Origin of the sequence: Bradyrhizobium sp. Pha-3, assembly GCF_042258615.1 — a bacterium.
Taxonomy (GTDB): Bacteria; Pseudomonadota; Alphaproteobacteria; order Rhizobiales; family Xanthobacteraceae; genus Bradyrhizobium.
Map to the genome: position 1 here is coordinate 1,897,101 of NZ_CP170152.1, position 224,979 is coordinate 2,122,079.

Below are 224,979 nucleotides of genomic sequence, written 5' to 3' on the forward strand. Positions count from 1 at the left end.
TATCGAAGGCTGGCGAGCGTCTCGGCCTCAGTCAGCCGGCGATCAGTTCGCAGATCAAGCGACTACAGAGCCTCGTCGGCGGCGCGCTCTTCGTCAGAACGGCGAACGGCACCACGACGACGGAGCTTGGCAAGGTCGCCGTGCAGCAGGCAAGGCGAATCCTCGAAGCGAACGACCAACTGCTTCGGCTCGGCGGCAATCACGAAGGACCGCAGCCGTTGCGACTCGGAATGAGCACGATGCTCGCCGACGAATTCCTCAAGCTGCATCCGGCCGACGCACTCGCCGACGTGCTGGTTCACGCCGACATGTCGCCGATCGTCATCAGAGGATTGATCGACGGCTACATCGACATCGCATTCGTCTACAGCAACCCTTCGCTGGAGAACGAAGACGACGTGACGATCGCCGCCGAAGCCGACGAGCGCTCGGTCTGGGTACGATCACGCGATTTTGTTCTGAGGCCGGGCGCGCCGATCCCGATCCTGGCGTGGCCGGGTGACGACTGGATGATCCGGACGCTCACCAAGCACAGCATCTCATACAAGATCGTGTTCAGGAGCCCGAACCACCAGCTGCGACTGGAAGCCGCACGGGCCGGATACGGCCTGACGGCGTGCCCCGAGCGGATGATCCCGTCTTCGCTGATCTCGGCGAAGGACTATTATCTTCCGGAGCTTCCGCTGCAGAAGCGCCTGCTGTGCGTGCGCCCGGGCCTCGAGGGAAGCCGCGCGACGGCGATGGTGCAGCGGTTGTCCAGCCTGTTCTTCAGCGGCGCGAAGCCGATGCGTCAGGTGAGCAGCATGTAATCCGGTGCCGCCGGACACCGGCGGCGCCGATCAGTAGTGCGGTGGTCGCTCGTTGGCGGGGCCCGGCGCCTGGCGTTCGGCCTCCTGAAGACGGTCGCGCAGCTCGGCGAGCTGGCGCGTCAGCGCGTCGATCTGCTTCCATTGTGCCGTGATGGTCTGGTTCAGCGTCTCGATGGCTTCGTCCTGGTAGGTCAGGCGGACCTCCAGCGCATCGATCCGCTCGCTCAGCTTTGCCGCGTCATTCATGCACGGCATCCTCGTGCCCGCGCTCGCGCAGTCCGTGGCCGAGCGCGACCCGTTCGTCGAACACAAAGCAGTCGCCGCGCCAGCGGCTGTCCTGCCGCGGCGTTTCCTCGAGATATTTCAGGATCCCGCCCTTGAGGTGATAGACCTCGCTGAAGCCTTGCGCGAGCAGATAGGCGCTCGCCTTCTCGCAGCGGATGCCGCCGGTGCAGAACATTGCAATCCTGCGGTGCTTCGCGGGATCGAGCTGCCGTGCGGCAAATTCCTTGAACTGTCCGAAGCTCGCGATCTTGGGATCGACCGCGCCTTCGAAACTGCCCATCGCGACCTCGAACGCGTTGCGGGTGTCGAGCACCATGATGTCGGGCGAGGCGATGAGTTCGTTCCAGTCGCCGGCGTCGACATAGGTGCCGACCTGCCGCGTCGGATCGACGGTGGTGTCGCCGAGCGTCACGATCTCCTTCTTCAGCCGCACCTTGAGCCGCTGGAACGGCATGTTCGCGGCTTCGGAGAATTTCAGCTCGAGATTGTCGAGGCGGCCGCCGAACAGCGGCCCGTCCTTAAGCTCCGCGACGAAGCCATCGATGGCTTCGTCGCTGCCGGCGATGGTTCCGTTGATGCCCTCATGCGCGAGCAGCACGCTGCCCTTGAGATCAAGGTTGGTGCAGAGCGCGCGCAGCGGCTCGCGCAATGCGCGGAAGTCGGGCAGCGCGGCGAACTGGTAGAAGGCGGCGACCTTGAGCGGCATGGCCGGGGTTTATCAGGCCAGCCAGATCGGCGAAACCCCGCAAAGCCATGCATTATCGGGATAATTCCTCTGGCATACCATGCATTGCCCTGCCGGGGACGAATGTGCCATGTACGTCGTATCCCCTTGGCATCCACCCGCCGCAGCAGCATCAGACCATCACGATCAAGCGAGCTCTCCATTATGAGGAATTTCCACTTCGCCGGCCGTTCCACGGTCCACGCCCAGAACGCGATGGTCGCAACGTCGCATCCGGAGGCGGCACTGGTGGCCATCGAGGTGATGCGCGCGGGCGGCACGGCCGCCGACGCTGCGGTTGCGGCGTGCGCGCTGCTCGGCGTCATCGAGCCGCAATCGACCGGCATCGGAGGCGACTGCTTTGCGCTGATCCAGCCGAAGGGCGAGGGCAAGATCACGGCCTATAACGGCAGCGGCCGAGCGCCGATGGCCGCCACCGCCGACTGGTATCTCGAACGAAAGATCCATTCGGTGCCGCTGACCTCGGCGCATGCCGTCAGCATTCCCGGCGCGATCGACGCCTGGGACGCGATCCTCAGGGATCACGGCAAGTTCGGCTTCGATCGGCTGTTGCAACCCGCGATCAAGGCGGCCGAGGAGGGCTATGTCGTTGCTCCGCGCATCGCCTTCGACTGGAAGAACGGTTTTGAGAAGCTGAAGAACGGCACCAACACCGAGCGCTACCTGCTGCCGCACGGCAAGCCTGCGGTCGCCGGTGACGTGATCCGCCAGCCCGAGCTCGGCAAGACGCTGCGCGCCATCGCGCAAAAGGGCCGCGACGCCTTCTATGGCGGCGAGATCGCCGCCGACATGGTCGACACGCTGCGCGGCATCGGCGGCCTGCATACGCTGGAGGACTTTGCGGCGCATTCGACCGAGACGACCTCGCCGATCGGCACGATGTACAAGGGCTACGACGTCTGGCAGTGCCCGCCGAACGGTCCCGGCATCACCATGCTGGTCATGCTCAACATCCTGTCGCGCTTCGACCTGCCCCAGTTCAAGCCGCTCAGCATCGAGCGCTTCCACCTCGAGGCCGAGGCGGCGCGCATCGCCTACATGATGCGCGAGCAGCATATCGCCGATCCCCAGCACGTGCATGTCGACGTTGCCGGCATCCTCGCCCGCGAATTCGCCGACGAGCACATCAGGAATATCCGGATGGACCGGCTGCTCGAGCTGCCGAACGTGGCGCCGCCGATGAATCCCTCGACCGTCTACATCACGGTGGTCGACAAGGACCGCAACGTCTGCTCCTTCATCAACTCGATCGCGCATTCGTTCGGCTCGGCGATCGTCTCCAACAAGACCGGCGTCCTGCTGCAGAACCGCGCCGGCGGCTTCCGCATCCAGCCCGGGCATCCGAACTGCATCGCGCCCGGCAAGCGTCCGCTGCACACCATCATCCCGGCGCTGGCCACAAAAAACGGCCGCGCGGTGATGCCGTATGGCGTCATGGGCGGGCAGTATCAGCCGGTCGGCCAGACCCGCGTGCTGACCAACATGCTCGACTATGGCTGCGACATTCAGGAGGCGATCGACATGCCGCGCGGCCTGCATTACGAGGGCGTCTACCAGCTCGAGGACAGCGTGCCGGCGGAGATCGTCGAAGGCCTGAAGAAGATCGGCCACAAGACCACCAGCGTGGTCGCGCCGCTCGGCGGCGGCCAGGGCATCTGGATCGATTGGGAGAAGGGCACGCTGACCGGTGGCTCCGATCCGCGCAAGGACGGTTGCGCGCTCGGCTACTGATCGGATCACTATCAATCAAGGAAGGACGTCCCAGATGCAATCTTCACGACGCACGATCATCACGACTGCATTCGCCGGCCTTGCGGCGGCAGTCTCCACGTCCGTTGCCGGCAGGACGGCAATGGCTCAAACCGCAGGAAAGCCCATGACCACAGCTTCAGGCCTCCAGATCATCGACAGCAAGGTCGGCACCGGCGCCTCGCCGAAGACCGGCCAGACCTGCGTCATGCACTATACCGGCTGGCTCTACGAGAACGGCCAGAAGGGCAAGAAATTCGACTCCTCCGTCGACCGTAACGAGCCGTTCGAATTTCCGATCGGCCAGGGCCACGTGATCAAGGGGTGGGACGAAGGCGTCGCCACCATGAAGGTCGGCGGCAAGCGTACGCTGATCATCCCGCCGAACCTCGGCTACGGCGCGCGCGGCGCCGGCGGAGTGATCCCGCCGAATGCCACGCTGATGTTCGACGTTGAACTGCTGGGCGTAAAGTGACGTGATGGCCGTCAAGTAACCGGCCCGTAACAAGAGGGGCGCAGCGATGAAGATCTCGATCCTCGACGATTATTTCGACACGCTGCGCACCCTCGATTGTTTCCGCAAGCTCGACGGCCACGACGTCACGATCTGGAACGATCATGTCCAGGACGTCGATGCGCTCGCCGAACGGCTGCGCGACACCGATGCGCTGGTGCTGATCCGCGAACGCACCCAGATCCGCACCCCGTTGCTGGAGCGGCTGCCGAAGTTGAAGCTGATCAGCCAGCGCAGCGTCTATCCGCATATCGACATCGACACCTGCACGCGGCTCGGCATCATCGTGTCGTCGGGCCAGCATGCCGATACGCCGTCCTATGCCACTGCCGAGTTCACCTGGGGCTTGATCCTCGCCGCGATGCGGGCGATCCCGCAGCAGATGGCGGCGCTGAAAGCCGGCAAATGGCAGATCGGCGTCGGCCATACGTTGCGCGGCAAGACGCTCGGCATCTACGGCTATGGCCGTATCGGCGCCGTGGTCGCGGGATATGGCAGGGCGTTCGGCATGAACGTGCTGGTCTGGGCGCGCGAACCGGCGCTGGCGAAGGCGCGTGCCGACGGCTATGAGACCGCCGCCAGCAAGGCCGATTTCTTTGCCCGCTGCGACGTGCTGTCGCTGCACATGCGGCTGGTCGGCGCAACGCGCGGCATCGTCAAGGCGGAGGACCTCGCGCGCATGAAAGACACCGCGCTGATCGTCAACACCAGCCGCGCGCCGCTGATCGAGCCGGGCGCGCTGGTCAACGCGCTGCGCGCCGGCCGGCCCGGCATGGCCGCGGTCGACGTCTATGAGAAGGAGCCGCTGCGCGACACCGCCGACCCGCTGCTCAACATGGATAATGTGGTCTGCACGCCGCATCTCGGCTACGTCTCGCGCGACGAATACGAGATCCAGTTCACCGATATCTTCGATCAGATCGTGGCCTATGCCGCCGGTGCGCCGATCAATGTGGTCAATCCGGATGTGCTGGCACATCCGCGCCCGCGTGGCTGAAGCTCCGCAAGGCCAACGCGCGGCAGCGCCGGAACGTTCTGATTTTCTGCTCGCCTGCGCGCGTGCTTTTCGGTAGCGTTCCACGCACGAAACTTGACCAACGAAAGCAAGAACGATGAGCGGTTCCCACGATCACACCCATTCTCACGACCACGATCATCACCATCACGACGACGAGCGCTGGAAGCACGACGGCGTCCGGGTGATTCCGGGTAACCAGCTCGATCCGAATGTGCCCTCGACCGCCGGCATGGACCGCAAGGCTGCGATCAATTTCGCCCGGGTCGGCGCGCAGAAATTGTGGGCAGGCACCGTCAGCATCAAGCCGGACGCCAAGACCGGTGCGCATCATCACGGTCACCTCGAAAGCATCATCTACGTCGTGAAGGGCAAGGCGCGAATGCGCTGGGGCGAGAAGCTGCAGTTTACCGCGGAAGCCGGCCCCGGCGATTTCATCTTCGTGCCGCCCTACGTGCCGCACCAGGAGATCAACGCCAGTCCCGACGAGGTGCTGGAATGCGTGCTGGTGCGTTCCGACGGCGAGGCGGTCGCGATCAATCTCGACATCGAGCCGGTCGAGAAGCCGGAGAACGTGCTCTGGGTCGATCCGGTGCACCGGCATCCCGACGAGAAGAAATAAACGTCGCGGCGCAGCCGCGACGAAAGATAATAACAACAGGGAGGCCAGCATGACGCTCGTTCGCTACGAGAGCGCCGACCACGTCGCAACCATCACGATGGCACGGAGCGAGAAGCACAACGCGCTCAACAACGCGTTGTGTACCGAGCTGCGTGACGCCTGGCTGCGGTTTCGGGACAGCGACGATCGTGTCGCGGTGCTGGCTTCGTCGGAGGAAAAGTATTTCTCAGTCGGCGCCGATGTTGGTGATCTCCCCGCCAACATGTGGCACGCCGTGCCTGGCCTCGGCGTCGAGCTGGACAAGCCGGTGATTGCAGCGACATCCGGCTGGGTCGTGGGGGGCGCGTTCGTGCTGGTGCAGATGGCCGATCTGTGTGTGGCCTCGGAGACGACGCGCTTCATCTACCCCGAGGGAAAGATCGGCACCACCGCGGGCGGCGTCTCATCGGTGATGGCGCGGATGCCGCACAAGATCGCGATGGAGTTTCTGCTGGTCGGCGACGAGATGTCGGCGGAGCGCGCCTTCCAGATTGGTTTCGTCAACAAGGTCGCGCCGAAAGGTCAGCACCTCGCGCTGGCGCAGGAGATGGCTGCGAAGATCGCCGGCAATGCACCGCTGGTGGTCCGCGCGCTGAAGAAGCTGGCCCGCGAGGCGATGCCGAAGGGACCCCTTGAAACAGTCGCCGACGCGCGGCGGTTGCTCGATGAGGTCAGGGACAGCGACGATCTCAAGGAAGGCGTGAAGGCCTTCGCCGAGAAGCGCAAGCCGAGGTTCACGGGGAAGTAGCGCCGTCATTGCGAGGAGCCAACGGGTCGCGCGAACGCGCGCCCGATGACAGGCTCCGCGACGAAGCAATCCATCTCTCCGGTGCGCGGCGCGATGGATTGCTTCGCTTCGCTCGCAATGATGGCGTCTGAAGACTATACGAACACGCGGTGATCGATCACACCGTTCGGCACGACATAGCCGTAGCGCGTATTCGACGGCTCCGCGCCGGCCTTCTCATACTGCGCCTTCATCATCGCGAAACGGTCGCCCCTGATGTCCAGCATCGCGCGCTTCGGCTGGATGTTGTAGAGCCGGGCATTGTTGTCGCCGAAGATCGCCGTCTTCACCGGTCCGTCGGCAGGCCCAAGCGGCGCGTAGCCGAACTTCTTCTGCATCACTTCGGGGATTTCCAGCCGCCGCAGGCCCTCGATCTGCCATTGTGGCGCGCCGGTCCACAGCGCGTCGGTACCCCAGCAGACGTGGTCGACGCCGAGGCCCTTGATCAGGGTGCCCATCAGCGCGGCGCAGACGTTGGGCTCGGCGACCAGCGTGGTCGCGAACAATTGCCCGACATCGCCGTAGACATTGTTGACGCCGTATTGCGCCGGGATGTCGGCGAGGTCGGAGGTCCAGGCGATGCGGCCCGTGCGCTCGAATTCGGCCAGCGCGACCTTGGGATCGCCACCGACATGGCGATAGGCCGAGTGGTAGATGACGAAGTTGAGCTGTGGCCAGTCCCTGGCCGCCTGGCCGACATCGGCAACGTCGGCGAAGCCGCGCAAATTCGGATACTGCTTCTCGATCCCGGGTGGGAACAGCCCCTTGTGGACGCAGACATTCTTGATGCCCGCCTTCACCATCTTCTCATAGCCCTTGTAGGCGACCTTCTCGTCGTCCAGCCGCCACGGATAGCGGCTGATCTCCTTGTGGGTGTTGTCGCCGATCGTATAGCCCTTGCAGGATTCCGGCCTCAAGGCCAGCGCAGCATCGAGCTTGTCGAGCCAGCCGGGCTGGCCGGGCGTGAAGATCGCGTGACAGAACACGCGGCGCGAGCCGGCCTCGTCGTTCATCTTCTTGCGCGCATCGGCCATCTGCTCGTTGGTCAGGAACCAGTCCTGCTCGATGTCCGACGGCGCCGAGGAGATCAGCGCGATCTTGGTGTCGGAATCGAGAAACATCTCCTTCTTGTAGTTGTTGAACTTCAGATCCTCGATGGTCTGCTCGTGATCGTTGAGCTCCTTGTTCCAGCCGGCCTTGCCGACCGCCTTGCGCATCTCCACGAAGCCCATGATGCGAGTGTCGTCGCGCAGGAAATGCGTGTGCATGTCCATGATGAACTGGTCTTTCAGTCCGTTGGCGCGCTCTTGCGCCATCGCGGGCGTTGCGGCCTCGGCCGGCGTCACGTCGAACAGCTCCCCATAGACCTGGTTCATCGCGACAAAGGAAGCGGCCATGCCGGCCGCGGTCTGGAAGAATTTTCGGCGATCGAGACCCTGCTTGCCGCCGAGATCGTCGGCCATTGCCAGCAACCGTGCCTCGACCTCGCGCTGCCGTTCGTTCTGCGGGTCGGGATAGAACTCGTCGCTGGAGACGATCTGGGTCGGAATCGGCGTCTGGTACTGGCAAAGTTCGGAGGGCATCAAGGCGGCAAGTTCTTCGTCGGTGAGATTGCTGCTCATTCTTCGCTCCCGCATCTCGCCGGATTTTTCCGGTCGGACCGCGGCGGAGACTAGGACCAAGTCCGTCCGTCGTCCGCGCCGATTGCCGGAAACCGCGTTCACAAAATCGTGCATCGCAGCCGCGGCCGCGAGATGCCGGCTTCGTACAACCGGTCATGCGCGCTGCTATGCTTGATCGCACCGGATCGGACGAAGAAATCCGGAAGGGAGCGAACCATGATGCCAGCAGACCATTCGCGGCGCACCATCATCAAGGGCATCGGCGTGGCGACGACAGCCGGAGTGCTCGGCGCAACGCCGGTGCAGGCCGCGACCGCATTTCCTGCCGAAGGAGAAATATGGAGCAACGAATACTGGGCGAAGAAGGGTGACATCCCGCTGTGGATGTTCCGCAAGCGGATCGGCGCGCCGAAACCGGGCGAGCCGGCGCGGCCTGTGGTGTTCTTCGTCCACGGCTCGTCGGTGACATCGAGGGCGTTCGACCTCACGGTGCCCGGCAAGGGCGAGTATTCGCTGCTCAATGTCTTTGCGCGCTACGGCTTCGATTGCTGGACCATGGATCACGAGAACTACGGCAAGTCGGGCCGCACCTCAGGCAATGCGGATATCGCGAGCGGCGTCGAGGATCTGAAGGCGGCGGTCGAGGTGATCGCGCGCGAGACCGGCGAGCGGCGATATCACTTCATCGGCGAATCCTCCGGCGCGCTGCGGGCAGGTGCGTTCGCGATGGCCGCGCCCGAGCGCATCGATCGCCTGGTGTTCGCCGCCTTCACCTACAAGGGCGAGGGCTCGCCGACACTGGCGAAGCGCGCCGAGCAGCTTGCCTATTACCGCAGCCACAACATGCGCAAGCGCGACCGCGACATGATCCGATCGATAGCGACCCGCGACAAGCCGGGCACGTCGGACCCCGCCGTGGTGGAAGCGTTGGCCGATGTGGAGATGCAGTTCGGCGACCAGATCCCGACCGGCACCTATCTCGACATGACCGCCAATCTGCCGGTGGTACATCCGGAGAAGGTGCTGGCGCCGGTGCTGCTGGTCCGCGGCGAGTATGACGGGATCGCGACGGTCCCCGATCTCGAGGAGTTCTTCAACAAACTGCCGAATGGCGACCGGCAATTCATCATCCTGCCCGGCACCGCCCATTCTGTGGCGCTGGCCACCAATCGCGAGCTGTTCTGGCATGTGACGCGGGCATTTCTGACCATGCCGGCGCCGATCGTGACCTGACGCGGCCTGCGTCAGGACGCCGCAAGAAAAATCTGCGCGGCGATGTCGGGATCCGGCTATGCGGTTCGTCCTCGGGGCATAACCTGCAAAAAGGAGCGCCTTTCATGGCTAAGCCGACAATGATCTTCGTCAACCTGCCGGTCAGCAATCTCGCCCGTGCCACCGCCTTCTATGAGGCGATCGGCGCGACGAAAAATCCGCAATTCTCCGACGACACCGCCTCCGGCATGGTGATCTCCGAGACCATCCATGTCATGTTGCTGACGCACGACAAGTTTAGGCAGTTCACGCCGAAGGCAATCGCCGATGCCAGGACCACGAGCGAGATGCTGATCTGCCTCTCTGCCGAGAGCCGCGAGGCCGTCGACGGCTATGTGACCAGGGCGAAGGGTGCGGGCGGCACCGCCGATCCGTCGCCGCAGCAGGATTACGGCTTCATGTACGGCCGCAGCTTCGAGGATCCCGATGGTCACATCTGGGAAGTGATGTGGATGGACGTCGAGGCCGCGATGAAGGCGCAGTCTGCAGCCACCGCGTGAGCCGCCGCACAATGCAGGCGTTCGAAGCCGGCAATGAGCGACAGTTGGCAATCCGCTTGACGGATTGAGACAGCACTTCAGGCAGCGGAGATGCCGCCCGCCCGGGCTTCGGTCATGGCTTGGGCGGCTTTTCTCCCTGAAGGCAGGTCGGCTTGCCGGCAGCCGGGGACCGGAAAGTTCAGTTCGACCGTGGTGCCGCCGCCAGGCGTCTCGCAGAGGGCAACGGTGCCGCCGTGGGTGGTCATCACCTGGGAGACGATCGAAAGCCCCAACCCTGTTCCTTCCGTGCGGGTGCTTCCGCGCTTGAAGGGCTCAAGCAGCAGTTCGGGCTGACCGAGTTGGAGTCCCGATCCGTAGTCAATGACGCTCAACCGCGCTGGTGCTCCGACTTCGATGAGGACGGAGCCGCCTGCGCTGCCGTGCGTTACGGCGTTTCGGATCAGGTTCGAGAGCGCGACGGCGATCGCGGTTTCCGAGCCACGCACCCAGACCGGGTGACGGGGCTCGATGAATTCGACATCGCTTCCGTTCTTCAACGCCATCGGCACGTGTTCGGCCGCAACCCTGCGCGCAAGCGCCGCAAGATCCATTTCGATCAGTTCGGCAGGTTCTGCGGAGATACGCGCCAGCTGCAGCAGCATGGTGACGATCGACGACAGCTTCTGGTTCTCGGCTATCAGCCTGGCACGCAACGGAGCGTCCTCGACCTGCTCGAGTATGGTGCGCGCATTGGTCAGGGGCGTACGAAGTTCGTGTGCCGCATTCGACAGGAAATTTCGTTGCGCTTTCGAAGCGACGTCTATTCGCGATAGCGCGCGATTGAAAGCCGCGACCAGAGGCAAGAGCTCGGCCGGCGCATCCTGTTCCGGCAGTCGTCGGCCATCCGAAACCCCATCGATCATCTCGGCGGCCGCCGCCACGGCCCGGACGGGACGCGCGATCAGCGACGGCACGAAGACCATCGCGGTAAACGCCGTCGCCGCCAGGACAAGGATGATGGGGAGCGCAACGATCGTCGCATCGGTGAGCATTCCGGTCGTCAGTTGCGCGGCCGTATAGGCCACGCCACCGGTTTCAATCCACACCTCACCCACGGGCGTATTTCTGACGACCGCCATCTTCCTCAGATTGGTGGTTTCGCCGTCAAACGCGTAGGCGATGAAACTCGTCCCGTCACGCGATGTCTGGGTCTTTTGCGGACGCCACTTCGGGATTGGGCCGTAGGTGACCTCTCCACTCTTGTCGGACACGACATACCAGAATGTCGGGAAGCTGCGGGTGATCTCGTCCAGCCTCGATGTCCGTTTGAGCGCCAGTTGCCCGGCCGCGTTGCGGATGACGGCTTCCTTCAATGCATCGGCGACGTCGGCGGCGGCCCAGGTGCCGTCATCGTCGCCGCCAAATCGGATCAGCAGTGCTGCCGCGCAGAGCAGCATGATGGTCGTCACGGCGCCGATCAGCGTCGCGGACAGCACCGCGATCGAGCGATGGACGCGCTTGAGCCTTTGCCATTTCAAAATCATCATTCGCCACTCAGCAGATATCCGAGGCCACGGACCGGTTTGATGACGACCTTGCAGTTGGCCGCGCGAAGGCGCCGGCGCAGCCGCGAAACGTGAGCCTCGATCGCGTTTGATTGAATTTCGTCATCAAAGCTGTAAGCGGCAACTTCGAGAGTCTCGCGCAGGACAACGCGCCCAATGCGCCGAACCATCGCTTCCAGGATCGCCAGTTCACGCCGCGGGACAACAATTGGCGCATGGTCGACGCAGACCTCGCGATTGAGGACGTCGTAGCTCAGATTGCCGATGCGAACGATCGCCCCTCTATCCAGAAACAGACGTCGCAGCACGGCCTTGGCTCGCGCAATCAGCTCGATCGGTTCGAATGGCTTGGCCACGTAGTCGTCCGCCCCGTCGTCGAGGGCGCGCGCAATATCAAGGGGATCATCAAGTGCGGTCAGCACGATCGTCGCGGGGCTCGGCTTCTGCTGCTTAAGGTCGCGCAGCAAGGCCAGACCGTCGCCATCCGGCAATCCGCGGTCGATCACGACGAGTTCAAAGCTTCGCACGGCGACCGCAGCGCGGCCCTCCTCAAGCGTCGTGACCATGTCGGATGCGCCGAAGGCCGTAGCCAAAGTATCCCGCAGCCATGGCCCGAGCTGCGGGTCATCCTCCACGACCAGAACGCGCACCGCCTTCTCCCCAATGTAAACTAATGTTTCTACCATTACAGACGGATTACAATAAGATTACGGCCGGGAAGAAAACCGCGGTGTCCTCGCGAATATGTTGATGTAATTGGCCTTTTCCTGGAGGCTCGACCCGCCATCCGGAATGGCCGTGGCGATCGGATCGACCCCTGATGGGGCCCGTCCGAAAGACTCAATCAGGGGTGCCACACACATCGGCGCTCCGGAGCCGATCAGCGTCATGACAGCGAGCGGGCTTTCGCATGCGCATCCGCTCTCGGCGATTTCCCCGCCAGAGACGTCGATCAACATGACCGGCGAATGATGGCGCCTCGGCGCGCGCAAGACAGAGGCGTGAATGGAGTCGCGTCAGGCTATCGTAATGGTCGCTGTGAAAAAGCATGGCGGACAACGCGGCTCGCATCGCGCTTTCCGATCTCCGTCCCCAGGCTTCCGAACGATATGCCGGTCGATTTTGCGTTCTCAGCGATGGCCAAGCGGTCGGATCGCAGCCCGGCGCCTTGGCGCCGTCCGTTCAATCGATGGCTGGAGGGAGTAGAGGCGGGGTGGTCGGTGCCGCTGCTGCTCGCCTGCTTCGTCGGCATCTGGACGGTGTATCTGTCGGTGGCCTATCACGGCGCCGGCCTGCATCCGGACGTGCTGGAGACCTGGACGTATGGCAGGCATTTCGCGTGGGGTTATCCCAAGCATCCGCCGTTGATGGGGTGGACGACCGGTGCGTGGACCTTGGTGTTTCCGCTCACCGACTGGTCGCTGCAGTTGATGGCGATGACAAATGCAGCGTTGGCGTTGTGGTTCGTCGATCTCATCGCAAGAAGGTTTGTGACCGGCCACAAGCGCCTGATCGTGCTGCTCCTGCTGATGCTGACCCCGGCATACCAGTTTCACGCGCAGCGCTTCAACGCCAACGCCGTGTTGCTCGCGGTCTGGCCGCTTGCAACCTACTGCTTCCTGCGCGCCTTTGAAACGAGGGCGCCGCTCTGGGCGATTGCTGCGGGGGTCACGGCGTCGCTTGCAATGCTGGGCAAGTACTACTCCATCTTTCTGATCGCCAGCTTTGCGTTGTCGGCAATCATCCATCCCTTGCGACGAGCCTATTTCACGTCCAGTTCACCCTGGATCTCCACTGTTGTCGGGCTGATCGCGCTATCTCCGCATCTGCACTGGTTGGCCACGACGGGCGCGGAGCCTGTCCACTATGCCGCGACACATGTGGGGGCCGATTTCCCCCATTCACTGCGGGATGCCGTCAATTTCCTGTTGGGCCTTGCCGCTGCGACGAGCGTGTCCGCCGTGACGTGGGCGATGATCGCCGGGTATCGAATAAAGCGCCTTCCTCGGGATCTCGCGGCGGCAGATCCCAATCTGAAGCTGCTCGGCCACGTTGCGATCGGCACGATCGCTCTTCCTTTCATCACGTCCATATTGCTCGGCACCGACCTGCCGTCGCTATGGGCGCTTCAAGGATTGTTTCTGTTCGCCGTAGCCGTCGTGTGCAGTACGCGCTATCGGATCGAGCGGTTCTATACGGTGAATGCAGCGCTGCTGGTCGCCGGAATAGCGATCGTCGCCACCGTGATGGCAGCCCCTGCCCATGCGCTCTACCGCAACAGCTACGGTTATGAGGAAGGGCGAAACGTCTATCACCAGGCCGCCGACGAACTCACCCGGCTGTGGCACGAGCAGATGGGCACGCCGCTGTCGATCGTCGGCGGCAACGATAGCCTTGGGGTTGCGGTGGCCTTCTACAGCTCCGATCACCCGCATTACGGCGAGCCTTTCGCCTACCAATATTCATTGGCGTTGCCTCGCGAGGTGACACCGGAGCGCGGCTGGGCGGCGCTCTGTTTCGATGACCAGGACGATTGCCTTGAATGGACCGGGCGAATGGCGGCCCACGCCGGAAGCTATGTCAAACGCGAGTTTTCCGTTCAATCGAGCCTGTTCGGAATTCCAGGCATCAAGCGAAACCTCGTTGCGTTCCTGGTGGCGCCGCGTCGTGAGCCGGACGATGCACCGCCAAGCCTCGTCAACGATGCCGGTCAGGGTGGAGGACATGTCTCTCCGCAAACAGTGCCGCCGCTCCGCGCGGAGCCGGATGTCGCGCTGCCGGAAAATCAGCCGCCGGGAAATGCGCCGCAGACAAATGATCCAGGAGCCAACATGCTGGTGCATCATGGAGCAGCAAAGCTCTTCGTCTTGATGCGCTGATCACGCTCATCCCGGAATGCCGCCGTGACGATCGCGCGCGTAATCTTGCGGTAATCGGCCCCCGCTTTATCGGCGGCAGGGTCAAGGGCGTCATATCACGAAGGATAGCGGTCCATGCTTATCAGGTTGATTTGCATCAGCCTCGGCGTTTGCGCCATCATCGGCGCCACCGCGGTCGCACAGACATCTCCATCAACGACCGGTTCAACCCACCCGGTCCCCGCAACACGAGCGTCGATCGGTCACGCCGACAAGATCAACCTCAACACCGCCCCTGTCAGCGAGCTGGTGAAGCTTCCGCACCTCAGCGTGCGCGGCGTCACTGCGATCACGGAGGCGAGAGCAAAGTCAAAGTTCAAGGATTGGAATGATTTCGTGGCCCGACGGGTTGTGCCGCGATTCGTCAGGAACGAGCTCAAGGAGCTCGTCACGTTCTAGAGGGGCTCTGTCGATCGCTGCCAAGGGGCGGGCGCAGTTGTTGAACGCGACGCGTTTGCGGCCGGCGGCTTGTCGCCGCCGAACCGATTGACTACCGTCGATCGGCGGATATGCGCGGCGATTGCGTGGGGCAGGTGATGCGCGAGCGGACTGACGGTTCTTCTTTTGCATCGAGGGTAGACCTGGTGATCTGGCCGGCCGTCGTGGCCATCCTCGCGGCGGGCATCGGCTTCTCCTGGAATCCGACGCCGATGGCGCAGCTGCTTGCGGCGCTGTTCGTTGCGTGCGGAATCGTGCACGCCGTCGTCTCCTATGGATCGCGGGCCGCGCTTGTTTTCTTCGCGATGAGCGTCGCGGTTGGATTCGTCATGGAGAATATCGGTGTCGCCACCGGATTCCCGTTCGGCCGATATCATTTCGAGATCGGTGCTGGTCTTCCGAACGTCGGACGTATCCCGTTCGTCGTCGGCCCGATGTGGTTTGCTGCGGGCTATTTTTCCTGGGTCGTCGCCGCGACCCTGCTCGGCGGGGCCGACCGTCAACTGGATCGCCGGTTCAACCTGGTGGTCCTGCCTGTCGTCGCGGCGTTCGTCACCGCGCAGTGGGATCTGGTGGTCGACCCTCCCAGCTCGACGATCGCCAAAGCCTGGATCTGGCACGAGGGCGGAGCCGTGTTCGGCGTGCCGCCGTCGAATTTCTTCGGCTGGCTGTTGACCTCATGGCTGTTCTTCCAAGGATTTGCCTTGTACCTGCACCATCGCAGCGGTCCGCTCAGGCCCGATCAGGTCGCCGATCGCAAGCTGCGCCTGATCGGCATCCTGTTCTATGTCTGCGGCGGCATCACGCATGTCGTGCCATGGATGTTGGGACAGTCCGGAGACATCGTCGACCTCGCGGGCCAGTCCTGGCGCTTGCAGGATATCCGTGGCGCGACCGTCGTGATCATGGTGTTCACCATGTTCTTCACGTCGCTGTTGGCGCTGATCCGGTTGCTCGACGGTGCAGGTCCGGACCAGCGGCCCCGTTCTAATAACTGATCCGCAGCCCCACGCCGCCGTGAAGCGTGTTGCCGACCGGCTGTGGCCCGGCAGTGCCGTTGACGAAGAGGTCGGCGATCCAGCCCTTGGTGATGCGGAAGCCGACGCGGCCGCCATATTCGAACCAGCCCTGGTTGCCGATCGTCGGCACGATGGTGCCATCGCCGGTGACGGTGGCGACGATGCCGGAATGGCTGGCAAAGGATTGCACCCAGCCGCCATTAATGTTCGTTTCGATGTTCGATCCGAACAGATGCGTCCACTGGCCGCCGATCTTGACCAGGCTGGTGCGATCGGTGCCGTCGGCGATAGTGGCGTCGAATGGATTGAAGGCAACGGCAGGATCGCTGTAGCCCTTGACTCGCTGCCAGAGCTGCCAGACCTCGACCGAAGCCGCGACTTCGTCGCGCGCCGACAGCCGGCTGATCCAGCCCGCGCGTCCATACACGCCGTAGTTCTCGCTCGAAGTCTCGCCGGTGACCGACACCGGGCCGAGACTGGTCGCATAGCTGCGGGTGTAGCGCACCTTCTCCGACGGCGAGAGAATGGTGCCGACGTCGAAGAACGGCCGCGACGAACCCCAGTCGACGAAGTCGTAGCGCAGCGCGAAGGCGCCGATCGGCGCGCTGGTGACGTTGTAGCCGCCCTCGCCATATTGCGTGTAGGCGATGCCGACGAGCAGCGACAGATTCGGTGTAATGGTCTTGCGGCCATGGATGCCGGCCGAGAAGGACCCCGCGGAACCGAAGGCACTGATGCAGTCGTCGCAATTGATCTGTTCGTTGACGCCGAGCAGCACCGATCCGAGCACGCGGTTGGTGATCATCTGGTTGAAGCGCTGGTCGGCGAGGTTGTTGATCGAACTGCCGCTCGACGGCGCGCCGGTGATCGGTGTCGGCGACGGGCTGGGCGTTGGTGTCGGCGTGGGCGTAGGCGTGGGTGTTGGCGTTGGCGATGGTGTGGCAGTAGGAGTCGGCGTCGGCGTTGGGGTCGATGTACAGTTCGGCGACGCTGACAGCGTATCGGAATTCGTACAGTTCGGCGTCGGACTCTGCGCCTGAGCCGGCGCAGCCCACGCCTGCAGCATCGCGAGCGACAGCGCCATGGTCAGGACCGCCGACAGGACCAGGTGATGGATACGCCGTGCCATCGTCACCGTCCGCACAGCATGCCGGTGGGATCATCCTCGACCGGCGGCGTCACCGGTGACGCGTCCGCGAACTGGGTGACGGTGCAGAGGCCCGCGGCCTGGGTGCAGGTCGCGGCAAAGGTCCATGGCGGATTGTTGGTCTTCTGGATCGTGGTGCGGCCGCCGCTCGAGGTGATGATCGCGGTGTCGCCGGGCTGGGTCAGATCGATGCATTGCCGGTTCGACGTACACACCGTCGATGCGCCTTCCTGCAACACCACGGTGGTCCTGCCGCGCTGTGACAGGATGTCGAGTACCGTGCCGCGAACGCCGATGGTCGCAAGCGGCGTGGTGATCGTGTAGGCGGCCTTGTTGGAGTGGCCGGTGACGAACCGGAACGCTCCCGAGGTCAGGCGGATTGCGACATCGCGATAATGATGCTCGTCGTCGAACACGGTGCGATCGAGCTTGAGCGAGGCATTCGGTCCGAGCGACAGGTTGGTGCTGTCGGCCATTACCAGCCGCGCGGCGCTCTCGAGGCCGGTACGCACCGTCTCATCGCGCAGCAGCGCGTCGCCGACATTGATCGGCGTGGTCGCGGCCGCAACGCGGACGACCTCGTTCTTCACCATGGCCGCTTCGCCGACGCGCGTTTGCGCCTGAACGGGATGAGCCGTCAGTGCGACCGCAAGACCGAGTGCAAGTAAGGAGAAAAAGCTGTGGCGCGAATTCATTGCAATACCGATCGACCTAACCCTCTCATCGTACCGGATCGCGGACGCAGCTGATATTGTATAATTGTCACAAGCCGTGTTGAGTTACGCCGGATGGTGAGTGCCGATGGATTCGAGAATGCTCGCGGTTGCGGACATCAACGTGAGATTTGATCACACTCGTCACATACATCACACTCGCGGCCCTCGTAGCTCACACTTCGCTCACACTGGCTCCCCTCGCAGCGTGCTCGCCCTTTGATCATCGCATCCGAATCTCCTTCTGTTCTGCGGCGTCCGGTCGCACGCACGGCGATCGTCGCGACCATCATCTTCATCGTCGCCCATGTCGTGCTGCTGCTTGGGATCACCACACCGAACAAGCTCTATTTCGATGAGGTGCATTACGTGCCGGCGGCGCGCCAGATGCTGTTGCCGGTGGTCGAGGGTCCGATCCTCAACCCGATGCATCCGCCGCTCGCCAAGGAGATCATCGCGCTGTCGATCAAGGCGTTCGGTGACGTGCCGCTCGGATGGCGCTATCCCGCGGCGCTGTTCGGAGCGCTCGTGCTGGTCGCGGTCTATCTCGGCGCCCTCGCGCTGTTCGCCTCGCAGGAGCGTGCCATCGCGGCCGTGCTGCTCGCCTTCTTCAACCAGATGCTGTTCGTGCAGTCGCGGATTGCGATGCTGGATATTTTCGCGCTCGCCTTCTGTCTGTTCGCGATCGCGGCCTTTATCCACGGCTTCAGGCAGAAGCGGCCGCAGTCTGCCTTTGCGCTGGCGGGATTGGCCGCGGGCCTTGCGATCGGCTGCAAATGGAGCGGGCTGTTCGTGCTCGCGACGTGCATCGCGATCGTGGCAGTGATCCGCCTGATGCAGGGCTGGCGCACGCGCTTCGCCGACGCCAATGCGGAGGACTGGTACCGGCCGGACCTGTGGCCGGATTTCCGTCTTCTCCACTTCATCGTCTGTTTCGTGCTGATCCCGTCGGCCGTCTATCTCGCGAGCTTCGTACCGCTGTACGGCTTCTCGCTCACTGACCTTATCGAGGCACAGCGCCGCATCTTTGCCGACAACACCACGACCGCGATCGCGGGCCACACCTATATGAGTTCGTGGCCGTCCTGGCCGTTCCTGGTGCGTCCGGTCTGGTATCTGTTCGAGAAGGCCGGCGATGACAGCTTCGCCGCGATCGTGTTTCTCGGCAATCCGCTGATCCTGTGGCCCGCGTTGATCGCGCTGATCGTCGCGCTGCGCGACTGGATCGCGACCCGCAGTCGCGATGCGTTTCTCGTGCTGGCGTTCTATCTCGGCCCGTATCTCGCCTGGGCGCTGCTGCCGCGCACGCTCGGTTTCATCTATTACTATCTGCCGGCTGCGACCACCGCGAGCTTCGTGCTGGTCTACGCCTTGACGCGGAAGGGGGCGCCGCGCTGGCTGTTGTGGGCCTTCGTGGCGGTCGGATGCGCAGGCTTCATCGCGATGCTGCCGATCACGGTTGCCGCCATCGGGACGTCGATGGCGACCTTCAACCGGCTGATGCTGTTCCAGAGCTGGATTTGAATCTGTCTGAAACAAGCGATCTGCCTGCCAGGGCTGGCAGGCGGATCGGAAGTTGGGGAGATTACTGCGACGCCGTCTTGGTATCCATGTTGACGACCTGCACGCGACGGTTGGTCGGGTCCATCGGCGCGTTCGGATCCTTCGGCCGGGTCTTGCCGTAGCCGACGGTCACGAGATCGGAGCCGTTCAGGCCGTAATGCTCGACCAGATAGTTCTTGATGGTGTCGGCGCGGCGTTCCGAAAGATCCTGGTTATAGGCCTCGCTGCCGATCGCGTCGGTGTGGCCGGCGACGACGAAGGTCGAGCCCTTCATGCTGGCATCCGACAGCGCCTTGCCGAGCTCCTGCACCGCCTGGGTCGAGCCCTTGGCGATCTCCGCCGAGTTGTAGTCGAAGTGAATTTCCAGATCGATCTTCGGCTTGTTGGCGGCGATGTCGGCGATCTCCTGGCGTTCGCCCAGTGACAGCGAGCGGGTCTGTCGGTTGCGAACGGTGTTGAGGAAGCTCGCCTCCTTGGCCGAGGCGGCCGGGTCGACCTGCGTGCCGGCGGAGAGGCCGCGGGTGGCCGACTTCGGCTTCAGCGCATTGAGGATCTGGGCGGCCGGAACGGTGTCGCTGCCGGCCAGTGCGACGCCCGCCGTCATCGACAGCGCAGCGCCGATCGTCAAGAGAGACAGGGAAAGGGAGCGGGTCATGGTCTTCGTCCTTAAATGTCAGGCCAGCCAATCCGGCTGTTGTCGTTTTGATGCTGGGAATCTAGGACCGGTTCAAAAGCGCGAATGTGATCTAGATCACGGTTGAGTGTGCCGGGCCCGGTCTCGTGCCGAGGAAGGGCCGGCGACGGAGAGGAGAGCATCTTGGCCCACGTCAATCGCGTCCTCCGCTCGATCAACGACGAAGGCGCTTCGCGCTGCGTCGATATCTTCGTTCGCCCGGAAGGGACGATCGGCTTCGAGGAATATCGGCGGGACGTGGAGGATGGCCGCGGCTGGTTTCCGATTGGCGGTCATTCGTCCCGGGTCTTTCATGAGGAAGGCGCCGCGCTCGCGGCGGCGATGGCGGACGTTTCCTGGTTGCGCCGGGCCGTTGGATCGGACTAGCCGGTCCGAAGTGCCGGCCAACGTCCGGAGGGCGATGATCATGCAGGGCTGATTTCCCTCGCGCGGCTCTCCACAGCGTCGCGAATCTCACTACATTGCCTGGGCAATGCCCCGCGCCGCCGAACCCTTATCCCTGAACAATGCCGCCGCCCGCCATATCTGGTTGCGCGCGCAACGGCTCGATACAACGGCACCGTTTGGGGAGGGGGCATCAGCCGTGGCGGCGGCCGTCGACCATCTCGGCTATGTGCAGATCGACACCATCAACGTGATCGAGCGCTGCCATCACCACATCCTGTTCACCCGGATTCCGGACTATCGCCGCGCCGACCTCAAGCAGGCGCAGAGCCAGGACAAGAGCGTGTTCGAATACTGGACGCACGCGCTGTCCTACGTGCCGTCCAAGGACATCAACATCTTCCTGCCGGCGATGAAGGCACACAAGCGCGAAGGCCACAAATGGTTCTCGTCGGTGACGCCATCGGATACGCGCAAGGTGCTGCGACTGCTGCGTTCCGGTCCGCTGACCATCCGCGACATCGACGACGACGTGCTGACCGAGAAGGAGCATCTCTGGCAGAGCCGCAAACCCTCGAAGCGTGCGCTGCAACTCGCCTTCTATGGCGGCGTGGTCACGATCAGCGAGCGCGCAGGGATGCTGAAGACCTACGAGCTGATGACCAGGCATTTCGGCTGGGACAAGCCGCCGAAGCCCGCACCGGCCTCGGCGCGGATCGCCTATCTGCTCGACCGCGCGCTGCGCTCGCAGGGCATCGTCAGCCTGGACTCGATCTGCCACCTCGACGCGCCGAGCAAGAAGGCGGTGCGCAGCCTGATCGAGGCGCGGGTGCGCCGCAAGGAGCTGGTGCGGATCGCGCTCGATGGCGCCGGCAAGCAGGAGCATTGGGCGCGGCCCGAGGTGCTGGAGGAGACGGGCGAGGGTGATCCCGCCCTTGTTCACATCCTCTCGCCGTTCGATCCCTTGATCATCCAGCGCAAGCGCACCGAGCTGTTCTTCGGCTACGGCCACAGGTTCGAGGCCTATGTGCCGAAGGAGAAGCGCCTGTTCGGCTATTTCGCGCTGCCGGTGCTGGTCGGTGACGACATCGTTGCCGCGCTCGACCTGAAGACCGACCGGCAGAACAGGAAGCTCCTGATGCAGAAATGGAGCTGGGTCGGCAACGGCAAGAAGCAGGCGGCGCGCAAGGAGCTGAAGCGCCGCATCGAGGAGGAGCTCGACCGCTTCGAGCGTTTCCAGCTCGCGGAGTAGGGCTAGCTCTCCGTCATTGCGAGCGGAGCGAAGCAATCCATCGCGCCACAAAGCGGATAGATGGATTGCTTCGTCGCTATCGCTCCTCGCAACGACGCCGTGGAAAACGCCCGGGTTCCCATCTGGCCTGTGTGCTATCAGTTTTTGCCATTGCTCAATGCGGGGCCACCCAATAATCCTCAAGGCAAGCAATAGCTTTGGGGGGAACAGATGAGCCAGACCGCAACCGCTGCGCCTGATCGCGGCGCCCGCAGCGAGATCGAGACGTCGACGATCCGCGCGATCTCCTGGCGGCTGATCCCGTTCCTGATCCTGGCCTACTTCTTCTCCTACCTCGACCGCGTCAATCTCGGCTTCGCCGCGCTCACCATGAACTCGGAGCTGAAGTTCTCGCCGGTGGTGTTCTCGTTCGGCGCCGGCATCTTCTTCATCGGCTATTTCATCTTCGAGGTGCCGAGCAACCTGGCGCTGGAGCGGTTCGGCGCCAGCAAGTGGATCGCCCGCATCATGGTGAGCTGGGGCATCCTCTCGGCCTTGATGGCGGCGGTCTATGACGAGCACAGCTTCTATGCGCTGCGATTCTTCCTCGGTGTCGCCGAGGCCGGCTTCTTCCCCGGCATCATCCTCTATCTCACCTACTGGTACCCGGCCGAGTATCGCGCGCGCTTCCTCGCCGCTTTCGCGCTGGCGGTGCCGATTTCGACCGTGATCGGCGCTCCGATCTCCGGCCTGTTGCTCGGGCTGGACGGCGTGATGGGGCTGAAGGGCTGGCAGTGGCTGTTCGTCATCGAGGGCATCCCCTCGGTGCTGCTCGGCATCGTCACCTGGTTCTATCTCACCGACCGGCCGGAGAAGGCCGATTGGCTCTCGGCCGAGCAGAAGGCCTGGCTGAAGGCGAAGCTCGACGCCGAGGTCGCGGCCAAGCAGGCGGCGCAGCATTTCACGCTTGGGCAGGCGCTGTCCTCGCCGAAGGTGCTGGCGCTCAGCGCGATCTATTTCGGCTTCGTCGCCGCGCTCTATGGCATGCAGTTCTGGCTGCCGCAGATCGTCAAGGCGTTCGGTCTCACCAACGCGCAGACCGGCTTCGTCACCGCGATCCCCTATGCGTTCGGCACCGTCACGATGATCTTGTGGGCGCGCCGTTCCGACGCCACGCGGGAGCGCGTGTTTCATGTCGGCGCGCCGCTGTTGCTCACGGCGCTGGCGCTCGCCGTCTCCAGCTACATCACCGATCCGACCATGACCATGGTGGTGCTGACGGTCGCCGCGATCGGCGTGTTCTGCACCTTCGCGGTGTTCTGGACGCTGCCGACCGCCTGGCTGTCAGGCACCGCCGCCGCCGGCGCGATCGCGCTGATCAACTCGATCGGCAACCTTGCCGGTTTCGGCGGGCCCTATCTGATCGGCTGGGTGAAGGAGACGACCGGCAGCACGTCGACCGGCCTCCTGGTGCTGTCGCTGCTGCCGCTCGCGGCGGGCCTCCTGGTCTTCCTCGGCAGCCACGAAACCAAGACCGAGTTCGCGAGCGCGAAGTAGCGATGACGCGAGCGCCGTGACGGTTGCTACGACTTGGCCGTACCTAACGGGTTGCCGTAGCCCGGATGGAGCGAAGCGCAATCCGGGGTCGCCGTGTGCGGACCGTCCCCGGATTTCGCTGCGCTCCATCCCGGCTACGCAATTTCCAAAAATCCCCGCTTAACCCCGCGTTAATTACTGCCGTCCTCACGAATTGGTTATCACTGACGAATATTGACATTCATCAGTGATAAATCGATACTCTTCATCAGTCGTCAGCCCGATGGAGATTTCAGATGTTCGTTCGTTCCGTTTTGTCGAGCTATTACAGGCTCTTGACCGGAGCAACGCTGGCTTTCGCGGTGTTCGCGCTGACCGGCTGCAATGACAAGGCGGCCGAAACGGCCGATCCGGGACGCCCCGTTCTGGTGGCGACCGTCCATTACGAAGCCGAAACCCCTGAGCGCAGCTTTGTCGGCACCATCAAGCCCCGTATCGAGGCCGATATGGGCTTTCGGGTTACCGGCAAGGTGGCCAAGCGGCTGGTCGAGGTCGGACAGACAGTCGACGTCGACCAGCCCTTGGCCACCCTCGACGAGGTCGATTTGAAGCTGCAAGCCGAGCAGGCGGAGGCGGAATTCCGCGCCGCCACCGGCGTGCTGGCGCAGGCCGCGGCCGCCGAGCAGCGCGCCAAGGATCTGAAGGTCAAGGGCTGGACCACCGATGCGGCGCTCGATTCCGCCAAGGCGGCCGGCGACGAGGCGCGGGCGCGGCTGAACCGCGCCGAGCGCTCGGTCGAGCTGACCAGGAATTCCCTCTCTTATGCAACGCTGGTGGCCGACACGAGGGGTGTCGTCACAGCGACCATGATCGAGCCCGGCCAGGTGGTTGCCGCGGGCCAGGCCTCGATCCGTGTCGCCCGACTTGGCGAGAAGGAAGCTGTCGTCGCGATCCCCGAGACGCTTCTCGCTCGTGCCAGGTCGGGCGTTGCCACGGTGTCGCTGTGGTCGGATGCAAAGAAGACCTATGCGGCCAGGCTGCGCGAGGTTGCGCCGCAGGCCGATCCCGCCACCCGCACCTATCTCGCGAAGTTCTCGCTGCCCGACGTCGACGAGGCCGTCTCGCTCGGCATGACTGCAACGCTGACCCTGGCCGACAAGGCGACCGAGCGGGTGGCAAAACTGCCGCTGTCGGCGCTGTACAGCCAGGGCGGCGATCCCTCGCTCTACATCGTCGACGACAAGGGCGACATCACGCTGAAGCCGGTCAAGGTGAAGGCCTATGAGAGCAACAACGTCGTCATCTCCGGCGGCGTCGACGATGGCACCAAGGTGGTCGCCCTCGGCGTGCAGAAACTCGATCCGAGCCAGAAGGTCCGGGTCGTCTCGTCGCTGTCGTTCTGATCAATCGTCCGTCATTGCGAGCGAAGCGAAGCAATCCATCTCGCCGCAAAACAAGTGTGGATTGCTTCGTCGCTGACGCTCCTCGCAATGACGGGTGCAGCGAAATCGGTTCAGGGACCTGGTCTAGTACTTGGAGAGTTCGATGAAGCGCTTCAACCTTTCGGCCTGGGCGGTCAGCCATCCGACGCTGGTGCTGTTCCTGATGATCATCCTCGGCGCCGCCGGCTTCTTCTCCTATGAGAAGCTCGGCCGTGCCGAGGATCCGTTCTTCACCGTCAAGGTGGTGAACGTCTCGGTGATGTGGCCGGGCGCGACCTCGCAGGAAATGCAGATGCAGGTCGCCGATCCGATCGAGAAGAAGCTGCAGGAGCTGCCGTTCTTCGACAAGGTGCAGACCTATTCCAAGCCGGGCTTCACCGCGATGCAGGTCTCCTTCAAGGATTCGACCTCGCCGAAGGACGTGCCCTATCTCTTCTATCTCATCCGCAAGAAGCTGGTCGACGTGCAGGGCGAGCTGCCCTCCGGCATCCTCGGTCCCGTGGTCAACGACGAATTCTCCGACGTCGATTCGATCCTCTATATGATGACCGGCGACGGCGCCAACTATGCGCAGCTCAAGAAGGTCGCGGAAGGCTTCCGCCAGCGCCTGCTGAAGGTGCCTGGAGTCACCAAGATCGACCTCTACGGGATCCAGGACGAGCGCATCTTCGTCGAGTTCTCGCATGCCAAACTTGCGACGCTCGGCATCACGCCGCAGGCGCTGTTCGATTCGCTCGCCAAGCAGAACAACGTCACGCCGGCCGGCACGGTCGAGACGTCGTCGCAGCGCGTACCGCTGCGCGTCACCGGTGCGCTTGACGGCGTCAAGGCGGTTGCCGAAACGCCGGTCGAGAGCAACGGCCGCGTGTTCCGGCTCGGCGATATCGCAACCGTCTCTCACGGTTATGTCGACCCGCCGAGCTTCGTGGTGCGTCAGGAAGGCAAGCCGGCGCTCGGCATCGGCGTCGTCACCGCCAAGGGCGCCAACATCCTCGAGCTCGGCAAGGAGGTCCAGCAGGCGACCGCCGAGTTCATGAAAGCGGTCCCGCAGGGCGTCGATATCCAGCAGATCGCCGACCAGCCCAAGGTGGTCGAGCACGCCGTCGGCGAGTTCGTTCACTCCTTTGTCGAGGCGCTCGCGATCGTGCTGTTCGTCTCCTTTGTCGCGCTCGGCTGGCGCACCGGCATCGTGGTGGCACTCTCGGTGCCGCTGGTGCTCGGCATCGTCTTCATCGTGATGAACGCGATGTCGCTCGATCTGCACCGCATTACGCTCGGCGCGCTGATCATTGCGCTCGGCCTCCTGGTCGACGACGCCATCATCGCGGTCGAGATGATGGTGGTGAAGATGGAACAGGGCTGGGACCGCATGAAGGCGGCGTCCTTTGCCTGGGAATCCACCGCGTTTCCGATGCTCACGGGAACGCTGGTCACAGCCGCTGGCTTCCTCCCCATCGGCTTTGCCAATTCGGCGGTCGGCGAATATGCCGGCGGCATCTTCTGGATCGTGGCGATCGCGCTGGTCGCCTCCTGGTTCGTCGCGGTGATCTTCACGCCCTATATCGGCGTCAAGCTGCTGCCCAACATCAAGGTGCACCAGAACCACGATCCGCACGCGATCTACGAGACGCGGATGTACCGCGGCCTGCGCAGCGTGGTGCAGTGGTGCGTCAATCACCGCATCAAGGTGGTGGCGGCGACCGTCGGCGTCTTCGTCGCCGCGATCATAGGCTTCGGCCACGTCCAGCAGCAGTTCTTCCCGCTGTCGGAGCGGCCCGAACTGTTCCTGCAGCTCCGTCTGCCCGAGGGTACCGCCTTCAACGTCACCGAGAAGGCGGTGAAGCAAGCGGAAGGGCTCCTGAAGGACGACCAGGACATCCAGACCTACACCGCCTATGTCGGCCAGGGTTCGCCGCGCTTCTGGCTCGGCCTCAACCCGCAGCTGCCGAACGAGGCCTTTGCCGAGATCGTCATCCTCGCCAAGAACGTCGAGGCGCGCGAGCGCGTCAAGGCGAAGATCGAGCAGGCTGCCGCCGACGGCGCGCTGAACGAGGCGCGGGTCCGGGTCGACCGCTTCAACTTCGGTCCGCCGGTCGGTTTCCCGGTCCAGTTCCGCGTGATCGGGCCCGACGCCAACAAGGTGCGCGACATCGCCTACCAGGTGCGCGAGGTGATGCGCCAGAACAAGAACGTCAAGGACGTCCAGCTCGACTGGAACGAGCAGTCGCCCTACCTGAAGCTCGCTGTCGACCAGGATCGGGCGCGCGCGCTCGGCCTGACCCCGCAGGACGTCTCGCAGGCGCTCGCAATGCTGATCTCGGGCGCGCCGGTCACCACGATCCGCGACGGCATCGAGAAGGTCGGCGTGGTCGCCCGTGCGGTGCCGTCCGAGCGGCTCGATCTCGGCCGCGTCGGCGATCTCACCATCACCACGCGCAACGGCGTGGCGGTGCCGCTGCAGCAGATCGCCAAGATCGAGTATGCGCATGAGGAGCCGATCCTGTGGCGGCGCAACCGCGACATGGCGATCACCGTGCGCTCCGACGTCGTCGACGGCGTGCAGGCGCCCGACGTCACCAACCAGATCGCGCCGAAGCTGAAGGACATCCAGGCCCATCTCGAGCCGGCCTACCGGATCGAGCCGGGCGGGGCGTTCGAGGAATCCGCCAAGGGCAATGCGTCGATCTTCATCCTCTTCCCCGTGATGGTGATGGTGATGCTGACGCTCTTGATGATCCAGCTGCAGAGCTTCTCGCGCCTGTTCCTGGTTTTCCTGACCGCGCCGCTTGGCATCGTCGGCGCCTCGCTCGGGTTGAACGTCGCCAACCAGCCGTTCGGCTTCGTGGCGCTGCTTGGCCTGATCGCGCTCGCCGGCATGATCATGCGCAACGCGGTGATCCTGGTCGACCAGATCGAGAGCGACGTGTCCTCCGGCCTGACCCGGCGGGAGGCGATCGTCGAGGCCACCGTCCGGCGCGCCCGGCCGGTCGTGCTGACCGCGCTCGCGGCGATCCTCGCCATGATCCCGCTGTCGCGCTCGGCGTTCTGGGGTCCGATGGCGATCACCATCATGGGCGGTTTGTTTGTTGCGACTTTCCTGACCTTGCTGTATCTGCCGGGCCTTTATGCCCTCTGGTTCCGCAAGACTTTGGACGAAAGCGGCCCCGAGCAAACCGATACTGCGCCGCAGCATGCCGGCAATGCGCAACACGCATTTCCGCTTGCTGAAGCGGCTGAATAATTGAACATTGAGCAGGCCAACATGACGCTGATCCAGGAACATAGCGAAACCGACACCCGCGAGCGGATTCTCGTGGTGGCGGAGCGCTTGTTCCGGCAGATCGGCTACCAGAAGACCACGGTCGCCGACATCGCCAAAGAGCTGCGGATGAGCCCCGCCAACGTGTATCGCTTTTTCGATTCGAAGAAGTCGATCCACGAGGGCGTGGCGCGCGGCCTGATGGGCGAGGTCGAGATCGAGGCGCAGCGGATCGCCCGGTCGGAAGGGCCGGCCGCGGCGCGCTTGCGCCAGATGATGACGACCATCAATCGCATGAACACGGAACGCTATGTCGGCGATTCCAAGCTGCACGAGATGGTCGAGATCGCGATGCAGGAGGACTGGGAGGTCTGCACTGCCCATATGGAGCTGATCGGCCAGACGATCGGCGAGGTGATCGCGCAGGGCATGGCCACGGGTGAATTCGAGGTCAAGGACCTGGAGCTTGCCGCGCTGTGTGCCGGCACGGCGATGATGCGGTTTTTCCATCCGCAGATGATCGCCCAATGCGCCACCAAGCCGGGCCCGACCATCGACCAGATGATCGATTTCGTGATCGCCGGCCTGTCGCCGCGCACCCGCGCCAGTTGAGCGCTGGCACTGACGTTTTCGTCAGTTGACTCTTCCCGCATTGCAAGCGAAGCGAAATCGTAGCCCGGATGGAGCGCAGCGTAACCCGGGAATGCTTCCACCTGTGAGACGAGTCCCGGATTGCGCTGCGCTCCATCCGGGCTACCGTGAGAGGGGCCAGCCGTGACCGCAAAAGATCTGCACTTCTACGAGCCGAAGAACGGCCACGGCCTGAAGCACGACCCGTTCAACGCCATCGTGGCGCCGCGGCCGATCGGCTGGATCTCCTCGCGCGATGCGGGCGGCAACGTCAACCTCGCGCCCTACAGCTTCTTCAACGCCTTCTGCTACACCCCGCCGATCATTGGCTTCTCCTCCACCAACTGGAAGGACAGCGTCGCCAACATCCAGGACACCGGCGAGTTCGTCTGGAACCTGGCGACGATGGATCTCGCCAAGCACATGAACGCGACCGCGGCGCATGTCGCGCGCGATGTCGACGAGTTCAAGCTCGCAGGGCTGACGCCGGTCGCCGGCAAGCTCGTCAACGTGCCGCGCGTCGCCGAGAGCCCGGTGTCGTTCGAATGCAAGGTAAGCCAGGTCATCCAGCTCCAGGGCGCCGACGGCAAGAAGGCCGAGGCCTGGCTGACGCTCGGCGAGGTGGTTGCCGTCCATATCGACAAGGCCTTCATCAAGGACGGGGTCTATCAGACCGGTCTCGCCCACCCGATCGTCCGCGCCGGCCGCCGCGGCGACTACTTCGAAATCAAGCCGGAAAACATGTTCGAGATGATCCGGCCGGATTGATATTGTCCGTCTAGCCGTCATTGCGAGCGAAGCGAAGCAATCCATCTCTCCGCACAGGGATGGATGGATTGCTTCGTCGCTTCGCTCCTCGCAATGACGGGAGCGGGAACCACAACAATGTGAAATTTCGGAGTGCAGTGATGAAAAACCGTCACTCGCAACCTCCGAGCGAGCAGTCTAACCTCCCGCGCGCCAGGCCGGATCAACGGGCCGGCCGACAGAGTGGGAGGATGCGATGACACGCCAACCGCGGAGTAATCCAACAGAAGAGCGGCGCGATCCGAACGTTTCACGACGAACGCTTGTCCAGGGATTGGCGGTGGGGGCGGCCGCTGCCGCAGCCGGCGTCAGCAGCGCGCTGGCCCAGAACGCGCCCGCGCCGGTCGGACCGCCGACAACCGTCACCAGCCCGCCGCGCGATTTCAGTCCGCGCGGTGCGCCGACCACCTATTTCTGGGACCCCGACATCATCGCGGTCGATCCGTCCTTCAACGATCTTGCCCAGCCCAACACCTCGATCAAGCGCCTCTTCACGGGGGTGCTGTGGGCGGAAGGCCCGGCCTGGAGCTCGCAGGGCCGCTATCTCCTGTGGAGCGACATCCCGAACAACCGGCAGATGCGCTGGTCGGAGGATGACGGCCACGTCAGCGTGTTCCGCATGCCGTCGAACTACTCGAACGGCAATTCGTTCGACTTCCAGGGCCGCCAGCTGTCCTGCGAACATCTCACCCGCCGGGTGACGCGCTACGAGAATGACGGCACTGCGACCGTGCTCGCCGATAATTATCAGGGCAAGCGGCTGAACTCGCCGAACGACATCGTCGCGCATCCCGACGGCAGCTATTGGTTCACCGATCCGCCCTATGGCGGCCAGCTCTACGAGGGCGAGCCTGACGCGGCCGGTGGACCGGGCAATTCCGCCGGCAAGCTCAACCCGCGGATCGGCCAGCCGGCGGGTTTCGTGGCGGCCAAGCGCGAGCTGCCGACCAATTGCTATCGCATCGATCCCTCGGGACGGATCGATGTCGTGGTGACCGAGGACCAGGTGCCGGATCCGAACGGCATCTGCTTCTCGCCGGACTACAAGAAGCTCTACGTGGTCTCGACCGGCAAGGGACCGGGCGACACCGGCCCCGGCGGCAAGGGCGACGTCTTCGTGTTCGATGTCGGCGCCGACAACAAGCCCGTCAACGGCAAGCGGTTCAGCGACTTCACGATCGACGGCGTGAAGTGCGGGCCGGACGGCATCCGCTGCGACGTCAACGGCAATGTCTGGTGCTCGAGCAATGCCGGCCGCGCGGTCGGTTACAACGGCGTGACGGTGTGGTCGCCGGAAGGCAAGCTGCTCGGCCGCATCCGGCTGCCCGAGGTCTGCGGCAACATCACCTTCGGCGGTCCCAAGCGCAACCGCCTGTTCATGGCCGCGAGCCAGTCGCTCTATGCGGTCTACACCGCAACCCAGGGCGCCGGGCCGGCCTGAGCGCGATTACTTCACCTCTCCCCACCGGGGAGAGGTCGATTTGCGCAGCAAATCGGGTGAGGGGGCGCTGCTCTCACGAGGGACCGTCACCCCTCACCCGGCGCTGCGCGCCGACCTCTCCCAAGGGAGAGGTGGACTTCCGCCGCGGCATTCCGTTCGACCTTATTGACCATGGCGCACCGCGATCTAAGCGCCGGCGCCACCCTCGGCTACCTGATTGTCGCAGCTCAGCTTTCGGAACTGAACGCGTGGCCTGCCGTTAACAAACGGCGGCTCGGCCGCGTCAATTTCGCTTTATTTGCAGGGCGAAGTGTTCACCCGTGACCGGCACTTTCCGCTAGGATCATGCCACCGCTGCGCCGATCCATGAGGGCCCCACCATGAGCTTCCGCCGCGATTACCTGTCCAAGCCGATCTTCTCCTGGGCGCGTGGCGTGCTGCCGACCATGTCGGACACCGAGCGCGAGGCGCTGGAAGCCGGCGACGTCTGGTGGGACGCCGATCTCTTCACCGGCAATCCCGACTGGTCGAAATTGCTGGCATTTGCGCCGGCCAAACTGACCGACGAGGAGACCGCCTTCCTGCATGGTCCGGTCGACGAACTCTGCGCGATGCTCGACGAGTGGAAGATCAACTGGGAATGGCGCGACCTGCCGCCCGAGGTGTGGAGCTTCATCAAGGCCAAGAAATTCTTCGGCATGATCATCCCGAAAGAATTCGGCGGCCTCGGCTTCTCGCCCTATGCGCATTCCGAAGTGGTGCGCAAGATTTCCTCGCGCTCGCTGACCGCGGCCGTCACCGTGATGGTGCCGAACTCGCTCGGGCCGGGCGAACTCCTGATGCGCTTCGGCACCAAAGAGCAGCAGGACCGATGGCTGCCGCGCCTCGCCGCCGGCCAGGACATTCCCTGCTTCGGGCTGACCAGCCCGGAGGCCGGCTCGGACGCCGCCTCGATGATCGACAGCGGCATCATCTGCAAGGGCAATTTCGAGGGTCGCGAGGTGCTTGGGCTGAAGCTCAATTGGCACAAGCGCTACATCACGCTGGGGCCAGTGGCGACGCTGCTCGGCCTCGCCTTCAAGGCCTATGATCCCGATCACCTCGTCGGCAGCGAGCAGGAGCTCGGCATCACGGTTGCGCTGATCCCGACCCATCTGCCCGGCGTCTCGATCGGCCATCGCCATCTGCCGGCGATGCAGGTGTTCCAGAACGGCCCGAACTGGGGCAAGGACGTCTTCATCCCGCTCGACTACATCATCGGCGGCCAGGAGCGGTTGGGGCAAGGCTGGAAGATGCTGATGACGGCGCTCGCCGCCGGCCGCGGCATCTCGCTGCCGTCGCTGTCGGCCGCCGGCGCCGCCTATGCCGCGCGTACCACCGGCGCCTATGCCCGTATCCGCGAACAGTTCGGCATCTCGATCTCGAAATTCGAGGGCATCGAGGAGCCGCTCGCCCGCATCGCCGGCACCGCCTATCTGCTCGACGCCGCGCGGCGGCTGACCTGCGCCGCGCTGAACGAGGGGCATCATCCCGCCGTCATCTCCGGCATCATGAAGCTGCACGCCACCGAGCGGATGCGGATCGCGATCGACGACGCCATGGATATCCATGGCGGCAAGGCGGTGATCGACGGGCCGCAGAACTATCTCGGCGGGCTCTACCGTTCGGTGCCGGTCGGCATCACGGTCGAGGGCGCCAATATCCTGACCCGCAATCTGATCGTGTTCGGGCAGGGCGCGATCCGCGCGCATCCTTATCTATTGCAGGAAATGAACGCGCTCAGCGAGACCGATCGCGACAAGGGGCTCACCGCGTTCGACACCGCGTTCTGGAAGCATGTCGGCCACAGCTTCGCGACCATGTTCCGCGCCTGGGGCCGCAGCTGGACCTTTGGCCTGTTCGCACCGGCGCCGGATGCCGGCGATGCGACGGAGTTCTATCGCCAGCTCTCGCGCTATTCGTCGGCGTTCGCGCTGTGCGCCGACATGGCGCTGCTCACCCTCGGGGGCGCGCTGAAGCGCAAGGAAATGCTCTCCGCGCGCTTCGGCGATATCCTGTCCGAGCTTTACTTGCTGTCTGCTGCGTTGAAGCGCTGGCAGGATGAAGGCCGGCAGAAGGAGGATCTTCCCGCGCTCGAATGGTGCATGGCGTCCGGCTTCAAGACCATCGAGAACCGCTTTGCGGAAATCCTCGCCAATCTGCCGAACCGCCCGGTGGCATGGATGCTGAAATTCCTGATCCAGCCGTTCGGCGCGCGCGTCACGGGTCCGTCGGACCGCATCGTGCATCTCTGCGCACAACTCGTGCTGTCGCCGTCGGCGGCGCGCGACCGTCTGACGCCGGATCTCGCCTTTGTCGAGGATGACGGCGGCATCGCGCGGCTGGAAAAGGCCTTCCGCCTTGTCACAGAGTCCGAGGATGCCGCCAAGCAGCTGCGCGCGGCCCGGCTGCATGACTGGAAGGAGGCGGTCAAGAAAGGCGTCATCACTGAGGCCGACGGCGAGAAGCTCGCCGCCGCCCATGAGGCCGTCGCCAAGGTCATCGAGGTCGATGATTTTGCACCCGAGGCGCTGTCCCCGATTTACAAGAAAACCGCCGACGTGCATCAGTTCTTCCAGGAGCTTGGTGAGCAGAGGGCGGCGAGCTAATGGCGCGACCAGTCTTTATCGTCGACGGCAGCCGGACGCCGTTCCTGAAGGCGCGCTCCGGTCCCGGCCCGTTCACCCCGGTCGATCTCGCCGTGCAATGCGGCCGGCCATTGCTGGCGCGGCAGCCCTTTGCGCCCACCACCTTCGACCAGGTCATCCTCGGCTGCGTCAACGTGATCGCCGACGAGATGAACCCGGCGCGGGTCGCGGCGCTTCGGCTCGGCATGGGCGAGCAGATGGTCGCCTTCACGGTGCAGATCAATTGCGGCTCCGGCATGCAGTCGATCGATACCGGCTATCGTTACCTCCGCGAGGGCATCTCCGATTTGATCCTCGCCGGCGGCGCCGAGGCGTTGAGCCACGCGCCGCTGGTCTGGCCCAATTCCGGCGTGCGCTGGTTTGCCGGCTTTGCCGGCGCCAAGGGGTCGGGGGCCAAGATCGCCGCGGCGCTGAAGGTGAAGCCGAGCTACTTCAAGCCGATCATCGGCCTCGAGCGCGGGCTGACCGACCCGATCACCGAGCTCAACATGGGGCAGACCGCCGAGAAGGTCGGCCATCTCTTCGGCATCACCCGTGCGCAATCCGACGCTTACGCCGCCGAGAGCCACCAGCGGCTCGCCAACGCGCAGAAGCAGGGCTTCCTCAAGGGCGAGGTCGAGACCGCGTTTTCCCGCGACGGCAAGTTCTACGACCATGACGACGGCGTCCGCCCCGACTCGACAGCCGAGACCCTGGCGAAGCTGAAGCCGGTGTTCGAGCGCCCGTGGGGCCAGGTCACCGCCGGCAATTCCTCGCAGATCACCGACGGCGCCTCCTGGGTGATCCTGGCGTCCGAGACCGCTGTGGCAAAGCACGGGCTGACGCCGAAGGCCGTCATCCTCGACAGCCAGTGGTCGGCGCTCGATCCCTCGATCATGGGTCTTGGTCCGGTGCTGTCGGCGAGCGCACTGCTCAAGCGCAACGAAATGACATTGCAGGACGTCGAGACCTGGGAGCTGAACGAGGCCTTTGCGACCCAGGTGCTGGGTTGCCTTGCCGCGTGGAACGACGACAAATTCTGCCGCGAGGTTTTGGGACTTGATGGCGCAGCCGGCGAGATCGATCGCGCAAAACTCAACGTCGACGGCGGCGCGATCAGCCTCGGCCATCCGGTCGGCACCAGCGGCAACCGCATCGTGCTGCATCTGGTCAATGCAATGAAGCGGCTCGGCACAAGGCGCGGCGTCGCCACCGAATGCATTGGTGGCGGGCAGGGCGGCGCGATGTTGATAGAGACGGTGTGATCATGGATTCACGGATCATGGACCTTCTCGCTGACCGGGTGCTCGAGCTCGGGCCGAAGCCGGCCGCCGACAGCCCCTACAGGAATTTCAAGCTGACGCGTGATGAGGACGGCATTGCCTGGCTGCTGTTCGACCGCGCCGGCACCAGCGCCAACACGCTGTCCGCCGATCTGCTCGAAGAGCTCGATGCGATCGTGTCCGCGCTGGAGAACCAGCGGCCGGCCGGCCTCGTGGTGCGTTCGGCGAAAAAGAGCGGCTTCATCGCCGGCGCCGACGTCAATGAATTTCGCGGCGCCAGCGACCCGCGCGCGGTCGAGACCGAGATCGGCCGCGCACATGCGGCGATCGACCGGCTGGAGGCGTTGCGCGTGCCGTCGGTTGCCGTAATCCACGGTTTCTGCCTCGGCGGCGGCCTCGAGGTCGCGCTGGCCTGCCAGATGCGGATCGCGACCGACGATGCCAGGTTCGGCTTCCCCGAGGTGATGCTCGGCTTGCATCCCGGTCTCGGCGGCACGGTGCGCTTCACCGAGCTGGTCAACCCGATGCAGGCGATGACCTTGATGCTGACCGGCAAGACGATCGACGCGCGCCGCGCGAAGTCGCTCGGCTTGGTCGACGCCGTCACCCAGGAGCGCCATGTCCGCAACGCGGTAAAGGACGCGGTGTTCGGCCGGCTGAAACGCGCCAAGCCCGGCGTGCTCAACTCGATCCTCAATCTTGGTCCGGTCAGGGGCCTCCTTGCCTCGCGGATGCGCAGCGAGGCGGAGAAGGCCGCGCCGCACAAGCATTATCCGGCGCCCTATGCGCTGATCGAGCTCTGGGAGAAGCACGCCGGCAACCGCTCGGCGATGCTGAATGCCGAGAAGGCCTCGTTCGCCAATCTGATGGTGACGCCGACGGCGCAGAATCTGATCCGCGTGTTCTTCCTGCGCGAGCAGATGAAGAAGGCGGCAGGCCCCGGCAACAAGGTGCAGCACGTCCATGTCATCGGCGCCGGCGCGATGGGCGGCGACATCGCGGCCTGGTGCGCCAACCAGGACATGCGCGTCACGCTCGCCGACATGAAGGCCGAGCCGATCGCGGGCGCCATGAAGCGCGCCGCGGAGCTGTTCGGCAAGATCATGCGCAAGAAGATCGACCAGCGCGACGCGCTCGACCGGCTGATCCCCGACATGGACGGCGAAGGCGTCCGCAACGCCGATCTGATCATCGAGGCGGTCCCGGAAAAGCTCGAGCTCAAGCAGAAGGTCTATGCCGGCCTCGAGCCGAAGATGAAGCAGGGCGCGATCCTCGCCACAAATACGTCGAGCATCCCCTTGCAGGATCTGCGCACCACGCTGGCACGGCCGGAGCGGCTGCTCGGCCTGCATTTCTTCAACCCGGTGTCGCGGCTGCAGCTCGTCGAGGTCGTCAGCCATGACAGCACCGATGCTGCGATGCTCAAGGAGGCGCTCGCCTTCGTCGGCGCCATCGATCGTCTGCCGCTGCCGGTGAAGAGCTCGCCGGGCTTCCTCGTCAACCGCGCGCTGACGCCCTACATGCTGGAAGCGATGATGATGCTCGACGAGAAGACCGACCAGCGGCTGATCGACGCGGCCGCCGTCGAGTTCGGCATGCCGATGGGGCCGATCGAGCTCGCCGACCAGGTCGGCCTCGATATCTGCCTCGATGTCGGCGACATGCTGCGCTCGAAGTTCGGTGACAGCTTGCCGCCGACGCCGGCCTGGCTGCGCGAGAAAGTCGCCAAGGGCGAGCTCGGCCGTAAGACCGGCAAGGGCTTCTACATCTGGAAGGACGGCAAGGCGGAGAAGGCGCCGCTGCCGGAGACCGGTCCGAAAGTGAGCGACGAGATGATCGACCGCCTGGTGCTGCCGATCTCCAATGTCTGCATCGCCGCCTTGCGCGAAGGCATCGTCGACGATCCCGATATGGTCGACGGCGCGATGATCTTCGGCACCGGCTATGCCCCGTTCCGCGGCGGCCCGCTCAACTACGCGCGCAGCCGCGGCGTCGACAATGTGGTGTCGACCATGCAAACGCTGATGCGCAAGTTCGGCGGGCGATTTGCGCCGGATACCGGCTGGGAGGGCTTCAAGTGACCGACACCCAAACGCCCAATACTCACGTTCACGCGCCGCCGATCAGCGGCAACGAGCCGCAGGGCGATCTCTGCATCCGCACGCTGGCGATGCCGGCCGACACCAATGCCAATGGCGACATCTTCGGTGGCTGGCTGCTCAGCCAGATGGACGTCGGCGGCGGCGTGTTCGCCTCCAAGCTCGCGAAGTCCCGCACCGTGACGGTCGCGATCGAGGCGATGAACTTCCGCAAGGCGGTCTATGTCGGCGATCTCGTCTCGGTGCACGCCAACCTCGTGCGCGTCGGCCGCACCTCGATCACGGTGCATCTCGAAGCCTGGGTGCTGCGCCGCCGCGAGCAGCAGTCGATCCTCGTCACCGACGGCAATTTCACCTATGTCTCGATCGACGAGCAGGGCCATCCGCAACCGATCCAGCGCGATGGCGCGACGATTTCGACCTGACGCGTTTCGCGCGAAAAGCGCCGGTGATTCGGCGCAAGAGAAAACGCGTCGAAACTGAGACCGCAGCGCGGCTTGATCGCAAAAGCTGCGCTTCGCGGCGCAAATAAATCGAGGAACAAACGGGCAGTGACACCGTTGTCGGGCCGGAATCAAACCGAGGCCGACTATGTCTGACTGTTACGTCATCGAAGTGAGTTCACAGACCGCGGGTATCGTGGTGCGCGATAGCGGTGGTTACGCGTTTTTTGCCGCCTCGCACCGCTTCCATGCCCTCGAAGGCCAGGTTTTTCGCAATGCACGCGAGGCCGAGCGCGCGGCGCGACGGCTCGTTACTGGGCAAGATCTGCAGCTGGCCTCCTGATATGGAGCCAGGCGGCGCGTCATTTGCGCGCGCCGCGAGAGTCTGTATTGATGCATCCGAACTCACGGAAATGTTTTTCGGATGTCGCAGACACAAGGCAAAGCGCTGCTGTTCGATATCGACGGCACGCTTGCCGACACCGATCCGCTGCATCTGGCGGCGTTCAACCAGGTGCTCGGCCCCCATGGACACTCCTTCGATCACGCGCGCTTCGGCAAGGAGCTGCAAGGCTTCTCCAACGCGTCGATCGGCGAGCGTTTCCTCGCGCACGAGCCGGCTGACCAGCGCGCCGGCATCCTCGGCGAGAAGGAGCGGATCTTCCGCGAATTGGTCTCCGGCCAGATCGCGCCGGTGCCGGGATTGATGGCGCTGCTCGACCGGGCCGATCGCGCCCGCGTGCCGATGGTGGCGGTGACCAATGCGCCGCGCCCGAACGCCGAACTGCTGCTCTCGGGGATGGGTATCGCGCACCGTTTCAAGGCGCTCGTGATCGGCGATGAATTGGCGCACGGCAAGCCGCATCCATTGCCGTATCTCGAGGGGCTGCGCCTTGCAGGCGCGCAGGCTTCGGCTTCGCTCGCATTCGAGGATTCGCGCTCCGGCATTCAGTCCGCGACCGCGGCGGGCATCGCGACGATCGGGATGCGAACCGGGCTCGGTCACGCCGATCTGCTCGCGGCCGGCGCGGTCGCCAGCGCGCGGGCGTTTGACGATCCGGATTTGACCCGCCTGGTCGCGTCGGCGATGGGGTGGTGAGAAAGGTGCCGGAGCGTGCCGCCTCCGCAATGCTGCAGCGCGGTTCTTAACCCCGGCAATGCTTGCTCGTTGACCTCCATGCCGATCGGTCGCACCATAGGCGACTCGCCGTTTCAAGGGGGCCGCCGTGGCCGGACTCTCCCATCGCCAGACTGAAATCCTCAACATCGCACGCGCATTCGGCCGGGTCATGGTCGAGGACCTTGCCAAGCGATTCGAGGTGTCGGCGCAGACCATCCGCAAGGACCTCAACGATCTCTGCGACGAGCGGTCGCTGACCCGGATCCATGGCGGCGCGATCATCGCCTCGGGTGTCGAGAACCTCGCCTATGAAGCGCGCCGCTTCGTCGCCGCCGAGGAGAAGAAGGCGATCGGCGCCGCCGCGGCCGCGCGGATTCCGAACGGCTGCTCGCTGTTCATCAATATCGGCACCACCACGGAGGAGGTCGCGAGCGCGCTGACCTCGCATGAGGACCTCTTGGTCATCACCAACAACCTCAACGTCGCGATGCTGCTGTACCGCCATCCGCGCATCGAGGTGGTGGTCGCCGGCGGCACGGTGCGCCGCGCCGACGGTGCGGTGGTCGGCTCCACCGCGACGCAGCTGATCGGCCAGTTCAAGGTCGACTACGCGATCATCGGCGCGTCCGCGATCGACGAGGAGGGCGCGCTGCTCGACTTCGACTATCGCGAGGTGCAGGTCGCGCAGGCAATCATCGCCAACGCGCGCAACGTGATGCTGGTGTCGGATGCGACCAAGCTCCGCCGCAGCGCGCCGGTGCGCATTGCGCATATGAGCCAGATCCAGACCTTCGTCACCGATTCGCCCTTGCCCGCGGGTCTCGCCAACATCTGCCACAGCCGCGGCATCGAGGTGGTCGTCGCGATGGACAAGCCGGCAGTCGATATCGATGACAACGGCGCCGACGCCGCACCCGCGACGCTGCGCAGCGCGTAGTTCGCGTTCTCTCGCTGTCGACCGGGCGATCCAGTATTCCAGAGATGTTCGCGCTTGAGTCGCGACGCCGCGGCGTACTGGATGCCCCGCTTGAAGAGGGGCATGACAGCTGAACGCGACGAAGCCGCACGCACAGCTCTCTCCCCGTCACCCTGAGGTGCGAGCGGAGCGAGCCTCGAAGGGTCGACGGCCCCGCTGGTGGCCGTCGACCCTTCGAGACGCGCTACGCGCTCCTCAGGGTGACGGGTTCAGCAGGAGCGTTCGGCGTGATGGCGATAAATTCGCGAACCCGCTGCCCCCGCCACGATCAATCCGCCCAAAAAATCCCCAGCTAAAGTTCCCCATTTTCACTTTGCTTTCGTTTTCGGTTGTGATCTACTCCAATCCGAAAGTAAAACCGTCAAAGCGAAAACGGTTGCCGGGGGAAGCGTTCTTTGGACCGAATTTACGACCTCGCCATCATTGGAGGCGGCGTTAATGGCTGCGGCATCGCGCGCGATGCGGCGGGCCGGGGCAATTCTGTTTTCCTCTGTGAAATGAATGATTTGGCCAGTGGAACGTCGTCCTGGTCGACCAAGCTCGTGCATGGCGGTCTGCGCTATCTCGAGTATTACGAGTTTCGACTGGTGCGCGAGGCGCTGATCGAGCGCGAGATCCTTTGGCAGATCGCGCCGCATATCATTCGTCCGCTGCGTTTCGTTTTGCCGCACCATTCGGGCCTGCGCCCGGCCTGGCTGCTGCGGCTCGGCCTCTTCCTCTACGACCACATCGGCGGCCGGCACCTGCTGCCGGCGACGCGCTCGGTCGATCTGACACGCGACGTCGTCGGCAAGCCGCTGATCCCCGGGCGCTACACCAAGGGCTTTGAATATTCCGACTGCTTCGTCGACGACGCGCGGCTGGTTGCGCTGACTGCGCGCGATGCCGCCGATCGCGGCGCCGAGATACGCACCCGCACCCGCGCGGTCGAGATCAGGCAGATCGACGGCGTCTGGCACGTCACGGTCGAAGACGGCGCCACCGGCGCGCGCGACACCATCAAGGCGCGCGTGCTGGTCAACGCCGGCGGTCCCTGGGTCGAGCAGGTGCTGGCGACCGGCGTCGGCGTCAACGCGCGGGCCAAGGTGCGGCTGGTGCAGGGCTCGCATATCGTGGTGCCGAAACTCTACGACCACGACCGCGCCTACATCTTCCAGAATGCCGACGGCCGCATCATCTTCGTCATTCCCTACCAGAACGATTTCTCGCTGATCGGCACCACCGATCGCGACTATGACGGCGATCCGGCCAAGGTGAAGGCGACGCGAGAGGAGATCGAATATCTCTGCGCCTCCGCCAGCGAATACCTCGCCAAGCCGGTGAAGCCCGAGGACGTGGTCTGGAATTACTCCGGCGTGCGTCCGCTCTATGACGACGGTGCGAGCGAAGCCAAGGCCGCGACCCGCGACTACGTGTTCGAGCTCGATACGCCCGGCGGTGCGCCGCTACTGTCGATCTATGGCGGCAAGATCACCACCTATCGCCGCCTCTCCGAAGAGGCGCTGGAGCGGCTGTCGCCTTATCTTCGTGGCGCGAAGGCGCAGGAGGGCTGGACCGGCAAGGCGCCGCTGCCCGGCGGCGACATGGATGTCTCCGCGGTCGCGGCGCTGAGCGCCGAACTGGTTCGCAACCATCCGTTCCTCGCGCAGTCCCACGCCAACCGTCTCGCGCACGCCTATGGCACGCGCGCCAGCAAGGTCTTGGGCAATGCAGCAACGGCTGATGATCTCGGCCGCTCCTTCGGCGCCACCTTGACGGAGAGTGAAGTCCGGTACCTGATGGCAAACGAATGGGCGCGGACTGCGGAAGATGTCGTCTGGCGACGATCCAAGCTAGGCTTGCGGATGACGGCGGGTGAAATCGCCGCGCTCGACGAGTGGATGGCCGCCAACCGCGTGTCCGGTGAACGTCCCCTCCGCGAAGCGGGAGGACGGGCATGAGCGTTACACTGCAGAATGTCACGCGAACCGTGGATGGCATCCAGACCATCCGCGATGTTTCGCTGACATTGGAGCGTGGCACGCTCAGCGTGCTGCTCGGGCCGACGCTATCGGGCAAGACCTCGATCATGCGGCTGCTCGCCGGCCTCGACAAGCCGACCACCGGCCGCGTGCTGGTCGACGGCAAGGACGTCACTGGCGCCGACGTGCGGCAGCGCTCGGTGGCGATGGTCTATCAGCAGTTCATCAACTATCCCTCGCTGACGGTCTACGAGAACATCGCCTCGCCGCTGCGGGTGCAGGGCAAGCCGAAGGCCGAGATCGAGCAGCGGGTGGCCGAGGCGGCCAGCCTGTTGCGGCTCGAGCCCTACCTGAAGCGCACGCCGCTGCAGCTCTCCGGCGGCCAGCAGCAGCGCACCGCGATTGCGCGCGCGCTGGTCAAGGGCGCCGACCTCGTGCTGCTCGACGAGCCGCTCGCCAACCTCGATTACAAGCTGCGCGAGGAGCTGCGTGCCGAACTGCCGCGGATCTTCGAGGCCTCGGGCGCGATCTTCGTCTATGCCACCACCGAACCGTCGGAAGCGCTGCTGCTCGGCGGCGACACGGTGTGCATGTGGCAAGGCCAGGCGCTGCAGACCGGCGCGACGCCGAAGGTCTACCGCCATCCCGACACGCTGCGCGTCGCGCAGGTGTTCTCCGATCCGCCGCTCAACATCATCGGGATCGAGAAGAAGGGCGACCGGGTGATCTATGCCGGCGGCGAGCAGGCGCCCGCGGCTGGGCTGTATGCCAACCTGCCTGATGGCGCCTACCGGATCGGCTTCCGTGCGCACCAGCTCGAGGTCGGCAGCGTCGCGCCGGGCCGTCACAAATTCTCCGCCACCGTGACGGTGACCGAGATCACCGGTTCGGAGAGCTTCGTGCACGTTCATGTCCATGGTTCGAACTGGGTCGCAGTGCTGCACGGCGTGCACGGATATGAACCCGGGCAGGTGCTCGAAGCCGCGCTCGATCCCGACAACATCTTTGTGTTCGACGCCGCTGACCGCCTGGTCGCGTCGCCCGCGACCGCGTTTGCAAGCGAATTGTATGGCAGTTCGCTTGCGGGACGCGCGTCAGCCGGCAAGAGCAATTGAGGGAGATGCCCGATGGCTCGCATTGACCTCGTCGATCTCGCGCAATCCTACAGCGGCAACGACGCGCCGCTGGAATCCTTTGCGCTGAAGCCGGTGACCATGACCTGGCGGCAGGGCGGCGCCTATGCGCTGCTCGGACCCTCCGGCTGCGGCAAGACCACGCTGCTGAACCTGATTTCCGGGATCGTGACGCCGTCGCGCGGCAAGATCCTGTTCGACGGCCAGGACATCACGCCGCTGTCGACGCAGAAGCGCAACATCGCGCAGGTGTTCCAGTTTCCCGTGATCTACGACACCATGACGGTCGGCCAGAACCTGGCCTTCCCGCTGAAGAACCGCGGCGTCGTCAAGGCCGAGGTCGATGCACGGGTCAGGCAGATCGCCGATTTGCTCGACCTCACGCCGTACCTCAACCGCAAGGCGACGCGGCTCACCGCCGACGCCAAGCAGAAGATCTCGCTCGGCCGCGGCCTGGTGCGCTCCGACGTCGCCGCCGTGCTGTTCGACGAGCCGCTGACGGTGATCGATCCCGAGCTGAAATGGCAGCTGCGCTCCAAACTGAAGGCGCTGCATCGCGAGCTCGATCTCACGATGATCTACGTCACCCACGACCAGACCGAGGCGCTGACCTTTGCCGATACCGTCGTCGTCATGCATGACGGCCGCGTGGTGCAGAGCGGCACGCCGGCCGAATTGTTCGACAAGCCGGCGCACACCTTCGTCGGCTATTTCATCGGCTCGCCCGGCATGAACATCGTGCCCGCCGAAGTCTCAGGCCACGAGGCACGGATCGACGGCCATGTCATCGGCCTGCATCGAAACTATGGTGTGCTGCCGGCCGGCAAGAAAATCGAGATCGGCGTGCGGCCCGAATTCGTCGATGTCGCGGCACCGGCGTCCGGGCTGCTGTCGGCCACCATCGAGCGGATCGACGATCTTGGCCGCGTCCAGTTCGCCCGCGTCCGCGTCGGCAACACCAAGCTTGCGGCGCGCGTGCCGCCGGGCTTCTCGATCTCCGGCGATACCGCCGGCCTGATCTTCAATCCCGCCTATGTCCACGTCTATGCCGACAGCCATTTGGTCGAAGGGGTCGCCTGATGGACAAGACCATCAACCAAAAAGCCTGGTTCCTGGTGCTGCCGGTGTTCCTGGTGGTCGCGTTCTCGGCGGTGCTGCCGCTGATGACGGTGGTGAACTATTCGATGCAGGACACCTTCGGCAACAACCAGTTCTTCTGGAACGGCGTCGGCTGGTTCAAGGAGCTGCTCGATCCCTCGACCGATCTCGGCGGCCGTTTCCTGGCCTCGCTCGGCCGCAACCTGTTCTTCTCCGCCGTGATCCTTGCGATCGAGGTGCCGCTCGGCATCGTCGTCGCGCTGTCGATGCCGCGCGAGGGCTGGAGCGTCGCGGCCTGCCTCGTCATCCTCGCACTGCCGCTGCTGATTCCGTGGAACGTGGTCGGGACCATCTGGCAGATCTTCGGCCGGCCGGATATTGGCCTGCTCGGCTATGTGCTGAACCATCTCGGCTTCAACTACAACTACGTCTCCAATGAGGTCGATGCCTGGGTCACTGTCATCGTGATGGACGTCTGGCACTGGACCAGCCTCGTCGCGCTGCTCTGCTACGCCGGCCTGAAGTCGATCCCCGACGCCTATTACCAGGCGGCACAGATCGACGGCGCCTCGCGCTGGGCGGTGTTCAAGGCGATCCAGCTGCCGAAGATGAACCGCGTGCTGCTGATCGCGGTGCTGCTGCGCTTCATGGATAGCTTCATGATCTACACCGAGCCGTTCGTGGTCACCGGCGGCGGTCCCGGCAACTCGACGACCTTCGTCTCGATCGAGCTCGTCAAGATCGCGCTCGGCCAGTTCGACCTCGGCAAGGCCGCGGCGCTGTCGCTGGTCTACAATTTGATCATCCTGATCGTGTGCTGGGTGTTCTACACCGTGATGACCAATGCCGGCTCCGAGCGCCCGGTCAAGAAGGGAGCGGCGTGATGCATTCGATCCCCGGCCGCCGCCTGATCATGGCGCTGTTCCTGATCTTCCTGCTGTTGCCGATCTACTGGCTCGTCAACATGAGCTTCAAGACCAACGCCGAGATCGTCTCGACGATGACGCTGTGGCCGCATACGCCGACGCTGCAGCACTACCGGCGCATCTTCACCGACGAGAGCTGGTACTCGGGCTACATCAATTCGCTGGAATATGTCGTCATCAACACCGTGATCTCGATCGCGGTGGCGCTGCCGGCGGCCTATGCGTTCTCGCGCTACCGCTTCCTCGGCGACAAGCATTTGTTCTTCTGGCTGCTGTCGAACCGCATGGCGCCGGCGGCGGTCTACGCGCTGCCGTTCTTCAACCTGTACTCGGCGATCGGCCTGTTCGATACGCCGTGGGCGGTCGCGCTCGCGCACTGCATCTTCAACGTGCCGCTGGCGGTGTGGATCCTCGAAGGCTTCGTCTCCGGCGTGCCGCGCGAGATCGACGAGACCGCCTTCCTCGACGGCTATTCGTTCCCGCGCTTCTTCATCAAGATCCTGGTGCCGCTGATCGCGAGCGGCATCGGCGTCGCCGCATTCTTCTGCTTCATGTTCTCATGGGTCGAACTGCTGCTGGCGCGCACGTTGACCTCGGTGCAGGCCAAGCCGATCGCAGCGATCATGACGCGCACGGTGTCGGCTGCCGGCATGGACTGGGGCCTGCTTGCCGCGGCCGGCGTGCTCACCATCATCCCCGGAGCACTCGTGATCTGGTTCGTCCGTAATTACATCGCGCGCGGCTTCGCGCTCGGCCGGGTCTAGGAGGCGCTCATGGACAGCATCGCATGGATGGCATGGACCTTGCCCACCGCGGTCTTCTTCGTGCTGCTTGCCTCTACGCTCGGGATGATGACCTGGCTCGCGATCGCCTATCCCGAGGCGGAGCGGGTCGGCGTGCTGCGCATTCCGACCACGCGCGGCGACCGTCTGTTCGTCTCGCTGGTGCTGGCGGCGGTGATCCATTTGCTGTGGATCGGTCTCGTCGGCACCGATCCGATTTTCACCCTGCCGATCGGGGAGGGCGTCGAGATTTCGAGCCTGTGGCTCGGAACGGTAATTTCGCTTCTTTCAGCCGTGGTGATTTTTCGCACCGTCTGAAGAACGCGAAAAAGAGCAGATCCGGGGTCTACCCGGGCCTGATTTAGTCGCTGCAACCGGAGGAATCTAATGCGACATTTACGAATGACTAAAGATAAGCTTTTGACGATGACCAGCGCGGTCGCGCTCGTCGCAGCATCGGTCACTCTTGTCGCGCCGGCCCGCGCCGACGAGGCGGCCGCCAAGAAGTGGATCGACAGCGAATTCCAGCCGTCGACCCTCTCCAAGGACGACCAGATGAAGGAGATGCAGTGGTTCATCAAGGCCGCTGCCCCCTTCAAGGGCATGGAGATCAACGTCGTCTCCGAGACCCTGACGGTGCACGAATATGAATCCCGCACGCTCGCCAAGGCGTTCGAGGAGATCACCGGCATCAAGGTCAAGCACGACATCATCCAGGAAGGTGACGTCGTCGAGAAGATCCAGACCCAGATGCAGTCCGGCAAGAACGTCTACGACGGCTGGATCAACGACTCCGACTTCATCGGCACCCACTTCCGCTACGGCCAGGCCGTCGACCTGACGGAGTGGATGAAGGGCGAAGCCAAGGACGTCACCGATCCGATGCTCGACATCGACGACTTCATCGGCAAGTCGTTCACCACTGCACCGAACGGTCACCTCTATCAGCTGCCCGACCAGCAGTTCGCGAACCTCTACTGGTTCCGCTACGACTGGTTCACCAACCCGGAATACAAGGCCAAGTTCAAGGCCAAGTACGGCTACGATCTCGGCGTGCCGGTGAACTGGTCGGCCTATGAGGATATCGCCGAATTCTTCACCAACGACGTCAAGGAGATCAACGGCGTCAAGGTCTATGGCCATATGGACTATGGCAAGAAGGACCCCTCGCTCGGCTGGCGTTTCACCGACGCCTGGCTGTCGATGGCCGGCAACGGCGACAAGGGCCTCCCGAACGGCCTGCCGGTCGACGAATGGGGCATCCGTATGGAAGGCTGCCGTCCGGTCGGCTCGTCGGTCGAGCGTGGCGGCGACGTCAACGGCCCGGCATCGGTCTACTCGATCGTCAAGTATCTCGACTGGATGAAGAAGTATGCTCCGCCGCAAGCGCAGGGCATGACCTTCTCCGAGTCGGGCCCGGTGCCTTCGCAGGGCAACATCGCCCAGCAGATCTTCTGGTACACCGCCTTCACCGCCGACATGGTGAAGCCGGGGATTGCAGTGATGAACGCGGACGGTACGCCGAAGTGGCGTATGGCTCCGTCGCCGCACGGCTCGTACTGGAAGGACGGCATGAAGCTCGGCTACCAGGACGTGGGTTCGGCCACGCTGCTGAAGTCGACCCCGGTTGACCGCCGCAAGGCGGCCTGGCTCTATCTGCAGTTCATCGTCTCCAAGACGACGAGCCTGAAGAAGAGCCAGGTCGGTCTCACCTTCATCCGTGAATCCGACATCTGGGACAAGTCGTTCACCGAGCGTGCGCCGAAGCTCGGCGGCCTGATCGAGTTCTACCGCTCGCCCGCGCGCGTGCAGTGGACCCCGACCGGCAACAACGTGCCTGACTATCCGAAGCTCGCTCAGCTCTGGTGGCAGAACATCGGCGATGCGTCGTCCGGTGCGAAGACGCCGCAAGCTGCGATGGACGCGCTCGCCGCGGCCCAGGATTCGGTGATGGAGCGTCTTGAGAAGTCCGGTGTGCAGGGTGCCTGCGGACCGAAGCTGAACAAGAAGGAAACCGCCGAGTACTGGTACAAGAAGGCCGAGAAGGACGGCACCATCGCTCCGCAGCGCAAGCTCGCGAACGAGAAGCCGAAGGGCGAAACGATCGACTACGACACGCTGATCAAGTCGTGGCCGGCGAGCCCGCCCAAGCGCGCCGAAGCGAAGTAAGAAGGCGTACCAGCCCACGCCATCCGCAAACTGCAAAAGGCCGGGAGCAATCCCGGCCTTTTTTGCTGAGCGACGGCTGTGGAGACCGGTTCAGGATTGTGCTCAAATGCAATGATGAGGTCATCGTGCGTCTTCTTGCCATCGCATCATGATCGGGGAGTTTCGCCATGCGCATGACTTTTCGTTGCGATCCGCGGCTCGCCGATCATCTACCCCGGCCGGTCCCGGCCCGCAGCGCGTTGCCCGATTGGCTGCGCGCGATGCCGGCGAAGGCGCATTCCGACATCCACGACCGCGAGATCCGCACGGTTAAGCAATGCCCGCCCTTCGTCGATGCGATGGCCCATGGGGTCATGATCCCGCTGCCTTGCGATGTCAGGGTCGAGCGCGGCGCCTTCGCCTGGGACTGGGACATTCCGGAGCCGGCGACGCAGGGCCATCCGCGTGCGCCGCTCAGTTTCCATCCCGTCGCGCAATTCGCCGGCGCGCCGTTCGCGAACGGACAGGCTGTGCTGAAATTCAACGGCTTCTGGACCATCGAGCTCGAGCCGGGCTGGTCGCTGTTCGCGACGCATCCGGTCAATCGCGACGACCTGCCGTTCCGGCTGATCTCGGGGCTGGTCGACGCCGACCGGTTTCACGACGGCGGCATCAATTTCCCGGCGGTCTGGACCCAGCCGGATTTCGTCGGCGTGCTGCCGAAAGGGACCCCGGTCGTGCAATGTTTCGCGGTGCCGCGCGAGGCCCCCGAACTGGTGTTCGAAGCCTTCGACGATGCGCACCGCGCAGCCTATTCCAAGGTCGTCGGCGAGGTGTTGGCCGCGCCCAATGTCTATCGCAAGCATTTCCGCGCCAAGCGCGGCCGGCTAGTTACCTAAGGCTGCACGCAGCGCGCGCTCATCGAGCCACAGCCGGCCGTGCGGGGCCGAGGTCAGCGCCATCGCGATCGATCCGAACAGGTGCGGACGCAAGGCATAGGCGCGCGCGAAGGCCTGCATCGCGGCGTCGGGCGCGCCGCTCTCCTGCAGCGTGATCCCCAGATTGAGTGCCGCTTCGGCGTAATCCGGCTTGAGCTCGAGCGCCTTGCGATAGGCGCGTGTGGCGCCGTCGTGATCGCGCAAATCTTGCTTTGCGACGCCGAAATCGAACCACACCGAGGCCGGCGCCGTGCTCGCAACAGCGCGCTCGAGCAGGCTTACCGCACCTGTGAGGTCACCAGCCTCCCAGGCCAGCCGGCCAAGTCTTGCATTGGCTTCCTGATGCTCCGGGATGGCCTTGAGGATCGCCTCCCAGGCCTCGCGGGCCTGCGCCTTGCGGCCGGCCAGCTCAAGCGTACGTGCCTTCTCGACGAAGGCCTCGCGTTGCGGCTTGAGCGCTATGGCGCGGTCGAGATGCGTCAGTGCCGCATCGAATTCGCCGCCGGCGCGGGCGAGGCGGGCCGCGAGCAGCCGCGCCGCGGCATTGTCCGGGCGCCGCGCCAGGCTGGTCTCGACATGCCTGCGGGCCGGTGCGATCTCGCCTTTGGCGAACAGCACGGCGGCGAGCAGATGGCTCAGCATCGGCTCGCCGGGCTGGCGCGCAAGGCCGCGCCCGCAGAGCTCGATCGCCTCGCCATGCCGGCCGCTATTGAAGGCGACGGTGGCACGTCGAACGATATCCTCGGCGTTGTCCTTGTTCATTCCCGCATGCGATCGTGTTCAGGCTTGCTCGATGCGGTCCATGCTATGCGGCGCCGGCGATCATGACCAGCGCTTACCGCGCCGCGGAGTGGTCGGCCGCCGCGCGCATTTGCATGGGCATAGGAATCCGGAGCACGGGACGCAACGCATAAAGGCCGGGAGCGGTCCCGGCCTTTTCTGTTTTCTCCGTTGTCATCGCCCGGCTGAACATCAAGCCGGGCGATCCAGTACGCCGCGGCGTCTCGATCAATCGCTGGCGTCTCTGGAATACTGGATGCCCCGCCTTCGCGGGGCATGACCGGCTTTGGCGTACGTCACTCCGCCGCTTCGGTCGCCTTCAGCGTCGGATAATCGGTGTAGCCCTTGGCACCACCGCCGTAGAAGGTCGCCTTGTCCCAGTCGTTGAGCGGGGCGCCGGCCTTCAGCCGCTCGACCAGATCGGGGTTGGAGATGAACGGCTTGCCGAACGCGATCAGGTCGGCGGCACCGGCCTCCAGCACCTTCTCCGCCAGCGCGAAGTCGTAGCCGTTGTTGGCGACATAGGCCTGCTTGAAGCGTTTGCGCAGCGAGGCGTAGTCGAACGGCGCAACGTCGCGCGGGCCGCCGGTCGCGCCCTCGATGACGTGGATATAGGTGAGCTTCAGCGCATTGAGCTGGTCGACGATGTAGTCGAACAGCGGTTGCGGATTGGAGTCGGAGACGTCGTTGGCCGGCGTCACCGGCGAGATGCGGATACCGGTGCGGTCGGCGCCGGCCTCCTTGGCGACCGCCTTGGAGACTTCCAGCATCAGCTGGGCGCGATTCTCGATTCCGCCGCCATAGGCATCGGTGCGCTTGTTGGAGCTGTCCCTGGCGAACTGGTCGAGCAAATAGCCGTTGGCGCCATGGATCTCGACGCCGTCGAAGCCGGCCGCCAGCGCATTCGCGGTGCCGCGCTTGAAATCCTCGATGATCCCGGGGATCTCCGACAGCTCAAGCGCGCGCGGCTCGGACACGTCGGCGAAGGTGCCGTTCACGAAGGTCTTGGTCTTGGCGCGGATCGCGCTCGGCGCCACCGGCGCGCCGCCGTTCGGCTGCAGCGAGGTATGCGAGATGCGGCCGACATGCCAGAGCTGGATGAAGATGTGGCCGCCGCGCTCATGCACGCGATCGGTGACCTTGCGCCAGGCCGCGACCTGTTCCTTCGAATAGATGCCGGGCGTGTCCTGATAGCCCTGGCCCTGTTGCGAGACCTGGCTCGCCTCGGTGACCAGGAGGCCGGCGGAGGCGCGCTGGCCGTAATAGTCCACCGCGAGCGGGCTTGGCACCATGCCGGGAGGCACCGCGCGGTTGCGCGTCAGCGGCGCCATCACGAAGCGGTTCGGCAGGGTCAGTGGGCCAAGCTTGTAGGGCTCGAGAAGTTTGGTCGATTGGCTCATGTGAAACGGTTCCAGACAATGATGGATGAGGAGAGAGTTGTGCATTGCCGCGACGAGCGCAATGGCCGGGATATGCGCAGTTTGCAGGCTAGCCGCGCACGATTCCGCCCATGTGGCCGGCATCAAGGAACAAAGTGTGCGCATTCACATAGGAGGATTCATTCGAAATCAGGAACAGCGCAGTATAGGCGACCTCCCAGCCGGTGCCCTGGCGGCCGAAAGGCACTGTCACGGCGCGGTCCGATCGCCTGCGGCTGGCATCGCGGCCCATCGGCGTGTCCATGAAGCCGGGCGCGATCACATTGCAGCGAATGCCCTTGTCCTCGCCGGCCCGCGCGATCGCCCGCCCCAGCGCGATCTGCGCTGCCTTGGAGGATTCATAGGCCGGGTTGCGGCCGCCGGCGCGCTGGCTCGCCATCGAGGAGATCAGGATGATCGCGCCGCCCGGCGCCATCACCTCGAGCGCCTTCTGCGCGAACAGCATGTGGCTGCGCACATTGACGGCGTAGTCGCGGTCCCAGGCTTCCGCCGTCATCTTGGGCAGCGACAGGCCGCAGGAAATGCCGACATTCAGCGCCAGTCCGTCGAGCCCGCCGAGCTTTTGCGCGCAGCGTTCGACCGCGGGCGCGATCGCTGCGACGTCGGAGACATCGACCACGTCGGTGAAGGCCTTGCCGCCTTCGCCCGTGATCTGCGCGACGGTGTCGTCGGCGGCTTCCTTGTTGACGTCGAGGCACGCGACCGAGGCGCCCTCGCGCGCGAACAGCACGCTCATGGCGCGGCCGTTGCCGATCGGCGGCACTTCATCCACGGTTGTGCGCTGTCCCGCACCGACCACGATGATGCGCCGACCGGCGAGGCGGCCGTGATTTTTCGCGAGCCCGAGCGATTCCGCATGCAGTGAGGCGGACGGATCGATGGCTTTCGGTGCGTGCGTCGACATGGCGTGCTCCCTGACGTCTTGTTGTTGTCAGGGAGCAGTAGCACGGCCGGGCACGTGACGCGACTTGTCGCGCCGAAGCCTTGGCGAAGGCGAAAAATCCCGCGGCGGGGAATATCGCGTCAGCTCACGCCGAGGAAATCGCGCTTGCCGATCTCGACGCCGTTGTGACGCAGGATGCCGTGCGCGGTGACGGCGTGGAAGTAGAAGTTCGGGAACGAAAAGGCGCTGACGAATTGCCGGCCCTTCAAGGTCATGGTGCGGCCGGCACCGACCGGGAAGGTGACGTCCTTGGCGTCTGCGCCGTCGAACTGCTCCGGCTTGAACGACTGCACATAGTCGATCGTCTTCGCCAGGCGCTGCTTCAATTCCGCAAAGCTGGTCTCGGTGTCGGGCGTCGACGGCACCTCGCTATGGGTCAGTCGTGCGCAGCCCCTTGCGGCATGATCGCAGACCAGCTGCACCTGCTTGGTCAGCGGCAGCATGTCGGGATAGAGCCGCGATCCCAGCAGCACCTCGGGCGCGATCTTCTTCGCTTCGCAATGCGCCTCGGCCTTGGTCAGTTCGCCGGTGAGGCTGTTGAGGATTTGCAAGTACGCGGGGACGACGGCGTCATGAAAGGACATGGGGATGCTCCCTGTTAAGATGAAATCCGGATGTTACCGAACGGCGATGCTGCAAGTGGGGCCGCGACGGGAAGAAAACAACCGCGGGCGGCCGTAACAACTGGTCAAATATTCTGCGGCGCTTTCGTGCCCCGTCATCCTGAGGAGCGCGAAGCGCGTCTCGAAGGATGCACGGCCCGGCCGGTGGCCGTCGATCCTTCGAGACGGCCGCTCCGCGGCCTCCCCAGGATGACGGTCCAAGAGCAACGCGGGCCGCTTAGGCAGTCCGACGATGTCCTACCGCGTCCCCGGCATCGCGGCGTCTGCGGCCGGCTGCGTGCGGCCACCGCCGCGCATCCGCGCCAGCAGCTCCGCGGTCGGCCAGGAATCCGCCGGCAAGCCGTATTTCATCTGCATCGCCTTGATCGCGCTGCGGCTGGCCTGACCGAGCACGCCGTCGATCTTGCCGACGTCGTAGCCGGCGCGCGCCAGCAGCGATTGCAGCTCCTTGATCTCATTGAACGGCAGCTGCGCGACCGGCGCGTGCGGACGCTGCATCGGCGGTGCGCCCGCGATGCGGCCGGCGAGATAGCCGGCGGTGGTCGAATAGATCAGCGAGTTATTCCACTCGGTGTAGGCGGCGAAGTTCGGGTAGGCGAGGAATGCCGGACCCATCCGGCCCATCGGCAGCAGCAGCGAGGCCGGCATCTCGTCATTCGGCAGAGCCTTGCCGTCGGTCAAGGTGACGCCGAGTGCAACCCATTTCGAACGCGGCAGCTTGACGGTGAGGTCGGCCTGGTCCCACGGAAAGTTTGCGGCCTGCGGCACGCGCACCTCCTGCAGCCACGGCTCGCCGCGCCGCCACTTCAATCCGTTGGCGATGTAGTTCGCGGTCGAGCCGATCACGTCGGGGCCGCTGGCGAGCAGATTGCGATGGCCGTCGCCGTCATAGTCGACGGCATAGTTGAAATAATGCGTCGGCAAAAATTGCGTCTGGCCGAGCTCGCCGGCCCAGGAGCCGATCATCTCATCGGGCGTCAGGTCGCCGCGCTCGATGATCTTCAGCGCCGCGATGGTCTCGCCCTGGAACATCTCCGAGCGACGGCAATCATAGGCCAGCGACACCAGCGATTTCAGCGTCGGCAGATTGCCCATCTGGGCGCCGAAATCGCTCTCCAGTCCCCAGAACGCGGCGATCACCGCCGGCGGCACCCCATACTCCTTCTCGGCTCGCGCGAACGCGGCCGCGTAGGTCCGGATGTATTGCTGGCCCTGCTGCATCCGGTAGTTCGCAGCCATGCGGCCCGCGAACTGGGTGAAGATCTGCCCGAACACGCGCTGGCCGCGGTCGCGGTTGACGATACCCTGGTCGTAAACCAGGTAGGGCGCGGCCTCCGCAATCGTCCGCTGCGAGACGCCGGCAGCGACCGCCTTCTGCTTCAGCTCGGCGAGGAAGCGATCGAAGCTCTGGCCGTTGTGGCAGGACGCGGCCCTTGGCGAGGCCACCGCGGCCGGGCGTGCCCGGACCGGGGCCGGCCCGGCGGGATTGGGCAGCGGCTGCTGCGCCTGAGCCAGCGAGGAGAGCGCCAACGCCCCCGCGATCGCTGCGAACATGATCGGGGCGCGGAGGGGAGAAGCTGGCATCGATGTCACCGGCTGGGAAAGGGGGATCAAGGCCCATCCTGCATACACCAGGGCGACACCGGGCAACAACGGGGGTGCCCTGTTAGACCAATTGAGCTTCGGCAGAGTGAAGAGCCGCCGCTAAGATCGGCGGGTGATTCGCGGGCGGGGGTGTCGGCGGATTGATCACGCCCGGAGGGACCCATGTGGAGTTTTCTCGAGCGGCTGTTGGATTCGTCGACGTTTTCGCCACACGGCATCTGCCTGTTGTGGGAGCCGGAGCTGATCTGGCTGCACGTGACTTCAGACGCGATCATTGCCGCTTCCTATTTCTCGATCCCGTTTGCGCTCGCGATCCTCGTCTCCAAGCGGCGCGACTTCCAGTTCGGCTGGATGGCCTGGCCGTTCGCCGCGTTCATCCTCGCCTGCGGCCTCACGCATGTGTTCTCGATCTACACGCTGTGGGTGCCGATCTACGGTCTCGAAGGAATAGTCAAGGCGCTCACCGCTGTCGCCTCGGTCGTCACCGCGGTGCTGCTCTGGCCGCTGATCCCGAAAATCCTGGCGATCCCGACCGAGCAACAGCTGCGCGAGGCGCATGTCGCGCTCGCCGAGGAAGGCCGGCAGCGCCAGCGCTCGGAAGTCCTGCTCGAGCGCTTCCGCGAGGCCGAGGCCAATGAGAGCAAGATCCGCCAGGCGCAGAAGATGGAAGCGGTCGGCCAGCTCACCGGCGGCATCGCGCACGACTTCAACAACATCCTCACCGTCATCACCGGCACCATCGACATCCTGGCCGAGGCGGTCACCCACAACCGGCAGCTGATCGAGATCACCAGCCTGATCCGCGACGCCGCCGAGCGCGGTGCATCGCTGACGCGGCATCTGCTCGCCTTCGCGCGCAAGCAGCCGCTGCAGCCGAGCGATGTCGACGTCAATGCGTTGATGGTCGACACCATCGAGCTGCTGCGGCCGACCATCGGCGACCACGTCGATATCGATTTTCGCCCGATGCCGGATCTGCCGCGGGCGCTGGTCGATTCCAACCAGCTGGTTACCGCGATCATCAACCTCGCGCTGAACTCGCGCGACGCGATGCCGAAGGGCGGCAGGCTGCGGATCGAGACCCGTACTGCCGAACTGAAGCCATCAGACGTCCGCGGCCATGACGGACTTGCCGCCGGCGACTATGTCGCGATCGCGCTGATCGACAACGGCCAGGGCATCGCGGAAGCCGATCTCGCCAAGGTGTTCGAGCCGTTCTTCACCACCAAGGACGTCGGCAAGGGCACCGGCCTCGGGCTTTCCATGGTCTACGGTTTCGTCAAGCAGTCCAATGGCCACATCGTGCTCGACAGCGAGCTGGGTCGCGGCACCAAGGTCATGCTGTTTCTGCCGCGCGCGACGGCGGTGTCGGCGGCCGCGGTGCCCGAGCGGCGGCAGCCGGAGGTGCGCGGCGCGCGGGAAATCGTGCTCGTCGTCGAGGACGACAGGCTGGTGCGGTCCTACGTGCTGACCCAGATCGAGAGCCTCGGCTACGCCACGCTGTCGGCCAACAATGGCGACGAGGCGCTGGCCGTGCTCGACAGCGGCGCGCCGGTCGATCTGTTGTTTACCGACGTCATCATGCCCGGTGCGATGAACGGACGCGACCTCGCCACCGAGGCGCAGCGGCGCCGCCCCGGCCTGCGCGTGCTGTTCACCTCGGGCTACACCGAGAACGCCATCGACCAGGACGGCAAGCTCGAGCAGGGCATCCTGTTCCTGGCAAAGCCCTACAGCCGCGCCCAGCTCGCCCGCATGCTGCGCGTCGCGCTGCGCGAGCAGGAGACGGAGCACGCGCAGGAGCCGGCGCAGTAGCGAGGGATCGTAGCCCGCACGAACTCGTAGCCCGGATTTCGCTGCGCTGCATCCGGGCTACACGGCATTGGGTCGCGTCACATGACCAATCGTTAATCCCGCCGCGTCGCTGCGACGCACGCCTTCCACTTGCGGCTTCGGCGGCAAAATCCCTACCTCTGCGGCGTCAGTTGTGGCAGCATTCCGCTCGCCGTGAGGGAACAACGATGAACTATTTCCGCACCGCGCTCCTGCTTGCCGGCCTTACTGCGCTGTTCATGGGCGTCGGCTATCTGATCGGCGGCGGCACCGGCGCCGTGATCGCGCTGATCGTTGCTGCTGCGACAAATCTGTTCACCTACTGGAACTCCGACCGCATGGTGCTGTCGATGTACGGCGCCCATCAGGTCGATGCGCGTTCGGCGCCGGACCTTTACAATCTCGTCGCCGAGCTCGCGCAGCGCGCGAGCCTGCCGATGCCGCGTGTGTTCGTGATGGACGAGGCACAGCCGAATGCATTCGCGACCGGCCGCAATCCGGAGAACGCCGCGGTCGCCGTCACCACAGGCTTGATGCAGCGGCTGAGTCGCGAGGAGCTCGCCGGCGTGATCGCGCACGAGCTCGCGCATATCAAGCATCACGACACGCTGACCATGACGATCACGGCGACCATCGCCGGCGCGATCTCGATGCTGGCGCAGTTCGGCATGTTCTTCGGCGGCAACCGCAACAACAACGGCCCCGGCATCGTCGGCTCGATCGCGATGATGATCCTGGCGCCGCTCGGCGCCATGCTGGTGCAGATGGCGATCAGCCGCACCCGCGAATACGCTGCCGACAATTATGGCGCGCGCATCGTCGGCCAGCCGATGTGGCTGGCATCCGCGCTCGCGAAGATCGAGAACGCTTCGCATCAGCTGCCGAACATGGAAGCCGAGCGCAATCCGGCCACCGCGCACATGTTCATCATCAACCCGCTGTCGGGCCATGGTGTCGACAATCTGTTCGCCACCCACCCCTCGACCGCGAACCGCATCGCGGCGCTGCAGCAGCTCGCCGCCGAGCTCGGCACCCAGACCGCGCCGCGCCCGGCCGGCGCCAGCTATCCGCCGCGCAGCCCGTGGGGCGGAGCCTCGGGCCAGCGCGGGCCGTGGGGCTAGGGCGAGGTGAGAATAGCGGCCGCATATTTCCTTCGCCTCTCCCGCAAGCGGGAGAGGGGGCGCACCGCCATTGCGGCTGCCATTCAACAAATCTGATCTTGCTTCAGAGCGTGGCCCACCCGCTACGCGCTCGCGGCGTCCAGCCGCTCGACCTGACCTTTGCTCAGCTCGAGCCCGGCAGCCGCGACGAGCGTTGCGACCTGCTCGGGCCTGGTGGCGCTGGCAATCGGCGCGGTGATGCCGGGCTTCGCCATCAGCCAGGCGAGCGCGACCGCGGCCGGCTCGGCGCGGGTTTCGGCGGCGACCTCGTCGAGGCCGGCCAGGATGCGCATGCCGCGCGGGTTCATGTATTTCGGAATGCTGCGCGCCCCGCGCGGGCTCTTGGCGAAGTCGCTCTCCGAGCGATATTTGCCGGTCAGGAATCCGGCGGCGAGGGAGAAGAACGTGATCACGCCGACGTCGTTGTCCTCGCAGACGCGTTGCAGCGCGCCCTCATAGCTCGACCGCTCCGCCAGGCTGTATTCGGGCTGCATGCTCTCATAACGGGGCAGCCCGTTCGCCCTGGAAATATCCAGCGCGCTCTTGAGCCGCTCCGCCGAGAAATTCGAGGCGCCGATCGCCCTGACCTTGCCGGCCTTGATCAATTTGTCGTAGGCCGCGAGCGTCTCTTCCTGCGGCGTCGCCTCGTCGTCCTTGTGGGACTGGTAGAGGTCGATGTGGTCGGTCTGCAGCCGCCGCAGCGAGTCCTCGACGGCGCGCGCGATGTAGTCCGGCTTCAGGCCGACATTATCGCCTCCCATGTCCATGCCGACCTTGGTGGCGAGGATGATGCGGCTGCGGTTGCCGCGCGCCTTCATCCATTTTCCGATGATCGTCTCGGACTCGCCGCCATCATGGCCCGGCACCCAGCGCGAATAGACGTCGGCCGTATCGAGGAACGTCAGTCCATGCTCCAGCACGGTGTCGAGCAGCCGGAAAGATGCAGCCTCGTCCACCGTCCAGCCGAACACATTGCAGCCGAAGCAGAGGGGAGGGACGGTGAGGCCGGAGCGGCCGAGCGCGCGATGCTTCATGCGTGTTCTTTCTCTTGTTCTTGACGGGAGGCGCGGGACACTGGGGCAGATCGGCCTTGTTTGCAAGGCGCTGTGATCCGCATTGCGCTGTTTCCGCGCCAGTCACCACCGCGCAATGCTGCTGGCCGAACAGGCCGGTAAGCAACCTTGCGTGTCATTTGTCATGGGATCCGTCGGCATTCCTTGTCCGGACGCCGACGGATGATTGCCGAGATTTCGCGGCCGGCTCGGCTATTTGCGCTCGACGAAGATCGCCTTGCAGTCGTCGCTGCTGATGTTCTCCGCGGTGTGGGAAACCACGAGTGGCCCGGCAAAGGCCGTGCCTGCCTTGCTGGGGGCGTCTCGCGTGGTGCCGTCGGCATTGTGCAGGCGAATGGTGCAGTCGGTCAGCGGATAGACCACGAACGGCACCGGGTGGGAATGCGGCTTGTCTGTCGTCCCCTTCTACCAGGTCGCGGCAATGACGCGGAAATTCTGATCCTCGAAGATGACCTTGTAGGTGTCGGGATCGCTTTGATAGCTCGGCGGAGAATCCGCAGCCGCTGTCGCGGAGATCGCCGCAAACAATCCGACGATTGAAAAGCCAAATGCACGGAAATTCATATCTGAAAACTCCCTGTCCAATTGAGCTACGCGCTCGGCAATGAGCGCCGGCGACACTTACCACAGGACGTCTCTCGCCACGAGATTCGTTCAGTCCCGCGCGTCGGCGCGTCGTGCTGCGTGCGATGCGCTGCGCGCTGCGAGACGACCGGCCGTGCTGACTTGCGCGTCAGGTCAGGTGGACTGCCCTTCATGGTCGGTCGATGACAGGGCGAATTTTTTCGGAGCCACGAAACGCAATTTCACTTGGCTGTCATTTGATGTAGATTGCGCGGCGAGCTGCCACCGGTTACGCCGAAATCCGGAGAATGAGCGGCAGCGATCATGGCCATCGGCAGGCCTTTTGGTCTCATTTTCAGTACGAAAAACCTTCTGCCTGGGTCATGCCCGGGTGAATGCTTTTTTCCATTTCCAGCCAAATGGAGCGATTGCCATGCACTTCTGTCTCTCAGGGGAATACACGCCGCGATCCATCAACAGCATCATGGAGAACCCGACGACCAATCGGTATGAGGCGGCCAAGAAGTTGATCGAGGCGGGCGGCGGCAAATTGATTTCGATGTACAGCACGGCGGCCGATGGCCCCGGCGTGATGGTGATCTTCGACGTGCCGGATCCGACCGTCGCACCCGCCATCACCGGCGTGGTCGTGGCGGCCGGCGCCGTCCAGAATGTGAAGCTGCTCCGGCTCTTCACGCAGGACGAGATCAAGGTGGTGCGTCAGCACGCGAGCAAGCTGAAGGCCGCCTACTCGCCTCCAGGAAGTTAGCAGTCGACGAAACGCGGCGCAGATCGATCTGACGACCGCTGTCACTCGCGCGCGGTGGCGCTTCACAGCGTCCCGCGCGGAGGCGAGGGCCGTTGCGCGCCGCTGATCCGGGCTGCGTTCAACGGTTGGGCAGTCGCTCGGGCGGATGTCACGCGCGCATGCCGGCTCGCATAGCCCCGGCCGGTTGTGCCGTCGCCTGACGTCCGCCGCCTCGCTCCGCACGTCTTCGGCGCGGCGATTGCGGCACCGCGCCACCGCCGCTCACGAGGGCGGAGTGTCCAAATACACGTAAAGCGCGGCGATCTTGCCGTCGCGCGCAATGATGAAATCCACGCCGGTATAGACAGGCGCTTCGCCTCGCGGCCCGGAGCCCCATGCCAGGCGTCCCGAATTGTGCAGCGCCTGCGGCGCGCCATGCGGCGTATACACATAGTGCGGATGCGTCGCGCGGAGATCGCCGGCGAACTTGTCGAGTGCGTCACGGCCCACGAGAATGCCCGGCGGTGCGTAGAGCACGCAGTCCACGGTGTAGAGCTCCTCAATCGCGGCCCTTCGGCGCACCGGATCGCCTTCGCCGAAAACCTCCGGCAGGTTGCGGGTGAGTAGCGTTTCGATGCGGCTCACATCTGCGCCCACGGAGGGCGGAATGTTGGTCTTGCTGGCATGCTCGTTCATCTGCGACCTCCATGTGACTTATGAGATGATGTGGTCGCAGCCGCCGTCCTGAAACGGCAATGATGGAAAATCATCGTTTCACATTTTGATACATCGACGTGACGGCCGTTCGCTCGAAAGCGTTCTGGCGCGTCGCATCGTCCGCGAGGTCTTCAGCCGCCTTTAAGTGCGGTGTATGCACAAACATTGCCGGCCAACCGGTGCGACAGATTGCTGCCGGCGCTGATCCTCTCGCGTCGTCCAGTCAGCCTGCCGCCTGCGGTCACCCTAGTCCAGAACTATGCTCATCTTGCGGGTGCGCTCGCGCGCTCGTTCGGCCTGCTGATCCTCTTCGCGCTGCGCCAGAAACCGGGACGCCCGGCGCAGCCATCTCGCCATACCGGACGGAGCAGCCGTGTTCGGCCGTAGCCAGTATTCCTCATACCAGTCAGGCTGGACCCGAAATGCGTCCAGTGTCCGTTCGCTCGTCTCGAGAGGAGTCTTTCGTGCGGGCATGACACAGCCTCTGCGCAATGCGATGCTGATCGCGAACGTTTCCCCCGGCCGGGCACCTCTGCTCATTGAGGATAAATGGCGCCCCGCGGGTCGACCGCGCGATGCGAGGCGACATAGTCGATCTCACCGCGCGCAATACCGATATCCCGTAGCTCGTGATCGTTCAGATTGCTCAGACGCTGCCGTAGCCGCGCGCGTTCCTGCCAGTCCAGCAACGCGGCCCAGCACCGGCTGACGATGGCAAGGCGCGGATGTGCTGATGCAATCGCATGCGGCGATCTAACGCTGTGGTAGGGCGTATCCATTGGACATCTCCCGACGTCGCGTCCTCTGCATGAAGGTGGCAGGACGGCGGGAGTGCTGCTTGACATATCGCTTACATTTTCCTTACCGGCGGCTTATTCTTTCGACGCCAGCCCGCGCGGGAGCGCCTTCGGGCGACCGGAGGGCCATTTGGAGAATGGTCCCTTGCGCTATTCCTTCGAGGATTACGTATTGGACACCGAGCGGCGCGAACTGCAACGCGGGCCTGAAATTGTCCCGACGACGCGACAGGTTTTCGCGCTGCTTGATTGCCTGATCCGCAACAGGGATCGCGTCGTCAGCAAGGACGACCTTGTCGCCACGATCTGGGATGGACGGGTCGTTTCCGATGGCGCGGTGACGACGCGCCTGAATGCTGCCCGACACGCGATCGGCGATTCCGGTCAAGAGCAACGCCTGATCAAGACACTGCCTCGACAAGGCTTTCGCTTCGTGGGCGTTGTGCGAATGGTACAGGAACCGCCGACTGGATTGCCGGCCATGGCTCTGGACGGGAAGGACCTAAACCGGCTCGCGCACCCGGAATGGTCGCCGCGCCGCGAGATCCGGCACGAGGTGGACGCACCGCCCGGCGCTCCAAGCAACATGCCGTCCGTCGCGGTGCTGCCCTTCGCCAATCTGTCGGGGGACAGGGAGCAGGACTATTTCAGCGACGGCATCACCGAAGACATCATCACCGAGCTGTCACGGTTCTCGCAGCTGTTCGTCATCGCCCGCAACTCGTCCTTCACGTACAAGGACAAGGCTGTCGATGTCCGTCAGATCGGTCGGGAGCTTGATGTGCGCTACCTGCTCGAAGGCAGCATTCGGCGTGACGGAGAGCGGGTTCGGATCACGGCACAGCTGATCGATGCCCTGACCGGGGCGCACCATTGGGCCGAGCGTTACGACCGCGAGCTGAAGGACATCTTCGCGGTCCAGGACGACGTGGCACGCACCATTGTCGCTGTCCTGGCCGACCACGTGTATGTGGCGGAGCTCGAGCATGCCAAATGCAAGCCGACGGAGAATCTGGGCGCCTATGATCTCTATCTTCGAGGGATGGCGGAAGCCTACAAGTGGACCAGAGAGGGGAACGAAGCAGCGCTCCGCCTGTTCTACAGGGCCATCGAACTTGATCCCGAATTCCCGACGCCTTACGGCGCTGCCGCGATGCGTTTCAGCGTGCGCAAGGGGTTCGGCTGGATGGTCGATCCCGACCAGGAGGTCGCTGAAGTCAGGAGACTGGCCCGCCGGGTGATGCAACTGGGCAAGAACGACCCGATCGCCTTCGTGCATGTCGGGCATTCGTTGGCCTATGTCGCCAAAGACCTCGTTGAGGGCGTCGCCTTGATTGATCGCGCGCTGGCCCTGAACCCGAACCTCGGGGCCTCGTGGACACATAGCGGCTGGTCGCGGCTGTGGCTCGGGGAGGCAGACTTGGCCATCGAGCACTTTGGACGCGCCATTCGACTGAGCCCTGTCGATCCGGGCAGGTTCTGGCCGCAAGAAGGAACAGCTCATGCTCATTTCTTCGCGGGCCGCTACGACGAAGCACTGTCATGGGCGAGGATGGCGTTGTGCAGCCGGCCGGACAGCCACGCCGCGCTGCGCATCGGCGCCGCGAGCGGCGCGCTTGCCGGGCACTGCGACGAGGCCAGGAGACTTGCGACGCGATTGCACGAGGTCGATCCGGCGCTACGACCAGCGACGCTGAACACCGTGTTGGGTCCGTATCGGAACCTCGAAGACGTGGCGAAGTATGCGGACGCGCTACGACGGGCAGGGCTACCCGATTGACGGCCGCGAGGTCGGCGGGTTGCGGCGAGAGCGGCGTCCAGCACTTCATCGCCTTGCGCAGGCAGGCCCCATAGTGATCGGCCAAAACACCGAGGAGGCGGCCAGCATCCCGGCGCGCGTCACATGCCTGCAACAATGAACGACTAGTTGCTGCAAGCGCTAATACTCTCGCGTTGCCTTGTCAGCCTGCTGTCCGCGGTCAGCCCTTGTCCAGAACCATGCTCATCTTGCGGGGCACGCTCGTGCTCTCGTTCGGCCTCTTGATCCTGTCCCCAGCGCCGGGCCACGCTCAAGACGCCAACTTTCGCAATCCCGAACAGGCGCCACCGTCATGGGCGCAGTTTGCCAAGCTGGTCAAATACCGGTTCGAGGAATGGATCGCGGCCGACGAGACGGTTGCCAATCGTTTCCGCAACTGGGTCATCGAACATTCCGGCAAGGAGAACGGACCGCCGCCGACGCTCGTGGTGCGCGCCTGGCTCAACCCGGACGGCACCGTCGAGCGCGTCACGTTTCCGGCGCTCAATGATGCCGGCGCCACCGAGGACCTGCGTACCATCCTGAAGCGCGGCAATGTCGGCCAGGCGCCGCCGCCGGAAATGCTGCAGCCGCTGAACCTGCGCTTCTCGCTCAATCTGCGCAAACCCTGAGCGGCTTCGATCGCGCGTTCGTTTTCCTGGGGTCATTCCCCGGTGCGCAATTGCGCACCTGAGGGCTCGCGAAGCGAGAACCTCGAAGGATGAACGGTCCAGCTGGTGGCCGTCGACCCTCTGAGACGCGCTACGCGCTCCTCCAGCGACAATGGCGAAGCCGTTGCGCGGGGGTGACGGAGCCAATGGCGGCACGCGTTGGGTGAGAGTTTCAGCGTCATCCCTGCGAAAGCAAGGACCCATAACCACAAATGATCATTGTTGCGCGATGCCGGAACGACGAGTCCCGTTTACAATGCCTGCCGCGGAGTATGGGTCCCTGCTTTCGCCGGGACGACGCATGGGGTGAACACCATGGCCAAACAACAGTGCGAACGTTCGCGACGCGCCTTCATCGCCTCCGCCATCGCGGGAATTCCCGCGGCACTGTTTCCGCGACCTGCCGCAGCCTCCGACAAAATGACAAAACCGCAGGCGGAATACCAGGACACGCCGAACGGCATCTACTCCTGCGGACTGTGCACGCTGTTCGTCGCGCCCGACGGCTGCAAGGTGGTGGAGGGTGCCATCAGCAAGGATGGCTGGTGCAAGGCTTTTGCAGCGGTCGACTGAGTCTTGCGCCTGCAGGAGAAAGTAGCGTCGCGTCACAACTCCCGCGCATTCGAGAACGCAAACGACGACACCCGCCGCGTGGTCTCGTCCAGGATCAGGCTGCGCGTGATCGGCGGTTCGGCGCGCTGGCTGCAGTTCTCGCGCTCGCAGAGGCGGCAGTTGACGCCGATCGGCGTGCCCTCGATCTTCTCCAGATCCATGCCGGTCGCATAGACGAGCTTGGCCGCATGACGGATTTCGCAGCCGAGCCCGATCGCAAAGCGCGGCTGCGGCTGCGGATAGGGCGCCACCGGCCGCCGCACCGTCTGCGCAATCGAGAAGTAGCGCGTGCCGTCCGGCAGCTCGATCACCTGGCTCAGCAGCCGGTCCGGCATGTCGAAGGTCGAATGCACGTTCCAGAGCGGGCAGGTGCCGCCGAATTTGGAGAACGGGAAGGTGCCGGAGGAAAACCGCTTCGACACGTTGCCGGCATTGTCGACGCGCAGCAGGAAGAACGGTACGCCGCGCGCGTTCGGCCGCTGCAGCGTGGTGAGGCGGTGGCAGACCTGCTCGAAGCCGGCATTGAAGCGCTGCGCCAGCACGTGCACATCGTAGCTCAGGGCTTCGGCGGCGGAATGAAATGCCTGATAGGGCATCATCGCGGCCGCGGCGAAATAATTGGCGAGCGTGATGCGGTACAGCCTTCGCGCGGTGTCGTCGACCGGGCCGGCGCGGCTGACGATCGCATCGATCGCGGCGCCGCATTCGACAAAGCCGATCTGCAACGCAAGCTGGAAGCTGCGGCCGGCACTGTCGACCAGTTCGGAGATCAACAGTTGCCGGCGATGCCGATCGAAACGGCGCAGCGTCTCGCGCATCACATCGACCGGCATCACGCGGGTGACGATCGAATGTTTTTCGCGCAAGCGCGTGGCGAGGGCCGTGAACAGGCCTTCGGTCGGCACATTGAGCTCGTCGCGCAGATTCTCTGCCGCGGACTCGAGTTCCGGAAAATAGTTGCGGTTGGCCTCGATCAGGTCGCGCACCCGCTCGATCGGGTTGGCGTCGAACTGCGAGCCCTCGCGGTCGGCCATCTGCGCCGCCACCAGCGTCTCGCCGCGGCGCGCCTCGGCGTAGGCGGCATAGAGCCGCTGCAACGCATGTGTCACGCCGGGGCACAGCTCGGCGAGATCGCGCAGTTCCTGCTTCGGCAGATCGATCTGGCGGAACAGCGGATCGGAGAAGATCTCGTTGAGTTCCGCGAAGAAACGGTCCTCGTCGGCGGTGGCGAGATCGCGCAAATCCAGATCGTAGGTCTCGGCCAGCCGCAGCAGGATCTGCGCCGTCACCGGGCGCTGGTTGCGCTCGATCAGGTTGATGTAGGAGGGCGAGATCCCGAGCCCCTCGGCGATCTGGGTCTGCGACAGCCCCAATTGCTGGCGGATCCGCCGGAAGCGCGGACCAACGAACAGCTTCTTTCCGGATTCGCCGGGCATGGCAGCCTTCCTGACCTAATTTGTGACAAAATTTACAAATCGACATTTATTACAAGTTCAGATGTTACATGACATCACCAATAAAAAACAGGGCATCTATACGAACTTCGCCTTTTCGCGTTTATCTCCTGGCACGCACTTCGCGACGCTCTGTCAAGAATGTCGATCCGGCGAACAGGCCGCGGGGATCAGGATTCAGGCGGCCGAGCAAGGGCAGCAGGATTTTTTAGAGGAGACTGACGATGAGCAAGGGCAGCAATTTCTGGGTGATCGGCGGCGAGTTCGGCTCGATGAACTTCCACAAGCTCGTCGAAGGCTCCGCCCAGGTCCGCGGTCCGTTCAAGACCCGCAAGGAAGCCGAAGAGTGCTGGAAGGAAGTCTCGGAAGAGAGCCGCCACAAGGCCGGCGTGCGCTTCTCGATCGTCGAGGAACCGTCGCGGGTTTCGGCCTGACGCCAAAATTATCTCAGCTAAGAAACGTCCAAGGACGGCGGCCCCATCCGGTTCATCCGGGTGGGGTCGACCGCTTTTGGGACAGTGCCGGGATTTTTCAGCTGGGATAAGTGGCCACCTAAGTGCTTGGGAACCAACGCCCTTTGCGGACATCATGGTTGCTGATAGGTTAATGGGTGAGGCAACCCGTCATCACGAGGCCGTAAGGCATGTCCGATCCGCACAACACCGGCAGCGAGGCGCGCGAGATGCGGCCGACGCTGCGAGAGGCGCTGCGGCGGGCGCGGATCGAGGCGGCCGATCGCACCGGCGTCGTCGTCGAATTGCGCGATGCCGAGGTGGCGCGGCTCGAGATCCTCAACGACGCGCTTGATCCGCTGTTCGCGCAGGTGCCGGAGAAGGTCGACCTGTTCGACCGCGGCATCAGCCAGGGCGAGACGCCGCGGCTGTGGATCGATGTGGTCGCGCATGTGCTGATGGGCCGCGACAAGCGCATCTACCGCTTCGTGCAGGACACGAGGTTCGGCCGTATCGTGCTCGCCGAATCGCACGACGTGGCCGTGATCGTCGATGCAGTCACCGATTATGTCGCGCGGCGCATGATCGAGCGCGAGCATGCGATGGTGGCAACGCCGCTTCCGGCTGCCGAGCCGCCGGCTCCGCCGCCGGTGCCGGTGGCGCCGCCGAAGCGCCGCGGCGGGATCGGCATGTTCGTGCTCGGCTTCATCCTGGGCGCGCTGGCGCTGTTCGGCTTTGCGCTGCTTGCGAGCGTGCAGAATTTCTAGCCGCTGAAGGGGCGGGGGCATCGTGGTCATAACACCCGCCTCGGCATTTTTCGGCGTCCTGGCGGCGGCCGCGGTGGTCGGCAGCGCCGTGCTGTTCGGCAAATGGCAGACGCTGCGGCGCGCCGAATATATCCGCACCTTCAAGTGGCCGGCGGGCCTGTTGGCCCGGCTCGAGAAGCACCACCCCGGCTTCGCCCGCAAGGACAGCGCGCTGGTGTCGCGCGGCCTGCGGCAGTTCTTCCTCGCCTATCTGATGAGCGGCAAGCGTTACGTCTCGATGCCGTCGCAGGCCGCCGACAACCTCTGGCACGAATTCATTCTCTACACCCGCGAATACGACGCGTTCTGCCGCCGCGCCTTCGGATCGTTCCTGCACCACACGCCAGCCGTCGTGCTGGTGAAGGAGCGGCGCCAGAGCAATGAAGGGCTGCGGCGGGTCTGGTGGTACTGCTGCAAGTACGAGAACATCGATCCGGTCAGGCCGACGCGGCTGCCGCTGTTGTTCGCGCTCGACGCCAAGCTCAGCATCGCGAACGGCTTCATCTATCACACCGACTGCGAGGCGCTGCGCCGCAGCGGCATCGGTGGCAGCAGTCCGTATTGCGGCGGCGATTTCGCCGACTCGTCGATCGATGGATCGTCAGCGGGTTTTGGCGATGCCGGCAGTGACGGAAGCCATGGCGGTCATGGTGGCGACGGAGGTGGCCACGGCGGCGGTGATGGAGGTGGCGGCGACGGTGGAGGTGGCGGCGACAGCGGAGGCGGTTGCGGCGGTGGGTGTGGCGGCGGCGGCGGTGGCGGCGATTAAGACAATCGCACTTGCCTTAGCTCGCGAATGCCGTCGTGAGCGTCGAGGCCGCGCACGGTCTGCTCGCAGCGCCAGCCATTGCCGTCACGCTCGATCGAGAACAGATTGTAGGCTGCCGCCGGATAGTGCTTGCGCGCCAGCGCCGATGCCGACGGCACGCCGATCGCCGGGATCTTCTGCTCGGGGCCGTCGAACCACATCGTCGAATGGATGTGGTCGTGGCCATGCAGCACCAGCTCGACGCCGTGCCGCTTGAGCAGCGCCAGCAGCTGGTGCGAATCGGTCAGCCGCTTGGCGCGCCCGTCGGAGTGCAGCGGGTGATGTACCAGGAGGACGCGAAAGGCCTCCTCCCGCGACAGCTGCGCGAGGATCGTATCCAGCGCGCCGAGCTGGGCATGGCCGAGCCAGCCGGTCGCCATCAGCGGCGGCGTCGGCACCGCCGAGGAGACGCCGATCAGCGCCACGGGCCCGCGGCGGCGCACGAACGGAAAATGCGTCGCCGCACCATCGGCGTCGCCGCGCAGATAGTCGCCGAAGTGACTGACGAAGCGATGGCGGGTCGCGCGGACATAGGCGTCGTGATTGCCCGGGACCACGGTGACGTCGGCGGCGCCGCCGACGCCCTCGAGCCATTGCCGCGCCGGATTGAACTCGGCATCCAGCGCCAGATTGACGAGATCGCCGGTCACGGCGATGTGGTCCGGCTGCTGCGCCTGCATGTCCGACACCAGCGTGTCGAGCACGTCGCGGCGATGATATTTGTGACGGTTGCGCGTCCAGTTCAGGTAGCCGAAGGCGCGCTTGCCGGCGAGATCGCGCAGCCGCGCCGCCGGCAGCGGCGGCAGATGCGGATCCGACAGATGTGCGAGGCGGAACGCCGCCATCACGCGCTTCCCGTCGGATTGTCCGTGAAAAGTGGCTGGCCACCGGTCATGTCGTGCTATCCCGAACGTCCTGCCCTGTATTGGCAAGAGCTGTGCAGCGGCGCAAGGATCAAAGCACGGATCAAACACCATGATGTCGAGGGTTCAGTGACGGTCCTTGAGGATTTACGCAAGCGCTGCGAGCCGCAGCTCAGGTGGGTGTTTCATTTATACTGGCGGTTCGTCCGCGGCATGACGCTGGGCGTCCGCGCCGTCGTGCTCGCCGCCGACAACAAGGTGTTCCTGGTCAAGCACAGCTATGTCCATGGCTGGTATCTGCCCGGCGGCGGGGTCGAGGTTGGTGAAAGTTTTATCGAAGCGCTGCGGCGCGAGCTCGAGGAGGAAGGGCGGATCGAGCTCGACGGCACGCCGGTGCTGCACGGCATCTTCCACAACAGCCACGTCTCGCCGCGCGATCATGTCGCGGTCTATGTCGTCAGGAACTACCGGCAGGACCGGCTGCCGGAGCCGAATCGTGAGATCGTGGCCTGCGGCTTCTTCGACCCGGCTGATCTGCCTGACGACACCACCCCCGGTACGCGGCTGCGGCTCGCGGAGGTGCTCGAGGGCAAGCCGCCGCCGGCGACATGGCGGTGATGGACCGCGCCCGCGCCAGATGCTATCCCGCGCCCACAATGACTGAATTGTCCCTGACCATCCTGCCCGAGACCCCGAAAGACGCCCAGGCGATCGAGCGCCTGCTCGAGCGCACCTTCGGGCCCGGCCGCTTCGCGCTCAGCGCCTACCGGTTGCGCGAGCATGTCGATCATCTGCTAGATGTTTCCTTCACGGCGCGGATCGGCACGCTGCTGGTCGGTTCGGTGCGCCAGCTCCCGGTCACGATCGGCGATACGCCGGCCCTGATGCTCGGACCGTTGACGGTCGAGCCGCCATTCCGCAGCCGCGGCGTCGGCCGCGCGCTGCTCGAGCGCGCGATCAACGACGCCCGCGCCAAGGGCCATCGGCTGATCGTGCTGGTCGGTGACGAGCCGTACTATTCGCGGGTCGGCTTCAAGCCGGTCCCGAAGGGGCGGATGACGATGCCCGGCCCCGTCGACTACAGTCGCCTGCTTGTCATGGAACTGGTCGACGGCGCTGCCGAGGGCGTATCCGGGCCGATCCAGCCGGACTGGAGCAAGGCGATCTGACATCCGCGCGAGCGTCGCCCGGAACGGTTGCGCGCTCTCGGAAACTGAAGCACAGTTGAGGCAAGCGCCGGGACAAGACCGGCGCATGTCATATCAACAGGGAGAGTGCGCGCCATGATCAAGGTCAGTGTGATGTATCCGAACAATCCAGGCGCACGCTTTGATCACGAGTATTATCGCGACAAGCATATGCCGCTGGTGAAGGCGCGCCTGGGCGACGCCTGCAAATACTACACCGTCGACAAGGGTCTCGCCGGCGGCGCGCCGGGGACGCCCGCAACCTATGTCGGGATGTGCCACATCTTCTGCGACTCGGTTGAAGCCTTCGCGGCCGGCATGGGCAAGCACGCCCAGGAGATCATGGGCGACATTCCGAATTACACCGATCTGCAGCCGGTGATCCAGATCAGCGAAGTCGTCGTCGGCCACTGAACGTTTCGATCGAGCGAATCTCGCGACTCCGCTCGCGTCAGCGACGCTTGTAGCCCGGATGGAGCGAGGCGAAATCCGGGATCAGTTCCGCCGCGGGCGCAGCGTCCCGGATTGCGCTGCGCTCCATCCGGGCTACGCGACCATTGATCCCTCTGCCGCGAACGGCAGAGGGATATACTCGTCTCAGAACTTCAGATTGGCGAAGGCCCGCACGCCGAGGCCCGGCATCAGCACCTCGTCCTTGGTGTAGGACACCGAGTTGCGGATGTTCTGGTTGAGCAGGTTGTTTCCGACCAGGCCAAGCGTCATCTCGCGCGCGCCGATCCATGACTGCGTGAGCTTGGTGTTGTAGGTGATCTCCGCGTTCAGCAGATTGTATCCCGCGGTCGGCGTCTCGCCGATCACAGCGATGTCGTTCTGCGCGAAGGCGTGCACCAGGTTGATCCGGGTGAACCAGTTGCTGTCGCGCCAGTAGACGCCGCCGCCGAGCCGAACCGGCGGAATCCGCGGCACGTTGCTGCCGTCGGTGAAGGTTGCGCGCACCACGTCGAACTGGTTCTCGATGCCCCAGATGCCGCCGTTCAGCGGCCCGATGTCGAGCTGGCTCTGGAATTCGGCGCCGCGGAAGATGGCGTCGCGCTGCGCGTATCTAGCCTGGTTCAGCTCAAGCTGGTCCGGATTGGCTATGTCCACGCAAGCCGCACTGTCGCACGTGTTGCCGGTCAATTGGCGGTAGATAAAGCCGTTGAACTTCGTGTAGTAGCCGGTGAGTTCGAATCGCAACGGCCCCGTCGCCCGCCGCAATCCCACCTCGATCGATTTTGCCGTCTCGATGCCGAGATTGGGATTGCCGATGTCGAAAGTGGCGGTCGCATCATGGGCGCCGCGCGAAAACAGCTCTGCCGGTTTCGGCGCGCGTTCGACGTATTGACCGGTAATGCTCGCAACCAGATCCCACGGCAGGTTCTGGATCAGGCCAATGCTCGCACTCTTCGGCGTGAAGTGCAGATCGCGCGGCGTGGCAGGACCAACACTGGCAGGGTCGATGTTGACGTCGAACACGTCAGGTATGAATGCCGGCGTTGTCCCGGAGAGGTTGACGTGCTCGATGCGTCCGGCGATCTGCGCCTTGGTGGTCTCGCTGAATTTCAGCTCGTTGAAGACGTAACCGGCGACCCTGTTGTTGTTGTTAGGGTCCCACAATCCGTTGAGCGGGCTGCCTGGATCGTCCGGACTTGGGGCCGTCAATTCCTGATGCCCGCCCTGCAGGCCGAACGCCGTCGTCACGGCCGCGAAGCGCGCGTTGAACGGCATCATTTGCACTTCGAGCCGGGCTTCTTGCTCCTTGTTGGTAAAAGTCTGCCGCACGCCGTCGCTGGACAGGTCGGTCGGATCGGCAAGGCCGAGTTCGTTGTGCCGATAGTCGGTCGCGCCGACCCAGAACCGCACCGCGTCGATCGCAGCCGCATCGGGCCGGTACTCGCCCTTGACGGCGATCTTGGTCTGGTGCGCGTCGATCCGGGTCTGGTGATCGGCGCCGTCGATTCCCGGAATGTGATAGAGCGAGTCGTTCTGGGTGATCGACGCGCCGACATAGCCGCCCTGGAAGAGATAGGACGCGCCGACCGATGCGCCGTCCGACTGCGTCGCGGAGTTCGGCTGCCGGCCGTTCACTGGCCGCGTCTGGTCGAACAGATACGGATAGCTGGGGATGCTGTAGTCGCTGGTGGTGCGGCCATAGACGTCGGCATGCACGGCGACATTGTTGCCGCCGGCGTCAAGCAGCATGCCGCCCTCGACGCCGCGATTGACCGAACTCACGGACGTGCGGGTCTCGACATTGAGGCAACCCGGTGCGCCTGTGTCGGCCAGCGGCGCCTTCACCGGCAAACCGTAGGTCTGGAACGGCGCCGCCGCGCAGGCCGGCATCGCGTCGGGAATCCGGTTGTTGGTGGCGCTCACCACGCCGCCGATCGAGGTCGAGCCGTAGCGCAACGCGGCAGGTCCCCGCACCACCTCGATCTGGTTGGTCGAGAACGGATCGATCGGCACGAAATGATCTTCGCCGAGATCCGAGACGCCGCCGCCGCCGAGGCCGTTCTCGACAATGCCGACGCGGTTGACGTCGAGACCCCGGATGATCGGCCGGCTCGATGCGCCGGGTGCGAAGCTCGAACCGGTGATGCCGGGTTTCGAGAACAGGAGATCGCCGAGCGTGGCGCCGCCGGAGCGCCGCAGTTCCTCGTTGGGCACCACGGTGACGGTCGCGAACTGGTCGGTGACGACGGGCAGCACGCCCTGCTGTGGTGCGGGCGCCGGTGCTGCTTGCGCCGGTTGGTCTGCAGCAGCGCGTTCGCGGTTGCGGCCCGGCGCGGCCCGGACGACATGAACCGGCGCGCGCGTTGGCACAGTCCGATGCCGCTGGATCGGGCTTGGCGCCGTTACGGTGATGTCAGGGAGTTGCGTCGGCGGGTCATCGGCCAGCGCGCTGCTATTCATCGCGCCGAGCAACAGCCAGCTCGCGCCTCCGATGTGGAGTGCTCGTTTCTTCTGAAGTGTCATTGTCCCGATCCAAGTCCCGGCCCCGTCGAAATGACGGATCGATCCCGATTTGCCTTGGCGGAGCAGGCCGCAACTGTGACGCGGCCGTCCGCTCAGGGCGTGCAGCAATCAGTCGATGTCAGGACAGGGGAGGTGCGCGGGAGTGGAAGGCCGCAGGTGCCGACTTCAGATGGACGAATTCGGCATTGGTGGTGCGGAACAGAAGCTCGACGGCTTCCGGCAGCAACAGCACCGGCGGCGCCGTGAACAGCATGCTGCTCGCGAGCGAAATGACGGCGCAGATCGCGCATTTGTCGGCCGGATGCCGGTCGTTGTCGTGCCTCGTGGGCGGCTCGGTCCCGGTCACCTGGACCGCGAGGTCCGGCGTTGCCGAGGTCCCGATATAAGCGAGATCGAGCAGCGACAGGCCGGTCTGGATTGCGGGCGCCGCTTGCGCGGCCGCAATGGGGTGGAAGTGCCCGAACGACAGCACGAACTGGACGGCGAGCGCGAACAGCGCCAGCCGCGAGCCAGTCCTGATGTGTCTCCGGAACCACTTCATGCCGATTGACGCCCCCAATCGGGAGCGCGCGAACACCCCAGCGGTCCCGATGTTACATTATAACATCGGATGGCGGACGCGATGTCAACCAACGTTCAGACATACTGTGTCGATGTGTTTCCGGTGTGTGTTTGCTGCAACGCAGACGCGAGTCCTGCCGGACTCAGCGTCCCTCACGCAGCCAGGTTGCCGCGAATGCGCCGAGCAACAGCAACAGGCCGACCAGGCCGGCGAACATCGGCAGCACGCCGACGCCCTTGACCACGCTGGCGTCGCGCATCTTGACGCCGAGCCAGCCGTCGCCACGGAAGATCGAGGAGGCACGCACCGGCACGATGCGCGGCATGTCGAGGCTCGATCCGTCGACGATGCGCCGCGCGTCGCCGCCGGTCGCCTGCGCCAGCGGCTTCAGCATGTCGGTGGTCGAGGTGACTTCCGAGAATTCCTTCGGGTTGGTCGGGCCGACATTGATCAGCGCCTTCAGCGTGCCGTCGGTGGCCTGCCACAGGCCGAGCTCGCTCGCGGGCAATGTGGCGCGCCACTCGCCGGCATCGCCGGCGGTCAAGGTCAGTTCATGCGTGGCGCCGCTCGGCGACGTCACGGTGACCGGCGCGACGGTGTCGGCCATGGTCTGCCGCACCACCATGAGATCCTTGCCCTGCACCTGCATGCGCAGCGCCTCTTCGTCGAGGTCGGGCTGCTTCATCAGCCAGTGCGACACCCGCCGCAACAGATCGAGATGCGGTCCGCCGCCTTCATAACCGCGCGCCCACAGCCAGATCTGGTCGGAGAGCAGCAGCGCGACCCGGCCTTCGCCGAACCGCGACAGCAGCAGCAGCGGCTTGCCGTCGGCGCCGGTCATCACCGGTGGGTTGATCGCGTTGCGGGTGTCGACGGTGCGGAAGAACCGGCTCCAATGCGGCGGCTCGGCATTCGAGCCTTCCAGCCCGCGCGTCACCGGATGGCGTTTCCCGGCATCGCTCAAATGTGCGTAGAACGGCTTCTCGGTGACGCCGACCGGCTCGGCCGGCAGCACCGAATCCAGCGGCGTGCGCCAGATGCTGGTGGTCGAGGCGTAATCGGGCCCGGCCGAGACCAGCACGGCGCCGCCCGAGCGGACATAGCGCGCGATATTGTCGAAATAGGCGATCGGCAGCACGCCCTGGCGGGCGTAGCGGTCGAAGATGATCAGCTGGAATTCGTTGATCTTCTGCTGGAACAGTTCGCGGGTCGGAAACGCGATCAGCGACAGCTCGTTGATCGGCGTGCCGTCCTGCTTCTCCGGCGGACGCAGGATGGTGAAGTGGACGAGATCGACGCTGGGATCGGACTTCAAGAGATTGCGCCAGGTGCGCTCGCCGGCATGCGGCTCGCCGGACACCAGCAGCACGCGCAGCTTGTCGCGCACGCCGTCGATCGCAACCACGGCGCGGTTGTTGACCGGCGTCAGCTCGTTCTCGAGCGGCGAAGCCTCGATCTCGACGATGTTCGGACCGGCGTGCTTGATATCGATGTCGACGCTCGATGTCTGGCCGCTGGTCAGCGTGCGCTCGTTGATCACCTCGCCGTCGCGGCGGATTGTGACCTTGGCGCGCTCGCCGGTGACGCCCTGGTCGTCGAGCCGGTAGGTGATGGTCTGGGTCTGGCCGACGATGCCGAAGCGCGGCGCGGCCGTGATCGCGATGCGGCGATCGCGCTCGTCCTTGCGGCCGGTGATCAAGGCGTGCACCGGTGCCTGGAAGCCGAGCGCCTGGGCGTTGCCGGGAATATCGTGCACGCGGCCGTCGGTGATCATGAACGCGCCCGCGACGCGCTCGACCGGAACATCCGACAGTGCCGACGTCAGCGCGCCGAACAGCTTGGTGCCGTCGGTTTCGCCGTCGGCCTGGCCGGCCTCGACGACGCGGACCTCGAGGCCCTTGATCTGCTTCAGGCTGTCGACCAGCGCTTGCCGCGCCTTGTCGGTCTCCTGGGTGCGCGTGCCGAAATTCTGGCTCGGGCTCTTGTCGACCACGACGGCGGCGACCGAGGTCAGCGGCTCGCGGTCCTCGCGGGTGAAGGAGGGATTGGCCAGCGCAAGCAGGATCAGCGCCAGCGCGGCGACACGCACCGCGGCGCCCCGCGCGCGTGACAGCAGCAGCAGTGCCGCAATGACGACGATCGCGCCGAGCCCGATCCACAGCACGATCGAGGGAACCAGCGGTGTGAACGCGATACCGTAGTTCATGATGTCGCTCCGTCATTCCGGGGCGATGCGAAGCATCGAACCCGGAATCTCGAGATTCCCCGATGCGCAGTGCGCATCTGTGGTCTGGTGCTTACGCACCATCCCGGAATGACGGTATGGGCATTTGACATCAGTCGCATCTCTATTGTCCCAGCCGCTCGATCAAGGCAGGCGCGTGCACCTGGTCGGCCTTGTAGTTGCCGGTCAGCGTGTACATCACGATGTTGACGCCGGCACGGAAGGCGAATTCACGCTGGCGCGGCTCGCCCGGCGTCAGCGGCAGCATCGGCTGCCCGTCGGGGCGGATCGCCCAGGCGCCGGCGAGATCGTTGGACGTGATGATGATCGGTGAAACGCCGTCGCCGCCGCGTGCCGGGCGCTGCGCGGCCTCCTCGTCGTCCTCGCGCGGCAACGCCTCGACCCAGGTCTGGCCCGTGTTGAAGCGGCCGGGGAAGTCGCGCAGCAGATAGAACGTCTTGGTCAGCACGTGCTCGCGCGGCACCGGCTCGAGCTCGGGCACGTCGAGGGTCGACAGCAATTCGCGCAGCGTCTGCATGCCCGGCGTCTGCGAGGCACCGTTGTCTCCGGGCGGCGCCTCGACCGCGTCGCGGGTGTCGAAGATCACGGTGCCGCCCTGCTTCATATAGGCGTCGATCTTGTTGATGGCGTCCTGCGCCGGCTTCGGCGCGCCGGGCACGATCGGCCAGTAGATCAGTGGGAAGAATGCCAACTCGTCGCGCGCGGGATCGATGCCGACGGGATCGCCGGCTTCCAGCGCGGTGCGCTGGCCGAGGAAGAGCGTCAGGCCGGACATCCCGGCCTTGACGATGGAATCGACGTCTGCATTGCCGGTCACGACATAGGCGAGCCGTGTCTGCGACACCGCCTTGATGGCGAAGTCGTCGCTGCTGGCGTTCTGGGCGCGCGTCGGCGACGGCACCATCATGGTCGCAAGGACGAAGGCCAAGGCAAGCACCGCCGGCGCGGCGCGCCGCCGGATCAGTGCGGCAAGGCCGCCGCCGAGCATCGCCACCACGATCGCATCGAGCAAGAACAGCGCCAGCGCCGTCGACAGCATGATGCCGCGCAGGTCACGCGGCTCGGTGTTGGTGTAGGTCGCATGCTTCGCGCGCAGGCCGGAGGTGTCGAGCGGCGCGATGCGGTCGGCGGAGGCCAGCGTGTTGACCGCGATCGGGCTCTCGGCGGTGCCGTAGAAGCCGGGCGGATGGTCAGCGGTGCCGCGATCGCGATAGTCCGCCGACATCGGCTTGGCGGTCGACGGCGGCGGGCCGAACGCGCCGAAGCCGTCCAGCGTGCGCAGCGGCGCAACGGTCTCGGCATTGGGATCGCCGGCGACGCCGGGGCCGGGCTTCGAGGTGTAGCCGGACATGTCGATCAGCCGGCGCAGCATTTCGACGAAGGTGCCGGACATCGGCAGATCGGACCAGCGCATGTCGGCGCCGACATGGAACAGGCTGACCACGCCCTTGCCGCGATGCTCGCCGGTGACGAGCGGCGTGCCGTCCTCGAGCGAGGCCCAGCTCTTGGTTGCGAGCACGGCGTCGGGCTCGGCCAGCACCTGCCGGCTGACGGTGATGTCCTTCGGCACAGTGAGGCCCGTGAACGGGCCGTCGGCGGCGAACGAGGCCATGTGTTGCGGCTTCTCCCAGGTCAGGCTGCCGCCCAGCGTGCGTCCGCCGCGGCGCAGCTTGACGGGAACGAGGTCGTCATCGGCCTGGGCGAGGCGGGGCCCTGCGAAGCGCACCAGCACGCCGCCTTGCTCGATCCAGGCGTTGAGGCGGTCGCGGATTTCCGGCGACAGCGTGCCGACATCGGCCATCACGATCATCGGCAGCCGCTGATCGAGGAATTGCCCGATCACCTGCTGCGGCGCGCCGCGATCGCCGAGCCTGACGTCGGCGAACGGCGACAGCGCGCGGGAGAGGTAGAAGGTCGAAGCCAGCAGCGGCTGCGCGGTGTCGTTGCTCGCACCGGAGACCACGCCGATGGCGCGGCGGCGCCAGCGCCGGTCGAGCAACTGCACGGCGCCGGCGGAATGCTCGCCTGATATTTCGAGCCGCGCGATGTCGTTGCGCAGTTCGACCGGAAGATCGAAGGCGGCCTCGGTCTCGCGCTCCTGCGGGCCGAATGCGTAGCGGGCCTCGCCGATCGGCGAGCCCTTGGCGTCGACCGCGCGCACCGTTCCGGTCGCGATGCCGCTCTCGGTGCGCAGCACCTTCACCGTCATCTTGGCCGCGGCGTTCTCGGCCGCGACCAGCGCCTGCGCGGATTGCGCGCCGCCGGCATAGATCGTCAGATTGCGGCTCTCGATCACCTTGCCGAGACCCTCGGTGAATTCGCTGCCGCGGCCGGTGTCGACGCCGTCGGACAGCCAGGCGATGTCGCAGTCGCCGGTCGATTTGAGGAAACGTTCCAGCGTCGCGAGCGTTTCGACGCGATCGATCGAGTAGGGCTTTGGCGCAAGCTGGCGCAGCGTGACGCGCGCGGCGCCGGCCGGCATCAGCGTGATGTCGCGCGTGGGCTCGGACAGCGGCACCAGCGCAACGCCGCGGCGGTCGCTGTCGGCATTGGTGATCAGTTCGTCCGCCGCCTTGATCCGCGTGTCCCAGCTCGAGGCCGCGCTCCAGCCGTCGTCGAGCAGGATCACCAGCGGCTGCTTGCCGGCGGCAACGCCCGTCTGCGGATTCCAGATCGGCCCGGCGGCGGCGAAGATGACCAGTGCGGCGGCGGCGAGCCGCAGCAGCGTCAGCCACCACGGCGTGCGTGACGGCGTCTCCTCCTTGGGCGCGATGTCGAACAGCAGCCGCGTCGGCGGGAATTCGACCCTGCGCGGCCGCGGCGGCATCACGCGCAACAGCCACCACAGCACCGGCAGGCTGACCAGCCCCAGCAGCAGCAACGGTTCGGCGAAGGAGAGCGGGAGGCCTGCGATCATGCGCTGCGTCCCGCCTTGACGGTTGAGCGGCCGCCGCCCTTGCTCACCATCATGCCGGCATGCAGGAACAGCAGCAATTCGGCCGCAGAGCGGCTGGTGGTGTGGGTCGAGAACAGCCAGTCGAGCCGGTTGGTCTCGCTGCGGATCTCGTCGCGATGCAGCGCGACGCGCGCGACATAGTCGCTCGCCCAGCTCTCGGCGCGGCCCGCGGTGATGACGCTGCCGGCCTCCGGCTCGACGAATTCGACCCGGCCTGAATAAGGGAAGGTCTCTTCGGCGGGATCGACGACCTGGATCATCGTGCCGTGCGCGCCCGACGAGGCGAGCCCGGCCAGCATGGTCGTGATCTCTGCGACCGGCGACCAGAAATCCGACAGCACGACGACTTCGGCCAGCGACGACGGCACGAAGGACGGCGGCAGGCTCGCGCGCGTCTTCTCGTCGTGCAACATCGCTTCCGCCATCTTGTCGATGACGTTGAGGCTTGCGGTCGGGTTCAGCAGGCCGGGAATGCCGACGCGTTCTCCGCCCGCAACGAGCAACTCGGCAAGCGCGAAGGCGACGATCAGGGCGCGCTCGAGCTTGGAGTCGCGCGCCTCGCGCGAGGCAAACGCCATCGAGGGCGAGCGGTCGGGCCAGATCCACACGGTGTGCGCGGCCTCCCACTCCTGCTCGCGGACATAGAGATGGTCGTCGCGTGCCGAGCGGCGCCAGTCGACGCGCTGTGACGGCTCGCCGGAGACGAAGCGGCGGTATTGCCAGAAATTCTCGCCCGAGCCGGCGCGGCGGCGGCCGTGCAGGCCATGGATGACGTTGGCGGCGACACGGCGGGCCTCAAGCACCAGACGCGGCAGCGATGCGGCGAGCGTTCGGCTTTCGCCATCGGCACGTCGAACCGCCAGGATCTCCTCGTTCTGGTGCCTGTTGTCTGCCGCCATCAACCGATCCGCGTCTTCAACTGCTTGATCACGTCAGGAATGGTGCGGCCCTCGGCGCGCGCCGAGAAGGTCAGCGCCATGCGATGCTTGAGCACGGGCTCGGCGAGATCGAGCACGTCGTCGATCGACGGCGCGAGCCTTCCATCAAGCAGCGCGCGGGCGCGCACCGCCAGCATCAGGGCCTGGCTGGCGCGGGGACCGGGTCCCCAGGCGATCAGCTTGCCGGCTTCGCCGCCTTCGGGGCCGGGACGCGCGGCGCGCACCAGCGTCAGGATCGCCTCGACCACGGAATCGCCGACCGGCAGGCGCCGCACCAGGCGTTGCGCAGTGATCAGCGTCTCGGCGTCCATCGACGCCTTGGCGAGCGTCTCGTCGGCACCGGTGGTTTCGAACAGGATGCGCCGCTCGGCGTCGCGATCGGGATAGTCGACGTCGATTTCCATCAGGAAGCGGTCGAGCTGCGCTTCGGGCAGCGGATAGGTGCCTTCCTGCTCGAGCGGGTTCTGCGTCGCGAGCACATGGAACGGCTTCGGCAAATCGTGCCGTGCGCCGGCAATGGTGATGTGCTGCTCCTGCATGGCTTGCAGCAGCGCCGACTGGGTGCGCGGACTGGCGCGGTTGATCTCGTCGGCCATCAGGAGCTGCGCGAACACCGGACCCGAGATGAAGCGGAACGAACGCTTGCCGGCGGAGCTCTCGTCGAGCACTTCGGCGCCGAGAATGTCCGACGGCATCAGGTCGGGCGTGAACTGGATGCGCTTGGCGTCGAGCCCGAGCGTGACGCCGAGCGTCTCGACCAATTTCGTCTTCGCAAGACCGGGCACGCCGATCAGCAGCGCGTGGCCGCCGGACAGGATCGTCACCAGGGTGTTTTCGATCACCTGGTCCTGGCCGAAGATGACGGTTGCGACCGCTTCCTTGGCAGCCTTGATCTGGCCGGCGACCTGTTCGGCCGAGCGGACGATCACATCCTCCAGTTTTTCGACGCTGTCTGCACCGGCCATTCGATCCGCTCCTTCTTGACGATGCGCTCGATTCCCGCGTCGTCACCACATGGATCGCATGCTAAACCTATGCGAAGGCCATGTATTCGTTGAATTAAACTATCCCCACCTTATCGGTATTTCAGGGTATGAACGGCATCACGATGTGGCGAGAATGACATCCCGACCACATCTCAGGATACGTGCACCAAATGTGCCAGATTGAGGGTCGGAAACTTCAGGGCAAACAATGGCGAAGCAAGGGCATAGCGATTCCGGCAGTGAAACTACGGGGCTCGAAACAAAGGCCCTCGGAGGCAAGGGCCTCGAAGGGCTGACCACTGCAGCCAATCAAGCCGCGACATCGGGTCCAGCCGGACGCAAGGGCCTGCCGCCGGTTCATCTATGGAATCCGCCGTTCTGCGGCGATCTCGACATGCGAATCGCGCCCGACGGCACCTGGTTCTACATGGGAACGCCGATCGGGCGCCCCGCGCTGGTGCGACTGTTCTCCACGATCCTGAAGCGTGAGGACGGCAAGCACTTTCTCGTGACACCGGTGGAGAAGGTCGGCATCCGCGTCGATGACGCGCCGTTCCTTGCCGTGGAAATGCAGACGGAAGAAGACGCGCGCGGCCGTTTGCTCCGGTTCCGGACCAACGTCGATGACTGGGTCGATTGCGAGAAGGGCCACGGCCTCAGATTCGAGGCCGCCGAGGATGGCGGATTGACGCCCTATCTGCATGTCCGCGCCGACCTGTGGGCGAAGGTCACCCGCGCGCTCTACTACGATCTGGTTGACATGGGCGAGGAGCGGATGGTCGATGGTCAGGAGATGTTCGGCATCGAGTCCGGCGGCGAATTTTTCGCGATGGCCGATGCCAGCCAGGTGAGGGGCGCACTTTGAACGAGCCGTTGCTGAAGGTGAAGCCGGCGACGATCGGTTCGACGGAATTCTTCGCGCGAGCCCGCACGCGGCTCAATTTCGAAGTGCCGCCGGGCCTAGTCGATCCGCATATCATTCCGCGCACCGGAGATTCCGGCAACGATCGCATGCTCGAGATCGTTGCGCAGGAGCAGCCGGTGCGGCCGGCCGCGGTGCTGATCCCGGTGGTCGATCATCCGGAGCCGACCGTGCTGTTGACGCAGCGTTCGCCCAACCTGTCGAGCCACGCCGGCCAGATCTCGTTTCCCGGCGGCAAGATCGACGCCACCGATGCCTCGCCGCTCGATGCGGCGCTGCGCGAAGCCTGCGAAGAGGTCGGGCTGAAGCGGGAATTCATCGACCCTGTCGGCTATCTCGACCTCTATGGCACTGCGTTCGGCTTCCGCATCCTGCCGACGGTCGCCAGGGTGAAGCCGGGATTTGCCCTAGAGATCAACGAAGCCGAGGTCGTCGATGCGTTCGAGGTGCCGCTCGCTTTCCTGATGAACCCCGAGAATCATCAGATCCACACCAAGGAATTCCGCGGCATGGACCGGTCCTACTACGCGATGCCGTTCGCCGAGCGCTACATCTGGGGCGCGACCGCGGGCATCCTGCGGGTGCTGTATGAGCGGATTTATCTATCATGATCCGCACGGTGTTGACCGAGGTCGGAATCTTCCTGATCCCCTTCGCGGTCTATGCCATCTTCCTCATCGCGACGCGGTCCGGCGTGACGCTGCCGGCATCCTGGCCGCTGGACATGATCGCGAAGCTGACGCTGGCGGCGCTGGTGCTGGTCATCGTGAGCTTCGTGCTGCTCGCCGAATTGACCGGCGCGCCGCCGAACTCGACCTACGTTCCCGCTCATATCGAGAACGGCAGGCTGGTGCCGGGAGCTGAGAAATGAGCGAGGTGCGCCTGTTGTCCGACGCGCCATGGCTCGCTTCGGGGCCCGCGGCGCGCGTGCTCGGCCTGCTCAATGCCGACGGCGAGGAAGCGCGGGTGATCGGCGGCGCCGTGCGCAACGCCTTGATGCGGATTCCGCTCGCCGACATCGACATCGCCACCACGGCATTGCCGGAGGAGGTGATCCGCCGCGCCAAGCGGGCGGCCATCAAGAGCGTGCCGACCGGCATCGAGCATGGCACCGTGACCCTCGTCGTGGACGGCCATCCCTTCGAGGTGACGACGCTGCGCGAGGACACCGAGACCTATGGCCGCAAGGCCAAGGTGGCGTTCGGGCGCGACTGGGTGCGCGACGCCGAGCGGCGGGACTTCACCATCAACGGCCTGTCTGTCGACGCCTCCGGCGTGGTGCACGATCATGTCGGCGGTCTCGCCGACATCGAGGCGAGCCGCGTGCGCTTCATCGGTGATCCCACGCAGCGGATTGCGGAGGACTATTTGCGCATCCTGCGCTTCTTCCGTTTCCACGCCACCTATGGCGCGGGCGAGGTGGATCGCGCCGGCTATCTCGCCTGCATCAGCGGGCGCGCCGGACTTGCCGGCCTCTCGGCCGAGCGCATCCGCATGGAGATGCTCAAGCTCGTGGTCGCGAACGGTGCCGCGGGCGCGGTGGTCGCGATGGGCGATGGCGGATTGCTGCTGCCGCTGTTCGGTGGCGTCGCCTATACCGGGCCGTTCGCGGCGATGATCGAGATCGAGCAGCTGATGGCGCTTAAGCCGAACGCGACGCGGAGGCTGGCCGCGCTGACGGTCGCCGTGACCGAGGACGCGCGGCGCATCGCGAGCCGGCTGCGGCTCTCCAACGCCGAAGCCAAGGCGCTCGACTCGATGGGCCATCGCTGGTGGCGCTTGCCCGGCATGGACGAGGCGCGTGCCAAGCGCAGGCTCTACCGACTCGACGAGGAGCCCTATCGCGACCGGCTGCTGCTCGCCTGGGCGCGAACCGGCGCGGGCTGCGATGTCGATCGATGGCGCGCACTCGCCACGCTGCCGCAACGCTGGCGCGCGCCTCACTTTCCGTTGCGGGCGTCGGATTTCATCGCGCGCGGGATTGCCGAGGGACCGGCGCTGGGGCATGTCCTGACCCTGGCCGAGGATGCCTGGCTAGCCGCGGATTTTCCGCTGGAGCCCAGGATACTGTCCGATATCGCCGACCAGACCGTGGCCCGTTTCACGCGCGACCACCGGCTCTAGATTTTCTTGAGATTCTCTTGCCGGCATCTCGATGCCGCCGTGATCATCGGCGGCACGGTGACGATTGGCTGAACCACGATTGAACGTCGTGTGGAGGCGATGCCGCCGGCACCTGCCGGGCAGCATCGCGCCAACGGATCTCAAGCCGCCTTGCGCTTCTTCTTGCGGTCGCCGTCGTCGTCCTCGTCTTCGTCGCCCTCTTCTTCCTCGTCGTCGTCTTCGTCCTCGTCGTCTTCCTCTTCATCGTCTTCCGGATCGATTTCGGTCGACTCGAGTGCGACGAGCGGCAGGGTTTCGCGAAACAGGTCGCCGTCCGAGCCCATCCACAGGCACTCGACCTTGTCCTCGTCGACTTCCACCACCGTGATCGGATGGCCGCCGGATTTCAGCATGACGACATCGCCTGGTTTCAGTTCCATGATTTTCCCTCCGCGCTGGATGACGCGGACGGCAAGCTAGCGACCGGTGATGACAGTCCGATCACGGCCGGCGCCCGGCGCGGTGGATTTGCGGTGAAAACAGAAGCTGCGCTATTTGCGCGCGGCCGGAACCAGCTCGGTCAGCGAGCGGATGATGCGGTCGGGCTTGATCGTCGATCCCGGCGGCAGCCCGACACCGTGCACGTCCATCCAGATCGCGTAAATGCCGAGCCGCTGCGGCGCCACGACTTCCCATTCCAGATTGTCGCCGATCATCCAGGTATCCGGTGCGGTGACGCCGAGCGCTTCCATCGCGTGCAGATAGGCGCGCTCCTCCGGCTTGCCGAAGCCGTGCTCGCCCTCGATCTGGATGTGATCGAAGCGATGGCCGAGCGCGAAACGCTCGACCTTGGCGCGCTGCATGTCGGCGGCGCCGTTGGTGACCAGCGCAAGCTTGATGCCGAGCGCCTTGAGCGCATCGATCGCTTCATGCGCGCCGGGGAAGATGAACATCTCCTCCTCGCGATAGGCGGTGAAGCGATCGGCGATGCGGTCCGCGAGATCGTCCGGCAGCGCGCGGTGCCCCGTCGCGGCAAGCGCCGCGAAGCCGCCCTTCACGGTCAGCCGCCGCGCCTCGCCGAGCTTGATCCGCCAGATCGGCTCGGCGGTCGACCAGAACTGCCGTGCAGAGGCCAATAGCGCGGTCGCGACCATGTCCGGGGGCAGGGGCGCGAGTTCCGCGGCGAACTCGGTGGTGATGGTGTTCCAGGCGATCTCGGGACGTCCATAGGCCGACAGGATGGTGTCATCCATGTCGATCAGCATCGCGCGCGGCAGATTGGTCACGGCCATTTCACCTCCGGCGGCAGCGACGACAGGATCGAATCGACATTGCCGCCGGTCTTCAGGCCGAAGATGGTGCCGCGATCATAGAGCAGGTTGAACTCGACATAGCGTCCGCGGCGGATCAGTTGCTCGTCGCGATCCTCCGTGCTCCAGTCGGCCTCGAAATTGCGCCGCACCAGGTCGGGATAGATCTTGAGGAAGCTGCGCCCGACGTCCTTGGTGAAGGCGAGATCGGCTTCCCAGTCGCCGCTGTCGTGCCAGTCATAGAAGATGCCGCCGATGCCGCGGGCTTCCTTGCGGTGTGGCAGATAGAAATAGTCGTCGCACCATTTCTTGTACTTGTCGTAGTCGGCGACGCCGTTCGGTCCGCTGCACGCCTCTTTCATCGCGGCATGGAAGGCGACCGTATCGGGGTCTTCCTGGGTGCGCCGCCGGTTCAGCACCGGCGTCAGGTCCGCACCGCCGCCGAACCAGGCCTTGGTGGTGACGACGAAGCGGGTGTTCATGTGCACGGCGGGCACGTTCGGATTGCGCAAATGTGCGATCAGCGAAATGCCGGAGGCCCAGAACCTCGGATCGTCGGCGGCGCCGGGAATCTGCGCGCGGAATTCGGGGGCGAACTCGCCATGCACGGTCGAGCAGTGCACGCCGACCTTCTCGAACAGCCGGCCCTTCATGATCGACATCACGCCGCCGCCGCCGGGCTTGCCGGTATGGTCGGTGCGATCCCAGGGGGTGCGCACGAACCGGCCGGCATTGCCGGGATAGAGTGCGGAGGGCGCGTCGTCCTCGAGCTTCTCGAAGGCCGCGCAGATGTCGTTGCGCAGCGCCTCGAACCAGCTGCGCGCACGCGCCTTGCGGTCCTCGATGATGGCGGGGTCTGTTGGCAGCATGGCTAACCTTGCGGGCCGAAATAGGTGCAGCTCTCGTTGCAGCTGTCGCGATGGACGCTGACGCGGCTCAGCTTGCCTGCGTGCTGCAACCGCTCCCAAATGAAGCGTGAGAGATTCTCCAGCGTCGGGACACCGATCGCCTCGATCTTGTTGAGGAACTTGTGGTCGAGCGTCTTCTGCACCTCGGCCATGGCGCGTTCGAGAAGGCCGAGATCGACGACCATCCCGGTCTTTGGATCGGGTGTGCCGCGGACGGTCACCTCGGCGCGAAATGAGTGACCATGAATCTCCTCGCTGGCGGCGCCAAAGGTCGTTCCGGACAACGCATGCGCAGCTTCGAACCGAAACGCTTTCGTCAATTCCCACATCTCGTTCAACAATCCAATTCTGCTAGTTCATCTAATGCCGAGCGACTTGTGCGTCTGCACGCTGAGGCGCCATTGCGGGTGCTTCAGGCAGTATGCGATCGCCCGCTCGGTATTCGCGATCACGTCGGGACCGTCCATCGGCTGCAGCGAGAAGCGCTCGAAGGAGAGGCCCGCGAAATCCTCCGGCGCGTTCTCCGGCTGCGGATAGACCAGCTTGAGCTCGTGCCCCTTGCGCACCACGAGCTCGGAGGCGGCCTTGGGGCTGACGCAGACCCAATCGAGCCCGTCGGGCGGGGCGATGGTGCCGTTGGTCTCGATCGCGATCGTAAAACCGTGGCCGTGCAGGGCCTCGATCAGGGCGGTGTCGACCTGCAGCAGCGGCTCGCCGCCGGTCAGCACCACGTAGCGGTCGGTTTCGCCCCCGGTCCATTGCGCGGCAATGGTGCCGGCAAGCTCGGCTGCGTCGGCATAGCGGCCGCCGAGCGTGCCGTCGGTGCCGACGAAATCGGTGTCGCAGAACCGGCAGACGGCGCCGGCGCGGTCCTGCTCGCGGCCGCTCCAGAGGTTGCAGCCGGCGAAGCGGCAGAACACGGAGGTCCGGCCCGCATGGGCGCCTTCGCCCTGCAGGGTGAGAAAGATCTCCTTGACCGCGTAGCTCACCAAAAATCCCTTAAGTTACCGAACCGGCAGTTCCTGAGCCGGCAATCTCTGAACCGGCAAGTCCTGAACCCGTCTGCCGCAGCGCCTCTCCGACTGCCATGGCCGCGGTGACCGCCACATTGAGCGAGCGCAAGGACGGCTTGATCGGAATCAGCAGCCGCGCATCCGCGGCGGCCACAACCGCCTCGGTCACCCCTGCCGTTTCGCGCCCGAAGAGCAGGACATCGGAGGCCGTATACGCGAAATCAAGGTAGGATTTCGCCGCCTTGGTCGTGAACAGGACCAGCCGGCATCCGGCCTCGGCCCGCCATTCCTCGAATTTCGACCAGGAGTCGTGACGCTTCAACCGCACATGGTCCAGATAGTCCATACCCGCCCGGCGGAAATTCCGGTCCGAGGTGTCGAATCCCGCCGGTTCGATGATATGGGCTGACACGTCCAGGCAGGCGCAGAGGCGCAGAATCGTCCCTGTATTCTGGGGGATGTCGGGCTGGAACAGCGCGATCTGCATGGTGCGGGCGACCTCTGAAATCCGGATGAAATTGTCTCAATAAAACATCGCTCGGCGCGGATTTCGTGCATTGCACGTGTGCGAGCCGATAGCGGGCTTGCGCTCGTCCGGCAAGGGTGCCAATAGAACGATTCTGGACTGCTGTTCCGCCATTTGGGGTGGGGAATAGCGGTTTTCTGCCGCCGCGGGGGCCGCGGGCGCCGGCAGCCTTTCTTGGGGCGCGTTCTGCGTCTCCGGGGCGGTTCCACCGGCTGCAGAAAAGAAAGGGCTAGGAATCGTGACGACAGCGTCTTCGGCGGACCATCCGACACGCCGTGATTTTCTTTTTGTTGCAACCGGAGCTGCCGCCGTGGTCGGCGCAGCCGCGACCGTCTGGCCGCTGGTTGCCCAGATGAACCCGGATGCCGCGACGATCGCGGCCGGCGCGCCGATCCAGGTCGATCTGACGCCGATCGCCGAGGGCCAGGACATCAAGGTCTTCTGGCGCGGCAAGCCGATCTACATCAGCCATCGCACCAAGAAGCAGATCCAGGAGGCCCAGAGTGTGGCGCTCTCGAGCCTGCCCGATCCGCAGCCCGACTCGGCCCGCGTCAAGGCCGGCCATGACCAGTGGCTGGTCGTGATCGGTATCTGCACCCATCTCGGCTGTATCCCGATCGCCCATGAAGGCAATTACGACGGCTTCTTCTGCCCCTGCCACGGCTCGCAGTACGACTCCTCAGGTCGTATCCGCCAGGGGCCGGCGCCCGCCAACCTTCCGGTGCCGCCCTACGCCTTCCTTACCGACACCAAAATCCAGATCGGCTAAGTCCCGGACATCACGGGACTTCGGCTTCCCCTTGGACCCATCGCGTCGTTTTTCTTCTTCAGGATCGCATCAATGAGCGGACCATCTGATTTTCAACCGAGCAACCCCGCCTTGAAGTGGATCGAACGGCGCCTTCCGATCTTCGGCCTGATCCACTCCTCCTTCGTGGCCTATCCGACGCCGCGCAATCTGAACTACTGGTGGACCTTCGGCGCCATCCTTTCGATGATGCTGGCGCTGCAGATCCTGACCGGCGTGATCCTGGCGATGCACTACACGCCGCACGCCGATCTTGCCTTCAAGTCGGTCGAGCTGATCGTCCGCGACGTCAATTACGGCTGGCTGCTGCGCAACATGCATGCCTGCGGCGCGTCGATGTTCTTCTTCGCCGTCTACATCCACATGTTCCGCGGTCTCTATTACGGGTCGTACAAGGAGCCGCGCGAGGTGCTGTGGATCCTCGGCGTCATCATCTACCTGTTGATGATGGCGACCGGCTTCATGGGCTACGTGCTGCCGTGGGGCCAGATGAGCTTCTGGGGCGCCACCGTCATCACCAACCTGTTCTCTGCCGTGCCGTATTTCGGCGAGAGCATCGTGACCCTGCTGTGGGGCGGCTATTCGGTCGGCAACCCGACGCTGAACCGCTTCTTCTCGCTGCACTATCTGCTGCCGTTCGTGATCGCCGGCGTGGTCGTGCTGCACGTCTGGGCGCTGCATGTCGCGGGTCAGAACAACCCGGCCGGCGTCGAGGCCAAGACCGAGAAGGACACCGTACCGTTCACCCCGTATGCGACGATCAAGGACGCGTTCGGTGTGTCGTGCTTCCTGATCTTCTTCGCCTGGTTCATCTTCTACATGCCGAACTATCTCGGCGACGCCGACAACTACATCCCGGCGAACCCCGGCGTGACCCCGGCGCACATCGTGCCTGAATGGTACTATCTGCCGTTCTACGCGATCCTGCGTTCGATCCCGAACAAGCTCGCCGGCGTCGTGGCGATGTTCTCGGCGATCATCATCCTGTGCTTCCTGCCCTGGCTCGACAGCGCACGGACCCGGTCGTCGAAGTATCGTCCGCTGGCCAAGCAGTTCTTCTGGATCTTCGTGGTGGTCTGCATCCTGCTCGGCTATCTCGGCTCGCAGCCGCCGGAAGGCATCTATGTGATCGCCGGCCGGATCCTGACGGTGTGCTACTTCGCCTACTTCCTGATCGTGCTGCCGCTGCTCGCCCGCATCGAGACGCCGCGCCCGGTGCCGAACTCGATCGCCGACGACGTGCTGGCGAAGAGCAAGGGCAGGGTCGCGACCGTTGCCTCCGTGGTGCTCGCGCTGGTGGTAGCTGGCGGCCTGTTCGCCGGGAGCACCCAGAACGCCAAGGCCGAGGAAGGTGGCAACGCGCCGCCGGCCCAGGAATGGTCGTTCTCCGGTCCGCTCGGCAAGTATGACCGCGGCTCGCTGCAGCGTGGCCTGAAGGTCTACAAGGAAGTCTGCTCGGCCTGCCACGGCTTGAACTACATCGCATTCCGCAACCTCGCTGATGCCGGCGGCCCCGGCTATTCGGAGGCGCAGGCGGCGGCGTTGGCGTCCGAGTACAAGATCAAGGACGGCCCGAACGACCAGGGCGAGATGTTCGAGCGTCCGGGCCGCCCGGCGGATTACTTCCCGGCGCCGTTCCCGAACGAGCAGGCCGCGCGCGCAGCCAATGGCGGCGCGGCGCCGCCGGACCTTTCGCTGATCACCAAGGCGCGGTCCTACAAGCGCGGCTTCCCGCAGTTCGTGTTCGACTTCTTCACCCAGTACCAAGAGCAGGGCCCGGACTATGTCGACGCCGTTCTGCAGGGCTTCGAGGACAAGGTCCCGGCCGGCGTGACGATCCCGGAAGGCTCGTACTACAACAAGTACTTCCCCGGCCACGCCATCAAGATGCCGAAGCCGCTGTCCGACGGTCAGGTGACCTTCGACGACGGTTCGCCGGCGACGGTCAAGCAATACGCGCACGACGTCACCACGTTCCTGATGTGGGCGGCCGAGCCGCGCATGGAAGAGCGCAAGCGGATCGGCATGCAGGTGTTCTTCTTCCTCGTGATCTTCGCCATCCTGATGTACTTCACCAAGCGCAAGGTCTGGGCCGACGCTCACTGACCGCGGGCGTCATAGCGAGTTTGAAAAAGCCCCTTCGGGGGCTTTTTTGTTTTGTGAAGGTCAAGGCTTGGTCGCGAGAAGCGCGTTGGTGCTCCTGCAGTTATGACGAGTGCGCGAGGGCGCCGCAGGGCGATTGCGTCCGCCACCGAGTACGGACAAAATGCCGGTCAATCGGCCGGCAAACATTGCGGAGGAACTCATGGGTACCAGCATCAACTTCAAGCGTCCGGACGGCAAGGAAGCGTCGGGCTATCTCGCCAACGCCGCGCGCGGCAACGCGCCCGGGGTCGTCGTGATCCAGGAATGGTGGGGGCTGCAGGACCAGATCAAGGGAATGTGCGATCGCTTCGCGCGGGCCGGTTTCGATGCGCTGGCGCCCGATCTCTACAAGGGCAAGGTGGTGCCGTATCACGACACCGATGCGGCCGGCAAAGAGATGAACTCGCTCGACTTCATGGACGCCACCACGCAGACGGTGCGCGGCGCCGCGCAATATCTCGGCAAGAACGGCGCCAAGGTCGGCCTGACCGGCTTCTGCCTCGGCGGCGCGGTGACCATCATCGGCGCCACCAAGATCCCGGAGCTGACCGCCGGTGTGGTGTTCTACGGCATTCCGCCGGAGCAGGCGGCCAAGCCGGCGGACGTCAGAATTCCGCTGCAGGGCCATTTCGCCACCAAGGACGACTGGTGCACGCCGGCGCTGGTCGATGGCTTTGAGAAAGCGATGAAGGCCGCCGGCAAATCGCTGGAGCTGTACCGCTATGACGCCGAGCACGGCTTCGGCAACGAGCAACGCCTGTCGGTGCACGACCGCCAGTGTGCCGAACTGGCCTGGGACCGCGCGACGGACTTCTTCAAGAAGCATTTGGGGTAATTCGTAGCCCGGTCATCGCCTCCCGTCATTGCGAGGAGCGAAGCGACGAAGCAACCCATAGTTCCGCGTGCGGTGGAATGGATTGCTTCGCTGCGTTCGCAATGACGAAACCCGTAGCCCGGATGGAGCGAAGCGTAATCCGGGGAAGTTGCTCCGCGGAGAGGGCGGTCCCGGATTGCGCTTCGCTCCATCCGGGCTACTGTCTTAGCTCTCCGCCTTCACCCCGTCCCACCACGGGCAGGTGCCCGACATCAGCTTGAAATTGCCCTCCAGCACCTGCACCGGCGCGCGCCTGCCCTCAGTGGCGGCGCGCATCCGCATCTCGCGCGCGACGGCGCGGTCCTCCGGCGACAGCCAGACACGTTCGTGGCCCCACAGGCTCGGGCCGTCATACATTTCAAACGGCGTCCAGTTCTTGGGATCGATCTCGCGGCCGCCCCAGCCGCACTCGACCATGAAGGCTGACGGCGACTTGGCGTAGAACGACGTCATCAGGTCGTTGGTGTGGCGGCCGAGCGTGACGTTGACCCGGTCTTCCTTCATCGCGATGTCGTAGGCCTGACCGACATCGTCGAGCGAGAACAACTCCACCATCAGATGGTGCATGCCGTTGCTGCCGGTCTCGATCAGCGCGAGCGAGTGGTGGCGCGCATTGACGTGGAAGAAATAGGCGCGGAACGGCTTTTCGATGTAGTCGCTGAGGCCGAAGCCGAGCACGTCGACATAGAAGCTCATGACAGGCGCGATATGCTCGACGGTCAGCACCGCATGGCCGAGCCCGAGCGCGCCGGTGCGGAAGCCGGAAATGGATCGTCCCGGCTTGAACGGCGTGTCGTCGATCTCGGGGCCATGAAACGCCTCCAGGCGGTTGCCGGCCGGGTCCCGGAACGAGATCAGGCCGCGCACCCGCCTGCTGTCTGCGAGCGCCTGCGGCTCGGCAGTCACGGCAACGCCGGCATGCTCCAGCCGCGCCGCCAGCGCGTCCAGGGCTGTGGCATCCGCCACCTCCCAGCCGAAGAACCTTGTCCCCTCGCCCTGGGCGCGGTCGATCACGATGCGCTGCTTGCGGTCGTCCATCCGGAAGGCGAGCAGCGAGTTGCCGCGCTCGATCGCCTGCAGCCCGACCAGGCCGGTGCCGAACTGCCGCCAGTCGTCGAGCGCGTCGGAGCCGAAGCCGGCATATCCGAGACCCAAAATCGCCATCTGCGTCTCCACCCTCTGTCTGTTTTTTGGGCGGCCGACCGGCCGCCATTTCGACAAATCCTACGCGGATTCCCGTCCCTTCAAACCCCGCAATGCCGTCCAACTGGGCGTCCAAAGGGCTTCCAAGGTTGGGGCAGGGGTGTCGGGCGATCCCTTGACACGGCCCGCGCCCGGTGGTGAGTAGCGGCCATGAGCACCGTTGCCAGTCCATCCCGTCGTTGGTGGCCCACCTTCTCATAGGTGGCCGGTGCGTTTTCATTTCCCAAAAACGTCGAAGGTCGCCATCGCAGTGCGACGGTCTCCCTTCGTTTGTCCTGTGTGGCGCTCTCTTCCCAAGTTTCGTAAGAGGATCACATGAACAGGACAGTCTTCTCCCTGCCGGCCAAGAGCGAATACCTCACCAATGGCGGCCTCGCGGTCGCGCGCGTGGTCGAGCAGTTCACCGGCGGCGCCAACCGCCTCGACGATTTGATCGCGCTGCTGGACCGCCGCCGCGGCGTGGTGCTGTCTTCGGGCACCACGGTGCCGGGCCGCTACGAGAGCTTTGACCTCGGCTTTGCCGACCCACCGCTGGTGCTGGAGACATCCGGCACCGATTTTTCGTTGCAGGCGCTGAACCGGCGCGGCGAGGTCCTGATCGCCTTCCTCGGCGACGTGCTGCGCGAGCCCTGCGTCGTGATCTCCGAGCGCAGTGCCACGCGGCTCACCGGCCATATCATCCGCGGCGCCGCACCGGTCGAGGAAGACCAGCGCACCCGCCGCGCCAGCGTGATGTCGCTGGTGCGCGACATGGTGGCGGCGTTCACCTCCAATGCCGATCCGCTGCTCGGGCTGTTCGGCGCCTTCGCCTATGACCTCGTGTTCCAGATCGAGGATATCGTGCAGAAGCGCGCCCGCGAGGCCGACCAGCGCGACATCGTACTCTACGTGCCGGACCGGCTGCTGGCCTATGACCGCGCCACCGGCCGCGGCGTGGCGCTGAATTACGAGTTCTCGTGGAAGGGCAAATCGACCGCCGGCCAGTCGCACGAGACCGCGCCGAGCCTCTACGCCAAGACCGGGCGGCAGGGCTTCGCCGATCACGCGCCGGGCGAATACCAGGCGACGGTTGAAGTGGCGCGCGCGGCGTTTGCCCGCGGCGATCTGTTCGAGGCGGTGCCCGGGCAGCTGTTTGGCGAGCCCTGCGAGCGTTCGCCGGCGGAAGTTTTTCAGCGGCTCTGCCGCATCAATCCGTCGCCCTATGGCGCGCTGATGAATCTCGGCGACGGCGAATTCCTGGTCTCCGCCTCGCCGGAGATGTTCGTGCGCTCCGACGGCCGCCGGGTCGAGACCTGCCCAATCTCGGGCACCATCGCGCGCGGTTCGGATTCGATCGGCGATGCCGAACAGATCCGCAAGCTGCTGAACTCGGAAAAGGACGAGTTCGAGCTCAACATGTGCACCGACGTCGACCGCAACGACAAGGCACGCGTCTGCGTGCCCGGCACCATCAAGGTGCTGGCGCGGCGCCAGATCGAGACCTACTCAAAACTGTTCCATACCGTCGATCACGTCGAGGGCATGCTGCGGCCGGGCTTCGATTCGCTCGACGCTTTCCTGACCCATGCCTGGGCGGTGACGGTGACCGGCGCGCCGAAATTGTGGGCGATGCAGTTCGTCGAGGACCATGAGCGATCGCCGCGGCGCTGGTACGCCGGCGCGATCGGCTGCGTCAATTTCGACGGCAGCATCAACACCGGCCTCACCATCCGCACCATCCGCATGAAAGATGGCCTCGCCGAGGTGCGCGTCGGCGCCACCTGCCTGTTCGACTCGGATCCGGCGGCCGAGGACCGCGAATGCCAGGTCAAGGCGGCGGCGCTGTTCCAGGCGCTGCGCGGCGATCCGCCGAAGCCGCTGTCGGATTTCGCGCCCGACGCCACCGGCTCGGGCAAGAACGTGCTCCTGATCGATCACGACGACAGTTTTGTGCACATGCTGGCCGATTACTTCCGCCAGGTCGGCGCCAACGTCACCGTGGTCCGGCACATCCATGCGCAGGACATGCTGAAGCAGCGCGGATGGGACTTGCTGGTGCTGTCGCCCGGGCCGGGCCGCCCGGAGGATTTCGGCATCGCGAAAACCATCGACACCGCGCTCGAGAAGAAGCTGCCGATCTTCGGCGTCTGTCTCGGCGTGCAGGCGATCGGCGAATATTTCGGCGGGCAGCTCGGCCAGCTCGGCCAGCCCGCGCATGGCCGTCCGTCGCGCGTCCAGGTCCGCGGCGGCAGGCTGATGCACAATTTGCCGAACGAGATCGTGATCGGCCGCTATCATTCGCTCTATGTCGAGCGCGACAGCGTGCCCGAGGTGCTGGCGGTGACCGCGACCACCGAAGACGGCGTCGCGATGGTGATCGAGCACAAGACCCTGCCGGTCGGCGGCGTGCAATTCCATCCGGAATCGCTGATGTCGCTCGGCAACGAGGTGGGCCTGCGCATTGTCGAGAATGCATTCCGGCTTAATCCGCCGGCCAATTGAGGATTGCGAGACCAATGACCTTCGACCACGACATCAAGGCGACCGTTCGCACCATCCCGGACTACCCGAAGAAGGGCATCCTGTTTCGCGACATCACGACGCTGCTCGCCGATGCCCGCGCCTTCCGCCGTGCGGTCGATGAGCTGGTGCATCCCTGGGCGGGGGCGAAGGTCGACAAGGTCGCGGGCATTGAGGCCCGCGGCTTCATCCTCGGCGGCGCGGTGGCGCATCAGCTCTCGGCCGGCTTCGTGCCGATCCGCAAGAAGGGCAAGCTGCCGCACACCACGGTGCGGATCGCCTACTCGCTGGAATACGGCATCGACGAGATGGAGATGCATGCCGACGCCGTGCAGCCCGGCGAGCGCGTGATCCTGGTCGACGATCTGATCGCGACCGGCGGCACCGCGGAGGGCGCGGTGAAGCTGTTGCGCCAGATCGGCGCCAATGTGGTCGCGGCCTGCTTCATCATCGACCTGCCCGATCTCGGCGGCGCCGCCAAGCTGCGCGCGATGGACGTTCCGGTGCGCACGCTGATGGCGTTCGAAGGGCACTAGCGCTGATCCATCCAACCCGTCGTCCCTGCTCCCGTGCGCAATTGCGCACCAGGCCGGGCCGACGGTCATCCCCGCTGCAGCAGCATGCTCAGCTCGAGATCGCGGAAGGTGGTGTAATTCCGCCGGATCCACTGATGCAGCTCGGTCGATGAGTCCCTCTCCTGGCGCAGATAGCCGGTGAAGGAGAAGGTCAGCCGGTCGATATAGGTCTTCAGGAACACCGGCAGCGCGCGGAAGCGCAGCACCCGGCTGCCGGTCATGACGGGCGGCAACTCGCCGCGCACCACGAATTCATTGTCGATGACGACGAGCGCGTTCGGCGGGATCATGCCCCGCAGCGTCTGGTAGCCGTGCACCGAGGCGCGGTCGGTATCGGCGACGTACAGGATCACGGGCGCGACGCGGCGGCGCAGCGCCTCCTTCATCAGCCCGATCTGGTCGCACATTCTGAAGAATTCGTCGAAGGCGTGGTAGCCGAGGTCGATCACCTTGGCGATGCCGTCATTGACGATGACGCGGTCCATCAGCTGCATCTTGCCGTAGGTGTCGATCACATCAGCGGTTTCCGTGATCCGCGGCAGATAGTCGAGCAGCGACGGCTCCTTCAGATTGATGTCGTAGCAGACGACGTCGCCGTTCTTGAGCAGCAGGAATTCACCGAGCAGCCGCGCGATCAGCGTCTTGCCGACCTGCGGGCGGGGCGAGCAGATGATGTAAACGGGCGTGGACGACATCGACCGCTATATCAGGCCAAATTTTCGCCTAATCCAGCCCCATCGCCGCCCCGGGCGCGACTTTTTTCGCTGCCCCCGGGCGTGACCTTTCGCTGCCCCCGGCGCGATTTTTTCGCTGCCGGGCGCGACTTTTTCGCCGCCCCCGGGCGCGACGTTTCCGCTGCCTTTGCGCGCGGCTATTTTTCGCCCTTGGCCGCCTTGGCGCCGACCAGGTCGGTCAGCTTGATCCGGTCGAACTCGCTCCAGACATTGGCGAGCCAGTGCCGGACATAGCCGCGCAGCACGAAGGAGTAGTTCGCGGCGTCGTCGTTGATGCCCTTGTTGGCAACGAATTTCAGGAACGGAACCGAGGAGACCTCGACCTGCTCGTAGGCCATTTCGTTGAGCTTCGGGATCGTCAGGTCCACGGCGTCCTTGATGCGGTGGAAGTAGGAATTGTAGGTCGCCTGGTCCCACTGGAAGAACTGGGTGTCGTTGATGAAGTTCTTCACCAGGAAATACTTCGCGCCGCTCATGAAGTTGGCGGTCTCGGCGATCTCGTCCAGCGAAGCGATCGACGGGCCCAGGATGTGGAACACGGCGAAGGTAATCTGGCCGGAGCGCGCCGCGTCGAGGAAGCCGATATCGCGCAGCGAGGCCAGCGCGGGCGACAAGAGGCCGGCGCGGACGTCGATCACGGTGACCGAGGAACCGGCGTTCAGCGTATCGAAGATCTTCATCTGGTCCGCGGTCGTCGTCATGTCGACGATCTCGGTGATATCGGGGTGGAAGCGCTTCAGCGTGCCGCGCGGCGACTCGGTGTCGAACGCCCGGGTCTGCACGTTGTTGGCACTGAAATAGTCCAGGAGCGTCCGCGAGACGGTGGTCTTGCCGACCCCGCCCTTGTCAGCGCCCACCACGATCACAACCGGCTTTGCCATGGAAGTCCCTTAAAGCGCGCTCCCGACCGCGATGGCGATCGGCAAGTCCCCACACTGCTTTGGGCGCGAACATGGCAGAAACGAGGGAGAATTCAATTCCATAAGGTGCCCGCATTGGGTTTGGTAGGGATTTCCTTAATGGACTGAGGAGCCTAGGGCACGATCAGCGGTGCCGGCCCCAAGGACCTTGGAGCGGACCCTGAAGAGGACCCAGCGGTCCCAATGGTCCCTGTGCGGGGTTGCTGCCCGGCAGCGGCGGCGGATTGTTCGGTTGTGCAGGCGGCGTGTCGCCCCAAGGGCCGTGGGTTGGGCCATGGGCGACAGGCGGAGGCTGATCGCCCGACACCGACGGCTGGTCCGGCGTTCCCGTCGCGTCCGACGTCTCATCCGGCAGCGCCAGCGGCCCGGGATCGTGGCCGCCGGCAAATTTCACCAGGGCATCGACCCGGGACTTCACCGACGGATGGGTGGCAAACAGGTCGGCGAAACCCTCGCGCGGGTTGTCGACGCAGAGTTCCATCACCGCCGAGGTGGCGCCCGGCAGCTCGCCGCGGTTCTCGATCTTGCGCAGCGCCGAGATCATCGCATCGGGATTCTTGGTCAGCTCGACCGATCCGGCATCGGCGAGAAACTCGCGCGACCGCGACAGCGCGAGCTTGACCACCTGCGACAGCAGCCAGGCCAGCATGATCAACGCGACCGCGATGATGATAACGATGATCGCGCCGCCGCCCGACCCCTTGCTGTCGCGGTCCGACGAGGACGACGACGATCGGGAGGATGACGAGGACGACCAGCCACCTCCGCTGCCGCCGCTCCACGACAGATTTGTGAACACGCGGAAGAACAGCTCGCCGAAGAAGCCGACCACGCCGGCGATGATCACGGCGACCACCATCAGCTGCACGTCGCCGTTCTTGATATGGGTGAGCTCGTGGCCGAGCACGGCCTCGATCTCCTGGTCGTTCAGCGCCTTCAGGAGACCCGTGGTGACGGTGATGGCGTATTGCCGCGGGTTCAAGCCGGTCGCGAATGCGTTCAGCGCCGGGCTGTCCATCACCTTCAGCTTCGGCATCGGGATGCCGCGCGAGATGCAGAGGTTTTCCAGCAGATTGTAGAGCCGCGGCTGCTGCTGCCGCGTCACGCTCTCGCCGCCGGTGACCGCGTCGATCATCTTCTGGTGGAAGAAATAGGCGATCACGATCCAGGCCGCCGCCGCGATCGTCGCCCACGGGAAGGCCGAGACCAGATCGCGCGAGGCAAGGGTCAGGTAGTAATCGGCCGTGCGGCCGCTATCGATCATGACCTCCGCGACCAGCGCGCCGGCATAGACCAGCACGTAGATCAGCAGGAACAGGCCGCCAAGCAGCAGCATCGAACGAAACTTGTTCGATGCGATATGCGTGTAGAGACCATAGGCGGCCATGACGGAGCAGCCTCTCGCCGGCGCGTGTTGCGCCTCAGAACTTCACGCTCGGCGCCGCCTCGACCTCCGTGCGGCTGGCGCCGAGGTCGAAGAAATCCTTGCGGGTGAAGCCGAACATGCCGGCGAACAGTGCGGCCGGCATCTGCTGGATGCCGGTGTTGTATTCCTGGACCGCGTTGTTGAAGAAACGGCGGCTGGCGGCGATCTTGTTCTCGAGATCGGAAAGCTCCGATGCGAGCTGCTGGAAATTGGCGTTGGCCTTGAGGTCCGGATAGGCCTCGGACAGCGCGATCAGCCGGCCGAGCGCGCCGGAGAGCTGGTTCTCCGCCGCCGAGACCTGGGCCGGCCCCTGTGCCGAGATCGCCGAGTTGCGTGCCTTGATGACGTCGTCGAGCGTGCCGCGCTCATGTGCGGCATAGCCCTTCACGGTCTCGACCAGGTTCGGGATCAGGTCGTGGCGCTGCTTGAGCTGCACATCGATGTCGGCAAAGGCCTGGCTGACGCGCTGGCCGAGCGCCACGAGGCGATTGTAGGCGCCGAACGCAAACAGCACGAGAAGGACGATGACGCCGATAACGATCCAGCTGGTCGACATGACAGGGCAGCTCCTGATGGACGAGACGGCGGCACCGTAGCCCAGGATTGGGGCGCAGGGCAGCCCGCCGCGAAAAGGTGGGCATGGATTGGTCGGAGCAGACCGGGATTGGTTCAACATCGTCCGGTGAGGTCGATGTCGTCGTCCCGGCGAAGGCCGGGACCCATACGCCGCGGCCCGTGGAAAAGGCACAAGCAGCGTCGGCTTCGCTTCACAACCGGGATCGGTGGTTATCGGTCCCGGCCTTCGCCGGCACGAAGCAAGTAGCTAAACCGCATCGCCCCAGCGCCAGCGCCGGGCGCTGGCGTAATCTGCCTTGGCGCGGCGGGGCACGCTGGCGAGGACGACGCCCTCGGGCGTGCAGAGCTTGGCCGCAACCTCGACCTTGCCGACATCCGGCTGCGCCAACACGCGCGAGGGCCGGTTCTCAACGCGCGCGCGGCTCAGCGCGACATAGGCGAAGCGCTCGTCCTCGAACGGGGCGTCGGCGCCCTTGACCTGCTTGTGCGCACGCGAGCGTTGCAGGCGCTGCGAGAAATGGCACCAGTCGGGCGCGACCAGCGGGCAGCCGCCGTCATGCGGGCAGGGCGCGACGACGTGGGCACCCGACGCGATCAAGCGTGCGCGGAGTGCGATGATCCGCGCATAGCCCGCGGGCGTGCCGGGTTCGACGACCAATAGCGTATCGCCGGTTTTGGACCACAGCGCATCGGCCAGTGCCGCGCGCTCGGCTTCGCCAAGCTCGCCGATCATGTAGCTGGCGACGACGAGATCGGCCGGGCCGGCCTTGTCCAGCAAGGCGCGGGCCTGGCCGAGTTGGTAGCTGGCGTCGTGCAGGCGAATGCTGCCGTGAAACAGCCCCTCGGCGAGCGTTCGCAACGCGCCATTGGCGTCAAGCAGGGTGAAGCCCTTTAGCGACGCGAACGTCTCCGCTGCGGCCCAGGTCGCGGTCCCGGGGCCGGCACCGACGTCGAGCAGGCTCACCGGCGCAAAATCCGACCGGATCTCCGTCAGTGCATTGAGACTTGCCGCCACGGCCGCATAGGTCGCCGGCATCCGGGCCAGTGCGTAGGCCAGTGCGTCGGTCTCGGTCCGGATCGTCCCGGAGCCGCCGCCCTCGCGATAGGTCCGTGAGATCACGGCGGCGCGGCCGGCGGCGTCGCTCCGCGACAGGCCTTCGAGCCTGGCGTTGAGGGCCGCACGCAGTTCGGCGGGAAGATCGGGTGAGGTCATGGCTTGCCGTCATCCTGAGGTGCGAGCGCTTGCGAGCCTCGAAGGATGGCGATCACGAGTCGTGGCCCATCCTTCGAGACGCCGCGCGAATACGCGGCTCCTCCAGCGACAAAGGCGGAGCCTTTGCGCGGGGATGGCGCCTGAGTGCGTTACGCCACGTTCTGGTCGAGGATATCGACCGCGCCCTGCAGGTCGACCGACACCAGCTGCGACACGCCGCGCTCGGCCATGGTGACGCCGAACAGCCGGTTCATCCGCGCCATCGTGATCGGATTGTGCGTGATGATGATGAAGCGGGTTTCCGTCGACGACGTCATCTCGTTCAGCAGGGTGCAGAACCGTTCGACGTTGTGGTCGTCGAGCGGCGCGTCGACTTCGTCCAGCACGCAGATCGGCGACGGGTTGGTCAGGAACACCGCGAAGATCAGCGCGAGCGCCGTCAGCGCCTGCTCACCGCCTGATAGCAGCGACAGCGTCTGCGGCTTCTTGCCGGGCGGCTTGGCGATGATCTCGAGGCCGGCCTCGAGCGGATCGTCGCTCTCGATCAGATGCAGCGCTGCTTCGCCGCCGCCGAACAGCTCGGTGAACAGCCGCTTGAAGTGGTTGTTGACGGTCTCGAACGAGGTCAGCAGCCGCTCGCGCGCTTCGCGGTTGAGGCTCTGGATGCCCTGCCGCAGCCGCTTGATCGCCTCGACCAGGTCGTCGCGCTCGGTGGTCAGCCCGGTGTGCTGGGTCTCGACTTCCTTCAACTCTTCCTCTGCGCGCAGATTGACGGCGCCCAGCCGCTCGCGGTCGCGGCGCAGCTTCTCGAGTTCTTCCTCGACCTGCGCGACCGGCGGCAGCTCGGCGCCGGGCTCGATCTCGGCCATGCCGACGACCGCGCTCGGCTCGACCTCGAGCATGTCGTGAATCTCGCGTTCGATGTCGGCGAGGCGGCGGCGGGTGCCTTCCATGCGCTCTTCGGCGCGCGCGGTGGCTTCGCGGGAGGACGACAGCGCTTCGAGCGTAGCCTTGGCGACACGATCGGTTTCCGCCATCGCGGCTTCCGCCATCGCCAGCGCGTCGGCGGCGATCCGGCGATCGCCTTCGGCGTGCTCGATCTCCGTGATCAGCGCGCTGCGCTTCTCGGCGAACACTTCCGGCGCATTGGCCAGTTCCTCGCGCTCGGCCGACACCTCGGCGATGCGCTCTTCGATGGTCCCGACCTGCGAGGCGGCGCTGGTCTTGCGGCTCTGCCACTCGTTGCGTTCAGCAACGATTGCCTGCACGCGGCGGTCGGCGAGTTCGGCCTCGCGGGCGAGCGCCTGCGCCTCGGCGCGGACTTGCGCCGCCGCACGGCGCTGGTTGTCGATCTCGGCGCGAACCGCAGCGAGCTGGGCTTCGGTCTCGACACCCGGCGGCAATCCGGACAGCGCGGCAACTGCGCTCTCATGGGCGGCTTCGGCCTCGGCGCGGTCGGCGGCGACACGGCTGTGCGCCTCGGTCAGCGCCGATTTGCGCGCAGAGTGGCGGTTGATCTCGCGTTCGGTCGCGGCATGGCGCTCACGCGCGGCATCGGTCTCGCGGCGGGCGGCACGCACGGCTTCGCGCGAGGCACCCTCGGCGGCGGATGCCGAGCGCAGTTCTTCTTCAGCCGTCTCCAGCGCCTGACGCTTGGCGGCGGCATCGATGCGGGCCTGTTCCAGCTCGTGCTCGATGTCGACCAGGCGGGCGCGCTCGGCGAGGCGGCGCGCCGCACCGGTCGGGGCATGGGCGTCGGCAACAAAGCCGTCCCAGCGCCAGACGTCGCCTTCGAGCGACACCAGCCGCTGGCCGGTCTTCAGCTGCGACACCAGCGCCGCGCCACGTTCCTTGGCCACCACGCCGATCTGGGCCAGACGGCGCGCCAGTTCCGGCGGCGCCTGGACGTGATCGGCCAGCCGCTCGATGCCATCCGGCAGCGCAGGATCGCCCGCGGCTTCGCCGACATTGGTCCAGCGCATCGGCGCAGAGGAATCCACGGGCGCATCGAGGTCGTCGCCGAGCACGGCGCCGATCGCCTTTTCGTAGCCCTTGGCGACGGTGATGCCGTCGATGATCGGCGGCCACAGATTCTTGGTCTCGCTGGTGACGAGCTTGGAGATGGTGCGGGCTTCGGTCTCGAGCCGCTGCACGCGCTTCTCGGCCTCGGCGAGCGGGTTGCGGGAGGCTTCCAGTGTCTGCCGCACGGCGGCGTGGTGCGCCTCGCTGGACTGCACGGCGGCCTCGGATTCGGCGAGCGTCTGCTGCGCCATCTCCATGGCGGCGGCGAGCGCGTCGATGTCGCCGAGATTGCCGGTCTCCTGCGCGAGCTTGGTTTCCTCGGCCTGGACGTTGGCGATCTCCTGATCGAGCCGGGCCAGCCGGTCGCGATGCGTGCGCACGCCGGCTTCGAGCTGGTTGCGCTTGGCGGTCAGGTCGGCGAGCTGCGTGGTCAGCTCGGAGAACTGGCGCTCGGTGGCGGCCAGGATCTCCTCGGCCTCGGAGACGCGCTCGTCGACGCCGGAGCGCTTCTCGACGCGGGACTTGATCTCTTCCTTGAGCTCGGCGTCTTCGGTGTCGAGCCGCTGCAGGGCGATGTCGGCATCGGAGGTCTGCTGCTGTTCGCGCGCGATGTCCTGGGCGAACTGGGTGAGGCGGCGATCGAGCTCGCCGACGCGCTCCTTGGCGCGCTGCTCCTCGCGGTCGAGCATCTCGCGGGCATTGGTCAGGCGCTGCAGGCCGGCAGCGGCGCGCGCCTCGGCATCGCGCAGCGCGGGCAATTCGGTGGCGCGGATCGCCTGGATACGCGCGGCTTCCGCTTGATGCTGGGTGCGTTCCGCCATCTCGCGCACGGCGAGATCATGGGTCTGCGCGGCGTCGTTGACGTCGGCATTGGCCCCGATCCAGCGCAGATGGAACAGCATCGCCTCGGACTTGCGCACCTTGGCCGCGACCTCGCGGTAGCGAATCGCCTGGCGCGCCTGCTTCTTCAGGCCTTCCATCTGGCCGGTGAGCTGGCCGATCACGTCCTCGACGCGGGTGAGGTTGGTTTCGGCCGCCTTCAGCCGCAGTTCCGCCTCGTGGCGACGGGCATGCAGGCCCGCAACGCCGGCGGCGTCTTCCAGCACGCGGCGGCGCTGCTCGGGCTTGGCCTGAATGATCTCGCCGATCTTGCCCTGGTGGACGAGAGCCGGCGAACGCGCGCCGGTGGCGGCGTCGGCGAACAGGATCTGCACGTCGCGGGCGCGCACGTCGCGGCCGTTGATGCGGTAGACCGAGCCGGCCTCGCGCTCGATGCGGCGGGAGATTTCGAGCAGCTGGCTGTCGTTCACCGCGGCCGGCGCCGAGCGATCCGAATTGTCGATCGTCATCACGACTTCGGCGTGGTTGCGCGCCGGACGGTTGCCGGAACCGGCGAAGATCACCGCATCCATGTCGGCGGCGCGCAGCGACTTGTGCGAGGTTTCACCCATCGCCCAGCGCAGCGCTTCGACCAGATTGGATTTGCCGCAGCCGTTCGGTCCGACGACGCCGGTCAGGCCCGGCTCGATCATGAAATCGGTGGGTTCAACGAACGACTTGAAACCGTGCAGGCGGAGGCGCGTGAGCTTCATGTACACAAATCTCGTTTGGCCGGGCGCGAATCTCCCTGCCGTGACAATACCATGGAAGGCAATGTCGGTGTCTGGGGTGAATAGCTGCGTGCAGCTCTCATGAGCGGCGACAATGGCGATGCGAGTGCGTCAGGGCAACCGCTTGACCAAGCTTTTCCCAAGGGATTTGCAAGGGATTTGCAGGGGTTTCATGCTCCCTGCATGTCCTCGAAGATTCGCATCGCGCGAATCAGGTTTTCAACAACCAAATTATGCGACGGCCGCATGCGGTGATCGCAAATCATCCACAATTATCGTGCCGCGACTCGAACGCGGGCACGAGGACGTCAGATTCGCAGGGGCCTGATCAGCTCTTCAGCAGCGGGTCGATGTGCTTGCTGAACTCCTCGAACGAGGTCTCGCCCTTCAGCATCTCGCCATTGACGAAGAAGGTCGGCGTCGAGTTCACCTTCAGCACTTCGTTGGCGTACTTCTGGTCGGCGGCGATCTTGTCGAGCAGCGTCTGATCCTTCAGGCAGTCCTCGACCTGCTGCTGGCTGAGGCCGGCCTGCTTGCCGATCCGCGTCAGCGTCTCGGTGGTGTTCTTGACCACCCAGTCGTTCTGCTGGCGGAACAGGAGGTCGATCACCGCGAAGAATTTCGGCGCGTCGTCCTTGGCGATGCAGCGCGCCAGCATCGAGCCGGCGGCGGCCTTGATGTCGAGCGGGAATTCGCGGAACACGTAGCGGACCTTGCCCGAGTCGATGTAGGTCGACTTGATCTTCGGGAACACGGTCTCGTTGAAATTGGCGCAGTGCGGGCAGGTCATCGAGGCGTATTCGATGATCGTCACCTTGGCGTCCTGCGGGCCGAGCCCCATGTCCGGCAGCGACTGCGGCTTGGCGACCTCGGCGGCGGTCTGCGCGAACGCGTCCGTGATCAGGCGCAGCGGCGACAGTCCGGCGAGGGCGGCAAGCCCGGTCAGCGAGAGAGCGGTGGTGAAAGCGCGGCGCGTGATGATCAAGGTCAGCTCCCGGATTGGCGCATTCACGCCAGATTGAAGGGGGTCCCGAAAAGAAGCCTTCGCTAGCTTGAAACGACCATTGTGGCAATGCCGGGGTCTTGCGGCCGTGCCTGCGAAAAGCGTCAATTTCGCTTGATCGAGGCACCCAGCCGGGCCAGCGCGGCGCGCAGATCGTCGTCCTCGACGGCGTCAAGATTTGCCGCCTCCCGGGCCACGGCTTCGGCGTCTGGCTGGCGCGGCCGGGCGGGGCGGCCGCGGCGCGAAAGCGGCGCTTGGCGGATCGTCAGGCGGCCGACTGCGTGCCAGCCGAAGAAGCGGTTCACCCGCTCCAGGATGACGTCGGAGGAATGCTGGATCTCCAGCGCCATCGGCCCCTCGACCCGCAGCACCAGCGTGGCCGGCTCCTGCGGCTGGCCCTCGACCGGCCGAGGCCACTGGATCTTCAGCGGCTCGCAATAGGCCGCGATCCGCTCGCCAGCGATCTCGGTCCAGCGCGTCACCAGTTCGCGCGCGGCAAAGCCCTGCTTGGCATAGGCGTCGGTGAAGACGTCGCTGAGCAGGATCGACAGGGGCTTTGCGCTGATCGGGCCGGGTCTGGGCATGGGAGGGGTTATAGCATGTTGCAGTTCGCGTAAGGAACGCTCCAGCCGTCATGGCCGGGCTTGTCCCGGCCATCTACGTCTGGACTGACACCACAAAGAAAGACGTGGATGCCCGGGTCAAGCCCGGGCATGACGTGGAGAGATTGGTCCCGTGACCTTAAAGTAGGCCCATGAGCTCTCGCGCCGCCGCCAAAGCGAAGTTGTCCGACCAAACCAACCGCCCGGCGCGGCTGCTGGCCTGGTATGACCGGCATCGCCGGCGGCTGCCGTGGCGTGCAGAGGCGGGGGAGCGGGCCGATCCGTACCGCGTCTGGCTGTCCGAGATCATGCTGCAACAGACCACGGTCAGGGCGGTCGGACCTTATTTCGAGAAATTCCTGTCGCGCTGGCCCGACGTGACCGCACTTGGCCGCGCCGCGCTCGACGATGTCCTCAGGATGTGGGCCGGGCTCGGCTATTATTCGCGCGCGCGCAACCTGCATGCCTGCGCGGTTGCGGTGCTGAACAACCATGGTGTCTTTCCGGACACCGAGGAGGGGCTGCGCGCGTTGCCCGGCATCGGGCCCTACACCGCGGCGGCGATTGCCGCGATCGCGTTCGACCGCCGCACCATGCCCGTCGACGGCAATATCGAGCGCGTGGTCAGTCGGCTCTACGCCATCGAGGAGGCGCTGCCGCAAGCCAAGCCGCTGATCAAGGAGATGGCCGCGACATTGCTCGGCCCGTCCCGCGCCGGCGACGAGAACTCTCGCGCCGGCGACAGCGCGCAAGCACTGATGGACCTCGGCGCCACCATCTGCACGCCGAAGAAGCCGGCCTGCGCATTGTGTCCGCTGAATGACGATTGCGCAGCCCGCGCGCGCGGCGACCAGGAGACGTTTCCGCGCAAGGCACCGAAGAAGAGCGGCACGCTGCGCCGCGGAGCCGCCTTCGTGGTGACGCGCGGCGGCGAGCTCCTGGTGCGTTCGCGCCCGGAAAAGGGCCTGCTCGGCGGCATGACCGAGGTGCCGGGATCGCAATGGCTTGCCGGGCAAGAGGATGCCGCCGCGCTGGCGCAGGCGCCGGAGCTCAAGGGCGTCACGCGCTGGCACCGCAAGACCGGCGTCGTCACCCATGTGTTCACGCACTTTCCGCTCGAGCTCGTGGTCTACACGGCCAATGTTCCGCCGCGGACTCGCGCGCCGGACGGCATGCGCTGGGTGCCGGTGGCGACGCTGGATGGTGAGGCGTTTCCCAACGTGATGCGCAAGGCCATCGCGCACGGGCTGGATATCTAAGGGGAGACGACCTGCTGACACCATGCTGGCAGCAGGTCTCGGCTACGACGTCCGAAACGGAGGCCGCCATGATCGCAACCGCACTCGACCGCATCCCGATGCCGCCAGTCGCAAAGCTGCTGGGTTGGCGCGTGGCTGACGCACGTCCGCAGGACGGCTGGATCAGGATCGTGTTCGACGGCAAGGAAGATTTCTGCAATCCGGCCGGCTTCATCCAGGGCGGCATGCTCTCGGCGATGCTCGACGACACGATGGGGCCGGCGGTGTTCATCGTGACCGAGGGCAGGCTGTTCACCACGACCATCACGATGACCGTCAACTTCCTCGCACCGGCGAAGCCCGGACCGATCACCGGCGAGGCGACGGTCACGCAGCTTGGCAAGACGATTGCCTTTGTCGAGGGCCGGCTGACCGCTGCGGACGGCACATTGCTCGCCACAGCGAGCAGCAGCATCCGCCTGGTGGAAGCGGCGCGGGCGTTGCGGTAGGGCGGCTTGCGCTCAAGCATGTCCCGTCACCCTGAGGAGCGCGCATCGCGCGCGTCTCGAAGGGGCGGCGGCCACCAGACGGGCCGTGCATCCTTCGAGACGCCGCTTCGCGGCTCCTCAGGATGACGGGTAGAGAGCTGCGTCAGCCCGCCCGTTGCACGATCGGCGGCTTGGCGTTCAGCCCCTCGACCTGGAAGCCGGCGACGCGCTTGTAGTTGGCGGCGATGTCTTCCAGCTCCTGCTGCGACAGCACCTCGGTGACGACGCCAAAGCCGTTGGGCGCGCGCTCCTCGACCAGCTGCATCACCTGTTCCGGACCGTTGCGGCGGTTCAGCATCACGAGATCGGTCGTCGCCGGACGCCGCTCGGCCTCGTATGCTGCGAGCGCCCCTTGCGTCGGGCCATGCGCCAAAATCTCACGCGTCAGCGTGCGCGCATCGAGGATCGCCTGCGAGGCGCCGTTGGAGCCGATCGGGTACATCGGGTGCGCGGCGTCGCCCATCAGCGTGACGCGGCCGAAGGTCCATTGCGGAATCGGGTCGCGATCGACCAGCGGATATTCGTAGGCATGCGGGCAGTTCCGGATCAGGCCGGGCACGTCGAGCCAGTCGAAATTCCAGCTCTCGAACCACGGCAGGAACTCGTCGAGCTTTGCCGTGCGGTTATAGTCCTCGCGACGCCACTGATAGGTCGGCGGCATGTGGCGCTCGGCAACCCAGTTGATGTCGAACTTGCCGTCGGCGCCGGCCTCCTTCGAGATCGGATAGCAGACGAATTTCAGGGTCTCGTGGCCGGCCATGATCATGGTGCGGCCGGTCAGGAAGGCATTGCCGCGGGTGATGCCGCGCCACAGGATGCGGCCGTTCCAGATCGGCGGCCCTTCCTGCGGATAAAGCTTCTCGCGCACCGCCGAATGGATGCCGTCAGCGGCGATCAGCACCGCGCCGTCATGGCTGCCGGCGGGCTTGCCGGTCGCCTTGTCGATGAAGTCTGCGCGGACGCCGTCCGCAGTCTCGGTCCAGCCGGTGAGGTGATGGCTGGTCAGGATGTTCGCAGCGCCCAGCCGTTCGGTCGCGGCATCGAGCAGCAGCTGCTGCAACCGGCCGCGATGGATCGAGAACTGCGGCCACTTATAGCCGGCCTCGAGCCCGCGCGGCTCGCTCCAGATCGGCCTGCCGTGCTTGGAGAAATAGGCGAGCTCGCGGGTCCGCACCGCTGATGCGTCGAGCACGTCGTGCAGGCCGAGCTCGATCAATTCGCGCACCGCATGCGGCAGTACATTGATGCCGACGCCGAGCGGCCGCAATTCGGGCACGCTCTCGAAGACGCGGCAGGGCACGCCGATCTGGTGCAGGCTGAGCGCCAGGGTCAGCCCGCCAATTCCGCCACCTGCAATCAGCACAGTCATGAAAAGCCCTCTCGATTGGCCATCGTCATCGCATGGCGGCCCCGCTGCGGGCAAGGTCCACGGCGCTGCGCGGGGTGGACGGCAAGGGGTGCTGCCGCTAACGTCCGCCGCATCTCATAACAAGCCAGGCCGGGTTCGCAACGAACCGACAAGGCCCGCAGAGGACAACGACATGCTCAAGCTCTATACCGCCCCCGGCACCTGCGCGCTCGCGTCCCACATCGCACTGGCCGAGGCCGGCGCGCCCTATTCGGTCGAGCGGCTCGATTTCAAGATCAACCAGCAGAACAGCCCGGAATATCTGAAGATCAATCCGAAGGGCCGCGTTCCGTCGCTAGTGACCGACCGCGGCGTGCTGACCGAGACGCCGGCGATGCTGGCCTACATCGCACAGACCTACCCGCAGGCGAAGCTCGCGCCGTTCGACGACGCCTTCGAATTCGCCAGGCTGCAGGCCTTCAATTCCTACCTCTGCTCGACGGTGCATGTCTGCCACGCCCACAAGATGCGCGGCGCGCGCTGGGCGACGCAGGAGACATCGTTCGCCGACATGAAGTCGATGGTCCCGAAGACCATGGGCGCCTGCTTCAACCTGATCGAGCGCGACATGCTGAAGGGCCCGTGGGTGATGGGCGACAGCTACACGGTCGGCGACGCCTATCTCTATACGCTCACCCTCTGGCTCGATGGCGACGGCGTCGACATCGCGACCCTGCCCAAGGTGAAGGCGCATCGCGCCGCGATGGAGAGCCGCCCTGCGGTGCAGAAGGTGCTGGCCGAGCAGAAGGTGTAAGGCCGCCAATAACTCGGTGTCGTCCCGGGCAAGCGCAGCGCGACCCGGGACAGATAACCCCAATGCTCGTTGTGGCGCAACGCTGGGGCCGCAGCTCACTCTCACAACGCAACCCTGTGGTAATGGCTCCCGGCCTTCGCCGGGACGACGTGTGGAGAGAGCGCATCGCTACACCTTCCGCGTCTCGAGCTCCCGTCCGGTCTCCAGCATCAGCCGGCGCAGCCAGATCGAACCGGGATCCATCTGGGCCCGTGTCGGATAGAACATGTGCTGCTCGTCGATGCCGGGATCGAGCGGCGGCGTCACCGTCATCAGCGATAATTGTTTCGCCAGCGCGGAGATCAGCCGGCGCGGCACGAAGGCGACGAGGTCGGTGCGCGCGGTGACGTGCAGCGCCTCGATATAGCCCGGCACCACCAGCGCGATCCGTCGCTGGATGCCCTTGGCGCGCAGCCAGGTGTCGATCAGATCCTCGTTCTGGCCGCGGATGATCACGGCGACATGCCGCGCGGCGAGGAATGCCTCGCGCTTCCTGAGTTTGACACCGGCGGGATGGCCGCGCCGCACCGCAAGCGCATCGATGTCGGTGTAGAGCCGCTGGCGGTGAAATCCCTTGAAGGAATTGCCGATCGAGATCACGAGATCGATGGTGCGGGCGAAGTCGGGCGTGAAGATCGCCGAGCTCCGCCACGGCACCACGTCGATGGTGACGTTCGGCGCCAGCTGCGTCACCTTCTCCATCAGCCGCGGCATCAGCAGCTCGACCGCTAGGTCGGGCATCATCAGGCGGAAATGCCGCTCGCTGCGCGCGGGGTCGAAATCATCGGATACGAACAGTGTGCGCACCTGGTCGAGCGCCTGTGCCAGCGGTGAGCGCAGCGCCTGTGCCCGCGGCGTCAGCTCCATCCGCGCGCCGTTGCGCACCAGCAGCGGATCGCCGATCAGGTCGCGCAGCCGCTGCAAGGCGTGGCTGGTCGCCGGCTGCGACAGATTGAGCCGCATCGCGGCGCGGCTGACATTGGCATCGCGCAGCAGCGCGTCGAGCGCGACCAGCAGGTTGAGGTCAAGCGAATTCAAATTCATCAGGTGAATATATATCATACCACCTATCGATTGGAAGAATGTGCGCCGGCGCCGCATGATTGGGAGGCGAGGCGTTCTCACGCGCAGCAAATAGCGCTTCGCGTGAGGAAATGCCTGAAATCAGAGCCAATCCATCACAAGGAGACGCGCCATGAGCGCAGCCGACAACAAGAAACTGGTGCAGGAGATATTCGCGATCGCAGGCGATCCCGATCCCGCGGTGCGCGAGAAATCGCTGCTGATGGCCAGTCTCGCCGACGACGCGATCTGGACCGTGACCGGGCAATATTCCTGGTCGCGCACCTTCACCGGCAAGCAATCGATCATGAACGACCTGCACGGCCACGTCCGCTCCAGGCTGGTGGAGCGCGGCCGCACCATCGCCCATCGCTTCATCGCCGACGGCGACATCGTCGCGGTCGAGGCCAAGGGCAACAACCTCACCAAGGAAGGCCAACGCTACGACAACGACTATTGCCTGGTGTTTCGCTTCGACGGCGGCCGGATCAAGGAAATCCGGGAATATTGCGACTCGGTGCTGACCGAGAAGGCGCTCGGTCCGTTTCCGGCGGCCGCGGTTCGCGCGGCGGGTTGAAGCACTGACGGCTGCGGTCGCGGCAGCGCGGGCTTGGATCCGGCAGCGGCGTGGGAACCGGCGTGCATGGCGGCAGCTTGCTGCCATGAGTGAACGTGAGCTGCAGGACATCGGCGTCTGCCGCGCCGACATCTCGCATCATGGCCGGTACGACAACGGCGGGCTCTACTGGCCGCCGTAAGATGCGAAAATGGGCAGGGTGGGCAACGCGCAAGCGCGCCCACCCTGCGCAGCGTTCAGGGATGGCTTACGCCACCTTCGACTTGAGGTGGCCGAACATGATGTCGCGGGCCGCATCGTCCATCTCGGTCTTGAAGGTGTGCTTGTCCTTCAGCGCGATCGCGCGCGCCGCCGCCGGCCGCGCCGAGATCTCGTCGACCAGCCGCTTCACGTTCGGATATTTGGCGTAGCCTTCCTCGCCGAGGATGAACGGCGCCATCCGCGCCCAGCCCCAGAACGCCATGTCGACGATCGTGTAGCTGTCGCCGACCATGTAGCGCGATTTCGCCAGGTGATCGTCGAGGATCTTGTAGTGGCGATGCGCCTCGTACTGGTAGCGGTTGTTGGCGTAGTCGAGATCCTTCGGCGCGAAATGCTTGAAGTGCACCGCCTGGCCGGAATACGGGCCGAGCCCGGTCGCGATGAACATCAGCCAGGACAGCGTCGCGGCGCGGTTGGCCGGCGTGTTGGCGGGCAGGAACTTGCCGTTCTCCTCGGCGAGGTAGAGCAGGATGGCGTTGGAGTCGAACACCAGCACCCCGTCATCGTCGATCGCCGGCACCTTGCCGTTCGGATTGACCTTGAGGAATTCCGGCGCGAACTGCTCGCCCTTGCGGGTGTCGACCGGGATCGCCTCGAACGGCAGGCCGGATTCTTCCAGGAACAGGGCGACCTTGTTCGGGTTCGGCGCGCCATTGAAATAGAATTTGATCATGAAGGGACTCCCTTGGTTCTTGTGACCGGCGAGATCGGGACGCGGCGGGGAACGGCCGCTTGGCCCCTCATGCGCAAAATTCGCTGCAATGCGCAAGCGACGAGTTTGTGAATCAGGGTCGCGTGGCGCGCTGATCAGCCGGCCCAGAAGAAGCCCAGGATACCCGCGACGATCAGCGCGACGCCCGCGACGTCCAGCACGGCGGCGGAGCGGGTCGCGGCGTGCAGGTTGGAAAGCTGCGTCGCGCGCTCGGAGCCGCGGGCATAGCCGTGCACGATGACGCCTTCATTGAATTCGCCGTGCGCCTCGAGGGCGAGCGTCAGGCCGACGCAGACCAGCAGGATGCCGAAAATGATCAGGCCGAAGAATCCGAGCAGGCCGATCAGCAGCATCGGAAACATGCCGAGCAGGAAGACCGGCAACAGCGGCACCAGCAGCAAGGTCTCGGATTGTCTTCGCATCGGGCGACCAATCGAAACGGGCAAGTGACGGAGGTCAGTGTAGGCCGGCCGCCGCGGCGCAACAAGGCGGGCCATGTTCAAGACGGCGTCATCGACCTCGTCATTCCCCGATGCGCAATTGCGCATCGGGGAATGACGAAGGAAGGATAATCCGGATCGCGCGGCGGGCCTCAGCCCACCGCCATCTCGGAGCGGATCTCGGCGCGCAGTTCGTCGATCAGCCGCAGGCCCGTCTTGGTCTCGACGTGCCAGAAGGTCCAGCCGTTGCAGGCGCCGGAGCCTTGCGCGACCGCGCCGATGCGGTGGATCGAGCCGACCTTGTCGCCGAGCATGATGGCGCCGTCGGCGCGCACCAGTGCGCCATGACGCTTCTTGGCATCGACCAGCCTCGCGCCTGGGACGATCATGCCGCGTTCGATCAGTTCGGAGAACGCCACCCGCGGCGCCTCGCGCGCGGTCATGAACGGCGCCAAGGTCTCGGCCGGCAGCGGCTCGATCGCGGCGATTCGCGCTTCGGCGGCAGCGGCATAGGTCCGGTCGCGCTCGAAGCCGATATAGTTGCGGCCGAGGCGCTTGGCCACGGCGCCGGTGGTGCCGGTGCCGTTGAACGGATCGATGACGAGATCGCCGGGCTTCGACGACGACAGCAGCACGCGGGCGAGCAGCTGCTCGGGCTTCTGCGTCGGATGGACCTTCTTGCCGTCGTCGCCCTTGAGGCGTTCCTCGCCGGTGCACAGCGGGATCAGCCAGTCGGAGCGCGCCTGCACGTCCTCATTGGACGCCTTCAGCGCTTCGTAGTTGAAGGTGTAGCCCTTTGCCTTCTCGTCGCGCGCGGCCCAGATCATGGTCTCGTGCGCGTTGGTGAAGCGGCGGCCGCGGAAGTTCGGCATCGGATTGGACTTGCGCCACACGATGTCGTTCAGGAGCCAGAAGCCGAGGTCCTGCATGATCGCGCCGACGCGGAAGATATTGTGATAGGAGCCGATCACCCAGAGCGTTGCCGACGGCTTCATCACGCGGCGGCAGGCGAGCAGCCAGGCGCGGGTGAAATCGTCATAGGCAGCGAACGACGAGAACTTGTCCCAGTCGTCGTTGACGGCATCGACATGCGATTCGTCGGGGCGCTTGAGATCGCCCTTGAGCTGCAGATTGTAGGGAGGATCCGCGAAGACCAGGTCGACCGAGCCGGCCTGAAGCTTCGACAACTCGGCCACGCAATCGCCAATGACGATGTGGCTCGACGGGGCACTCTCAAATTTAGTGCGGGGCGCCCTTGCAGACGCCCCGCGACGCGACACTACCATGACTCAAGAACTCTGACTCAGGCGACGCTGTCGGCGACGCGGGACTTAACAACCGACTGGCGCCACATTGACCCGGCAAAGTAAAAATCGACTTAATTGGAAATGTTCATGCAAAAGATTGCAGCAGCTTTCGAACGGCATGGCGCATTGTCGTTTGCGTTGTGCTGCAACATCAGCGCGTTCGCCGAAAAATTTTGCGGATCATCAAACCGGCACGATTCGGCCGGTAAATTGGCCGCTGCTTGCAGTGGTCCGCAGCCCGAAGGATGCACGTCTAACGACTAGGCAATTTTTGCCGGGCAGGATATTGATTAACAGAATGGAAATTTTAGGTTGGAGTGTCCCGCATTGGGGCGCCGACTGGAATGAAGGGAAACCGCCATGCGCTATGATGATTTCCGCCGCAGCGACGACATCGAAGACCGTCGCGACGACAGCGGAGGCGGCGGCGGTGGTGGCGGCTTCGGAATTCCGATGGGCGGCGGCGGGCTCGGCATCGGCACGGTCATCGTGCTCGGCCTGCTCGGCTATGCCTTCGGCATCGATCCGCGCATCCTGATCGGCGGCGCCGAGATTCTCACCGGCGGCGGGCAGGCGCCGACCTATCAGACCGATCGGCAGTCGTCGGGCGGGCAGGCCAAGCGCGGCGCGCCGACCGACGAGATGGGCAGCATGATCGCCGGCATCCTCGGCGAGATCGACGATCGATGGAGCGAAATCTTCCAGGCCAGCGGCCAGACCTACACCGGTCCGAAGATCGTGCTGTTCCGCAACGCCACCAATGGCGGCCGCTGCGGCATGGCGCAGTCGGCGATGGGACCGTTCTACTGCCCGCCGGACAAGACCATCTTCCTCGACACCGGCTTCTTCCGCGAGGTCGAGACGCGCTTCCGCGGCTGCTCGGGCAACGCCTGCAAGTTCACCGCGGCCTATATCATCGCGCATGAGGCCGGCCATCACATCCAGAACCTGCTCGGCATCATTCCGCGCGTGAACCGGTTGCAGCAGCAGGCCGGCAGCAAGGCCGAGGCCAACGCGCTTCAGGTCAAGGTCGAGTTGCAGGCCGATTGTCTCTCCGGCGTCTGGGTCAACCGCGAGGAGAAGAAGCGGCCGGGCTTCCTTGAGGCCGGCGACATCGACGCTGCGCTGACCACGGCGAACGCGATCGGCGACGACACGCTGCAACGGCAGGCGACGGGCAGGGTGGTGCCTGATTCCTTTACCCACGGCTCCGCCGCGCAGCGCAAGCAATGGTTCATGACCGGCTACCAGCAGGGCACCGTGCAGGCCTGCAACACGTTCGGAGGCGGGTAGCGACGCTCTCGTGCCCCGGATGCAGCGCAGCACCAAGTGATGCGCTGCTGGTCCGGGGCCCATCGTGGAGTGAGATCGCAGGTTGATGGGTCCCGGCTCTGCGGAGCAGCGCTAGCGCGCTGCACCGCGTCCGGGACATGAGGTAGATAGAATGTCCTCGATCGACGAATCCAAAACCTTCATCCCGCTCAACATCGCGGTGCTGACGATTTCCGACACCCGCTCGTTGGCGGATGACAAGTCGGGCACGACGCTCGCCGACCGTCTCACCGCGGCCGGCCACAAGCTCGCGGCGCGCGAGATCGTCACCGACGATGTCGAGGCGATCCGCGCGGTGATCCGGCGCTGGATCGCGGATCCCGGCGTCGATGCCGTCATCACCACCGGCGGCACCGGCTTTACCGGACGCGACGTGACGCCGGAGGCCGTCGAGCCGCTGTTCGAGAAGCGGATGGACGGCTTTTCGATCGCCTTTCACATGCTGAGCCATGCCAAGATCGGAGCATCGACGATCCAAAGCCGCGCCACCGCCGGTGTTGCGGGTGCGACCTATATCTTCTGCCTGCCCGGCTCACCCGGCGCCTGCCGCGACGGCTGGGATGGCATTTTGGCCGCGCAGCTCGACTACCGCACGCGGCCCTGCAATTTCGTCGAGATCATGCCGCGGCTGGACGAGCACCTGCGCCGCGCCAAGGCGAAGGGCGCGAGCGCGTAGCAATTCTCTCTCCACGCCATTCCGGGGCGCGCATGAACCCGGAATCTCAAAGGCTGAGCTTCCGTAGCCCGGATGGAGCGAAGCGAAATCCGGGGCAGTCTCTTCCGCGGTTCCCGGATTGCGCTTCGCTCCATCCGGGCTACGCAGTCCAGATTTCGCTAGCTCAAGCGCATGGAATGATGAGCTCGGCCGTCACGCGCCGCCCGGATTCGCGGCGCTGCGGCTTCACAACTCCAACTCCCACGTTTCCCCGACCAGGTCGACGCCAAAGCTGTGGTGCTTCTCTTCCTTGACCCGCTCAAAGCCGGCGCGGGCGTAGATGCCGCGCGCGGCGACCAAAATGCTTTGGGTCCACAGCGTCATCTTCCTGTAGCCCATCTCGCGCGCGGAGCGGACGCACTGGTCGACCAGCGCGCGGCCGACGCCGAGCCCGCGGGCCTTTTCCTCCACCGCCAGCAGCCGCAGCTTGGCGACCCCATCGCCGCCGTTGACCAGGAAGATCGAGCCGACCGGCTCGCCGTTGACCTCCGCGATCCAGCAATGCTCGCAGGTCGGATCGAACGATCGCAGGAACTGTGCGCAGATCTCGGCGACCAATGCCTCGTAGCTGATGTCCCAGCCATATTCCTCCGCGTAGGCGCGTCCCTGTTGCGAGATCACCCAGCCGATGTCGCCGACGCGATGACTGCGCAGCAGGAAACCCACCGGCTTCTCGGCCGGCGGCTCCAGCGACTGCTCGATCGTGCCCATTGCGCGCACCACGGCCGCGCGCCGGTTGCCGTCCATCTGCTTGAGCAGCGCCCCGACCTCGTTGCGCGAGCGGCGGTCGAGGTCGGCGGCAGCAGTGCGGCCCTTGGCGGTGAGGGCCACCTCGTTGACGCGCTTGTCGGCCTTTGACGGCTTGCGCGTCACGATCTGGCGGCGCTGTAGTGCTGCCAACGTGCGGCTGACGAAGCCGGCATCGAGGTCGAGATCGCGCACCAGGTCGGTCGCGGTGCATTGCTCGCGATGTGCGAGCTCGTAGATGATCCGCGCTTCCTGCAGCGTGAATGTCGAGTGCAAGAGCTTCGGCTCGATGATGCCGAGCTTGCGGGTGTAGAACCGGCTGAAGCCGCGGACCGCGGCGACCTGGCTCTCGAGGGCGGTGTCATGGGAATTTGATTTCATCAAACATATTATTTGACGGAATCAAATAAACCGCAAGTGCTTTCGTTAGGCCACCATGATCCGGCTGCGCAGCATGGTGCGGGAGGAGCGGCCGAGCCGGCGCAGCAGGCGCGCCTCGGAGCGGCGGGCGTCGGGCCGGTAGCCGCCGATCCGCTCGTAATGCTCGCGTGCGATCAGAAGACCCTGTTCGGCCGAGGGCCCGGCGATCATCCGGGCGACGAATTTGAGGCCGTCGCGCAGCCCGGGGTCGGTATAGGGCGCGCGGGCGTAGCGGAAGATGCCGGCGCGGTCCTTGCCGCTCGCCGCCACCATCTGGATGAACTGGGTGGTCTCCTCGATCCAGCCGGCGTCGAGCACCGCGCCCGGATGCAGGAACATCAGCCAGGGCGAACGCGCCTGCCTGGCGCCTGCCGCAAGCGCCGCGGCGCGGGTACCCTCGAAGCGCAGGAAGCCGCAGCCGGCGACGTCGGCAACGCGCTCCATCACGTCGCTGTTGGTGCGGTCGACCAGCAGCACCTCGCGGACGACGCCGGCGGCCGCGCCCGGCACCAGCGCCGCCAATGTTGCGACCGCGGTGCGCTCGACTCCGTCGGTGGGGATGATCACGCTCAGCATGATTTGAGGCTTCGCTGGCTCAAACGGTGGAGAAACTCCGGCCGTGTTATCACCTTGTCATATTCAAAGCAGCCTGTTCGCCTGCAGATTTTTACGCCATCACGTTGTGGATTTTCTTCCGTGATGTTCTTGATTTGTTCTTGGGTTGTGTTAGCTTCAAAACATGAGCCGAGCATCCTCTCATGCCCTCAAGCACCCGCCGGTAACGGCGCCCTCCGATAACCCGGCGGGTGCACCTTCACCTGTTCCTGCCCCTTTTCCCGAGCTTGCGGTCGCGATCGAGCGCGAGCGGCGGCGCGGCCGCGGCGCGCAGTCCAACGCCAGCGGCCGTTACGAGGCCGAGGCGCGGGTTGCCTTCGACGACGGATGGCAGAGCCTCGAAGACCTGCCGCCGTTTTCGACCAGCGTGGCGCTCGACACCTCGCGCAAGGTGATCACCCGCAACGACTCGCCCGATATCGGCTTCGACCGCTCGATCAATCCCTATCGCGGCTGCGAGCATGGCTGCGTCTATTGCTTCGCGCGGCCGACCCACGCCTATCTCGGCCTGTCGCCGGGGCTCGACTTCGAATCCAAGCTGTTCGCCAAGCCGGACGCGCCGGCGCTGCTCGAGAAGGAACTGGCGGCGTCCGATTACGAGGCGCGGATGATCGCGATCGGCACCAACACCGATCCCTATCAGCCGATCGAGCGCGAACGGAAAATCATGCGCGGCATCCTCGAGGTGCTCGAGCGCGCCGGGCATCCGGTCGGCATCGTGACCAAGTCGGCGCTGGTGACCCGCGACATCGACATCCTGGCGCGGATGGCCAAGCGCAATCTCGCCAAGGTCGCGCTCTCGGTGACGACGCTCGACCCGAAGCTCGCCCGCACCATGGAGCCGCGCGCCTCGACCCCGTCGAAGCGGCTCGAGGCGATCAAGCGGCTGGCGGATGCCGGTATCCCGACCACGGTGATGGTCGCGCCGGTGATCCCGGCGCTGAACGATTCAGAGATCGAGCGCATCCTCGATGCCGCCGTGCATGCCGGCGCCAGGGAGGCGAGCTACGTGCTGCTGCGGCTGCCGCTCGAGGTGCGCGATCTGTTCCGCGAATGGCTGATGGCGAACTATCCCGATCGCTATCGGCACGTCTTCACGCTGATCCGCGACATGCGCGGCGGCCGCGACTACGATTCGCAATGGGGCACAAGGATGAAGGGCACCGGACCGATGGCCTGGATGATCGGCCGCCGCTTCGAGATCGCCTGCGAAAAGCTCGGCCTCAACAAGCGGCGCACCAAGCTGACCACCGATCACTTCGCCAAGCCGAAGCGCAGCGGGCAGCAGCTGAGCTTGTTCTAGGTTGAACCCGTAGCCCGGATGCAGCCAACGGGTCGCGCGAACGCGCGCCCGATGACAGGCTCCGCGAAATCCGGGGTCTTGTGTCTGCGGCCAGAGCTTCCCGGATTGCGCTTCGCTCGATCCGGGCTACGAAGAAGAAGTCAAAACAGCGAGTGCCACCATGAGTAACCCCCCGACCGCCCGCTTCACCGTCCTCACGCTCGGCGTCAGCGACATGCGCGCCAGCATTGCCTTCTACGAGTCGCTCGGCTTCACCAGAAAGATGCGCGCGACCGGCGAGGAGGTTGCCTTCTTCGAGACCGGCGGCAGCGTGCTCGGGCTGTTCCCGTGGCATCTGCTCGCCGACGACGCCGGATTGCCCGATCAGCCGCGGCCTTCAGCGTTCCGCGGCGTTGCGATTGCCTGGAACTGTAACGACGATCCGGAGGTCGATCGCGTGATGGCATTCGCGCTGTCGAAAGGCGCGACATTGCTCAAGCCCGCGCAGCCGACGAGCTATGGCGGTTATTGCGGCTATTTCGGCGATCCCGATGGCCACGCCTGGGAAGTCGTGCGCGCGCCGGGCTTTGAGGTTCTCGAGAACGGTCGGGCGTCGATTCCGGATTAGAGCAAGCCGGATTGAATAGCGGGGAAGGGCGCCGGGTTCCCGGTTGCGCTGGGGAGCCGGCTTGATCACCATCCCCGCATGATTCGGGATAACTCCAAAAGCGCGTCAAAGACCACGCCGAAGAAGGCGCCGGCCAAATCAGCCAAGGCGGAGAAGCGCGTGATCGCCGTGACGCGGCCGAGCTTCCGGCGCGAGCGCGCGCTGATCAAGCGCGGCATCTGGCCGGTTGCCGGCTGCGACGAGGCCGGGCGCGGTCCGCTGGCAGGTCCAGTGGTCGCCGCCGCCGTGGTGCTGGACCCCAACCGCGTTCCCAAGGGCCTCGATGATTCCAAGCGGCTGACCGCCGAGCGGCGCGAGGAGCTGTTCGAAGAGATTTGCGCCACCGCTGCGTTCTCGGTCGCGGTGGCTTCGCCGGCGCGAATCGACCGCGACAATATCCTGCGCGCCTCGCTGTGGGCGCTGGCGCGCGCCGTCCATGCGTTGCCGGAAATGCCGAAGCACGTCTTCGTCGATGGCCGCGACAAGCTCGCCACGCCCTGCGACTGCGACGCCGTGATCGGCGGCGACGGCATCGTGGCCTCGATCGCGGCGGCCTCGATCATCGCCAAGGTGACGCGCGACCGCCTGATGTGCGCGCTGGCGCTGGATTGCCCGGGCTACGGTTTCGAGCAGCACAAGGGCTATGGCGTCCCCGAGCACCTCGAGGCGCTGGACCGGCTCGGCCCTAGCACCCATCACCGCAGCTTCTTCGCGCCGGTCGTCGCCGCGCGGCTGAAGCATTTCCCAGTCCCGGCCGAGCCCGACCTGTTCACGGCGGACGCCGAAACCGAAGCCGAGGCCTCCGCGGCCGCGTAGCTCGCACCGTCTCCAACCCACCCACCGCTGTCATCGCCCGACTCGCCGCCTCCGCTAAAGCTTCGGCGCGCCTGGGATCGCAGCCTCGTCGAAGCCTCGTCGGAGACGGGATCGGGCGATCCAGTATTCCAGAGACAGCTGTGCTTGAGCCTAGCCGCCGCGGCGTACTGGATGCCCCGCCTCCGCGGGGCATGACACCGGTATTTGACTTTGCACCGTGGACCCATCCGCCCGGTTGCCTCGACCGCCGCCGCCCGTTATCAAAACCCTCGGGATCAGATGGCGCCGCTGACGGGTGGCTGGGGCATTTCAGGCGTTTCATGCGGTTTACCTCCCTGGTTGTCGAACTGATTCGCGCCCGGCCGCGCCTCGTGGTGTGGGTCGTGGTGCTGGTGCAGGCGGCGATCTGGCTGTTCCTGCCGCTGATCTTCTACGGCAGCCCGCCCGGCAATCTCGCCACCGTCCTCGCCTTCGGCCGCGAATATCAGGTCGGCACCGACATGGGGCCGCCGTTGGCGTTCTGGCTCGCCGACATCGCCTTCCGCGCCGCCGGCAATCACATGTTCGGCGTCTATCTCCTCGCGCAGGTCTGCGAGATCGCAACCTTCATCGCCTTCTATCAGCTGGCGCGCGCTATCGTCGGCGGTCCGCAGGGCGTGCTGGCGGTGCTGCTGTCGATGACGGTCGTGGTGTTCTCCTCGCCAAGCGTCGAGTTCGGCCCGCTGATCCTGGCGCGCCCGCTGTGGGCGCTCCTGCTGCTGCATTCCTGGCAATTGATCGGGCAGAATCGGCGCGCCGCCTGGTTCGCCTGGTCGATCGACTGCGGCCTGCTGCTGCTGACGACGCCGGCGGCGATCGGCATGATCCTGCTCGTGGTCGGCTTTGCGCTCGCAACCGGGCGCGGGCGCCGCACGCTGCGCGCGGTCGATCCGCTCTATGCGCTGCTGGTCATCGTCGTGCTGGCGCTGCCCTACCTGATCTGGCTGGTCCGCGCCGATGTGCTGGCGCTGCCGGCCTTGCCCGCGGCTGCCGATCTCAAGGCGCGTGCGCTGCGCTGGGGTGTCGTGCTCGGCGGGCTGATCGTGGCGACCGCTGCGATCGTGCTGCTGGCGATCCTCAATTCGCGCTGGTTCGCCCGCGACCGTGAGGATGCCCCGATCATCTACCGTCCGCCGGTCAGTCCGCTGGCGCAGCACTTCGTCTATTTCTTCGCGTTCGCGCCGGCGATTGTGAGCAGCTTCGTCGCCGGGCTGTTCGATCTGGATCGTGCCTTCGGCGGCGCCGGCGTGGCGCTCCTGATGTCGGGGCTCGCGGTCGTCGTCGCGACCGGCGATCTGATCCATCTCAGGCGGCAGCGGCTGTTGCGCTCGGTGTGGGCCTTCGCCGTCGGCGCGCCCGCCGCGGTCGCGCTGGCGGCGGCGCTGTTCCTGCCCTGGACCAGCACCACCGAGGTGCCGACCTCGCTGCCGGCAGCCGCGATGGGACGCTTCTTCGACGACAGCTATGAACGTCGCACCAACCAGCGCCTGCGCGCGGTGGCAGGCGACCCGGAGCTGGCCAGCCTGATTGCGATGAACGGGCGCCGTCCGCATCTTTTGCTCGACGCCGCGCCGCCGCGGACGCCCTGGCTGTCGGTCGCAAAATTCAACGAGACCGGCGGCGTCGTGGTCTGGCGCGCGCAGGACACCGCCGGCACGCCGCCGCCTGAACTCGCGCACCGCTTCCCTGGCCTCGTGCCGGAAGTGCCGCGCTCGTTCGACCGGCTGGTCAATGGCCGGCAGCCGGTGCTGCGGATCGGCTGGGCGATCGTGCGGCCGAAGGGGTAAGGATTTCATCCAGAGCCGTAGCCCGGATGGAGCAAACGGGGCGCGCGTTCGCGCGACCCGTTGGCTCCATCCGGGCTACGAAGCCGTCGCGGCTTGCAACACCTTCGCGATCGCGCGCAAATCCTGCCACGACAATCTCTTGTACGACGGCGAGCGCAACAGATAGGCCGGATGGAAGGTGGCGACGGCGCGGATCGTGCGCGTGCCGGTGTCGTAGTCGATCCATTTGCCGCGCGTGCGCATGATGCCCTCGCGCGTGCCGAGCAGTGCCTGCGTCGAGGGATTGCCGAGCGTCACCAGCACGTCGGGATTCACCAGCTCGATATGGCGCTGGATGAAGGGCAGGCACACCTGCGTCTCCTGCGGCGTCGGCGTGCGGTTGCCCGGCGGCCGCCACGGGATGACGTTGGCGATATAGGCCTTGCTGCGGTCGAGCCCGATCGCCGCGATCATGCGGTCGAGCAGCTTGCCGGAGCGGCCGACGAACGGCAGTCCCTCGATGTCCTCGTCGCGGCCCGGCGCCTCGCCGACGAACATCACGCGCGCCTGTGGATTGCCATCGGCGAACACCAGCCGGGTCGCGGTGTGCTTCAGCGCGCAGCCGTCGAATGTCTCCATCAGTCCACGCAGCGCCTCCAGCGTCGGCGCGGTGCGTGCGGCCTCGCGCGCGGAGGCGATCGCGGCGTCCGGCGCGATGGTGATTTCGCTGCGCGGAACGGCCGGCATCGGTGGCGGGCGCAGCGGATTGAGTGCAGCTGGTGGACGCGGCGCGGCGGGGGCGGGAACTGGCTCGGGTTCTTCCAGTCGGTTGATCGGCTCGTCGCCAAGCGCGCAATCGACCCCGGCCTCGAGGTAAAAGGCGAGCAATTGCTGCAGTGTAGGGGGGGGCTCGGGCGTCAGGGCCATGATCGGCGCAATCTAGAGCATGGCGGAGAAAAGTGGAGGCTCGATTTCGGAAAAGATTATTCTCTTGAGGTATCCGGGCCGTGCAAAGCCATGGGAGCGCAATTCCGTGGTTGTCCTTCCGCCAAAAATCGGAAACAACGACTTTTGAAAAGCTTAGAAGCGTTCTCAATGGGCTGAGACCAGGATCATGAGTGCTGAAGACCTTCCCCCGCGCGAGTCTATGGAATTCGATGTCGTCATCGTCGGCGCCGGCCCCTCGGGCCTGTCGGCCGCGATCCGGCTGAAGCAGCTCAATCCCGAGCTCTCGATCGTCGTGGTGGAGAAGGGCTCCGAGGTCGGCGCGCACATCCTGTCGGGTGCGGTGATCGATCCGGTCGGGCTCGACAAGCTCGTTCCGGATTGGCGCGAGGATGCCGACTGTCCGTTGAAGACGCAGGTCAAGGAAGACCGCTTCTACTGGACGACGTCGCAAGGCTGGTTCCGCATTCCGAACTTCATCATGCCGCCGCTGATGCACAATCATCACAACTACATCGGCTCGCTCGGCAATGTCTGCCGCTGGCTGGCGCCGAAGGCGGAGGCGCTCGGCGTCGAGATCTATCCGGGCTTTGCCGCCGCTGAAGTGCTCTATGACGACAAGGGCGCGGTGCGCGGCATCGCGACCGGCGACATGGGCATCGCCAAGGACGGCAGCCACAAGGATTCCTACACTCGCGGCATGGAGCTGCTCGGCAAGTACACGCTGTTCGCCGAAGGCGCGCGCGGCTCGCTGTCGAAGCAGCTGATCGCGAAGTTCAAGCTCGACGCCAACTCCGAGCCGCCGAAATTCGGCATCGGGCTGAAGGAGGTCTGGCAGATCGATCCGGCCAAGCACCGCAAGGGACGGGTTCAGCATACGCTGGGATGGCCGCTGAACGACAAGACCGGCGGCGGCTCGTTCCTCTATCACTACGACGACAACCGCGTCGCGGTCGGCTTCGTCGTGCATCTGAACTACAACGACCCGTATCTGTCGCCGTTCGACGAATTCCAGCGCATGAAGACGCATCCCGATATCCGCGAGCTGTTCGAAGGCGGCAAGCGGCTCGCCTATGGTGCGCGCGCCATCACCGAGGGCGGCTATCAGTCGGTGCCGCGGCTCTCTTTCCCGGGCGGCGCGCTGATCGGCTGCGCGGCCGGCTTCGTCAACGTCCCGCGCATCAAGGGCGTCCACAATGCCATGGGCTCCGGCATGCTCGCCGCCGAGCACGTCGCGGCCGCGCTCGGCGCCGGTCGCGCCAATGACGAGCTCGTCGAGTATGAGAATGCCTGGCGCTCGTCCGCGATCGGCAAGGACCTGTTCAAGGTCCGCAACGCCAAGCCGCTGCTGTCGAAGTTCGGCAACCTGCTCGGAATGGCGCTCTCCGGCTTCGACATGTGGTGCAACACGCTCGGCTTCTCGCTGTTCGGCACCCAGTCGCACGCCAAGCCCGACCGCAAGACGCTCGATCCGTCGAAGCAGCACCAGCCGATCGCCTATCCGAAGCCGGACGGCAAGATCTCGTTCGACAAGCTGTCGTCGGTGTTCCTGTCCAACACCAACCATGAGGAGGACCAGCCGGTCCATCTCAAGGTCGCCGACATGAACCTGCAGAAGACGTCGGAGCACGACGTGTTCGCGGGTCCCTCCAACCGCTATTGCCCGGCCGGTGTCTATGAGTGGGTCGAGGAATCGGCAGGCCCGCGCTTCCAGATCAACGCCCAGAACTGCGTCCACTGCAAAACCTGCGACGTGAAGGACCCCAACGGCAACATCACCTGGGTTCCTCCGGAGGGCGGTGGCGGTCCGAACTACGAGGCGATGTAAGGCCAAGGGTACGGCTGATGCGGCCGACCACATTTGCGTGAGGTAAATTCCGTCTGTGCCGCAACCTGCGCTTTGCCTCTCCCCTTGTGGGAGAGGCAAAGGCCGCCTTTTGGCGGCCGTTTCTTAAGAACGCCGAAGCTTTGCTTCGGCTACGTTGCATCGACAGATGCAATCCGGCTGAGGGGTACCGGTCCATCGAGGGACTTCGATCGACGGATAGACCTGAACCCCTCACCCGGAATTCAAGCTTTCGCTTGAATTCCGACCTCTCCCACAAGGGGAGAGGTGGAACTGGCCGCGTGGCGAGCCTCCCGAGGCGCTTTTTGCTTCCACAGGCGAATATGCCGGGGCCGGTCACGATACCGCCATAGTGCGAGGGTCTTGCGGTGGGGCTGGCTGGATCGGCGGCCTAACGGCCTAATCTGCCAATCGATTCGGCATGGGTTACCTTTGGGCGATCCTTGCGGATAAACGCCAAAAGCGGCATTGTCGCTCGCCGTGATGCCGCCGCTTGGGTTCGCATTTTGAGACTGATCGCAAGACCTTGTCGCGAAGATCTTGGCCGTAAATCCTTCGTGGCCTTAAACCCCTGGAGCAAGGCGACCGTGATGCTGTCCACCCGTTTCAACCGCCTGACGATTGCCGTTCTTGCTGCCGCGGCGCTTGCCGTACCTGCGCAGCTGTCGGCGCAGACGCCCGACCATCCGACCGACAATACCGCGCAATTCCCGAGCAAGACCGACCTGAAGTCGCTGACCACCGCCGGCAGCTATCTCGCCGCCCGCCACGCCAGTGTCGAGCGCGATGCGGCCTCCGCCGCGGCGTTCTACCGCTCGGCGCTGCGCACCGATCCGAAGAATTCCGAGCTGCTCGACCGCGCCTTCATCTCCTCGCTCGCCGACGGCGACATCGACGAGGCGGTGAAGCTCGCCGACCGCATCCTGACCCAGGACAAGGCCAACCGCGTCGCGCGCCTCGTCGTCGGCGTGCGCGACCTCAAGCTGAAGAAATACGCCGCCGCGCAGTCCAACATCAACCAGTCGGTCCGCGGTCCGATCACCGACCTGGTGGCGACGCTGCTGTCGGCCTGGGCGGCCTATGGCGCCGGCGACAGCAAGGGCGCGGTCGCCTCGATCGACAAGCTGACCGGCCCCGAATGGTATCCGATCTTCAAGGATCTGCATGCCGGCATGATCTACGAGCTGTCCGGCAAGGAGAAGGATGCCGGCGCCCGCTTCGAGAAGGTCTACAAGCTCGACGATTCGATGCTGCGCACGGTCGACGAATATGCGCGCTGGACCTCGCGCAACAAGGATGCCGCTGCCGCGACCGCGATGTACGAGGCCTTCGACAAGAAGCTGCCGCGCCATCCGCTGGTGCTGGAGGGCATCAAGGAGACCAAGGCTGGCAAGAAGCTGCCGCCGCTGATCGATTCACCGCAGGCCGGCGCCGCCGAGGCGCTTTACGGCATCGGCGCGACGCTGACCCGCCGCGGCGGCGAGGACCTCGCGTTGGTCTATCTGCAGCTCGCGCTCTATCTCCAGCCGAACCATCCGCTGGCGCTGCTGTCGCTCGCCGATCTCTATGAATCGGTGAAGAAGCCGCAGATGGCGATCAAGGTCTATGAGCGGATGCCGGCGTCCTCGCCGCTGAAGCGCAATGCGCAGATCCAGCTCGCGACCAACCTCGACGCCGCCGACCGCAGCGACGAGGCGATCAAGATCCTCAAGGAAGTCACATCCGATCAGCCGAAGGACGTCGAGGCGATTCTCGCGCTCGGCAATATCGAGCGCGGCCGCAAGAAGTTCGCCGACTGCGCCACCACCTATTCGAAGGCGATCGACGCGCTGCCGGCCGCCGGCGGCGACAAGAACGCCTGGGTCACCTATTACTACCGCGGCATTTGCGAGGAGCGCTCCAAGCAGTGGAACAAGGCCGAGGCCGATATGCGCAAGGCGCTCGAGCTGCAGCCCGAGCAGCCGCATGTGCTGAACTATCTCGGCTATTCCTGGATCGACCAGGGCATCAACCTCGACGAAGGCATGAAGATGATCAAGCGTGCCGTCGATCAGCGCCCTGACGACGGCTACATCGTCGACTCCCTCGGCTGGGCCTATTACCGGATCGGCAATTACGACGAGGCGGTGAAGAACCTCGAGCGCGCGATCGACCTCAAGCCGGAAGATCCGACCATCAACGACCATCTCGGTGACGCCTACTGGCGCGTCGGCCGCACGCTGGAAGCCAAGTTCCAGTGGGCGCATGCGCGCGACCTCAAGCCCGAGCCGGAAGAGCTGCCGAAGATCCAGGCCAAGATCGACAACGGCCTGCCGGACGACACCTCGAACGCCGCCTCCGCCGACAAGAAGAAGGACGACGACGGCAAGGGCGGCTAGGGCTCGCGGGTGCGGCAAACTCGGTGTCGTCCCTGCGAAAGCAGGGACCCATAACCACCGATGATTATTGTTGCAGACCGCCCGAACGACGAATCCCGTTCACAACTTCCGCCGCGGAGTATGGGTCCCTGCTTTCGCAGGGACGACGGCGGTGGATGCGGCGCTTGGGCCGGGCTACCCTTGGAATTTCCGTGCAAACAAAGGGATAGGATCGTGAGGCGATTTACGCTAATCGCAACACGATCTTTGTTCTTTTAGGGGTTTATCGCCGTGCCGGCGCTGATTGAAGAAGGGCGTGCCAAGGTCAACCTGACGCTGAAGGTTGTCGGGCGGCGCGTCGATGGGTTTCACGACCTGGAGAGCGTCGTCGCGTTTGCCGATTGCGCCGATCGTCTCACGCTCGAGCCGGGGCCCGAGCTGTCGCTCTCGATGCTGGGGCCGCTCGCCGATGCCTGCGGCGATACCTCGGACAATCTGGTGCTCAAGGCCGCGCGCCTGCTCGGCGAGCGCGTCGCGGACCTCGAGGTCGGCCACTTCACGCTGGAGAAGGTGTTGCCCGTTGCGGCCGGCATCGGCGGCGGCTCGGCGGATGCCGCGGCTGCGCTGCGGCTGTTGGCGCGGCTCAACGAACTCTCGCTCGACGATAGCAGGATCATGGAGGTCGCGCTGCAGACCGGCGCCGACGTGCCGGTATGCGTCGCCTCGCGCGCCTGCGACATGACCGGCGTCGGCGAGGGCCTGCTGCCGCTCGACCTGCCGAAAATGCCGTGCGTGCTGGTCAATCCGCGCGTGCCGGTTGCGACCAAGGATGTCTTCAATGCACTCGGCCTGCGCCATGGCGAGCTCTTGATCGGCGCCACCGATGTCGTGATGCAGGCGTCGTCCTGGCCGGACGCCGGTCGCGCGGTCGACGACTGGATCGCGGCGCTTTCGCGCGGCACCAACGATCTCGAAGCCCCTGCCGCGCGCATCGAGCCCGTCATCAGCGACGTCTTGCTCGCGCTGCGCGAGACCAGGGCCGTTCGCCTGGTGCGCATGTCGGGCTCCGGCGCGACCTGCTTTGCCGTGTTCGGAACCGATACCGACGCCCAGACCGCCGGCGAAAAACTCCGCGCCGCGCATCCCGGCTGGTGGGTGCATGCCGGCACGCTGAGCTAAGGTTTCCCTCCGCCGTCATTCCGAGGCTCGCGCCAAGAGGCGCGCCCTCAGGTGCGCAATTGCGCACTCAAGGTCCGGACAAATGATGTCGCGAGAGTGCGAAGCTGCGTCCCCATCTTCAGCTGTCATCGCCCGGCTCGATGTTCAGGCCCGGCGATGACACCGAGATGAAGTACGCAATGACGGTGCGTCGTTATCGCGCGAGAACCACCCTCATCGTCGTCCTGGCGAAAGCCAGGACCCATTACCCCGAATGAGCATTGTTGCGCGATACTGGGGCAACGATCCCATTCATCACCAACTGCGGTGGTTATGGGTCCTGGCTTTCGCCAGGACGACGTTGTGGGCGTGGCCATGGTGCTGCCCACCACCTCAACGCCGGGCAGCGTTGCGCCCCTGATTGCTTGGCAAGCCAAACCCCGTTTGCCATAACAGGATGAAACAACAGCGTTGCGCATGCGGGACCGTTCGGAATCCGCCAGCAGCCAATGAGCCGGGAGGATGCCATGGCCAATGTCCGAGTTCTTGCCACCGATCTCGAGTTTCCCGAAGGTCCTGTCGTCATGCCCGACGGTTCGGTCGTGCTGGTCGAAATCCGCGGCCAGCGACTGACCCGGGTCTATCCCGACGGGCGCAAGGAGATCGTCGCCAAGGTGCCGGGCGGCCCGAACGGCGCGGCGCTTGGCCCCGACGGCAAGATGTACATCTGCAACAATGGCGGCTTCTCCTGGATTCCGACCCGCAACATGATCATGCCGGGACCGCAGCCGGAGGATTATCTCGGCGGTTCGATCCAGCGCGTCGATCTGCAATCCGGCAAGGTCGAGACCGTGGTGACGAAGTGCGGCGAGCACGAGTTGCGCGGGCCGAACGATCTGGTGTTCGACAGACAGGGCGGCCTGTGGTTTTCCGATCTCGGCAAGCGCCGCGCCCGCGAGATGGATGTCGGCGCATTCTATTATCTGAAGCCCGGCATGAACGAGATCGTCGAGGCCGTGCACGGCATCCTGCCCGCCAATGGTATCGGCCTGTCGCCGGACGAGAAGACCGTCTACATCGCCGAGACGCCGACGGCGCGGCTGTGGGCCTATGAGGTGTCCGAGCCCGGCACCATCAAGCCGCGCGACGTGATCTATCGCGGCGAGCGCGGCAAGCCGATCGCGGGCCTCGGCGGCTACCAGATGTTCGATTCGCTCGCCGTCGAAGCGTCAGGCAATGTCTGCGTCGCGACACTGATCTCGGGCTGCATCTCGGTGATCACGCCTGACGGCACCCTGGTCGAGCAGGTGCCGACCGGCGACCGCGTCACCACCAACATCGCGTTCGGTGGTCCGGATCTGAAGACCGCTTACATCACGCTGTCGGGCAAGGGCGAACTGATCGCGATGGACTGGTCGCGGCCCGGATTGCCGCTGAATTTTCTGAATAAATGATGCGCTCGCCGTCATTGCGAGGAGCCCGCGACAAAATTGCAAAGCAATTTTGCGCTGAAGCGACGAAGCAATCCATCCCTCCACATATGCGGATAGATGGAGTGCTTCGCTTCGCTCGCAATGACGATTAGGGTGAGACCCGCTTCTACGTAGAGGATATTCGAATGCCCTGGCTTGAACCGGTCACCCTTCGCGGCGCGCATGCGCGGCTCGAACCGCTGTCCCATGACCATCGCGACGGTCTCGTCGACGCGGTGAAGGACGGTGGTCTGTCGAACCTCTGGTACACCGCCATTCCGCAGCCGGAGAACATGGCCAAGGAGATCGACCGTCGGCTCGGTCTGCAAGCGGCCGGATCGATGCTGCCGTTCACGGTGTTCGATGCCGATGGCCGGATCTCCGGCATGACGACCTACATGAACGTCGACACGCCGAACCGCCGCGTCGAGATCGGCTCGACCTGGTACGCCAAGCGTGTGCAGCGCAGCGCGGTCAACACGCAGTGCAAACTGCTGCTGCTGCAACATGCCTTCGAGAAGCTCGATTGCATCGCGGTCGAGTTCCGCACCCATTTCTTCAATCACCAGAGCCGGCGCGGCATCGAGCGCCTGGGTGCGAAGCAGGATGGCATCTTGCGCAGCCATCAGATCGCGCCCAACGGCACGTTGCGCGACACCGTGGTTTACAGCATCATCGCCAGCGAATGGCCGACGGTGAAGGCGCATCTCGACTATCAACTCAACGAAAAGCCGCGCTGACACGTTGGTCGGCGCCAGAAGCGAGACGATGGAAACGTTCGATTATGTGATCATCGGCGCAGGCTCCGCCGGGAGCGTGCTGACCAACCGGTTGAGTGAAGACGCAGGCACCAGGGTGTGCGTGCTCGAGGCGGGGCCGAGCGACTGGCATCCCTACATCCATCTGCCGGCCGGCTTCATCAAGACCTTCCACATGAAGAGCGTGAACTGGGCCTACCAGCAGGAGGTGGGTCCCTACACCGGCGGCCGCAGCATCTACGCGCCGCGCGGCAAGACGCTCGGCGGCTCGTCCTCGATCAACGGCCACATCTACAACCGCGGCCAGCGCCAGGATTTCGACACCTGGGCGCAACTCGGCAATCGCGGCTGGGGCTATCCCGACGTGCTGCCGTACTTCCGGCGCATGGAGAGAAGGATCGGCGAGGGCGACGACACCTATCGCGGCCGCGACGGCAATCTCACCGTCACCACGATGGACTGGCAGGATCCGCTCTGCGAGGCCTTCATGGCGGGCGCGGTCAGCCTCGGCATTCCGCGCAATCCTGACTACAACGGTCAGATCCAGGAGGGCGTGTCGTATTGCCAGCGCACCATCCTGAACGGCCGCCGGGTCAGCGCCGCGACCGCGTTCCTGCATCCGGCGCGGAAGCGGCCGAATGTCGATGTGCGCACGCATGCCCATGTCACCGGCATCATCTTCGAGGGCAAGCGCGCGGTCGGCGTGCGCTACAACCGCGGCGGCAAGCACGGCGATCCGCTCGATATCCGCGCCACCAAGGAGGTCATCCTCTCCGGCGGCGCCTACAACTCGCCGCAGCTGTTGCAGCTGTCCGGCGTCGGCTCGCCCGATCTGTTGCAGTCGCATGGCATCGAGGTGCGCCACGCGCTGCCGGGTGTCGGTGAAGGATTGCAGGATCACTACGCGCCGCGCTCGGTGGCGCGGGTCAAGAACATCAGGACCATCAACGAGCTGCGCCGCGGCTTCAGCCTGTGGGGCGAGGCGATCAAATGGGCGACGACGCGGCGCGGGCTGCTGTCGCTGTCGCCCACCATGGTCTACTGCTTCTGGCATTCCGGCGAAACCACCGAGAGCTCAGACCTCCAGCTCACCTTCACGCCGGCGAGCTACAAGGAAGGCGTGCAGGGCCAGCTCGAGGACGAGCCCGGCATGACGGTGGCCTCATGGCAGCAGCGGCCGGAGAGCCGCGGCTATGTCCGCATCCGCTCCGCCGATCCGTTCGCGCCGCCGATCATCCAGACCAACTATCTCGCCGAGGAGATCGACCGCCGCGTCGTCGTCGCCGGTATGAAGCTGGCGCGCCGGCTGCTCGCCTCCGAGCCGCTCAAGCCGTATTTCGCCTATGAGGACTTTCCGGGTCCGAAGGTCACGAGCGACGAGGAGCTGCTCGCGGCGGCGACCCAGCGCGGCACCACCACCTTCCATCCCGGCTGCAGCTGTCGGATGGGGCCGGCCGACGCGCCCTGGGCCGTGGTCGACGACCAGCTTCGGGTCCATGGCATGGAGGGCCTGCGCGTGATCGACGCCTCGATCATGCCGCGGATGATCTCGGCCAACCTCAACGCCTCGACCCTGATGATCGCCGACAAGGCCTCCGACATGATCCGCGGCAAGCAGCCCGAGGCGGCTGCGAAACTGCCGGACTATGCGTGAGGGAAAGCTGTGTGCGCCGATGCTTCTTGATCAGCGCGCTGTGTCTAACACCGTCATGCTGCGGAGGCCGCGAAGCGGCCGTCTCGAAGCGCGACGGCCCGACTGGGGCCGTGCATCCTTCGAGACGCGCTACGCGCTCCTCAGGATGACGGGACTGCTATCAGGAGCTCAGCCGTAGATGAACGCCTTGTCCTCGAGGTCGATCGCCGGGAATTCGTCCTTCTCGGCCCAGTAGTCCTGGTTGTGCTGCCACTCCGGCTTGTCGCCGCGCTTCGGCAACAGGTGCATGCCGCGCATCATGTAGCCGGGGTTGAAGTTTTCCGGATCGATCCAGGGCAGCAGCGGCATGTTGTGGTCTTCGGGGCGCAGCGCCGGCGTCACTTTCTTCACGCCGGTTGCCTTCATGTGCTTGATCATGCGGCAGACGAAGTCGCCGACCAGGTCGACGCGCAAGGTCCAGCTGGCGCGGAAATAGCCGAACACCCAGACGAGGTTCGGCACGCCGGTGAACATCATGCCGCGATAGGTCACGGTGTCCTTGAAGTCGAGCTGCTTGCCGTCGATTGCGAAGTCGATGCCGCCATTGGCGGACAGGTGGAAGCCGGTCGCGGTGATGATGATGTCGGCCTCGAGCTCCTTGCCGGACTTGAGCAGGATGCCCTTCTCGGTGAAGCGGTCGATCTCGTCGGTGACGACGGAGGCCTTGCCGCCCTTGATGGCGTGGAACAGGTCGGCATCCGGAATGAAGGCGATGCGCTGCCGCCAGGGCCGGTAGCGCGGCGTGAAGTGGGTGGCGATGTCGTAGTCCTTGCCGAGGACGGCCTCGACCGCCGCCAGCAGGTCCTTCTTGGCGCCCTCGGGCTCGGCGAAGGTCCGCCTGGTGAAGGCGTCCTGCTCGAACAGGATCTTGCGGCGGGTGATCTCGTGGATCCAGTGCTCGTCGACCTGCAGCCGGCGCAGCTCCTCGGCGATCTCGATCGCGTTGCGGCCGGTGCGGAAATAGGTCGGCGAGCGCTGCAGCATGGTGACGTGGCCGGCGTCCTTGGCCATCGCCGGGATCAGGGTCGCGGCCGTTGCGCCGGAGCCGATCACGACCACGCGCTTGCCCTTGTAGTCGAGGTCGTCGGGCCAGGTCTGCGGATGCACGACCGTGCCCTTGAACTTCGCCATGTCGGTCCATTCGGGCGTATAGCCCGCGTCGTGGCGGTAGTAGCCCTGGCACATCCAGAAGAAGTTGGTGGTGAAGCGCAGCTGCTCGCCGGTGTCGATGCGGACAGCATCGATGGTCCAGAGGTTGGTCTCGTTCGACCACTCCGCCGCCGTGATGGTGTGGCGATAGCGGATGTGGCGGGCGAGATCGTTCTCGTCGATCACCTCGCCCATGTATTTCAGGATCTCGGCCGCGCTGGCGATCGGTGCGCTGGTCCACGGCTTGAAGCGATAGCCGAAGGTGTGCAGGTCGCTGTCGGAGCGGATGCCGGGATAGCGGTGCGTCGACCAGGTGCCGCCGAAGGTCTTCTGCGTCTCCAGCACCACGAAGCTGGTGCCCGGGCATTGCGTGGTGAGGTGGTAGGCGGCGCCGACGCCGGAGATGCCGGCGCCCGCGATCAGGACGTCGAAATGCTCGGTCGTGACGGGCTCGGCGGCGCGGATTTGGGTCTGGACGTTCATCTTCCCTGGTCTTCTTATTGGTTGGAATGGGTAAGCGAAGCGCCGGAGCGAATGCCCCGGCGTTTGCGTGAACTAGACTTCGCGGCGGCTGAGGAACGCCAGCCGCTCGAACAGGTGCACGTCCTGCTCGTTCTTGAGCAGCGCGCCGTGCAGCGGCGGGATCAGCTTGCGCGGATCGCGCTCGCGCAGCATCTCGGGCGTGATGTCTTCGTTCAGCAGCAGCTTGAGCCAGTCGAGCAGCTCGGAGGTCGAGGGCTTCTTCTTCAGGCCCGGCACCTCGCGGACCTCGAAGAAGATCCGCAGCGCCTCTTCCACCAGCCGCTTCTTGATGCCGGGGAAGTGCACGTCGACGATCTTGTTCATGGTGTCGGCGTCGGGGAACTTGATGTAGTGGAAGAAGCAGCGGCGCAGGAAGGCGTCCGGCAGTTCCTTCTCGTTGTTCGACGTGATCATCACGATCGGGCGCAGCTTCGCCTTGATGGTCTCGCCGGTCTCGTAGACGTGGAACTCCATACGGTCGAGTTCGAGCAGCAGGTCGTTCGGGAATTCGATGTCGGCCTTGTCGATCTCGTCGATCAAGAGCACCGGGCGCTTCTCGTGGGTGAAGGCCTCCCACAGCTTGCCGCGCTTGATGTAGTTCTTGATGTCGGACACCCGCGCGTCGCCAAGCTGGCTGTCGCGCAGGCGCGACACCGCGTCGTATTCGTAGAGGCCCTGCTGCGCCTTGGTGGTCGACTTGATGTGCCAGGTCAAAAGCGGCGCGTCGATCGCCTTGGCGACTTCCTCGGCCAGCACGGTCTTGCCGGTGCCGGGCTCGCCCTTCACCAGCAGCGGGCGCTCGAGCACGATGGCGGCATTGACGGCGACCTTGAGGTCATCGGTGGCGACGTAGTCCTTGGTACCCGTGAATTTCATCTATCTGGTTGCCTTGTTTCGTTCGTTGGCCGCATGGGTCTCACCTTGGGCCTCAACATGAAACGACCGCTCTCGCAGCGGCCGTTGGAGATGCAAATTTTTCGATCACGCTCGTCTGATCATCGATACGATCACCAGCACGATGCAAGCGCCGATCGTCGCGTTGAGGATGTCGCGGATCGCGCTGCCGCCGAGGCCGACGCCGAGGCGAGGCAGCAGCCAGCTTGCCACCAGCGCGCCGATGATGCCGACAACCATGTTGCCGATCAGCCCGAAGCCCGCGCCGCGCACGATCAGCCCAGCGAGCCAGCCGGCAATCGCACCGATCACCAGTGCCGCAATGATGCCCATTCAAACGTCCTGCCCAATGTCTTGTCAGGCGCAATTGTAATTGAAAAAGCCGGGCGGTCTAGGGCGGATTCCGCAGCGCAGCGGTACCCTGAACGGCGTGGCACGCATGGAATGTCGACCGTCATGTTTCCGCCGCGCGGAATGACCGCCGCACGGTTACGGGGTGCGGCGTCGTTGGGTGGACCCCGCAAGACATGGCGCAAGGGGCCAAATCAAGGCGGATCGCCCGTCTCGGCATGGCTCGGCCCCTTGACGCCACCGGTCCAGCGGGCGATCTAGGTGAGTATGTTCCTGCAGTTCTTCACATCGCTGCGCGACGCCCAGGTCCCCGTGACGCTACGGGAATATCTGACCTTGATGGAAGCGCTTGACGCCGATCTCGCCGAACAGACCGTCGAGAACTTCTACTATTTGTCGCGCGCCGCCCTGGTGAAGGATGAGCGCAATCTCGACAAGTTCGACCGGGTGTTCGGCACCGTGTTCAAGGGGCTCGAGAGCCTGCTCGATGCTATGGGCAAGGCGGAGATCCCCGAAGAGTGGCTGAAGAAGCTCGCCGAGAAATATCTCACCGAGGAAGAGAAGAAGCAGATCGAGGCCATGGGCTGGGACAAGCTCATGGAGACCTTGAAGAAGCGGCTCGAGGAACAGAAGGGCCGTCACCAGGGCGGCAGCAAGTGGATCGGCACCGCCGGCACCTCGCCGTTCGGCGCCCACGGCTATAATCCCGAGGGCGTGCGGATCGGGCAGGAGAAGAACCGCAACAACCGCGCCGTGAAGGTGTGGGACAAGCGCGAGTTCAAGGACCTCGACGGCAATGTCGAGCTCGGCATCCGCAACATCAAGGTCGCGCTGCGGCGGCTGCGCAAGTTCGCGCGCACCGGCGCGCCCGACGAGCTCGACCTCGACACCACGATCAAGGAGACCGCCAACCACGGCTATCTCGACGTGCACATGCGCCCCGAGCGGCGCAACGCGGTCAAGGTGCTGGTGTTCTTCGATATCGGCGGCTCGATGGATTCCCATATCGAGCAGGTCGAGGAACTGTTCTCGGCCGCCAAGAGCGAATTCAAGCACATGGAATATTTCTACTTCCACAACTGCCTCTATGAAGGCGTCTGGAAGCAGAACAAGCGGCGCTTCACCGATCGTACGCCGACCTGGGACGTGCTGCACAAGTATCCGCACGACTACAAGGTGGTGTTCGTCGGCGACGCCTCGATGTCGCCTTACGAGATCATGGTGCCCGGCGGCTCGGTCGAGCATGTCAACGAGGAGGCCGGCTCGGTCTGGCTCGACCGCATCACCCGCACCTATCCGCATGCGGTGTGGCTCAATCCGGTGGCGCAGAAGCACTGGGACTATTCGGAATCGACCACCATCATCCGCCGCCTGTTCTCCGAGCGCATGTATCCGATCACGATCGAGGGTCTGGAAAACGCGATGCGGGAGCTGGTGCGGTAACCAATCCTGTCATTCCGGACGGTCCGCAGGACCGATCCGGAATCTCGAGCTGATGAAATTCGATCGAGATTCCGGGTTCGATGCTGTCGCACCATCCCGGAATGACGAACAACAAGAAGCCAGGGAGAGCCCCATGCCCCAGAACATCCACCGCGGCATCAAGGTGATGATCGACGAGGCCAATGCCGAGATCGAGACCATCAGCGCGGCCGATGCGATCACGCTGATCGGCAAGAACGACGTCGTGATCGTCGACATCCGCGATCCCCGCGAGATCGAGCGTGACGGCAAGATCCCCGGCGCATTCTCCTGCACGCGCGGCATGCTCGAGTTCTGGATCGATCCGAACAGCCCCTACGCCAAGCCGATCTTCCAGGAAGACAAGAAGTTCATCTTCCACTGCGCCGGCGGCCTGCGCTCGGCACTCGCCGCCAAGACCGCAAAGGACATGGGCCTGAAGCCGGTCGCGCATATCGGTGGCGGCTTCGCCGCCTGGCGCGAGGCGGGCGGTCCGATCGAGGCGTGGGAGCCGAAGAAGAAGAGCTGAGCAAGATGTCACACGCGGGCTTGCCGCCTTCGCTAAGAAGCTTCGGCGGCCACTTCACCGAGAGCCCGGCGAAGCCTTTTGCGTAGCCGGGACCCGCGTGTCCATCGTTTCGAAGCAGGATGGATTGCCGGATCAAGTCCGGCAATGACGATGGAGAGACACGCAAGATGACGACCACCGACGATCCGCTCGTTTCGACCGAATGGCTGGCTGCGCATCTCGGCGACGCCAACATCAAGGTGCTCGACGCGACCTTCAAGCTGCCCGGCGTGCTGCCGCTGCCGAAGGACGATTATCTCGCCGCGCATCTGCCCGGCGCCGTGTTCTTCGACGTCGATGCGGTGTCCGATCATGCCAATCCGCTGCCGCACATGTTTCCGAGCGCCGAGCAGTTCGGCCGCGACATCGGCGGGCTCGGCGTCAGCAACGCCGACACCGTCGTGATCTATGACGCCGGCGGGTGGGTCGCCGCGCCGCGCGCCTGGTGGATGTTCCTGTCCTATGGCCACCGCAACGTGCGCATCCTCAACGGCGGCCTGAAGAAGTGGCGCGCCGAGGGCAGGGCGGTCGAGAGCGGCGAGGTAAAGCCGAAGCCCGCGACCTTCAAAGCGAGCTACGATCCGAAGCGCGTGCGCAGCATCGAGCAGATGATCGCCAACGTCGAAAGCCGGGCCGAGCAGGTGATCGATGCGCGCGCCGCAGATCGCTTCGAGGGCCGCGCGGCTGAGCCGCGGCCGGGCATTCGCGCGGGCCACATCCCGGGCGCCCGCAACGTGCCCTACAACCAGCTGTTCGATGCCGCGACCGGCGAGATGAAGCCGCTCGATGATCTGCGCAAGTCGTTCAGCGGTGCCGGCGTCAAGCTCGACGCGCCGATCGTGACGAGCTGCGGCTCCGGCGTTTCAGCCGGCGTGCTGACGCTTGCGCTGTACCGGCTCGGCGTCACCGACACCGCTCTCTATGACGGCTCGTGGTCGGAATGGGGACAGGCGAGCGGCCCGCCGATCGCGACGGGGCCGGCCTGAGAAATACCTTCTAGTGTGCTGAATGCGAAGTTAGTGCGATTTCGCGGCAGCCGCTTTCACGAACTTCGCATTCATAAAGCACACTAGAATCATAAGTTTGCTAGTGTCCTTATCGAATCCGAAGTTCGCTCCGAAGGTGCGGCGAATGATACGAACTTCGGATTCGGGACACTAGCGCCGGGTGAGCGGCACCAGGGTGGGATTGCCGAACGGGTCGAGCTGAACGGCTTGCCGCACCGGTGGCGCGTGGACAATCCGCCGGCGCTCCTTGCGATGTGCCCGCTTGCTGGTCGCGTTGCGCTCCGGCTTCTTCGCCGCGGTGGCCTTCGGCGCGGCCGGTGCTTCGACGACAACTTCGGGTCCACCCAGTGTCGCGATCCTGGTCGCGGCGGCGATCGCCTCGGGTGACGGCGGAGGAGCGGGCTCCGGCGCAGCCATCGCTGGTGCCGGTGCGGCGAGCGCGGGTTCGCTGGGTGCGGCAGGCGGATCGGCCAGGGCTACGACCTTGGCCTCGGCTGGCGCCGGTGCCGCTTCCGTGGAAACCGGAGCGGGCTGCGATGCCGGCGAGGGATCCGCGGCGGGGGCCTGCGGAGCGACCTCGGCGGACTGCGCCGGTGCCGGCGGCTCTACGGCCTGAGGTTCTGGCTTGGGCAGGGCGGCAGGGGACGAATCATCCGCCTTTACCGCTGCGACCTTCTCCGGCTCGGCAGCAGGCGTGGCTTCGGCGGGAGCAGCCGGCTCGGACGCGGCGACTGGCTCGGACGGCGTCGAGGGCGCCGGACTGTCGGCCGTCGTCCTGTCCGAGGCTGATGGCTCGACCCGCACCATGGCGAGCACCGGTGGCGATTCGGGCTGCTGCGCGAACTGCGGCTCGGGCGGGGCCCGGCGGGCCGGAATGCTGGCGAATTCCTCATGCGCCGCGCGAAACAGCGCGGCTGCCCCTAACCCGAACACCAGAAGCGACGTGGCCAGCACGATTGCGGCGAACAAGAATCGAAGGCCGGGGAGCATGGGCGCGGGTTCCCCCTTCTGCGGGAGGGTCTTTGATGTCGAGGGAACGCGGTGACCACACAAAAGAGCCGGGGTCGCGAGCGCGAATCAGGCCGATTCGAAGATATCGCAACCCCCGGAGACTGTTTGTTACAAAATGCGCGTGATTGATGACTTTGGGCAGGTGGACAAACATTCCCGACCCATGAGACATCTTTGCCGCAGCGTTGACGGCAAATCACAAATGCCCGAAACGGCCGGGATTTCGCGGATTTGTCTTGAATGCGCCGCTATCTTCCTGCATTGGGCCGTTAACAGTCCGGTGTGGCTTGGGGACTATAACAGAGCAATGATGATCAACCGCATTCTGACGATTTGCGCTGCCGCGGCTCTCGGCGTGGCGGGAACCTCGCTTGCGCATGCGCAGCAGGGCTATCCGGCTCCCCAGGGCCCGGCCTATTCGGCCGCGCCGCAGCCCTACCCGCAGGGCAACATGCCGGACTTCGACTCGCTCGACGATGAAGATGCGCCGCGCAATTCGGCCGCGCTGCCGCCGCCCGGCCCGGTGATGTCGCCGGATGACCCGCGCTATGGTCGCCCGATGAATGCGCCGGTCTATTCGGATCGTGGTGCGCCGTCCGGTCCCGTGATGTCGCCGGACGATCCGCGCTACGGCCGTCCGATGAATTCTCAGCCGGTCTATTCCGACCGCGGTGCGCCGACGGGTCCGGTGATGTCGCCCGATGATCCCCGCTATGGCCGGCCGATGGGGCCGCCGCCGGTGATCTATGGCGATCGTCCGGGCGCACAGCAGGCCAATCGGGACAATGGCGTTCCGGCCGCCGGCGTGTCCTATGGCGACGACCGCGGCGGCATGCGTCCGCCCGAGGGCGTGACCGGAGCCGTGCCGCAGCAGCAGGCGCCGGTCGATGCCAATGGCAAGCCGGTGCAGATCGCGGCGCTGCCGCCGGACGAACAGCCGGAAGACGGCACGGCGCAACTGGCCCCCAATCTGCGTCGCCAGGAAGTGGCGTTCGCGACCAAGGAGCCGGCCGGCACGATCGTCGTCGATACGCCGAACACCTACCTCTATTACATCCTGGGCAATGGCCGGGCGATCCGTTACGGCGTCCGCGTCGGCCGCGACGGCTTCACCTGGACCGGCGTGCAGAAGATCACCCGCAAGGCCGAGTGGCCGGATTGGCATCCGCCGACCGAGATGATCGAGCGTCAGCCGTATCTGCCGCGCTTCATGGCCGGCGGACCCGGCAACCCGCTCGGCGCCCGCGCGATGTATCTCGGCTCGACCGTGTATCGCATTCACGGCACCAATCAGCCGTCGACCATCGGCAAGTTCGTCTCGTCCGGCTGCATCGGCATGCTGAACGAGGACGTCTCGGACCTGTTTGAACGCGCCAAGGTCGGCACCCGCGTGGTTGTGCTGCCCGGCGGCGCAGCCCCGGGCACGACGACGGCGTCCGCCGCGCCGCCGCCCAACCCGATGGCCCCCGCGCCGACGCAGGCCCAGGCCGCGCCGCTGCCCGGCACGCAGCCGACCTCGGTGCAGCCGCTGCCCGCGCCGGTCACGGTGCGCTAGGCCAACCGGCAAACTCATCATTGAAAAAGGCGCGCGAACAGCGCGCCTTTTTTGTTGCCGGAGACGTTCGATGCTCAGGCCAGCCGCCGCGGCGGCTCGCCGCCCTTGGTGAAAGCGTCGATGCACGCGACCATCTGCTGATAGTGCGTCTGCAAGCTCTCGCGCGTCGCATAGCCGAGATGCGGCGTGATCACGACATTGTCGAGCTTGCGGAGCGGGTGGTCCGATGGCAGCGGCTCGACCGAGAACACGTCGATGCCGGCGCCTGCGATCTTGTTCTCGCGGAGCGCCGCAAGCAGGGCGTCTTCGTCGACGATCGGCCCGCGCGCGGTGTTGACGAGATAGGCCTGTGGCTTCATGCGGGCGAGATCGGCGGCGCCGACCAGTCCGCGAGAGCGCGGGCTGAGCACGACATGGATGCTGATGATGTCTGATGTCGCGAACAGTTCCTCCTTGCTGGCGTAGCCGACGCCGGCCTCCTTGCACTTCTCTGGCGTGAGGTTGGGGCTCCAGGCGATCACGTTCATGCCGAACACCTTGGCCATGCCGGCAAGCTTGCTGCCAAGCTTGCCAAGGCCGATAACCCCGAGCGTCTTGCCCTCGATCTCGGTGCCGGCAAAGCTCTGCCAGGCCTCGCCGGCGTGCATGCGCGTATTCTCGCGGCCGATGCCGCGGGTCAATTCCAGGATCAGCCCCATGGCCAGGGGCGCGGTGGGATCGCGGCTATATTGGGTGCCGCACAGCACCACGTTGCGTTCCTTGGCGGCCTCCATGTCGATCGCGGCGTTGCGCATGCCCGACGTGATCAGGAGCTTCAGCCTGGGCAACACGTCGAACAGGCTGCGCGGGAATGGCGTGCGCTCGCGCATCGCGCAGATGATCTCAAAATCCTTCAGCTTGGCCGCTGCTTCCGCCTCGCTCGCGAACGGCTTGTCGAACACCGTGACCTCGACGCGATCCTTGATCGCCGGCCAGTCGGCCAGCGAAAGCGCGATGTCGAAATAGTCGTCGAGGATTGCACAGCGCAGCCGCGTCATCGGAAAGGTCCATTCAGGGTGAGGGCGACGGCGGACAATCAACCGTCGGGGAGCCCGGAATGGTCGCGCGCAATCGGCAGGCGCGCAAGCGGCCGCAGTTTCAAAAAGCGGCGATTGCCGGACGGCTCAGAATGGCTTGCGCGTCTTCGCGGTGCGGATATCGGCGAGCATCGATCGGACCGCCGGCGACAGCGCCATCTGCTTGGCGCGGCAGGCCGGACCCGGGCCGCGCATATAGTGCAGTTCCGGCCGGTAGGGATTGAAAGCCTTGGCAACGAAAGCCCGCCAGAAGGCGCTGAATTCGGCGAACAGTGTCGCCTCGTGTTTGGTCGTGGAGCGCGAAAGAGGGGCTGAAATGATGGTAGCCATGACGTGGCCTCAACTGTTTGGTCGCGGTTCTGCCGCGAAAATCGCCGTTTTCGGCGTTGAGAACGAGTTTTGGCCTGATTTATTAAAAGATAGTTTCAATTGTCGTGATTCGGCGCGCACATGGTGTCGAACCCGTAATCACCCGTGGCGAATGGACGGAACGTGGTGAACGGATGGAAAACGACCGCCCCGCGGTTGCGCTTTCGGGGGCCGGCCGTTACATCGGCGGCAGCAAAATCTCCACAAATCCGATCAATTTCAGGGACAGCGGATGGCTCGCCAGTTCATCTATTTCATGCAGGGTCTGACCAAGGCGTATCCGACCCGCAAGGTGCTCGATAACATCCACCTGAGCTTCTACCCGGACGCCAAGATCGGCGTGCTCGGCGTCAACGGATCGGGCAAGTCGACGCTGCTCAAGATCATGGCCGGCCTCGACAAGGAGTATAACGGCGAGGCCTGGGTCGCCGAGGGCGCCCGCGTCGGCTATCTCGAGCAGGAGCCGCACCTCGATTCCGCACTCAACGTCCGTGAGAACGTCATGCTCGGCGTCGCCAAGCAGAAGGCGATCCTCGACCGCTACAACGAACTTGCGGTCAACTATTCGGACGAGACCGCCGACGAGATGACCAAGTTGCAGGACGAGATCGAGGCGCAGGGCCTGTGGGATCTCGACAGCAAGGTCGACCAGGCGATGGACGCGCTGCGCTGCCCGCCCGACGATGCCGATGTCACAAAGCTGTCGGGCGGTGAACGCCGCCGCGTCGCGCTGTGCCGCCTGCTGCTCGACCAGCCGGAACTGCTGCTGCTGGACGAACCGACCAACCATCTCGACGCCGAGTCGGTGTCATGGCTGGAAGGCCATCTGCGCAACTATCCCGGCGCGATCCTGATCGTGACCCACGACCGCTACTTCCTCGACAATGTCACGAGCTGGATCCTCGAGCTCGACCGCGGCCGCGGCATCCCCTACGAGGGCAACTATTCGTCCTGGTTGGTGCAGAAGCAGAAGCGGCTCGAGCAGGAGGGGCGCGAAGACGCGGCCCATCAGAAGACGCTGGCCCGCGAGCAGGAATGGGTGGCGTCCTCGCCGAAGGCCCGCCAGGCCAAGTCGAAGGCGCGCTACCAGCGCTATGAGGATCTGCTCAAGAAGGCGAGCGAGAAGCAGACCCAGACCGCGCAGATCATCATCCCGGTCGCCGAGCGGCTCGGCGCCAACGTCGTCGACTTCGAGGGCCTCAGCAAGGGATTTGCCGATCGGCTTTTGATCGACGATCTCACCTTCAAGCTGCCGCCCGGCGGCATCGTCGGCGTGATCGGCGCGAACGGCGCCGGCAAGACCACGCTGTTCAAGATGATCACCAAGCAGGAGGAGCCCGACAAGGGCACCATTACGGTCGGCGAGACCGTGCATCTCGGCTATGTCGACCAGTCGCGCGACGCGCTCGAGGGCAACAAGACCGTGTGGGAGGAAATCTCCGGCGGCAACGAGCTGATCCTGCTCGGCAAGAAGGAAGTCAATTCGCGCGGCTATTGCTCGGCGTTCAACTTCAAGGGCGCCGACCAGCAGAAGAAGGTCGGCGCGCTGTCGGGCGGCGAACGCAACCGCGTCCATCTCGCCAAGATGCTGAAGTCGGGCGCGAACGTGCTGCTGCTCGACGAACCGACCAACGACCTCGACGTCGACACGCTGCGTGCGCTGGAAGAGGCGCTGGAGGATTTTGCCGGTTGCGCCGTCATCATCAGCCATGATCGCTGGTTCCTCGACCGCATCGCGACCCACATCCTGGCCTTCGAGGGCGACAGCCATGTTGAATGGTTCGAGGGCAACTTCCAGGACTACGAAAAGGACAAGATGCGCCGGCTCGGCCAGGACAGCATCATTCCGCATCGCGTGAAGTACAAGAAGCTGACGCGGTGATTCAAGATATCGTCATGCCCGGCCTTGTGCCGGGCATCCACGTCTTTGCTTCCCGGATGCAAAGACGTGGATGGCCGGGACAAGCCCGGCCATGACGAGTGGATAGGGCAAGCATCGCGATGCCCTTCATTGGCAGGATCATGACGGCATCGCGGCGTAATCTGCGGCCAGTTGTCGCTTTTCAAGTGCGCGGGATTGCGTAGATAGAGCGCTCCGCAATTCTCAATTCCGCGAGCACCCCGACATGTCCGCACTTTCAGACGCGCCCGCCCGCTCGAAGGGCCGGCCGCTGCGTCCCGTTCCCATGCTGATCTTCGGATCGCGCTGGCTGCAATTGCCGCTCTATGTGGGCCTGATCATCGCCCAGGGCGTCTATGTCGTGCTGTTCCTGAAGGAGCTGTGGCACCTGTTCGCCCATGCCTTCGATTTCAGTGAGCAGCAGATCATGCTGGCCGTCCTCGGCCTGATCGACGTCGTGATGATCTCGAACCTCCTGGTGATGGTGATCGTCGGCGGCTACGAGACCTTCGTCTCGCGGCTCAATCTGAAGGGACATCCGGACGAGCCGGAGTGGCTGAGCCACGTCAATGCCAGCGTGCTGAAGATCAAGCTGGCGATGGCGATCATCGGCATCTCCTCGATCCATCTGCTGCGCACCTTCATCGAGGCCGGCGCGCTGTCGTCAGGCAAGGGCAACTACACCGAGACCGGCGTGATGTGGCAGACCATCATCCACTGCGTCTTCATCCTGTCGGCGATCGGCATCGCCATCGTCGACAAGCTGTCGAACGACTCGATCGAGGGCGCCAAGCAGCAGGTTGGGCACTAGCCGGGACAATCGGCAACGCCCGGCGCGGCGTCACCGCGCCGCGCGCGAGCCAAACAACGCCGGCGCGGTGACCTTGCGGAGCCATTCCGGAATCTGCGCGGCGCCCCGCGGGAAGCCGCGCGCCATAGCGAGGATAAAGATCGGCTGCCAGACGCCGAATAGCACCAGCCAGGCCAGCCAGTCCGGAAACTTGACGATCGCGCCGTAAACGGCTCCGGCAGCTATGGCTGCGATCCAGTTCACGACGACGCTGTCGAGTCGCCTGAAACCGGGATTCGTCAGCAGCACGCCAAGGATTGTGATCCCGCCGCCGACGGCTCCTCCGACACAGCCGATCACATAGCCCATGAATGGATTATTGCCGAGCGTGTCCCTGGCTTCAGCGGCGGGTGTGGTGGCTGTGTCGGCAGTACTCGTGTCAGCGGCGGCGGTCGCCACAGCTTTCGAATACTGGCCGAGCGACTGAAGCGTGACGCTGCTGGCATCGTAGGCCGCGATCCAGGCCGCTGCCGTCACCGCAACCACTAATGCCAGCTGGAACCGGTCCTTGACGCCAAATATGAAGTTGCAGGTCGCGATTACCAATCCAAATATCACACCGGGCAGGATCGTTACGCCGCCGGTTGGCCCGGAATCGACGAAGGAATATTGCAGAACACTGGTGGCATACCTCACGGTAATGTAGCTGCCGACAACCGAAAAAAGCGCCAGGACGGCGAAAGGCAAACTGTATCGGCCGCCCGACTGCGCGCGCTCGGCCGCCAGCATGCGGTCCACTGCGGCCCGCGTCTCGGCCGCGGCACTGCCCTGCGGCTCCAGGATCGTGACCGCCTTCAGATAGGCCGGGACCTGGTCGAGCGGGGTCGGCGTCATCATCACCGGCAGCACGCGATTGCTCGGGTTCGGCCACCTGGCTCGGGCAAAGGCGAGCTCGCTCAAGGTGTAGCGGCCCCTGGTCACCGATTCCGGGCTGATCAGGAACACCATAAAATCGCTGCTTTCGATGGCTTTTTCGACGCGCGCATCGAAGCTGTCGCCCGGCGGGAGATCGTCGTGCGAAAAGAAAACGTCATGGTCGCAATTGCGCAGGGACTGAGCGATGTTGTCAGCCTGCGATTCCAATTCGGAGGGAAATGACAAAAATATGCGCATGGCAAAACTTACCACCCAGAATTGAATTCTGACATTGCCGAATCCACGTTGCAATGCCTGTATCCGCGGGGTGAGATCATGAAATGGCCAGCCACCATCGTCGCATGCGCGGTGCTGCTGTGTGCGCCGCTGCAGCGGCCCGCATCCGCCGCCGACGCCGCGTTCACGCAGTTCATCGCCTCGCTGTGGCCGGAAGCCAAGGCGGCCGGCGTGTCGCGCGAAACCTTCGATCGCGAGACGCGAGGGCTTGAGCCCGACTACAAGCTGCCCGACCTGATCCTGCCGGGACGCCCGAAGACCGGCGCGCCGGCGCAGGCCGAGTTCGTGCAGGTGCCGGCCGACTACATCAAGGAAGCCTCGATCGCGCGGCTCGCCACCGAGGGGCAGCGGCTGCTGCAGAAGTATCGTCCGTCGCTCGACGCGATCGAGAAGCGGTTCGGAGTCCCGGCCACCGTCGTGCTGGCGATCTGGGGCCGCGAGACCGACTATGGCCGCTATTCGCTGCCCTACGACACGCTGCGCGTGGTGGCGACGCAGGCCTATGTCGGCCGCCGCAAGGATCAGTACCGCACCGAGTTCATCCTCGCGCTGAAGATCCTCAGTGAGGGCGCCGTGACGCGCAAGGAGCTGCGCTCGTCCTGGGCGGGGGCGACCGGCTACACCCAGTTCCTGCCGTCGGAATATTACAAGCACGGCGTCGACCTCGACGGCGATGGCAAGGTGGACATCTGGCACTCGGTGCCGGACGCGCTCGCCTCCGCTGCGCAGCAGCTGGTCAACAAGGGCTGGCAGCCCGGCGTGCGTTGGGCCTACGAGGTGCAGGCGCCGGCCAATGCCGATTGCACAATCGGTGTGCCCGAAGTGACAAAACCGATCAGCCAGTGGCTGCGGGCCGGCTTCGTGCCGGTGCGCGGCGCGAGGCTCAACGCCGCCGAGCAGGCGCAATCGGCCTCGCTGCTGCAGCCTGAAGGCATCTACGGTCCGGCCTTCCTGACTACGCCGAACTACTTCGTGATCAAGGAGTACAATTTCTCCGATCTCTACGTGCTGTTCGTCGGCCATCTCGCCGACCGCATGACGAGCCCGCAGCCGTTCGCGACGCCTTGGTCGGCGTCGAAGCAGCTGCGCTCGGCCGATGTCGAGGCGATGCAGCAGCAGCTGACGAAGATCGGGCTCTACAAGGACAAGCTCGACGGCAAGGCCGGGATGCAGACCCGCGCCGCGCTCGGTGCCTATCAGAAGCAGGCCGGGTTGAAGGTCGATTGCTGGCCGAGCGAGGCGGTGCTGCGCGCGATGAACGGGCCGCGCTGACCTCCCAGGCCTGCCTGGTGGCGAAAAACAAAAACCCGGCCGTGAGGCCGGGTTTTCGAGTGTGATGCTGACAGCGTCGATCGATCAGTCGCAAACCTGGATGCGACGGAAGCGCCAGCCGTAGCCGTCCCAGAAGCGCTCACGAACCCAGCGGCACGGAGCTTCTTCGACGTAGACCGGGGCCGGTGCAACATAGACCGGGGCGGGACGGGCGCCTGCGATCGCGCCGCCGAGCAGGGCGCCGCCGATCAGGCCACCGGCAACGCCGGCCGCGATGGCCCCGCCGTCACCAGCCTTGGCAGCCGGAGCAACCGCCAGCGAACCGGCAATCGTGGTAACGGCGACAAGGGCAGCTAAAGTCTTCTTCATGTCTTTGGCTCTCCTGGAAGGTGGTGGCGTCGTGGTTCGGCGCCGGTTTTAGGTGACTCACACGCTGATCTCGAACTGCTGTCTTGCTAAACAGCGCAGAACAGTCAACCGAAAGTAAACGTCCGCAGGCTCATCGCGCAGAAAAGCGGTTTTTTCTGGCCTACTACAGCAGACGTCCCGGAGAAACAGTCGGTTTTCCGGGACATCTGGTTCGAATTAATCGAGATGAACGGCGATCAATCGCAAACGCGGACTCGGCGAACGCGCCAGGTGTAGCCGTCCCAGAATCGTTGGCGCTGCCAGAAGCAATCGGGACCGTAACCGGGCTCGGCGACATAGGCCGGACCGGGCGCGTAGTAGCCATAGCCCGGACCGTAATAGCCGTTCTGCGAAGCGATCGCGCCACCGACGATGGCGCCACCGATCAATCCCGCAGCGACGCCAGCGGCGACACCGCGTTGTGCCTGGGCGGGGGCGGGCACCGCCACGGCCGAAACCGCCAGAGTGGCGGCGGCGCAAAGCGCCAGCAATGTCTTCTTCATGACCTCACCTTTCTCACGGGAGCAGGGACAGCGTGCGTTGGCGATCTGTCTCGCCTGAAGGTTCCATATTCCGCTTGAATGATCAATGAACGACGCTGCCGTATTCGCGTCCAAATGCTTGCAGCTTTTGGCATATCTTGCAACGCACAAGCTTGTAGTGCTGCACCGAACCGGTGCTGGTGACGATCGAAGCCGGGATCGGCCCCGGTAGACCGGCCTGATGGGTTGCTCATTCCCGAAAGGCGGGGCCAACCGATTTAGATTCATTCCAATATGAATCCCGCATCAGTTTGGAATTGCTACAAGAACGGCTTTTTCCTTTTGCATCCGGCCGAGGCCGACAATATCCATATTGGCGAGCATCACCCGTTGGACCCGCCTCCTCTGATGATTGTCTGTTCCTGTAACGTCCTTAGCGACCACGATGTCCGCAATGCCGTCAATGGCGGCGGGTCTGTGACACGAAATGCAAAGCAGGTGTATGGCTGCCTCGGCTGTAGCGCCGAATGCGGCCGCTGCGCGCGCACCATCAAGGCGATCATCGACGAGGCCCTCGGCCCCTGCGCCAAGGCCTGTTGCTCGGGCTGCCCTCACAGCGGCCATCCGCACGCCGCCAACGAAGACGCCGAGCCGGCCGAATTCGCGCTCGCGGCCTGCTAAGGCCGTTTCCGGTTCTGATCGCGCAGAACCGAAGCTTTCCCGTTTCAATGCGTTTTCTTCGTGCGATCCGGCGGCAACGGCGCTGGAAACGCTCTGCCTCCGCCAAATCCCCCGAATCCGGTTATCCACGCGCTGCTTCCGCGAAGGGTTGCTCTCACCGGCAATCTGATTTAGAAGCGTTCTAAATTCAGTGCTGGCCGGTTTTGGCCACGACAGGTGGAGTGGATCATGCAAGGCGACCCGAAGGTCATCGATTATCTGAACAAGGGGCTGCGCAGCGAACTGACCGCCATCAATCAGTACTGGCTGCACTACCGGATGCTCAACAATTGGGGCCTCCTGGAGATGGCCAAGGTCTGGCGCAAGGAGTCCATCGAGGAGATGGAGCACGCCGACAAATTCGTCGATCGCATCCTGTTCCTCGACGGCTTCCCGAACCTGCAGGTGCTCGATCCCCTGAAGATCGGCCAGGACGTCAAGGAGATCATCGAGTGTGACCTGGCCGCCGAGATCGGCGCCCGCACGCTCTACCAGGAGGCGGCGACCTACTGCCACGGCGTCAAGGACTATGTCAGCCGCGACCTGTTCGAGAAGCTGATGAAGGACGAGGAAGACCACATCGACTTCCTCGAGACCCAGCTCGACCTGATCAAGCGCATCGGTCTTGAGCTCTACACCCAGAAGCACGTCGGTCATCTGAAGGGCGAGGAGTCCTGATCGGCTGCTTCGCCGTCGCAGAGTGGCTCTGAAAATGCGAGAGGCCGTCCTTGCGGGCGGCCTCTTTCGTTTTCGCGATCAGGGAGGAGTGATCGGTCAATAGCAGCGCATGATGTTGATGGTGCGATCGCCATCGCGGCCGGGCACCGTCACGCTCTCGGTGGGGCAGCTCGACACATACGGCCGATCCGAGGGCACCACGGCCGGCGGATATCGATGCGCCCAATCCCAGGGCACGTCCTGGGTGTAGGTATAGCGAACGTCATTCGACGCCGGCGCCGGGCCCTCGGCGGCGAAGGGAACGTCCGCCGCGCCGTCATAGTATCCGCCTGCGTCCGGCAACACGATGCCGGGCACACGCACATGATGACGGAAAGCCGGATGATGCGAGGAGAACGTGCCGCGCGGCGCCGTTCCGGATCTCGCATAGGTCGCGGTCGAGGAAGCGAGCAGCAACGCTGCAACGCCAAGGGACGCCAACAGCGCCCCGTATGTTCGATACGCCATCGTTCGATGAGCCATTGTTCGACAAGCCATGGCCGGCACCAATTCGCGGTTACGGAGCATTTATGCAGACGCTAGGCCGCGCCTGAGGGCGCCCGCAAACCCATCCTTAATTATTGGTTAAAAAGTAAGGTTAACAGGAGGTATCTGTTTCAAATTGGCGCGACTGCGTGGCAGCGCTTCAGACCGCGTCCGCCGGAACGAAGCAGCTGATAATGATGTTGCCGCGGTGGTGCACGTACCACACCACGGCCTCGCCGACCGGATTGCCGCGGTCGCGGATGATCGCGCGCTCCGGCACCATCATCCATTCGCCCTCGATCGGCACCCAATAGGCGCCGCCCCGAACGTCATAGCTCGTGCGATGGCCGTCGGAGATATCGCAGCACGGCACGCCGTTGGGCGCGATCACGCTCTTGAACCAGGCGCGGATATCGGATGGCACGTTGTCGTATTGGCCGTTGTCGAACGCCAGCGCTGCGCCCGCCGTCATGGCGAGCCACGCAAGCATCGCGCCATGCGTGAGCCTTCGCATCGCATCCCTCCGCGACAACCTTGTGCGTGACACGCGCGCATCGTCTCGCGCGCGAATCCGATGTTGGTGCGATTAGGCACGAACCGCGCGCGAGATGCATGCCCAAAGAATCAGCGAGACAGTGCTGTTGTCCGTGATGCAGTGCGGGATCATCGCGTTCAGGCCGGCTTCTTCGTGCGCGCCTTCTTCGCAGGCTTTGCCGCGATATTGTCCCAGGCCATTGTGAGCGCGCTGCGCAACGCGACCTGATCGGCTTTGGCGAGGCGGACATTGGTGCTGCCGTTCTTGCCCCAGCCGCCCGGCACCGGCCGGAAGATTTCCGGCTCGGCCCCGACCACCATCGCCTGCTGCTCCGGCGTCAGCTTCACCATGCCCCAATCCTTGTCGGGATAGCCGAGCGTTGCGAAGATGCGGCTGCCGACGCGAAAGTCGGCGGTGCCGTGATGCGCGCCTTCGACGACCTCGGGCAGGCTCAGTGCAATGTTCCGAAACCGATTGGCGGACATTGCCTCGATCCCGATCGCTACATCGTTCGTTGCGGCGCCGTCTGCAGCAGCTCCTGCAACTGCCTGGCATAGAATTTGGCATCGCCGGTCGTGAGGTGGCCGCGGGTCTCGCTGCTCGCCGGAATCAGATCAATCTTGCCGTTCTTGATCCGCTTCACTGCCGCCTCGGTAACGCCGGTCTCCGGCGGATTGCGCTCATCGTCGGCCGCGTTGATCGCAAGCAGGGTGGCCTCGATCTTCTCCAGTCCCGCCGACGGATCGTAGTCGTGCGAGGCTTCCCATTGATAGATGTAATCATTGGCGTCTGCGGTGACCGGCAAGGCCAGCTGGTCATCGACCATCTTGTCGGCCTGCGGCGCTGACGGTGCCAGCGTCTGGTAGCCGAGCGTGCCGCCGGCGCTGGCGAAGCGATAGGCCGCGATGGCGTATTTCATCATCCGCGGCTGGCTGGTGTAGTTGCCGCCATTGTAATCGGGATCGTTGCGGATCGTTTCCAGCATCGTCCGCCGCACGATCCAGTTGCGCGCCGCCATTGCGGTCGGTTGCGAGGCCATCGGCACCAGCACGTCCATCATCTGCGGATAGCGCACGCCCCAGATCCAGGTATGCATGCCGCCCATCGAGTTGCCGATCACGAGCCGCAGATGCTTGATGCCGAGCCCTTCGGTGACCAGCCGGTACTGCGCGTCGACCATGTCGTTGTAGTCGTACTTCGGAAAGCTCGTGCGCATCGCATCCGACGGCTTCGCCGATTTGCCGTGGCCGATGCCGTCGGGGATGATGATGTAGTATTTTGCCGCGTCGAGCGGCTGGCCGGGGCCGAACAGCTGGCCGGCAAATGTCGGCGTCAGCATGCTGGCGGCCGAGCCACCGGAGCCGTGCAGCACCAGCACCGGCTGTCCGGTCGGCGCGCCGACCGTGGTGTAGTGCAGCCGCAGTTCCGGCATCACCTCACCGTTGTGGAACTTGAAGTCCTTTGCGATCCACTCGCCATCCTGCGGCGCGGGATAATCTGCAGCCATGGCCGGTACCGACATCGAGACGAAGGCGGCCAGAAGCGCCGCGCACAAACGGATCATGGTGCTTCTCCCCACGCGCGGCACGTTTGTCCAGCCGCGTCGCCGCAAGCCTAGCATGACGGGAAAGCGATGTCCGAGCGCTGCGCCGCGGGGCTGGCGAAGATGGGTTCAGCTCGCCCTCAGCACGTTCAGCGCGTACCATCCCCAATAGACACGGTGACGCTGGATCAGGCCGTCCTCGATTTCCATGACCTCGACCAGATCCATCTGGTCGCCGTCCGGAGACTGGCGCGGATATTCCCAGGTCAGAATTCGGCTGTCGCTGAAGAAACCCTGCTTGAAGCGCCGCCGCTGCGGCGGATTGGTGCGGAACACGCGCGTGATGAACTCGTGCAGCGCTTTGCGGCCCTGGACGATCCCGTCTTTGGTCTGCATCAAATGCTGGACCAGCGGGCTTTCGATCGAGGCATCGGGCGCATAGAGCGCCAGCGCCGCCTCGAGGTCCTTGTTGCCGAGGGCCTCGTCCCAGAGCCTGTAGATGCGTTCCGCGTCGGTATTGTTGGCTGTCATGATTGTTCCCTTGTGTTCGTCTGATGGCAGCGATTTGATCGGAGGAGGCTGTCGCGACGTTTCAGGAAAAACTGAAATGAGTTTCATGGCACGGCGAATGCGGATAGGACGTTCCTGCGCGATCTGGAGGACGATGCGGTGAGATCATCCCAATCCGTGCAGACGGGATTTTCGCGGATCGCCGAGGCATTGGGCGATCCGGTGCGCGAGGCCATGGTCAGCGCGCTGGCCGACGGCAAGGCGCTGCCGGCGGGCGAGCTTGCGGTGGTTGCCGGCATTTCGCCGCAAGGCGCCAGCGCGCATCTGCAGAAGCTGGTGGATGCGCGCGTGCTGTCGGTGTGGGCGCAGGGCAGGTTCAGATATTACCGGATCAGGGACGACGACGTCGCGGCGCTGATCGAGAACCTGGTCGATCTTGCGGCGAAAGCCACTGCCGGGCGCAAGCGCGCGATGCCCGCCGAGCAGCTCAGGCAATCGCGCACCTGCTACCATCATCTGGCGGGCCAGCTCGGCGTGCTGCTATCGAATGCGCTGGTGCGCCGCCGCCTCGTCATCATCGGCGGCCGCGATGGTCGCGTGACCGAGCAGGGGCTGGCTTGGTGCCGCGCCGAAGGGATCGATTTCGATCCGGCCCGGCAGCCGCATCTGCGGCTCTGCAATGACTGGACCGAGCGCGTGCCGCATCTCGCGGGTCCGTTCGCCAATGCGGTGTTGGCGCGGCTGGTCGAGATGCGCGGCGTTGCGCCGCATCGGATTCCGCGCGCGTTGCGGATCACCGACCGGGGGCGGGCGTTCTTCGATCGGCTTGGCGTCGAGGTTCCATTCTGAAGCCGCGGGACGGTGAAACTAGAGCTTCAGTTCTGATTGAATCAGAACCGAAGCTCTAGATTCTTATTTTGACGCGTTTTCTTCACGCGAACCGGTGTCCACTTCGCTCGAAAACGCTCTACCGGCCGTCCTCGACCTCGGTCTCCGGGCGGTCGTTGCCGGAGGCGGTTTCGGTCAGCCATTTGCCGTCCGACGTCTCGTACTGGATCGCCTCGGTGCGCCCGGGAACGCGCTGCTCGTTGGCGGCGCGCCGGGCGGCGGTAAGCGCCGCGGCATGGGTTGGAAACGGTTCCGAGAACACCCCGTTGACGGTATAGGCCCAGCCGCCATCGTGCTGGACGACCTTGTAAATCACGTGGCTCATCCGGAACCTCGCTGCGCCGTGGACGATGAGGCTGCCAGAATAGACCACGATGTCGTATTTTGCAGCAGCCGATCGTCCTTGAGACACAAGCCCCGAGGTGCGGGCGAGGGAGACCGACATGTGCCGCAATATCAAGACGCTGTTCAACTTCGAGCCGCCCGCCACCGAGGACGAGATCCACGCCTCCGCGCTGCAATTCGTGCGCAAATTGTCCGGCTTCAACAAGCCGTCGCAGTCCAACGAGGCCGCCTTCAACCTTGCCGTGACCGAGGTCTCGGACGCCGCGCGCAGGCTCCTGATCTCGTTGCAGACCACGGCGCCGGCGCGCGATCGCGAGGTCGAGGCGGAGAAGGCGAGGGAGCGTTCGCGGCTGCGGTTCGGCTGAGGCGAGGGCATTCCGTGATGCAGGTCACGGAACGGCGCCATGCCCCCAGGCATCATGGCCGTTCACCCCGGTCCCGGAGCAAACGCCATGAAGCCTGCCGCCCTGCTCACATTCTGCTCGATTGCGTTCGCCGTTCTCTGGACCTGCGGCATGCTGTGGTCGAGCGGCACGATCGACCTCGCCAACGTCGTCATCCTGTCGGCCTGCGGGGCGTTCGCGGGTGTTGCCTGGTACTACGCGATGCGCTGGGTGTTCCAGTTGATGCAGCTCGCACGGCCGTCTGATCCTCCGGCCAATCCCGGCGCGGAGCGGTAGGCATCGGGCACGACACGGACATAGCTGGCCGCGTCGTCGCGCGATGAAGAAGGGTTACTTCTTGTCCTTCTTGCGGTGCTTCTTCTTTTTCTTGTGATCGTCGTCCTCGTCGTCATCGTCAGCGAAATCGATCGCGTCGACCTCGAGGGCGATCGCCTCGGCTGCCGCGCGCTCGGCGGCATCGCGTTCGGCAAGCTCTGCGGCTTCACGCTCCTTGGTGCGCTTGTAGTCTTCCCAGGCGTCGAAGATCATGTGCAGCCACGGCATCACCTGCTCGATCGACGGCAATTGGCCGGGCGGGCCGGCTTCACCGCGCGGGCCGGCCGGACCCTGCGGGCCCTGTGGACCTGCTTCGCCGCGCGGACCCTGCACGCCAGCCTTGCCTTGCGCCCCAGGCTTGCCCTGCGGGCCGGCCTTTCCGACCACGCCGGCCTTGCCCTGCGGACCCGGCTTGCCGCGCGCACCTTCCGGCCCCGGCCGCCCCGGATGTCCCTGCGGTCCGGGCTTTCCCGGCTCGCCCTGACGGCCCTGCGGCCCCTGCGCCCCTCGTGACCCCTGGCGGGAAACTGTCTCGTCAGCCACTGATATGCTCCGTCGCGATTTGAAGCCGCTTGTAACAGAGGTTGGAGGACGGCTTCAATTCTGCCTGCCGGCGCAGGTGCAAGCGATCAACAGTCATAATTCCATGCGTATATGACAGCGGAGGGCGCGTTGCGGGTTCTGATCGGCATGTACCGCGAAGCCGCGGGCGCACCGCAACCGCTCGACATCGTCGTGACGCGGCACGATGTGCTTGACGAAGCGGCCTTTCGCAGCACGGGTGTGCTCGAGCTCTATGAAGAGCTGTTTCCTGAGAGCGAGCGCGACAGCCCGGACGACATCGTGCGCTGGCTGTTGTCGGATGATGTCGGCGAGCGGCGTCACTTCAGCGTCGGCGGCCGCGAGATGTCCTATCGTCTCGACTCGCGCTGCTTCATCCTGCGCGCCGGCGCCGGCCGCGCGGTTGGGCTCGGCTTCTTCACCTACGATCACGCAAGCGACCTGATCTTTTGCAACCACGTCGGCATCGCAAAGGCGTGGCGCGGCGGCGGCCTGGCGCGCGCGTTCTATCGCGAGATGGTCGCCATGCTCGATGCGCTGTTTCCGAACAATATCGGCGTGGTGCTCGAGGTCGAGCCATTCGATCGCGATCGCGTGGCCGCGATCATCGCCGATATCGAGCGTTCGGGCAGGCGGCAGCTCGCGGCGGACGAGCAGGCCGAGATTCGCCGATTGCTCCGCGTCGGCTGGTACGACAAACTCGACTATGCCATGCTTTGCGACGCGCGGGCGATGCAGCCGCTTCTGTGCCGCTCGCCATGTCTTGATCCGTCCCTGCCGACATCGGATTGGGCAAAGGCAGAGGAAAACTACTGGCTGATGTGGCAGGCGCGGACCGGCGCACCCTCGGTGGAGATGCGCGCAGGTCGGCTCTGGCATAGCGCCGTCAGCGCGATCTATGTCGAGATCCTCGCAAAATCGTTGGTCGCGGCGGATCCGAACGGCCGGCGCCGCTATTGGGACTATGCGACCGCGCTGGTGGCCGAGACGCTGCAACGTACAGCGACGGCCGACGTGGGTCTCGCACGCTGCCTCGGTGACGAGGACAGCGCGTTGCTATCGCGCTGGCGGCGCCTTGCGATCGACCTGCCGATCTGACTAGTGTCCCGAATCCGAAGTTCGTATCATTCGCCGCACCTTCGGAGCGAACTTCGGATTCGATAAGGACACTAGCAAACTTATGATTCTAGTGTGCTTTATGAATGCGAAGTTCGTGAAAGCGGCTGCCGCGAAATCGCACGAACTTCGCATTCAGCACACTAGGCCGCGGCGTGCTCGCTGTGCGGCACGTCGATGCCGTCGGCCGAATATTCGCGGATCTTGTTCCGCAACGTCCGGACCGACAGTCCGAGCACGCGCGCGGCGCGGGTGCGATTGCCGTCGCAGCGCGCGAGCGTTTGCAGCACCAGTTCCCGCTCGACCTCGTCGACGGTCGCGCCGATCAGCAGTGGGACGATTTCATTTGGAGCCAGCGACGGCAGCAGTGCTTCCGGCGACGGTACGGTGGACGCGTAAGACATGAAACTCCTCCCGATCAACGCCCGCCTCGTCGATGAGGCGGAGACATCGAGAACCAACTACCCCGTAGATCAACGGTGTGCCGGTTTGGTTAACAATTCCTTAACGCGTCCATAACTCTCTGCTTTGTAAGCAAAATACCCAGAAATCGCCACGATTGCGGTTCCATCCGTCACAGTGTCCGGTAGCCGCCATCGACCATCACGATCGATCCCGAGACGTAGGCCGAGAGGTCCGAGGCGAGGAAGATCGCGGGGCCGACGATGTCCTCCGGCTTGCCGGCGCGGCCGAGCGGGGTGTGGTCCATGAAGACCTTCACGAGATCGGGATTGGTGGCGCGCACCTTCTCGTTCAGCGGCGTCTCGATGAAGCCGGGGCCGATCGCGTTGACGCGCACACCGTCCTTGCCGAGCTCGGCGGCCAATGCCTTGGTGAAACCGAGCACGCCGTGCTTGGAGGCGGTGTAGGCCGGTGAACTCGGCGTGCGCAGATGCACGAAGGACTGGATCGAACCGATATTGACGATGCGTCCCTTGTTCTTGCGCAGCGGTGCGAGGAAGGAATGCGTCACGTTGAAGACGCCGGTGAGATTGATCGAGATGATGTCTTCCCAATCCTTGATCACGGCTTCGTCGGTTCCGAGCATCCCGTTGCGGCGCGCGATGCCGGCATTGTTGACCAGGATCGAGACAGCTCCGACCTTGTCGGCGATTTGCTTCGCCATCGCGATGCAGGCGTCGAGATTGGTCACGTCGAGCGCAAAGCTCTCCGCCTTGCCGCCCGCGTTGCGGATCTCCCTGGCCGCTTCCGCCGCCGCATCGCCGTTCATGTCGAGCAGCACCACGTGCGCACCCTCGCGGCCGTAGCCCGCGGCGATGGCACGCCCGATGCCCGAGCCTGCACCCGTGATGACGGCGATGTGATTGTCGAGAAGGGCCATGGTGTTTCCTCGTTCTGATTTATGAGCGTTGCCGACAACACTATTCAAAACTGCGCCAACCGAAACGCCAAGCCGCGTTTGCGCGTTGCTGTTATCCGGATTCGGATGACAGTACGGACCGATCATGGACCCGCATATCAGACACTGGAAAGTCGCGATCGAGCGCTTCTGCGCGGCGCCTGATCCCGACTATCGCGAAATGGCCAAGATGATCGCCGAGATCGCCACCACCGACATCGACGAAACGCTGCGGCATGCCGCCGCACAGGTGCTGCCGATCCTGCGCCAGGCGGCGCTGAAATCGGCCGACCGTCGCACCCAATCGATGGCACTGCGCCGTCTCGGAATCGTCAGCGACGTGCTGCACATGCTGTCCGCGCCGCAATTCGGGCGGCGTGGCCTGGCGCCGAAGGCGCTGACACAGGAGGAGCGCTACCGGCAATTGCTCGGCTTGCCGCTTGGCCGCCGCCTCGCGGCGACCGAAGTCCATCAGGCGTTCAAGCGCGCCGCCAAGACGGTGCATCCCGATGGTGGCGGCAACGGCCCGGCATTCCTCGAACTCGCCGCGGCGCGTGACGCGCTGATCAAGCATCACTGACGCGCGATGGCGAACGGCCTGACAGACCAGGGCGGACGCCGCGCTGTTGCGGCGTGTCCGCCCTTTGCGTGATCGGGGGCGCTCAGAACAAGCAGGTGCCGTTGTTGAGCAGGCCGGTCTTGTAGCTGAAAGCGGCGTCGAAGGTCGGCAGCTCCTCGCTGACGACGGCGTAGTTCGCCGGCCACGGCGTGGTCGGAATGCTCTGGTCCCAGATCTGGCAGAAGCCGGTGTCTTGCCAGCGGATCAGATGATAGGGCGTGGCGCTGGCCGGGCTTGCCACGGCAAGCACGGACACGGTGGCCGCAATGGTAGCGCAGGCAATCGCAAGACGACGCATGGGAAATCTCCGGTTTGAAAAAGTGAATGCTCCGCGGGAAATCCTGAAGCTCTGGGGCCGGTCGCCCCGGACATGCAGTAAGTGTTGCAACCACGGGAACAGGTTCAACACCGGTTGTGCGGACATTCCGGTCACCAATGGGCGCCAGCTGTGCCAAATTGCGCCGGACGACGCGCTTGCTACAGTCGGCGCGTTGCGATTCGCGCCCGCGTCGCGACGCGGGCAATTCGACGTGAGCCAATCCCGGGGAGACCGCACATGAAACTTTCATCGACCCTTCGCGCCGCGCTGGTTGCACTGATGGCCTTCGCCGGCCTCGCTGTCTCCAGCGCCGCGCGCGCCGACAGCGGCTTCGTGACGCTCACGATCTACAAGGCCGGCTGGTTCATCGGCGGCTCCGGCGGCAGCGGCGTGTTGACGTTCCGCGGCCGTTCATATCGGCTGTCGACCGGCGGTCTCGATTACGGTCTGGTGTTCGGCGGCTCGAAGACGGTGCTGCGCGGCCGCGTCAGCAACATCAATCGTCCGTCGGACGTTGCCGGCGTTTATGGCGCAGCGGGTGCCGGGCTTGCGCTCGGCCGCGGTGCGCGCGCGATCGTGCTGACCAATCAAAAGGGCGCCGTGCTCGAGCTGACCGGTCACCAGGTCGGCCTGATGGCCAATGCCGATCTGAGCGGGCTTGCGATCACGATGCGGTAGATGGGGTGAAGCGGCACCAGCAAGCAACTGATCGACGAGCCGGATCTGCAGCGCAAGTATCTCTCCGTCATCCTGAGGAGCGCGTCTTCGCGCGTCTCGAAGGATGCACGGCCCGGCTGGTGGCCGATTCATCCTTCGAGGCTCGCTTCGCTCGCACCTCAGGATGACGGAGCTAGAGGATTATGGCTCCAGGGCCAGCGTGCCTGCGTGATTTCGGAATATTGGAAACGTATCCGTGAGTTGCCCGACGTGTCAAGTCGAGCGCCGGCCACCGCCGGCTACTTTGCATGGGGTTGTTTTCGATATTTTTGTCTGGCTAATCGCGCGAGCCGCCTCGGGCCGGGACGAGGCGGCGTTCACTTGAACAGATGCAGCGCTGCGTATTGCAGCAGTATGATGGTCTTGCCGTCGACGATGCGGCCATCGCTGATCATGGCGAGCGCGTCGTCGATCGCAAGCTCCAGCACCTCGATGTCCTCGCCCTCGTCGGCGAGCCCGCCGCCATCGCTGACGCGCATCGCGGCGTCGTATTCGGCGACGAAGAAATGCAGCTTCTCGGTCACCGCGCCCGGCGTCATGAAGGCTTCGAACACCTTGCGCACATGCGCGAGCCGGTAGCCGATTTCTTCCTCCGCCTCGGCGCGAATGCGTGCTTCCGGCGCAGCATCGTCGAGCATGCCGGCGGCGGCCTCGATCAGGAGATCATCATAGCCGTTGGCGAAAGCGGGGTAGCGGAACTGGCGTACCAGCACCACGGTGCGGGCGCTCAAATTGTAGGGCAACAGCGCCGCGCCGTTGCCGCGGTCATAGACCTCGCGCACCTGGGTCTGCCATTCGCCATTGCTTCGGCGGTAGTCGAAGGTCGCGCTCTTCAGTTCGTAGCGGCGCTTCGAAAGCAGCTGGACGTCCTTGACGCGGACGCGGTCGGCGATGCTCATGCGTAACCCTTCAATTCCGTCACGACGTCGTTTCGCGGCCGTCGAGCCATTTGGCCAGCATCACCGAGGTCGACTCCTCATAGCCGAGCGATTGGTAGAATGCGCCGGCCTTGGCGTTCTCCCGGCGCACCAGCAATTGCAGCTTCGGCACGCCGGCCCGGCGCAGCCAGTCCTCAGCCGCCGCCATGATCGCGCGGCCAAGCCCCTTGCCCTGGCTGTCGGGGTCGACCGCGACGTAATAGACCCAGCCGCGATGGCCATCATGGCCGACCATCGCGGTTGCGACGATCGTGTTCGAGCTGCGGCCGACCAGCACGGCCGAGCCCGGACCGCGCCGCGCCAGCGCGATGTCAGCGGTCGGATCGTTCCACGGCCGGGTCAGGCCGCACGCCTGCCACAGCGCGACGACAGCGGCGATATCGGCGTCGGTGATCTCTGCAATGGCGAGAGAGCAGGGCGTTGTCGCCTGCACGGTCACAACACCTTGCCCGGGTTCATGATGCCGAGCGGATCGAGCATCGCCTTGACCTGCCGCATCAGCTCGATCGCGACCTTGTCCTTGACGTCAGGCAGTTCGTCGCGCTTGAGCACGCCGATGCCGTGCTCGGCCGAGATGGAGCCGCCCATCCGCAGCACGATCTCGAACACCACGGCATTGACTTCGTGCCAGCGCGCCAGGAAGTCGGCCGCATTGGCGCCGACCGGCTGGCTGACATTATAGTGGATGTTGCCGTCGCCGAGATGGCCGAACGGCACCGGCCGCGCGCCCGGGATCAGCTTCACCACCGCCGCATTGGCCTCCGCGATGAAAGCAGGCACGGCCGCGACCGGCACCGAGATGTCGTGCTTGATCGAGCCGCCCTCCGGCTTCTGCGCCGCCGACATCTCGTCGCGCAGCTTCCAAAACGCCTGGCGCTGGCTCAAATTGGCGGCGATGACAGCGTCGTCGACGATGCCGTCTTCCATGCCCTGGGCGAGGATCGCCTCCAGCGCATCGCGCGCATCGTCGCGCGAAGACGACAACTCCATCAGCACGTACCAGGGGTGCTTGCTCTCCAGCGGATCGCGGATGTCGATGCCGTGGCGGATCGAGAAATCGACCGCGATGTCGGCGAGCAATTCGAAGCTCGTCAGGCTGCCTGCCGCCTCGTTGCGCGAGATCGACAGCAGCTTCAATGCCGCCGCCGGCGACTTCAGGCCGACATAAGCGGTCTCGACCGCGCGGGGCTTCGGAAACAGCTTCAAGGTCGCGGCGGTGATGATGCCGAGCGTACCCTCGGCACCGATGAAGAGGTTGCGCAGGTCGTAGCCTGTGTTGTCCTTCTTCAGCTTGGACAAGGCGTTGAGTACGCGGCCATCCGCGAGCACGACCTCGACGCCGAGGGCCATCTCGCGCGCCACGCCGTAGGCGAGCGCTCCGGTGCCGCCGGCATTGGTCGAGAGGTTGCCGCCGATGGTGCAGCTGCCTTCCGCGCCGAGCGACAGCGGGAACAGCCGGTCGACGTCGGCTGCCTTCTGCTGCGCGATTTGCAGCACCACGCCGGCCTCGCAGGTCATGGTGTTGGATTCGACATCGATGTCGCGGATCTTGTCGAGGCGCCGCAGCGACACCACGACCTCGCCATGATGCGGCGTCTGGCCGCCGACCAGGCCCGTGTTGCCGCCCTGCGGCACCAGCGCGATCCTGTGCTCGCTCGCAAGCTTGCAGATCGCGGCGACTTCGGCGGTCGAGCCCGGGCGCAGCACCAGCGGCGAGCGGCCGTGAAACAGGTCGCGCTCCTCGGTCACGTATGGCTTGATGTCAGCGGGATCGGTCACGGCATATTTGTCGCCGACGATGGCGCGGAATTTTGCAAGCAATTCGGGCGGAAGCGGCGGCACCGCTGATTGGACGATGTTCATTTCTTCTTGGTCTTTCACTCAGTCGGGATCTTTACCTGGGCATGACCTCTGCGCAAACGCTTCGCGTTTGTCGCGGGGAAAACCGGCTCGCACTTTTCCGGGTCATGCTTGTTACCGCCCAACCGCTGCGCGGCGCAGCCGGTCATTGATCGCTTCGCCCAACCCGTCCTCGGGTATGGGCATCACTGCGATAGCATCTGCGTTTCTCTTGTCGAGCGTACGAAGGTAGCCGAACAGATTGGCGGCGGCCTCGGCAAGATCGCCGCGCTCGGACAGGTTCATCTCCACGGAGGCGCATTCGCGTCGCCCGACCTTGACCGGCCCGAACGCCAGCAAGGCTTCGCCGACATGGACGTCGCTGGCATTGAGCCGGACCGGTGTCCGCGGCGCATAATGCGAGGCGAGCATGCCCGGGGCGATCGGCTGAGCGTCGCTCTCGGCGTCCTGCGGCGGCGATTGCAGCGGATGACCGAGCACACGCTCGATCTCGGCGCGCGTCAGCCCGCCCGGCCGCAGCAGCACGGGATCGGAGAAGCAGCCGACGATGGTGGATTCGACGCCGACCTCGACCGGGCCGCCGTCGACGATCATGTCGATCCGGCCCGCCAAATCGACGTTCACATGCTCGGCCGTGGTGGGCGAGACATGGCCGGAGAGATTGGCCGACGGTGCTACCACGGCACCGCCGAACGCCTTGATGATGTCGCGCGCCACCTTGTGGGCCGGAATGCGGATAGCGACCGTATCGAGCCCAGCGGTCGCGAGCTCGGCGACCGGGCACGAGAGCGCCTTCGGCAGCACCAGGGTGAGGGGGCCGGGCCAGAACGCTTCCGCCAGTCGCAACGCTTGCCCATTGAACAGGGCGATGCGGCGCGCGGCGCCAAGATCGGCGACATGGGCAATCAGCGGATTGAAGGCCGGCCGGCCCTTGGCCTCGTAGAGCCGGGCGATCGCGGAGGCGTTGCCGGCGTCGGCGCCGAGCCCGTAAACCGTCTCGGTCGGAAACGCCACCAGGCCGCCCTCGGCCAGGACCCCGGCGGCGGTCGCCGTGGCGGCCGCGCCGGCGGGCAATACGTGCGTTTTCAGGCCTGTATCCACTGTGACTAGATTCCTCAATTGGGCGCCTTGTGATCCCTTGCGGTCCCCGAAACCCGACGCTATAAGCCGGCCTCTTAGTCGGAGTGTGGCTCAGCCCGGTAGAGCACTGCGTTCGGGACGCAGGGGTCGCAGGTTCGAATCCTGCCACTCCGACCATTCTTCCAAGCACTTATAGTTTCGCCGTTTTTTGTGCGCAATGAAATGCGCAACGATTTGAGGCGCGGCAGCCATGTCTGCCTCCCTCGAGGCACGCGCCAAGCGGCCACCTGCGACGACCCTACGCTTGTCGAAACCGGAAAAAGAACGATCGGGAAGCGCGAGGGAACTAGCCCCTAGCACGATGCTACGTAGAACATCGTCAAGCACCACAAGTCCTCCTCGGACCTACGAGCTGATCTTGAGCCCATCAAAGCACGAATAGCTCGGGACGAGTAGTGCTCAGCTCAGCACCTGCCCCCAAACGCTTCCGCCGCTCCTTCCTGAAAGTCCGGGTGGTGATGGCCGTAGTTGGCCTCCAATTGCTCAACCGTCATTCCGAGCCAGCCCGCCGCTTCCCACATGTCGACGCCCGCCTGCATCAGCCATGTCGCCGCAGTATGACGCAGTGAGTGCCGGACGACATCATCGCCCAGCCCGGCATCCTCCAGAATACCTTTCCAAGCTGTTCTGATCTTGCCGGCAAGCGGCAGGCCGTCGTGCATGCGGTTCACGACGAACCGGATTTGGTCACCCGCTCTCATGATCCCCGCGGCGCGGAGTTCTTCCGACCGGGCGTGGTCGATCCTGCGCCAACGAACCAAGTGCGGACGGAGGCGGCTAGCGATCTTTGCTGGCGGCCGCCGTTTCTTGGTCGACCGCTCCAGCACCCCTTTGCCCTGGTAGACCATCGCCTCCAGGTTCATCCACGGATGGGTTGTTGTAGGCAGCCACTGAGTGCGGCGGATGGTCTCTTCGCGACGAGCGCTGTACATGCCAATCAGGCAGAAGCGCGCCGCAGGATAGCGACGACAAATGATCCAACGTTCTCGACGCAAGAGCGCGCCATTCTCGCTGCGCTTCCATGTGTCCCGCTCGATATCCCACACGTAGCCAATCGCTGCTCCGAGCAGGCGTGCCGCCTCGTTGCGAGTCAGCCAGCGGTGTCGTCCTTCTGCCTTGGGAGGAAGCGTGATCTTTGGAACGACACTGAGCGTGTGCTCCGCATGGTAGGCGTTCACAGCCGCTCGCAAATCCTCGAGCCGCCGCCGCGCGGTTTGATCGGAGACTGTCCCATTGCGCGGCTTAATGCCGGTTTTCCTATTATTGTCGTTCGCAATGCCGGTTGACCAATCGACAAAGTCGCGACAGAGCTGCGCTTTGAGCTCACTGACGGTTTTATCGCCAAAGAAGTTGTTGAGATCGAGCAGTCGAATAAGGAGCAGGTCATGTTGCAACCACGCGCGCTCGTCATCTTTGTCTTTCGGCCGCTTTGAAATCTCGTAAGCTGTAAGGACGTCGGCTATTGCTAGGGCGCTCGGGTCAGTTGCGCCGATGGTGCTGGTATGCCGCTCCCCGATGTAGGTCTCGAGCGCCTTCGCAGCCCCGTCAATGTCTTCGCGGTTGCAGCCTGTGCGGATTTGCCGGCCACGATCGAGGATGATCCAGGTTGCGTCGTTCTCTCTAAACCAGAGCCGTGGCGGCTTGGCTTTGCGGCCCGGCATGACGGTTTCACCAATTTGCGGATTGCGCGAGGTGTCGTCAAATCTTTGCCGGCCACTTTGGCGATTTCAAGCGTCCCCACGGCCGCAGCCCTGCGCAGCGATGACAATGTCAGCGGACCGTGCGGAAAAAACACAGCGGTAGCCTCAAAAAGGGTCATTGCTTCGTCCTCATCCCATTGGGCGGGATGGGGCCGCGCCTTCGCGCGGGCGAGTTTGTCGATCTTGCGCTTTGACATGTGTTGGGCAAGGTACTCATGAGTTGGCGAGGCCTTCGGCTCGGCCGCAAGGTCCAAGGTATGCGAAATCTGTTCTCGGAAAGCTTCACTGTTTGGCTAGCGATGGCAATCGGCGGCTGCGGAGTACAAATCGGACCGGTTGAGCCTCTTGATCAGTGAGTCACAGGAGTACCGACCGGCGGAGCCGTCGCTGTGTCCCATGCCCGGCGGATCGGGGCGATCACGTGGAATCAGGAAGCGAGCAGGGGAATCGCGTCCCGGAATTGGTGCGACGGGGACGGAAAGCCGTGCAGCAGCAGCGATTTCACCGGATCTCCGGCCTCGCGCTAGAATATCTTCCTCCCGCGACGTCGGCATATCGGTACGACACTTGACCGGCCGTCGCTGCGGTCGTGAACGACCAAAGAGCGAACGAAACGAAGACCGTCCGTGTCTTGAGTGGGATCGACATCGCATCTGCGGCCTCGCATCATCGGGGGCTTGGCGAGCCGGGTATTCCGCAACGCGTCCGCGGCCGGTCACCGCACGGTAGTTATCGTCGACGGATAAGTGATATTCGGATCGAGGATGTGTTCGCCGGCAAAATCGGCGTTGCTCGGCGGCTGTCAGGAGACGGCTCCAGTCACGATGCAAACGCCTCCGCCGATCGGCCACCCAGTCTTTTCGCCATACCGGGTAGGACACCGTTAGACGGCTCGGTTCCGCTATTAGTTTTAAGATATATTTTGGATTTATGAGGTAAAGCTAATACGCAGTATTGCGTATAACTCATACTTCGCATACATATTCTAAAACTCATAAAGGAGGCGTCCCATGATTTTGAAGACAATCAACGATTTGGGACTGGCCATGAGACAGGCCCGTCAGGAGCGGAACCTGACCCAGAAGCAGCTCGCCGCCAAGCTCGGAACCAATCAGGAATGGATCTCCCAGTTCGAAACGGGCCGCCTCGAGAATCCAAGCCTCGGGACGGTGCTCAAGGCGATGGCCATTCTGGGGGTGGATCTGAGCATCGACAGCTTTCCAAAGTCCGTTCGAGACGAGCCCTTGGACACCGGTGACCTCGCGCTCGACGAGCCAAGCTTCCTCAAAGGACCGGGCCGATGAGCAAATTCCTGAATGTCCTGATGGGCGGCGTCCCAATCGGTCGCATTGAGCAGATGGATAGCGGCGTACTGGGCCTCGAGTATGCCGACCGCTGGCTCGTGGCGGATAGGATCCAGATTCCGCTGTCTATGTCCCTGCCTCTCGCCGCCAAGAAGCACTCAGGCGCCAAGGTGGCCAACTATCTCTGGAATCTGCTTCCGGACAATGACCAGACTCTGCAGAAGTGGGGGCAGATCTACGGCGTATCGCCGAACAGCGCGTTCGCTCTACTGTCCAAGGTCGGAGAGGACTGCGCGGGCGCGATCCAGATCGTTACCGACGAATGGATGGCCGCCAATGCTGACTCCGCCGGTGAGGTCCAGTGGATCGACGAAGCGGAGGTCGGAGACCGCCTCAAGCGCCTGCGCGAGGAGAGGACGTGGACGGGACGCCGCGACAGCGACCGGGGGCACTTTAGTCTCGCCGGCGCGCAGCCAAAGATGGCCTTGCTGTTCGACGGAAAGAGGTGGGGTGTACCGAGCGGCCGCCGCGCGACCACGCACATCCTCAAGCCGCCCATGCCTCATCTCCGAGGCACGACCGAGAACGAATACGCATGCCTGCGTCTGGCGCGCCGCGTAGGAATCACTTCAGCCGAAGTAAAGGTCGGAAAATTCGGTGAAGAGGTCGCGGTCGTCGTCACCAGATACGACCGCGAGATCGGCACCGACAGTGTGGTCCGACGATTTCACCAGGAGGATATGTGCCAGGCGCTCGGCGTGCATCCCGCCACGAAGTACCAGAGCGATGGCGGTCCCTCGATTGAGCAGATCTCCAACGAAGTGCTGCGTTATGCCACCGATCCCGAGGCGGACAAGGCGAAGTTCGCCGAGATGATCGCGTTCAACTTCTTGGTGTTCGGTACCGACACCCACGCGAAGAACTTCTCGGTCGTCCATCTTCCGGGGCGGAGGATGTATCTCGCGCCGATGTACGACGTCCTGAGCTTCGTACCCTACGACGACGACGAACACGAGCGGCGCAGGCTGCGGATGGCGATGAAGATCGGTGGCTACTACAAGTTTTCCGAAATCCAGCCGCGGCATTGGGAGCGCCAGGCGAAGCTTATGCAGATGGATCCCGACGAGATGATCGCGCGGTTGGCCGCGCTCGCCGAGCAGATACCGGACGCGCTGAGCGACGTCGTGAAGGAAGCGCGGGACCGCGGACTGAAGGAACCGGTGCTCGATGCGATGCTAGACGGCATTTCGGTACGCTGCGAGGTAATCGTAAAACAATACGGAGCGACCGCCGCGCCGGCACCGTGACCTGTGATGCTCTTTTGCGGTTGCCGCCCGAAGTCAGCGACCTGGGACGGGCGAGACACCGTCTTCGAGGCCATTGTCGCCGTCGTCCAGCGCCAGGATATCGTAGGTCCTGAGCCGATCCTGGAGTCATCAAGATCACGGCAGAGTGATCGGCGGTTGTGTGTGTCCACGCATTGAGGGAGCTGGAGCCATAACTCACTGATTTATTGAATTGAGGTGAATGGTGGACGCACAAGGGATAGAACCTTGGACCTCTCCCGTGTGAAAGTCCGATGTGGCGATCAGACAAATATTGCCAGCCGCCCAAACTTATAGAGAACAATTGACGCGTTCGCAGGCCAAGGTCGATCAACTGTCGCGCGATAAGGAAACCGGCGAACGAAAGCAGCTAGCTCTCATGGGTTCTGCAGAAGATCGCAAGAATCCTGGGAAAAGCGCTATGACGATTTCGCGGGCAGAGGTGATCACAACGGTCGAGCGGCGGCGTCGGTGGTCGCAGGATGAGAAGGAACGGCTAGTTGCAGCATCGCTCGAGCCCGGAGCCACTGTTTCCGAGGTGGCTCGCATAGCCGGCCTTCATGTGAGCCAGCTGTTCAGGTGGCGCAAAGAGCTTTGCAAGCACGGTGATACGAGTATAGCGCCGTTGGTGCCGGTCGAGATTGGGCCGTCTGTGCCGCCGCGAGATGTGGCCGAAGCGCCACTGACGACGGCGCCGGCGCGTCGACGGAGGAGCCAGGGCATCATCGAGATTGATCTCGGTAGCGGACACCGCATCCGGGTCGACGGTGACGTTGATGGAGACGCGCTGCGGCGAGTTATGGCCGCGATCGCGGGCTCGGCGCAAGCTGTCACACTAATGCAAAGGGTCCGTCGCGGAGCGGATGAAGACGGAATTCGATCCGGAAAGGAGGGATTTCGAAGTACCGCTTTGCGATCGTGCATTCGCGATTTTGAAGCGGTCATTCTGATGGATGCTGCTTCTGATGCCTACACGTTCCCCGGGGGGCGAATCCCACTCTCTACGCCATCAGGCTAAAGAGTAGCGAAAAGTCCCGGAAATAGCGCACTTTCTGCAGATCCGCCTGGCGGTCTGTGTAGCAGGTGTGTGTAGCAGTCCTTGGGGGTGCAAGTCACCCCGCAAATGCACTGCGTTCCTCGGTCAGACGTCCCTCCGGTGTCGATACCTGCATTATTGAGTGGCCAGAAGAGCTCGCAGCTTCCCAAGCTGCATACGAGGGTTCGATTCCCTTCGCCCGCTCCAATCGGCTTTCCCCTTTAAAACATGGCCATTTCGAGCGTTTTCGGCTCCGAAATTCCGTCGTTTTCGAAAATCTTGTACAAGCCCCGTACAAAAATCTTCCCGAAAATCTAGCGGACCGGGCGCCGGCAGGTCCGACAGCCCGGTGATCGTCGCAGCGACCCGACCGAAGAGAGCCGATGGAGAAGTCGTATCGATCCGTAAATTGGAAGGATGAGGCAGAGCAGAGTTCTCGAGAGCCCGCCCACTGTCTGCTCCGCATCGGCGGAGAAACGCCGATCTATCTACGACGGCAATTCCAGCGCCGCCGGAAATATCGGAGGCAGCTTCGGGTCGAGCTCCTCCTGCTCCAAGGTCTTCGCGTTCTCTCGGGAGAGGTAGGCGACCAACTCGAAGATACTTGAATCTGCCGGACAGCGAGCGAGGGTCGCTTTCATCGAGGGTATCGCGCCGAAGGCCTCCGCTATGTCGGGAGTCATGAGGTGCGGGCGGACGTTTCGCCCGATGGCTTGCTCGATGGTCCGGAAGATCCAGGTCCCGTCCGGATCGATGTCGGACCAATGGAAGATCGGGATGTCCATCGGCAGGGCATCGGCGAGCACACGCAGCGCCTGCTGCGTAGCCAGTGACGGGTAACCACCCACATACACGGTCGTCCCTAGACGCGAAGGATCGGCCTCGATGATGTGGCGGTTGAAACTCGCGAAATTCTCGATCGTGAGCAGGTAGGCAGGCGGCTCCCGGAAGCGGATGCGGCCCGCCTCGGTTGGCGCTACACCGAGATAGAGAGGCGTGACTCCCGAGAGATCGGTTGCTTCGAGGTCGACGCGGCCGGCGATCAGCAGCGGCGGGGCGAACCGCTCGAGGCCGATGGCGCGCAGCGCCGCCCGCGGTTTCGCCTCTGGCGGGAGATCGATGATCGCGCCGAGAAGGCGGACGACGGCATTTTCAAGTCGCTCCAGCGTCTTGCTGTTGCCGACTGTCCTTCTCGAGAAGGTCCGATAGTCGACGTTCACGTGCTTGCCGTCGAGGATCGCCTGCGCGAGCACGAACGCGTCGCGAAGGCGATCGGCGTCCGCCGGGGCGAACGCATTCCAAGTCTTGCTCTTGCTCCATGCCGCCGCGATACCCGCCACGGCGTCCTTGAGGTGGGGATCCAGTTCGAGCCCGGCGACGAGCCGCCCGGCGGCGTCCTCGGCGATCTCGGGGGCGGGAGTTCGGCCGACATGCCGATATAGGGAATCGGCCGACGCGAGCCGGATGTGCGCGATCTCGTTTCGTTTGAGCCCGCGGCCGCGCGCCAGGCTCACCGCACCGGCCTCTTCGGCGCGCGAGATCGCCTTCAGGAACGCGTCCGTCGCCACGACCGATACGAACGCTCCGTAATCCGGATAGCCGATCGGACTGGCGGTGCCGGCCTCGAAGCGGTCGAGCAAGTCGCCAAGAAGCTCGTTCGCATCGGTAAAGCGACGCGGCATGGCTACTCCGCCGCGAGCCGCACGGCGAGGTCCGCGTCGGAGATCATGTCGGGATCCATCGCCATCAGTTCCTGCTTGGCCTTTTCCTTCAAGGAGACGACGGTGGCCCTGGACTGTTCGCCGATGCGGTCGACCTCGACGATCGTGTCCATGTGCTCTAGCACGGCCACGCGCTTTTCGAAGGGGGCGGCGATGACGAACTGCAGACCGAGGTTCTTGTAGAAGCTCATCATCTGGCGCTGGTTTCGACCGTCCATCTTCGAGAACGCTTCGTCGAACATGGCGAGTGCGAAGCCCGATGGCTTTCCTGCCCGCCGTTCGGCGCTGCCGTAGACCGCCGCCAGCGACGCGCCGATCGCGACGTAGATCGGCACCTGCTGCTCGGCTCCGGACCCAGTACCTCGGCGCTGCTCCCATCGGGTCGAGCGCCCCGTCACGACGTCCTCCATATGGATCTCGAAGGTGTAGAAGTTCCGGTAATCCTCGAACTCGGTGAAGTCCTTGTCCGGATCCTCGAGCAGCGCTTCGAGCGCCAGAATCGTGTCCTTGTGCGGAAAGCCCTCCGGCACGTCACCGCGGAAGAGCATGTCGAGCGCTTCCGGCGAGGTCTTGCCGATCTCGATGATTTTGAGGATCGGCTGGAATTCGACGACCTGGGTCCGGTGGAACGAGTAGCGTTCGTTGTGGAACGGATGCATGTGCAGGCTGCGGTTCAGCGACTGCAGGTCACGCTCCATCTTGCCGATGCGCGAGGTCAGAGCGTTGATGAACTCGCCGCGCAGCAACGTGGCTGCCTTCTCGGCCGCATCGCGCGCCTGCCGTTCGTACTGACGCAGTTCGTTGGACTCGATGTCGTCGATAAGCAGATCCATCCACGGTTTCACTTCCCGGAGAGGTTCGCTCTCGATGCCGATCTGCGACTGCGTTCCGAATTCTTCGAAGTAGCCGTCGAGGAATTCGCGCACGCGGCGCTCGATCCGTCCGCGTTCGGCGTCCGCGGCTTCGGTATCCTTCACCGCCTTCTCGGCGATGGCGCGGTGCTTCTCCGCCTCGGTCCTCTGCGCGCGGGCGTCGAGACGGGACCGATAGGCGGTCCGCCCCTTGGCCGCGGCGTAGAGCGATCGGTTCTTTGAGAAAAGCGACCAGGCGACCTTCAGATTGAGCTCGGAGCCGGGAACGTTCTCACCGTCGCCGAGCCTGTTCCTTGCCGTCCTCGCTTCGCCGTCGTGCTTGTTGAACGCGTTCTGCTGGGTCTCGCGCTCGCCGATCCTCTTCTGCTTGAGATCGTATTGCGCCGTCCTCTTGCTGCGAAGGCCGCCGTCGCCGGCGCCGTCCAGCGCCGACAGCTCGGCATCCGCCTCGGCCTTCTCGGACAGGGCGGCGGCGTAAGCGGCGGCGTGAGCCTTCAAGTCCGTCGTCGACGTTTCGCACAGCGCCTTGAGGGCCATGAAGGCGTCGTCGGCCACCTGGACTTCCATCGCTGCCTGGTCCAGCGAAGTCGACAGCTCGTCGGCCTGGTCCTGCAGGGCGCGCAACGCGTTCGCCTGAGCGACCTTGCCGATCTTGTGTTGCGAAGGATCGATCGACCGATGCGTTCGCACCAGGCCGTCGTCGTAGAGGCCGTCCTTCATGATCGCGCGACCCGGCCTGTTGAACTGGTCGAGCGTTTCTGCCAACCGCACGGTGCCGTATCTCCGCATGATGAACGACAACGCATCCGGATCGTCGGTGCGGAAGATCGACGGAAACGTTCCGCGGTCCGGTCGGGCCTTGAACTGCTCCAGCTTGTTGAGGCTGACCAGGGAAGTGCGTCGGAATTCGCGACGCCCCTCCTTGAAGATCGAAGTCGCGGCACCGATGTCCGGCCGGTCGACGAAGACCGCGTCGCGGTCGCGGCCGAGCAACGCTTCCGCCGCACCCGCCCATTCGGGGTCGGCAACCTCGATCAACTCGCAGAGCACCCGTGGCGCCATGCCCTTCTGCCGCAACCGTTGGCAGAGTCGTTCGGTGTCCGGTTCGAGATGCGCCCGCGCTCCTCCCGTGGAGTGCTGTCGAATGCGACCCAAAAGTTCGTCGCGCTGCGTGCGTAACTGGGCCGCCTTCGCGATGACCTCCTGACGGGCTTCATCGATCCTGGCGAGCCGTTCCGTTCCGGATGCGATGAGCGCCGTCTCGGCGGTGGAAATTTCCTCGGGGAGGGAGGTGACCGCGGCACGGTCGGCCGCGACGAGCAGATCGTCGACGAGGGGGATGAAATCGTCGAAGCCACGTCCGCGCATCGCACGAAGCGGCTGCAGGCGGCGGATCGCGTCGAGACGAGCCCTGAAGTCCGCGGCGGCTCGCTGCGCGGACTGGTCTGCCACCGATGAAGACTGCTGCAGCGATTTCCTGCCGGTCTTGGCGTCGTGCTCGGCGATGGCTTCGGTGAGGCGCTGGATCTCGTCGTCGATCGCCTTCATGTCGCCCGCGAGGAACTTGAGTTCGTCGGACGCGGTGTCGCGTTGCGCGGTCGCGAGCCGCAGCCTGGTCCTGAAGTCCCGGTTGACCGCGCGGGCGGCCAACCACTCCGCACGCTTGGCGATCCACTGCTCCCGGAACTTCGTCTCCAACGCGTTTTCGAGGGTCGCGATGATCGTCCTCAATTCCTTCAGCGCATCCAACTTGAGGCGCATCTTCCGGATCGTCTCGCTGATGTTCTGGTAGGTCTGGATCGATTCGCGCAGGTCCTTGATCCCGATGGGGCTGTCTTCGAGGATATAGGTCCGGACGAATTGCGTCGCGGTCTGGTTATGGTCCAGCGTCATCGCGTTGACGATCGACTTCTGCAACGCGCTCGCGTTCTGTTCGCCGTAGGGCGCGTGCGGCAGCAGGTGGCGCATGTACTCGCGGACGAAGTCTCCCGCCCGGTCACGGTGATTGACAAAGTATTGATCGCCGACTTTCGTCAGGATGCGTGCGCGCACCTCTTCCCACTGTGCCGGGAATTTCGAGGCCCCGCGCTTTTCGATGAAGTCTTCGGTCGTGAGGATCGTGCCGACGGCGACGAACAGGGCGAGGACCGTCTCCTTGCTGTCCGCCTTTCGTGCCTCGAGCGCCATGCCGATGGTCACCGGCGGACGAAGACCTTCAGTGTCCTCGAAGCCGAGCGAGACGTAGGTGCGCGCATCGTCCCTCCGCCGCTGGTCCTCGCCGAGGGCCCCCAGACAATAGTCGACGACGCTGCGCTTGGAGCCGCTGCGGGATTTTCCGCTGTCGCCCGCGACCGCGTTCAGCCGCAGAAAGCGGCGGTTGCCTCCGGTGAGCACGACTTGGGCCATGTCGAGGATGGTCGACTTGCCGGACCGGTTCTCGCCGAGCACGCCGATATGGCCGTTCACGGGAATGTCGGCGATGTCGAACAGGTGCCAAGCCACCATCGCGAGGTGACGCAATTCCATCATGCCTCGTCCCCTGCGGGCTGGGGCGATCTGGCCTCCTCGCTGCGGGCGTACCGCTCAAGCCGGGTGAGGGCATCGCCGCCGCTGATCAGCTTGATCATCGGCCGGATCCGGATCTCGCAGTCCTGTTGTTCGTTGTCGTAGTCGCCGATCTCGACCAGGCTGCGCTGGGCCGCCTCTTTCAGGATGTCTCGGAAACGGTTGATGCCGATGGCGCCGCCTCCATTCGGTTGCACCATGTCCTTGTAGCGGTCGTGCAGCACGTTCAACGTCGTCACGACGACGGCGCGGTCCTCGACGGCGCCGACGTTGACCTCCTCCTGCCAGTGCGCCGCGAGGACGAGCGTCACGATGGTCTCGTCGAGACGCATGCGCGGCAAAGGCACGTCCTCGTCGATCGCCAGGATTCCAGCCCACTGCGCTTCGGGATCGCGTTGGACGCGGTAACCGCAACTGTCGAAGAAGCCGTCCACGACGTCGCGGAAGCGGCCGTCCATGATCGTGTTGTAGACCGTCCCGGTGCGGGGATCGCCGGCGAACACGAACTGTTTGCGCAGGAGGAAGTGCAGCGCTCTCCGCAGATCGGCTGCCTTGTCCGCGCCGGCGGACCTTTCGATGTTGTCGAATTCGCTAAGCATGGGCCTTGTCCCCGCGCGGCGCGCCCGAGCGCTTGACCACGAAGTTTGCGCATCTGAGCCAGTCGCTATCGTGCGGCGGCGTGTCCGGCGCCTGCTCCAGGTCGAAACCCTTGGCGATCTGGGGGGGGACGTCCCCGGTCAGCGCGTACCGACGAGCGGTATCGAACGCGAGGAAATCGTCCACCGTCTCGATGTCCATGAACCTGGCTTCCTTCGTGCCGAACGGCGGCACCTGACCTTCGAGAAACCGCCTGACGTCCTCGGGACGCGGGGCGATGCGCGCGATGTACTCGAGCCGCAACTGCTTCCGCAGTTCGTACAGCGGGTCCGACGGTGGCACGGCAAGCTCCCTTGCTTCCACGGGGCGGCGCGGCTGTCGGGTCGGCGCCTGATGATGCTCCGACCAAGGGGACCGCAGCGGCTCGATGCTCCATTCGACGCTGGCCCCGTCGTGCCGACCGTCCCGAAGCAGGCGGTCGAGCCGGCGCACCAGGTCGCCGGCGCGGCCGACTAGGCCCTGCGTACCGCGTTCGGCGTACTTGATCGTGTTCCGGACCCGGGCCTCCAGTTGTCGCCTGAAGGTCTCGATGCGCTCGAACATCTCGCCGATCTGTTCGAAGATGTTCTCGATCGCGAGCAGATCGGCGGCGGCGGCCATGCGGCCGTCCTCGACGTCGGGTGCCATGCTGGCCGCGGCGTATTCTTCCGCGAGCACCTGCATCGTCTCGGGGGTGTAGGAGACCTTGCGCGCGAGATCGACGATGGCGTCGCGGAAGCGGTAAGGGTGATTGACCGTGAGGATCGACTCGAAATCCTTGAGGAGAAGCTGGTCGACGAACTCCTCGAAGAAGGCCTCCAGACGGTCGCCGACCGTCTTCGACTCCATGACGGTACGCCGGATCCGCTTGAGGTCGGCGAGGATGGCGCGCAGGCTCTTGGTGAACTGGTCGGCCTGGTTGCGGGCCTCGCGCACGGCGAGCGCCGCTTCCCGCTGCATGCGGTCGGTCACATCCGGCGTGAGCTTCTCGACGGCTTCGAGGTTCAGGCGGATCTGGACGATCAGTCCACCGAACCGCTGCGAAAGATCCCTGTTCAGGCTCGCCAACCGCTGGATGACCAGCAGCGGTCCCATCGCCATGTCGACCGTGACCCGCAGGCCGTATTCTTCCTCTTCGAGCCATCCCGACGCGACCAGGCGGGCATAGAGTTGACGGGCCAGGACTAGCGCCTTGTCGCCTTTTTCCGACGTCGCGGAAACGTCGGCGCGTCGGATGCGGCGACGGCCCGACGAAATGACCTCGGGCAACGTCTCGCCGAAATCGTCGCCCTCGTTCCAATAGGACGCGTTGGCCCGCATGACGTCGTAGATCGCGTGGACCACCTGCTGCGGCGTCGGGAACGCGGGGGCGCCGGTAAAGTAGCGCTCATGCAGATCGAGAAGGCACGCCGCGTAGAGGTGCTTGTGGTCCCTCGAAAACACCAGAAAGGCGTCGTCGTGCAAATGACGGAACAAGGACAAGTGGTACTCCCCAGACCCCGGAGGCAGACCAGGCCGTTGGTCGACATCCGTTCGGATTATGCACGAACCGACGTGCAAAACTCTATCCGCGCAACCATCAGATAGTCGATAATCGTTCTTAGTATGTTCTTACTATGTGGTGACGCGGATAGGGTGTCGAGTCCTTGTTTTGGTCGAGTTCGCGCGAACCCGATCGGTGTCTCGCGCGACGACATCAAAAAATCACCACACTTGCGCGTTAAATAACTGGTCATATATGATCACTAAAGTGCTCTAACTGGTCGTATGTGGAGAGTTCCATGAGTTCGCCGAAATCCAGCGTCGCGCTCAAGCGCCTGGGGCACGATCTGCGGTCGGCGAGACTAAGCCGGCGGATCGCCGTGACCGACCTTGCCGAGCGCGCCGGCACGTCCGCCAGCACCATCCAGCGGCTCGAGAAGGGCGATGCCAAGGTCGCTGTCGGCACCTTGGCGGACGTCCTCGTCACTCTCGGGCTCGTCGAGAAGTTAGCCGACCTCGTGGACGTCCGTAAGGACGACCTGGGTCTGGCTTTGACATCGGAACGGACGACGCAGCGCGGCCGATCCTTCGCGGCTTCCTTGCGAAGGCGGAAGGGGACCGTCGAGAAGGCCGGGCGAGACGAGCCCAGTGACGTCGATCCCGACGGCGTGGCATTCTGATGAGCGAATATCACGCTCAAGTCGCACTCGGCGAGCGCCTGACGCGCGCAGGCGATCTGCGCTTCACGAAGACCGGTCCCCGCCAGTTCTCGATCTTCGCTTACGATGCCGCCTGGTCGAAGAATCCAAACGCATTCGCACTTCAGCCGGACATGCCCGTCGATCAGGGGCCATACCACGCGTCGGCTCAATCGGGCGACACGCGCGAGGCGCTCGCCGGCGTCTTCTCCGACGCCGCGCCCGACAGCTGGGGGCGCAGACTGCTCGAGCGCGCCTACGGCAAGGGTCTTTCGGAGTTCGAGTACCTCACGCTGTCGGACGATGCGTGCCGGCAAGGCGCCCTGCGCTTCGTCGACGACGAGGGAAAGGTCATCACTGGAAAGGCGGGCGAGGCGGCACCGCGTCTGCTCGATCTGCAGGCGATAACCGAACTCGCATGCGCCTACGAACAGGGCAAGGAGTTGGCGGCGGAGCAGATGCGCGCGCTCGCCGGCGCCGGCGCCTCAGGCGGAGCCCGGCCGAAAGCCAACGTCCGCGAAGGCGACGTCCTCTGGCTCGCCAAGTTCACGTCGGTGCACGACCAGCATCCGATCGAGCAGGTCGAAGTCGCGACGCTGAGGCTCGCGCGGTCGTGCGGCATACGCATTCCCGAGGTCAGGCTGGAGCTCGCCGACACGCATTTTCCCGTGGCACTCGTTCAGCGCTTCGATCGGCGCGGACGCGCGCGCATTCCCTACATCTCCGCGCGGACCGCACTCGGAAAGAAGGGCGAAGAACTCGGTTCGTACACCGAGATCGTCGATTTCATGAGGACGTATTCTCCGGAGCCAAAAGCGGATTTCGCGGAGCTCTATCGACGGATGGTCTTCACCATTCTCGTCTCGAACAAGGACGATCATCTGAAGAACCACGGCTTCCTGTACGTCGGTTCGGGGCGATGGCGCTTATCGCCGATGTTCGACGTGAATCCCGCGCCCGACCGCGAGGCCCATCTAGAGACGGCGATAATGGAAGGCGGCGCGCACGATCGCTCTATCAAGCTCGCCGTCGACGCCTGCGAATTCTTCGAGATTGCCGAGGCAGAGGCACGCAAGATCATCCGGGATACGGCGCAGCGGATATCCGACGGATGGCGCGAGGCTTTCCGCCAAGCGGGGGTGAGCGGAACGAACCTACGCGGCTACGAAGATGCCTTCGAGCACGATGAATCGGAAATCGCCAAAGCTCTATAACAAGTCGTATATGACCACTTAATTATTTTAACTTGTCATATATGACTTGTTATTCGGATGGGTTGCATTGGACTGGAACCTCGGCACCGGCTCGTCGGCACAAACGCGCCAGCATCGACATCGGGCTCGATTTCGTGAGGGAGGCTCAAATGTGCCTCCAAGGCTTCCGAGCACCCGTCGCTGCCGACGTTAGGCACCGTGAAGTAGCTCGGAGGAAGGTGCTCGTCGCGGTCAGGCAAGGCCGTAGGCGCCCAAGATACGTCGGGCGTGTACCGTCGTACCACGGAGACTACGGCGCGACGTATCGTCGGCGCACGGTCCAGCCGTCGTCCCCGCCGTGCGGCGAAACGAGCGATGGAATCCTATGCTAGGATCGAAGGGAGAACTCCTACCGGTCGCCTTCGTCCGAGAAATCCGATGGTCCTCGAAGACATCGTGGCTCCCGACTCCCGCCTATACGCGAAGAGCGAGTGGGCGCCGGCCAGTGCCTTGTGGCCGGCGCTCTCCTTCTCGCAACGCGGAGTCGCCAACAGGTTCGGCGACTTCTATTCGCTGGGTCGGGACTTCGTCATCACGGTCGGCACCGGCAATCCCAAGGACACTCTCGATCCGGCGCATCGGCAACGGCTGATGTCCATCGTGGACGTCGCGCCGAACGTCATCGTCGCGACGGGAGATCTCGTCGAGCCGGAGACCTGGAGGCGCGCGCAGCTCACGCACCCGGATCGGTGGAAGCTATCGATGCCGATCGTGCGGTGCTGGACCTTCGCGAACTTCCCGGAGGCGAAGGCCCACATGTCGGCGACCTACCGGAGGTTCTCGAACCCAACGAACCGCGGAAAGCCCATCCCCGTCGATGAAGTCGATCTGGCCGGTCTGCTCGGCCTCGAAGTGACCGCGATCGAGATTCCTCCATACGTCGAGCGCCGCCTGCATTCGATTCCGACCGACAGGCTCTTGAACCAGGACATCTCGCGGCTCGCGAACAACATCGCGAACGCGGTGGAGCGAGCGGGCACGGAGCGCGAGGACACCTATCCGGAACGTACGTCGCTGAACTTCTCCGATCTGTTCAAGCTTCTCAACGAACTGTGGCGGACCCAGAAGGGATCGTGCAGCTTGTGCGGCGGCCCGATCGTGCCGGGCGAGGAAAACGCGCTTCTGCGGATGTCCGCCGATCGCATCGACAGCGCCGATAAGCGCTACGGTACCGGCAACGTCCACCTGACACACGTCGGCTGCAACCTGGCAAAGAGCTCCGCCTCTCTGGAGGTCTGGCAGGACTTTCTCGACGTGGTGCGAAGCGTCAGGATCGACGAGGCGTCCACGTCCTAACCGAAAAACGAACGGACGAGATCTGAGCGCGAGACCTGGTCCGAAGGTCATTACCGTCGGATCGCGAGCGCGGTGGATTGCCGCGTTATTCAGGAGAGCAACGTGTTCGGTATCGAAACGCCGGTGCAACTCTACGCGAAGCTCGTCCAGGAGTTCGACGACGCGTGCGAGGCCCCCGGCTCGGGTCGGCACGCAATGAACTTCGCGATCACGGCGTATCACCTGACCGAGTGGGTTTGGAAGGACTTCCTGAAGGAGGACGAGGCGAAGCGCCGGGAGCTCGGTATCGGCAAGAGCATCGAGAGCTTCAAGGGATGGATCGCGGAGAAGAGCATCTGGACCGCGCAGATGCAGGACCTAGCCAACGGATCGAAGCATTTCCAGGCGAAGGGACTTCCGATCCACCGCCATGTGGTCGGACCGCTCAACACGGCCGCCTTCAACACTCTCGCGTTCAACGAGGTGACGGTGACCCTCATGGTCGACATGGGAGAACTCGACGGAAGACCTCATTTCGTTCCGGCGACGCATCTCTTCGAGGTGGTGCTGCGGTTCTGGCGCGACTTCCTGCGGCACCATTGTCCTTACGGCGGCATCGCTCCGTCCGGTCGGACGAGGCTGTCCGACGAGTGACGGGAGTACCGGCAGTGCCCATATCGGGACATGAGCGGTCCGCTTCGCCGCCTATCGCCGCTGACCGGTGCGCCCGAACGAGAAATGCGATGACGATCGTGCTCTTCACGACTTCAGAAATTCGTCGATCAGCGTCTTCGCGCGACCTTTCGCGAGCCGTACGCGGATCACGTGCGAGCCGGATAGGTCGAGCGACTCGATCGAGCGGATGTTTTCCCGGATCTTCGGCTCCGCGATGAGCTTCGTCATGTCCCTTCGCTGAAGCTTGCGTTCTATCATGTGATCCCGAAATCGATCGAGAAAGCGCCGAGCCGTGTCCGTGTCGCCTCATACCGTCGCGGAGTTTATCAGCGTCCCGAGCATGCCGAAGGCCATGGTGTAGTCCAGGTTCGAGTCGTCCGTCCGTCGGCTGACTTCGTGATAGAACGCCCGGCGCCGGTTTCGCCGGATTCCGCGAGTTCGGGAATCCGTCGACGCGCTTCGGCCATGAGTTCAGGAAAGGAGACCGTCCATATCCCGCTCATCGCAGGACCCTGGTCCTCGGTGAAGATCTTCTCGAGGTTGATTACGGTGGCGCGGTTGGCCGAGACCATACGGCGGATCGACGCGGCATAGGCCGGTTTGAGTCCTCTCCCGCTTTCGTCGACGAGCAGCACGAAGTGACAATCCGTGAGCCCGTGGCGTTCGAATGCCGTGAAGATCTCCGAGATCGCCCGACCGGACAACACGGTGTCCACGAAGATGAATCTTCCCGTCGAATCCGACGGGATCCTGTTGTCGCCGATGGTCAGGCGGCCGGCTCGCGCCCTGAGGAATTCGTGTAGACGATAGGCGGGATCCTGCGCGTCCTTTCGGATCATCGCAGCGAGCATGCGCGACCAGTAGCCGCGTATGTCGCCGCTCGAGATCGGACCGTCGTCTTCGCAATCGGCGGTGAACGGAAGATAGAGTTCGCCCATCCGGTAGAACGGCGATTCGTACACCTGCCTCCAATCGACTCCGGGCCGAAGCTTGTCGAACGCGCGTGCGGCTTCGAGAAACGGGTGCGCGCCGCGGGAGGGAACGACGAGCATGTCGTAACCCTCGGCGCCGAGCCTCGCGATTTCGGCTTGCAGGTCTCTGCAAGCCGTCGCGTAGGACGCCATGATCTCGAACGTTATGTCCTTGACATTCACGACGCGCGGTCGTCCCCGACAGGACGCTCCGGGATCGGATCTTCCTTCTCTCCGGTCGCCACGATCCGGAGCGCGCCGTCGTGCAGCGGCCGCTGCAGCGCCTTGGCTTCCTCCCAGGGCGCTCGCATCCACACGTCGTGCTCTTCGCTCGTCGTGAGGACGACCGGCATCGCCTTCGGGTGCACGCGGCCGACTTCGGCGTTCGGCTCCGTGGTGAAGAAGGCGTAGATATCCGTCGTCACCTCGCCTTCCTTCGCCTTGCGGACCGACGTCCAGTTCGTCCAGAGACCGGCGAAGGCGAGAAGCGGGCGCGTCTCGTCGCTCGCGAACCAGACCGGGACCTTCCTTCCGTCGATCGTGTCGTATTCCGAGAAGCTGTTGAACGGCACCAGACAGCGGTGGTCCGGACCGAGCCAGCGCTTCCAGTGCGCGCTGCCGACGTTGCGGATGTTCGTGGTACCGGCGTCCGGCTCCATCCGCACCAATTCCTTGAAGTCGACCGACTTGCCCTTGGCCTCGAGTTTTTGCGCGCGCTGCGAGGAAGGCATTCCCCAGCGCGCCATCGCGATCTCGCGACCCTCGCTGCCGTTGCGTACGATCGGCGCCGGATAGTCCGGAAACACGCCCGGCATCGATGCGAGATTGCCGACGCGCGAATTCAGCGCGCCGAACAGGCGCCGGATCGCTTCGACGTTGGTCGTCATCGAGTAGAGATTGCACATCGGCGCCCCGGTCGTGAATTGGCAGTGCAGAAGAGCAGGATACACTGCGCTTCCAAGGAGACTGGGATGGATCCCCCAGGCTACTCCGGATCGGCCTCGAAGCCGAATGCAGGAGCGACGTCCTCGCGCCAGATTTCGATCGCCGGCGCCCCTTGGCGTCCATGAACGTTGACTTGCTCGAGCGGGACGTCGGTCATGCTGACGCCCGACGGTACCAGCCGGAATTCGCAGCCGCCGGCTGTAAAGCGGCGCGCAGGGAAGATGCGGCCGAAGCGCTTCTGATCGGGCAGCCTCTTGTTGTGGAGATTCGGGTCTCCGTACCTTCGCCGGATATCGGGAGCGACGAGGTCTTCGAGGCGCGCCTGTACGACTTCGGTCGATTCCGCCAGCAGCACCGGTTGGACGGCCTCCTGAATCGGATCCTGCTGCCAATGCTGGAATCTCAGCGTCATGTCGACGACGTCGAACGGCGGGACGGCCAGCCACATGTGGCCGGTCTGATAGCCGGTACCTTGCGACTGGTCCACGATCGCGAAATGCCTCGTCTCGTCGGTCTCAATGTGCGTGATGGTCGCCGATCCCTTGAACGTGACGTTCCATATGCCCATGCGGTCCAGCATTCGGGAGACCATGCCCGTGATCGCGACGCACCCTCCGATCCAATCGTGCCTTCTCAACCGCCCGTTGACGATGTCGGCGAGCCGAGGGACGATTTCGCGGACCTTCGCATCCTCGTCGACGCCGCGCGGCCGCGCCAGCACCCATTCCGCGTAGGCCTCCAGGAGACGCGGGTCGAGGCGTTCCTGAGCCAGGAATTCCGGCGTGTCGTAGAAACCGGGTCGAGCGAAGTCGATGCCCAGGCTGCGAAAGCCATCCTCGAGCTCGGCGGCTCGGCTCTTTTGGTTAGCGCGTTTCCGCTTTGCTTCGCCCATCCCGCACATCTAGGCCTTCGCGCCGCGGGAACAAGTCCGTTGGTTCGGCCGCGAGCGCCGCTCTTGTTAGGTTCCGTCCGCATCTTTAGGCTTTGCCCGTAAGGCGGGGGACATTTCCGGTGGCATGGGCGAACGACGACATGGTCCTTTATCACGGCTGCAGCGACCGCTCGCTCCGGCCGGCCAACCCGAACGGCATCAGTCCCGGTGGCGGGCCGCATAACATCTCGCCCTCGGTCGGTGCGGACAGGCCCGATTTCGGACCCGGCTTCTACACAACGACGTGGCTGCATCAGGCCAGGAATTGGGCCAACACGCGCGTCAGGCGCCAGCGCGCCGGCAAGGCCGTCGTGCTGAGGATGCTGGTCGGCCGCAATCGTTTCGCGAACCTGCAAACGCTTGTGTTTCCGAGCGACCGCGACCGCTTCTACGATTTCGTCGCCTATTGCAGGGCGGGAGGGATCCCTCAGGCGCCGCGGGTCCATCGAGGCGGACCCTACGATGTCGTCACGGGGCCTGTGACGGCGGCGCCGCAGACCTTAGCTATAGGTCAAGCCGATCAGGTATCGTTTCATACGGCCGTCGGAATACTTTTCATCTCGCAGGTCCCGATCTTCGAAGTCGGCAACCCGCTGCTCAACGTGATGCCATGACCGTTCTCGATCCCAATCGTCAGGACGATCTTGCGGCAGCCGAGGCCGTCTACTGGTCTGCGGTGCGGTTCACGGTCGGCCGGGTCTTCGGTGCCGACCCTGCCGTCGCGGACGAGTATCGGCGCGATCTGTCGGAGGCGCCGCCGTTGGAGCGCGCTCTTGCGCTTCACGACCATCCCCTCGACGTGGCCGCCGCGCTGGGGAAACCCGTGACGATCGAACGCACGAAAGCCTACGATCAGGCATTTCCTGCGTATCGGCTCGGAGAGCCTGTCCCCGTCGACGAGCTGCCCGCGCGTGTCGAACGGACCGGCGAGATCCTTTCGTCCGCGCGGCGCGACGACAGCGCTCCCATGGTGACCGTGTCGACACTGAACAGGTTCATGGGCGAGTTGGGATATCAACGTCTGGCCGTATTCGCCGGCGTCGCGGCCTACGTCCTCGAACGCAAGGCGTGGAAACGCCCTTTGCCGCGGCGTATCGACATGGAAACGCTGCCCGGTCTGACCGCCGATCGGGAGGAGGTGTACGGTCTGGATCGTGCCTTGAACGTGCTCAATGGTCTGCAGGAATACGCTCGTCGGCGAAAGCCCAGCAGCAGCATCGTTTTCCGCATCGAAAAGATGAAGGCGCGTCTGCAGCGTCAGTCCTAGCAGAGACTTCACGGTACGCCCGCCGTCGCAGCGGCTCGTCGGTCGCCGACGACCGACGAATCCGTGTATGGCCGACGTCGAATCATGCGAACATAAGACCATGAAGAAGATCGGCAAAAGCGACGTCATCGGTCAGCAGGGGATGTCCATCATCGAGGGAATCGTCCTGTCGATGGGATTCATGTTCTATCCGACCGGCGGCGTTGAGGCGGGCATCGACGGCTTCATCGAGTTGCGCGATGCTGAAACCGGCGAGGTCGGCAATCTGCTGCTGCAGGTTCAGGGCAAGGCGACCGAGCGCGATCGGCTGCAGGGCGTGACCGGGGAGACGTTCGAATTCCCGTGCGCCGACGTCGACATCGAATACTGGACCAAGGGCACGGCTCCCGTCCTGCTGATCGTTGTGGCTCTGAAGACGCGGAAGGCCTACTGGAAATCGCTCAAGGAGTGGTTCGCCGATCCGGAACGTCGAAAGTCGCGCAAGGTCGTCTTCGACAAGGCGAAGGACGAATTCACCCGGGAAGCCAAGGCCGCCATGATCGCGGTCGCGACCGCGGTCCGCCCAGGCGCGTCGGGCCCCAGCGTCAAGAAGAGCGAGCAGATCCTGGCGAATCTGCTGGAGGTCGTGTTCGCGCCCCGGCTGTTCTGGGCGCCGACGTCGCACGGTACGGACAAGTCGTTCGGCGGCGCGCTCGGCGAGATCGCGAAGCCATCGCGCGGCGAATGGATCGTCCGCTCGAAGTCGGTGCTGTCCTTCCATCCATTGGACGAATACCCGTGGAAGAAGCTCTGCGACTGGGAGGCCATGGAGGAGTTCGACACCACGGAGTGGGCGAACAGCTACGACGAGGACCGGCAGCGCGACTTCGTGGCGCTGCTCAACCGGGCGATCGGAGAGTTCGTCAGGCCGGAATTGTACCGGGACCGAGACAGCGGCGTGTTTTTCTTCCGCAAGCCGAAGGAGCGGGATAGCCTGAACTACGCCTACCGCAGCCTGCAGAACACCACTACCCGTCGTGTGGTCGGACCGTACGGCAAGAAGAAGAGCGATCCGAGGCAGTTCGCCTACTGGCGGCACTCGGCCTTCCTGCACCGCTTCGTCCGGCTCGCCGGCAAGTGGTACGCCGAGATCACGCCGACTTACCACTTCACCTACAACGGTCAGGATACGGACGGCTACGCCGGCGAGCGGCTGAAAAAGATCAAGGAGATCGAAAACAACGCGGCCGTCATGGGACAGTTCGTTATGTGGCGGGATTTCCTGACGACGCATGGTGCTGAAGACCTGCTGACGAAGACGTATCCGTTCCTTTCGTTCCGCGCCGTCGATGCCCTCGAGCTCGACGTCGGGGTGCCGGACGATCTCTGGAAGTCGCAGGAGACCGATCCAGCGTCTCCGCTGTTCGAATACGCCCTCGCCGGCGAAACCGTCGAGAACGTCACGTGAGGATTAATCACCTTTCCGAGCCCGATCTTGAGTTCGGTGGCGCGTTCCGCCATCCCGACATCCGTTTCGGCATTATGGACTACGGCCCGCTGGACTTCGGCATGGAGAGCGCGCCCAAGCGCATCAAGATGGGCATCATCGGTAGTGCCGAGACCGTCGAAGGGACCGCGCGCTGGATCGAACGGTGCACGAAGGGCTTCGCCGCCAAGCAGAGCCGGCAACCCAACCTGTTTCCGGCGTTTCCGGGGGTCGACTTCGAGACCACGTTCAGGTGCGAGTTCGTCACGTCCGACGAGATCCATCGCGTCCTGCCGACGCGCGAGATCGCGCGCCTGGTCGGCATACCCGGCCAACGAGAGGTCACGCAGGCGATCGTGGAGACGATCACCAACGAGATTGCGGCCATGGCGGAGCAGACGGTAAAGCCGGACGTCGTGCTGATCGCGTTGCCGGTCGACATCATCGAGCGGACCTATAACGCTCGCGACGCGGCAGGCGGCGAGGACGATAACGAGACTGAGGCCGGTACCGCGCTCGATTTTCGCGGCATGCTCAAGGCGTCGTGCATGCGCCTGAGGCTCCCGATCCAGCTGCTCTGGCCGACGACCTACGACCCGTCGATCAGGATTCCGCGCAAGCTGAAGGAGACCAGCGAGCGTCGGACCCAGGATCCGGCGACGATCGCCTGGAATCTGCTGACGGCGGCCTACTACAAGGCGGGCGGTCTGCCATGGCGGCTGGCGCGCGACGCTCGTCAGCTCCGGACGTCGTTCGTCGGGTTGAGCTTCTATCGTTCGGTGGACGGGGACCAGGTCCACACCAGCACCGCGCAGATGTTCGACGAGCGCGGGGAGGGACTGATCCTGCGGGGCGGCCGCATGGTCGAAAGCGAGGAGGACCGTCGGCCGCACCTGACCGCGCTCGACGCCTATGAACTGCTAAAAGGGTTCGCTGAAGGTGTTCCGGGACCAGCACGGGCACTGGCCGGCCCGCGTGGTCCTGCACAAGACTTCCAAGTTCGACCGTCACGAACTGGACGGCTTCCACAAGGCGATCGACGAGCGCGACATCGATTACGCCGACTTCGTCTGGATCCAGAAGTCGCTGACCCGCCTCTACCGGCTCGGCGTCTATCCGCCCTTGCGGGGGACGTTGCTGCGCTTCGACAAGGACCATGCGCTTCTCTACACACGCGGCAGCGTCGACTACTTCCGGACCTATCCCGGCATGTACGTGCCGCGCCCCCTGCAGTTGCGGTGTCAGGTCCAGGGCCAGCCATTGCAGCACGTGGCGGAGGAAACGCTCGCCCTCACGAAGATGAATTGGAACAACACGCAGTTCGACAACGGCATGCCGATCACGATCGCCGCCGCGAAGCACGTCGGTGAGGTGTTGAAGTACGTGCCCGAGGGGCAGGAGATCGCGCCGAGATACAGCTTCTACATGTGACAGGGCGTCGCTGCCTGGCAGGACGAACGGCCCGGCGCGACAGTCGATGTTGCCGGTTGCCCGGTTACATTTAGGTCGATCGACCGAGTGACGCGTGCCACCTTTCTCGGGCGGTCCTGCTACGAAGCGGTCTCGGTCGCCTTCTTCGAAGGCCGGGGGTATGTGCGTCGGGGAATATCGCGGCGCACGTCGGAGAGGACCATCGCGCCGAACGTGCGATCCCCATCGGATCAGGATTCGATATTCGCGGAGAAGATCTCCGCCGTCGCGCCGGTGGCGACGGGGTGTCGGCGCGTACCATGGCCGCGCTCGATCGTGAGCGGGCGGATCGGCCGAAAAACGAGTCCTTGGAGCGACACCCGTCGGCGGGCCGACGACGACCAGAAAAAGGGGCGCGGCGTGGCCGTTCGAGGTCGAGTCGGTAAAACCGAAAAGGAGAATATTCTTCTATTTTGGAGGTGAGGAGCCCCCGGAGGGATTGCACCCCCTCGCGAGATGGGCCCCGGGCCAGCGGCGCAGCGGTCGCCGAAGCGGGGGCCCCGCTGTGGGGATTTTGAGGCGAATTAAATCCCCATCGGTCCCGCACCGGCCCCTTCGTTCCCTAATTAGTCCTTCGGTCAGGTCTAGCCGCCCGTTCGGCAAGGCGCTGACGAAGAACGTGATTTTTTGCGGGTAGAAAGCCAGAAAGCGCGCACGCGCGCGCGCCTGGTTAACGGCCGTACGCCGGCCCTTCCGGCGCGAAACCGCGCCGGCGGGCGTGCCAAAACCACCCAGCACCGCCCTTGCCGAACGTTTCGAGGGTTCGATCACCATAGAATACTTCGACGCTGATGCCGGTCAGCGGATCGACATCGAAGAACGGCGCATACTTTTGGTGTCGACGATCGACAGGGGAACACGTTCACGCTGCAACCTCCGTCGGTTGCGAAAGAGCCAAGCCGCGCAGGAAGTCGGCGGCGGCTTGCGCCTTGCTGCATGCCGTGAAGAAAGCGCGCGTGTCGGCCTTCAGAAGGCCAATCCAGTTTTCGATATAGCCGGCATGGCGCAGATCGCCGTCAATCGAGAACTCGGCGCACAGAAAGGCTGAACAGAGTTCGGCGACCAGTTCCTCTGCAGCATAAGCCCTCTCGCCGAAGCGGTGGTGCAGATCACGTGCCAGCCTCGACTTGTGGCCGGTCCAATGGCCAAGTTCATGAAACGCGGTCGAATAGAAGTGAGCAGCGTTCTTGAAAGCCTCGAACCGCGGTAGGCTGATGAAATCGGCGCCGGGTAGGTAGTAGGCCTCGCCGAAGTCCTCCCGTATGCTGGCACCGGTGCACGCGAGAAATTCATCGATCGCGGCGGAGCGTTCGTCGCAATTGCGTGGCTTTACGGCGCCTGTTGCCACAGCCCTCTCAGGAAGGCTATCGCACTGATCGACGTTGAAAACTGTGTACTCCCGCAACATCGGCACGATACGCGTTACGGCGTCATCGTCCGCGCCGGTGAGCGCGGGTTCGACATCGCGGCGATGCTGAGCAGCAGGCTCCGATGGTGGGAAAGGGCCGGCGGCGCCATCCTGATCGCATCGTCGGTGGTCGCGGCGGCGATCATCTTTGCCGGTGTCATCACCAAGTGAGCACCGCAATGATGGGCCGCTGTGTCAATATCGTCGGGCCGCTGAAGGCCCTTTTTGGGGCAAAGCGGACATCAACCAGCAGACAATCCCCGCTGAATCGGTCGAGAATGACCCCATAAAGGAAGTTCCGCGGGGCCACGCAATATGGCCTTTGACGACGAACCGGATTGAGTGGTTGCGTGTTTTCTTACGTCGGTCTCCGCAGGTCTATCAATTTCGGATCAGTGGCGAGGAGTTGAAATAAGGTCCGGTCCCCCGCGTACTTCGCGGCTCGCCGGGTCTGTTCTCGTCCGGCCATGAATGTATTGCCGGAATGGTCGCGAACCTGCCACCCCCAGCCGCGTCTGTGACGGTCAATTAGGACGACTTCCAACATTGTCGGAGGCCGCCTAAGCCGCGCCAGGCGATGCTCGTTGCGGGGCGTTCACGACACCTAACTCAAGAGGAAAAATTGTCGTCGCCAGCTTCTCTATCGCGGTCTGCTCTTCGGAGAGGCGCCGTTCTAGGAACTTACGCTCAAGCTCGGAGAGCTGTGTTCCGAGCAATTTGCGATAGCGATGAATGTTATTTCGGTGGGTCCGCAACCGTGCCAAGTTTTCGTCGATCATCTCGTCATTCCTCTGACGGTCGTTCTGCCTATCCTTGAAACGTAAAGGGCCGTGCCCCGTCAAAAAATTAGACCAGACGGGTTGACTGTCAAGACGTCGGACAACCGCTTTTTTGTAAGACGGGAAATGGTTGCCTTTGGCCCTTTCGGACCTCATCGCACGGTCCGCCGATGTCTGCTCATTGGGGACCAGCGGACTTCGGCGCAAGGGCCGCCGACTTCCGAGTGTGACCCATTGCGGACGTTCCGATCTCACGAAGCGTCTCCAATAAACATGTAACGCCCGATGCTAAGCTTGTTCGGTAGGTAGATACGATCTTCGCCTGCGGGCTTGTTTTCCAGGGACCTAATCCACGGCAGGCTTTCACGAATGTTGATTGCGAGTGGATCGCTTGTGATCTCAACGGATGCTCCGGCGAACTTGGCTGAGGAGCCGAACACGGACGCTATATCGTCTACGAGTATTGTCTTAGCTGTGGTGGGGTCTCGCGGATTTGAGAACCACAATAGGCGTGGGAGATTATCGAGGACGAGTTCGCGTTTGCCGCGCAGATTTGCGAGTTTGGACAACCCCCCATTTGAATCCCTGACGCCAAATGCACGAGGGACGAGCCAAAATGCGCCCCACCCCGCATTGCTATTATGCCAACCCCAATCATCGGCTGTTAGCGTCGCCACCACCACGCCACGCTCTCCAAGATCAACTAGCGCCGCCTGACCGCGCAATTCGGGTGAAAATGACACTAGTTCTGGCAGAAGGTGCGCATACCAGATCACCTCGATCACACTTGAACCCGAGTGGAGTTTGCCGTCCGCCTCAATATTGACCGTTAAGCGGTAGCGATAGGTGTATGTCGGATAGAAGAATTTATAAATCGCGAAGGCAGCGACGAGCATCATCAGCGTGAAAAGCAAGAATCGTTTCATGGAACGCAACTTAGGCGTTTATCTGGCGCAATGTACACGATCATGGCCATTGCGTTAACAGAGGCTTGCTTGTTCTACAGCCGAAACGTGACTTCCGCTCTTGGCCCAACGCCGACGTGCATTCAGATCGCTTCTATGTCGCCTTTTCAGGGCAAAGCGGACGCGACGTTTATAAGTACACGCGTAGCGAAGCGTTGCCCGCCGTCTTCGGGGTACGACGTTGGTGGGTTACGCCGGAGCCGTCATCGCGCCGCGCTTTTGCGCGGACCCGGTGGGCTAACCCCACCATACGGACCATCGTGATCCCGCTTAGATCGTTCGCACCTTCGATGACTTCGCGGTCTTTGCGCGTTTCACCGCGGCGTGAATATCGTGCGCCGCGTTTTGGCTGCGCTTCTTCGTGTCCAACGCCGCGTGCCGCGTTTTGGCGCCACCGCGGTGGGCGGCATTTTCCTGGCCATCGATCGGCGCCAGATGCGCCGGGTCAAAATCGAGATAGGGGCGTGCGACGCCAAACTCCTTGCCATGCGCGTCGACCCATTTCCAAAGCTTTTCCGACGATCTCCAACGGTCGTCGCGTGTCGCGCCGTCGATGCTGACGATGTCGGCCGCGAGCCCATGGCCGTAGCCGCCACGGAGGCTGCCGCCGTGATACGACCTGTTGCTGGCCGCCTTCAGCCCGCTTGCAATCGACTGGCGGTAGTCATCGCGGAAGGCGCTGGTGATGCCGGGCGATAGGCCGGCCCGTTCCGCCGCCAGAAGCGCATGGAAGAGCTTCAGCTTGAAGCTCCGGTCGACGCCTCCCATGACGTAGTCCATTATGGGCATGCTGGCTCTTTCGGCCGCCTTGGTGTCCTTCCAGGCGAAATCCTCATCGACAAGCCTGGTGAAGGTTCTGGTGACAGTCACCGTCTTCTTCTTTCTCTTGACCGTCACCTCCCTCTGCTCCGGCACCTTGATGGTGTCTTCCTTGGGCGTCCTTTGATAGAGCGCCCACAGATAGCGGTCGATGCAGGCGTTGACGTCCCAGCACTCGTCGAGGATTTCGACGGAGTCCACCGCTGCCTTGACCACGCGAGGCTCCGGATCCGGCGTGTTCGCTGCCGGCGTCTGCCCCGGTTGGGTGTCCGGCGGGAGCGCCGGATCGGTCAACGCGGCCGCGACAACAGGTTCCGTCTCGTGTACGGTCGGCGCAGCATTGGTGGTCGCCACCGCTTCCTGTTCGCTCATGGTCACCACTGCATCGGGGCCGTCGACGGCAGCGTTCGACGTGGCAGTTGCTGGTGACGTCGCGGATACGGCATCGGCGACAACATCAGGAGCACGGGAATCATCGACTGACGCACCGGTGACTGACGCACCGATCTTCTCGATGCCAGCCGCACCGAACGCCGCGAACCACGAGACCGACAGAACGACCGTCCCGCCCAACACCGCCGCCCGCACCCGCCGCGAGTTCATCATCCCAGCCTCCACGGGCTCCTCGGGAGCCAGATTGCAGCATGTGACGAGGCGGATTGTCGGCTCAGGGCGCGGTCGCGCAATGGCGAAAGAAGGTTAACGACGCATCTTTCTGAACGATGTTGCCCGAATGCAACTCGCGCCCTCGTGGCACTTTTCCGATAGCGTCGAATTGGAAAGCGCCGAAGGTTCATCTCCCGGCGAAGACGAAACGGACATTGGGTCGCGGCGCAAACGAAAGCGGCTTCGCCAGTGTTATCGGCTGTCGCGCCACGCATCTAGGTACAAGGGCGACCTTCGCACTTCTTCAACATCCGCCTTCGATACGCCAATGTCGGCGAGCAGCCAGTCATCAAGTTCGAGAAGTTCCCTGTATTGGTGCTGGCGTTCCAACCACAGTACCAATCCGGCCAGCCACGCAGCCGGGGTTCTCCGGGGCCCCCTAAAGGCCGGAAAAGAGGCTGAAGCAGCTGCGTCGAGAGTATTGGTTGAATTGTTGATCGTGCCGCCGCAAGGCATGCTTCACCTCCTCAATGGAGCGAAACAACGCTTGGCTGCGGGAGCTCATCGGGCGGTTGTGAATGGCCCGAGTGGCTTCTGTACTACAACCACCCTTGCTGCTCAATGGTCGATCTGAGGATCGCCAAAGAGACTCGGCATACCCGTGCTCCGTACCTTGCTGTCGCTCGCCGGCGAGGTGATCGAATGAGGCCCGCTATTAAGCTGCGGTGCATGAGTCTGTTGTTTGTTGGCACATTTCTGACCTGCCGTTCATGCTGAACGATGTCCGTTAGTTGAGGGAGTAGAACGGAAAACAGTCGGGACGCGCTCAAACCAACGCGAACCCAGAACTGGTGTCGACTGTCAAGGAAGTTGAAAATTAATGCGCCGCATACTTCTGGCGATTGCGGCCCGTAAGATTACTTCGCAAGCAAACGGGTCAACTCGTTCGCAGTCGAAGCGGCCGAACAGCAGATTTCATCGATCTGCCGCGCCAAAGTGAGCGCACTAGCCTTCAGTGCCTCAATCGTCGACGCTTCAAGATGCTGCTTTTCAAGTTCCTGGATGCGTTGATTGAACGAAGCTAGCTCAAGATATAATCGTTCAATTTCCTCATTCTTCTCGATGGGCCCTGGCTTCCGAGCCTTGCGTGCTTGCATCACGTATCCCCCCGTTATGCTCTCGCCTTTGTGAGCCCGATTCGTGGCTAGAAATGGAATCTCTTTTGGCAAGGGTGTGGCCAGCCAGGTCCTTGGAAAATTGTCACGCCCGGCGAATACAAACCGAAGACCTGGCCCTGGCCGCCTAGACGTGCACATCGAGGGGAAAAGTCACGGCCACCTGCTCAGTAGGAGTCATCCTAACCGATACCGTGTACGGTCAAGCTAGCAGCCAAGATGGGCGATCGAGTTTTCCGCCAATTGTAGAAATACGACCACACGACGCAGCCGCCGTACAGGATCGCGGCTGCGACATAGAGTGTCACGTCTTTAGCTTGGTGTCCTTGCCTTGCAGTCATGAGCAAAGAGGCCATCATCAAGCACATAAGGAGAGCGGTGATGACACATTGGACCGCAAGCGTCGTCGCAATCTTGCTGACGGGCCTTCCTGGCGCTGCGAGCGCGCAGGCGAACTGCGAAGCAATACCTCACGGACCGGCGCGCACCGATTGCTACCTTGGCCTAAGTCAGCTCTATCGTGGACAATCGGATCTTGCTGCTGCCAGAGCGCGCGCGCAATCAGACGCCGCGTGGTATCGGGCAATTACCGGAACGGACCCCCCGAAACACAAACCACATCGGCGACGATAAAAGCTCAGGCTATTCCGGCGCTGATCGGAAACACTTCGATCGTGCCGCCTATCCGCCTACTTTCGACAAGGTCTCGCCCAACCCTGGACAACCACAATCGCGAAGGCGCGAGAGCACCGCTAGGCTCTGTCGGTTTCCTCGCTGACCCTGTCCCTGAGGAAAACGGAGCTCCGATGGAAATCCAGGTATTTCGCCTGAGTGCTATTGAAAGGCGTCACGCCGAAATCTTGGTCAGGCAGGATCCCATCCTCCTCAAAGGAGATGTAGCCGCGGTCAAAGAGCAGATCGACGTGCGGTGACAACAATAGACCATTGTTGCCGTCCAATCTCTCGTGATTGTTTTCGCATGCACGCCAGGGTTTTATGTGGTTGGCTCGCAGCAATCTCGGATCAGCGATTTGAGTGATACGACAGCACTTTTCGATCTCATATAGGGTCTTGCGGAATCGCCCCTGACCTCGACGAGCTAGCACGACTGCTTGTCGCTCAGTCTCATCAATCGAGGTGTCGTTCTTAACCCTCGCCTCGATCTGATCTTCAAGCTGGTCGATAGCGTTCTCCAATGTGACCGTTTCGCGAGCGACGGAGCTCGAACTTGGCCGCCAACTGCCCAAGGGACGAAGTAGCTCCGGGGCCATAACCAAGACCAGAGCCATTGAGGCGCCCTTTAGACCTGATTTCCTGCTTCTCAAGTCGCACGTGGAATGGAGGCGCCCCTCGTAAGACAGTTCGGATTGGAATGCGCAGATAAGAGGATGAAGGCGCCATAGGCGCAATGAGAGTTCACCTGGGCGGCACCCGGCATAGTCCGCGGCGCAATCGAGGCGAGGTCAAGTCATGTTCATTCCGTGTAGGAGCGCCGTTGCCCGGTTTCTACCGCCTCGTTTGATGCCAAGCAACGCCGCGCCCGCTCGACCTGCGCGTCGGTGGCGCCGTGACTACGGGCATACATTTCGGCAACCGGCGCCGAATACTTCGCGACGTAGTATCTGACCTCCGAGCAAGAAATCCGCACTGCCGGTCTGTGCTGGCGTACTGCGTAGGCTTCAGTGCTCAGGGTCATCAGAAACAACGCAGCAGCGCCGACCGCACGCATGAACATTGTCATCATCCCACACCTTCTAGGTTCGTCGGAGACAGCAGGTCTGAATCGCCTTGATGACGCAAATTAACAGTCGTGCGTTGGTGCAACGTGCTGTGGACTGTTGCTCTTATGCTTCATCTTCGTTTGCACCGGCGGCCTAAACGAGCGCGCCTCCGTAAAAACCCGGGCCCGTTGAGATAGGCTGTGCGCGATTGACGTCCCCGCTCGCCCAGAAGCGCTTGAGGGAGGCCAACCTCTCAGGCCGTTCCGGTTTCATCTTCCCCAGTCCAAGAGCGAGGACACGCGGACGAGTACGCCACGGGTCTACGCTAAGCGGCGCGAGCGGCGGCAGCTCGCGAATTCGGAGAGGGCCAGCGCCGGTGAACTCATTAGTTAGTTAGGCCGTGTACCGATAAACCCGGTCGCATGATGCGACGAAGGCTACGTCCGCTTTGCCCCTATAGCGACCAAGTTCGTGCGGCAGCACAATATGTCGCGATGAGCAAAGAGCGGCCGCGGCGCCGCGTCTCAAACAGGTGGGACAAAGCGCACCAATGTGCCATTTAAGGAAGCCTGGTCGGCAGGCTCCAGATACGGCTCCCATGCGTCAACCGAAACCTTGAGCAATTGATCTGCTTCGGGGCCCCAAAGATCGCGAGCGTCAAACCGCACGGTATAGAGCCATTGCGGATACTCCCCCTGCTGGAGCGCGTTCGTGTCTGGGAAGACGTGACAGCCACATAGCCGCTCAATTATGCCGGGACGGCCTCGCACGTATCGGGGCAACCGTGTGTGTGTTGTCGGATGAATGTTCTTTGCCCGAACGCGGTCGCCGATACGAAAACGTGCTGGAGCGCTCACCGGCCGGTCGGTCGGTCTGCCGCGCAAAAGTGCCGCTTCCACGGCGGCGTGTTGCAGGATACCGCTAACCTTTTTTAGCTCGCCCAGCGGCCGACTCGCCTCGATCTCATCCGCGGATACGAGCTGTGCTCGGCAAGCACACCGAGGGTTGGACCGAGGAGCAACTCGCTTCCATTGTGACCCGGGATAGCATGATCGGCACGCCTTGGCGACAACTCTGGCCCCATTGCGGGGACCAATTTTTTCTCGTATCTCTTGATCAGAACATCGATCGCTGCAGGATCGATGTAGCCCTTTTGCTCGAGAACGGACTCGAGTGCGCGTACCCGGAGTTCTACTTCCGACAAACGGGAGCCGTCGCCATCGTGGTCATGTTCGTGCACCATAAGCTAACCCTATGTCAGACTCCCAGGCTGGGGGCTCGAATCATGCGACGAACTCCGAGATCATGAATGGGTTGCCATCAAGCCGATGCTGCCGAACAAGGAAGTCTAGGTAGTCACGAGAGCCCAGCATGCCGCCACGGCTGTCAGCGGAATCGGATCGCAATGATCGGCAACGTGTCGGCAAGTACCTGCCCTGTGCTGGCGCTGAGGAACTTCTAGAACATCTAGCGGACTGCGTGCTGATACGGTCCAGAGAACCAAAGCCCGTCTTGCCTCGCGCACGCTCCAAGCGAAGACGCTACGGGTCGCCGGGTGGCTGCACGGCATCGGCTTTTCGGTTCTTAGTTTCTCTATGAATGACGCCTGCTTGACCCTTAGGGCTTCACCTTTGCACTTCACACGGCGGCGACCAAATCAGGCCTGGACCCAACCCACTGAGGAACCTCTCTTTCAGAATTTCCAGCAGAGACAATCTGGTAACTGGAGCTGAAGTCGGCACCTCGTTGTTGTACTTCCTTGTGGATTCGATATTCACCTTCGGTGCCGACCCGATGGATAGCGACTTTCTTCAATGGTTCACGTTTGCGGGGCTCTGATTTTGTAAAACGTCGGTACACTGCTTTAAGAGTTGCTGACGCGGGGTCTGGCATAATCTCTGCAAGGGGCGCCTGTGGCTGTTCGGCAGACTCAATCGCACTTGTAGGCGGAACGATCGTCGGCAAACTGGTGTCGATAATTGCTGATGGCAGATCCTAAGCTAAACGCTGAGGCTCGATCGGGGTTTTCCTTCTGCCGCCGGTTCGCTTTTCATACTGCCACTGCGAAATCCTAGCGCTCGGTTTGGGTCACCTTCGCCGCGAAGCCTTCCCAAGGCCTGAAGATGATCTGCTTGGCAAGTTCGCTGTAGAGTTCACAAATCTTCTGTGACTCAGCGACAAAGTTTGCATAAGCCTGCCTTGCGAATTCGGTCTGAACCTCATTCGCCTTATCGAACGACCGCGCGGCCATGAGCTTCTCGACAAAAAGCCCGGTCTCCTCGAGCGACCTCTTGGTATAGTCCCTGTAGGCATTCGCGATAGTTTGAATACTGACTGGCCAGTTGTCCCCCGGTGTGACTGCGCTCGTCGGTGCGACTTCGCCGATCAAGGGCGCATCCGCCGGGGCGGGTGCCCCGCTTGAGGGAGGCTCCGCCGGCGCAGTTGCGCCGTTCGTGACGGTGTCAATTGACGCGACCATTGCGCCGATTCGATCCTCATCCCGCTGGGCGAGCTTCGGGCTCTGCTGTTGATCATCAGGTTTCTGGTTTCGCTGGTCCGCCTTCCGACTGCGCTGGCGTGGTTTACCGCGCGGCTTATCCTTGTGGGTCGTCGTCATTGCTGAACTCCGCTGTTCTGAATCAAACCAGACGCCAAGATACTCCGCCATGTTTGCGATGAAATCGCGGTTCTGCCTTGTTCGTTACGCGGCGTTGGTGTGGTGAACGGAACTCTGAATGGAATGCGGGCGGACCTGACGCGCTCCAAGGCAGTGGAGATCGTTCAGTTTTTCTTCGCCTTCAACTCCGACAGTCTCGTGGCTAACTGCGCGCGAAATCGGGCGACGTCTCGAAGTAGTTCATCGCGCTCCGGGCTCGGACCAAGCTTGCGCGCGGTGGATTCTAGCTGCACCGCCATTTCTGCTAGCTCCTCCAGGTCGACGACTGTCATTTCTTTGCCTCAACCGATTCTCAACCGGCCGGCCGGAACGCGCCCTAATCACTGCTTCTCTGCAGGGGCGCCGACGGCGCTTGGGGGTGGTGCAGCTGGGGACGGCGGCGGCGGAGTTTCCGTCGCAGCAGGCGCCGCACCGATGCAGTCACCTGCCCAGATCTTGGTGCCTCTGACCGCGCCGACCAGTTTGCAACCCATTGGCGCTTGCGGCCTGACCTGAACGGGCGGCCTTTTGGCCGCTTTCGGTGGAGCGGCTTGTGCAAATGCGCCGGTCGTGAAGAGCAGCGCGATAAGTCCGATTAGCGGTTTCATGTGTAGGCCCGTTCTAGCGCGTAATACGTTTAGCCAAATGCTCGTCGAGATTAGCAACTGCCTGACCTGTGTCTTGCTGGGTTTCGATTAGACGCGCATCAGATTGTTGGCCTCCTCTTGCTTCTCGATCTGTTTATTTATGGAGGCTACTAAATTAAAGATCGCGTCTTTCATGATATTTTCCCCACTGCTTCAAACATCGGCTTTCAAGCTTAATGCAACCCAAGGGCGCGCGAAAGCCGCCCCGGGAGGGGCTTTGGCTGGGCTGGCGGGGAGATCCAGTGCCATGTCGACAAAAGTCGCCAACCCCAATGACTAGTTGCGGGAATCCGTGGTTTGATGCAACCTGACGATGCTGTCTGCTCCGCGCGGGCGGCGCCGAGTGGAAGCAACCCTGGCTTCCTTAGCTGAAGAAGCCAGGGAATCGCTGAGGCACCCTTGTGGCTTGAGTGCGATCAACAAAGCGACGCGATTAAGTTGCTGCGGCGCATCCGCCATTTTCCGGCATCGATCAGCGGGGCACAGGTCGTAGCTCCGCCTCATTCTTTGGCTGGCATGGTCAGTAAGTCAGCGCGGGGGGCAGGCGCGCGGGCGACTGCGCCCGGAGTGAAGCGCTTGCACCGCCAGCCGCGATCGCGCTCCTCCGGGCTGCGCTTCGCGTTGCAACCGCCGCTTTTCCCTACGGTTCTCCGTTAAATAGCCCAATACGCGGCGTAGCGTAGGGAAGCGCCACACTGCCCGCCGCCCAGCGAGGCGTTGCCCCGGCTCGGCCGCGCACGGCCCCCAGCCAGCCGGGCTGGGGCAGCCGGCTCCATCACGATCTCCAGTTCTCTGTGAATGGAATCACGTGGCTCATGCCAATTCGGAACGATGTTAACAGCGCCAGCGGCGCCACAGACCGAGCACACCAGCCGCCAGCCAACCCGCGACCATGCCTGATCTTAGGGTAAGGTATCGAGCCTGAAGTCGACCAAGCGACCGCACCAGCGAAGTACTGGATGTTGCAGGTGCGTGACCGTCGGCGAGCCATTGAGCTGGGCTGCCCGGTGGGAACGGCCGGATCATTTCGTGCATCTACGCTGGCGCATGAGGTAGATGATCGTCCCGATTGCGCGCGGAGAGAAGCCGCTAGGATTTGGCGATCAAACGGCCCGTTGCGCTATTGGTTGGTCAACTGTTCTTCTGTCCGCGGCAAATGCTAGTAGCTCGCCGCTACATGCTGGCGGTGATATCAATCCCATACCGCGCGAGAGCGAGAGATAAAACCAAGCCGATGACGCTGAACAGCGTAACAGTAGCGAGGGTGGATACCGGGCGCGAGGCGTCGAGATCTGTCGCAGGCTTCGAAAGGCTGAACATGAAACCTCCCCAAAGCACAGGAGTGTAAGCGCCAAACCTGACGGGGGCCTTACGTCGTCCAGCAACGTCGTGGCCAAAGCTCGGAGTTGCCGTCGACGCCCGCGATTTGCGAATCCGTCAGCGGACTTACGACCGGGCGGTGAACTGGTTTGTCAGTCTCTCCTTTACGGATTCGGCTTGTTCCTTGGTCAGCTTCTCAGCCCAATGGCTATTGTTGATCAGCGCTGGCCCCTTGAGTTCTCGATCATAAACCATCCAGCCAGTAGTTCCCATTCGAACGAGGAATCTGGCCTGCACAGTGTAATTCACTGGTGACCTCTTCGGCAGTTCGCAATAGGCCAATTGAACTTCCCATCAGCGTGGCCGTCAATGTGAAACGTTGCATCGACTTTAGGCGAACAGTTCGGGCGGCTTTTTCAGGGCAAGCGCTCTTTTCCATCTCCGACGTGCTCCTCACGCCAGTCAGTGTAACTATAGATACCTGACCAGTGATGGACCGGCTTCCCGCAACGTAGGCAGCTAAAGAGCCCTGAGCTTATCACAGGAGCGGAGCTTCGCTCCTGAATCGCAGAATAAACGGTGCCGCAGCCGCGGCATGAAAAATAGACAATCATCAATCTTCCTTGGAGCGCCCAAAGCGTTCTTTAGCGGCGTCAAGTATAGGCATCACAGTTCAAGAATCGCTCAACGTCGGAGTGGCTTCTTAGACCGGCGGCCTAGATGGTCGACGAGGACCCAAATTACCCCGATCGCGACAGCAGCGACTGCTATTGCATCGATGATCAAAAGCACTGTTATTTGGCGCAAGAACTTTTACCCCCTAATGAAAAAGGCCGCAGTGCACTGCGCACTGCGACCTGTCCGGGAAAATTGCCTGTCAGTGCAATGATAATACTTCCAGCCCCGGTTGAGATCGAGGCTGCCTCACGGATTTTGAGGAGTGGAGTCTAAAATACTGTTCCGGCAGATGGAACATTGCGTATGTTGCTGGGCGGTGACAGGAAATCCAGGGGCGAAGAGCAGCTTTTCTGCGGACAGTCGAAGTTGTCCCCCGCGGCATCGGCCGCGGCGGCTCGCGCCCATGGTGCAGGGCCTTGCGAATCGCGATTATCTCGATCGCCGTCTGCCAATGCTCCTGGGCGCAGACCTTCGGCGGCAACGCCTCGTTATAGCGCGCGGCATCGCGCAGGGTGACATGTTCGCGGCCATCGGGCAGGGCGATCGGATCCTCAAAGCTGCGTTGCCAACCCGTCCCAGCCATTGCGGCATCGTAGTGCGCTAAATTGAAGGGCTCATTGATCCGCAGGTCTCTTGGGTTTTCTTGAGCGCGTCGCACCAATGTTTGAGCACGTACCCCTGCCCACAGTGATGGTGCTTCTGGGCGTAGCTAAGCGAACCGATCACAATCAAAAGCCACTACGACAAGTCCGGCGACGATGTTCTGCACCTTGGCTGCCACTCCCTGGGATCGCACCGCCCCAAACGGGATGGTGGACACCGGCACTCTTCGGGGCGATGGAAATTGGGGATTAGGCTTCCCTGCAGGGCATCGAGAGCACCCGATACCCCATTCCGCCGATCGGTCCCTTGGCGTCCCAGTTGAAGTTTGGCCGGACGTCGGCGCCGCGCTTGTCGCTCGCGGTGCAGATCACGTCCGGCAACGTCGTAGCCAAGGCTCTCAATGCGCACCCATGACTAGCCCTTCCATCGGAGGGAAACAGTACCTGGGCATTCCACCTCCGGAGGGTCTCAGCAGCACGCGGGGTCGGGAATACTGATCCGGGTCTCGCCTCCGCCGCAGAACGAAGGCCGGCACTAAGCGACGTCCAAGCGGCTCCGAACAATTGAAACGAGGATTTCTGGCAAGCCTAGCTGAACCGGGCAAATAGAGCTGGCGACTAAGTTAGTGGTCAGTCTTTCTTGGAATGAGCAATCCCACGTCGTACTGGGAGCCATGGAACATGACCATCCTTCTGGACAAGAACGTGATCACGAATGTTGCGCGGGGTGACGTAGCCACCGCCGAGGCCCTGAAACGAATTCTCGCGTCGGGAGAACATGTCTACATCGCCCATGCTGCATATAACGAACTCGTGCGGGATTCTCCGATCCATCTGCGCATGAGCTATGAAATGTTACTCAAGGACCTGCACATCACAACGCCCCCAGCGGGGGCCTCCAGCATCAAAGATCGGGGAGATTTTCACGCTGATAACATCATTCATGTGCCGGCGAGAGGAAAACCGGGCCAAATTAGGGAATATGGGAGACGAGACAGCACAACGCCTGGCGACGCTTTCGTCGCGGCAGAAGCAAAGGCCCTAAACGCGCGCCTGTGGACCCTTGATGAAAATTTGGCCAAACGAGCCCAGAACCTCGGGGTTACCAACCTCGGGGGCGTTTCCGGAATTAAGAGTCGGAACAATCCCGAAAGTATCGCGCAAGCCCGGAAACTGATGGGATTGAAGCCGTTGAGCATGTTGCAGAATAGCTCGGTTAAACCAAGCAAAGGCGGCTCTAGTCCTCCAGCCGGCGGCACAACGAAGGCGACTAGCAGCAAGGGCGGCTCCGCGAGCCCTCCATCAAGCGGCGCTACAACGACCAGCAAAGGCGGCGGGGCATCCGGAGCTAAAACAAAAATAACAACCGCTGAGGTTGGGCCACCGATAGAACCCGTGCAGGAGCACGGCCCTAGCGCAAGCGGGGACGCCAAATTCCAGGCGGCCACCTTAATGTTCGATGGCGTTAATTTCGTACTGCAAAAGATCAACGACCGGATCCAGCGACAGCGCTTTGAGGCCGAGTGGTCACGTTTGGCGCCCGAAGTAAGGCGGCGGCTCGACGCAGATCCTCAACTTGGCGCCATTGTGTTGATTTCCTATTGGAAGGACCAGGGCGATGTTAACAGTGCTATCGATACAGTTGCGGTCTTTCAGAACATTCAAGTGGGCTATGGCCTGACGCCTGATGACGCCCGGCGCGACGCATATTCGCAGAGCAGCCGCTGGACTGGCGGGTTCACGAATGTAGGCGATCAATTCTGGCTCAAACCAAAGGCGCCACCGGACATCAAGAGACTAAAGCTTCCGTTCGACTGCACCATCGCTGGACTGGCCACCTTCGTTCCCGGAAAAGAAAAGCTTGTGCGAGTCAAATTCAGCGGAAAGGCGGGGTTCGACGATAAAATGCACAGCAGAGAAGTATTGAGTGTTCCAGCGGGGATGACACCGCGGTTTTTCTATCTCTGGCCGCCGGACAAGATCCGCTATTTTCAGGAAAGATGGATAACGCTGGAGGTGGATTGGGAGATGTCCAACGATGCTGACGTTCGCTACGGGGATGTCGACCCCTTTTCCAGCGGCGTGCCAGTGGTCAAACTCGACTCATGGTACAACCCGTACAATGCCACCGCGGCAATGGTTTGGCCTGCTGACAACAGCACCGCGAATCTGTTCCAGACCGCCGGGAAAACCCAAGACAATTTGGCTCTGCTGAGTAATCAGATGATAGGGCCGTTGCGATGGGTCAGGCCAGAGTTCATCCGCATTCTCAAAGCTCCCTACGATTCCAGCCCCTAAGGCCCGGCAGAACTATTTTTGTTGGCGGATCGACCGTCTTTTGCCCGATCTCAACCAGCCGGTGGCTCTGCTGGCTTTATACGCCGGCCCCCTCGTCGCCGGGAGTCAAGAAGATCCGGGAGCAATTGGGGACGCGGCTCAGGACTTGGCTCGGTGGCTGGTTCGTCTCGGACATCGGCCCGACGCCGGCGGCTGATCACAAGGCCAATTAGGCCGACCATTACAAGCACGGCTCCTGCGATCATCAGCCAGTGTGGTAATTCCAGCCAACCCATCGCGGTCTTGATCATATCTGCCTACTTCGTCTTCTTGAGGCGTTCGCTCGGTAACCGAACGATTAGCTGCGCACGAAAATTCGCGATATCTCGAAGTAGATCGTCGCGACCTTTGCCCCTGCGGAAGCTTCTGCCTTGGAATTGGACGCCAGCATCAGCGCTCTCCGCTCGCCAAGATCCTCGGCAACACGGTTGATGGTGGTGAAAGCGGACCCTGTTCTCGATCGATCCGCTCACTTGAATGGTAAGACCAATGATTGCGCTGCCGCCTCGTTGCACCTGGGCGCCTCTTGGGCGTCCATCGCTGGTTTTGCGAGTCAGGTGGGCGAGTTGACGCTCCATGTATGCGCCTTGATGCGCAGGGCGGCGCCTTCCTTCGCGGCGACGAGCAGGAAGTTGCCGCTGATGTCCATCGTCTCCTTAGCGTCGGGCACGTTAATATTGCCGGTCCAGGTGCCCTGCTCCCAAACCACGTCTCCCTCGGTCGAGCAACTTCCTCCGTCGTGAATCTCGAGGTGGTTCCAGATCTTCATCGCGTCCTCGGCCCATGTCTCGATGCCCGCGCGTCCGGTCACGCTCGGTTGTCCGGCGGGAATGAGAACGGCATCTTCGGAAAACAAGGCCGCCCAGCGACGGGGGTCATGGCCGTTGACAGTCTCGATAAACTTGGCGTTCAAGTCGGTAAATGCTTTGGAAAAACCCATAGTAGCCTCCAGTACTGAGATTTGCGGGTGATTAGGCGCGCGCGGCGATCGCCTCCAGAGGTGCGGTTTCGAGAAGCGCCGCCTTGTCGAAGGCGGCCAGGATCCGGTCGAAGCGTCCGGCGATGACGTCGCGCAGTTCCGGATGCGTCAAGATGTAGAGGTCGTTGTCCGCGATCCCGGTTAGCACGCGCTCGGCCACGAAGGCCGGATCGATTCCGGCGGCGACAAGGGTAGCCATCTGAGGGTTGGCCGGCTCGTCGGACGGTCCGCCGAAACGCGATGGCCGGTTGCGGACACTGGTGGCGATGCGGGTTCGCACGAACGCCGTACACAGCACGCTGACCCCGATCTTGGTGCCGGCGAGCTCGGCTGCGAGGGTCTCCGTCACGGAGATTACGCCGGCTTTGGTCGCATTGTGCGGGCCCGTCCCGGGTTGAGCAAGCAGCCCAGCCAAGGACGCGGTATTCACGATGTGGCCGCCTTCGCCATGCGCCTTGATGTGGGGCAGGAACGCCTGGATGCCATGAACGGAGCCCATCAGGTTGACGGCCGTGAGCCAGTTCCAGTCCGTCTCGACGATGGCCTCGATGGGGCCGCCGATGCCGGCGCCGGCGTTGTTGCAGACGACGTGGACGTTGCCGAAGGCGGCGAAGGCCTCGTCCGCCGCGCTCATCACGGAGACGGGGTCGGACACGTCGCAGGCGACGGCCCGTGCATTCGCTCCGGAGTCCGTCAGATTCCGCAGGGCGGCCTCGAGCGCGTCCTCCTCGATGTCGGCGAGCATCACCTTCGCGCCCTTCGAGGCTAGGGCGCGGGCCAAGGCCAGGCCGATGCCACTGGCGGCGCCGGTGACGAAGGCCGTCTTTCCGTCGAAGCTTTCGATCATTTCCCTTCTCCTCTCTGCTTGCTTTCTCCTGGTTCGTCGGATTCAGGCGGACCACCACCATCCGCTGACCATGATGCGGTTCCTGAGCTCCACGGTTCGCGGAGCGCGCGGCGGAAGCGTCGCGACGAGTGCGAGCGCGCGTTTGAGGTGCGCCGCCGCCTCGACGTTGTTACTGGCCGCGGTGGCACGGCCGGAGGCCGCTATGTAGAGCTCCACCGCCTTCTCGGTCTGGCCCGCTTCGGCGCAGTGACGGGCCAGCGCCTCCGGCTGGTGCTTCGGGACCTCCGGGAACTCAGTTTCGAGCACCGCGGCGATGCGCCCATGCAACCGCTGGCGCCTGTCGCGTAGCATCGTGCCGTAGGCGGCGTCCTGCACCAGCGCGTGCTTGAAGGTATATTCGGCGTCGGGCGGCGCGCCGCGCCGGAAGATCAGTTCGGCGCTTTCGAGCCGCTCCAGCGAGCGCTCAAGCAGCACCGGCGGCAGCTCCGCGACGGCGGCGATCAGCTCGTAGGAGAATTGCCGGCCGAGCGCCGCGCCCAGTTGGGCAAGATCGCGCGTCTCCGGCATCCGGTCGAGACGGGCGAGCAGAGAGGCGAGCAGCGTCTCCGGAATCGCCGTCCGCCCGATCAGGGCGGTCGCGATATAGGCGTTGCCGGCCTTCCTGACCAGGCCGCTCTCGAGAACGGTCTTGGTCAGTTCCTCGACGAACAGCGGAACGCCGTCGGTACGGTCTAGGATCTGGCCGGCGATCTCTCCCGGCAGCACCCGCCCGCTCGTGAGATGGGATATGATGGCCACGCACTGGTCGGGCGGCAGCCTGCCGAGGCCGAGCAGATCCACGTGATCGCGGTCGCGCCATGCCGGAACGAATTCCGGGCGGAACGTAACGACGAGGAGTACCCGCAGGGCCGCGAGCCGGTCGACGAGGGTGTCGAGCAGCGCGCGCGTGGTCGGATCGCTCCAGTGTGCGTCCTCGAATATCATGAGCACGGGCCGCCGCGCGGCAAGTCCCTCGACCAGCATCAGCGGCGCTTCGAGCGTCTTCGCCTTACGCGCCGCCGGCGTCAGGTCGAGCGGCGGATAACGGTCACCGATAGGGATGCCCAAGAGATCGGCCAAGAGCGGAGCGGTCTCGGCGATCCGGTCGGTCGCCTCCGCGATGACGTTTTCCAGCTTGGCGAGGCGTTCGCCGTCGGAGTCGGTCCGGCGGATGCCGGCCGCATGGTTCAACTGCGCGATCAGCGGGTGGAGCGCGCTGTCCTGATGATGCGGGGAGCAAAAGTAGCGCAGTCGTGCATGCGGCTCCTGGGCGGAGTGTTCTAGCAGGACCTGCGTCATGCGCGACTTGCCGACGCCGGCCTCTCCCGACAGCAGCACGACCCGGCCTTCTCCCGCCTTCGCCTGCTCCCAGCGGCCCAGGAGCAGCGAAGTCTCGTCGGCGCGGCCGACGAGCGGCGTGCCGGCGGCACGCAGCGCCTCGAAGCGGCTTTCGGCCGCGTCGCTGCCCAGCACCTGCCAGACCCGTATGCCCCGGTCAAATCCCTTGAGTGCGACCGTGCCGAGATCGCGGTATTCGAATAGCCCGCCGGTCAGGTCGCGGGTGCCGGACGCTATGACCACGGCGCCGGGCTCGGCCAGCGCCTGCAGCCTGGCGGCGAGGTTCGGGGTCTCGCCAACGACCGCCTGCTCCCGCGCCGCGCCGGTGCCGAGCAGGTCGCCGACCACCACGAGCCCGGTGGCGATCCCGACCCGGACCCCGAGCGGCGCTTCGGCGGGGGTCTCGAGACCCGGTACGGCTTCGACCAGGGCGAGGCCGGCGCGGACCGCGCGCTCGGCGTCGTGCTCGCTCGCCTGCGGATAACCGAAATAGGCCAGCACGCCGTCGCCCATGTATTTGGCGATGAAGCCACCTTCGCGTTCGATGGTCTCCGCGCAGCACCGATGGTAGGCGGCGACGACGGCGCGCAGGTCCTCGATGTCCAGCCTGGTCGATAGCGCGGTCGATCCGACGAGGTCGCAGAACATGATGGACAGATGACGGCGCTGGGCGTCGTCCCGCGGCGCCGGTGCGGTCGCCATCGGACGGGCGCCCGATGCGACCGGCAGTTCGGCAATGTTCGCCAGCAGCTTGCGCCGGTGACCGAGCGAGACGCCCAGCTCCTTCAGGTCGCGATCGGTGAGATGGCCGAGCACCGAGAGGTCGATGTCGTTTTCGGCGAACCGCGTCGCGTATTCGGGCATCCCGACGGTGGTCAGCCATTCGGCAATCGAAGTTGGTTGGGACATCTCGACCCCGCCCACACGTGCGCGGTTAGCGCGCCACTTTAGCAAAACCGTCAAAAATAGCTACTTGTCCACCGGATGGTGTATTTCTTGCTCGATGTGGTTCGCGCAGCCAAGTTCTACCCGATGAATGCTCGTCCCATCCAAAACTCGACCCTCGTTTCATCCTGACTTTTCGGCTTGCGTTGAGGCCACGATGACTGCGTTACCGGTCGCGATAGGCCTGATCGCCGGAGCTGGTGCTGCTCAGGCCGGATCGAACCCAATATCCTGGCCTTTGGTGGATGTGCCTAGCAATATAAAACTAGAGCGGTACTCGATCGGACGACCCCAAGTATCAGCCCCACGCGATTGCCAGAGGGCTTCAAAATGGGGGCTTCAAGATCGTCCGCCTGTCGGAGCAGACCGGAAAATGACTGGCGGACGACTAGGTGGTGTGGACACTTATCGCATCCATAAGACGATGGCTGCGAGAGTGACGACGGCCCGGTAATTTCGGGCGGTCTTTTCGAAGCGGGTTGCAACGCGGCGGAACTGCTTGAGTTTTGAGAAGCAGCACTCCACGAGATGGCGCTGGGCATAGAGGTGTTTGTCGAGTGGATATTTGAGCGCACGTGACGGGTTGTTGGGGATGACGGCGAGCGCGCCTTTGGCGGCGACGGCTTGGCGCAAGTGGTCGGCGTCATAGGCCGTGTCGGCCATGACGACCTCAGCGGATAAGCCTTCGATCAATGCGGCGGCTTGCGGTGCATCGCCCTTCTGACCTGCGGTAAGCGTGAACCGCACCGGACATCCCAAGCCGCGGACGGCCATATGTATCTTGGTGCTCAGGCCGCCGCGCGAGCGGCCGATCGCTTGATCTTCCGCTTGATCTTCAGACCCCCCTTTTTGGCGCCGGCGGCGTGCTGATGCGCCCGAACAATGGTGGAATCGACGATCAGATATTCGAAGTCCGGATCATCGGACATCGCCTCGAAGATCCGCCACCAAACACCCTTGATGCTCCATCGACTGAAGCGCCGGAACACGCTGTTCCAGTCCCCAAACACCTCCGGAAGATCGCGCCAGGGAGACCCCGTACGCACGATCCACAGCACACCTTCCACGAACATCCGGTTGTCGCGCCCGGTAGAGCCCTTCTGATCGGGGCGCCCTATGATCAGCGGCGCTATCCGCTCCCACGCCGCGTCGCTCAATACCAAACGGTCCATCACACCCAAGGCGGCCTCCCCAAAAGCAGCCTTGAATCTGATTTGCTCCTAAAAGGGAATCCTTAGAGTCCACACCACCTAGGGCGCGTACTCATAAATTAACCGCGTGAACCAATGTCCGCTTGTCCCCAATAGCGGCGCGAAAGCGGATGTTGTCGGACTTCCAAGAGGGGCCGAGCTCGGAAGTCGCTAGTCCATTCGACTGGCTCACGAGGCCAAGTCGTCGAGCAACGCCTTGGCCTCTTTCAAATCGAGCGTGTCGAACCCTTCAGTGAACCAGCCGTAAACCGGAGCCAGCAGATCACGTGCCGCGGTGCGTTTGCCCTGATCGCGCCATAAGCGGGCGAGGCTCGTCGCTGCCCGGAGCTCAAGTGATTTCGCCCGTTGTTGCCGAGCGGTCTGTACGGACTTCAGCAGCCATTTGCTTCCTCCGAGCTGGCCGCGAGATAATGCCACCAACCCTCGCAGCCGAGAGATTTCCGCATCCCACCAGTGCTCGCCGCTTTGTTCCGCAATGGCAGCAGCACCCGTCAGGGCTTCGGCTCCGCCGGGGTGGTTTCCTGTGCGACAAAGCACTTCGCAAAAGAGCGCAAAGCTATAAGGAGCGTACTGGATCGTGCCTCGCTTCGCCGGATCAGCAAGCGCGGCGCGGTAGGAGGCAATCGCCGCCTCAATCCTATCCGGTGCCAACGAGGCCCAGCCGCGGAGGACTCGTGGATCGAGCGGCAAGACAATGCGCTTCTCAGCCGCTAGGGTCTCTGCGCTCTCAATGCACTGCAGCACCGAAGCTGAGTCACATCGGAACTGGTGCAATATCGACGCATGCAGACGCGCCATAGCAAGGCTGAAGGGATGGTTCACCCGTTCCGCAAGCGAGCTGCGGACGACGGCGCCATCACCAGCGATTGACTGTTCCCCAGTGAAACCGCGTGTCGCCTTTCGTGGAACGGAGTTTGCCAAACGACGTGCGTGTGTTCCTGAGAGCCTGTGACCCTAAGAGTTACGAGCGCGGCATTTGCCCTGTAAGGGCGATGGCGCGCTCAGAAGAGTGCCTCAGGGTTGGTAGGGTCTGGTCATACGGCTTGGGCCAGAAGCCTGTGTCCGGCGAGAATGTTGTTGGCGAGGGCAAACCAGCGCAGCACTGCGAGCACTTTTTCGCGACCCCGAACCGTGAACTGCCGCAGGCCCCAATTGCGGAAGCGAGCGTTGATACATTCGCCTGGCGCCCTGCGTTTATAGACGCCCTTGCCGTGGGAGCTTTTCATGCGTCTGCGCCAGGCGGCCATGCCAGGGCCGTCATCGGGGCGTAGCGCATAGGGATCGCTCCGATGCTTGTTGTTGGCAGGCGGGCCATAGACCCTGATCCCCTCGGCCGCGGCCCATTCGATGTCCTCGTTCTTGTTGAACCCGCCATCGACGAGATAGCGCTTCGCGCGACCATAAAAGCCCGCAAGACGTTCCTGCATCGGCCGCATCAGGCCTCGATCCGAGCCGACGTTGGTCGCATCCACGGCAATGGCGATCTGTCCCTCGGCGACGCTTGCGACCTGGCAATTATAGGCCGGGCGGAAGCCGCCATCAGCCATCTTCATGACCCGCGCCTGCGGGTCGGTCGTGGAAGCGCGCGGCTCGGAGCGTTTGCTTCCCTTCTTCCTGTTGCTCCTGTTCTCCCGACCACGCCGCGCTCGATGCGCTTCGATCTCGGCAAGCTGCTCGAGTGCGGCAGCAACACGCGCCTCGCGTTCACGGACCGCGCGATCCTGTGCGGCTTTGATACGCTTGTTGCTGGCGTCGGGATCGTCGTCATTCTCCTGCCGAAGGTGCTCGACCAGACGTTTGGCCTTCTTTAACTCCTTGTACAGCTTCTTCTTACGCCGGAACGAACTCGCTCCGGCCGCGGCCCGCACCCGCACGCCATCCTGCACCACCTCATCAAGGTCGATCACCCCTGCGACCGAGAGCGAGGTAACGTGCTCGACCAGTAGCTGCTCCAAAAGTTGCGGATGCGCCGTGCGGAACTCTGACAGGCTGTGATAGTTCACGTTCACCCCGCCGCACAGCCAGCGATAGGCATCATGGCTCTCGCACAGTCGTGCCAGCGCCCGGGCACTGCCGACACCCTGGCTCGTGGCAAACAGCCACAACGCAAGTTGCAGGCGCGGGCTGACCGGCGCTTGACCCGGACCATGAGCACGAGCCTGAACGGTCTCTTCAAGCGCGCTCAGATCGAGCTTCTGGACATAGCCCCAGATCACACGGGCTGGATGCTCGGCAGCCAGCAGCGCCTCAAGATCCACCGCACGCAGCTCAACTTGATCACGGACAGGCTCGCGAAGCCGCGGCTGCCCCGGCCATTCCCGCGCAGCCGGCTCAACTTCAGGCAAATCACCAAATAGCGTCTCGCGTGACATCCCTGCCTCCATCGGCCCTTGAAGCAGGGAATCATTCGACTCGCCGTTCCGCAAATGGAAACGCCTCAAATCACATAGATTCACAGCCTCTGAGAATGAGACGGCGAAACGTGTGCGACTTCCGCTTTGGCCCTTTTGGAAGTGCCGCGCTGGTTATCCGAAAGTCCGGTGTCGGGGGTGAAGCAGACCTCACGGCTGCGCGATCCGACTTCCGAGTGTGACCCTCGCTGTGTGAAAACGCCGCTGCTTTGCTATGATTCTCTCGTGATTCTGCGGGGGAAGCTGATGAGGCGCTTCGTTGAGCAGGCGGATCGTGGGCAGTGGACGCTATTGCCCGAATGTCTCGACGATTTCATTGGCGAGAGCAATCCTGTTCGCGTGATCGACGTGTTTGTCGATGCACTCGATTTGGCGGACATGAGCTTCGAAGGCGTTGAGCCGGCGGCAACTGGTCGGCCATCTTACCATCCCTCCATTCTCCTGAAGCTGTACGTACATCTACGGCTATCTGAACCGAGTGCAGTCGAGCCGGCGGCTGGAACGCGAGGCCGGCCGCAATATCGAGGTCATGTGGTTGCTGGGTCGGCTCGCTCCCGATCACAAGACGATCGCGGACTTCCGCAAAGACAATGGCCAGGCGCTGCGCAAGGTCTGCGCGCGCTTGGTCGAACTCTGCCGCGAGATGGATCTCCTCGCGGTGGCGAGCGTTGCCATCGATGGCAGCAAGTTCAAAGCCGTGAACAACCGGGACAAGAACTTCACACGGGCGAAGGTGGAACGGCGGCGTGCCAGCCGGAGGTGACGCATGAGGTGACGAACAGTGGCTCAGATCGGGCTCAATTGGCCAATATGGCCAAGCAGGCGAAGGCTGTTCTAAAGACCGAGACGCTCGAGGCCGTTGCCGATCGCGGTTACATCAGCAGCACGGAGATCCTCGCCTGCCACGAGGCCGGCATCACGGTAACTCTGCCCAAGCCGCAGACGTCGGCGCCAAATCGGAGGGGCGCCTCGGTAAGAGGACTTTGCGCATTTGCCAGAGGAGGACGCCTATCGCTGCCCAGCTGGAGAGTGGCTGCCATATCGCTTCACTAGCGAGGAAGATGGCAAGCGGATAAGGCGCTACTGGACCACAGCCTGTCAAAATTGTTCACTCAAATCCCAGTGCACTACAGGGCCAGAGCGGCGAATTCCACGGTGGGAGCATGAGCACCTGCTAGATGCCGTGCAGCAGCGTCTTGATGCGAACCCGCTCGCCATGCGCCGGCGTCGCGAGACAGTCGAGCATCCGTTCGGCACGATGAAGGCCCGCATGGGGGCAACGAACTTCCTTATCAAAACGCTTCCAAAAGTAGCTGCCGAGATGGCTCTCTCGGTCCTGGCCTATTCGGGTCATGAACATCGTCGGTGCCAAGCCGCTGATGGCTGCGATCGTGGCCTGAGACCGAACCTGTCCTGGCTTCTCACCGACCTCCCTAAGGTAGGTGTTTTTACACGGCCAAGACCCGAAGCCGACGTTTCGGGCCCGTCGGCGGAGTGTTGATCTAGATCAACAGATGCGTTGCGGCATTGTGTCCCGTATAGGCGTCGCAGGTTCTGACGTCTCCGAGAGGGAGCTTCCAATGACCCGCACCCGTCACGATGACGATAGCTCAAAGTTAGAATGCCGCTTACTAAACCGCCGCAACCGGCTGCTTTGTGGCACCTCACTCACCGCCGCTTATCTGCTTTGCGCGCTGGGAACAACCAGCCTCGCGCAGCAAACCACCGGCACGCCGGGCTCACCCGGTGCCACCACGACGATAGATGGAAAGTATCTTCCGCCGCCACCGCCGAAGTTCGGCGGCGACATCAACCTGCAGGCCAGTCAGTCGAAACCCTATTGGCCTGCTCGAGTGGTACCGCCCAAGGGTGCACCCAACGTTCTCCTGATCATGACCGACGATCAGGGCTATGGAGTTTCGGGGACGTTCGGCGGCGTCATCCCGACACCTGCGATGGATCGCATTGCGCAGATGGGGCTGCGCTACACTCAGTTCCATTCTACAGCGCTATGCTCGCCGACGCGGGCAGCGCTGATCACTGGCCGCAACCATCACTCGGTGGGGTTCGGCATCATCTCGGAGCAGTCGACCGGCTATCCGGGTTACGACAGCATTCTCGGACCGGAGAACGCCACCATTGGCACCATCCTGAAGCAGAACGGCTACGCCACGTCCTGGTTCGGCAAAAACCACAACACGCCGAGCTATCAGTACAGCGCGGCTGGTCCCTTCGATCAGTGGCCCATCGGCATGGGCTTTGACTACTTTTACGGCTTCATGGGCGGCGAGACGGACCAGTGGACGCCATATCTGTTCCGGAACACCACCCAGGTTTTCCCCTGGGTCGGAATCCCCGGCTACAATCTGATCACGGACATGGCGGACGACGCCATCGCCCACCTGCGACAGCTCAACGCCGCCGCTCCGGATCAGCCGTTCTTCCTCTACTACGTGCCCGGCGGCACCCATTCGCCGCATCAGCCGACAAAGGAATGGATCGACAAGTTCAAGGGCAAGTTCGACATGGGCTGGAACGAACTTCGTGAGCAGATTTTTGCCAATCAAAAGCGGCTTGGTGTCATCCCGGCGAACACCCAACTCACGCCTTGGCCGGATGACCTGAAAAAGTGGGACACGCTGACGGCTGACGAAAAAAAGCTGTTCGCACGGCAAGCGGAAGTGTTCGCCGGTTACGCTGCTTACACCGACCACGAGATCGGCCGCGTGATCCAAGAAGTCCAGGAGGAAGGCAAGCTCGACGACACGCTGATCATCTATATCAGCGGTGACAACGGCACGAGTGCGGAAGGCACGACGGTCGGCACACCGAACCAATATACTGCCTACAATGGTATTTTGGACCTACCAGTCGCCGAGCAATTGAAGGCATACGATGCCTGGGGGTCGGCCGCCACCTATCCACACATGTCGGTGGCCTGGTCATGGGCGTTTGACACGCCGTTCAAATGGACGAAGCAGGTGGCGTCACATTTCGGCGGCACCCGACAGGGCATGGCGATCTGTTGGCCGAACCGTATCAAGGATGCGGGCGGCGTCCGCACCCAGTTCCACCACATGATCGACATAGTACCGACCATCCTTGAGGCAACCGACATTCCGGCGCCGGTGATGGTCAACGGTATCGCGCAAAGGCCGATTGAGGGTGTCAGCATGACCTACACCTTCGACAAGTCGAGCGCCAACGTGCCGTCCGCGCGAAAGACGCAGTATTTCGAGATGTTCGCCAACCGCGCGATCTATCACGACGGCTGGGTCGCCGCGACAACGCCACCTGCGCCGCCCTGGCTCCTGGGCACCGCCAAGCTGCCCGAAGACGTCGTCAACAGCTACAAGTGGGAGCTTTACAACATTGCCGACGACTACTCGGAAAGCAACGACCTCGCCGCCAAGATGCCTGACAAGCTGCGGGAGTTGCAGGAACTGTTCATGGTGGAAGCCACAAAGTACGGCGTGTTTCCACTGGATAACTCGGTCCTTTCGCGCATCATCACACCACGGCCCAGTGCTACTGCAGGTCGGAACACCTTCACTTACCCGGGCGAGATATCGGGCTTGCCCGAGAGCGATGCGCCCAGCATCCTGAACAGGTCCTATACGATCACCGCCGAATTGGACATTCCGGGCAGTGCTGGTTCGACCGTTGGGCGTGCGGGCTCACAAGACGGAAGCGAAGGGATGATTGTCACCGGAGGGGGACGCTTCGGTGGCTACGGCCTGTATCTGCTCAAAGGCAAGCCGGTATTTCTCTACAATTTCCTTGATCTCGAACGCTTCCGCTGGGAAGGCCAGGACGCGATCGCGCCCGGCAAGCACACCATCGTGTTCGATTTCACATACGATGGACCCGGCTTCGGAAAGGGAGGCACCGGTGTCCTGAAGGTTGACGGCAAGGAGGTCGCCACCAGAAAAATCCCGCACACCATGGCATTCATCATTCCGGTCGAGGAAACCTTCGACGTGGGTGTCGATACCCGCACCGGCGTCGAAGACAAGGATTATCAGGTGCCCTTCCGCTTCACCGGCAAGCTTGACAAGCTCACCTTCAAGGTCGGGCCAGTGCAGCTCACCAGCGAGGAGCATCAGGTCATTCGGCACGCCCGCGCCGGCGCGAACAACTGATGCCACAGCAATCCGGTCCGGCATTCCTTCTTCGAGGCCCGGCCGGAGACCTTACCCTAGCGGACGTCACGCTTCCGTCTGGTGATGTCCGTTGTCTAGGGTAAAGCGGACGTCACAATTCGCCCGTCCTGGGTCGAGGGGCGCGAGGCTTTGCTGCTGACCTTGACGAGGGAGATGCCGTCATGGACCTCACGACTTTGCTGCGGAACCAAGGTCTCGAACGCTTTGAGGCTGCGTTTCGCGACAACGCGATCGATGAATCGGTTCTGCCGCATCTGACCCAGGATCACCTGCGCGAACTTGGTCTTCCGCTCGGAGCCCGGATCAAGCTTCTCGCGGCGATTGCCGGGCTTGCAAAGGAAAGTGCGAAACAACCTCGGGGGTCGGTCTCGGTCGAGGCCTCGCCCGCCGACTCGGCTGAGCGGCCGGCAAATCACCGTACTGTTCAGCGATCTCGTGGGCTCGACGGCGATGTCGACGCGGATGGACCCCGAAGACCTACGCAAACTCATCTCGGCCTATCAGAAATGCGTCACCGAAACCGTCCGTCGCTTCGGCGGATTTGTCGCCAAATATATGGGCGACGGTGTGCTGGTCTATTTCGGTTATCCGGAGGCACATGAGGACGACGCCGAGAGGGCCGTGCGATCGGGGCTGGACCTCGTCGCGGAAGTTGCGAAATTGAACACAGGTACGCCGCTGCAAACCCGTGTTGGCATCGCCACGGGGCTGGTTGTTGTTGGCGATCTCGTGGGATCGGGACAGGCCCAGGAACGGGGAATCGTTGGCGAGACGCCCAACCTCGCGGCCCGGCTGCAAGGACTTGCCGAGCCGGACATGGTAGTTTTCGCGGACACGACAAAGCGTCTTCTCGGCAATCTGTTCGAAGCGCGGGATCTTGGCCTGCAGGAGCTCAAAGGCATCGCCGGTGCTGTTCAGGTTTGGGCGGCGCTGCGGCCGGCGTCCGTGGAAGGTCGGTTCGAGGCTTTTCATCACCCCGGCAACCTCACGTCCTTTGTCGGAAGGGAAGAGGAATCGCAGCTCTTGCTGCGGCGCTGGAAGAGAGCAAAGACCGGCGAGGGCCAGGTGGTGCTGATTTCCGGTGAAGCTGGGATAGGAAAATCGCGGCTGACAGCGGTGTTGTTGCAACAAATCAGCGAAGAACCTCACGCACGCTTGCGCTGCTTTTGCTCGCCACAACGCACCGATAGCGCGCTCTATTCTATGATCGGCCAGTTGGAACGCGCAGCCAGGCTGGCGCACGACGATCCCGTGCGGGTGAAACTGGACAAGCTCGATGCCGTGCTGGCCCGGAGCGCGACGTCAACTGCTGATTCGGCGCTGTTTGCTGAACTGCTATCGCTTCCGAACGACGGCCGCTACCCGACCTTGAACCTTGACCCGCAGCAGCGTCGGAAGAAAACGCTCGAGGCCTTTGTCACTCAAGTCGAGGCGCTTTCGCGCTCCGAGCCCGTGCTGATGATCTTCGAGGATGCGCACTGGACCGATCCAAGCAGTCTCGAACTGCTCGGCCGCATCCTGGAGCGCATCGTAGAACTCCCCGTGTTGCTGATTATTACGTTCCGGCCCGAGTTCGCGCCGCCCTGGATCGGGCTTCCACATGTCACTGCTGTCACAGTCAATCGGCTGGGACGCAAGGACATCGATGCCATCATTGACCGCATCATAGGCAACAAGTTTTTGCCAACCGGCATCCGCGAGGAGATGATTGATCGTACCGACGGCATTCCGCTGTTCATCGAGGAGATGGCAAAGGCGGTGCTGGAAGCGGAGAACGAAGAAGAGGCACGGCGAACAGCGGCAGCAATTCCGTCGACGAGGCTTGAAATTCCCGCGACGCTTCACGCCTCCTTGATGGCCCGTCTCGACCGGCTAGGTGCCGCCAAGGAGCTGGCGCAGGTTGCCTCTGCAATCGGCCGCGAATTCTCGCATGCCCTGATAGAGGCCGCGGCAGGCAAGTCACAGGCGGAATTGGAAGGAGCGTTGAATCGGCTGATTAGCGCCGGCTTGCTGTTCCGCAAAGGCGTCCCGCCACACGCGACCTATGTGTTCAAGCACGCGTTGGTGCAGGATGCGGCCTACGGCACGTTGCTCCGCGAGCATCGCCGCGAACTGCATGGCAGGATCGCACAGGCGCTGGAGACCCGGTTTGCCGATGTCGTCGAACGCCAGCCAGAACTTCTGGCACGCCACTGCACCGACGCCGGGCTGATCGAAAAGGCGGCGGGGCTCTGGGCGAAGGCCGGACAACGCTCCCTGGAGCGTGCGGCATTGCCGGAAGCGGCCGAGCAGCTAAATCGCGCACTGTCTCAAATAGCCACCTTGCCTTCAACATCAGCTCTTCGACGAGAAGAAATCAAGCTGCAGGTCGCGTTGATAACCCCGCTCATGCACTTCAGGGGTTATGGCGCTCCCGAAACCAAGGCTGCCGCCCTGCGCGCCCGGACATTGATCGAACACGCGGAAGCGCGTGGTGAGGCTCCTGAAGACTCGTTTCTGCTTTTTTCGGTGCTCTATAGTTTCTGGGTTGCGAACTTCAACAGTTTTCACGCGAGCACCGTGACCGAGCTCGCCGCGCAATTTCTCAAGCGCGCCGAAGAGCAGAAGGAAGCAACGCTGCAGATGCTTGGGCAACGGCTCGTTGGCGTTTCTCAGGCGACGATTGGAAATCTTCCGGAAGCGCTCATACAGTTCGATCGCGCGATCGCGTCTTATAATCCCGCTGAACATCGCCAACTTTCGGCGCGATTTGGCCAGGATATCCGGGTCGCCGCACTCTGTTATCGTTCGTGGATCCGCTGGATGCTCGGATATCCCGAAGGCGCTCTCGCTGATGCGAAAAGTGCAGTCGCAGAAGCGCGCGAGGTAGGTCAGGGCGTGCCGTTGATGTATTCGCTCTATTTCACGTCATATGCTTTTATCCATTGCGGGGATTACCAAGCCGCCGACGCACAGCTCGACGAGCTGATACCGCTGGCGACGGAGAAAAATGCCGCACAATGGAGGGGAGGTGGCATGATGCACCGGGGTTGCATCCAGGCGCTGACGGGCAAAGCCTCGGCTGCGATGGCTATCATCCCCGCAGGCATAGCCGCCTGGAAATCGAGCGGCTCTGTCGTTTTCGTTCCCTGGTATGTGGCTCACATGGCGCGGGCCCATGCCGAACTGGGCCGGTTCGACGAGGCATGGCGACACATGGCCGAAGCTTTGAGAGCGATTGAAAAGACCGGTGAAACGTGGTGCGAGTCCGATATACGTCGCATCGCCGGCGAAATCGCATTACTTGCGCCCGAGCCCGACATCAACAAAGCGGAAATGCATTTCGATCGGGCGCTCGTGGTCGCGCGGAAACAGCAGGCTAAATCCTGGGAGCTTCGGGCAGCCAAGAGCCTGGCGCGGCTTTGGCGCGATCGAGGCGAGCGCGCCAGGGCCCGAGGATTGCTTGCGGGCGTGTATGATCGGTTTGGCGAGGGCTTCGGAACGCTTGATCTGCGACAGGCAAAAATGTTGCTCGATGAGCTCGGCTGATTCATTGGTCTAAGCCAGGATTTCCCACGAGCCGCACGGGCCCGGCCAAAGATGCTTATCCACGATGGTCAATCCCAAGCCACCGAATTCCCTTCGTCTCAACGTCTCGCATGCGCTGATTGGGTTCGCCGACGATCTGATCGAATAGCAATCCATGTCTGCTGTTGGCCGATTGTGTTGAAGAAGTCCGCGAACTGGCAATTTGGGATCGGGCAATGCGACCGGCGCACGGGTGCTTGATTGCGCCTAGGCGGGCTGGAGCGCAGGAATCGGGATCAGCTTTGCGAGCTTCCTGAGGTTCTGCGCCGTTGCGGCAAGGAGGAACTCGTCACGAGCGCCCAACGGGCCTCTTAGCCTGAGACGGTCGAGGCGCAGGATGCGCTTGAGGTGCGCGAAGAGCATCTCAATCTTCTTCCGTTCGCGCCGGGACCTGACATAGGCATCAGTCTTGGCAATATCGCGCGCAACGTCCCGGGCCTTTTCGTGGATTGAACGTGGGACCTTGCGGGCGGGCATCTTCGGACAGCAACGTGGCTTAAGCTCGCAGGCGTCGCAATCATGTTTGACGGCGCGATAGAGCAGTGTTGCTCCATCATTCACCAGGGTCCCCGTGGAAGTCAGCACCTTGCCAGCCGGGCAGATGTAAACGTCGCTTTGTTGATCGTAGGCGAAGTCTTTCCGCGCGAACGTTCCATCGGTGCGAGCCGACTTGTCGAACACCGGAATGTGCGGTTCAATCGCCCGCTCGTTGACTAGCCATCCCAGCATCTCCGCCGAGCCGTAGGCACTATCGGCGGCCAGGCGCTCGGGACAGAGTTCAAGGCGCTCTTCAGTGCGCTCAGTCATTGTGCGTGCCGCGCCGACCTCGGCCTGCCGGATCGCTCGCGTCGCGCCTCGACGTCGACGATGATCGCGACCTTCAGGTCGATGAGGTAGTTGTTGGCGTAGGCAAAGAAGGCATGTCCTTTGTGAGCGCCAGTCCATTGCGCGGCCGGATCCGACTTCGAGATGAACTTCGGCACAGTTTCGCTCGCCGCGCCCCATGCTGCCTCATCCAGGGTGTCGAGATACTCCCGGACGGATCGACGCGTCCTGGCAATGGCTTGCCAGTCAACCTCGTCAGACCCAGCAGCAGAACGCTGCTTGTTGGCGTCAGCGGCAATCAGGCTGGCATCGACCGCAAAAGCTGCCCCGTCTATCAACCCTTCTACCATGCAGCGCCGAACCACGGTCTCGAACAGCTTGCGCAGCAGATCGCAATCACGGAAGCGGCCATGCCTGTTTTTGGAGAATGTCGAGTGGTCCGGCACCTCGCCGCCAAGCCCGAGCCGACAGAACCAGCGGTAGGCAAGGTTCAGGTGCACCTCCTCGCATAACCGCCGTTCGGAACGAATGCCGTAGCAGTAGCCAACCAGCAGCATCCGCACGAGCAGTTCGGGATCAATCGAAGGCCGGCCAGTCGAGCCGTAAAATGGAGCCAAGTGGCTCCGAACCTCTGACAAATCGACGAACCGGTCGATCGCCCTCAGCGAGTGAGCGGCCGGAACATGTCGTTCAAGTGAGAACTCGTAGAACAGCGCCGCCTGATCGACTTGCCGCGGACCCATCATCGATTCAAGTCTCCCGCCCACACCGACAGAATGAATCAGTGATCTCCTTCGGATTCAACGGTCGAGTTTTTCAACACAATAGGCCCTTTTCGGATGTGCCGCGCTTGCTACCGAAAGTCCGGTGTCGGGGGGTGGAGCGGACCTCACGGCTGCGCGGTCCGACTTCCGAGTTTAACCCATAAGGGACGCTCCCAGCGATCAACGGTTGGTCAATCGCACGATAGTCGCTTGAAACCGAGGCAGCTGAGTCGAGCAGTACTTGACAATCCTTGAATCACCGTTGCTGCGCGCCGTGGCGAGAGCAAGCTCAATTTGAGAAAATGCCGTCTGAGCCATTTGTATATCGTCGGTTCGCTCGGCAAGTAGTATTTGTCCAACACCGATGTTTTTGTGAACTGCGCCCAATCGAGAGGTGAGCGCTCACGGGTGTATTCCGTGAGAGCCGCCTGATAAGCGGCAATCGACTCCTTGAGCTCGGTCGTGCCACTCTCTCGCATACCCAACTCTAGGAGCGCCGCGCCGAGGTTGTGCTGGGTTATAGCCCATAGGTGCGGAACGCGCTCATGGCTTCTTTCCGTAAGCGCCGAGCGATACGCGGCAATCGCCTCCTCAAGCCGGGCAGTGCCGCCTTGTAGCTCGCCCAGCTCCCGGAGCGCGTTGCCGAGGTTGTGCTGGGTCATGGCCCACTCGAGAGGGACCAGCTCACGAGTTCTTTCCGTAAGAGCCGCGCGATAGGCGGCAACTGCGTCGCCGAGGGAAAGCAGTAAGCGACCGGCATCATCGCGGTCGGGCCCTATATCGCCTGGTCTTTATGCCCGTTTTCCCATAGGCACCACATTGCTTCCGCTCCTAGGTATCAGTGGCACCACTGCCGCCCTGGCGAGCTCTTCCAGCGCTGTTGCAATGTACTTCGCGTAGTGCCGCTCGATCATTTTGACGGAGGTGTTGTGCAGTTTGGCGACCTGCTGGATCGATAGACCCTTTCGGAGGCCGCGCACAATGCTCGAGTGCCGTAACGCATAGGGAATAATGTCGGGCATAGCGGTGCGTTCGCGAATAGCGCTCCAAGGACGTGTAAGCTCAGCTCTTTTCCATGAGCCACGTTCGGACCTTTTCCAGTCTATGCCGTTCGGCTCCTGTTTGTGGAGCCAGCGCTGGAATAGTGTCGCATCACTAGGCCGTCCGACGGTTGCGGGCAAAAGTGCCTCAATGACATCGTCACCGACCGGCAGGGGGACTGAGCCGCCATTGCCGCCGCGCCCTTTGTACGAGCCTGGACCATAAGACGACGCTGAGAGGTTTGTAGGTCACATACGCGCATACGCCTGACCTGGGCATACCGCGCACCGGTCGCCGCCAGACATACGACAATCCGGTACAAATCGCCCTCGAATCCTTGCTCCTCGTCAACCTCGAATGCTGCTTGAAGTATCTTAGCGACCTGTTGATCCGTGAGGATCTGATTGTCACGAGCGACCGATGTTTCATCATTGTCATCGATCCGCTCGGCTTTGAAGCCGGCTCTCACGTCGGTGAGGAACATGGGATTTAGCTTCTTTCGAACCGCGGTGAGCCGCGGCCATGAGGCGTCAGGTCATTCATGAGCCGCCGCTTTGTCGTGACCTTGAGCTCCTTCGGCAATCCTTCACGCCAGGTGAGCAAATCGTCTTCCTTCAACGCATGTAGCTTCACCGCCGCGAGAGGCGCAGCTTCGATGGCTCGCTGATTGCCGCGCTTGTCTTGGCCAAGAACGTAGCGCCGGAGTTTGTTGGCGGCGTCAGAGCGCACGTCACGACCTGCTCGGCGCTGTTCGCGCGCGTCCCGTTCCTTGATGTAGCCTTCAACGGCCGATCGTACGGTGGGGGCAGGCCCCGCTGCCTGCGCTGCCGCTTCTGCTCTGGCCCGGGCGACGACCTCTCCAGCCGCCTTGTTGCCGCATACGTAGGCACCCTCGTGAATGCTACTTCTGTTAAGCAACTGCTAGGCGTCCGAAGAAGCGTAACGGGCTATCGTGCAGCGTTTAGTTTGTGGGAGGGTGGGAAGGCAATGGAAGCTCGCGTTGTAAACTTGGTTGATGCTGAAATCGCATGTCGAATGAGGCAAGAATAAACCGTCGATCCAGCCTCGCGTCGCGCAGCAACGGTGCAGATGGAGGCGGGCTTCGCGGGTCTCCTATTTCATGTATCGAGCATGCCCCCATTCATCCCCGAGAACCCAACGCAAGGCTGACAGCTCGCCGTTCATCATGCCCCAGTCGAACTTCACGTATTTACTCCTTCGTCGGCACATCATCCGCTGGCAAACGTCCGAGAGTGAGGGTTTGCAGCGGCTCGAACTGTCCGAGCTCCTCATTGGAACACTGGAAGTCCTTTGGCTTGCCGGCCTTTTTGTAGAGTTTCATAAAATGCTTGGTTAGGCCGTGGAGCACATCGGCGTTGTTTTCAAGCAGCGATGCGGCTTCGTTGTAGAGCCGGCTCTCGATTTCGCTTGAAACCTTTTCGTAGTGATCCTTATCCGACCCGTCCCAAGCGGTTGCCGCATGCATCCGGATCAGTTGATCGAGCTTTGACTTGTCGTCGCTTGCCGTGGTGCGGATGAACTCGTGAGTGATTTCGTTCATCATCTTACGGCCGCGCATCGACTGAGCGATGGCGCCCCCGTACAGGACAATGACGCGGCGTTCGATGAACTCCCGCATGTCACCCAAGTCCTTGATGACGGGAAAGACTTTGAGCGCGGAGTACGCCTTCTCCTCCTGTAATCGAATTTCCTCTGTTGGGAAGCCGAGGATCTTTGCTAAGAGCCAGTGCCCGCACTCGTGACGGACGTAATCTTCAGTTTCCTCTTTTCGGCTGATTTGCACGAAACACCCCCGCAACGGCTCTGCATGGGCGGCACACTACACAACTTACTCCCGCTTTTCCGCCTCTTTCGATGCCGGCGTGACCTTTTTTGACGATGGGTTTTGACGGCTGCTGCACGTCTCGTCGCCAATGAGGTTGCGGATCGAGCGCCTGTGATCTTCGGCAGCTCGGCCTCGTCTTTTATGATCGCAACCCAGACGGCGCGGCAGTTGGGATGAACAGAGCCGGTGCCTGCAATGATGTTATTCACCTCGACGATGTGTCCGTCGCACGACAGGGCAGAAGTTGCACGTCCCGGTGGGCGCTCGCCGTCCGGCGTCTAGACACTTGGCGCAAGCCAATCGGGCTGGCAAGATCGTGAACGTAGTACGCTGTCGTGCGGAGAGCGGCTAGATCGTCCATCACCGCCGGAGGTCGGGGTGTCTACCGCCTATCCGGCTAGTCCGTGATATGGGTTTGGAAGTTGGGGAGTTTCGTGGGGAGAGACGTGACTGCCAAGCGCAAGGGAAAAATCTTGGAAGACCTCGTTGCGATGATGCACGAGGTGCCGGGGGTTGTTGTCGAGAAGCGGAAGAAGCTTCCCGTACTTCGCAGTGAAAAGAAGCGCCGTAGAGAAGTTGACGTTCTGATCACGTCCCATGTGGCGGGCTATCCGGTGCGCATTGCGATTGGATGTAAGAACGAGGCCAAAGCTCTTGATACTGCGGCAGTAGACAACTTCGTTCGCATCCTGAAGGAAGTCGGCATTCCCGTGCAGCAAGGAATACTCGTCAGTGCCAAGGGGTACACGCGCGATGCTCAGGACGCAGCAACCCTTTGTGGGATCAGGACACTCGTTTTTGAGGGTCTCAATGCTGATCGTCTTAGTCAGGAAATCAACACCGCGATCCAGTCCATGGTCTTTTTGCTGATTACGCAAATAAATCTCAACCTGCTGCCCTACGTGGACGACAGTTTTGATGACGGTCCGCAATTCGTCAATGCGGTCCTCGATACCAAGGGTGAACCATCTGCACCCGAACTATTTTCGTGCCTGTGGCAGCTTTGGGTATCCGGCGTGATCCCCGCGAGGATTGGCGATCACATCGTAAATCTAAAGGCAAAGAGCGCAGAGGCGACGTGGCAGGTAGTCGGTGCTGTGACCGTCACGGGGTTAATTGCTTCGGTACCGGGTACGTTCAGCCGTAGCATCCTGAAAAATGCTGAAGCGGGAGAAATCGAACGGCTGCGCGTCACCGCCAAATTCGGCGAGATTAAAGGGCCACTAACACTGGAGCCAGTCAATTCCGAGGGAGCCTTGTCGGACATCGTTCACAAAGAGCCGATGTCGCTCGTGACGCGGGTTCGCGTCCCCCGAATAATGACTAGCGTCAGTTACTGGCCGCCCTCCGATGAGGCAATGAAAAAGGCGAAAGCTCTATTCGACGCGGGCAAGCCGGTGATTTTTGATGACGTTGAAAGTTCAAATCTCGCGGATGCATGGCGCATTCCGATCCGGTTGAGGGGGTGCGTAACATGAACATCACCGACGCTGCTTTGAAATGTGTTGCCTTCATAGGCGTAATGAAGGATGGGCGGTTTCAACCGCGTGCCACCGGTTTTTTTGTCGACTGGCTGGAGGACCAGATCAGCTTGACGCATCTGGTTACTGCCGAGCACGTCGTAGCCGGCTTAGTCAGAACTAATAACGATATCTTTGTGCGTGTTAATCTAATGGGTGACGGAGTTGCCGAGTTTCAGGTAGATGCGACCGAATTTCGATTTCATCCGGACAACGCACGGGAAGCCGCAGATGTTGCCGTGATGCCGTTTAGAGCGAACGCTCTCAAAGATGACCAAGGCAATGTGGTCAAGATCGATACTGTTTCAATTGCACTGAACCAAAAAGATGGGCTGTTACCCGAAGAAGAATTCAAAAGGCGCCATATGGGTCGCGGGGGACAGATATCTATAATCGGTTTGTTTCGTAGTCATTTTGGGCAGAAGCGAAATGTGCCGATTGTCCGTGTCGGAAATATCTCAATGCTGCCCGGTGAGCCTGTGTCCACCCTCGCCGGCGATATCAAAGCCTACCTAATAGAAGCCCGTTCCGTAGGAGGTTTAAGTGGCTCACCCGTTTTCGCGCATGCGGATCAAGGGTTCGAATTCTCGAATGCTCTGTCAAAGAGGACGGTGTGTTTGCAGCCTATGGCGCTGCTCGGCATGGTTCACGGCCATTTCGATGTGAAGAACCTAAACGAAGATGTGGTCACTGAAGAAGACCGGTTGAGGGACGGGGTACATACCGGCATTGCTATCGTTATTCCCGTCGAAAAAATAGTTGAGACCATCAATCATCCTGACTTGATAGAACTGAGGAGGAAGGAACGAGATTTGCGCGGAGCAGGCTCTGACGCTTCGTCTTAGTAGACGAATGCCGCCGCAATCTGCATTGTTAAACGCGGTTTGGGGCTCTTTGCTGAAAAGCATTGGAAATCAGTGGAAGTCGATTTCCCCAAAATTCCAGCTAAGTAGTTGATATCGCCGTTTTCCCGCAGTTCCCTAGGGAGCGCCAGCCAGCTAGTTTCTGCACCCTTCACAGAAAAGAGGTACCGCGCACAGACCCACTGGTACAGGTCGACTACGTGGGCGTCGTAGATTTGGATATTGGGGCGAGCAAATCGGACATCTGCGCGATCAGAGTGGTCACCATTTCGGAGCGCGCCGGCAGAATTCGAAGAAGGCCACCTCTGAGCCGGCCTATACCGCCGTCGCGCCGTG

At 63.8% G+C, this 224,979-nt stretch carries 209 protein-coding genes, 1 tRNA gene and 6 pseudogenes (1 of these 216 cut by a window edge); 109 read left to right on the forward strand and 107 right to left on the reverse strand.

Translation table 11 applies throughout. The features are described from left to right. Positions 1 to 809 carry the 3' portion of a LysR family transcriptional regulator gene (locus tag ACE10Z_RS08860; protein ID WP_375787586.1) on the forward strand. Its footprint begins 79 nt before the window's first position, so only the last 809 of its 888 coding nucleotides appear in the window; its start codon lies beyond the left edge, outside the window; the stop codon is at positions 807 to 809. Positions 810 to 839: 30 nt separating this feature from the next. Here ACE10Z_RS08860 and ACE10Z_RS08865 read toward each other — a convergent pair whose 3' ends face one another. Both ACE10Z_RS08865 and ACE10Z_RS08870 read right to left on the reverse strand, forming a co-directional pair. After that, positions 840 to 1,055 carry a SlyX family protein gene (locus ACE10Z_RS08865; RefSeq protein WP_050401697.1) on the reverse strand — a complete coding sequence of 72 codons (216 nt, stop codon included), beginning with the start codon at positions 1,053 to 1,055 and terminating at the stop codon, positions 840 to 842. Continuing rightward, positions 1,048 to 1,800 carry a rhodanese-related sulfurtransferase gene (locus ACE10Z_RS08870; protein ID WP_375787588.1) on the reverse strand — a complete coding sequence of 251 codons (753 nt, stop codon included), beginning with the start codon at positions 1,798 to 1,800 and terminating at the stop codon, positions 1,048 to 1,050. Before ACE10Z_RS08870 ends, ACE10Z_RS08865 begins: the two co-directional genes overlap by 8 nt. Before the next feature lie 183 nt (positions 1,801 to 1,983). Between ACE10Z_RS08870 and ggt the strand changes: the two genes are divergently transcribed. The 5 genes from ggt (at position 1,984) to ACE10Z_RS08895 (ending at position 6,526) form a co-directional block, all read left to right on the forward strand. Next, positions 1,984 to 3,570 (forward strand): gamma-glutamyltransferase, encoded by a 1,587-nt coding sequence (gene ggt, locus ACE10Z_RS08875; protein WP_375787589.1) that lies wholly within the window; start codon positions 1,984 to 1,986, stop codon positions 3,568 to 3,570. A 34-nt stretch (positions 3,571 to 3,604) separates the two neighbouring features. After that, positions 3,605 to 4,063 (forward strand): FKBP-type peptidyl-prolyl cis-trans isomerase, encoded by a 459-nt coding sequence (locus ACE10Z_RS08880; protein WP_375787590.1) that lies wholly within the window; start codon positions 3,605 to 3,607, stop codon positions 4,061 to 4,063. 46 nt (positions 4,064 to 4,109) lie between these two features. Then, positions 4,110 to 5,099 (forward strand): D-2-hydroxyacid dehydrogenase family protein, encoded by a 990-nt coding sequence (locus tag ACE10Z_RS08885; protein ID WP_375787591.1) that lies wholly within the window; start codon positions 4,110 to 4,112, stop codon positions 5,097 to 5,099. Positions 5,100 to 5,214: 115 nt separating this feature from the next. Beyond that, entirely contained in the window at positions 5,215 to 5,739 is a 525-nt protein-coding gene (locus ACE10Z_RS08890) for a cupin domain-containing protein (RefSeq protein ID WP_076866333.1), read from the forward strand. A gap of 49 nt (positions 5,740 to 5,788) precedes the next feature. Then, complete coding sequence (locus ACE10Z_RS08895; RefSeq protein WP_375787592.1) at positions 5,789 to 6,526, forward strand: enoyl-CoA hydratase/isomerase family protein; 738 nt, start codon at positions 5,789 to 5,791, stop codon at positions 6,524 to 6,526. Between the two features lie 134 nt (positions 6,527 to 6,660). Here the strand turns inward: ACE10Z_RS08895 and ACE10Z_RS08900 are convergent, their stop codons facing one another. Then, positions 6,661 to 8,187, reverse strand: coding sequence for an amidohydrolase family protein (locus ACE10Z_RS08900; protein ID WP_375787593.1), 1,527 nt, complete (start codon positions 8,185 to 8,187; stop codon positions 6,661 to 6,663). A 216-nt stretch (positions 8,188 to 8,403) separates the two neighbouring features. Between ACE10Z_RS08900 and ACE10Z_RS08905 the strand changes: the two genes are divergently transcribed. Continuing rightward, on the forward strand, positions 8,404 to 9,420 hold the full coding sequence (locus ACE10Z_RS08905) for an alpha/beta hydrolase (RefSeq protein WP_375787594.1): 1,017 nt from the start codon (positions 8,404 to 8,406) through the stop codon (positions 9,418 to 9,420). 104 nt (positions 9,421 to 9,524) lie between these two features. Then, the gene (locus ACE10Z_RS08910) at positions 9,525 to 9,959 is read left to right on the forward strand and encodes a VOC family protein (protein ID WP_375787595.1); all 435 of its coding nucleotides are present in this window, start codon (positions 9,525 to 9,527) and stop codon (positions 9,957 to 9,959) included. A 77-nt stretch (positions 9,960 to 10,036) separates the two neighbouring features. Here ACE10Z_RS08910 and ACE10Z_RS08915 read toward each other — a convergent pair whose 3' ends face one another. Beyond that, positions 10,037 to 11,482, reverse strand: a complete 1,446-nt coding sequence (locus ACE10Z_RS08915) for a sensor histidine kinase (RefSeq protein ID WP_375789784.1) — start codon at positions 11,480 to 11,482, stop codon at positions 10,037 to 10,039. Then, positions 11,482 to 12,153: a response regulator transcription factor gene (locus tag ACE10Z_RS08920; protein WP_050401724.1), complete on the reverse strand. Its 672-nt coding sequence runs from the start codon at positions 12,151 to 12,153 to the stop codon at positions 11,482 to 11,484. Before ACE10Z_RS08920 ends, ACE10Z_RS08915 begins: the two co-directional genes overlap by 1 nt. A 459-nt stretch (positions 12,154 to 12,612) precedes the next feature. On the opposite strand from ACE10Z_RS08920, the gene ACE10Z_RS08925 reads away from it, so the two are divergent. From ACE10Z_RS08925 to ACE10Z_RS08935, 3 genes are all read left to right on the forward strand, one after another. Beyond that, the gene (locus tag ACE10Z_RS08925; protein ID WP_375787596.1) at positions 12,613 to 14,382 is read left to right on the forward strand and encodes a glycosyltransferase family 39 protein; all 1,770 of its coding nucleotides are present in this window, start codon (positions 12,613 to 12,615) and stop codon (positions 14,380 to 14,382) included. Between the two features lie 114 nt (positions 14,383 to 14,496). Continuing rightward, positions 14,497 to 14,820 carry a hypothetical protein gene (locus ACE10Z_RS08930; RefSeq protein ID WP_375787597.1) on the forward strand — a complete coding sequence of 108 codons (324 nt, stop codon included), beginning with the start codon at positions 14,497 to 14,499 and terminating at the stop codon, positions 14,818 to 14,820. Between the two features lie 185 nt (positions 14,821 to 15,005). Next, positions 15,006 to 15,857: a carotenoid biosynthesis protein gene (locus tag ACE10Z_RS08935; RefSeq protein WP_375787598.1), complete on the forward strand. Its 852-nt coding sequence runs from the start codon at positions 15,006 to 15,008 to the stop codon at positions 15,855 to 15,857. On the opposite strand, the gene ACE10Z_RS08940 is transcribed toward ACE10Z_RS08935, so the two are convergent. Further along, positions 15,847 to 17,007, reverse strand: a complete 1,161-nt coding sequence (locus tag ACE10Z_RS08940; RefSeq protein ID WP_375787599.1) for a hypothetical protein — start codon at positions 17,005 to 17,007, stop codon at positions 15,847 to 15,849. The genes ACE10Z_RS08935 and ACE10Z_RS08940 overlap by 11 nt on opposite strands. Positions 17,008 to 17,009: 2 nt before the next feature. Then, a complete protein-coding gene (locus ACE10Z_RS08945) occupies positions 17,010 to 17,720 on the reverse strand; it encodes a FecR domain-containing protein (RefSeq protein WP_375787600.1) in 711 nt (236 codons plus the stop codon). A gap of 237 nt (positions 17,721 to 17,957) precedes the next feature. On the opposite strand from ACE10Z_RS08945, the gene ACE10Z_RS08950 reads away from it, so the two are divergent. Then, positions 17,958 to 19,262 (forward strand): phospholipid carrier-dependent glycosyltransferase, encoded by a 1,305-nt coding sequence (locus ACE10Z_RS08950; RefSeq protein ID WP_375787601.1) that lies wholly within the window; start codon positions 17,958 to 17,960, stop codon positions 19,260 to 19,262. Between the two features lie 61 nt (positions 19,263 to 19,323). Here the strand turns inward: ACE10Z_RS08950 and ACE10Z_RS08955 are convergent, their stop codons facing one another. Then, positions 19,324 to 19,956, reverse strand: coding sequence for an OmpA family protein (locus tag ACE10Z_RS08955; RefSeq protein WP_375787602.1), 633 nt, complete (start codon positions 19,954 to 19,956; stop codon positions 19,324 to 19,326). A gap of 162 nt (positions 19,957 to 20,118) precedes the next feature. On the opposite strand from ACE10Z_RS08955, the gene ACE10Z_RS08960 reads away from it, so the two are divergent. From ACE10Z_RS08960 to ACE10Z_RS09070, 23 genes are all read left to right on the forward strand, one after another. Beyond that, complete coding sequence (locus ACE10Z_RS08960) at positions 20,119 to 20,361, forward strand: hypothetical protein (RefSeq protein WP_375787603.1); 243 nt, start codon at positions 20,119 to 20,121, stop codon at positions 20,359 to 20,361. Between the two features lie 106 nt (positions 20,362 to 20,467). Further along, positions 20,468 to 21,631 (forward strand): winged helix-turn-helix domain-containing protein, encoded by a 1,164-nt coding sequence (locus ACE10Z_RS08965; protein ID WP_375787604.1) that lies wholly within the window; start codon positions 20,468 to 20,470, stop codon positions 21,629 to 21,631. A 210-nt stretch (positions 21,632 to 21,841) separates the two neighbouring features. After that, entirely contained in the window at positions 21,842 to 23,167 is a 1,326-nt protein-coding gene (locus tag ACE10Z_RS08970) for an MFS transporter (RefSeq protein WP_375787605.1), read from the forward strand. A gap of 275 nt (positions 23,168 to 23,442) precedes the next feature. Next, entirely contained in the window at positions 23,443 to 24,549 is a 1,107-nt protein-coding gene (locus tag ACE10Z_RS08975) for an efflux RND transporter periplasmic adaptor subunit (RefSeq protein ID WP_375787606.1), read from the forward strand. 142 nt (positions 24,550 to 24,691) lie between these two features. Continuing rightward, entirely contained in the window at positions 24,692 to 27,829 is a 3,138-nt protein-coding gene (locus ACE10Z_RS08980; RefSeq protein ID WP_375787607.1) for an efflux RND transporter permease subunit, read from the forward strand. 21 nt (positions 27,830 to 27,850) lie between these two features. After that, positions 27,851 to 28,459 carry a TetR/AcrR family transcriptional regulator gene (locus ACE10Z_RS08985; protein WP_375789785.1) on the forward strand — a complete coding sequence of 203 codons (609 nt, stop codon included), beginning with the start codon at positions 27,851 to 27,853 and terminating at the stop codon, positions 28,457 to 28,459. Between the two features lie 162 nt (positions 28,460 to 28,621). Next, positions 28,622 to 29,245, forward strand: a complete 624-nt coding sequence (locus ACE10Z_RS08990) for a flavin reductase family protein (RefSeq protein WP_375787608.1) — start codon at positions 28,622 to 28,624, stop codon at positions 29,243 to 29,245. A gap of 235 nt (positions 29,246 to 29,480) precedes the next feature. Then, positions 29,481 to 30,725, forward strand: a complete 1,245-nt coding sequence (locus ACE10Z_RS08995; RefSeq protein WP_375787609.1) for an SMP-30/gluconolactonase/LRE family protein — start codon at positions 29,481 to 29,483, stop codon at positions 30,723 to 30,725. 380 nt (positions 30,726 to 31,105) lie between these two features. After that, complete coding sequence (locus tag ACE10Z_RS09000; protein WP_375787610.1) at positions 31,106 to 33,373, forward strand: acyl-CoA dehydrogenase; 2,268 nt, start codon at positions 31,106 to 31,108, stop codon at positions 33,371 to 33,373. Further along, positions 33,373 to 34,656 carry an acetyl-CoA C-acetyltransferase gene (locus tag ACE10Z_RS09005; RefSeq protein ID WP_375787611.1) on the forward strand — a complete coding sequence of 428 codons (1,284 nt, stop codon included), beginning with the start codon at positions 33,373 to 33,375 and terminating at the stop codon, positions 34,654 to 34,656. The genes ACE10Z_RS09000 and ACE10Z_RS09005 overlap by 1 nt, the downstream gene beginning before the upstream one ends. A gap of 2 nt (positions 34,657 to 34,658) precedes the next feature. Continuing rightward, positions 34,659 to 36,755: a 3-hydroxyacyl-CoA dehydrogenase NAD-binding domain-containing protein gene (locus tag ACE10Z_RS09010; RefSeq protein WP_375787612.1), complete on the forward strand. Its 2,097-nt coding sequence runs from the start codon at positions 34,659 to 34,661 to the stop codon at positions 36,753 to 36,755. 89 nt (positions 36,756 to 36,844) lie between these two features. Beyond that, positions 36,845 to 37,198 carry an acyl-CoA thioesterase gene (locus ACE10Z_RS09015; RefSeq protein WP_097673013.1) on the forward strand — a complete coding sequence of 118 codons (354 nt, stop codon included), beginning with the start codon at positions 36,845 to 36,847 and terminating at the stop codon, positions 37,196 to 37,198. Positions 37,199 to 37,364: 166 nt separating this feature from the next. Further along, positions 37,365 to 37,559: a hypothetical protein gene (locus tag ACE10Z_RS09020; protein WP_375787613.1), complete on the forward strand. Its 195-nt coding sequence runs from the start codon at positions 37,365 to 37,367 to the stop codon at positions 37,557 to 37,559. A gap of 81 nt (positions 37,560 to 37,640) precedes the next feature. Next, positions 37,641 to 38,315 (forward strand): HAD family hydrolase, encoded by a 675-nt coding sequence (locus ACE10Z_RS09025; protein WP_375787614.1) that lies wholly within the window; start codon positions 37,641 to 37,643, stop codon positions 38,313 to 38,315. Positions 38,316 to 38,442: 127 nt separating this feature from the next. Then, positions 38,443 to 39,273: a DeoR/GlpR family DNA-binding transcription regulator gene (locus tag ACE10Z_RS09030; protein WP_163161530.1), complete on the forward strand. Its 831-nt coding sequence runs from the start codon at positions 38,443 to 38,445 to the stop codon at positions 39,271 to 39,273. Between the two features lie 434 nt (positions 39,274 to 39,707). Then, positions 39,708 to 41,252: a glycerol-3-phosphate dehydrogenase gene (gene glpD / locus ACE10Z_RS09035; RefSeq protein WP_375787615.1), complete on the forward strand. Its 1,545-nt coding sequence runs from the start codon at positions 39,708 to 39,710 to the stop codon at positions 41,250 to 41,252. Then, entirely contained in the window at positions 41,249 to 42,388 is a 1,140-nt protein-coding gene (locus tag ACE10Z_RS09040) for an ABC transporter ATP-binding protein (protein WP_375787616.1), read from the forward strand. The genes glpD and ACE10Z_RS09040 overlap by 4 nt, the downstream gene beginning before the upstream one ends. Before the next feature lie 12 nt (positions 42,389 to 42,400). After that, positions 42,401 to 43,486 (forward strand): ABC transporter ATP-binding protein, encoded by a 1,086-nt coding sequence (locus ACE10Z_RS09045; RefSeq protein ID WP_375787617.1) that lies wholly within the window; start codon positions 42,401 to 42,403, stop codon positions 43,484 to 43,486. Continuing rightward, positions 43,486 to 44,388 (forward strand): carbohydrate ABC transporter permease, encoded by a 903-nt coding sequence (locus ACE10Z_RS09050; protein WP_375787618.1) that lies wholly within the window; start codon positions 43,486 to 43,488, stop codon positions 44,386 to 44,388. Before ACE10Z_RS09045 ends, ACE10Z_RS09050 begins: the two co-directional genes overlap by 1 nt. Next, positions 44,388 to 45,194 (forward strand): carbohydrate ABC transporter permease, encoded by an 807-nt coding sequence (locus ACE10Z_RS09055; RefSeq protein ID WP_021075985.1) that lies wholly within the window; start codon positions 44,388 to 44,390, stop codon positions 45,192 to 45,194. The genes ACE10Z_RS09050 and ACE10Z_RS09055 overlap by 1 nt, the downstream gene beginning before the upstream one ends. A gap of 9 nt (positions 45,195 to 45,203) precedes the next feature. Then, entirely contained in the window at positions 45,204 to 45,530 is a 327-nt protein-coding gene (locus ACE10Z_RS09060; protein ID WP_375787619.1) for a DUF2160 domain-containing protein, read from the forward strand. A gap of 108 nt (positions 45,531 to 45,638) precedes the next feature. Beyond that, on the forward strand, positions 45,639 to 47,381 hold the full coding sequence (locus tag ACE10Z_RS09065; RefSeq protein ID WP_375789786.1) for an ABC transporter substrate-binding protein: 1,743 nt from the start codon (positions 45,639 to 45,641) through the stop codon (positions 47,379 to 47,381). A 167-nt stretch (positions 47,382 to 47,548) separates the two neighbouring features. Then, positions 47,549 to 48,259 carry a hypothetical protein gene (locus ACE10Z_RS09070; RefSeq protein WP_375787620.1) on the forward strand — a complete coding sequence of 237 codons (711 nt, stop codon included), beginning with the start codon at positions 47,549 to 47,551 and terminating at the stop codon, positions 48,257 to 48,259. On the opposite strand, the gene ACE10Z_RS09075 is transcribed toward ACE10Z_RS09070, so the two are convergent. The 5 genes from ACE10Z_RS09075 to ACE10Z_RS09095 all read right to left on the reverse strand — a co-directional run bounded on the left by ACE10Z_RS09075 (position 48,248) and on the right by ACE10Z_RS09095 (position 53,667). Further along, complete coding sequence (locus ACE10Z_RS09075; RefSeq protein ID WP_375787621.1) at positions 48,248 to 49,060, reverse strand: tetratricopeptide repeat protein; 813 nt, start codon at positions 49,058 to 49,060, stop codon at positions 48,248 to 48,250. The genes ACE10Z_RS09070 and ACE10Z_RS09075 overlap by 12 nt on opposite strands. Positions 49,061 to 49,374: 314 nt before the next feature. Further along, on the reverse strand, positions 49,375 to 50,478 hold the full coding sequence (locus ACE10Z_RS09080) for an alkene reductase (protein ID WP_375787622.1): 1,104 nt from the start codon (positions 50,476 to 50,478) through the stop codon (positions 49,375 to 49,377). Positions 50,479 to 50,566: 88 nt separating this feature from the next. Next, on the reverse strand, positions 50,567 to 51,421 hold the full coding sequence (locus ACE10Z_RS09085) for an SDR family NAD(P)-dependent oxidoreductase (protein ID WP_375787623.1): 855 nt from the start codon (positions 51,419 to 51,421) through the stop codon (positions 50,567 to 50,569). 119 nt (positions 51,422 to 51,540) lie between these two features. Further along, the gene (locus tag ACE10Z_RS09090) at positions 51,541 to 52,044 is read right to left on the reverse strand and encodes a DUF1993 family protein (protein WP_375787624.1); all 504 of its coding nucleotides are present in this window, start codon (positions 52,042 to 52,044) and stop codon (positions 51,541 to 51,543) included. Positions 52,045 to 52,320: 276 nt separating this feature from the next. Beyond that, positions 52,321 to 53,667 (reverse strand): lytic murein transglycosylase, encoded by a 1,347-nt coding sequence (locus ACE10Z_RS09095; RefSeq protein WP_375787625.1) that lies wholly within the window; start codon positions 53,665 to 53,667, stop codon positions 52,321 to 52,323. A gap of 183 nt (positions 53,668 to 53,850) precedes the next feature. On the opposite strand from ACE10Z_RS09095, the gene ACE10Z_RS09100 reads away from it, so the two are divergent. Next, positions 53,851 to 55,503: an ATP-binding protein gene (locus ACE10Z_RS09100; protein WP_375787626.1), complete on the forward strand. Its 1,653-nt coding sequence runs from the start codon at positions 53,851 to 53,853 to the stop codon at positions 55,501 to 55,503. 206 nt (positions 55,504 to 55,709) lie between these two features. Then, positions 55,710 to 56,642 (forward strand): zinc metalloprotease HtpX, encoded by a 933-nt coding sequence (gene htpX / locus ACE10Z_RS09105; protein WP_375787627.1) that lies wholly within the window; start codon positions 55,710 to 55,712, stop codon positions 56,640 to 56,642. 122 nt (positions 56,643 to 56,764) lie between these two features. On the opposite strand, the gene ACE10Z_RS09110 is transcribed toward htpX, so the two are convergent. From ACE10Z_RS09110 to ACE10Z_RS09120, 3 genes are all read right to left on the reverse strand, one after another. Next, positions 56,765 to 57,715 (reverse strand): aldo/keto reductase, encoded by a 951-nt coding sequence (locus tag ACE10Z_RS09110; protein ID WP_375787628.1) that lies wholly within the window; start codon positions 57,713 to 57,715, stop codon positions 56,765 to 56,767. A 231-nt stretch (positions 57,716 to 57,946) separates the two neighbouring features. Then, on the reverse strand, positions 57,947 to 58,117 hold the full coding sequence (locus tag ACE10Z_RS09115; RefSeq protein WP_375787629.1) for a hypothetical protein: 171 nt from the start codon (positions 58,115 to 58,117) through the stop codon (positions 57,947 to 57,949). A gap of 42 nt (positions 58,118 to 58,159) precedes the next feature. Next, a complete protein-coding gene (locus ACE10Z_RS09120; protein ID WP_375787630.1) occupies positions 58,160 to 58,318 on the reverse strand; it encodes a hypothetical protein in 159 nt (52 codons plus the stop codon). 343 nt (positions 58,319 to 58,661) lie between these two features. Here ACE10Z_RS09120 and ACE10Z_RS09125 point away from each other — a divergent pair, with 343 nt between their 5' ends. After that, positions 58,662 to 59,087: a GYD domain-containing protein gene (locus tag ACE10Z_RS09125; protein ID WP_375787631.1), complete on the forward strand. Its 426-nt coding sequence runs from the start codon at positions 58,662 to 58,664 to the stop codon at positions 59,085 to 59,087. A gap of 261 nt (positions 59,088 to 59,348) precedes the next feature. Here the strand turns inward: ACE10Z_RS09125 and ACE10Z_RS09130 are convergent, their stop codons facing one another. Continuing rightward, positions 59,349 to 59,762, reverse strand: a complete 414-nt coding sequence (locus tag ACE10Z_RS09130; protein WP_375787632.1) for a nuclear transport factor 2 family protein — start codon at positions 59,760 to 59,762, stop codon at positions 59,349 to 59,351. Between the two features lie 557 nt (positions 59,763 to 60,319). Then, on the reverse strand, positions 60,320 to 60,562 hold the full coding sequence (locus ACE10Z_RS09135; protein ID WP_375787633.1) for a DUF1127 domain-containing protein: 243 nt from the start codon (positions 60,560 to 60,562) through the stop codon (positions 60,320 to 60,322). Positions 60,563 to 60,725: 163 nt separating this feature from the next. Here ACE10Z_RS09135 and ACE10Z_RS09140 point away from each other — a divergent pair, with 163 nt between their 5' ends. The 3 genes from ACE10Z_RS09140 (at position 60,726) to ACE10Z_RS09150 (ending at position 63,622) form a co-directional block, all read left to right on the forward strand. After that, complete coding sequence (locus ACE10Z_RS09140; protein WP_375787634.1) at positions 60,726 to 62,360, forward strand: winged helix-turn-helix domain-containing tetratricopeptide repeat protein; 1,635 nt, start codon at positions 60,726 to 60,728, stop codon at positions 62,358 to 62,360. 218 nt (positions 62,361 to 62,578) lie between these two features. Beyond that, complete coding sequence (locus ACE10Z_RS09145; protein ID WP_375787635.1) at positions 62,579 to 63,010, forward strand: hypothetical protein; 432 nt, start codon at positions 62,579 to 62,581, stop codon at positions 63,008 to 63,010. 354 nt (positions 63,011 to 63,364) lie between these two features. After that, positions 63,365 to 63,622, forward strand: coding sequence for an iron oxidase (locus ACE10Z_RS09150; RefSeq protein ID WP_375787636.1), 258 nt, complete (start codon positions 63,365 to 63,367; stop codon positions 63,620 to 63,622). 32 nt (positions 63,623 to 63,654) lie between these two features. On the opposite strand, the gene ACE10Z_RS09155 is transcribed toward ACE10Z_RS09150, so the two are convergent. Next, positions 63,655 to 65,097, reverse strand: a complete 1,443-nt coding sequence (locus ACE10Z_RS09155; RefSeq protein ID WP_375787637.1) for a short-chain fatty acyl-CoA regulator family protein — start codon at positions 65,095 to 65,097, stop codon at positions 63,655 to 63,657. Between the two features lie 242 nt (positions 65,098 to 65,339). Here ACE10Z_RS09155 and ACE10Z_RS09160 point away from each other — a divergent pair, with 242 nt between their 5' ends. The 3 genes from ACE10Z_RS09160 to ACE10Z_RS09170 all read left to right on the forward strand — a co-directional run bounded on the left by ACE10Z_RS09160 (position 65,340) and on the right by ACE10Z_RS09170 (position 67,142). After that, positions 65,340 to 65,549 carry a hypothetical protein gene (locus ACE10Z_RS09160; protein ID WP_016839740.1) on the forward strand — a complete coding sequence of 70 codons (210 nt, stop codon included), beginning with the start codon at positions 65,340 to 65,342 and terminating at the stop codon, positions 65,547 to 65,549. Positions 65,550 to 65,758: 209 nt separating this feature from the next. Continuing rightward, complete coding sequence (locus ACE10Z_RS09165; protein WP_375787638.1) at positions 65,759 to 66,334, forward strand: hypothetical protein; 576 nt, start codon at positions 65,759 to 65,761, stop codon at positions 66,332 to 66,334. A 22-nt stretch (positions 66,335 to 66,356) separates the two neighbouring features. After that, entirely contained in the window at positions 66,357 to 67,142 is a 786-nt protein-coding gene (locus ACE10Z_RS09170) for a glycine-rich domain-containing protein (RefSeq protein WP_375787639.1), read from the forward strand. Here the strand turns inward: ACE10Z_RS09170 and ACE10Z_RS09175 are convergent. Then, positions 67,139 to 68,026, reverse strand: a complete 888-nt coding sequence (locus ACE10Z_RS09175) for a metallophosphoesterase family protein (protein ID WP_375787640.1) — start codon at positions 68,024 to 68,026, stop codon at positions 67,139 to 67,141. The two genes, ACE10Z_RS09170 and ACE10Z_RS09175, sit on opposite strands and share 4 nt — an antisense overlap. A gap of 147 nt (positions 68,027 to 68,173) precedes the next feature. Between ACE10Z_RS09175 and ACE10Z_RS09180 the strand changes: the two genes are divergently transcribed. From ACE10Z_RS09180 to ACE10Z_RS09190, 3 genes are all read left to right on the forward strand, one after another. Continuing rightward, complete coding sequence (locus ACE10Z_RS09180) at positions 68,174 to 68,662, forward strand: NUDIX domain-containing protein (protein WP_375787641.1); 489 nt, start codon at positions 68,174 to 68,176, stop codon at positions 68,660 to 68,662. 38 nt (positions 68,663 to 68,700) lie between these two features. Next, the gene (locus ACE10Z_RS09185; protein WP_375787642.1) at positions 68,701 to 69,213 is read left to right on the forward strand and encodes a GNAT family N-acetyltransferase; all 513 of its coding nucleotides are present in this window, start codon (positions 68,701 to 68,703) and stop codon (positions 69,211 to 69,213) included. Between the two features lie 114 nt (positions 69,214 to 69,327). Continuing rightward, positions 69,328 to 69,645, forward strand: coding sequence for an EthD family reductase (locus ACE10Z_RS09190; RefSeq protein ID WP_092124536.1), 318 nt, complete (start codon positions 69,328 to 69,330; stop codon positions 69,643 to 69,645). Between the two features lie 183 nt (positions 69,646 to 69,828). Here ACE10Z_RS09190 and ACE10Z_RS09195 read toward each other — a convergent pair whose 3' ends face one another. The 6 genes from ACE10Z_RS09195 to ACE10Z_RS09220 all read right to left on the reverse strand — a co-directional run bounded on the left by ACE10Z_RS09195 (position 69,829) and on the right by ACE10Z_RS09220 (position 79,873). Then, the gene (locus ACE10Z_RS09195; protein ID WP_375787643.1) at positions 69,829 to 72,207 is read right to left on the reverse strand and encodes a TonB-dependent receptor; all 2,379 of its coding nucleotides are present in this window, start codon (positions 72,205 to 72,207) and stop codon (positions 69,829 to 69,831) included. A 118-nt stretch (positions 72,208 to 72,325) separates the two neighbouring features. Then, the gene (locus ACE10Z_RS09200; protein WP_375787644.1) at positions 72,326 to 72,748 is read right to left on the reverse strand and encodes a DUF2946 family protein; all 423 of its coding nucleotides are present in this window, start codon (positions 72,746 to 72,748) and stop codon (positions 72,326 to 72,328) included. A gap of 163 nt (positions 72,749 to 72,911) precedes the next feature. Continuing rightward, on the reverse strand, positions 72,912 to 74,975 hold the full coding sequence (locus ACE10Z_RS09205; RefSeq protein WP_375787645.1) for a hypothetical protein: 2,064 nt from the start codon (positions 74,973 to 74,975) through the stop codon (positions 72,912 to 72,914). A gap of 142 nt (positions 74,976 to 75,117) precedes the next feature. Next, positions 75,118 to 77,928 carry a DUF4159 domain-containing protein gene (locus ACE10Z_RS09210; protein WP_375789787.1) on the reverse strand — a complete coding sequence of 937 codons (2,811 nt, stop codon included), beginning with the start codon at positions 77,926 to 77,928 and terminating at the stop codon, positions 75,118 to 75,120. Further along, entirely contained in the window at positions 77,928 to 78,869 is a 942-nt protein-coding gene (locus ACE10Z_RS09215; protein WP_375787646.1) for a DUF58 domain-containing protein, read from the reverse strand. Before ACE10Z_RS09215 ends, ACE10Z_RS09210 begins: the two co-directional genes overlap by 1 nt. Continuing rightward, the gene (locus ACE10Z_RS09220; RefSeq protein WP_375787647.1) at positions 78,869 to 79,873 is read right to left on the reverse strand and encodes an AAA family ATPase; all 1,005 of its coding nucleotides are present in this window, start codon (positions 79,871 to 79,873) and stop codon (positions 78,869 to 78,871) included. The genes ACE10Z_RS09215 and ACE10Z_RS09220 overlap by 1 nt, the downstream gene beginning before the upstream one ends. A 229-nt stretch (positions 79,874 to 80,102) precedes the next feature. Here ACE10Z_RS09220 and ACE10Z_RS09225 point away from each other — a divergent pair, with 229 nt between their 5' ends. Genes ACE10Z_RS09225 through ACE10Z_RS09240 form a run of 4 tightly spaced genes read left to right on the forward strand, consistent with a single transcriptional unit; the run spans position 80,103 to position 82,940 of the window. Then, complete coding sequence (locus ACE10Z_RS09225; protein WP_375787648.1) at positions 80,103 to 80,759, forward strand: DUF1285 domain-containing protein; 657 nt, start codon at positions 80,103 to 80,105, stop codon at positions 80,757 to 80,759. Positions 80,760 to 80,791: 32 nt separating this feature from the next. After that, on the forward strand, positions 80,792 to 81,427 hold the full coding sequence (locus ACE10Z_RS09230; protein ID WP_375789788.1) for a CoA pyrophosphatase: 636 nt from the start codon (positions 80,792 to 80,794) through the stop codon (positions 81,425 to 81,427). Next, entirely contained in the window at positions 81,424 to 81,687 is a 264-nt protein-coding gene (locus tag ACE10Z_RS09235; protein WP_375787649.1) for a DUF6111 family protein, read from the forward strand. Before ACE10Z_RS09230 ends, ACE10Z_RS09235 begins: the two co-directional genes overlap by 4 nt. Next, positions 81,684 to 82,940, forward strand: coding sequence for a CCA tRNA nucleotidyltransferase (locus ACE10Z_RS09240; RefSeq protein ID WP_375787650.1), 1,257 nt, complete (start codon positions 81,684 to 81,686; stop codon positions 82,938 to 82,940). Before ACE10Z_RS09235 ends, ACE10Z_RS09240 begins: the two co-directional genes overlap by 4 nt. A 140-nt stretch (positions 82,941 to 83,080) precedes the next feature. Here ACE10Z_RS09240 and ACE10Z_RS09245 read toward each other — a convergent pair whose 3' ends face one another. The 6 genes from ACE10Z_RS09245 to ACE10Z_RS09270 all read right to left on the reverse strand — a co-directional run bounded on the left by ACE10Z_RS09245 (position 83,081) and on the right by ACE10Z_RS09270 (position 86,637). Then, positions 83,081 to 83,359, reverse strand: a complete 279-nt coding sequence (locus ACE10Z_RS09245) for a YodC family protein (protein ID WP_375787651.1) — start codon at positions 83,357 to 83,359, stop codon at positions 83,081 to 83,083. 111 nt (positions 83,360 to 83,470) lie between these two features. Next, a complete protein-coding gene (locus ACE10Z_RS09250; protein WP_375787652.1) occupies positions 83,471 to 84,211 on the reverse strand; it encodes an HAD family hydrolase in 741 nt (246 codons plus the stop codon). Beyond that, a complete protein-coding gene (hemF, locus tag ACE10Z_RS09255; RefSeq protein WP_375787653.1) occupies positions 84,202 to 85,098 on the reverse strand; it encodes an oxygen-dependent coproporphyrinogen oxidase in 897 nt (298 codons plus the stop codon). The genes ACE10Z_RS09250 and hemF overlap by 10 nt, the downstream gene beginning before the upstream one ends. A 2-nt stretch (positions 85,099 to 85,100) precedes the next feature. Next, positions 85,101 to 85,466, reverse strand: a complete 366-nt coding sequence (locus tag ACE10Z_RS09260; RefSeq protein WP_375789789.1) for a 6-pyruvoyl tetrahydropterin synthase family protein — start codon at positions 85,464 to 85,466, stop codon at positions 85,101 to 85,103. 27 nt (positions 85,467 to 85,493) lie between these two features. Then, positions 85,494 to 86,126: a 7-carboxy-7-deazaguanine synthase gene (queE, locus tag ACE10Z_RS09265; protein WP_375787654.1), complete on the reverse strand. Its 633-nt coding sequence runs from the start codon at positions 86,124 to 86,126 to the stop codon at positions 85,494 to 85,496. A 10-nt stretch (positions 86,127 to 86,136) separates the two neighbouring features. Beyond that, complete coding sequence (locus ACE10Z_RS09270) at positions 86,137 to 86,637, reverse strand: tRNA (cytidine(34)-2'-O)-methyltransferase (RefSeq protein WP_375787655.1); 501 nt, start codon at positions 86,635 to 86,637, stop codon at positions 86,137 to 86,139. Between the two features lie 277 nt (positions 86,638 to 86,914). On the opposite strand from ACE10Z_RS09270, the gene petA reads away from it, so the two are divergent. The 3 genes from petA to ACE10Z_RS09285 all read left to right on the forward strand — a co-directional run bounded on the left by petA (position 86,915) and on the right by ACE10Z_RS09285 (position 90,464). After that, on the forward strand, positions 86,915 to 87,445 hold the full coding sequence (petA, locus tag ACE10Z_RS09275; RefSeq protein WP_173641229.1) for a ubiquinol-cytochrome c reductase iron-sulfur subunit: 531 nt from the start codon (positions 86,915 to 86,917) through the stop codon (positions 87,443 to 87,445). A 72-nt stretch (positions 87,446 to 87,517) separates the two neighbouring features. Beyond that, the gene (locus ACE10Z_RS09280; protein ID WP_298365661.1) at positions 87,518 to 89,590 is read left to right on the forward strand and encodes a cytochrome c1; all 2,073 of its coding nucleotides are present in this window, start codon (positions 87,518 to 87,520) and stop codon (positions 89,588 to 89,590) included. A 199-nt stretch (positions 89,591 to 89,789) separates the two neighbouring features. Beyond that, positions 89,790 to 90,464 (forward strand): dienelactone hydrolase family protein, encoded by a 675-nt coding sequence (locus ACE10Z_RS09285; protein ID WP_194459106.1) that lies wholly within the window; start codon positions 89,790 to 89,792, stop codon positions 90,462 to 90,464. Between the two features lie 204 nt (positions 90,465 to 90,668). Here ACE10Z_RS09285 and ACE10Z_RS09290 read toward each other — a convergent pair whose 3' ends face one another. Beyond that, entirely contained in the window at positions 90,669 to 91,667 is a 999-nt protein-coding gene (locus ACE10Z_RS09290; protein ID WP_375787656.1) for a VOC family protein, read from the reverse strand. A 354-nt stretch (positions 91,668 to 92,021) separates the two neighbouring features. On the opposite strand from ACE10Z_RS09290, the gene ACE10Z_RS09295 reads away from it, so the two are divergent. Both ACE10Z_RS09295 and ACE10Z_RS09300 read left to right on the forward strand, forming a co-directional pair. Then, positions 92,022 to 94,187, forward strand: a complete 2,166-nt coding sequence (locus ACE10Z_RS09295; RefSeq protein WP_375787657.1) for an anthranilate synthase component I — start codon at positions 92,022 to 92,024, stop codon at positions 94,185 to 94,187. A gap of 14 nt (positions 94,188 to 94,201) precedes the next feature. After that, a complete protein-coding gene (locus tag ACE10Z_RS09300; protein ID WP_074131621.1) occupies positions 94,202 to 94,741 on the forward strand; it encodes an adenine phosphoribosyltransferase in 540 nt (179 codons plus the stop codon). Between the two features lie 65 nt (positions 94,742 to 94,806). Here ACE10Z_RS09300 and ACE10Z_RS09305 read toward each other — a convergent pair whose 3' ends face one another. The 8 genes from ACE10Z_RS09305 to ACE10Z_RS09340 all read right to left on the reverse strand — a co-directional run bounded on the left by ACE10Z_RS09305 (position 94,807) and on the right by ACE10Z_RS09340 (position 104,868). Beyond that, positions 94,807 to 95,475 (reverse strand): hypothetical protein, encoded by a 669-nt coding sequence (locus ACE10Z_RS09305; RefSeq protein WP_375787658.1) that lies wholly within the window; start codon positions 95,473 to 95,475, stop codon positions 94,807 to 94,809. Between the two features lie 176 nt (positions 95,476 to 95,651). Next, a complete protein-coding gene (locus tag ACE10Z_RS09310; protein ID WP_092124553.1) occupies positions 95,652 to 96,395 on the reverse strand; it encodes a hypothetical protein in 744 nt (247 codons plus the stop codon). Positions 96,396 to 96,558: 163 nt separating this feature from the next. Then, a complete protein-coding gene (locus ACE10Z_RS09315; protein WP_375787659.1) occupies positions 96,559 to 97,821 on the reverse strand; it encodes a M48 family metallopeptidase in 1,263 nt (420 codons plus the stop codon). Between the two features lie 34 nt (positions 97,822 to 97,855). Beyond that, the gene (locus tag ACE10Z_RS09320) at positions 97,856 to 98,416 is read right to left on the reverse strand and encodes a LemA family protein (protein WP_092124555.1); all 561 of its coding nucleotides are present in this window, start codon (positions 98,414 to 98,416) and stop codon (positions 97,856 to 97,858) included. A 267-nt stretch (positions 98,417 to 98,683) separates the two neighbouring features. Continuing rightward, entirely contained in the window at positions 98,684 to 99,649 is a 966-nt protein-coding gene (locus tag ACE10Z_RS09325; protein ID WP_375787660.1) for a small ribosomal subunit Rsm22 family protein, read from the reverse strand. A gap of 149 nt (positions 99,650 to 99,798) precedes the next feature. Further along, positions 99,799 to 103,263 carry a chromosome segregation protein SMC gene (gene smc / locus ACE10Z_RS09330; protein WP_375787661.1) on the reverse strand — a complete coding sequence of 1,155 codons (3,465 nt, stop codon included), beginning with the start codon at positions 103,261 to 103,263 and terminating at the stop codon, positions 99,799 to 99,801. A gap of 346 nt (positions 103,264 to 103,609) precedes the next feature. Further along, positions 103,610 to 104,266 (reverse strand): DsbA family protein, encoded by a 657-nt coding sequence (locus tag ACE10Z_RS09335; protein WP_176533148.1) that lies wholly within the window; start codon positions 104,264 to 104,266, stop codon positions 103,610 to 103,612. A 122-nt stretch (positions 104,267 to 104,388) separates the two neighbouring features. Then, on the reverse strand, positions 104,389 to 104,868 hold the full coding sequence (locus ACE10Z_RS09340; protein ID WP_375787662.1) for a DUF721 domain-containing protein: 480 nt from the start codon (positions 104,866 to 104,868) through the stop codon (positions 104,389 to 104,391). Between the two features lie 170 nt (positions 104,869 to 105,038). Between ACE10Z_RS09340 and mutY the strand changes: the two genes are divergently transcribed. Then, positions 105,039 to 106,145: an A/G-specific adenine glycosylase gene (gene mutY, locus ACE10Z_RS09345; protein ID WP_375787663.1), complete on the forward strand. Its 1,107-nt coding sequence runs from the start codon at positions 105,039 to 105,041 to the stop codon at positions 106,143 to 106,145. A gap of 68 nt (positions 106,146 to 106,213) precedes the next feature. Beyond that, positions 106,214 to 106,633: a PaaI family thioesterase gene (locus ACE10Z_RS09350; protein ID WP_375787664.1), complete on the forward strand. Its 420-nt coding sequence runs from the start codon at positions 106,214 to 106,216 to the stop codon at positions 106,631 to 106,633. A 142-nt stretch (positions 106,634 to 106,775) separates the two neighbouring features. Here ACE10Z_RS09350 and ACE10Z_RS09355 read toward each other — a convergent pair whose 3' ends face one another. Next, positions 106,776 to 108,041, reverse strand: a complete 1,266-nt coding sequence (locus tag ACE10Z_RS09355; RefSeq protein WP_375787665.1) for a flavin-dependent oxidoreductase — start codon at positions 108,039 to 108,041, stop codon at positions 106,776 to 106,778. Positions 108,042 to 108,213: 172 nt separating this feature from the next. On the opposite strand from ACE10Z_RS09355, the gene ACE10Z_RS09360 reads away from it, so the two are divergent. Further along, entirely contained in the window at positions 108,214 to 108,834 is a 621-nt protein-coding gene (locus ACE10Z_RS09360; RefSeq protein WP_375787666.1) for a glutathione S-transferase family protein, read from the forward strand. Between the two features lie 168 nt (positions 108,835 to 109,002). Here ACE10Z_RS09360 and ACE10Z_RS09365 read toward each other — a convergent pair whose 3' ends face one another. Continuing rightward, positions 109,003 to 109,917: a LysR family transcriptional regulator gene (locus tag ACE10Z_RS09365; RefSeq protein ID WP_375787667.1), complete on the reverse strand. Its 915-nt coding sequence runs from the start codon at positions 109,915 to 109,917 to the stop codon at positions 109,003 to 109,005. A 151-nt stretch (positions 109,918 to 110,068) separates the two neighbouring features. Between ACE10Z_RS09365 and ACE10Z_RS09370 the strand changes: the two genes are divergently transcribed. From ACE10Z_RS09370 to ACE10Z_RS09380, 3 genes and pseudogenes are all read left to right on the forward strand, one after another. Continuing rightward, the gene (locus ACE10Z_RS09370) at positions 110,069 to 110,512 is read left to right on the forward strand and encodes a nuclear transport factor 2 family protein (RefSeq protein WP_375787668.1); all 444 of its coding nucleotides are present in this window, start codon (positions 110,069 to 110,071) and stop codon (positions 110,510 to 110,512) included. A 37-nt stretch (positions 110,513 to 110,549) separates the two neighbouring features. Beyond that, positions 110,550 to 110,597 (forward strand): annotated as a pseudogene (locus tag ACE10Z_RS09375) (hypothetical protein); the annotation flags it as partial. After that, complete coding sequence (locus ACE10Z_RS09380; RefSeq protein WP_375787669.1) at positions 110,598 to 110,693, forward strand: DUF1127 domain-containing protein; 96 nt, start codon at positions 110,598 to 110,600, stop codon at positions 110,691 to 110,693. It abuts the pseudogene before it with no gap. Positions 110,694 to 110,759: 66 nt separating this feature from the next. Here the strand turns inward: ACE10Z_RS09380 and ACE10Z_RS09385 are convergent, their stop codons facing one another. The 3 genes from ACE10Z_RS09385 to ACE10Z_RS09395 form a co-directional block, all read right to left on the reverse strand. After that, entirely contained in the window at positions 110,760 to 111,446 is a 687-nt protein-coding gene (locus ACE10Z_RS09385; RefSeq protein WP_212315537.1) for a glutathione S-transferase family protein, read from the reverse strand. Between the two features lie 134 nt (positions 111,447 to 111,580). Continuing rightward, the gene (locus ACE10Z_RS09390) at positions 111,581 to 111,907 is read right to left on the reverse strand and encodes a hypothetical protein (protein ID WP_375787670.1); all 327 of its coding nucleotides are present in this window, start codon (positions 111,905 to 111,907) and stop codon (positions 111,581 to 111,583) included. 170 nt (positions 111,908 to 112,077) lie between these two features. After that, the gene (locus ACE10Z_RS09395; protein ID WP_375787671.1) at positions 112,078 to 113,211 is read right to left on the reverse strand and encodes a site-specific DNA-methyltransferase; all 1,134 of its coding nucleotides are present in this window, start codon (positions 113,209 to 113,211) and stop codon (positions 112,078 to 112,080) included. Between the two features lie 108 nt (positions 113,212 to 113,319). Between ACE10Z_RS09395 and ACE10Z_RS09400 the strand changes: the two genes are divergently transcribed. The 3 genes from ACE10Z_RS09400 (at position 113,320) to moaB (ending at position 115,240) form a co-directional block, all read left to right on the forward strand. Beyond that, positions 113,320 to 113,496 (forward strand): hypothetical protein, encoded by a 177-nt coding sequence (locus tag ACE10Z_RS09400; RefSeq protein ID WP_375787672.1) that lies wholly within the window; start codon positions 113,320 to 113,322, stop codon positions 113,494 to 113,496. A 96-nt stretch (positions 113,497 to 113,592) separates the two neighbouring features. After that, positions 113,593 to 114,525, forward strand: a complete 933-nt coding sequence (locus tag ACE10Z_RS09405) for a neutral zinc metallopeptidase (RefSeq protein WP_375787673.1) — start codon at positions 113,593 to 113,595, stop codon at positions 114,523 to 114,525. A gap of 151 nt (positions 114,526 to 114,676) precedes the next feature. Further along, entirely contained in the window at positions 114,677 to 115,240 is a 564-nt protein-coding gene (gene moaB / locus ACE10Z_RS09410; RefSeq protein ID WP_375787674.1) for a molybdenum cofactor biosynthesis protein B, read from the forward strand. Positions 115,241 to 115,465: 225 nt separating this feature from the next. Here the strand turns inward: moaB and ACE10Z_RS09415 are convergent, their stop codons facing one another. Then, positions 115,466 to 116,407: a GNAT family N-acetyltransferase gene (locus ACE10Z_RS09415; protein ID WP_375787675.1), complete on the reverse strand. Its 942-nt coding sequence runs from the start codon at positions 116,405 to 116,407 to the stop codon at positions 115,466 to 115,468. A gap of 45 nt (positions 116,408 to 116,452) precedes the next feature. Next, complete coding sequence (locus ACE10Z_RS09420; protein WP_375787676.1) at positions 116,453 to 117,022, reverse strand: glycosyl transferase; 570 nt, start codon at positions 117,020 to 117,022, stop codon at positions 116,453 to 116,455. 163 nt (positions 117,023 to 117,185) lie between these two features. Between ACE10Z_RS09420 and ACE10Z_RS09425 the strand changes: the two genes are divergently transcribed. The 4 genes from ACE10Z_RS09425 to ACE10Z_RS09440 all read left to right on the forward strand — a co-directional run bounded on the left by ACE10Z_RS09425 (position 117,186) and on the right by ACE10Z_RS09440 (position 121,652). After that, positions 117,186 to 118,364, forward strand: coding sequence for a PA0069 family radical SAM protein (locus ACE10Z_RS09425; RefSeq protein WP_375787677.1), 1,179 nt, complete (start codon positions 117,186 to 117,188; stop codon positions 118,362 to 118,364). 160 nt (positions 118,365 to 118,524) lie between these two features. Continuing rightward, complete coding sequence (locus ACE10Z_RS09430) at positions 118,525 to 118,971, forward strand: VOC family protein (protein ID WP_375787678.1); 447 nt, start codon at positions 118,525 to 118,527, stop codon at positions 118,969 to 118,971. Positions 118,972 to 119,049: 78 nt separating this feature from the next. Then, positions 119,050 to 119,826 carry a ribonuclease HII gene (locus ACE10Z_RS09435; protein WP_375787679.1) on the forward strand — a complete coding sequence of 259 codons (777 nt, stop codon included), beginning with the start codon at positions 119,050 to 119,052 and terminating at the stop codon, positions 119,824 to 119,826. Positions 119,827 to 120,146: 320 nt separating this feature from the next. Beyond that, the gene (locus ACE10Z_RS09440; RefSeq protein WP_375787680.1) at positions 120,147 to 121,652 is read left to right on the forward strand and encodes a glycosyltransferase family 39 protein; all 1,506 of its coding nucleotides are present in this window, start codon (positions 120,147 to 120,149) and stop codon (positions 121,650 to 121,652) included. A gap of 75 nt (positions 121,653 to 121,727) precedes the next feature. Here ACE10Z_RS09440 and ACE10Z_RS09445 read toward each other — a convergent pair whose 3' ends face one another. Further along, on the reverse strand, positions 121,728 to 122,552 hold the full coding sequence (locus ACE10Z_RS09445) for a uracil-DNA glycosylase family protein (RefSeq protein ID WP_375789790.1): 825 nt from the start codon (positions 122,550 to 122,552) through the stop codon (positions 121,728 to 121,730). 193 nt (positions 122,553 to 122,745) lie between these two features. On the opposite strand from ACE10Z_RS09445, the gene ACE10Z_RS09450 reads away from it, so the two are divergent. The 6 genes from ACE10Z_RS09450 to ACE10Z_RS09475 all read left to right on the forward strand — a co-directional run bounded on the left by ACE10Z_RS09450 (position 122,746) and on the right by ACE10Z_RS09475 (position 131,821). Then, positions 122,746 to 124,404 (forward strand): electron transfer flavoprotein-ubiquinone oxidoreductase, encoded by a 1,659-nt coding sequence (locus ACE10Z_RS09450; RefSeq protein WP_375787681.1) that lies wholly within the window; start codon positions 122,746 to 122,748, stop codon positions 124,402 to 124,404. Positions 124,405 to 125,012: 608 nt separating this feature from the next. Continuing rightward, a complete protein-coding gene (locus tag ACE10Z_RS09455) occupies positions 125,013 to 126,800 on the forward strand; it encodes a tetratricopeptide repeat protein (protein WP_375787682.1) in 1,788 nt (595 codons plus the stop codon). 270 nt (positions 126,801 to 127,070) lie between these two features. Beyond that, positions 127,071 to 127,958 (forward strand): 4-(cytidine 5'-diphospho)-2-C-methyl-D-erythritol kinase, encoded by an 888-nt coding sequence (locus tag ACE10Z_RS09460; protein ID WP_375787683.1) that lies wholly within the window; start codon positions 127,071 to 127,073, stop codon positions 127,956 to 127,958. Positions 127,959 to 128,464: 506 nt separating this feature from the next. After that, positions 128,465 to 129,391, forward strand: coding sequence for an SMP-30/gluconolactonase/LRE family protein (locus ACE10Z_RS09465; protein WP_375787684.1), 927 nt, complete (start codon positions 128,465 to 128,467; stop codon positions 129,389 to 129,391). 164 nt (positions 129,392 to 129,555) lie between these two features. Next, the gene (locus ACE10Z_RS09470; protein WP_375787685.1) at positions 129,556 to 130,149 is read left to right on the forward strand and encodes a GNAT family N-acetyltransferase; all 594 of its coding nucleotides are present in this window, start codon (positions 129,556 to 129,558) and stop codon (positions 130,147 to 130,149) included. A gap of 28 nt (positions 130,150 to 130,177) precedes the next feature. Beyond that, a complete protein-coding gene (locus tag ACE10Z_RS09475) occupies positions 130,178 to 131,821 on the forward strand; it encodes a GMC family oxidoreductase (RefSeq protein ID WP_375787686.1) in 1,644 nt (547 codons plus the stop codon). A gap of 168 nt (positions 131,822 to 131,989) precedes the next feature. On the opposite strand, the gene ACE10Z_RS09480 is transcribed toward ACE10Z_RS09475, so the two are convergent. The 3 genes from ACE10Z_RS09480 to ACE10Z_RS09490 all read right to left on the reverse strand — a co-directional run bounded on the left by ACE10Z_RS09480 (position 131,990) and on the right by ACE10Z_RS09490 (position 134,758). Then, positions 131,990 to 133,492, reverse strand: a complete 1,503-nt coding sequence (locus ACE10Z_RS09480) for a flavin-containing monooxygenase (protein ID WP_375787687.1) — start codon at positions 133,490 to 133,492, stop codon at positions 131,990 to 131,992. 72 nt (positions 133,493 to 133,564) lie between these two features. Then, positions 133,565 to 134,407 carry a MoxR family ATPase gene (locus tag ACE10Z_RS09485; protein ID WP_092124583.1) on the reverse strand — a complete coding sequence of 281 codons (843 nt, stop codon included), beginning with the start codon at positions 134,405 to 134,407 and terminating at the stop codon, positions 133,565 to 133,567. 105 nt (positions 134,408 to 134,512) lie between these two features. Beyond that, a complete protein-coding gene (locus tag ACE10Z_RS09490; RefSeq protein ID WP_092124584.1) occupies positions 134,513 to 134,758 on the reverse strand; it encodes a GlsB/YeaQ/YmgE family stress response membrane protein in 246 nt (81 codons plus the stop codon). A 285-nt stretch (positions 134,759 to 135,043) separates the two neighbouring features. Here ACE10Z_RS09490 and ACE10Z_RS09495 point away from each other — a divergent pair, with 285 nt between their 5' ends. The 3 genes from ACE10Z_RS09495 to sseA all read left to right on the forward strand — a co-directional run bounded on the left by ACE10Z_RS09495 (position 135,044) and on the right by sseA (position 137,791). Beyond that, positions 135,044 to 136,219 (forward strand): VWA domain-containing protein, encoded by a 1,176-nt coding sequence (locus ACE10Z_RS09495; RefSeq protein ID WP_050632069.1) that lies wholly within the window; start codon positions 135,044 to 135,046, stop codon positions 136,217 to 136,219. 133 nt (positions 136,220 to 136,352) lie between these two features. Continuing rightward, positions 136,353 to 136,766, forward strand: a complete 414-nt coding sequence (locus ACE10Z_RS09500; RefSeq protein ID WP_375787688.1) for a rhodanese-like domain-containing protein — start codon at positions 136,353 to 136,355, stop codon at positions 136,764 to 136,766. 167 nt (positions 136,767 to 136,933) lie between these two features. Beyond that, positions 136,934 to 137,791, forward strand: coding sequence for a 3-mercaptopyruvate sulfurtransferase (sseA, locus tag ACE10Z_RS09505; RefSeq protein WP_375787689.1), 858 nt, complete (start codon positions 136,934 to 136,936; stop codon positions 137,789 to 137,791). A gap of 171 nt (positions 137,792 to 137,962) precedes the next feature. Here sseA and ACE10Z_RS09510 read toward each other — a convergent pair whose 3' ends face one another. Beyond that, a complete protein-coding gene (locus ACE10Z_RS09510) occupies positions 137,963 to 138,802 on the reverse strand; it encodes a hypothetical protein (protein ID WP_375787690.1) in 840 nt (279 codons plus the stop codon). 328 nt (positions 138,803 to 139,130) lie between these two features. Between ACE10Z_RS09510 and ACE10Z_RS09515 the strand changes: the two genes are divergently transcribed. Then, complete coding sequence (locus ACE10Z_RS09515; RefSeq protein ID WP_375787691.1) at positions 139,131 to 140,378, forward strand: L,D-transpeptidase family protein; 1,248 nt, start codon at positions 139,131 to 139,133, stop codon at positions 140,376 to 140,378. A 74-nt stretch (positions 140,379 to 140,452) separates the two neighbouring features. On the opposite strand, the gene ACE10Z_RS09520 is transcribed toward ACE10Z_RS09515, so the two are convergent. Beyond that, complete coding sequence (locus ACE10Z_RS09520; protein ID WP_375787692.1) at positions 140,453 to 141,415, reverse strand: D-2-hydroxyacid dehydrogenase family protein; 963 nt, start codon at positions 141,413 to 141,415, stop codon at positions 140,453 to 140,455. Positions 141,416 to 141,541: 126 nt separating this feature from the next. Beyond that, the gene (locus ACE10Z_RS09525) at positions 141,542 to 141,784 is read right to left on the reverse strand and encodes a hypothetical protein (RefSeq protein ID WP_375787693.1); all 243 of its coding nucleotides are present in this window, start codon (positions 141,782 to 141,784) and stop codon (positions 141,542 to 141,544) included. A 271-nt stretch (positions 141,785 to 142,055) separates the two neighbouring features. Between ACE10Z_RS09525 and ettA the strand changes: the two genes are divergently transcribed. Together ettA and ACE10Z_RS09535 are read left to right on the forward strand one after the other, a co-directional pair. Then, the gene (gene ettA, locus ACE10Z_RS09530) at positions 142,056 to 143,705 is read left to right on the forward strand and encodes an energy-dependent translational throttle protein EttA (protein ID WP_375787694.1); all 1,650 of its coding nucleotides are present in this window, start codon (positions 142,056 to 142,058) and stop codon (positions 143,703 to 143,705) included. Positions 143,706 to 143,949: 244 nt separating this feature from the next. Continuing rightward, on the forward strand, positions 143,950 to 144,534 hold the full coding sequence (locus tag ACE10Z_RS09535; RefSeq protein WP_375787695.1) for a TIGR00645 family protein: 585 nt from the start codon (positions 143,950 to 143,952) through the stop codon (positions 144,532 to 144,534). Between the two features lie 30 nt (positions 144,535 to 144,564). Here the strand turns inward: ACE10Z_RS09535 and ACE10Z_RS09540 are convergent, their stop codons facing one another. Next, positions 144,565 to 145,740: a toll/interleukin-1 receptor domain-containing protein gene (locus ACE10Z_RS09540; RefSeq protein WP_375787696.1), complete on the reverse strand. Its 1,176-nt coding sequence runs from the start codon at positions 145,738 to 145,740 to the stop codon at positions 144,565 to 144,567. A 24-nt stretch (positions 145,741 to 145,764) separates the two neighbouring features. Here ACE10Z_RS09540 and ACE10Z_RS09545 point away from each other — a divergent pair, with 24 nt between their 5' ends. Further along, positions 145,765 to 146,997, forward strand: coding sequence for a lytic murein transglycosylase (locus tag ACE10Z_RS09545; RefSeq protein WP_375787697.1), 1,233 nt, complete (start codon positions 145,765 to 145,767; stop codon positions 146,995 to 146,997). An 84-nt stretch (positions 146,998 to 147,081) separates the two neighbouring features. Here the strand turns inward: ACE10Z_RS09545 and ACE10Z_RS09550 are convergent, their stop codons facing one another. Further along, the gene (locus ACE10Z_RS09550) at positions 147,082 to 147,366 is read right to left on the reverse strand and encodes a hypothetical protein (protein ID WP_092124594.1); all 285 of its coding nucleotides are present in this window, start codon (positions 147,364 to 147,366) and stop codon (positions 147,082 to 147,084) included. A gap of 236 nt (positions 147,367 to 147,602) precedes the next feature. Further along, positions 147,603 to 147,908, reverse strand: a complete 306-nt coding sequence (locus ACE10Z_RS09555; RefSeq protein WP_050422015.1) for a hypothetical protein — start codon at positions 147,906 to 147,908, stop codon at positions 147,603 to 147,605. A 387-nt stretch (positions 147,909 to 148,295) separates the two neighbouring features. On the opposite strand from ACE10Z_RS09555, the gene ACE10Z_RS09560 reads away from it, so the two are divergent. Next, a complete protein-coding gene (locus tag ACE10Z_RS09560; protein WP_016843730.1) occupies positions 148,296 to 148,568 on the forward strand; it encodes a bacterioferritin-associated ferredoxin in 273 nt (90 codons plus the stop codon). Between the two features lie 228 nt (positions 148,569 to 148,796). Next, entirely contained in the window at positions 148,797 to 149,285 is a 489-nt protein-coding gene (gene bfr, locus ACE10Z_RS09565; RefSeq protein WP_029084046.1) for a bacterioferritin, read from the forward strand. A 96-nt stretch (positions 149,286 to 149,381) separates the two neighbouring features. Here bfr and ACE10Z_RS09570 read toward each other — a convergent pair whose 3' ends face one another. The 5 genes from ACE10Z_RS09570 to ACE10Z_RS09590 all read right to left on the reverse strand — a co-directional run bounded on the left by ACE10Z_RS09570 (position 149,382) and on the right by ACE10Z_RS09590 (position 152,419). Next, on the reverse strand, positions 149,382 to 149,792 hold the full coding sequence (locus tag ACE10Z_RS09570; protein WP_375787698.1) for a hypothetical protein: 411 nt from the start codon (positions 149,790 to 149,792) through the stop codon (positions 149,382 to 149,384). A gap of 178 nt (positions 149,793 to 149,970) precedes the next feature. Continuing rightward, entirely contained in the window at positions 149,971 to 150,324 is a 354-nt protein-coding gene (locus tag ACE10Z_RS09575) for a hypothetical protein (RefSeq protein ID WP_375776445.1), read from the reverse strand. A gap of 158 nt (positions 150,325 to 150,482) precedes the next feature. Continuing rightward, on the reverse strand, positions 150,483 to 150,830 hold the full coding sequence (locus ACE10Z_RS09580; protein WP_375787699.1) for an MmcQ/YjbR family DNA-binding protein: 348 nt from the start codon (positions 150,828 to 150,830) through the stop codon (positions 150,483 to 150,485). Between the two features lie 17 nt (positions 150,831 to 150,847). Further along, entirely contained in the window at positions 150,848 to 151,909 is a 1,062-nt protein-coding gene (locus ACE10Z_RS09585) for an alpha/beta fold hydrolase (protein ID WP_375787700.1), read from the reverse strand. Between the two features lie 108 nt (positions 151,910 to 152,017). Further along, a complete protein-coding gene (locus ACE10Z_RS09590; protein ID WP_375787701.1) occupies positions 152,018 to 152,419 on the reverse strand; it encodes a nuclear transport factor 2 family protein in 402 nt (133 codons plus the stop codon). A 138-nt stretch (positions 152,420 to 152,557) separates the two neighbouring features. On the opposite strand from ACE10Z_RS09590, the gene ACE10Z_RS09595 reads away from it, so the two are divergent. Beyond that, positions 152,558 to 153,247 carry an ArsR/SmtB family transcription factor gene (locus tag ACE10Z_RS09595; protein WP_375787702.1) on the forward strand — a complete coding sequence of 230 codons (690 nt, stop codon included), beginning with the start codon at positions 152,558 to 152,560 and terminating at the stop codon, positions 153,245 to 153,247. A 118-nt stretch (positions 153,248 to 153,365) separates the two neighbouring features. On the opposite strand, the gene ACE10Z_RS09600 is transcribed toward ACE10Z_RS09595, so the two are convergent. Next, positions 153,366 to 153,611, reverse strand: coding sequence for a DUF2188 domain-containing protein (locus tag ACE10Z_RS09600; protein WP_375787703.1), 246 nt, complete (start codon positions 153,609 to 153,611; stop codon positions 153,366 to 153,368). Between the two features lie 118 nt (positions 153,612 to 153,729). On the opposite strand from ACE10Z_RS09600, the gene ACE10Z_RS09605 reads away from it, so the two are divergent. Both ACE10Z_RS09605 and ACE10Z_RS09610 read left to right on the forward strand, forming a co-directional pair. Further along, positions 153,730 to 153,996: a DUF2277 domain-containing protein gene (locus ACE10Z_RS09605; RefSeq protein WP_375787704.1), complete on the forward strand. Its 267-nt coding sequence runs from the start codon at positions 153,730 to 153,732 to the stop codon at positions 153,994 to 153,996. An 87-nt stretch (positions 153,997 to 154,083) separates the two neighbouring features. Next, positions 154,084 to 154,311 carry a hypothetical protein gene (locus ACE10Z_RS09610; RefSeq protein ID WP_375787705.1) on the forward strand — a complete coding sequence of 76 codons (228 nt, stop codon included), beginning with the start codon at positions 154,084 to 154,086 and terminating at the stop codon, positions 154,309 to 154,311. 54 nt (positions 154,312 to 154,365) lie between these two features. On the opposite strand, the gene ACE10Z_RS09615 is transcribed toward ACE10Z_RS09610, so the two are convergent. Continuing rightward, positions 154,366 to 154,893 carry a collagen-like protein gene (locus ACE10Z_RS09615; protein WP_375787706.1) on the reverse strand — a complete coding sequence of 176 codons (528 nt, stop codon included), beginning with the start codon at positions 154,891 to 154,893 and terminating at the stop codon, positions 154,366 to 154,368. A 129-nt stretch (positions 154,894 to 155,022) separates the two neighbouring features. Here ACE10Z_RS09615 and ACE10Z_RS09620 point away from each other — a divergent pair, with 129 nt between their 5' ends. Then, positions 155,023 to 156,009: a hypothetical protein gene (locus ACE10Z_RS09620; RefSeq protein WP_375787707.1), complete on the forward strand. Its 987-nt coding sequence runs from the start codon at positions 155,023 to 155,025 to the stop codon at positions 156,007 to 156,009. A gap of 161 nt (positions 156,010 to 156,170) precedes the next feature. On the opposite strand, the gene ACE10Z_RS09625 is transcribed toward ACE10Z_RS09620, so the two are convergent. After that, entirely contained in the window at positions 156,171 to 156,431 is a 261-nt protein-coding gene (locus tag ACE10Z_RS09625) for a helix-turn-helix domain-containing protein (RefSeq protein WP_021076090.1), read from the reverse strand. 170 nt (positions 156,432 to 156,601) lie between these two features. Further along, positions 156,602 to 157,369, reverse strand: a complete 768-nt coding sequence (locus tag ACE10Z_RS09630; RefSeq protein WP_375787708.1) for an SDR family NAD(P)-dependent oxidoreductase — start codon at positions 157,367 to 157,369, stop codon at positions 156,602 to 156,604. 124 nt (positions 157,370 to 157,493) lie between these two features. On the opposite strand from ACE10Z_RS09630, the gene ACE10Z_RS09635 reads away from it, so the two are divergent. Then, complete coding sequence (locus tag ACE10Z_RS09635; protein ID WP_375787709.1) at positions 157,494 to 157,967, forward strand: hypothetical protein; 474 nt, start codon at positions 157,494 to 157,496, stop codon at positions 157,965 to 157,967. Positions 157,968 to 158,049: 82 nt separating this feature from the next. Here ACE10Z_RS09635 and ACE10Z_RS09640 read toward each other — a convergent pair whose 3' ends face one another. Beyond that, on the reverse strand, positions 158,050 to 158,304 hold the full coding sequence (locus ACE10Z_RS09640) for a hypothetical protein (RefSeq protein ID WP_375787710.1): 255 nt from the start codon (positions 158,302 to 158,304) through the stop codon (positions 158,050 to 158,052). Between the two features lie 258 nt (positions 158,305 to 158,562). Here ACE10Z_RS09640 and ACE10Z_RS09645 point away from each other — a divergent pair, with 258 nt between their 5' ends. Continuing rightward, positions 158,563 to 159,003 (forward strand): hypothetical protein, encoded by a 441-nt coding sequence (locus tag ACE10Z_RS09645; RefSeq protein ID WP_375787711.1) that lies wholly within the window; start codon positions 158,563 to 158,565, stop codon positions 159,001 to 159,003. A gap of 356 nt (positions 159,004 to 159,359) precedes the next feature. Here the strand turns inward: ACE10Z_RS09645 and ACE10Z_RS09650 are convergent, their stop codons facing one another. From ACE10Z_RS09650 to ACE10Z_RS09665, 4 genes are all read right to left on the reverse strand, one after another. Further along, positions 159,360 to 159,941 (reverse strand): GDP-mannose pyrophosphatase, encoded by a 582-nt coding sequence (locus ACE10Z_RS09650; protein ID WP_375787712.1) that lies wholly within the window; start codon positions 159,939 to 159,941, stop codon positions 159,360 to 159,362. A 19-nt stretch (positions 159,942 to 159,960) separates the two neighbouring features. Further along, positions 159,961 to 160,419, reverse strand: coding sequence for a GNAT family acetyltransferase (locus ACE10Z_RS09655; RefSeq protein ID WP_375787713.1), 459 nt, complete (start codon positions 160,417 to 160,419; stop codon positions 159,961 to 159,963). Beyond that, a complete protein-coding gene (locus tag ACE10Z_RS09660; RefSeq protein WP_375787714.1) occupies positions 160,416 to 161,843 on the reverse strand; it encodes an FAD-binding oxidoreductase in 1,428 nt (475 codons plus the stop codon). Before ACE10Z_RS09660 ends, ACE10Z_RS09655 begins: the two co-directional genes overlap by 4 nt. 111 nt (positions 161,844 to 161,954) lie before the next feature. After that, a complete protein-coding gene (locus ACE10Z_RS09665; protein WP_375787715.1) occupies positions 161,955 to 162,941 on the reverse strand; it encodes an L-threonylcarbamoyladenylate synthase in 987 nt (328 codons plus the stop codon). A 79-nt stretch (positions 162,942 to 163,020) separates the two neighbouring features. On the opposite strand from ACE10Z_RS09665, the gene ACE10Z_RS09670 reads away from it, so the two are divergent. Then, a tRNA-Pro gene (locus ACE10Z_RS09670) sits at positions 163,021 to 163,097 on the forward strand. Positions 163,098 to 163,384: 287 nt separating this feature from the next. On the opposite strand, the gene ACE10Z_RS09675 is transcribed toward ACE10Z_RS09670, so the two are convergent. Next, positions 163,385 to 164,641 (reverse strand): hypothetical protein, encoded by a 1,257-nt coding sequence (locus ACE10Z_RS09675; protein WP_375787716.1) that lies wholly within the window; start codon positions 164,639 to 164,641, stop codon positions 163,385 to 163,387. 1,049 nt (positions 164,642 to 165,690) lie between these two features. On the opposite strand from ACE10Z_RS09675, the gene ACE10Z_RS09680 reads away from it, so the two are divergent. The 3 genes from ACE10Z_RS09680 to ACE10Z_RS09690 all read left to right on the forward strand — a co-directional run bounded on the left by ACE10Z_RS09680 (position 165,691) and on the right by ACE10Z_RS09690 (position 168,327). Continuing rightward, a complete protein-coding gene (locus tag ACE10Z_RS09680) occupies positions 165,691 to 165,984 on the forward strand; it encodes a multiprotein-bridging factor 1 family protein (protein ID WP_375787717.1) in 294 nt (97 codons plus the stop codon). Next, entirely contained in the window at positions 165,981 to 167,291 is a 1,311-nt protein-coding gene (locus ACE10Z_RS09685) for a type II toxin-antitoxin system HipA family toxin (protein ID WP_375787718.1), read from the forward strand. The genes ACE10Z_RS09680 and ACE10Z_RS09685 overlap by 4 nt, the downstream gene beginning before the upstream one ends. Positions 167,292 to 167,613: 322 nt before the next feature. After that, complete coding sequence (locus tag ACE10Z_RS09690; protein ID WP_375787719.1) at positions 167,614 to 168,327, forward strand: transposase; 714 nt, start codon at positions 167,614 to 167,616, stop codon at positions 168,325 to 168,327. 506 nt (positions 168,328 to 168,833) lie between these two features. Here the strand turns inward: ACE10Z_RS09690 and ACE10Z_RS09695 are convergent. The 4 genes from ACE10Z_RS09695 to ACE10Z_RS09710 are packed head-to-tail and all read right to left on the reverse strand — an operon-like array spanning position 168,834 to position 175,621. Beyond that, complete coding sequence (locus ACE10Z_RS09695; RefSeq protein WP_375787720.1) at positions 168,834 to 170,027, reverse strand: Wadjet anti-phage system protein JetD domain-containing protein; 1,194 nt, start codon at positions 170,025 to 170,027, stop codon at positions 168,834 to 168,836. A 2-nt stretch (positions 170,028 to 170,029) separates the two neighbouring features. Beyond that, entirely contained in the window at positions 170,030 to 173,467 is a 3,438-nt protein-coding gene (locus ACE10Z_RS09700) for an SbcC/MukB-like Walker B domain-containing protein (RefSeq protein ID WP_375787721.1), read from the reverse strand. Beyond that, entirely contained in the window at positions 173,464 to 174,102 is a 639-nt protein-coding gene (locus ACE10Z_RS09705) for a DUF4194 domain-containing protein (protein WP_375787722.1), read from the reverse strand. Before ACE10Z_RS09705 ends, ACE10Z_RS09700 begins: the two co-directional genes overlap by 4 nt. Continuing rightward, positions 174,095 to 175,621: a Wadjet anti-phage system protein JetA family protein gene (locus ACE10Z_RS09710; protein WP_375787723.1), complete on the reverse strand. Its 1,527-nt coding sequence runs from the start codon at positions 175,619 to 175,621 to the stop codon at positions 174,095 to 174,097. The genes ACE10Z_RS09705 and ACE10Z_RS09710 overlap by 8 nt, the downstream gene beginning before the upstream one ends. Before the next feature lie 299 nt (positions 175,622 to 175,920). On the opposite strand from ACE10Z_RS09710, the gene ACE10Z_RS09715 reads away from it, so the two are divergent. From ACE10Z_RS09715 to ACE10Z_RS09730, 4 genes are all read left to right on the forward strand, one after another. After that, on the forward strand, positions 175,921 to 176,301 hold the full coding sequence (locus ACE10Z_RS09715; RefSeq protein ID WP_375787724.1) for a helix-turn-helix domain-containing protein: 381 nt from the start codon (positions 175,921 to 175,923) through the stop codon (positions 176,299 to 176,301). Next, entirely contained in the window at positions 176,301 to 177,533 is a 1,233-nt protein-coding gene (locus ACE10Z_RS09720; RefSeq protein WP_375787725.1) for a type II toxin-antitoxin system HipA family toxin, read from the forward strand. The genes ACE10Z_RS09715 and ACE10Z_RS09720 overlap by 1 nt, the downstream gene beginning before the upstream one ends. A gap of 417 nt (positions 177,534 to 177,950) precedes the next feature. Beyond that, entirely contained in the window at positions 177,951 to 178,868 is a 918-nt protein-coding gene (locus ACE10Z_RS09725) for a hypothetical protein (protein WP_375787726.1), read from the forward strand. Between the two features lie 102 nt (positions 178,869 to 178,970). Then, positions 178,971 to 179,501: a hypothetical protein gene (locus ACE10Z_RS09730; protein WP_375787727.1), complete on the forward strand. Its 531-nt coding sequence runs from the start codon at positions 178,971 to 178,973 to the stop codon at positions 179,499 to 179,501. Positions 179,502 to 179,606: 105 nt separating this feature from the next. Here ACE10Z_RS09730 and ACE10Z_RS09735 read toward each other — a convergent pair whose 3' ends face one another. The 4 genes from ACE10Z_RS09735 to ACE10Z_RS09750 form a co-directional block, all read right to left on the reverse strand. Continuing rightward, entirely contained in the window at positions 179,607 to 179,750 is a 144-nt protein-coding gene (locus tag ACE10Z_RS09735) for a hypothetical protein (RefSeq protein WP_375787728.1), read from the reverse strand. 98 nt (positions 179,751 to 179,848) lie between these two features. Continuing rightward, entirely contained in the window at positions 179,849 to 180,676 is an 828-nt protein-coding gene (locus ACE10Z_RS09740; protein ID WP_375787729.1) for a hypothetical protein, read from the reverse strand. Next, on the reverse strand, positions 180,673 to 181,398 hold the full coding sequence (locus tag ACE10Z_RS09745; RefSeq protein ID WP_375789791.1) for an SOS response-associated peptidase: 726 nt from the start codon (positions 181,396 to 181,398) through the stop codon (positions 180,673 to 180,675). Before ACE10Z_RS09745 ends, ACE10Z_RS09740 begins: the two co-directional genes overlap by 4 nt. Positions 181,399 to 181,478: 80 nt before the next feature. Continuing rightward, positions 181,479 to 182,330 (reverse strand): hypothetical protein, encoded by an 852-nt coding sequence (locus ACE10Z_RS09750; protein WP_375787730.1) that lies wholly within the window; start codon positions 182,328 to 182,330, stop codon positions 181,479 to 181,481. Positions 182,331 to 182,449: 119 nt separating this feature from the next. Between ACE10Z_RS09750 and ACE10Z_RS09755 the strand changes: the two genes are divergently transcribed. From ACE10Z_RS09755 to ACE10Z_RS09770, 4 genes are all read left to right on the forward strand, one after another. After that, complete coding sequence (locus ACE10Z_RS09755; RefSeq protein ID WP_375787731.1) at positions 182,450 to 182,983, forward strand: DUF3990 domain-containing protein; 534 nt, start codon at positions 182,450 to 182,452, stop codon at positions 182,981 to 182,983. After that, positions 182,980 to 183,636, forward strand: a complete 657-nt coding sequence (locus ACE10Z_RS09760) for a hypothetical protein (RefSeq protein ID WP_375787732.1) — start codon at positions 182,980 to 182,982, stop codon at positions 183,634 to 183,636. The genes ACE10Z_RS09755 and ACE10Z_RS09760 overlap by 4 nt, the downstream gene beginning before the upstream one ends. A 100-nt stretch (positions 183,637 to 183,736) precedes the next feature. Then, positions 183,737 to 185,083 (forward strand): DUF4365 domain-containing protein, encoded by a 1,347-nt coding sequence (locus ACE10Z_RS09765; protein ID WP_375787733.1) that lies wholly within the window; start codon positions 183,737 to 183,739, stop codon positions 185,081 to 185,083. After that, positions 185,080 to 186,471, forward strand: a complete 1,392-nt coding sequence (locus ACE10Z_RS09770; RefSeq protein ID WP_375787734.1) for a hypothetical protein — start codon at positions 185,080 to 185,082, stop codon at positions 186,469 to 186,471. The genes ACE10Z_RS09765 and ACE10Z_RS09770 overlap by 4 nt, the downstream gene beginning before the upstream one ends. Before the next feature lie 962 nt (positions 186,472 to 187,433). Here ACE10Z_RS09770 and ACE10Z_RS09775 read toward each other — a convergent pair. The 16 genes and pseudogenes from ACE10Z_RS09775 to ACE10Z_RS09850 all read right to left on the reverse strand — a co-directional run bounded on the left by ACE10Z_RS09775 (position 187,434) and on the right by ACE10Z_RS09850 (position 200,340). Further along, positions 187,434 to 187,919, reverse strand: coding sequence for a zincin-like metallopeptidase domain-containing protein (locus tag ACE10Z_RS09775; protein ID WP_375787735.1), 486 nt, complete (start codon positions 187,917 to 187,919; stop codon positions 187,434 to 187,436). Positions 187,920 to 187,993: 74 nt separating this feature from the next. Then, positions 187,994 to 188,143 carry a hypothetical protein gene (locus ACE10Z_RS09780; RefSeq protein ID WP_375787736.1) on the reverse strand — a complete coding sequence of 50 codons (150 nt, stop codon included), beginning with the start codon at positions 188,141 to 188,143 and terminating at the stop codon, positions 187,994 to 187,996. Positions 188,144 to 188,539: 396 nt separating this feature from the next. Further along, positions 188,540 to 188,758: a hypothetical protein gene (locus ACE10Z_RS09785; RefSeq protein WP_375787737.1), complete on the reverse strand. Its 219-nt coding sequence runs from the start codon at positions 188,756 to 188,758 to the stop codon at positions 188,540 to 188,542. A gap of 251 nt (positions 188,759 to 189,009) precedes the next feature. Continuing rightward, complete coding sequence (locus ACE10Z_RS09790; protein WP_375787738.1) at positions 189,010 to 189,672, reverse strand: hypothetical protein; 663 nt, start codon at positions 189,670 to 189,672, stop codon at positions 189,010 to 189,012. 321 nt (positions 189,673 to 189,993) lie between these two features. Beyond that, positions 189,994 to 191,148 carry a peptidase M15 gene (locus ACE10Z_RS09795; protein ID WP_375787739.1) on the reverse strand — a complete coding sequence of 385 codons (1,155 nt, stop codon included), beginning with the start codon at positions 191,146 to 191,148 and terminating at the stop codon, positions 189,994 to 189,996. Positions 191,149 to 191,400: 252 nt separating this feature from the next. Next, positions 191,401 to 191,664 carry a DUF1127 domain-containing protein gene (locus ACE10Z_RS09800; RefSeq protein WP_375787740.1) on the reverse strand — a complete coding sequence of 88 codons (264 nt, stop codon included), beginning with the start codon at positions 191,662 to 191,664 and terminating at the stop codon, positions 191,401 to 191,403. A gap of 401 nt (positions 191,665 to 192,065) precedes the next feature. Next, the gene (locus tag ACE10Z_RS09805) at positions 192,066 to 192,305 is read right to left on the reverse strand and encodes a hypothetical protein (protein ID WP_375787741.1); all 240 of its coding nucleotides are present in this window, start codon (positions 192,303 to 192,305) and stop codon (positions 192,066 to 192,068) included. 770 nt (positions 192,306 to 193,075) lie between these two features. Next, positions 193,076 to 193,519 carry an HNH endonuclease gene (locus ACE10Z_RS09810; protein ID WP_375787742.1) on the reverse strand — a complete coding sequence of 148 codons (444 nt, stop codon included), beginning with the start codon at positions 193,517 to 193,519 and terminating at the stop codon, positions 193,076 to 193,078. A gap of 278 nt (positions 193,520 to 193,797) precedes the next feature. Next, on the reverse strand, positions 193,798 to 194,058 hold the full coding sequence (locus tag ACE10Z_RS09815) for a hypothetical protein (protein WP_375787743.1): 261 nt from the start codon (positions 194,056 to 194,058) through the stop codon (positions 193,798 to 193,800). 510 nt (positions 194,059 to 194,568) lie between these two features. Then, positions 194,569 to 194,943 carry an SH3-like domain-containing protein gene (locus tag ACE10Z_RS09820; RefSeq protein WP_375789792.1) on the reverse strand — a complete coding sequence of 125 codons (375 nt, stop codon included), beginning with the start codon at positions 194,941 to 194,943 and terminating at the stop codon, positions 194,569 to 194,571. Positions 194,944 to 195,102: 159 nt separating this feature from the next. Next, positions 195,103 to 195,287 (reverse strand): annotated as a pseudogene (locus ACE10Z_RS09825) (nitrile hydratase subunit alpha); the annotation flags it as partial. An 828-nt stretch (positions 195,288 to 196,115) separates the two neighbouring features. Next, positions 196,116 to 196,661, reverse strand: coding sequence for a phasin family protein (locus tag ACE10Z_RS09830; protein ID WP_375787744.1), 546 nt, complete (start codon positions 196,659 to 196,661; stop codon positions 196,116 to 196,118). A 164-nt stretch (positions 196,662 to 196,825) separates the two neighbouring features. Further along, positions 196,826 to 196,993, reverse strand: a complete 168-nt coding sequence (locus ACE10Z_RS09835) for a hypothetical protein (RefSeq protein ID WP_375787745.1) — start codon at positions 196,991 to 196,993, stop codon at positions 196,826 to 196,828. 1,527 nt (positions 196,994 to 198,520) lie between these two features. After that, positions 198,521 to 198,667 carry a hypothetical protein gene (locus ACE10Z_RS09840; RefSeq protein ID WP_165127385.1) on the reverse strand — a complete coding sequence of 49 codons (147 nt, stop codon included), beginning with the start codon at positions 198,665 to 198,667 and terminating at the stop codon, positions 198,521 to 198,523. An 877-nt stretch (positions 198,668 to 199,544) separates the two neighbouring features. Further along, positions 199,545 to 199,928, reverse strand: a complete 384-nt coding sequence (locus ACE10Z_RS09845) for a hypothetical protein (protein ID WP_375787746.1) — start codon at positions 199,926 to 199,928, stop codon at positions 199,545 to 199,547. A gap of 268 nt (positions 199,929 to 200,196) precedes the next feature. Then, on the reverse strand, positions 200,197 to 200,340 hold the full coding sequence (locus ACE10Z_RS09850; RefSeq protein ID WP_375787747.1) for a hypothetical protein: 144 nt from the start codon (positions 200,338 to 200,340) through the stop codon (positions 200,197 to 200,199). A gap of 288 nt (positions 200,341 to 200,628) precedes the next feature. Here ACE10Z_RS09850 and ACE10Z_RS09855 point away from each other — a divergent pair, with 288 nt between their 5' ends. Further along, positions 200,629 to 202,245 carry a PIN domain-containing protein gene (locus ACE10Z_RS09855; RefSeq protein WP_375787748.1) on the forward strand — a complete coding sequence of 539 codons (1,617 nt, stop codon included), beginning with the start codon at positions 200,629 to 200,631 and terminating at the stop codon, positions 202,243 to 202,245. A gap of 592 nt (positions 202,246 to 202,837) precedes the next feature. On the opposite strand, the gene ACE10Z_RS09860 is transcribed toward ACE10Z_RS09855, so the two are convergent. From ACE10Z_RS09860 to ACE10Z_RS09885, 6 genes and pseudogenes are all read right to left on the reverse strand, one after another. After that, positions 202,838 to 203,224, reverse strand: coding sequence for a YybH family protein (locus ACE10Z_RS09860; RefSeq protein WP_375787749.1), 387 nt, complete (start codon positions 203,222 to 203,224; stop codon positions 202,838 to 202,840). A 31-nt stretch (positions 203,225 to 203,255) separates the two neighbouring features. Then, positions 203,256 to 204,110, reverse strand: coding sequence for an SDR family NAD(P)-dependent oxidoreductase (locus ACE10Z_RS09865; RefSeq protein WP_375787750.1), 855 nt, complete (start codon positions 204,108 to 204,110; stop codon positions 203,256 to 203,258). A gap of 42 nt (positions 204,111 to 204,152) precedes the next feature. Then, positions 204,153 to 206,396, reverse strand: a complete 2,244-nt coding sequence (locus ACE10Z_RS09870) for an AAA family ATPase (RefSeq protein ID WP_375787751.1) — start codon at positions 206,394 to 206,396, stop codon at positions 204,153 to 204,155. Between the two features lie 441 nt (positions 206,397 to 206,837). Next, positions 206,838 to 207,613, reverse strand: a pseudogene (locus ACE10Z_RS09875) (IS5 family transposase). 198 nt (positions 207,614 to 207,811) lie between these two features. Further along, positions 207,812 to 208,333 carry a hypothetical protein gene (locus ACE10Z_RS09880; protein ID WP_375787752.1) on the reverse strand — a complete coding sequence of 174 codons (522 nt, stop codon included), beginning with the start codon at positions 208,331 to 208,333 and terminating at the stop codon, positions 207,812 to 207,814. A 344-nt stretch (positions 208,334 to 208,677) separates the two neighbouring features. Then, entirely contained in the window at positions 208,678 to 210,015 is a 1,338-nt protein-coding gene (locus ACE10Z_RS09885) for an IS1182 family transposase (RefSeq protein ID WP_375787753.1), read from the reverse strand. A 285-nt stretch (positions 210,016 to 210,300) separates the two neighbouring features. On the opposite strand from ACE10Z_RS09885, the pseudogene ACE10Z_RS09890 reads away from it, so the two are divergent. The 4 genes and pseudogenes from ACE10Z_RS09890 to ACE10Z_RS09905 all read left to right on the forward strand — a co-directional run. Next, positions 210,301 to 211,402 (forward strand): annotated as a pseudogene (locus tag ACE10Z_RS09890) (transposase); the annotation flags it as partial. A gap of 232 nt (positions 211,403 to 211,634) precedes the next feature. Continuing rightward, positions 211,635 to 214,196, forward strand: a complete 2,562-nt coding sequence (locus ACE10Z_RS09895; RefSeq protein ID WP_375787754.1) for an arylsulfatase — start codon at positions 211,635 to 211,637, stop codon at positions 214,194 to 214,196. A gap of 182 nt (positions 214,197 to 214,378) precedes the next feature. Next, a pseudogene (locus ACE10Z_RS09900) lies at positions 214,379 to 214,489 on the forward strand (hypothetical protein); the annotation flags it as partial. A gap of 190 nt (positions 214,490 to 214,679) precedes the next feature. Then, the gene (locus ACE10Z_RS09905) at positions 214,680 to 217,745 is read left to right on the forward strand and encodes an AAA family ATPase (protein WP_375787755.1); all 3,066 of its coding nucleotides are present in this window, start codon (positions 214,680 to 214,682) and stop codon (positions 217,743 to 217,745) included. A gap of 246 nt (positions 217,746 to 217,991) precedes the next feature. Here ACE10Z_RS09905 and ACE10Z_RS09910 read toward each other — a convergent pair. The 4 genes and pseudogenes from ACE10Z_RS09910 to ACE10Z_RS09925 form a co-directional block, all read right to left on the reverse strand. Next, positions 217,992 to 219,355, reverse strand: a pseudogene (locus ACE10Z_RS09910) (IS1182 family transposase). Between the two features lie 209 nt (positions 219,356 to 219,564). Further along, positions 219,565 to 220,035, reverse strand: coding sequence for a hypothetical protein (locus tag ACE10Z_RS09915; RefSeq protein ID WP_375787756.1), 471 nt, complete (start codon positions 220,033 to 220,035; stop codon positions 219,565 to 219,567). Between the two features lie 868 nt (positions 220,036 to 220,903). Further along, positions 220,904 to 221,332 carry a hypothetical protein gene (locus tag ACE10Z_RS09920; RefSeq protein WP_375787757.1) on the reverse strand — a complete coding sequence of 143 codons (429 nt, stop codon included), beginning with the start codon at positions 221,330 to 221,332 and terminating at the stop codon, positions 220,904 to 220,906. A 292-nt stretch (positions 221,333 to 221,624) separates the two neighbouring features. Continuing rightward, positions 221,625 to 222,218 carry a hypothetical protein gene (locus ACE10Z_RS09925; protein WP_375787758.1) on the reverse strand — a complete coding sequence of 198 codons (594 nt, stop codon included), beginning with the start codon at positions 222,216 to 222,218 and terminating at the stop codon, positions 221,625 to 221,627. Positions 222,219 to 222,706: 488 nt separating this feature from the next. On the opposite strand from ACE10Z_RS09925, the gene ACE10Z_RS09930 reads away from it, so the two are divergent. Continuing rightward, complete coding sequence (locus tag ACE10Z_RS09930; RefSeq protein ID WP_375787759.1) at positions 222,707 to 223,738, forward strand: restriction endonuclease; 1,032 nt, start codon at positions 222,707 to 222,709, stop codon at positions 223,736 to 223,738. Further along, positions 223,735 to 224,625: a hypothetical protein gene (locus ACE10Z_RS09935; protein WP_375787760.1), complete on the forward strand. Its 891-nt coding sequence runs from the start codon at positions 223,735 to 223,737 to the stop codon at positions 224,623 to 224,625. The genes ACE10Z_RS09930 and ACE10Z_RS09935 overlap by 4 nt, the downstream gene beginning before the upstream one ends. Positions 224,626 to 224,979: the final 354 nt, after the last annotated feature.

What these genes read in the sequence shown, in the direction of transcription:
- ACE10Z_RS08865 (WP_050401697.1), bottom strand. Translation starts at nt 1,055, where the DNA reads ATGAATGACGCGGCAAAGCTGAGCGAGCGGATCGATGCGCTGGAGGTC.
- ACE10Z_RS08870 (WP_375787588.1), bottom strand. Translation starts at nt 1,800, where the DNA reads ATGCCGCTCAAGGTCGCCGCCTTCTACCAGTTCGCCGCGCTGCCCGAC.
- ggt (WP_375787589.1), top strand. Translation starts at nt 1,984, where the DNA reads ATGAGGAATTTCCACTTCGCCGGCCGTTCCACGGTCCACGCCCAGAAC.
- ACE10Z_RS08880 (WP_375787590.1), top strand. Translation starts at nt 3,605, where the DNA reads ATGCAATCTTCACGACGCACGATCATCACGACTGCATTCGCCGGCCTT.
- ACE10Z_RS08885 (WP_375787591.1), top strand. Translation starts at nt 4,110, where the DNA reads ATGAAGATCTCGATCCTCGACGATTATTTCGACACGCTGCGCACCCTC.
- ACE10Z_RS08890 (WP_076866333.1), top strand. Translation starts at nt 5,215, where the DNA reads ATGAGCGGTTCCCACGATCACACCCATTCTCACGACCACGATCATCAC.
- ACE10Z_RS08895 (WP_375787592.1), top strand. Translation starts at nt 5,789, where the DNA reads ATGACGCTCGTTCGCTACGAGAGCGCCGACCACGTCGCAACCATCACG.
- ACE10Z_RS08900 (WP_375787593.1), bottom strand. Translation starts at nt 8,187, where the DNA reads ATGAGCAGCAATCTCACCGACGAAGAACTTGCCGCCTTGATGCCCTCC.
- ACE10Z_RS08905 (WP_375787594.1), top strand. Translation starts at nt 8,404, where the DNA reads ATGATGCCAGCAGACCATTCGCGGCGCACCATCATCAAGGGCATCGGC.
- ACE10Z_RS08910 (WP_375787595.1), top strand. Translation starts at nt 9,525, where the DNA reads ATGGCTAAGCCGACAATGATCTTCGTCAACCTGCCGGTCAGCAATCTC.
- ACE10Z_RS08915 (WP_375789784.1), bottom strand. Translation starts at nt 11,482, where the DNA reads ATGATTTTGAAATGGCAAAGGCTCAAGCGCGTCCATCGCTCGATCGCG.
- ACE10Z_RS08925 (WP_375787596.1), top strand. Translation starts at nt 12,613, where the DNA reads ATGCCGGTCGATTTTGCGTTCTCAGCGATGGCCAAGCGGTCGGATCGC.
- ACE10Z_RS08930 (WP_375787597.1), top strand. Translation starts at nt 14,497, where the DNA reads ATGCTTATCAGGTTGATTTGCATCAGCCTCGGCGTTTGCGCCATCATC.
- ACE10Z_RS08940 (WP_375787599.1), bottom strand. Translation starts at nt 17,007, where the DNA reads ATGGCACGGCGTATCCATCACCTGGTCCTGTCGGCGGTCCTGACCATG.
- ACE10Z_RS08945 (WP_375787600.1), bottom strand. Translation starts at nt 17,720, where the DNA reads ATGAATTCGCGCCACAGCTTTTTCTCCTTACTTGCACTCGGTCTTGCG.
- ACE10Z_RS08955 (WP_375787602.1), bottom strand. Translation starts at nt 19,956, where the DNA reads ATGACCCGCTCCCTTTCCCTGTCTCTCTTGACGATCGGCGCTGCGCTG.
- ACE10Z_RS08965 (WP_375787604.1), top strand. Translation starts at nt 20,468, where the DNA reads ATGCCCCGCGCCGCCGAACCCTTATCCCTGAACAATGCCGCCGCCCGC.
- ACE10Z_RS08970 (WP_375787605.1), top strand. Translation starts at nt 21,842, where the DNA reads ATGAGCCAGACCGCAACCGCTGCGCCTGATCGCGGCGCCCGCAGCGAG.
- ACE10Z_RS08975 (WP_375787606.1), top strand. Translation starts at nt 23,443, where the DNA reads ATGTTCGTTCGTTCCGTTTTGTCGAGCTATTACAGGCTCTTGACCGGA.
- ACE10Z_RS08980 (WP_375787607.1), top strand. Translation starts at nt 24,692, where the DNA reads ATGAAGCGCTTCAACCTTTCGGCCTGGGCGGTCAGCCATCCGACGCTG.
- ACE10Z_RS08985 (WP_375789785.1), top strand. Translation starts at nt 27,851, where the DNA reads ATGACGCTGATCCAGGAACATAGCGAAACCGACACCCGCGAGCGGATT.
- ACE10Z_RS08995 (WP_375787609.1), top strand. Translation starts at nt 29,481, where the DNA reads ATGACACGCCAACCGCGGAGTAATCCAACAGAAGAGCGGCGCGATCCG.
- ACE10Z_RS09000 (WP_375787610.1), top strand. Translation starts at nt 31,106, where the DNA reads ATGAGCTTCCGCCGCGATTACCTGTCCAAGCCGATCTTCTCCTGGGCG.
- ACE10Z_RS09005 (WP_375787611.1), top strand. Translation starts at nt 33,373, where the DNA reads ATGGCGCGACCAGTCTTTATCGTCGACGGCAGCCGGACGCCGTTCCTG.
- ACE10Z_RS09010 (WP_375787612.1), top strand. Translation starts at nt 34,659, where the DNA reads ATGGATTCACGGATCATGGACCTTCTCGCTGACCGGGTGCTCGAGCTC.
- ACE10Z_RS09015 (WP_097673013.1), top strand. Translation starts at nt 36,845, where the DNA reads ATGCCGGCCGACACCAATGCCAATGGCGACATCTTCGGTGGCTGGCTG.
- ACE10Z_RS09020 (WP_375787613.1), top strand. Translation starts at nt 37,365, where the DNA reads ATGTCTGACTGTTACGTCATCGAAGTGAGTTCACAGACCGCGGGTATC.
- ACE10Z_RS09025 (WP_375787614.1), top strand. Translation starts at nt 37,641, where the DNA reads ATGTCGCAGACACAAGGCAAAGCGCTGCTGTTCGATATCGACGGCACG.
- ACE10Z_RS09040 (WP_375787616.1), top strand. Translation starts at nt 41,249, where the DNA reads ATGAGCGTTACACTGCAGAATGTCACGCGAACCGTGGATGGCATCCAG.
- ACE10Z_RS09045 (WP_375787617.1), top strand. Translation starts at nt 42,401, where the DNA reads ATGGCTCGCATTGACCTCGTCGATCTCGCGCAATCCTACAGCGGCAAC.
- ACE10Z_RS09050 (WP_375787618.1), top strand. Translation starts at nt 43,486, where the DNA reads ATGGACAAGACCATCAACCAAAAAGCCTGGTTCCTGGTGCTGCCGGTG.
- ACE10Z_RS09055 (WP_021075985.1), top strand. Translation starts at nt 44,388, where the DNA reads ATGCATTCGATCCCCGGCCGCCGCCTGATCATGGCGCTGTTCCTGATC.
- ACE10Z_RS09060 (WP_375787619.1), top strand. Translation starts at nt 45,204, where the DNA reads ATGGACAGCATCGCATGGATGGCATGGACCTTGCCCACCGCGGTCTTC.
- ACE10Z_RS09065 (WP_375789786.1), top strand. Translation starts at nt 45,639, where the DNA reads ATGACCAGCGCGGTCGCGCTCGTCGCAGCATCGGTCACTCTTGTCGCG.
- ACE10Z_RS09070 (WP_375787620.1), top strand. Translation starts at nt 47,549, where the DNA reads ATGCGCATGACTTTTCGTTGCGATCCGCGGCTCGCCGATCATCTACCC.
- ACE10Z_RS09075 (WP_375787621.1), bottom strand. Translation starts at nt 49,060, where the DNA reads ATGAACAAGGACAACGCCGAGGATATCGTTCGACGTGCCACCGTCGCC.
- ACE10Z_RS09080 (WP_375787622.1), bottom strand. Translation starts at nt 50,478, where the DNA reads ATGAGCCAATCGACCAAACTTCTCGAGCCCTACAAGCTTGGCCCACTG.
- ACE10Z_RS09085 (WP_375787623.1), bottom strand. Translation starts at nt 51,421, where the DNA reads ATGTCGACGCACGCACCGAAAGCCATCGATCCGTCCGCCTCACTGCAT.
- ACE10Z_RS09090 (WP_375787624.1), bottom strand. Translation starts at nt 52,044, where the DNA reads ATGTCCTTTCATGACGCCGTCGTCCCCGCGTACTTGCAAATCCTCAAC.
- ACE10Z_RS09095 (WP_375787625.1), bottom strand. Translation starts at nt 53,667, where the DNA reads ATGCCAGCTTCTCCCCTCCGCGCCCCGATCATGTTCGCAGCGATCGCG.
- ACE10Z_RS09100 (WP_375787626.1), top strand. Translation starts at nt 53,851, where the DNA reads ATGTGGAGTTTTCTCGAGCGGCTGTTGGATTCGTCGACGTTTTCGCCA.
- htpX (WP_375787627.1), top strand. Translation starts at nt 55,710, where the DNA reads ATGAACTATTTCCGCACCGCGCTCCTGCTTGCCGGCCTTACTGCGCTG.
- ACE10Z_RS09110 (WP_375787628.1), bottom strand. Translation starts at nt 57,715, where the DNA reads ATGAAGCATCGCGCGCTCGGCCGCTCCGGCCTCACCGTCCCTCCCCTC.
- ACE10Z_RS09120 (WP_375787630.1), bottom strand. Translation starts at nt 58,318, where the DNA reads ATGAATTTCCGTGCATTTGGCTTTTCAATCGTCGGATTGTTTGCGGCG.
- ACE10Z_RS09130 (WP_375787632.1), bottom strand. Translation starts at nt 59,762, where the DNA reads ATGAACGAGCATGCCAGCAAGACCAACATTCCGCCCTCCGTGGGCGCA.
- ACE10Z_RS09135 (WP_375787633.1), bottom strand. Translation starts at nt 60,562, where the DNA reads ATGGATACGCCCTACCACAGCGTTAGATCGCCGCATGCGATTGCATCA.
- ACE10Z_RS09145 (WP_375787635.1), top strand. Translation starts at nt 62,579, where the DNA reads ATGCTCATCTTGCGGGGCACGCTCGTGCTCTCGTTCGGCCTCTTGATC.
- ACE10Z_RS09150 (WP_375787636.1), top strand. Translation starts at nt 63,365, where the DNA reads ATGGCCAAACAACAGTGCGAACGTTCGCGACGCGCCTTCATCGCCTCC.
- ACE10Z_RS09155 (WP_375787637.1), bottom strand. Translation starts at nt 65,097, where the DNA reads ATGCCCGGCGAATCCGGAAAGAAGCTGTTCGTTGGTCCGCGCTTCCGG.
- ACE10Z_RS09160 (WP_016839740.1), top strand. Translation starts at nt 65,340, where the DNA reads ATGAGCAAGGGCAGCAATTTCTGGGTGATCGGCGGCGAGTTCGGCTCG.
- ACE10Z_RS09165 (WP_375787638.1), top strand. Translation starts at nt 65,759, where the DNA reads ATGTCCGATCCGCACAACACCGGCAGCGAGGCGCGCGAGATGCGGCCG.
- ACE10Z_RS09175 (WP_375787640.1), bottom strand. Translation starts at nt 68,026, where the DNA reads ATGGCGGCGTTCCGCCTCGCACATCTGTCGGATCCGCATCTGCCGCCG.
- ACE10Z_RS09185 (WP_375787642.1), top strand. Translation starts at nt 68,701, where the DNA reads ATGACTGAATTGTCCCTGACCATCCTGCCCGAGACCCCGAAAGACGCC.
- ACE10Z_RS09190 (WP_092124536.1), top strand. Translation starts at nt 69,328, where the DNA reads ATGATCAAGGTCAGTGTGATGTATCCGAACAATCCAGGCGCACGCTTT.
- ACE10Z_RS09195 (WP_375787643.1), bottom strand. Translation starts at nt 72,207, where the DNA reads ATGACACTTCAGAAGAAACGAGCACTCCACATCGGAGGCGCGAGCTGG.
- ACE10Z_RS09200 (WP_375787644.1), bottom strand. Translation starts at nt 72,748, where the DNA reads ATGAAGTGGTTCCGGAGACACATCAGGACTGGCTCGCGGCTGGCGCTG.
- ACE10Z_RS09205 (WP_375787645.1), bottom strand. Translation starts at nt 74,975, where the DNA reads ATGAACTACGGTATCGCGTTCACACCGCTGGTTCCCTCGATCGTGCTG.
- ACE10Z_RS09215 (WP_375787646.1), bottom strand. Translation starts at nt 78,869, where the DNA reads ATGGCGGCAGACAACAGGCACCAGAACGAGGAGATCCTGGCGGTTCGA.
- ACE10Z_RS09220 (WP_375787647.1), bottom strand. Translation starts at nt 79,873, where the DNA reads ATGGCCGGTGCAGACAGCGTCGAAAAACTGGAGGATGTGATCGTCCGC.
- ACE10Z_RS09225 (WP_375787648.1), top strand. Translation starts at nt 80,103, where the DNA reads ATGGCGAAGCAAGGGCATAGCGATTCCGGCAGTGAAACTACGGGGCTC.
- ACE10Z_RS09235 (WP_375787649.1), top strand. Translation starts at nt 81,424, where the DNA reads ATGATCCGCACGGTGTTGACCGAGGTCGGAATCTTCCTGATCCCCTTC.
- ACE10Z_RS09240 (WP_375787650.1), top strand. Translation starts at nt 81,684, where the DNA reads ATGAGCGAGGTGCGCCTGTTGTCCGACGCGCCATGGCTCGCTTCGGGG.
- ACE10Z_RS09245 (WP_375787651.1), bottom strand. Translation starts at nt 83,359, where the DNA reads ATGGAACTGAAACCAGGCGATGTCGTCATGCTGAAATCCGGCGGCCAT.
- ACE10Z_RS09250 (WP_375787652.1), bottom strand. Translation starts at nt 84,211, where the DNA reads ATGGCCGTGACCAATCTGCCGCGCGCGATGCTGATCGACATGGATGAC.
- hemF (WP_375787653.1), bottom strand. Translation starts at nt 85,098, where the DNA reads ATGCTGCCAACAGACCCCGCCATCATCGAGGACCGCAAGGCGCGTGCG.
- ACE10Z_RS09260 (WP_375789789.1), bottom strand. Translation starts at nt 85,466, where the DNA reads ATGTGGGAATTGACGAAAGCGTTTCGGTTCGAAGCTGCGCATGCGTTG.
- ACE10Z_RS09270 (WP_375787655.1), bottom strand. Translation starts at nt 86,637, where the DNA reads ATGCAGATCGCGCTGTTCCAGCCCGACATCCCCCAGAATACAGGGACG.
- ACE10Z_RS09280 (WP_298365661.1), top strand. Translation starts at nt 87,518, where the DNA reads ATGAGCGGACCATCTGATTTTCAACCGAGCAACCCCGCCTTGAAGTGG.
- ACE10Z_RS09285 (WP_194459106.1), top strand. Translation starts at nt 89,790, where the DNA reads ATGGGTACCAGCATCAACTTCAAGCGTCCGGACGGCAAGGAAGCGTCG.
- ACE10Z_RS09290 (WP_375787656.1), bottom strand. Translation starts at nt 91,667, where the DNA reads ATGGCGATTTTGGGTCTCGGATATGCCGGCTTCGGCTCCGACGCGCTC.
- ACE10Z_RS09295 (WP_375787657.1), top strand. Translation starts at nt 92,022, where the DNA reads ATGAACAGGACAGTCTTCTCCCTGCCGGCCAAGAGCGAATACCTCACC.
- ACE10Z_RS09300 (WP_074131621.1), top strand. Translation starts at nt 94,202, where the DNA reads ATGACCTTCGACCACGACATCAAGGCGACCGTTCGCACCATCCCGGAC.
- ACE10Z_RS09305 (WP_375787658.1), bottom strand. Translation starts at nt 95,475, where the DNA reads ATGTCGTCCACGCCCGTTTACATCATCTGCTCGCCCCGCCCGCAGGTC.
- ACE10Z_RS09310 (WP_092124553.1), bottom strand. Translation starts at nt 96,395, where the DNA reads ATGGCAAAGCCGGTTGTGATCGTGGTGGGCGCTGACAAGGGCGGGGTC.
- ACE10Z_RS09315 (WP_375787659.1), bottom strand. Translation starts at nt 97,821, where the DNA reads ATGGCCGCCTATGGTCTCTACACGCATATCGCATCGAACAAGTTTCGT.
- ACE10Z_RS09320 (WP_092124555.1), bottom strand. Translation starts at nt 98,416, where the DNA reads ATGTCGACCAGCTGGATCGTTATCGGCGTCATCGTCCTTCTCGTGCTG.
- ACE10Z_RS09325 (WP_375787660.1), bottom strand. Translation starts at nt 99,649, where the DNA reads ATGACCTCACCCGATCTTCCCGCCGAACTGCGTGCGGCCCTCAACGCC.
- smc (WP_375787661.1), bottom strand. Translation starts at nt 103,263, where the DNA reads ATGAAGCTCACGCGCCTCCGCCTGCACGGTTTCAAGTCGTTCGTTGAA.
- ACE10Z_RS09340 (WP_375787662.1), bottom strand. Translation starts at nt 104,868, where the DNA reads ATGCCCAGACCCGGCCCGATCAGCGCAAAGCCCCTGTCGATCCTGCTC.
- mutY (WP_375787663.1), top strand. Translation starts at nt 105,039, where the DNA reads ATGAGCTCTCGCGCCGCCGCCAAAGCGAAGTTGTCCGACCAAACCAAC.
- ACE10Z_RS09350 (WP_375787664.1), top strand. Translation starts at nt 106,214, where the DNA reads ATGATCGCAACCGCACTCGACCGCATCCCGATGCCGCCAGTCGCAAAG.
- ACE10Z_RS09355 (WP_375787665.1), bottom strand. Translation starts at nt 108,041, where the DNA reads ATGACTGTGCTGATTGCAGGTGGCGGAATTGGCGGGCTGACCCTGGCG.
- ACE10Z_RS09360 (WP_375787666.1), top strand. Translation starts at nt 108,214, where the DNA reads ATGCTCAAGCTCTATACCGCCCCCGGCACCTGCGCGCTCGCGTCCCAC.
- ACE10Z_RS09365 (WP_375787667.1), bottom strand. Translation starts at nt 109,917, where the DNA reads ATGAATTTGAATTCGCTTGACCTCAACCTGCTGGTCGCGCTCGACGCG.
- ACE10Z_RS09370 (WP_375787668.1), top strand. Translation starts at nt 110,069, where the DNA reads ATGAGCGCAGCCGACAACAAGAAACTGGTGCAGGAGATATTCGCGATC.
- ACE10Z_RS09380 (WP_375787669.1), top strand. Translation starts at nt 110,598, where the DNA reads ATGAGTGAACGTGAGCTGCAGGACATCGGCGTCTGCCGCGCCGACATC.
- ACE10Z_RS09385 (WP_212315537.1), bottom strand. Translation starts at nt 111,446, where the DNA reads ATGATCAAATTCTATTTCAATGGCGCGCCGAACCCGAACAAGGTCGCC.
- ACE10Z_RS09390 (WP_375787670.1), bottom strand. Translation starts at nt 111,907, where the DNA reads ATGCGAAGACAATCCGAGACCTTGCTGCTGGTGCCGCTGTTGCCGGTC.
- ACE10Z_RS09395 (WP_375787671.1), bottom strand. Translation starts at nt 113,211, where the DNA reads ATGGTAGTGTCGCGTCGCGGGGCGTCTGCAAGGGCGCCCCGCACTAAA.
- ACE10Z_RS09400 (WP_375787672.1), top strand. Translation starts at nt 113,320, where the DNA reads ATGCAAAAGATTGCAGCAGCTTTCGAACGGCATGGCGCATTGTCGTTT.
- ACE10Z_RS09405 (WP_375787673.1), top strand. Translation starts at nt 113,593, where the DNA reads ATGCGCTATGATGATTTCCGCCGCAGCGACGACATCGAAGACCGTCGC.
- moaB (WP_375787674.1), top strand. Translation starts at nt 114,677, where the DNA reads ATGTCCTCGATCGACGAATCCAAAACCTTCATCCCGCTCAACATCGCG.
- ACE10Z_RS09415 (WP_375787675.1), bottom strand. Translation starts at nt 116,407, where the DNA reads ATGAAATCAAATTCCCATGACACCGCCCTCGAGAGCCAGGTCGCCGCG.
- ACE10Z_RS09420 (WP_375787676.1), bottom strand. Translation starts at nt 117,022, where the DNA reads ATGCTGAGCGTGATCATCCCCACCGACGGAGTCGAGCGCACCGCGGTC.
- ACE10Z_RS09425 (WP_375787677.1), top strand. Translation starts at nt 117,186, where the DNA reads ATGAGCCGAGCATCCTCTCATGCCCTCAAGCACCCGCCGGTAACGGCG.
- ACE10Z_RS09430 (WP_375787678.1), top strand. Translation starts at nt 118,525, where the DNA reads ATGAGTAACCCCCCGACCGCCCGCTTCACCGTCCTCACGCTCGGCGTC.
- ACE10Z_RS09435 (WP_375787679.1), top strand. Translation starts at nt 119,050, where the DNA reads ATGATTCGGGATAACTCCAAAAGCGCGTCAAAGACCACGCCGAAGAAG.
- ACE10Z_RS09440 (WP_375787680.1), top strand. Translation starts at nt 120,147, where the DNA reads ATGCGGTTTACCTCCCTGGTTGTCGAACTGATTCGCGCCCGGCCGCGC.
- ACE10Z_RS09450 (WP_375787681.1), top strand. Translation starts at nt 122,746, where the DNA reads ATGAGTGCTGAAGACCTTCCCCCGCGCGAGTCTATGGAATTCGATGTC.
- ACE10Z_RS09455 (WP_375787682.1), top strand. Translation starts at nt 125,013, where the DNA reads ATGCTGTCCACCCGTTTCAACCGCCTGACGATTGCCGTTCTTGCTGCC.
- ACE10Z_RS09465 (WP_375787684.1), top strand. Translation starts at nt 128,465, where the DNA reads ATGGCCAATGTCCGAGTTCTTGCCACCGATCTCGAGTTTCCCGAAGGT.
- ACE10Z_RS09470 (WP_375787685.1), top strand. Translation starts at nt 129,556, where the DNA reads ATGCCCTGGCTTGAACCGGTCACCCTTCGCGGCGCGCATGCGCGGCTC.
- ACE10Z_RS09475 (WP_375787686.1), top strand. Translation starts at nt 130,178, where the DNA reads ATGGAAACGTTCGATTATGTGATCATCGGCGCAGGCTCCGCCGGGAGC.
- ACE10Z_RS09480 (WP_375787687.1), bottom strand. Translation starts at nt 133,492, where the DNA reads ATGAACGTCCAGACCCAAATCCGCGCCGCCGAGCCCGTCACGACCGAG.
- ACE10Z_RS09485 (WP_092124583.1), bottom strand. Translation starts at nt 134,407, where the DNA reads ATGAAATTCACGGGTACCAAGGACTACGTCGCCACCGATGACCTCAAG.
- ACE10Z_RS09490 (WP_092124584.1), bottom strand. Translation starts at nt 134,758, where the DNA reads ATGGGCATCATTGCGGCACTGGTGATCGGTGCGATTGCCGGCTGGCTC.
- ACE10Z_RS09495 (WP_050632069.1), top strand. Translation starts at nt 135,044, where the DNA reads ATGTTCCTGCAGTTCTTCACATCGCTGCGCGACGCCCAGGTCCCCGTG.
- ACE10Z_RS09500 (WP_375787688.1), top strand. Translation starts at nt 136,353, where the DNA reads ATGCCCCAGAACATCCACCGCGGCATCAAGGTGATGATCGACGAGGCC.
- sseA (WP_375787689.1), top strand. Translation starts at nt 136,934, where the DNA reads ATGACGACCACCGACGATCCGCTCGTTTCGACCGAATGGCTGGCTGCG.
- ACE10Z_RS09510 (WP_375787690.1), bottom strand. Translation starts at nt 138,802, where the DNA reads ATGCTCCCCGGCCTTCGATTCTTGTTCGCCGCAATCGTGCTGGCCACG.
- ACE10Z_RS09515 (WP_375787691.1), top strand. Translation starts at nt 139,131, where the DNA reads ATGATGATCAACCGCATTCTGACGATTTGCGCTGCCGCGGCTCTCGGC.
- ACE10Z_RS09520 (WP_375787692.1), bottom strand. Translation starts at nt 141,415, where the DNA reads ATGACGCGGCTGCGCTGTGCAATCCTCGACGACTATTTCGACATCGCG.
- ACE10Z_RS09525 (WP_375787693.1), bottom strand. Translation starts at nt 141,784, where the DNA reads ATGGCTACCATCATTTCAGCCCCTCTTTCGCGCTCCACGACCAAACAC.
- ettA (WP_375787694.1), top strand. Translation starts at nt 142,056, where the DNA reads ATGGCTCGCCAGTTCATCTATTTCATGCAGGGTCTGACCAAGGCGTAT.
- ACE10Z_RS09535 (WP_375787695.1), top strand. Translation starts at nt 143,950, where the DNA reads ATGTCCGCACTTTCAGACGCGCCCGCCCGCTCGAAGGGCCGGCCGCTG.
- ACE10Z_RS09545 (WP_375787697.1), top strand. Translation starts at nt 145,765, where the DNA reads ATGAAATGGCCAGCCACCATCGTCGCATGCGCGGTGCTGCTGTGTGCG.
- ACE10Z_RS09550 (WP_092124594.1), bottom strand. Translation starts at nt 147,366, where the DNA reads ATGAAGAAGACTTTAGCTGCCCTTGTCGCCGTTACCACGATTGCCGGT.
- ACE10Z_RS09555 (WP_050422015.1), bottom strand. Translation starts at nt 147,908, where the DNA reads ATGAAGAAGACATTGCTGGCGCTTTGCGCCGCCGCCACTCTGGCGGTT.
- ACE10Z_RS09560 (WP_016843730.1), top strand. Translation starts at nt 148,296, where the DNA reads ATGATTGTCTGTTCCTGTAACGTCCTTAGCGACCACGATGTCCGCAAT.
- bfr (WP_029084046.1), top strand. Translation starts at nt 148,797, where the DNA reads ATGCAAGGCGACCCGAAGGTCATCGATTATCTGAACAAGGGGCTGCGC.
- ACE10Z_RS09570 (WP_375787698.1), bottom strand. Translation starts at nt 149,792, where the DNA reads ATGGCGTATCGAACATACGGGGCGCTGTTGGCGTCCCTTGGCGTTGCA.
- ACE10Z_RS09575 (WP_375776445.1), bottom strand. Translation starts at nt 150,324, where the DNA reads ATGCGAAGGCTCACGCATGGCGCGATGCTTGCGTGGCTCGCCATGACG.
- ACE10Z_RS09580 (WP_375787699.1), bottom strand. Translation starts at nt 150,830, where the DNA reads ATGTCCGCCAATCGGTTTCGGAACATTGCACTGAGCCTGCCCGAGGTC.
- ACE10Z_RS09585 (WP_375787700.1), bottom strand. Translation starts at nt 151,909, where the DNA reads ATGATCCGTTTGTGCGCGGCGCTTCTGGCCGCCTTCGTCTCGATGTCG.
- ACE10Z_RS09590 (WP_375787701.1), bottom strand. Translation starts at nt 152,419, where the DNA reads ATGACAGCCAACAATACCGACGCGGAACGCATCTACAGGCTCTGGGAC.
- ACE10Z_RS09600 (WP_375787703.1), bottom strand. Translation starts at nt 153,611, where the DNA reads ATGAGCCACGTGATTTACAAGGTCGTCCAGCACGATGGCGGCTGGGCC.
- ACE10Z_RS09605 (WP_375787704.1), top strand. Translation starts at nt 153,730, where the DNA reads ATGTGCCGCAATATCAAGACGCTGTTCAACTTCGAGCCGCCCGCCACC.
- ACE10Z_RS09610 (WP_375787705.1), top strand. Translation starts at nt 154,084, where the DNA reads ATGAAGCCTGCCGCCCTGCTCACATTCTGCTCGATTGCGTTCGCCGTT.
- ACE10Z_RS09625 (WP_021076090.1), bottom strand. Translation starts at nt 156,431, where the DNA reads ATGTCTTACGCGTCCACCGTACCGTCGCCGGAAGCACTGCTGCCGTCG.
- ACE10Z_RS09630 (WP_375787708.1), bottom strand. Translation starts at nt 157,369, where the DNA reads ATGGCCCTTCTCGACAATCACATCGCCGTCATCACGGGTGCAGGCTCG.
- ACE10Z_RS09635 (WP_375787709.1), top strand. Translation starts at nt 157,494, where the DNA reads ATGGACCCGCATATCAGACACTGGAAAGTCGCGATCGAGCGCTTCTGC.
- ACE10Z_RS09640 (WP_375787710.1), bottom strand. Translation starts at nt 158,304, where the DNA reads ATGCGTCGTCTTGCGATTGCCTGCGCTACCATTGCGGCCACCGTGTCC.
- ACE10Z_RS09645 (WP_375787711.1), top strand. Translation starts at nt 158,563, where the DNA reads ATGAAACTTTCATCGACCCTTCGCGCCGCGCTGGTTGCACTGATGGCC.
- ACE10Z_RS09650 (WP_375787712.1), bottom strand. Translation starts at nt 159,941, where the DNA reads ATGAGCATCGCCGACCGCGTCCGCGTCAAGGACGTCCAGCTGCTTTCG.
- ACE10Z_RS09660 (WP_375787714.1), bottom strand. Translation starts at nt 161,843, where the DNA reads ATGAACATCGTCCAATCAGCGGTGCCGCCGCTTCCGCCCGAATTGCTT.
- ACE10Z_RS09675 (WP_375787716.1), bottom strand. Translation starts at nt 164,641, where the DNA reads ATGCCGGGCCGCAAAGCCAAGCCGCCACGGCTCTGGTTTAGAGAGAAC.
- ACE10Z_RS09680 (WP_375787717.1), top strand. Translation starts at nt 165,691, where the DNA reads ATGATTTTGAAGACAATCAACGATTTGGGACTGGCCATGAGACAGGCC.
- ACE10Z_RS09685 (WP_375787718.1), top strand. Translation starts at nt 165,981, where the DNA reads ATGAGCAAATTCCTGAATGTCCTGATGGGCGGCGTCCCAATCGGTCGC.
- ACE10Z_RS09695 (WP_375787720.1), bottom strand. Translation starts at nt 170,027, where the DNA reads ATGCCGCGTCGCTTTACCGATGCGAACGAGCTTCTTGGCGACTTGCTC.
- ACE10Z_RS09700 (WP_375787721.1), bottom strand. Translation starts at nt 173,467, where the DNA reads ATGATGGAATTGCGTCACCTCGCGATGGTGGCTTGGCACCTGTTCGAC.
- ACE10Z_RS09705 (WP_375787722.1), bottom strand. Translation starts at nt 174,102, where the DNA reads ATGCTTAGCGAATTCGACAACATCGAAAGGTCCGCCGGCGCGGACAAG.
- ACE10Z_RS09715 (WP_375787724.1), top strand. Translation starts at nt 175,921, where the DNA reads ATGAGTTCGCCGAAATCCAGCGTCGCGCTCAAGCGCCTGGGGCACGAT.
- ACE10Z_RS09720 (WP_375787725.1), top strand. Translation starts at nt 176,301, where the DNA reads ATGAGCGAATATCACGCTCAAGTCGCACTCGGCGAGCGCCTGACGCGC.
- ACE10Z_RS09725 (WP_375787726.1), top strand. Translation starts at nt 177,951, where the DNA reads ATGGTCCTCGAAGACATCGTGGCTCCCGACTCCCGCCTATACGCGAAG.
- ACE10Z_RS09735 (WP_375787728.1), bottom strand. Translation starts at nt 179,750, where the DNA reads ATGACGAAGCTCATCGCGGAGCCGAAGATCCGGGAAAACATCCGCTCG.
- ACE10Z_RS09745 (WP_375789791.1), bottom strand. Translation starts at nt 181,398, where the DNA reads ATGTGCAATCTCTACTCGATGACGACCAACGTCGAAGCGATCCGGCGC.
- ACE10Z_RS09750 (WP_375787730.1), bottom strand. Translation starts at nt 182,330, where the DNA reads ATGGGCGAAGCAAAGCGGAAACGCGCTAACCAAAAGAGCCGAGCCGCC.
- ACE10Z_RS09760 (WP_375787732.1), top strand. Translation starts at nt 182,980, where the DNA reads ATGACCGTTCTCGATCCCAATCGTCAGGACGATCTTGCGGCAGCCGAG.
- ACE10Z_RS09765 (WP_375787733.1), top strand. Translation starts at nt 183,737, where the DNA reads ATGAAGAAGATCGGCAAAAGCGACGTCATCGGTCAGCAGGGGATGTCC.
- ACE10Z_RS09785 (WP_375787737.1), bottom strand. Translation starts at nt 188,758, where the DNA reads ATGATCGACGAAAACTTGGCACGGTTGCGGACCCACCGAAATAACATT.
- ACE10Z_RS09795 (WP_375787739.1), bottom strand. Translation starts at nt 191,148, where the DNA reads ATGATGAACTCGCGGCGGGTGCGGGCGGCGGTGTTGGGCGGGACGGTC.
- ACE10Z_RS09800 (WP_375787740.1), bottom strand. Translation starts at nt 191,664, where the DNA reads ATGCCTTGCGGCGGCACGATCAACAATTCAACCAATACTCTCGACGCA.
- ACE10Z_RS09805 (WP_375787741.1), bottom strand. Translation starts at nt 192,305, where the DNA reads ATGCAAGCACGCAAGGCTCGGAAGCCAGGGCCCATCGAGAAGAATGAG.
- ACE10Z_RS09815 (WP_375787743.1), bottom strand. Translation starts at nt 194,058, where the DNA reads ATGTTCATGCGTGCGGTCGGCGCTGCTGCGTTGTTTCTGATGACCCTG.
- ACE10Z_RS09830 (WP_375787744.1), bottom strand. Translation starts at nt 196,661, where the DNA reads ATGACGACGACCCACAAGGATAAGCCGCGCGGTAAACCACGCCAGCGC.
- ACE10Z_RS09835 (WP_375787745.1), bottom strand. Translation starts at nt 196,993, where the DNA reads ATGACAGTCGTCGACCTGGAGGAGCTAGCAGAAATGGCGGTGCAGCTA.
- ACE10Z_RS09840 (WP_165127385.1), bottom strand. Translation starts at nt 198,667, where the DNA reads ATGTTCAGCCTTTCGAAGCCTGCGACAGATCTCGACGCCTCGCGCCCG.
- ACE10Z_RS09845 (WP_375787746.1), bottom strand. Translation starts at nt 199,928, where the DNA reads ATGGCTGGGACGGGTTGGCAACGCAGCTTTGAGGATCCGATCGCCCTG.
- ACE10Z_RS09855 (WP_375787748.1), top strand. Translation starts at nt 200,629, where the DNA reads ATGACCATCCTTCTGGACAAGAACGTGATCACGAATGTTGCGCGGGGT.
- ACE10Z_RS09860 (WP_375787749.1), bottom strand. Translation starts at nt 203,224, where the DNA reads ATGGGTTTTTCCAAAGCATTTACCGACTTGAACGCCAAGTTTATCGAG.
- ACE10Z_RS09865 (WP_375787750.1), bottom strand. Translation starts at nt 204,110, where the DNA reads ATGATCGAAAGCTTCGACGGAAAGACGGCCTTCGTCACCGGCGCCGCC.
- ACE10Z_RS09870 (WP_375787751.1), bottom strand. Translation starts at nt 206,396, where the DNA reads ATGTCCCAACCAACTTCGATTGCCGAATGGCTGACCACCGTCGGGATG.
- ACE10Z_RS09885 (WP_375787753.1), bottom strand. Translation starts at nt 210,015, where the DNA reads ATGTCACGCGAGACGCTATTTGGTGATTTGCCTGAAGTTGAGCCGGCT.
- ACE10Z_RS09895 (WP_375787754.1), top strand. Translation starts at nt 211,635, where the DNA reads ATGACCCGCACCCGTCACGATGACGATAGCTCAAAGTTAGAATGCCGC.
- ACE10Z_RS09905 (WP_375787755.1), top strand. Translation starts at nt 214,680, where the DNA reads ATGGACCCCGAAGACCTACGCAAACTCATCTCGGCCTATCAGAAATGC.
- ACE10Z_RS09915 (WP_375787756.1), bottom strand. Translation starts at nt 220,035, where the DNA reads ATGACCCAGCACAACCTCGGCAACGCGCTCCGGGAGCTGGGCGAGCTA.
- ACE10Z_RS09935 (WP_375787760.1), top strand. Translation starts at nt 223,735, where the DNA reads ATGAACATCACCGACGCTGCTTTGAAATGTGTTGCCTTCATAGGCGTA.